Annotated in this window: 217 protein-coding genes, 3 tRNA genes, 1 other RNA gene, 3 pseudogenes and 1 riboswitch (2 of these 225 only partly in view); of the genes and pseudogenes, 130 read left to right on the top strand and 94 right to left on the bottom strand. The window is 65.5% G+C overall.

Going from position 1 to position 221,837, the window contains the following annotated elements; all coding sequences use genetic code 11:
• Positions 1–291: the 5' portion of a cupin domain-containing protein gene (locus tag QM707_RS07180; RefSeq protein WP_415001172.1), read on the bottom strand. The gene continues 105 nt to the left of window position 1, outside the view; 291 of the gene's 396 nt are visible here — the first part of the coding sequence; its start codon is at positions 289–291; its stop codon lies beyond the left edge, outside the window.
• Positions 292–384: 93 nt separating this feature from the next.
• Between QM707_RS07180 and QM707_RS07175 the strand changes: the two genes are divergently transcribed.
• Genes QM707_RS07175 through QM707_RS07160 form a run of 4 tightly spaced genes read left to right on the top strand, consistent with a single transcriptional unit; the run spans position 385 to position 2,109 of the window.
• Positions 385–807, top strand: a complete 423-nt coding sequence (locus tag QM707_RS07175; protein ID WP_415001171.1) for a DUF3052 domain-containing protein — start codon at positions 385–387, stop codon at positions 805–807.
• Positions 808–866: 59 nt separating this feature from the next.
• Positions 867–1,274 (top strand): nuclear transport factor 2 family protein, encoded by a 408-nt coding sequence (locus tag QM707_RS07170; protein ID WP_415001170.1) that lies wholly within the window; start codon positions 867–869, stop codon positions 1,272–1,274.
• Positions 1,275–1,279: 5 nt separating this feature from the next.
• Positions 1,280–1,792 (top strand): hypothetical protein, encoded by a 513-nt coding sequence (locus QM707_RS07165; protein WP_415001169.1) that lies wholly within the window; start codon positions 1,280–1,282, stop codon positions 1,790–1,792.
• Positions 1,789–2,109, top strand: coding sequence for an antibiotic biosynthesis monooxygenase family protein (locus tag QM707_RS07160; protein WP_415001168.1), 321 nt, complete (start codon positions 1,789–1,791; stop codon positions 2,107–2,109). The genes QM707_RS07165 and QM707_RS07160 overlap by 4 nt, the downstream gene beginning before the upstream one ends.
• 9 nt (positions 2,110–2,118) lie before the next feature.
• On the opposite strand, the gene QM707_RS07155 is transcribed toward QM707_RS07160, so the two are convergent.
• From QM707_RS07155 to QM707_RS07110, 10 genes are all read right to left on the bottom strand, one after another.
• Positions 2,119–2,499 carry a VOC family protein gene (locus QM707_RS07155; RefSeq protein WP_415001167.1) on the bottom strand — a complete coding sequence of 127 codons (381 nt, stop codon included), beginning with the start codon at positions 2,497–2,499 and terminating at the stop codon, positions 2,119–2,121.
• Between the two features lie 59 nt (positions 2,500–2,558).
• Complete coding sequence (locus QM707_RS07150; protein WP_415001166.1) at positions 2,559–2,858, bottom strand: hypothetical protein; 300 nt, start codon at positions 2,856–2,858, stop codon at positions 2,559–2,561.
• A gap of 69 nt (positions 2,859–2,927) precedes the next feature.
• Positions 2,928–3,317: a glyoxalase gene (locus tag QM707_RS07145; RefSeq protein ID WP_415001165.1), complete on the bottom strand. Its 390-nt coding sequence runs from the start codon at positions 3,315–3,317 to the stop codon at positions 2,928–2,930.
• 191 nt (positions 3,318–3,508) lie between these two features.
• A complete protein-coding gene (locus QM707_RS07140; protein WP_415001164.1) occupies positions 3,509–3,892 on the bottom strand; it encodes a hypothetical protein in 384 nt (127 codons plus the stop codon).
• A 59-nt stretch (positions 3,893–3,951) separates the two neighbouring features.
• The gene (locus QM707_RS07135; RefSeq protein WP_415001163.1) at positions 3,952–4,332 is read right to left on the bottom strand and encodes a RidA family protein; all 381 of its coding nucleotides are present in this window, start codon (positions 4,330–4,332) and stop codon (positions 3,952–3,954) included.
• A gap of 952 nt (positions 4,333–5,284) precedes the next feature.
• Positions 5,285–6,799: an exopolyphosphatase gene (gene ppx, locus QM707_RS07130; protein WP_415001162.1), complete on the bottom strand. Its 1,515-nt coding sequence runs from the start codon at positions 6,797–6,799 to the stop codon at positions 5,285–5,287.
• Positions 6,800–6,802: 3 nt separating this feature from the next.
• Positions 6,803–8,872, bottom strand: a complete 2,070-nt coding sequence (gene ppk1 / locus QM707_RS07125) for a polyphosphate kinase 1 (RefSeq protein WP_415001161.1) — start codon at positions 8,870–8,872, stop codon at positions 6,803–6,805.
• A gap of 59 nt (positions 8,873–8,931) precedes the next feature.
• Positions 8,932–10,245 carry a phosphate regulon sensor histidine kinase PhoR gene (gene phoR / locus QM707_RS07120; RefSeq protein ID WP_415001160.1) on the bottom strand — a complete coding sequence of 438 codons (1,314 nt, stop codon included), beginning with the start codon at positions 10,243–10,245 and terminating at the stop codon, positions 8,932–8,934.
• 15 nt (positions 10,246–10,260) lie between these two features.
• Positions 10,261–10,950: a phosphate regulon transcriptional regulator PhoB gene (gene phoB, locus QM707_RS07115; RefSeq protein ID WP_415001159.1), complete on the bottom strand. Its 690-nt coding sequence runs from the start codon at positions 10,948–10,950 to the stop codon at positions 10,261–10,263.
• A 208-nt stretch (positions 10,951–11,158) separates the two neighbouring features.
• Positions 11,159–12,769 (bottom strand): M48 family metalloprotease, encoded by a 1,611-nt coding sequence (locus QM707_RS07110; RefSeq protein ID WP_415001158.1) that lies wholly within the window; start codon positions 12,767–12,769, stop codon positions 11,159–11,161.
• A gap of 118 nt (positions 12,770–12,887) precedes the next feature.
• Here QM707_RS07110 and grxC point away from each other — a divergent pair.
• The 3 genes and pseudogenes from grxC to QM707_RS07095 all read left to right on the top strand — a co-directional run bounded on the left by grxC (position 12,888) and on the right by QM707_RS07095 (position 14,863).
• A pseudogene (gene grxC, locus QM707_RS07105) lies at positions 12,888–13,134 on the top strand (glutaredoxin 3).
• Complete coding sequence (locus QM707_RS07100; protein ID WP_415001157.1) at positions 13,131–13,529, top strand: carboxymuconolactone decarboxylase family protein; 399 nt, start codon at positions 13,131–13,133, stop codon at positions 13,527–13,529. The pseudogene grxC and the gene QM707_RS07100 overlap by 4 nt, the downstream one beginning before the upstream one ends.
• A gap of 329 nt (positions 13,530–13,858) precedes the next feature.
• On the top strand, positions 13,859–14,863 hold the full coding sequence (locus QM707_RS07095) for an isocitrate dehydrogenase (RefSeq protein WP_415001156.1): 1,005 nt from the start codon (positions 13,859–13,861) through the stop codon (positions 14,861–14,863).
• A 148-nt stretch (positions 14,864–15,011) separates the two neighbouring features.
• On the opposite strand, the gene QM707_RS07090 is transcribed toward QM707_RS07095, so the two are convergent.
• The 6 genes from QM707_RS07090 to QM707_RS07065 all read right to left on the bottom strand — a co-directional run bounded on the left by QM707_RS07090 (position 15,012) and on the right by QM707_RS07065 (position 20,654).
• On the bottom strand, positions 15,012–15,764 hold the full coding sequence (locus QM707_RS07090; RefSeq protein WP_415001155.1) for a Bax inhibitor-1/YccA family membrane protein: 753 nt from the start codon (positions 15,762–15,764) through the stop codon (positions 15,012–15,014).
• A 190-nt stretch (positions 15,765–15,954) separates the two neighbouring features.
• On the bottom strand, positions 15,955–16,920 hold the full coding sequence (locus tag QM707_RS07085; protein WP_415001154.1) for a glycosyltransferase family 4 protein: 966 nt from the start codon (positions 16,918–16,920) through the stop codon (positions 15,955–15,957).
• Positions 16,921–16,932: 12 nt separating this feature from the next.
• On the bottom strand, positions 16,933–17,739 hold the full coding sequence (gene thiD, locus QM707_RS07080; protein ID WP_415001153.1) for a bifunctional hydroxymethylpyrimidine kinase/phosphomethylpyrimidine kinase: 807 nt from the start codon (positions 17,737–17,739) through the stop codon (positions 16,933–16,935).
• A 34-nt stretch (positions 17,740–17,773) separates the two neighbouring features.
• Positions 17,774–18,454 (bottom strand): YoaK family protein, encoded by a 681-nt coding sequence (locus QM707_RS07075; RefSeq protein ID WP_415001152.1) that lies wholly within the window; start codon positions 18,452–18,454, stop codon positions 17,774–17,776.
• Between the two features lie 6 nt (positions 18,455–18,460).
• Positions 18,461–19,858, bottom strand: a complete 1,398-nt coding sequence (locus QM707_RS07070; RefSeq protein WP_415001151.1) for a PhoH family protein — start codon at positions 19,856–19,858, stop codon at positions 18,461–18,463.
• Positions 19,859–20,069: 211 nt separating this feature from the next.
• On the bottom strand, positions 20,070–20,654 hold the full coding sequence (locus QM707_RS07065; protein WP_415001820.1) for a glycine cleavage system protein R: 585 nt from the start codon (positions 20,652–20,654) through the stop codon (positions 20,070–20,072).
• Between the two features lie 120 nt (positions 20,655–20,774).
• Here QM707_RS07065 and dapA point away from each other — a divergent pair, with 120 nt between their 5' ends.
• Complete coding sequence (gene dapA, locus QM707_RS07060; protein ID WP_415001150.1) at positions 20,775–21,665, top strand: 4-hydroxy-tetrahydrodipicolinate synthase; 891 nt, start codon at positions 20,775–20,777, stop codon at positions 21,663–21,665.
• 70 nt (positions 21,666–21,735) lie between these two features.
• Complete coding sequence (locus QM707_RS07055) at positions 21,736–22,224, top strand: hypothetical protein (protein WP_415001149.1); 489 nt, start codon at positions 21,736–21,738, stop codon at positions 22,222–22,224.
• 82 nt (positions 22,225–22,306) lie between these two features.
• Here the strand turns inward: QM707_RS07055 and fdxA are convergent, their stop codons facing one another.
• Both fdxA and QM707_RS07045 read right to left on the bottom strand, forming a co-directional pair.
• Positions 22,307–22,630 (bottom strand): ferredoxin FdxA, encoded by a 324-nt coding sequence (gene fdxA / locus QM707_RS07050; protein ID WP_415001148.1) that lies wholly within the window; start codon positions 22,628–22,630, stop codon positions 22,307–22,309.
• A 17-nt stretch (positions 22,631–22,647) separates the two neighbouring features.
• Positions 22,648–22,723 (bottom strand) — tRNA-Glu (locus QM707_RS07045).
• A 156-nt stretch (positions 22,724–22,879) separates the two neighbouring features.
• On the opposite strand from QM707_RS07045, the gene pcnB reads away from it, so the two are divergent.
• The 7 genes from pcnB (at position 22,880) to QM707_RS07010 (ending at position 29,059) form a co-directional block, all read left to right on the top strand.
• A complete protein-coding gene (pcnB, locus tag QM707_RS07040) occupies positions 22,880–24,241 on the top strand; it encodes a polynucleotide adenylyltransferase PcnB (RefSeq protein ID WP_415001147.1) in 1,362 nt (453 codons plus the stop codon).
• 5 nt (positions 24,242–24,246) lie between these two features.
• A complete protein-coding gene (folK, locus tag QM707_RS07035; RefSeq protein WP_415001819.1) occupies positions 24,247–24,732 on the top strand; it encodes a 2-amino-4-hydroxy-6-hydroxymethyldihydropteridine diphosphokinase in 486 nt (161 codons plus the stop codon).
• 10 nt (positions 24,733–24,742) lie between these two features.
• A complete protein-coding gene (locus QM707_RS07030; RefSeq protein WP_415001146.1) occupies positions 24,743–25,453 on the top strand; it encodes a hypothetical protein in 711 nt (236 codons plus the stop codon).
• Between the two features lie 99 nt (positions 25,454–25,552).
• Positions 25,553–26,389, top strand: coding sequence for a 3-methyl-2-oxobutanoate hydroxymethyltransferase (gene panB / locus QM707_RS07025; RefSeq protein WP_415001145.1), 837 nt, complete (start codon positions 25,553–25,555; stop codon positions 26,387–26,389).
• Positions 26,386–27,237, top strand: a complete 852-nt coding sequence (panC, locus tag QM707_RS07020) for a pantoate--beta-alanine ligase (protein WP_415001818.1) — start codon at positions 26,386–26,388, stop codon at positions 27,235–27,237. Before panB ends, panC begins: the two co-directional genes overlap by 4 nt.
• A 65-nt stretch (positions 27,238–27,302) precedes the next feature.
• A complete protein-coding gene (pgi, locus tag QM707_RS07015) occupies positions 27,303–28,823 on the top strand; it encodes a glucose-6-phosphate isomerase (protein ID WP_415001144.1) in 1,521 nt (506 codons plus the stop codon).
• 101 nt (positions 28,824–28,924) lie between these two features.
• Positions 28,925–29,059 carry a hypothetical protein gene (locus tag QM707_RS07010; RefSeq protein WP_415001143.1) on the top strand — a complete coding sequence of 45 codons (135 nt, stop codon included), beginning with the start codon at positions 28,925–28,927 and terminating at the stop codon, positions 29,057–29,059.
• Between the two features lie 9 nt (positions 29,060–29,068).
• Here QM707_RS07010 and queG read toward each other — a convergent pair whose 3' ends face one another.
• A complete protein-coding gene (gene queG, locus QM707_RS07005; protein WP_415001142.1) occupies positions 29,069–30,121 on the bottom strand; it encodes a tRNA epoxyqueuosine(34) reductase QueG in 1,053 nt (350 codons plus the stop codon).
• Between the two features lie 21 nt (positions 30,122–30,142).
• Here queG and QM707_RS07000 point away from each other — a divergent pair, with 21 nt between their 5' ends.
• The 6 genes from QM707_RS07000 (at position 30,143) to QM707_RS06975 (ending at position 37,379) form a co-directional block, all read left to right on the top strand.
• A complete protein-coding gene (locus QM707_RS07000) occupies positions 30,143–31,624 on the top strand; it encodes an NAD(P)H-hydrate dehydratase (RefSeq protein ID WP_415001141.1) in 1,482 nt (493 codons plus the stop codon).
• The gene (tsaE, locus tag QM707_RS06995) at positions 31,621–32,103 is read left to right on the top strand and encodes a tRNA (adenosine(37)-N6)-threonylcarbamoyltransferase complex ATPase subunit type 1 TsaE (RefSeq protein WP_415001140.1); all 483 of its coding nucleotides are present in this window, start codon (positions 31,621–31,623) and stop codon (positions 32,101–32,103) included. Before QM707_RS07000 ends, tsaE begins: the two co-directional genes overlap by 4 nt.
• Before the next feature lie 86 nt (positions 32,104–32,189).
• The gene (locus tag QM707_RS06990; RefSeq protein ID WP_415001139.1) at positions 32,190–33,698 is read left to right on the top strand and encodes an N-acetylmuramoyl-L-alanine amidase; all 1,509 of its coding nucleotides are present in this window, start codon (positions 32,190–32,192) and stop codon (positions 33,696–33,698) included.
• Between the two features lie 46 nt (positions 33,699–33,744).
• The gene (gene mutL, locus QM707_RS06985; RefSeq protein ID WP_415001138.1) at positions 33,745–35,517 is read left to right on the top strand and encodes a DNA mismatch repair endonuclease MutL; all 1,773 of its coding nucleotides are present in this window, start codon (positions 33,745–33,747) and stop codon (positions 35,515–35,517) included.
• Between the two features lie 7 nt (positions 35,518–35,524).
• A complete protein-coding gene (locus QM707_RS06980; protein WP_415001137.1) occupies positions 35,525–36,496 on the top strand; it encodes a DUF1684 domain-containing protein in 972 nt (323 codons plus the stop codon).
• A gap of 7 nt (positions 36,497–36,503) precedes the next feature.
• Entirely contained in the window at positions 36,504–37,379 is an 876-nt protein-coding gene (locus tag QM707_RS06975) for a TraB/GumN family protein (protein ID WP_415001136.1), read from the top strand.
• Between the two features lie 47 nt (positions 37,380–37,426).
• Here QM707_RS06975 and rsxB read toward each other — a convergent pair whose 3' ends face one another.
• From rsxB to metG, 3 genes are read right to left on the bottom strand one after another with little or no spacing between them, the layout of a single operon-like run.
• Positions 37,427–37,936: an electron transport complex subunit RsxB gene (gene rsxB, locus QM707_RS06970; protein ID WP_415001135.1), complete on the bottom strand. Its 510-nt coding sequence runs from the start codon at positions 37,934–37,936 to the stop codon at positions 37,427–37,429.
• Position 37,937: 1 nt separating this feature from the next.
• The gene (gene rsxA, locus QM707_RS06965) at positions 37,938–38,516 is read right to left on the bottom strand and encodes an electron transport complex subunit RsxA (protein ID WP_415001134.1); all 579 of its coding nucleotides are present in this window, start codon (positions 38,514–38,516) and stop codon (positions 37,938–37,940) included.
• Between the two features lie 45 nt (positions 38,517–38,561).
• On the bottom strand, positions 38,562–40,688 hold the full coding sequence (gene metG / locus QM707_RS06960) for a methionine--tRNA ligase (protein WP_415001133.1): 2,127 nt from the start codon (positions 40,686–40,688) through the stop codon (positions 38,562–38,564).
• Between the two features lie 97 nt (positions 40,689–40,785).
• Here metG and apbC point away from each other — a divergent pair, with 97 nt between their 5' ends.
• Genes apbC through QM707_RS06925 form a run of 7 tightly spaced genes read left to right on the top strand, consistent with a single transcriptional unit; the run spans position 40,786 to position 45,815 of the window.
• Positions 40,786–41,874, top strand: a complete 1,089-nt coding sequence (gene apbC / locus QM707_RS06955) for an iron-sulfur cluster carrier protein ApbC (protein ID WP_415001132.1) — start codon at positions 40,786–40,788, stop codon at positions 41,872–41,874.
• Positions 41,874–42,482 carry a DUF1287 domain-containing protein gene (locus tag QM707_RS06950; protein WP_415001131.1) on the top strand — a complete coding sequence of 203 codons (609 nt, stop codon included), beginning with the start codon at positions 41,874–41,876 and terminating at the stop codon, positions 42,480–42,482. The genes apbC and QM707_RS06950 overlap by 1 nt, the downstream gene beginning before the upstream one ends.
• Positions 42,479–43,000, top strand: a complete 522-nt coding sequence (locus QM707_RS06945; protein WP_415001130.1) for a DUF2127 domain-containing protein — start codon at positions 42,479–42,481, stop codon at positions 42,998–43,000. Before QM707_RS06950 ends, QM707_RS06945 begins: the two co-directional genes overlap by 4 nt.
• Complete coding sequence (gene dcd, locus QM707_RS06940) at positions 42,997–43,566, top strand: dCTP deaminase (RefSeq protein ID WP_415001129.1); 570 nt, start codon at positions 42,997–42,999, stop codon at positions 43,564–43,566. Before QM707_RS06945 ends, dcd begins: the two co-directional genes overlap by 4 nt.
• Before the next feature lie 21 nt (positions 43,567–43,587).
• Positions 43,588–44,094, top strand: coding sequence for an RDD family protein (locus tag QM707_RS06935; RefSeq protein WP_415001128.1), 507 nt, complete (start codon positions 43,588–43,590; stop codon positions 44,092–44,094).
• Between the two features lie 27 nt (positions 44,095–44,121).
• The gene (locus tag QM707_RS06930; RefSeq protein ID WP_415001127.1) at positions 44,122–44,964 is read left to right on the top strand and encodes a hypothetical protein; all 843 of its coding nucleotides are present in this window, start codon (positions 44,122–44,124) and stop codon (positions 44,962–44,964) included.
• Positions 44,961–45,815 carry a class I SAM-dependent methyltransferase gene (locus tag QM707_RS06925; RefSeq protein ID WP_415001126.1) on the top strand — a complete coding sequence of 285 codons (855 nt, stop codon included), beginning with the start codon at positions 44,961–44,963 and terminating at the stop codon, positions 45,813–45,815. The genes QM707_RS06930 and QM707_RS06925 overlap by 4 nt, the downstream gene beginning before the upstream one ends.
• Positions 45,816–45,825: 10 nt before the next feature.
• Here the strand turns inward: QM707_RS06925 and QM707_RS06920 are convergent, their stop codons facing one another.
• Both QM707_RS06920 and QM707_RS06915 read right to left on the bottom strand, forming a co-directional pair.
• Positions 45,826–46,260 carry an HIT domain-containing protein gene (locus QM707_RS06920; protein ID WP_415001125.1) on the bottom strand — a complete coding sequence of 145 codons (435 nt, stop codon included), beginning with the start codon at positions 46,258–46,260 and terminating at the stop codon, positions 45,826–45,828.
• A complete protein-coding gene (locus tag QM707_RS06915) occupies positions 46,257–46,919 on the bottom strand; it encodes a dienelactone hydrolase family protein (RefSeq protein ID WP_415001124.1) in 663 nt (220 codons plus the stop codon). The genes QM707_RS06920 and QM707_RS06915 overlap by 4 nt, the downstream gene beginning before the upstream one ends.
• 91 nt (positions 46,920–47,010) lie before the next feature.
• On the opposite strand from QM707_RS06915, the gene rimO reads away from it, so the two are divergent.
• Positions 47,011–48,339, top strand: coding sequence for a 30S ribosomal protein S12 methylthiotransferase RimO (gene rimO / locus QM707_RS06910; protein WP_415001123.1), 1,329 nt, complete (start codon positions 47,011–47,013; stop codon positions 48,337–48,339).
• 2 nt (positions 48,340–48,341) lie between these two features.
• On the top strand, positions 48,342–48,986 hold the full coding sequence (locus tag QM707_RS06905) for a hypothetical protein (RefSeq protein ID WP_415001122.1): 645 nt from the start codon (positions 48,342–48,344) through the stop codon (positions 48,984–48,986).
• Between the two features lie 12 nt (positions 48,987–48,998).
• Here QM707_RS06905 and greB read toward each other — a convergent pair whose 3' ends face one another.
• Both greB and QM707_RS06895 read right to left on the bottom strand, forming a co-directional pair.
• Positions 48,999–49,514: a transcription elongation factor GreB gene (gene greB / locus QM707_RS06900; RefSeq protein ID WP_415001121.1), complete on the bottom strand. Its 516-nt coding sequence runs from the start codon at positions 49,512–49,514 to the stop codon at positions 48,999–49,001.
• Positions 49,515–49,527: 13 nt separating this feature from the next.
• The gene (locus tag QM707_RS06895; RefSeq protein WP_415001120.1) at positions 49,528–51,036 is read right to left on the bottom strand and encodes a helicase HerA-like domain-containing protein; all 1,509 of its coding nucleotides are present in this window, start codon (positions 51,034–51,036) and stop codon (positions 49,528–49,530) included.
• 128 nt (positions 51,037–51,164) lie between these two features.
• On the opposite strand from QM707_RS06895, the gene QM707_RS06890 reads away from it, so the two are divergent.
• Genes QM707_RS06890 through QM707_RS06880 form a run of 3 tightly spaced genes read left to right on the top strand, consistent with a single transcriptional unit; the run spans position 51,165 to position 53,873 of the window.
• Positions 51,165–52,649, top strand: coding sequence for a transglycosylase SLT domain-containing protein (locus tag QM707_RS06890; RefSeq protein WP_415001119.1), 1,485 nt, complete (start codon positions 51,165–51,167; stop codon positions 52,647–52,649).
• 4 nt (positions 52,650–52,653) lie between these two features.
• Positions 52,654–53,040 (top strand): DUF2007 domain-containing protein, encoded by a 387-nt coding sequence (locus tag QM707_RS06885; protein WP_415001118.1) that lies wholly within the window; start codon positions 52,654–52,656, stop codon positions 53,038–53,040.
• A gap of 2 nt (positions 53,041–53,042) precedes the next feature.
• Entirely contained in the window at positions 53,043–53,873 is an 831-nt protein-coding gene (locus QM707_RS06880; RefSeq protein ID WP_415001117.1) for an alpha/beta hydrolase, read from the top strand.
• Here QM707_RS06880 and QM707_RS06875 read toward each other — a convergent pair.
• Positions 53,870–54,145: a hypothetical protein gene (locus QM707_RS06875; RefSeq protein ID WP_415001116.1), complete on the bottom strand. Its 276-nt coding sequence runs from the start codon at positions 54,143–54,145 to the stop codon at positions 53,870–53,872. The two genes, QM707_RS06880 and QM707_RS06875, sit on opposite strands and share 4 nt — an antisense overlap.
• A 24-nt stretch (positions 54,146–54,169) precedes the next feature.
• Between QM707_RS06875 and QM707_RS06870 the strand changes: the two genes are divergently transcribed.
• The gene (locus tag QM707_RS06870; protein ID WP_415001115.1) at positions 54,170–55,231 is read left to right on the top strand and encodes a hypothetical protein; all 1,062 of its coding nucleotides are present in this window, start codon (positions 54,170–54,172) and stop codon (positions 55,229–55,231) included.
• A gap of 31 nt (positions 55,232–55,262) precedes the next feature.
• On the opposite strand, the gene QM707_RS06865 is transcribed toward QM707_RS06870, so the two are convergent.
• Positions 55,263–57,293, bottom strand: coding sequence for a 3-hydroxyacyl-CoA dehydrogenase NAD-binding domain-containing protein (locus tag QM707_RS06865; protein WP_415001114.1), 2,031 nt, complete (start codon positions 57,291–57,293; stop codon positions 55,263–55,265).
• A 151-nt stretch (positions 57,294–57,444) separates the two neighbouring features.
• Here QM707_RS06865 and rpoE point away from each other — a divergent pair, with 151 nt between their 5' ends.
• From rpoE to recO, 11 genes are all read left to right on the top strand, one after another.
• Positions 57,445–58,038, top strand: a complete 594-nt coding sequence (gene rpoE, locus QM707_RS06860; protein WP_415001113.1) for an RNA polymerase sigma factor RpoE — start codon at positions 57,445–57,447, stop codon at positions 58,036–58,038.
• On the top strand, positions 58,035–58,853 hold the full coding sequence (locus QM707_RS06855; protein ID WP_415001112.1) for a sigma-E factor negative regulatory protein: 819 nt from the start codon (positions 58,035–58,037) through the stop codon (positions 58,851–58,853). The genes rpoE and QM707_RS06855 overlap by 4 nt, the downstream gene beginning before the upstream one ends.
• Entirely contained in the window at positions 58,850–59,854 is a 1,005-nt protein-coding gene (locus tag QM707_RS06850) for a MucB/RseB C-terminal domain-containing protein (RefSeq protein WP_415001111.1), read from the top strand. The genes QM707_RS06855 and QM707_RS06850 overlap by 4 nt, the downstream gene beginning before the upstream one ends.
• Entirely contained in the window at positions 59,847–60,281 is a 435-nt protein-coding gene (locus QM707_RS06845; RefSeq protein ID WP_415001110.1) for a SoxR reducing system RseC family protein, read from the top strand. Before QM707_RS06850 ends, QM707_RS06845 begins: the two co-directional genes overlap by 8 nt.
• 4 nt (positions 60,282–60,285) lie before the next feature.
• The gene (locus QM707_RS06840; protein WP_415001109.1) at positions 60,286–61,833 is read left to right on the top strand and encodes a Do family serine endopeptidase; all 1,548 of its coding nucleotides are present in this window, start codon (positions 60,286–60,288) and stop codon (positions 61,831–61,833) included.
• A 118-nt stretch (positions 61,834–61,951) separates the two neighbouring features.
• Complete coding sequence (lepA, locus tag QM707_RS06835) at positions 61,952–63,760, top strand: translation elongation factor 4 (protein ID WP_415001108.1); 1,809 nt, start codon at positions 61,952–61,954, stop codon at positions 63,758–63,760.
• Between the two features lie 34 nt (positions 63,761–63,794).
• A complete protein-coding gene (gene lepB, locus QM707_RS06830) occupies positions 63,795–64,613 on the top strand; it encodes a signal peptidase I (protein ID WP_415001107.1) in 819 nt (272 codons plus the stop codon).
• Between the two features lie 64 nt (positions 64,614–64,677).
• Entirely contained in the window at positions 64,678–65,028 is a 351-nt protein-coding gene (locus tag QM707_RS06825) for a DUF4845 domain-containing protein (RefSeq protein ID WP_415001106.1), read from the top strand.
• Positions 65,015–65,704, top strand: coding sequence for a ribonuclease III (rnc, locus tag QM707_RS06820; RefSeq protein ID WP_415001105.1), 690 nt, complete (start codon positions 65,015–65,017; stop codon positions 65,702–65,704). The genes QM707_RS06825 and rnc overlap by 14 nt, the downstream gene beginning before the upstream one ends.
• Complete coding sequence (gene era / locus QM707_RS06815) at positions 65,701–66,597, top strand: GTPase Era (protein WP_415001104.1); 897 nt, start codon at positions 65,701–65,703, stop codon at positions 66,595–66,597. The genes rnc and era overlap by 4 nt, the downstream gene beginning before the upstream one ends.
• Before the next feature lie 77 nt (positions 66,598–66,674).
• On the top strand, positions 66,675–67,397 hold the full coding sequence (recO, locus tag QM707_RS06810) for a DNA repair protein RecO (protein ID WP_415001103.1): 723 nt from the start codon (positions 66,675–66,677) through the stop codon (positions 67,395–67,397).
• On the opposite strand, the gene QM707_RS06805 is transcribed toward recO, so the two are convergent.
• The gene (locus QM707_RS06805; protein ID WP_415001102.1) at positions 67,388–68,116 is read right to left on the bottom strand and encodes a response regulator; all 729 of its coding nucleotides are present in this window, start codon (positions 68,114–68,116) and stop codon (positions 67,388–67,390) included. The two genes, recO and QM707_RS06805, sit on opposite strands and share 10 nt — an antisense overlap.
• A 32-nt stretch (positions 68,117–68,148) precedes the next feature.
• Here QM707_RS06805 and QM707_RS06800 point away from each other — a divergent pair, with 32 nt between their 5' ends.
• From QM707_RS06800 to QM707_RS06765, 8 genes are all read left to right on the top strand, one after another.
• Positions 68,149–70,179 (top strand): hypothetical protein, encoded by a 2,031-nt coding sequence (locus QM707_RS06800; RefSeq protein WP_415001101.1) that lies wholly within the window; start codon positions 68,149–68,151, stop codon positions 70,177–70,179.
• A gap of 11 nt (positions 70,180–70,190) precedes the next feature.
• The gene (locus QM707_RS06795; RefSeq protein WP_415001100.1) at positions 70,191–70,781 is read left to right on the top strand and encodes a YdbL family protein; all 591 of its coding nucleotides are present in this window, start codon (positions 70,191–70,193) and stop codon (positions 70,779–70,781) included.
• Between the two features lie 140 nt (positions 70,782–70,921).
• Complete coding sequence (rlmD, locus tag QM707_RS06790) at positions 70,922–72,292, top strand: 23S rRNA (uracil(1939)-C(5))-methyltransferase RlmD (protein ID WP_415001099.1); 1,371 nt, start codon at positions 70,922–70,924, stop codon at positions 72,290–72,292.
• Between the two features lie 14 nt (positions 72,293–72,306).
• Complete coding sequence (locus QM707_RS06785) at positions 72,307–72,810, top strand: CYTH domain-containing protein (protein WP_415001098.1); 504 nt, start codon at positions 72,307–72,309, stop codon at positions 72,808–72,810.
• A complete protein-coding gene (nagZ, locus tag QM707_RS06780) occupies positions 72,810–73,814 on the top strand; it encodes a beta-N-acetylhexosaminidase (RefSeq protein ID WP_415001097.1) in 1,005 nt (334 codons plus the stop codon). The genes QM707_RS06785 and nagZ overlap by 1 nt, the downstream gene beginning before the upstream one ends.
• 1 nt (position 73,815) lies before the next feature.
• A complete protein-coding gene (locus QM707_RS06775; RefSeq protein ID WP_415001096.1) occupies positions 73,816–74,352 on the top strand; it encodes a hypoxanthine-guanine phosphoribosyltransferase in 537 nt (178 codons plus the stop codon).
• Positions 74,349–75,110, top strand: coding sequence for an S-methyl-5'-thioinosine phosphorylase (locus tag QM707_RS06770; RefSeq protein WP_415001095.1), 762 nt, complete (start codon positions 74,349–74,351; stop codon positions 75,108–75,110). Before QM707_RS06775 ends, QM707_RS06770 begins: the two co-directional genes overlap by 4 nt.
• A gap of 129 nt (positions 75,111–75,239) precedes the next feature.
• Positions 75,240–75,443, top strand: coding sequence for a cold-shock protein (locus QM707_RS06765; RefSeq protein ID WP_415001094.1), 204 nt, complete (start codon positions 75,240–75,242; stop codon positions 75,441–75,443).
• Between the two features lie 70 nt (positions 75,444–75,513).
• Here QM707_RS06765 and QM707_RS06760 read toward each other — a convergent pair whose 3' ends face one another.
• From QM707_RS06760 to QM707_RS06730, 7 genes are all read right to left on the bottom strand, one after another.
• On the bottom strand, positions 75,514–76,473 hold the full coding sequence (locus QM707_RS06760) for a DUF6607 family protein (protein ID WP_415001093.1): 960 nt from the start codon (positions 76,471–76,473) through the stop codon (positions 75,514–75,516).
• A 25-nt stretch (positions 76,474–76,498) separates the two neighbouring features.
• Positions 76,499–77,026, bottom strand: a complete 528-nt coding sequence (locus QM707_RS06755; RefSeq protein ID WP_415001092.1) for a Hemin transport protein — start codon at positions 77,024–77,026, stop codon at positions 76,499–76,501.
• A gap of 55 nt (positions 77,027–77,081) precedes the next feature.
• Complete coding sequence (locus QM707_RS06750) at positions 77,082–78,851, bottom strand: ABC transporter transmembrane domain-containing protein (RefSeq protein ID WP_415001091.1); 1,770 nt, start codon at positions 78,849–78,851, stop codon at positions 77,082–77,084.
• Complete coding sequence (locus QM707_RS06745; RefSeq protein ID WP_415001090.1) at positions 78,848–79,450, bottom strand: IMPACT family protein; 603 nt, start codon at positions 79,448–79,450, stop codon at positions 78,848–78,850. Before QM707_RS06745 ends, QM707_RS06750 begins: the two co-directional genes overlap by 4 nt.
• A 13-nt stretch (positions 79,451–79,463) precedes the next feature.
• A complete protein-coding gene (locus tag QM707_RS06740; RefSeq protein ID WP_415001089.1) occupies positions 79,464–80,408 on the bottom strand; it encodes a hypothetical protein in 945 nt (314 codons plus the stop codon).
• Positions 80,405–80,953: an RNA polymerase sigma factor gene (locus QM707_RS06735; RefSeq protein WP_415001088.1), complete on the bottom strand. Its 549-nt coding sequence runs from the start codon at positions 80,951–80,953 to the stop codon at positions 80,405–80,407. Before QM707_RS06735 ends, QM707_RS06740 begins: the two co-directional genes overlap by 4 nt.
• Positions 80,954–81,046: 93 nt before the next feature.
• Complete coding sequence (locus QM707_RS06730; protein ID WP_415001087.1) at positions 81,047–82,879, bottom strand: vWA domain-containing protein; 1,833 nt, start codon at positions 82,877–82,879, stop codon at positions 81,047–81,049.
• 100 nt (positions 82,880–82,979) lie between these two features.
• On the opposite strand from QM707_RS06730, the gene QM707_RS06725 reads away from it, so the two are divergent.
• The gene (locus QM707_RS06725; protein WP_415001086.1) at positions 82,980–84,386 is read left to right on the top strand and encodes a diguanylate cyclase domain-containing protein; all 1,407 of its coding nucleotides are present in this window, start codon (positions 82,980–82,982) and stop codon (positions 84,384–84,386) included.
• Between the two features lie 12 nt (positions 84,387–84,398).
• Here the strand turns inward: QM707_RS06725 and xseA are convergent, their stop codons facing one another.
• Positions 84,399–85,754, bottom strand: coding sequence for an exodeoxyribonuclease VII large subunit (gene xseA / locus QM707_RS06720; protein WP_415001085.1), 1,356 nt, complete (start codon positions 85,752–85,754; stop codon positions 84,399–84,401).
• Complete coding sequence (locus QM707_RS06715) at positions 85,751–88,774, bottom strand: diguanylate cyclase domain-containing protein (RefSeq protein WP_415001084.1); 3,024 nt, start codon at positions 88,772–88,774, stop codon at positions 85,751–85,753. The genes xseA and QM707_RS06715 overlap by 4 nt, the downstream gene beginning before the upstream one ends.
• Before the next feature lie 102 nt (positions 88,775–88,876).
• On the opposite strand from QM707_RS06715, the gene QM707_RS06710 reads away from it, so the two are divergent.
• The 3 genes from QM707_RS06710 to QM707_RS06700 are packed head-to-tail and all read left to right on the top strand — an operon-like array spanning position 88,877 to position 92,452.
• Positions 88,877–90,550 carry a hypothetical protein gene (locus QM707_RS06710; RefSeq protein WP_415001083.1) on the top strand — a complete coding sequence of 558 codons (1,674 nt, stop codon included), beginning with the start codon at positions 88,877–88,879 and terminating at the stop codon, positions 90,548–90,550.
• A complete protein-coding gene (gene ispG / locus QM707_RS06705; RefSeq protein WP_415001082.1) occupies positions 90,547–91,785 on the top strand; it encodes a flavodoxin-dependent (E)-4-hydroxy-3-methylbut-2-enyl-diphosphate synthase in 1,239 nt (412 codons plus the stop codon). Before QM707_RS06710 ends, ispG begins: the two co-directional genes overlap by 4 nt.
• Positions 91,763–92,452, top strand: a complete 690-nt coding sequence (locus QM707_RS06700) for a phosphatase PAP2 family protein (RefSeq protein ID WP_415001081.1) — start codon at positions 91,763–91,765, stop codon at positions 92,450–92,452. Before ispG ends, QM707_RS06700 begins: the two co-directional genes overlap by 23 nt.
• A 30-nt stretch (positions 92,453–92,482) precedes the next feature.
• Here the strand turns inward: QM707_RS06700 and QM707_RS06695 are convergent, their stop codons facing one another.
• The 9 genes from QM707_RS06695 to QM707_RS06655 all read right to left on the bottom strand — a co-directional run bounded on the left by QM707_RS06695 (position 92,483) and on the right by QM707_RS06655 (position 99,580).
• The gene (locus QM707_RS06695; protein WP_415001080.1) at positions 92,483–92,911 is read right to left on the bottom strand and encodes a hypothetical protein; all 429 of its coding nucleotides are present in this window, start codon (positions 92,909–92,911) and stop codon (positions 92,483–92,485) included.
• Positions 92,912–92,934: 23 nt separating this feature from the next.
• Positions 92,935–94,053 carry a hypothetical protein gene (locus QM707_RS06690; RefSeq protein WP_415001079.1) on the bottom strand — a complete coding sequence of 373 codons (1,119 nt, stop codon included), beginning with the start codon at positions 94,051–94,053 and terminating at the stop codon, positions 92,935–92,937.
• Between the two features lie 130 nt (positions 94,054–94,183).
• Positions 94,184–94,531, bottom strand: coding sequence for a hypothetical protein (locus QM707_RS06685; RefSeq protein WP_415001078.1), 348 nt, complete (start codon positions 94,529–94,531; stop codon positions 94,184–94,186).
• A 55-nt stretch (positions 94,532–94,586) separates the two neighbouring features.
• A complete protein-coding gene (locus tag QM707_RS06680; protein ID WP_415001077.1) occupies positions 94,587–95,495 on the bottom strand; it encodes a DMT family transporter in 909 nt (302 codons plus the stop codon).
• Complete coding sequence (gene murB / locus QM707_RS06675) at positions 95,492–96,535, bottom strand: UDP-N-acetylmuramate dehydrogenase (RefSeq protein WP_415001076.1); 1,044 nt, start codon at positions 96,533–96,535, stop codon at positions 95,492–95,494. The genes QM707_RS06680 and murB overlap by 4 nt, the downstream gene beginning before the upstream one ends.
• Positions 96,532–97,563 (bottom strand): quinone-dependent dihydroorotate dehydrogenase, encoded by a 1,032-nt coding sequence (locus tag QM707_RS06670; RefSeq protein WP_415001075.1) that lies wholly within the window; start codon positions 97,561–97,563, stop codon positions 96,532–96,534. Before QM707_RS06670 ends, murB begins: the two co-directional genes overlap by 4 nt.
• 13 nt (positions 97,564–97,576) lie before the next feature.
• The gene (locus tag QM707_RS06665) at positions 97,577–97,918 is read right to left on the bottom strand and encodes a DUF4190 domain-containing protein (RefSeq protein WP_415001074.1); all 342 of its coding nucleotides are present in this window, start codon (positions 97,916–97,918) and stop codon (positions 97,577–97,579) included.
• Between the two features lie 30 nt (positions 97,919–97,948).
• A complete protein-coding gene (locus tag QM707_RS06660) occupies positions 97,949–99,481 on the bottom strand; it encodes an aldehyde dehydrogenase family protein (protein WP_415001073.1) in 1,533 nt (510 codons plus the stop codon).
• 22 nt (positions 99,482–99,503) lie between these two features.
• A tRNA-Arg gene (locus QM707_RS06655) sits at positions 99,504–99,580 on the bottom strand.
• 143 nt (positions 99,581–99,723) lie between these two features.
• Between QM707_RS06655 and QM707_RS06650 the strand changes: the two genes are divergently transcribed.
• The 7 genes from QM707_RS06650 to QM707_RS06620 all read left to right on the top strand — a co-directional run bounded on the left by QM707_RS06650 (position 99,724) and on the right by QM707_RS06620 (position 108,157).
• Complete coding sequence (locus QM707_RS06650) at positions 99,724–100,230, top strand: DUF1993 domain-containing protein (RefSeq protein ID WP_415001072.1); 507 nt, start codon at positions 99,724–99,726, stop codon at positions 100,228–100,230.
• Between the two features lie 41 nt (positions 100,231–100,271).
• On the top strand, positions 100,272–101,024 hold the full coding sequence (locus tag QM707_RS06645; RefSeq protein WP_415001817.1) for a sulfurtransferase: 753 nt from the start codon (positions 100,272–100,274) through the stop codon (positions 101,022–101,024).
• A 4-nt stretch (positions 101,025–101,028) separates the two neighbouring features.
• The gene (iadA, locus tag QM707_RS06640) at positions 101,029–102,204 is read left to right on the top strand and encodes a beta-aspartyl-peptidase (protein WP_415001071.1); all 1,176 of its coding nucleotides are present in this window, start codon (positions 101,029–101,031) and stop codon (positions 102,202–102,204) included.
• Positions 102,204–103,043, top strand: a complete 840-nt coding sequence (locus QM707_RS06635) for a cyanophycinase (RefSeq protein ID WP_415001070.1) — start codon at positions 102,204–102,206, stop codon at positions 103,041–103,043. Before iadA ends, QM707_RS06635 begins: the two co-directional genes overlap by 1 nt.
• A gap of 37 nt (positions 103,044–103,080) precedes the next feature.
• On the top strand, positions 103,081–103,386 hold the full coding sequence (locus tag QM707_RS06630; protein ID WP_415001069.1) for a hypothetical protein: 306 nt from the start codon (positions 103,081–103,083) through the stop codon (positions 103,384–103,386).
• Positions 103,387–103,625: 239 nt separating this feature from the next.
• Complete coding sequence (gene cphA, locus QM707_RS06625) at positions 103,626–106,427, top strand: cyanophycin synthetase (protein WP_415001068.1); 2,802 nt, start codon at positions 103,626–103,628, stop codon at positions 106,425–106,427.
• Between the two features lie 77 nt (positions 106,428–106,504).
• The gene (locus QM707_RS06620) at positions 106,505–108,157 is read left to right on the top strand and encodes a Mur ligase family protein (RefSeq protein WP_415001067.1); all 1,653 of its coding nucleotides are present in this window, start codon (positions 106,505–106,507) and stop codon (positions 108,155–108,157) included.
• Between the two features lie 104 nt (positions 108,158–108,261).
• On the opposite strand, the gene QM707_RS06615 is transcribed toward QM707_RS06620, so the two are convergent.
• The 3 genes from QM707_RS06615 to QM707_RS06605 all read right to left on the bottom strand — a co-directional run bounded on the left by QM707_RS06615 (position 108,262) and on the right by QM707_RS06605 (position 111,204).
• The gene (locus tag QM707_RS06615; RefSeq protein ID WP_415001066.1) at positions 108,262–109,251 is read right to left on the bottom strand and encodes a cytochrome d ubiquinol oxidase subunit II; all 990 of its coding nucleotides are present in this window, start codon (positions 109,249–109,251) and stop codon (positions 108,262–108,264) included.
• A complete protein-coding gene (locus QM707_RS06610) occupies positions 109,248–110,585 on the bottom strand; it encodes a cytochrome ubiquinol oxidase subunit I (protein ID WP_415001065.1) in 1,338 nt (445 codons plus the stop codon). Before QM707_RS06610 ends, QM707_RS06615 begins: the two co-directional genes overlap by 4 nt.
• A gap of 61 nt (positions 110,586–110,646) precedes the next feature.
• Positions 110,647–111,204 carry a GbsR/MarR family transcriptional regulator gene (locus QM707_RS06605; RefSeq protein ID WP_415001064.1) on the bottom strand — a complete coding sequence of 186 codons (558 nt, stop codon included), beginning with the start codon at positions 111,202–111,204 and terminating at the stop codon, positions 110,647–110,649.
• Positions 111,205–111,352: 148 nt separating this feature from the next.
• On the opposite strand from QM707_RS06605, the gene QM707_RS06600 reads away from it, so the two are divergent.
• The 4 genes from QM707_RS06600 to QM707_RS06585 all read left to right on the top strand — a co-directional run bounded on the left by QM707_RS06600 (position 111,353) and on the right by QM707_RS06585 (position 115,074).
• Entirely contained in the window at positions 111,353–112,642 is a 1,290-nt protein-coding gene (locus QM707_RS06600; RefSeq protein ID WP_415001063.1) for an esterase/lipase family protein, read from the top strand.
• A 105-nt stretch (positions 112,643–112,747) separates the two neighbouring features.
• The gene (locus QM707_RS06595) at positions 112,748–113,857 is read left to right on the top strand and encodes an S-(hydroxymethyl)glutathione dehydrogenase/class III alcohol dehydrogenase (RefSeq protein ID WP_415001062.1); all 1,110 of its coding nucleotides are present in this window, start codon (positions 112,748–112,750) and stop codon (positions 113,855–113,857) included.
• Entirely contained in the window at positions 113,857–114,696 is an 840-nt protein-coding gene (gene fghA, locus QM707_RS06590) for an S-formylglutathione hydrolase (protein ID WP_415001061.1), read from the top strand. Before QM707_RS06595 ends, fghA begins: the two co-directional genes overlap by 1 nt.
• A gap of 3 nt (positions 114,697–114,699) precedes the next feature.
• Positions 114,700–115,074 carry an STAS/SEC14 domain-containing protein gene (locus QM707_RS06585; RefSeq protein ID WP_415001060.1) on the top strand — a complete coding sequence of 125 codons (375 nt, stop codon included), beginning with the start codon at positions 114,700–114,702 and terminating at the stop codon, positions 115,072–115,074.
• A gap of 78 nt (positions 115,075–115,152) precedes the next feature.
• On the opposite strand, the gene QM707_RS06580 is transcribed toward QM707_RS06585, so the two are convergent.
• Positions 115,153–115,986, bottom strand: coding sequence for a DUF1003 domain-containing protein (locus tag QM707_RS06580; RefSeq protein ID WP_415001059.1), 834 nt, complete (start codon positions 115,984–115,986; stop codon positions 115,153–115,155).
• A gap of 125 nt (positions 115,987–116,111) precedes the next feature.
• Between QM707_RS06580 and QM707_RS06575 the strand changes: the two genes are divergently transcribed.
• Genes QM707_RS06575 through QM707_RS06565 form a run of 3 tightly spaced genes read left to right on the top strand, consistent with a single transcriptional unit; the run spans position 116,112 to position 117,650 of the window.
• On the top strand, positions 116,112–116,591 hold the full coding sequence (locus QM707_RS06575) for a VOC family protein (protein WP_415001058.1): 480 nt from the start codon (positions 116,112–116,114) through the stop codon (positions 116,589–116,591).
• Positions 116,592–116,620: 29 nt separating this feature from the next.
• A complete protein-coding gene (locus QM707_RS06570; RefSeq protein WP_415001057.1) occupies positions 116,621–117,238 on the top strand; it encodes a trimeric intracellular cation channel family protein in 618 nt (205 codons plus the stop codon).
• Positions 117,239–117,290: 52 nt separating this feature from the next.
• The gene (locus QM707_RS06565; protein WP_415001056.1) at positions 117,291–117,650 is read left to right on the top strand and encodes a hypothetical protein; all 360 of its coding nucleotides are present in this window, start codon (positions 117,291–117,293) and stop codon (positions 117,648–117,650) included.
• A 60-nt stretch (positions 117,651–117,710) separates the two neighbouring features.
• Here QM707_RS06565 and QM707_RS06560 read toward each other — a convergent pair.
• The 5 genes from QM707_RS06560 to rnd all read right to left on the bottom strand — a co-directional run bounded on the left by QM707_RS06560 (position 117,711) and on the right by rnd (position 123,916).
• Positions 117,711–117,786: transfer RNA gene (locus tag QM707_RS06560), tRNA-Ala, on the bottom strand.
• Between the two features lie 54 nt (positions 117,787–117,840).
• Complete coding sequence (gene thrC, locus QM707_RS06555) at positions 117,841–119,187, bottom strand: threonine synthase (protein ID WP_415001055.1); 1,347 nt, start codon at positions 119,185–119,187, stop codon at positions 117,841–117,843.
• Positions 119,184–120,110 carry a homoserine kinase gene (locus QM707_RS06550; RefSeq protein ID WP_415001054.1) on the bottom strand — a complete coding sequence of 309 codons (927 nt, stop codon included), beginning with the start codon at positions 120,108–120,110 and terminating at the stop codon, positions 119,184–119,186. Before QM707_RS06550 ends, thrC begins: the two co-directional genes overlap by 4 nt.
• Positions 120,111–120,123: 13 nt before the next feature.
• Entirely contained in the window at positions 120,124–122,634 is a 2,511-nt protein-coding gene (thrA, locus tag QM707_RS06545) for a bifunctional aspartate kinase/homoserine dehydrogenase I (protein WP_415001053.1), read from the bottom strand.
• A 190-nt stretch (positions 122,635–122,824) separates the two neighbouring features.
• Complete coding sequence (gene rnd / locus QM707_RS06540) at positions 122,825–123,916, bottom strand: ribonuclease D (RefSeq protein ID WP_415001052.1); 1,092 nt, start codon at positions 123,914–123,916, stop codon at positions 122,825–122,827.
• Positions 123,917–123,981: 65 nt separating this feature from the next.
• Between rnd and QM707_RS06535 the strand changes: the two genes are divergently transcribed.
• Together QM707_RS06535 and QM707_RS06530 are read left to right on the top strand one after the other, a co-directional pair.
• Entirely contained in the window at positions 123,982–125,820 is a 1,839-nt protein-coding gene (locus tag QM707_RS06535) for a formylglycine-generating enzyme family protein (protein ID WP_415001051.1), read from the top strand.
• Positions 125,821–125,833: 13 nt separating this feature from the next.
• Positions 125,834–126,745 (top strand): M48 family metallopeptidase, encoded by a 912-nt coding sequence (locus tag QM707_RS06530; protein ID WP_415001050.1) that lies wholly within the window; start codon positions 125,834–125,836, stop codon positions 126,743–126,745.
• Positions 126,746–126,757: 12 nt separating this feature from the next.
• Here QM707_RS06530 and phaR read toward each other — a convergent pair whose 3' ends face one another.
• Both phaR and gluQRS read right to left on the bottom strand, forming a co-directional pair.
• Positions 126,758–127,279, bottom strand: a complete 522-nt coding sequence (phaR, locus tag QM707_RS06525) for a polyhydroxyalkanoate synthesis repressor PhaR (protein WP_415001049.1) — start codon at positions 127,277–127,279, stop codon at positions 126,758–126,760.
• Positions 127,280–127,412: 133 nt separating this feature from the next.
• Complete coding sequence (gene gluQRS, locus QM707_RS06520; RefSeq protein ID WP_415001048.1) at positions 127,413–128,327, bottom strand: tRNA glutamyl-Q(34) synthetase GluQRS; 915 nt, start codon at positions 128,325–128,327, stop codon at positions 127,413–127,415.
• A gap of 78 nt (positions 128,328–128,405) precedes the next feature.
• Between gluQRS and htpX the strand changes: the two genes are divergently transcribed.
• Positions 128,406–129,284, top strand: coding sequence for a protease HtpX (htpX, locus tag QM707_RS06515; RefSeq protein WP_415001047.1), 879 nt, complete (start codon positions 128,406–128,408; stop codon positions 129,282–129,284).
• 75 nt (positions 129,285–129,359) lie between these two features.
• Here htpX and QM707_RS06510 read toward each other — a convergent pair whose 3' ends face one another.
• Both QM707_RS06510 and epmB read right to left on the bottom strand, forming a co-directional pair.
• A complete protein-coding gene (locus tag QM707_RS06510) occupies positions 129,360–131,435 on the bottom strand; it encodes an EAL domain-containing protein (RefSeq protein WP_415001046.1) in 2,076 nt (691 codons plus the stop codon).
• A gap of 75 nt (positions 131,436–131,510) precedes the next feature.
• Positions 131,511–132,515, bottom strand: coding sequence for an EF-P beta-lysylation protein EpmB (gene epmB / locus QM707_RS06505; protein WP_415001045.1), 1,005 nt, complete (start codon positions 132,513–132,515; stop codon positions 131,511–131,513).
• A 99-nt stretch (positions 132,516–132,614) separates the two neighbouring features.
• Between epmB and efp the strand changes: the two genes are divergently transcribed.
• The 8 genes from efp (at position 132,615) to QM707_RS06465 (ending at position 142,060) form a co-directional block, all read left to right on the top strand.
• Complete coding sequence (gene efp, locus QM707_RS06500) at positions 132,615–133,181, top strand: elongation factor P (RefSeq protein WP_415001044.1); 567 nt, start codon at positions 132,615–132,617, stop codon at positions 133,179–133,181.
• Positions 133,182–133,192: 11 nt separating this feature from the next.
• The gene (locus QM707_RS06495) at positions 133,193–134,536 is read left to right on the top strand and encodes a TRZ/ATZ family hydrolase (RefSeq protein ID WP_415001043.1); all 1,344 of its coding nucleotides are present in this window, start codon (positions 133,193–133,195) and stop codon (positions 134,534–134,536) included.
• Positions 134,536–135,306 carry a bifunctional 2-polyprenyl-6-hydroxyphenol methylase/3-demethylubiquinol 3-O-methyltransferase UbiG gene (gene ubiG / locus QM707_RS06490; protein ID WP_415001042.1) on the top strand — a complete coding sequence of 257 codons (771 nt, stop codon included), beginning with the start codon at positions 134,536–134,538 and terminating at the stop codon, positions 135,304–135,306. The genes QM707_RS06495 and ubiG overlap by 1 nt, the downstream gene beginning before the upstream one ends.
• Positions 135,303–135,977: a phosphoglycolate phosphatase gene (gene gph / locus QM707_RS06485; protein ID WP_415001041.1), complete on the top strand. Its 675-nt coding sequence runs from the start codon at positions 135,303–135,305 to the stop codon at positions 135,975–135,977. Before ubiG ends, gph begins: the two co-directional genes overlap by 4 nt.
• Position 135,978: 1 nt before the next feature.
• Positions 135,979–136,758, top strand: coding sequence for a phytoene/squalene synthase family protein (locus QM707_RS06480; RefSeq protein ID WP_415001040.1), 780 nt, complete (start codon positions 135,979–135,981; stop codon positions 136,756–136,758).
• An 83-nt stretch (positions 136,759–136,841) separates the two neighbouring features.
• Positions 136,842–137,792, top strand: coding sequence for a GTP cyclohydrolase FolE2 (folE2, locus tag QM707_RS06475; protein WP_415001039.1), 951 nt, complete (start codon positions 136,842–136,844; stop codon positions 137,790–137,792).
• 159 nt (positions 137,793–137,951) lie between these two features.
• Positions 137,952–140,720, top strand: a complete 2,769-nt coding sequence (locus tag QM707_RS06470) for a DUF2339 domain-containing protein (RefSeq protein WP_415001038.1) — start codon at positions 137,952–137,954, stop codon at positions 140,718–140,720.
• The gene (locus QM707_RS06465) at positions 140,717–142,060 is read left to right on the top strand and encodes a DUF3999 family protein (protein ID WP_415001037.1); all 1,344 of its coding nucleotides are present in this window, start codon (positions 140,717–140,719) and stop codon (positions 142,058–142,060) included. Before QM707_RS06470 ends, QM707_RS06465 begins: the two co-directional genes overlap by 4 nt.
• A 20-nt stretch (positions 142,061–142,080) precedes the next feature.
• On the opposite strand, the gene QM707_RS06460 is transcribed toward QM707_RS06465, so the two are convergent.
• The 3 genes from QM707_RS06460 to yidD are packed head-to-tail and all read right to left on the bottom strand — an operon-like array spanning position 142,081 to position 144,510.
• Positions 142,081–142,944, bottom strand: coding sequence for a M23 family metallopeptidase (locus QM707_RS06460; protein ID WP_415001036.1), 864 nt, complete (start codon positions 142,942–142,944; stop codon positions 142,081–142,083).
• Positions 142,941–144,275: a dihydroorotase gene (locus tag QM707_RS06455; RefSeq protein WP_415001035.1), complete on the bottom strand. Its 1,335-nt coding sequence runs from the start codon at positions 144,273–144,275 to the stop codon at positions 142,941–142,943. Before QM707_RS06455 ends, QM707_RS06460 begins: the two co-directional genes overlap by 4 nt.
• On the bottom strand, positions 144,268–144,510 hold the full coding sequence (yidD, locus tag QM707_RS06450) for a membrane protein insertion efficiency factor YidD (protein ID WP_415001034.1): 243 nt from the start codon (positions 144,508–144,510) through the stop codon (positions 144,268–144,270). Before yidD ends, QM707_RS06455 begins: the two co-directional genes overlap by 8 nt.
• A gap of 99 nt (positions 144,511–144,609) precedes the next feature.
• On the opposite strand from yidD, the gene dksA reads away from it, so the two are divergent.
• Positions 144,610–145,530 (top strand): RNA polymerase-binding protein DksA, encoded by a 921-nt coding sequence (gene dksA, locus QM707_RS06445; protein ID WP_415001033.1) that lies wholly within the window; start codon positions 144,610–144,612, stop codon positions 145,528–145,530.
• Positions 145,531–145,803: 273 nt separating this feature from the next.
• On the top strand, positions 145,804–146,871 hold the full coding sequence (locus QM707_RS06440) for a hypothetical protein (RefSeq protein ID WP_415001032.1): 1,068 nt from the start codon (positions 145,804–145,806) through the stop codon (positions 146,869–146,871).
• Here the strand turns inward: QM707_RS06440 and QM707_RS06435 are convergent.
• A complete protein-coding gene (locus QM707_RS06435) occupies positions 146,857–147,699 on the bottom strand; it encodes a DMT family transporter (protein WP_415001031.1) in 843 nt (280 codons plus the stop codon). The genes QM707_RS06440 and QM707_RS06435 overlap by 15 nt on opposite strands.
• Positions 147,700–147,784: 85 nt before the next feature.
• On the opposite strand from QM707_RS06435, the gene QM707_RS06430 reads away from it, so the two are divergent.
• Both QM707_RS06430 and QM707_RS06425 read left to right on the top strand, forming a co-directional pair.
• Positions 147,785–148,132, top strand: coding sequence for a GFA family protein (locus QM707_RS06430; protein ID WP_415001030.1), 348 nt, complete (start codon positions 147,785–147,787; stop codon positions 148,130–148,132).
• Positions 148,133–148,438 (top strand): MmcQ/YjbR family DNA-binding protein, encoded by a 306-nt coding sequence (locus QM707_RS06425; RefSeq protein WP_415001029.1) that lies wholly within the window; start codon positions 148,133–148,135, stop codon positions 148,436–148,438. It begins immediately after the preceding gene.
• Positions 148,439–148,447: 9 nt separating this feature from the next.
• Here QM707_RS06425 and QM707_RS06420 read toward each other — a convergent pair whose 3' ends face one another.
• Together QM707_RS06420 and QM707_RS06415 are read right to left on the bottom strand one after the other, a co-directional pair.
• Positions 148,448–149,731 carry an NAD(P)/FAD-dependent oxidoreductase gene (locus tag QM707_RS06420; protein ID WP_415001028.1) on the bottom strand — a complete coding sequence of 428 codons (1,284 nt, stop codon included), beginning with the start codon at positions 149,729–149,731 and terminating at the stop codon, positions 148,448–148,450.
• Positions 149,732–149,754: 23 nt separating this feature from the next.
• Positions 149,755–151,122, bottom strand: coding sequence for a glutamine synthetase family protein (locus QM707_RS06415; protein WP_415001027.1), 1,368 nt, complete (start codon positions 151,120–151,122; stop codon positions 149,755–149,757).
• A gap of 225 nt (positions 151,123–151,347) precedes the next feature.
• On the opposite strand from QM707_RS06415, the gene QM707_RS06410 reads away from it, so the two are divergent.
• From QM707_RS06410 to QM707_RS06375, 8 genes are all read left to right on the top strand, one after another.
• Positions 151,348–152,127, top strand: a complete 780-nt coding sequence (locus QM707_RS06410; RefSeq protein WP_415001026.1) for a gamma-glutamyl-gamma-aminobutyrate hydrolase family protein — start codon at positions 151,348–151,350, stop codon at positions 152,125–152,127.
• Positions 152,120–153,499 (top strand): glutamine synthetase family protein, encoded by a 1,380-nt coding sequence (locus tag QM707_RS06405; protein ID WP_415001025.1) that lies wholly within the window; start codon positions 152,120–152,122, stop codon positions 153,497–153,499. Before QM707_RS06410 ends, QM707_RS06405 begins: the two co-directional genes overlap by 8 nt.
• 32 nt (positions 153,500–153,531) lie before the next feature.
• Positions 153,532–154,896, top strand: coding sequence for an aspartate aminotransferase family protein (locus QM707_RS06400; protein WP_415001024.1), 1,365 nt, complete (start codon positions 153,532–153,534; stop codon positions 154,894–154,896).
• A gap of 83 nt (positions 154,897–154,979) precedes the next feature.
• Positions 154,980–156,113 (top strand): polyamine ABC transporter substrate-binding protein, encoded by a 1,134-nt coding sequence (locus QM707_RS06395; RefSeq protein WP_415001023.1) that lies wholly within the window; start codon positions 154,980–154,982, stop codon positions 156,111–156,113.
• Positions 156,114–156,205: 92 nt separating this feature from the next.
• The gene (locus tag QM707_RS06390; RefSeq protein ID WP_415001022.1) at positions 156,206–157,339 is read left to right on the top strand and encodes an ABC transporter ATP-binding protein; all 1,134 of its coding nucleotides are present in this window, start codon (positions 156,206–156,208) and stop codon (positions 157,337–157,339) included.
• 2 nt (positions 157,340–157,341) lie between these two features.
• On the top strand, positions 157,342–158,250 hold the full coding sequence (locus QM707_RS06385; RefSeq protein ID WP_415001816.1) for an ABC transporter permease subunit: 909 nt from the start codon (positions 157,342–157,344) through the stop codon (positions 158,248–158,250).
• Entirely contained in the window at positions 158,247–159,086 is an 840-nt protein-coding gene (locus tag QM707_RS06380; protein ID WP_415001021.1) for an ABC transporter permease subunit, read from the top strand. Before QM707_RS06385 ends, QM707_RS06380 begins: the two co-directional genes overlap by 4 nt.
• Before the next feature lie 7 nt (positions 159,087–159,093).
• Positions 159,094–160,455 (top strand): NAD-dependent succinate-semialdehyde dehydrogenase, encoded by a 1,362-nt coding sequence (locus tag QM707_RS06375; RefSeq protein WP_415001020.1) that lies wholly within the window; start codon positions 159,094–159,096, stop codon positions 160,453–160,455.
• A gap of 39 nt (positions 160,456–160,494) precedes the next feature.
• Here the strand turns inward: QM707_RS06375 and QM707_RS06370 are convergent, their stop codons facing one another.
• The 3 genes from QM707_RS06370 to smpB form a co-directional block, all read right to left on the bottom strand.
• A complete protein-coding gene (locus QM707_RS06370; protein WP_415001019.1) occupies positions 160,495–160,767 on the bottom strand; it encodes a hypothetical protein in 273 nt (90 codons plus the stop codon).
• A 174-nt stretch (positions 160,768–160,941) separates the two neighbouring features.
• Positions 160,942–161,295, bottom strand: a transfer-messenger RNA (tmRNA) gene (gene ssrA / locus QM707_RS06365).
• Positions 161,296–161,539: 244 nt separating this feature from the next.
• Positions 161,540–162,037: an SsrA-binding protein SmpB gene (gene smpB, locus QM707_RS06360; RefSeq protein WP_415001018.1), complete on the bottom strand. Its 498-nt coding sequence runs from the start codon at positions 162,035–162,037 to the stop codon at positions 161,540–161,542.
• A 67-nt stretch (positions 162,038–162,104) separates the two neighbouring features.
• Here smpB and QM707_RS06355 point away from each other — a divergent pair, with 67 nt between their 5' ends.
• Positions 162,105–162,536 carry a type II toxin-antitoxin system RatA family toxin gene (locus QM707_RS06355; RefSeq protein WP_415001017.1) on the top strand — a complete coding sequence of 144 codons (432 nt, stop codon included), beginning with the start codon at positions 162,105–162,107 and terminating at the stop codon, positions 162,534–162,536.
• Positions 162,526–162,831 carry an RnfH family protein gene (locus QM707_RS06350; RefSeq protein ID WP_415001016.1) on the top strand — a complete coding sequence of 102 codons (306 nt, stop codon included), beginning with the start codon at positions 162,526–162,528 and terminating at the stop codon, positions 162,829–162,831. Before QM707_RS06355 ends, QM707_RS06350 begins: the two co-directional genes overlap by 11 nt.
• A gap of 9 nt (positions 162,832–162,840) precedes the next feature.
• Here QM707_RS06350 and QM707_RS06345 read toward each other — a convergent pair whose 3' ends face one another.
• A complete protein-coding gene (locus tag QM707_RS06345; RefSeq protein ID WP_415001815.1) occupies positions 162,841–163,227 on the bottom strand; it encodes an outer membrane protein assembly factor BamE in 387 nt (128 codons plus the stop codon).
• Between the two features lie 91 nt (positions 163,228–163,318).
• Here QM707_RS06345 and fur point away from each other — a divergent pair, with 91 nt between their 5' ends.
• Positions 163,319–163,726, top strand: coding sequence for a ferric iron uptake transcriptional regulator (fur, locus tag QM707_RS06340; protein WP_415001015.1), 408 nt, complete (start codon positions 163,319–163,321; stop codon positions 163,724–163,726).
• Positions 163,727–163,732: 6 nt separating this feature from the next.
• On the opposite strand, the gene recN is transcribed toward fur, so the two are convergent.
• The gene (gene recN / locus QM707_RS06335; RefSeq protein WP_415001014.1) at positions 163,733–165,403 is read right to left on the bottom strand and encodes a DNA repair protein RecN; all 1,671 of its coding nucleotides are present in this window, start codon (positions 165,401–165,403) and stop codon (positions 163,733–163,735) included.
• Between the two features lie 114 nt (positions 165,404–165,517).
• Here recN and hrcA point away from each other — a divergent pair, with 114 nt between their 5' ends.
• The 15 genes and pseudogenes from hrcA to QM707_RS06260 all read left to right on the top strand — a co-directional run bounded on the left by hrcA (position 165,518) and on the right by QM707_RS06260 (position 186,321).
• Entirely contained in the window at positions 165,518–166,558 is a 1,041-nt protein-coding gene (gene hrcA, locus QM707_RS06330) for a heat-inducible transcriptional repressor HrcA (protein WP_415001013.1), read from the top strand.
• Positions 166,559–166,678: 120 nt separating this feature from the next.
• On the top strand, positions 166,679–167,200 hold the full coding sequence (grpE, locus tag QM707_RS06325) for a nucleotide exchange factor GrpE (RefSeq protein ID WP_415001012.1): 522 nt from the start codon (positions 166,679–166,681) through the stop codon (positions 167,198–167,200).
• Between the two features lie 83 nt (positions 167,201–167,283).
• A complete protein-coding gene (dnaK, locus tag QM707_RS06320; RefSeq protein WP_415001011.1) occupies positions 167,284–169,203 on the top strand; it encodes a molecular chaperone DnaK in 1,920 nt (639 codons plus the stop codon).
• A 134-nt stretch (positions 169,204–169,337) separates the two neighbouring features.
• Complete coding sequence (gene dnaJ / locus QM707_RS06315) at positions 169,338–170,465, top strand: molecular chaperone DnaJ (RefSeq protein ID WP_415001010.1); 1,128 nt, start codon at positions 169,338–169,340, stop codon at positions 170,463–170,465.
• Positions 170,466–170,537: 72 nt separating this feature from the next.
• Positions 170,538–171,263, top strand: coding sequence for a 4-hydroxy-tetrahydrodipicolinate reductase (gene dapB, locus QM707_RS06310; RefSeq protein ID WP_415001009.1), 726 nt, complete (start codon positions 170,538–170,540; stop codon positions 171,261–171,263).
• 116 nt (positions 171,264–171,379) lie between these two features.
• Positions 171,380–172,306, top strand: coding sequence for a zinc metalloprotease (locus QM707_RS06305; RefSeq protein WP_415001008.1), 927 nt, complete (start codon positions 171,380–171,382; stop codon positions 172,304–172,306).
• A gap of 182 nt (positions 172,307–172,488) precedes the next feature.
• Entirely contained in the window at positions 172,489–173,610 is a 1,122-nt protein-coding gene (gene carA / locus QM707_RS06300) for a glutamine-hydrolyzing carbamoyl-phosphate synthase small subunit (protein ID WP_415001007.1), read from the top strand.
• A 1-nt stretch (position 173,611) separates the two neighbouring features.
• Positions 173,612–176,854, top strand: coding sequence for a carbamoyl-phosphate synthase large subunit (carB, locus tag QM707_RS06295; RefSeq protein ID WP_415001006.1), 3,243 nt, complete (start codon positions 173,612–173,614; stop codon positions 176,852–176,854).
• Positions 176,851–177,327 carry a transcription elongation factor GreA gene (gene greA / locus QM707_RS06290; RefSeq protein WP_415001005.1) on the top strand — a complete coding sequence of 159 codons (477 nt, stop codon included), beginning with the start codon at positions 176,851–176,853 and terminating at the stop codon, positions 177,325–177,327. Before carB ends, greA begins: the two co-directional genes overlap by 4 nt.
• Positions 177,328–177,332: 5 nt before the next feature.
• The gene (locus QM707_RS06285; protein WP_415001004.1) at positions 177,333–178,265 is read left to right on the top strand and encodes a phosphoglycerate mutase; all 933 of its coding nucleotides are present in this window, start codon (positions 177,333–177,335) and stop codon (positions 178,263–178,265) included.
• On the top strand, positions 178,262–179,983 hold the full coding sequence (gene recJ / locus QM707_RS06280) for a single-stranded-DNA-specific exonuclease RecJ (protein ID WP_415001003.1): 1,722 nt from the start codon (positions 178,262–178,264) through the stop codon (positions 179,981–179,983). The genes QM707_RS06285 and recJ overlap by 4 nt, the downstream gene beginning before the upstream one ends.
• A gap of 49 nt (positions 179,984–180,032) precedes the next feature.
• A protein-coding gene (gene prfB / locus QM707_RS06275; protein WP_415001002.1) for a peptide chain release factor 2 occupies positions 180,033–181,158 on the top strand; the annotation gives its coding sequence in 2 pieces (ribosomal slippage) (positions 180,033–180,104 and positions 180,106–181,158; 1,125 coding nt in all).
• A gap of 300 nt (positions 181,159–181,458) precedes the next feature.
• Positions 181,459–182,969: pseudogene (lysS, locus tag QM707_RS06270) on the top strand (lysine--tRNA ligase).
• Positions 182,970–183,093: 124 nt separating this feature from the next.
• The gene (locus tag QM707_RS06265; protein ID WP_415001001.1) at positions 183,094–184,146 is read left to right on the top strand and encodes an HD domain-containing phosphohydrolase; all 1,053 of its coding nucleotides are present in this window, start codon (positions 183,094–183,096) and stop codon (positions 184,144–184,146) included.
• 15 nt (positions 184,147–184,161) lie between these two features.
• A complete protein-coding gene (locus QM707_RS06260; RefSeq protein WP_415001000.1) occupies positions 184,162–186,321 on the top strand; it encodes an ATP-binding protein in 2,160 nt (719 codons plus the stop codon).
• A gap of 10 nt (positions 186,322–186,331) precedes the next feature.
• On the opposite strand, the gene QM707_RS06255 is transcribed toward QM707_RS06260, so the two are convergent.
• Positions 186,332–187,207, bottom strand: coding sequence for a crotonase/enoyl-CoA hydratase family protein (locus tag QM707_RS06255; protein WP_415000999.1), 876 nt, complete (start codon positions 187,205–187,207; stop codon positions 186,332–186,334).
• A 118-nt stretch (positions 187,208–187,325) separates the two neighbouring features.
• Complete coding sequence (locus QM707_RS06250) at positions 187,326–189,008, bottom strand: AMP-binding protein (RefSeq protein ID WP_415000998.1); 1,683 nt, start codon at positions 189,006–189,008, stop codon at positions 187,326–187,328.
• On the opposite strand from QM707_RS06250, the gene QM707_RS06245 reads away from it, so the two are divergent.
• A complete protein-coding gene (locus QM707_RS06245) occupies positions 189,001–189,546 on the top strand; it encodes a hypothetical protein (protein WP_415000997.1) in 546 nt (181 codons plus the stop codon). The genes QM707_RS06250 and QM707_RS06245 overlap by 8 nt on opposite strands.
• A gap of 227 nt (positions 189,547–189,773) precedes the next feature.
• Here the strand turns inward: QM707_RS06245 and acnA are convergent, their stop codons facing one another.
• Genes acnA through QM707_RS06220 form a run of 5 tightly spaced genes read right to left on the bottom strand, consistent with a single transcriptional unit; the run spans position 189,774 to position 195,339 of the window.
• Positions 189,774–192,638 carry an aconitate hydratase AcnA gene (gene acnA, locus QM707_RS06240; RefSeq protein WP_415000996.1) on the bottom strand — a complete coding sequence of 955 codons (2,865 nt, stop codon included), beginning with the start codon at positions 192,636–192,638 and terminating at the stop codon, positions 189,774–189,776.
• A 55-nt stretch (positions 192,639–192,693) separates the two neighbouring features.
• Complete coding sequence (hflD, locus tag QM707_RS06235; protein ID WP_415000995.1) at positions 192,694–193,293, bottom strand: high frequency lysogenization protein HflD; 600 nt, start codon at positions 193,291–193,293, stop codon at positions 192,694–192,696.
• Entirely contained in the window at positions 193,290–194,411 is a 1,122-nt protein-coding gene (gene mnmA / locus QM707_RS06230) for a tRNA 2-thiouridine(34) synthase MnmA (RefSeq protein ID WP_415000994.1), read from the bottom strand. The genes hflD and mnmA overlap by 4 nt, the downstream gene beginning before the upstream one ends.
• Complete coding sequence (locus QM707_RS06225; RefSeq protein ID WP_415000993.1) at positions 194,408–194,872, bottom strand: NUDIX hydrolase; 465 nt, start codon at positions 194,870–194,872, stop codon at positions 194,408–194,410. Before QM707_RS06225 ends, mnmA begins: the two co-directional genes overlap by 4 nt.
• Positions 194,869–195,339 carry a hypothetical protein gene (locus QM707_RS06220; protein ID WP_415000992.1) on the bottom strand — a complete coding sequence of 157 codons (471 nt, stop codon included), beginning with the start codon at positions 195,337–195,339 and terminating at the stop codon, positions 194,869–194,871. The genes QM707_RS06225 and QM707_RS06220 overlap by 4 nt, the downstream gene beginning before the upstream one ends.
• A gap of 120 nt (positions 195,340–195,459) precedes the next feature.
• Between QM707_RS06220 and clpS the strand changes: the two genes are divergently transcribed.
• Both clpS and clpA read left to right on the top strand, forming a co-directional pair.
• A complete protein-coding gene (gene clpS, locus QM707_RS06215; protein ID WP_415000991.1) occupies positions 195,460–195,786 on the top strand; it encodes an ATP-dependent Clp protease adapter ClpS in 327 nt (108 codons plus the stop codon).
• A 38-nt stretch (positions 195,787–195,824) separates the two neighbouring features.
• Positions 195,825–198,104 (top strand): ATP-dependent Clp protease ATP-binding subunit ClpA, encoded by a 2,280-nt coding sequence (gene clpA, locus QM707_RS06210; protein ID WP_415000990.1) that lies wholly within the window; start codon positions 195,825–195,827, stop codon positions 198,102–198,104.
• Positions 198,105–198,171: 67 nt separating this feature from the next.
• Here the strand turns inward: clpA and infA are convergent, their stop codons facing one another.
• On the bottom strand, positions 198,172–198,390 hold the full coding sequence (gene infA, locus QM707_RS06205; protein ID WP_022968666.1) for a translation initiation factor IF-1: 219 nt from the start codon (positions 198,388–198,390) through the stop codon (positions 198,172–198,174).
• 182 nt (positions 198,391–198,572) lie between these two features.
• Positions 198,573–199,421 (bottom strand): hypothetical protein, encoded by an 849-nt coding sequence (locus tag QM707_RS06200; protein WP_415000989.1) that lies wholly within the window; start codon positions 199,419–199,421, stop codon positions 198,573–198,575.
• 124 nt (positions 199,422–199,545) lie between these two features.
• Here QM707_RS06200 and QM707_RS06195 point away from each other — a divergent pair, with 124 nt between their 5' ends.
• Positions 199,546–200,406, top strand: a complete 861-nt coding sequence (locus QM707_RS06195; protein ID WP_415000988.1) for a DUF3800 domain-containing protein — start codon at positions 199,546–199,548, stop codon at positions 200,404–200,406.
• On the opposite strand, the gene QM707_RS06190 is transcribed toward QM707_RS06195, so the two are convergent.
• From QM707_RS06190 to trxB, 5 genes are all read right to left on the bottom strand, one after another.
• Positions 200,392–200,544, bottom strand: a complete 153-nt coding sequence (locus tag QM707_RS06190) for a hypothetical protein (protein WP_415000987.1) — start codon at positions 200,542–200,544, stop codon at positions 200,392–200,394. The genes QM707_RS06195 and QM707_RS06190 overlap by 15 nt on opposite strands.
• Positions 200,545–200,564: 20 nt before the next feature.
• Complete coding sequence (locus QM707_RS06185) at positions 200,565–201,497, bottom strand: IS1595 family transposase (RefSeq protein WP_415000986.1); 933 nt, start codon at positions 201,495–201,497, stop codon at positions 200,565–200,567.
• Positions 201,498–201,616: 119 nt separating this feature from the next.
• The gene (aat, locus tag QM707_RS06180; protein ID WP_415000985.1) at positions 201,617–202,354 is read right to left on the bottom strand and encodes a leucyl/phenylalanyl-tRNA--protein transferase; all 738 of its coding nucleotides are present in this window, start codon (positions 202,352–202,354) and stop codon (positions 201,617–201,619) included.
• Positions 202,320–203,468: a GNAT family N-acetyltransferase gene (locus QM707_RS06175; protein ID WP_415000984.1), complete on the bottom strand. Its 1,149-nt coding sequence runs from the start codon at positions 203,466–203,468 to the stop codon at positions 202,320–202,322. Before QM707_RS06175 ends, aat begins: the two co-directional genes overlap by 35 nt.
• Before the next feature lie 68 nt (positions 203,469–203,536).
• A complete protein-coding gene (trxB, locus tag QM707_RS06170) occupies positions 203,537–204,490 on the bottom strand; it encodes a thioredoxin-disulfide reductase (RefSeq protein WP_415000983.1) in 954 nt (317 codons plus the stop codon).
• A gap of 175 nt (positions 204,491–204,665) precedes the next feature.
• Here trxB and QM707_RS06165 point away from each other — a divergent pair, with 175 nt between their 5' ends.
• From QM707_RS06165 to serS, 6 genes and pseudogenes are all read left to right on the top strand, one after another.
• Positions 204,666–206,987, top strand: coding sequence for a DNA translocase FtsK (locus QM707_RS06165; RefSeq protein ID WP_415000982.1), 2,322 nt, complete (start codon positions 204,666–204,668; stop codon positions 206,985–206,987).
• Between the two features lie 74 nt (positions 206,988–207,061).
• The gene (lolA, locus tag QM707_RS06160) at positions 207,062–207,718 is read left to right on the top strand and encodes an outer membrane lipoprotein chaperone LolA (protein WP_415000981.1); all 657 of its coding nucleotides are present in this window, start codon (positions 207,062–207,064) and stop codon (positions 207,716–207,718) included.
• 110 nt (positions 207,719–207,828) lie between these two features.
• Positions 207,829–209,124, top strand: a pseudogene (locus QM707_RS06155) (replication-associated recombination protein A); the annotation flags it as partial.
• A 7-nt stretch (positions 209,125–209,131) separates the two neighbouring features.
• Positions 209,132–209,193, top strand: a riboswitch (Fluoride riboswitch).
• A gap of 47 nt (positions 209,194–209,240) precedes the next feature.
• A complete protein-coding gene (gene crcB, locus QM707_RS06150) occupies positions 209,241–209,633 on the top strand; it encodes a fluoride efflux transporter CrcB (RefSeq protein WP_415000980.1) in 393 nt (130 codons plus the stop codon).
• A 60-nt stretch (positions 209,634–209,693) separates the two neighbouring features.
• Positions 209,694–210,260 (top strand): hypothetical protein, encoded by a 567-nt coding sequence (locus QM707_RS06145; protein ID WP_415000979.1) that lies wholly within the window; start codon positions 209,694–209,696, stop codon positions 210,258–210,260.
• A 120-nt stretch (positions 210,261–210,380) separates the two neighbouring features.
• Positions 210,381–211,655 (top strand): serine--tRNA ligase, encoded by a 1,275-nt coding sequence (gene serS / locus QM707_RS06140; protein WP_415000978.1) that lies wholly within the window; start codon positions 210,381–210,383, stop codon positions 211,653–211,655.
• 47 nt (positions 211,656–211,702) lie between these two features.
• On the opposite strand, the gene QM707_RS06135 is transcribed toward serS, so the two are convergent.
• Entirely contained in the window at positions 211,703–212,284 is a 582-nt protein-coding gene (locus QM707_RS06135; RefSeq protein WP_415000977.1) for an FMN-dependent NADH-azoreductase, read from the bottom strand.
• Positions 212,285–212,421: 137 nt separating this feature from the next.
• On the opposite strand from QM707_RS06135, the gene QM707_RS06130 reads away from it, so the two are divergent.
• A complete protein-coding gene (locus tag QM707_RS06130) occupies positions 212,422–213,387 on the top strand; it encodes a LysR substrate-binding domain-containing protein (protein WP_415000976.1) in 966 nt (321 codons plus the stop codon).
• A 13-nt stretch (positions 213,388–213,400) separates the two neighbouring features.
• Here QM707_RS06130 and QM707_RS06125 read toward each other — a convergent pair whose 3' ends face one another.
• Genes QM707_RS06125 through asnS form a run of 7 tightly spaced genes read right to left on the bottom strand, consistent with a single transcriptional unit; the run spans position 213,401 to position 217,478 of the window.
• Positions 213,401–213,661, bottom strand: coding sequence for a PilZ domain-containing protein (locus QM707_RS06125; RefSeq protein WP_415000975.1), 261 nt, complete (start codon positions 213,659–213,661; stop codon positions 213,401–213,403).
• Positions 213,662–213,686: 25 nt separating this feature from the next.
• Positions 213,687–214,472 (bottom strand): SDR family oxidoreductase, encoded by a 786-nt coding sequence (locus QM707_RS06120; RefSeq protein WP_415000974.1) that lies wholly within the window; start codon positions 214,470–214,472, stop codon positions 213,687–213,689.
• Positions 214,469–215,104 carry an FMN-binding negative transcriptional regulator gene (locus tag QM707_RS06115; RefSeq protein ID WP_415000973.1) on the bottom strand — a complete coding sequence of 212 codons (636 nt, stop codon included), beginning with the start codon at positions 215,102–215,104 and terminating at the stop codon, positions 214,469–214,471. The genes QM707_RS06120 and QM707_RS06115 overlap by 4 nt, the downstream gene beginning before the upstream one ends.
• A gap of 8 nt (positions 215,105–215,112) precedes the next feature.
• Positions 215,113–215,439, bottom strand: a complete 327-nt coding sequence (locus tag QM707_RS06110; RefSeq protein WP_415000972.1) for a hypothetical protein — start codon at positions 215,437–215,439, stop codon at positions 215,113–215,115.
• 2 nt (positions 215,440–215,441) lie between these two features.
• Complete coding sequence (locus QM707_RS06105) at positions 215,442–215,747, bottom strand: hypothetical protein (RefSeq protein WP_415000971.1); 306 nt, start codon at positions 215,745–215,747, stop codon at positions 215,442–215,444.
• Positions 215,748–216,077, bottom strand: a complete 330-nt coding sequence (locus tag QM707_RS06100) for a hypothetical protein (RefSeq protein WP_415000970.1) — start codon at positions 216,075–216,077, stop codon at positions 215,748–215,750.
• Positions 216,078–216,080: 3 nt separating this feature from the next.
• Positions 216,081–217,478: an asparagine--tRNA ligase gene (gene asnS, locus QM707_RS06095; protein ID WP_415000969.1), complete on the bottom strand. Its 1,398-nt coding sequence runs from the start codon at positions 217,476–217,478 to the stop codon at positions 216,081–216,083.
• A gap of 121 nt (positions 217,479–217,599) precedes the next feature.
• Here asnS and QM707_RS06090 point away from each other — a divergent pair, with 121 nt between their 5' ends.
• The 6 genes from QM707_RS06090 to QM707_RS06065 all read left to right on the top strand — a co-directional run.
• Entirely contained in the window at positions 217,600–217,938 is a 339-nt protein-coding gene (locus QM707_RS06090) for a HesB/IscA family protein (protein WP_415000968.1), read from the top strand.
• Between the two features lie 191 nt (positions 217,939–218,129).
• Entirely contained in the window at positions 218,130–218,519 is a 390-nt protein-coding gene (gene rpsF / locus QM707_RS06085) for a 30S ribosomal protein S6 (RefSeq protein WP_415000967.1), read from the top strand.
• 17 nt (positions 218,520–218,536) lie between these two features.
• The gene (gene rpsR / locus QM707_RS06080; protein WP_415000966.1) at positions 218,537–218,767 is read left to right on the top strand and encodes a 30S ribosomal protein S18; all 231 of its coding nucleotides are present in this window, start codon (positions 218,537–218,539) and stop codon (positions 218,765–218,767) included.
• A gap of 209 nt (positions 218,768–218,976) precedes the next feature.
• Entirely contained in the window at positions 218,977–219,426 is a 450-nt protein-coding gene (gene rplI, locus QM707_RS06075) for a 50S ribosomal protein L9 (protein ID WP_415000965.1), read from the top strand.
• 203 nt (positions 219,427–219,629) lie between these two features.
• Complete coding sequence (locus QM707_RS06070; RefSeq protein WP_415001814.1) at positions 219,630–221,018, top strand: replicative DNA helicase; 1,389 nt, start codon at positions 219,630–219,632, stop codon at positions 221,016–221,018.
• 51 nt (positions 221,019–221,069) lie between these two features.
• Positions 221,070–221,837, top strand: the 5' portion of a protein-coding gene (locus QM707_RS06065) for a hypothetical protein (RefSeq protein WP_415000964.1). 678 nt of this gene lie beyond the right edge of the window; the window shows 768 of its 1,446 coding nt (coding positions 1–768); the start codon lies at positions 221,070–221,072; its stop codon lies off the right edge, out of view.

The raw sequence follows: 221,837 nt of genomic DNA, 5'->3' as shown, positions 1-221,837 counted from the left end.
GTCGCCGATCTGTTCGAGGTGGATGCGCTGCAGGCCCTGTTCGAGTTCCAACAACAGATCGCAGGCGCCCGCGAGCAGCAGTACGAGTTCCTCGCCGGCGGGATGGCGCTCCCAACTCGACCAGGCTTCAGCGAATTCGAATGCGGACAACAGTCGCCCCTGGTCGAGTTCGGGAAAACGGCCCTCGCCCAAGGCTTGCCAGAAGTCCCCGTCGGCGGGAATCGCACGCATGCCGGCATCGTCCCGCACGTGCGCGTAAGTCCCGATCAGGTTTAGAGGCAGCGTTGGCATGAGGACTCCATGTCGCGATCCGATCGATTGGCAGATACTAGCGGCAAGCGTCGCGGGCCGTTCGGCGCTGGGACGAATGCAGGCGAGGGCGGTATGACCGAGGCGAAAACGAGCGCTTATTCCGGGAAATCCCTGGCCGGCAAGCTGGGCCTGAAAGCCGGCAGTCGCGTGTTGCCGATCGGCGCGCCCGGGGAGTACATGGCTTGGCTGGGCGATCTGCCGGAGAACGTGGAGTTCCTGTCCGCCGTCTCGTCGTCGGTCGACATCGTCCATCTGTTCGCGACCCGATCCGACGAACTGGCCAAACAGTTGAAGCGGCTGCGAACGGAACTGGGTCCGCATGCCGCATTGTGGGTGTCCTGGCCGAAGAAGGCGTCGAAGCAGCCGACCGACCTGGACGAGAATCGCATCCGCGACCTAGCCCTGCCGCTGGGCCTCGTCGACATCAAGGTCTGCGCGGTCAGCGAGGTCTGGTCGGGACTGAAGCTGGTGCTGCGCAAGGAATTGCGCGGTTGACCGCCCGCACGGGCAATGCGATCGCCGATACTGTGGGGCCGATACCCGGGAGCCAGCCGATGACGGGCGAAGAAGCAAGCAATCTCGAACTCGTTCGCGCTTACTTGAAGGCGCTGGAATCGGCCGCGACCGGCGAGGCGCTCGCGCGCTTCTTCGCCGATGATGTCGTGCAGGTCGAATTTCCGAACCGATTGAATCCGAACGGCGGACGCAGCGACCTCGCCACCCTGCTCAAGCGTGCCGAACTCGTACCTAACCTGCTGAGCGCACAATCCTACAAGATCGTGTCGGAGATGGCGCAGGATTCGCGCGTCGCGATGGAGGCGCGCTGGTCGGCGACCCTGGTCGTACCCTTCGGCGAAGTTCCCGCCGGCAGCGTCATGCGCGCGCATTTCGCCATGTTCTTCGAGTTGGCGAACGGGCGCATCCGCGTGCAGCGAAATTACGACTGTTTCGAGCCCTGGTGAACGCCATGATGGTTGCAAGCTCGGTCGCCCGCCGTACTCTGCTGTTCGTCTTGCTGCTGGCTTCCACGGCGGCGCTGGCCTCGTTGCCGCTGCAGGCGACGCTGGAAGAACTGGCGAAGGGCGCCGACCATATCCTGGTCGGCCGGATCGTCGGCGTGGACATGATCGACGCGAACGGGCGACCGATCACCGACAAGGACCGTCGGACCGGGCCGGGCCTCAAGGACAGGATCCGCCTGCTGATCGTCGTGGACGAAGTGCTGGTGACCAACGCGCCCAGCGTTCCGAAGCGCCTGGCGGTGCCGCTCGATCCTTTCATGCATTATCGCTACGGCGATGTCAGCGATGCGCACGCGCAGGCGTCGTCGCCGGAACTGATCCTCTTGCGCGGCAAGGATTTCATGCCGGTGGTCGCCGGCGTGTTCCGGCGCGACCTGAAAGACCGGGCCGAAGCGCTGCGCATCCATGCCGCCACGCATGCGAGTTCGCCGAAGAAGCCGACGGGAGAAGCCAAATGATCGTACGCATCTGGCATGGACGAACCCAACGCGAACGGGCCTACGCCTATGCCGCCTTTCTCGCGGAGCGCGCCATTCCGGACTATCGCGCCGTCGCCGGCAATCTCGGCGTCAGCGTGCTGCGTCGCGACGAGGGCGAGATCAGCCATTTCCTGATGGTGACGCGTTGGGCGTCGGAAGAAGCCATCCGTGGTTTCGCCGGCGACGACCTGCTCAAGGCCAAGTACTACCCGGAGGACACGGATTTCCTGCTCGAATTCGAACCGCAGGTGCAGCACTACCGCGTGCTCGGGTCGGACGGCGATCCGCCCGTCTGAAAGCGCGTCCTATTCTCCGGCCGGCGGTTCCCAGAGTTCGATCTTATTGCCTTCGGGGTCGATGACCCAGCCGAACTTGCCTTGTTCCGAACTTTGCGGATCGCCCACGACGTTGCAGCCTTCCGCACGCAACGCCGCGAGCAGCGCATCGAGGTCGGCGACGCGGAAGTTGATCATGAACGAAGCCGTGCTCGGCTCCATGTATTTCGTGTCCTGCTTGAACGGGCTCCAGATCGTCATGCCGGGTTCGCTGTCCGGGCCGCCCCAGGGGAAGATCGCGCCGCCCCATTCCGACACGTCCAGGCCGAGATGATCCCGATACCAGGCGCTGAGCGCTTTCGGATCCGCCGATTTGAAGAAGATGCCGCCGATGCCCGTAACGCGCTTCATGCCTGTGCCCCGGAGTAGGTGAGTGGATCGGCTGTCGTCTCGTTCTTCGTTCGCCGCGATCAGGGCCCGTTGGCCTGCATCGTTTCGTGCGCTTCCTGGCATTGAGCCGCTGTCTCGTAGACGACCCACTCCACACGCTCGTCGACCTTGCACTGGTGCGACTTGAGCTCGATCCCGAACGCATTGTTGCTCACCGTGCACTTGGGAGCTTTCTTGAGGTCCTTGTCGGTGAGCTTCTTGCAAGGGCTGTCGGGATCGAGCCAGTTGAATCCGTAGCTGCCGGCCTTCGGTCGGCTATCGCCGGCCGCGACGGTCGAGGCCGCTAGTAGCATGAGGGGCAGGCTGAGTTTCGCGATCATCGTTGCCTCCAGAGGGAAGTGGCGCTCGCATTCGCTCGCGTTGCCGCGAGGCTGCCGAGCGAGCTTAGCTCAGTCGTGGCTGACATCAAGCCGTCGCTGCGCCACGTGCCACAACACGCCCGACGGGTCAGTTACATAAGCGATGCGCAGCCCCCACGGTTGCAGGGCAGGCGCCTTGGGTGGCGCCACGCCGAAACGGCCGGGAAGATCCAGCGACTGGATGTGCGTCCACCAGCCATCGAGATCGTCGACCATCAACTGCATCATGAAGTTCTCGGCCCATTCCCGCTGGTAGTAATTCTGCAGGAGGAACTCTCCGTGACCGAGGCGGAAGATGGCGACGCTGGCGTCGAGCAGCTTCTCGAAGCCCAAGGCTTCGTAGAATCGCTTGCATAGCTCGAAATCCTTCGCCGGCAGGAAGGGACGGGAAAATTCGGTACCGGTCGGCATGCGGCTCATTCGATTTCTCCGGCAGATGCTGCCATAGCTCTGGTGTTGCGCTGCGTCCGAGAACGCAGAGTCTACGCCTTGCGGCGAAGCAGGTCGAAACACGGTCGGCGTTGGGTTGCTCGATGTCCTGGAACGATCGACGATCGAACCTGCACGCACGGCCCCAAAGCTTCGCCCGCGTCTTGGGCAGCCCAGGATGGCTAGAAACCACAAACCGCTGGATGGCTCTTGATCAACGGGCGGTCGGATTCGGGGATCAGCACCCATCGGTCGCCCGATTTGGCGATGGGCACGGGGCTCATGTAGTGATGCCAGCCGGCGGTTTCGTTGGATGGACCGATGAGCAGCTCCGAGGAGTCGTAGTACCACTTGCCCGTCGCGCGTCCCCAGACATTGAGTTTTTGCAAGACGTACGCCTCGTACGTCATGTCCGGGTTCAACCTGAGCAGCATGGTGCTGTCGGACTCGGCCCCATCCGCGTAGCAACCAGCGAGTTCCGACACGCTGGGCTTCACGATCTGCACGGATGTCGAGGCGCAACCGGTCAGGAACGCGGTGGTGAGAAGTGCGCGGAAGAGGTTCAAGCGGATTCTTGCGTCCGGGTTGAGCCGACCCGCTGAAAGGGTTCGGCGCGAACGAATGCTCAGGCCTCGGCGATCGCCGCGATCGAGACCCTGAGCCCGGGAACGCGGGCAGGAAGCTTGGCACCCTGGCGCGCCGGTGGATTGATCGGGAACCACCGCATCCATTCTTCGTTCATGCCCGGGAAGTCGTCCTCCTCGGCGAGCACGACGGTAACGCTCACGATCTTGTCGAGGGAACTGCCTGCTTCTTCGAGGATCGCCTGGATATTGGTGAGGCATTGGCGCGTCTGCTCTTGGATCGTCGAGCCGACGATCGCGCCCGTGACCGGATCGGCAGGCGCCGTGCCCGATACGAAGACCAGGCCGGCCGCCTTCACCGCCTGACTATAGGTCGCCGGCGGTTTCGCGGCCTTGGATGCGAAGACGATCTTTCTGGCCATGGCGGCCTCCTTTGGCGCTGGAAATGATGACTTCTCTTGAACAACGCTTGGATCTGGCGGAAACGCCAGACATCGCAGTTTCGCCCGTGGCGAATACTAGCAGGGGCCCCGCGGGGAAGGCCCGCGGCGTCGAAGCGGCCGCCCCAATGAACTATTAGGCCTCGAACCGCGGTTAGTGCCGCTGTGTCTTGCCGAGAAGATTGGCGCTAAGCAGCAGGAGGTAGATCGCAGAGCCATATACGACTACACCGACGGGTATGTTCAGTAGACGATACAGCGCAGGGGATGAATCATCAGGTTCGCCCTGTCGCGAAGTTGCAACGGCCTGAAGCCACGCGTCTTGCCAGTACAAGACACGAGCCAGAGCTGACCCCTCTATAGATTGTGCAAGTGCCCAGAGCGCGCAAGTGACTAGTACGCCACCTGCGACCGCGATCGGCAGCCGGACCTGGGGGCTCATCAGCGACAGTTTCTCCATGTTGCCTAACGCCTGAATTGAGTCGCGGACCCATCGCGCAGCGATTGGGACGTCGGCTTGAATGAATTGTTAGGCGGCACTCGCGGGTGTAAACCCAACCAGCGTTCGCCCGTGAAACAAGGCAACCGCACGAATTTTCTGGTCGCAGCCAGGACAGGAGGCTGAGACTTCAATCTGCCACTTGGCCTCTGGTGCCACAACCGAGTCAGGAAGACGAACTCCCAGATGCAGTTCAAAGTCATTCTCTACCGCTCCAGCGGGGAGAAACGGCGCATCGCAGAGGAAATCACAGAATGGGCAAGTCATCCACTCGCCGATCGAAAACTTCGGAACTTTCATTGCCGCCAAACTTACTTATTGGCCCCAAAAACGGGGGGGTAGCCGTATGGTCGAGCCGCTCGCGCTGCGCGTCAAGCAAGGCTACTGCATGCGTTCCAACAAGTCTCCCGGCCCGACGCGGCAAGGCTGATCGCCTCAACCCGAAAGCACGCTCAGCTTCACGCCGGCTTCGTCGAGGTAGCCGATTTCGTTGTCGAGATCGGATTCGGTCAGAGGGTGTTCGTGCAGCCAGCGACCGGAAAGATGCAACGTCAAATCGCCGTCCACTTCGAGCTGGAGCGCCGGCGTCGTTTCGGTGTCGTGACTGCGATGCAGCAGCACGGACAGGCGCAGCAGCAGGGCGCAGCGCAGCGCGGAACGCGAAAGGCGGTCGGGCAGCCCTTCGATGCTCTTCAGGTGCAGGCCGCGGCGCTGGTTGCGCACGAGCGCGGCGACGAACTGCTGTTCGGTGGCCGAGAAACCGGCGATGTCGGAGTGTTCGAGCAGGTAGGCGCCATGCTGGTGATGCTGGCTGTGCGCGATGACCAGGCCGAGTTCGTGCAGGCGCGCGGCCCAGCTCAGCAGCTTGCGTTCGTCCTCGTCTAGCTGCCAGGCCTCGGCGACCTGGTCGAACAGTTCGAGTGCGGTCGCCTCGACGCGCTGCGCCTGGGCCACGTCGACGCCGTAGCGCTCGCAGATGGCTCGCACCGAGGCTTCGCGTGGATCGCTGTCGCCGCCGCGGCCGATGATGTCGTACAGCACGCCTTCGCGCAGGGCGTTCTCGCTGACCTGCATGCGCTTGAGGCCGAGTTCGGCGAAAGCGGCATCCAGGATCAGCAGGCCGCCGGCGATGACGGGGCGGCGATCGGCCGACAGGCCGGGCAGCTTGATGTCGTCGATGCGATCGAATTCGAGCAACTGGTCGCGGATCGCATCGATCGCCACATCGGTGATGGCGCCGCGCGTGAGCTTCATCGCCGACGCCATTTCGCCGATGGCCTTGATCGTGCCGGACGATCCGTAGGCTTCCTGCCAGCCAAGGCTGCGGTAGCCGACGGCGAATTGCTGGAATTCGGCGGTGATTTCGGTCTGCGCGTCCTTCCAGCGCTTCTTCGACAGCTTGCCGTCGGCGAAGAAGCGGCGCGTGGTCGCGATGCAGCCCATCTGCAGGCTTTCGCGCTCCAGCGGCGTGAAATCGGCACCGATGATGAATTCGGTCGAGCCGCCGCCGATGTCCATCACCAGCCGGCGCTTGCCGCGCGGCGGATGCCCGTGTGCGACGCCGAGATAGATCAGTCGCGCTTCTTCGCGGCCGGCGACGACTTCGATGTTGTGGCCCAGCGCGGCTTCGGCCGGCATCAGGAAATGCTGCGGCAGGCGCAATTGGCGCACGGTGTTCGTCGCGATGGCGCGCACGCGTTGCGACGGGATCGTCGCCAGGCGCTGGCCGAAGCGCGACAGGCAGTCGAGCGCGCGCCCGCGCGCTTCTTCGCTGAGGCCGCCGCTGCCATCCAGGCCTTCGGCCAGGCGCACGTGTTCCTTGATGCGATCGACGATGCGCAACTGGCCCAGCAGGTAGCGCGCGACCACCATGTGGAAACTGTTCGAACCGATGTCCACCGCGGCCAGCAGGTCTCCATCTTGCAACGCGGGCGGGCGTGAGGTGGGCATGGTTCAGGCGTGGCAGATCTTCGCGAGCAGGGCGCCCTGGGCCGAATACGGCATCGCATCCGGTGCGGGCAGGGCGCGACTGTAACGGCCATCGGCATGCAATTGCCAGGCCTGCTGGTTGTCGGCGAGGTAGTTGGCCAGTTCCTCGTGGTAGACGCGCTCGGCCAGGGCCGGGTCCAGGATCGGGAAGCAGGTTTCGACGCGGCGCAGCAGGTTGCGTTCCATCCAGTCGGCGCTGGAGCAGAAGATCTCCGGTTTGCCATCGTTGCCGAACCAGTAGACGCGGCTGTGCTCGAGGAAACGGCCGACGACAGAGCGCACGCTGATGTTCTCCGAGAGACCCGGCACGCCGGGGCGCAGGCAGCAGGCGCCGCGCACGATCAGCTCGATCTTCACGCCGGCCTGCGAGGCGGCGTACAACGCGCGGATCACGCTGGCTTCGTTCAACGCATTCATCTTGGCGATGATGTGGCCCTTCTTGCCGGCCGCCGCATGCTTGGCTTCGCGCTCGATCTTCTTCAGCAGGCCCTTGTGCAGGGTGAAGGGCGAGGCCATCAGGCGCTTGAGCTTGATGGCGGGGGCCAGGCCGGAAAGCTGCTGGAACAGGCCGTGCACGTCGGTCGTGATGTCCGGATCGCAGGTCATCAGGCCGATGTCGGTGTACACGCGCGCGGTGCCGGCGTGGTAATTGCCGGTGCCCAGGTGCACGTAGCGGCGCAGGGCGCGGCCTTCGCGCCGCACGATCAGCATCATCTTGGCGTGCGTCTTGTAGCCGACCACGCCGTACATGACCTGCACGCCGGCTTCCTGCAGGCGGTCGGCCAGGCCGAGGTTCGCCTCTTCATCGAAACGCGCGCGCAGTTCGATGACGACGGTGACGTCCTTGCCGTTGTGCGCGGCGGCGATCAGGTGCTCGATGATCTTCGAGTCCTTGCCGGTGCGATACAGCGTCTGCTTGATCGCCAGCACGTCGGGGTCGTGCGCCGCGGCCTTCAGCAGGTCGAGCACGCTGGAGAAGCTCTCGTAGGGGTGGTGCAGCAGCACATCGCCTTCGCGCAGCGTCTCGAACGGCGTCTCTTCGTCCAGGCGGCTCTTGCGCGCCTTGAACGCCGGGAACTTCAGTTCGGGGCGCTGCACCAGGTCGTAGACCTGGATGACGCGATTGAGGTTGACCGGGCCGTTGATGCGATACACCGCATTTTCGGTCAGGCCGAAATTCTGCAGCAGGATCTTCAGGATGGATTTCGGACAGTTGTCGGCGATTTCCAGGCGCACGGCCGGGCGGAAGCCGCGACCCATCAGCTCGCCCTTCAAGGCGCTGGCGAGGTTTTCCACTTCTTCTTCGTCGACGAACAATTCGGAATTGCGCGTGACGCGGAACTGGTAGGCGCCCTTGACCGTCATGCCCGGGAACAGGTCGTCGACGAAGGCGGTCAGCACGGCCGACAGCAGGACGAAATCGTTCTTGCCGCCGGAAATCTCGGCGGGCAACTGGATGATGCGCGGCAGCGAGCGCGGTGCGCGCACGATGGCCATGCCGCCCTTGCGTCCGAACGCATCCTTGCCTTCGAGCACGACGACGACGTTGAGGGATTTGTTGAGGATGCGGGGGAAGGGGTGCACGGGATCGAGGCCGAGCGGCGAAAGCACCGGCAGGATCTCGTCCTCGAAATACTTCTGCAGCCATTTCTTCTGCTTGGCGTTCCAGCTTTCGCGCGTCAGTACGCGGATGCCGGCTTCGTTCAAGGACGGGCGCAGGGTTTCGTTCCAGAGCCGGTACTGCGCTTCGACGAGTTTCGCCGCCATGTCGTGGATGCGTTCGAGGGCTTTGGTCGGCGGCATGTGGTCGGGCAGCAGGGGCGCGCCGAACTCCAGCGCCGTGCGTACCGTCGCCGCGCGAATCTCGAAGAACTCGTCCAGGTTCGTGCAGGAGATGCACAGGTACTTCAGGCGTTCGAGCAGCGGAATGCCCGGATCCTCGGCCTGCGCCAGCACGCGGAAATTGAATTCCAGTTGCGACAGCTCGCGGTTGAGGAAGAGTTCGCTGTCGGACAGGGCGGCGATGTCGGTCATGGAGGAAGTCTAGCGGAAGGCAGGAGGGGGCATTCCGGGCGCGACATGGCCCGTGCGGATCAGGACTGGCGGGGACGCACGCGTTCCGGCCCGAACACGCAGGCGAACGTGCTGCCGCGCCCGACTTCGCTGTCCACTTCCAGCCGCCCCTGGTGCAGGCTCAGCACGTGCTTGACGATGGACAGGCCGAGGCCGGTGCCGCCCGATTCGCGCGAACGGCTGGTGGAGACGCGATAAAAACGTTCGGTGATGCGCGGCAGGTGCTGGGCCGGGATGCCGTAGCCGCTGTCCTGCACGGCCAATCGTGCGCCGCCGTCGGGCGTGCGGCTGAAACGCACGGTGACGCTGCCTTCGTTCGGCGTGTAGCGGATGGCGTTGCTGACGAGGTTCGAGAAGGCGCTGTGCAGTTCCTTGTCGGCGCCGAACAGGTCGCAGCGCGCCTCGTCTTCGATCACGATGCGGTGTCGGCCCTGGCTGAGCGCTTCGGCCTCGCGCCGCAGGGTGATCAGCAAGGGCTCCATCGTCACGGTCTCTTCCGTCAGCGACTGCTGCGATTCGAGGCGGGACAGGGTGAGCAGGTCTTCGACCAGTTGCGTCATGCGCTGCGACTGCTTGCGCATCTCGCCGACCATCGGCGCCCATTCCGGGCTGTCCTCCGGTTCCATCATGTCGAGGTAGCCGTGCACGACCGTCAGCGGCGTGCGCAGTTCGTGCGAGACGTTGGCGACGAAATCGCGGCGGACCTGTTCGAGCCGCATCAGCTGCGTCACGTCGCGCACCACCACCAGCCATTCTTCCGGCGAGTAGCGCAACAGGCGCAGGCTCAGGCGGAGGTTCTCGTCCACCGGGCTGGCCACGTCCATCAGCGGGTCGTCGGTATTGCCCGAGCGCAGCCATTGTTCGATGCGCGGGCCGGGCAGGGTCGCGAGCAGGGACGTGCCCAGGCTATGCGGGTAGTTCAATCCGAGCAGGCGTCGCGCCGACTTGTTGAACCAGATCAGGCGGTTTTCGCTGCGGCTGACGACGATGGCACCGTCGGGCATCGTCGCAGCGGCCTGACGATACGCGCGCAGCAGTCGGACGAGGCGACGACTGCGCGCGCGATTGTCGGTCTGGCGACGGTAGACCAGCGTTTCCAGCGCGGCCCAGAGTCCCTGGCCGTGCACGGCATGCAGTTGCTGGCGCCAGTCGAGGAAACGCGAAACGCGATACAGCCGCCAGTAGCTGCGCACGGCGACCAGGGTGGTGGCGACCAGCAGGACTTCCAGCAGGCGGTGCAGCAGCAGGCCGATCGCGACGGCAGCGGCGTAGAACAGCACCAGGCGGAGCAGGGACTGTCGCCAGGCCAGTCGCATCAGCAGGGAGCGGCGCATCCGTGCGTTCCGGTCTCAGGCGGACAAGGAGAAGCGGTATCCGGAACCGCGCACCGTCTGCACCATTTCTTCCAGGCGGGACGGTTCCAGCGCCTTGCGCAGGCGGCGGATGTGCACGTCCACCGTGCGCTCCTCGACATAGACGTTGCCTCCCCAGACGTGGTCGAGCAGCTGGGTGCGGCTGTACACGCGATCGGTATGCGTCATGAAGAAGTGCAGCAGACGGTATTCGGTCGGGCCGACGTGCACCGGCTGGTCGCCGGCATAGACGCGATGGGCGGCGCCGTCGATGCGCAGCTTGCCCACTGTCACCGAACCGTCATCTTCGTCCTCGCGCGAGCGACGCAGCACCGCCTTGATGCGGGCCAGCAGTTCGCGGGCCGAGAAAGGCTTGACGACATAGTCGTCGACGCCGGATTCCAGGCCGCTGACGCGATCGTTCTCTTCGCCGCGCGCGGTGAGCATGATGATCGGCACGTCGCGCGTCAGGTCGTCGCGGCGCCAGCGTCGGGCCAGCTCCAGGCCGCTGCTGCCGGGCAACATCCAGTCGAGCAGGATCAGGTCGGGCACGCGGTCGGCGATCGCGGCGGAGGCTTCGCGGGCATCGCCGGCGTGCACCGGGTCGTAGTCGCCCTTGCGTAGGGCGAAGGCGACCATGTCGCGGATGGCGGGTTCGTCGTCGACGATCAGGATTCTTTTTTGCACAGCCTTACCGTGTCATTGCCGGGGGTCGTGTGCAAGTAGATAAAACTTTTGTGACCATTGGGTTACGGCGGAGCCGCGGGTTTTGCCCGCACCCCGCGGTCGGCTGGAACAAGAGCGCGCAAGGATGCGGAACACCGGGTCGCGACCGACCCGGCGCGCCGACCATGACGTCCGCCTTGGGGAAGGGCGGAACAGTCGCCCCGCGTCGCTAACCGCGATCGACCGGCTGGTCGGTCGGCTTCAGGCCCTGCCGGCGCATTTCCAGCACGATGGGCGTGATTTCGGCGATGCGGGCTTCGATGCGGGCGCGCTGCACATAGTCCAGGTCGTTGCGCTTGAGCAGGCCGTTCAACTGGTTCAAGGCATCTTCCGCGCGCCCGTTGAGGTAGGCGGCCTCCGCGAAGGCTTCGCCAGCGCGGGACAGGTCGCCGGCGAGTTCGGCCGAACGGCCGAAGGTCTTCTGGAACAGAGGATTGTCGCCGCTGCTGGCGAGCAGGGGGCGTAGCACCGCCTGGGCGCGTTGGCCGTCGCCGCGCTCGCCGGTGCTGTTGAGCATCTGCGCGTAGGCCAGGCTGACGGCGCGATTGTCCGGGTACTGGGTCAGCAGGGCTTCGTAGCGTTGCCGCGAGAGCGCATCGTTCTTGGCCACGCGGGCGTTTTCGGCCAGCGCCAGCCTGATCCAGAGCTGCCCGGCGGGTTTCTGGGCCAGCGCTTGCAAGGCGGTCTCGGCGGCGGCCGGGTAGCCGGCCTGGGTCTGGGCCAGGGCCAGGCCGTAGCGGCGGGCATCGGTTTCCGGTGTGACGCGTGCGAGGGCGTGGTATTCGCGGATGGCGGCTTGCGGATTGTCCGCGCTCAGCACGCGCAGGCGTTCGCGCGCCCAGTCGAACATCGGCGTCGGTTTGCGCGAGGAAGTATCTAGGCTCAGGCCGCCCGGCAACAGCGGATTCAGGCGCGGCGCGGCGAGTTGCGGGCTCGGCGCCGGCGCGGCATGCAGGCGCTCGGCACGCTGGCGCGCCTCGCTGATGCGTGTGGTGGTGACCGGATGCGAACGCAGGTAGTCGGGCACCTGGTAGCCGCCCGAATTGCCGCGGCTGGCCTTGTCCAGGCGCTCGAAGAAGCTGGCCATGCCGTCGACGTCGTAGCCGGAACGGCTCAGCGTCTGGATTCCGATGCGGTCGGCCTCGGCCTCGTTCGAGCGCGTGTAGTTGATCTGCCGCTGCAAGGCGAGGGCCTGGCTGCCGATGACGGCGGCCTGGATGGCATCGCCGCTGTTGTCGCTGCCCTGCGCGGCGACGATGGCGCCCAGCATGGCCAGCAGGATCGGCAGCTGGTCGCGCTTCGCGCGTTCGACCGCGCGCAGCACGTGGCGCTGGGTGACGTGCGAGATTTCGTGCGCCAGCACGCCGGCCACCTCGTCCTCGCTTTCGGCCGTGAGCACCAGGCCGGCATTCATGCCGATATAGCCGCCCAGCGTGGCGAATGCATTGATCTGGCGATCGCGCATCATGAAGAAGGTATAGGGCTGCTGCGGCCGGTCGCTGGCTGCGCCTAGGCGCTGGCCCATGTCGTCCAGCCAGCTTTCGATCAGCGGATCGTCGAGCACATAGCCCATGCGCCGCAGTTCATACAGGGTATAGGCGCCGTAGTCGCTTTCCTGTTGCGGCGAAAGCAGCTCTCCGGCCGAGGAACCCATGTCGGGCAGGGAGGACTCCTGCGCCCGGCCGCTGGTGGCCAGGCCCAGCACGAATACCGCGGCTGCGGTCGATAAGGCGATGCGTCGCAAGGTCGGTTCCCTCCACCTGGGGCAAGCATGCCGCATCCGTTGCGGGAACGGGTGAATCGGCAGTTAATCCAGCTGCACGGATTGGACCGCGCCGGTTGTAAAATGTTCCGCGTCGAACCGGAGCCGTGGGGAGTCCAGCGTGTCGGAAGTGCTCATGTATACCACCGCCATCTGCCCCTATTGCGTGGCGGCGAAGAACTTCCTGAAGTCGCGCGGGGCCGGCTACACCGAGGTGCGCGTCGACATCGACCCCGAGCGCCGGGCCGAGATGCTGGCGCGGACCAAGCGCAGTTCGGTGCCCGCAGATCTTCATCGGCGACGTGCATGTCGGCGGTTACGAAGACCTGGTCGCGCTCGATCGCATCGGCGAACTCAAACCCCTGCTCGAGAAATCCGCATGAGCCACAGCGACGAAACCGATCGGGTGAAGGCCTTCACCGAGTTCCGCCAGCGCATGAACGAGCGCATCCTCGGCCACGACAACCAGGTCGTGCGCCGGTTCTTCGCGCTCGACACGCAGACCTACAAGGACGGCGCGCTCGACCTGAAGACCAAGGAACTGCTCGGGCTGGTCGCTTCGATGGTGCTGCGTTGCGACGACTGCATCAGCTACCACATCGCCCAGTGCAAGGAAGCGGGCGTGAACCGCGACGAATTCTTCGAGACCTTCAGCGTCGGACTGGTCGTCGGCGGCAGCATCGTCATTCCTCACCTGCGGCGCGCCGTCGATTTCCTCGACCAACTCGAGGGCGCTGGGATTCATGCAGCCAAGCCGGATCATCATCACGGCGGTTGATCCCGAATTCCTGGCTGCGACGGGATCTCCGAAAGGGCGAGCTGGAGCGGAGGCAGGATGCCGTAGCGTCCGCAAATCGGTGGCCATGGATGGCGCACCGACTGAGCGGCCAGCCGTCTTCGGAGAACCCGGCGCACCGAACGATTGTTCGCGCCCCCTTTGTGGCCCTGGATCGACCGATCGGTCGCGATACCCTGGCAAGCGCGGCGGATTCGGCGATATCGCGGCGTTTTCGGGGTCAAGCCTCGGGAGAACGTCGCGATCTGGCATAATACCGGCCCCTCCGGCAGCGTACGGCTGCCGATGAATCCCCAGAAGAACAAGCCTTTATGACCCAGACTATCGCGGTGATCCGTGGCGACGGCATCGGCCCGGAAATCATGGACGCCACCTTGCACGTACTCGAGGCCTTGAAGCTCGGCCTGCAGTACGAATTCGTCGAAGCCGGCCTGTCGGCCTACGAAAAATCCGGCGAGCTGCTGCCCGCCGCGACGCTCGACGCCATCCACAAGCATCGCATCGCGCTGAAGAGCCCGTTGACCACGCCGGTCGGTGAAGGCTTCTCCTCGATCAACGTCGAGTTGCGCAAGCGTTTCGACCTGTACGCGAACGTGCGTCCGGCGATCAGCTTCCCGAATACGAAGTCGCGTTACCAGAACATCGACCTGATCACCGTTCGCGAGAATACCGAAGGCGCCTACATCGGCGAGGGCCAGGCCCTGTCGGCCGACGGCCAGACGGCCACGCTGACGCAAAAGATCACCCGTCGCGGTTCCGAGCGCATCGTGCGTTACGCCTTCGACCTGGCGCGCCGCATCGGCCGCAAAAAGGTCACGATCGTGCACAAGGCGAACATCCTGAAGTCCACGTCGGGCCTGTTCCTGAAGGTCGCGCGCGAAGTCGCCGCGCAGTATCCCGACATCCGGTGCAACGAGATGATCGTGGACAATACCTGCATGCAGCTGGTGATGAAGCCGGAGCAGTTCGACGTGATCGTCACGACCAACCTGTTCGGCGACATCATCTCCGACCTTTGCGCCGGCCTGGTCGGCGGCCTCGGCCTGGCGCCGGGCGCGAACATCGGCACGGAAGCGGCGATCTTCGAAGCCGTGCACGGTTCGGCGCCGGACATCGCCGGCAAGGGCATCGCCAATCCCTGCGCCTTGCTGCTGGCCGCGGGCCAGATGCTCGACCACCTCGGCAAGGTCGACGAAGCGCGCCGCTTGCGCAACGCCATCGTCAGTACGATGGAAGCGAAGGACTCGTTGACGCCGGACCTGGGCGGCGAGGGCAATACGATGTCCTTCGCACAGGCGATCGCTTCGCGCGTCTGATTCGCGGGAGGCATCGTCGGCAAGAAAAAAGGCGCCTTGCGGCGCCTTTTTTCTTGCCGGGAACGAGTTAAGAGTAACGAAGAACGAGTAAAAGCAGATCTTGCGAGCAACCCGCTTTCACTCGTTCCTCTTTCCTCTTCACTCGTTTCTAGTCCCGGGATTGCAGCTTCGACAGCAGGCGCAGGATTTCCAGGTACAGCCAGACCAGGGTCACGACCAGGCCGAAGGCGCCGTACCACTCCATGTACTTCGGCGCGCCGTGTTCGACGCCGCTTTCGATGAAATCGAAATCCAGTACCAGGTTCAGCGCGGCGATCACCACGACGAAACCGGAAAAGGCGATGCCGAGCCAGCTGGCCTCGTGGATGAAACCGATGCCGTCCATGCCGAACAGGCGCATGCCGATGTTGACCAGGTACAGCAGCATGATGCCGCCGGTGGCGGCGACGACGCCGAGCTTGAAGTTTTCGGTCGCGCGGATCAGGCCGCTGCGATAGGCCAGCAGCAGGGCGCCGAGCGTGCCGAAGGTCAGGACGACGGCCTGCATGACGATGCCGGGGTGGCGCGCCTCGAAAAACGCCGAGATGCCGCCGAGGAACAGACCTTCCAGTCCGGCATACAGCGGCGCCGTCACCGGCGACCACGTCTTCTTGAAGATCGTCACGAGCGCCATGATCAAGCCGCCGATCGCGCCGACTAGGGTGAGCGGGATCACCGCGCCGACGCTTTCCGGGCCGGTATATCGGCTCCAGGTGAACGCGGCGCCGACGATGACCAGCAACAGCAGTATCCCGGTCTTGTTCACCGTGCCGTTCAGCGTCATCGCATCGTTGCCGACGACGGTGCCGCGGCCGACGTCGAGGAAAATGTTCTCGTTCAGGGCAGGATTGCCGCTGCGCATGGGAACTCCGGAGGGTCTGGATGTCCTGCCATCCTAACCTTTTTCTCGCCCGGAACGCGGGGCTGGGGTCAGGAACCAGGAATGAGTGGAGAGGAAGAGAGGAACGAGCAGTGGCTGCGTCCGTCGGCAACCCGCTCTTACTCGTTTCTCTTTCCTCTTCACTCGTTCCTCGCGCCTCTCCACTCGTTTCTCAGCGCAAGTACCAGTCGATCGTCCGCTGCCGTTCCGCGGTCGAAAAAAGCGACTCGGCCTTCGCGCGCGCGGCCGCTCCCAGGCGCTGCCGCAATCCGGCGTCGTCGCGAAGCCGGCGCAGCAGGGTTTCCGCCTCGTCCGTGTCGTCGAACAGCAAACCGTCCACGCCGTCTTCGATCGCTTCGGTGTAGCCGCCTCGCCGTTCGCAGACGACCGGCAGGCCGCAGGCCATGGCCTCGAGCACGACGCGACCCCAGGCTTCGGTCCATTGCGGCGAGGTACGGTAGTAAAAGCAGTCCAGGCTGGCGAGGAAACGTTCGGCCGGTTCGGCGTTGGCCGGCAGCAGTTCGATGCCCTCTCCCGGCGGCAGGATTCCAGCCAGGCAGGTCGCGCCCATCAGGCGCATTCGCGTGCCGTCGGCCTGCAGTCGCCGGTACAGCGCCGGGTCCTCGGAGTGATGTTTCTCGACGACATCGCGACTCAGCCGCCCCACGGTGAACGGCCGTTCGACCGCCTGCACCGGCAGGAAACGGCGCAGATCGATCCAGGATGCCTGTACCTGGCCGGCGATGCCGGTCAGGTCCTGCAGCAGGCGCGAGGCGAAAACGATCTCGACCGGCCGTCGTCCCTGCAAGGATAGGCGTTGCAACGCAACGGCGAGTCGCCGCGGCGAATGCGTGTTGTAGACCAGGATGCTGCGACGCGGCTGCGCCTGTTCGATCCAGTCGCGCGGGGGGCGGTAATCGCCGACGAAGACGAAGGTCCCCATGCGGGGAAATTCCCCGTGCTCGGGTTGGATGCGGCGGATTTCTGCGCGCGCCGCCAGTCGCGGATCGGGCTTGGCCGACGCCCAAAGATGTACGTCGGCCGACCCGCGCAGCAGATCGAACAGTTCGAGCGTGCGCCACTCGCTGCCGCCGGCCGCGTTCCAAAAGGGATTGATCAGATGGATGCGGCGTTGCATGCGCGGCGGCGCTCAGCGTGTCCGCAGATTCCAGTCGTGCGCGAGCACGACGACCGCACCTCGACCCGGCCGATAGCCATGCCGCAGCGCACCGTGCACGTAGTCGGTCGACGCCGCGCAGGCTTGCGCGAGATCCATGTCCCGGCACAGGTTGGCGGCGATGGCCGATGCGAGCGTGCAGCCCGTGCCATGCCCTTCCACGTCGAGACGCGAGTGATGGAACTCGCGCGTTCCCGCTGCGTCGGCATAGCGGTCCGTCATCGCATCACCGGCGAGGTGGCCGCCCTTGAGCAGGCTGGCGCGCGCGCCGAGGCGCAGCAGTTCGCGATTGGCTTCTTCGGCCTCGTCGCCGTTGGCGATCGCATGGCCCAGCAGCAGTTCCGCCTCGGGGATGTTGGGCGTGATCAGGTCGGCCAGCGGGATCAGGCGTTCGCGCAGCGCGGCGAGCGCGGAATCCTCCAGCAACTTGGCGCCGCTGGTCGCCACCATCACCGGGTCGAGCACGATGCGCGGCGGGCGCCAGGCTTCGAGCGCATCGGCCACCGCATGGATGATCTCGGTGGTGGCCAGCATGCCGAGCTTGACCGCGCCGATGCGGAAGTCGTCGAAGCAGGCGTCGATCTGTGCGCGCAGGAAACCCGTCGGCGGCGCATGCACCGCCGTGACGCCGCGCGTGTGTTGCGCGGTCAGCGCGGCGATCGCGCTCAGGCCGTGCACACCGTGCGCAGCGAACGTTTTCAGGTCGGCCTGGATGCCGGCGCCGCCGCCGGAGTCCGAGCCGGCGATGGTCAGCGCGCAAAGAGGGCGAGGATCGTTCATGCGATGTGCGGTAAGGGCGGGGGACTGCCGCCGATTATCGGCCAATCGCCTGGCCGCGCGCCGTGAGTTGCCGGTAGGCGGCATAGACCGCGCCGGTCAGTCCGGTGACGCCCGCGGGCAGGTAAAGCGCGTCGTAACCGACGCGCCCGAACAATATCGCTCCGAGTACGCCGCCGGCGAAAAAAGCGCAGGTGATGGTCAGGCAAAGCAGCAGGCGTCGTCGCGGCACCGGCAGGCCGCGCAGGCGATGGCCGAGGAAAATGCCGAGGTCGGTGAACATGCCCGACAGGTGCGAGGTCCGCACGACCGAACCGCTGTAGGTCGTGACCATCGCGTTCTGCAATCCGCAGGCGAAGGCCGCCAGCCAGCCGCCCCAAAGGCTATGGGCCTGGAACGCGCGCGCCGCCGCGACCAGTGCGATGGCTTCGACGACCAGCACCAGGCCATAGCGCCGACCGAGTTTGAGCGTGCTGTCCTGGATGACCAGCCCGCTGGCTACCGCACCCAGCACGAAGGCCATCAGCACGGCGAACAACTGTCCGGCCAGGCGGCCGTCGCCATCGGCCACCGCCGCGCCGATCAGCGAGGTCGTGCCGGTCAGGTGCGATACCGCCTGGTGTTCGAAGCCGAGGTAACCGACCACGTTCACCATGCCGGCGACGCAGGAAAGTACCGCCGCGCCCAACCACACCCACGCGGGCAGGCGCTCCGCCATGCTCCGCTACAGCACTTCGGAGGCGTAGTCGGCCAGGCGCGAACGTTCGCCGCGGCGCAGGGTGATGTGCGCGCTGTGGTTCCAACCCTTGAAGCGATCGACCGCATAGGTCAGGCCCGACGTGGTCTCGGTCAGGTAGGGCGTATCGATCTGCTCGACGTTGCCCATGCAGATGATCTTCGTGCCCGGGCCGGCGCGCGTGACCAGGGTCTTCATCTGCTTCGGCGTCAGGTTCTGCGCTTCGTCGATGATCACCCAGCGGTTGAGGAAGGTGCGGCCGCGCATGAAGTTCATCGCACGGATCTTGATGCGCGAGGCGAGCAGGTCGTTCGTCGCGCTGCGTCCCCAGGCGCCGTGGTCGTCGGTATGCGTCAGCACTTCGAGGTTATCGGTCAGCGCGCCCATCCACGGCGTCATCTTTTCCTCCTCGGTGCCTGGCAGGAAGCCGATGTCCTCGCCGACGCTGACGGTGGCGCGCGTCATGATGATCTCGCGGTAGCGCTGCACGTCCATGGTTTGCGCCAGGCCGGCCGCCAGGGCCAGCAGCGTCTTGCCGGTGCCGGCGGTGCCCAGCAGGGTGACGAAGTCGATGTCCGGGTCCATCAGCGCGTTGAGCGCGAAGTTCTGCTCGCGGTTGCGCGCGTTGATGCCCCAGACCTGGTGCTGCGGCGTGCGGAAATCGTCGACGATCTGCAGCACGACGCGGTCCCCGTCGAGCTTGGCGACCTTCAGCTCGACTTCGTCTTCGCCGGGCAGGTAGAGGTACTGGTTCGGATACCAGCCGTCGTCGGGCTGCCGGCGCACTTCGTAGAAGGTGCGGCCTTTTTCCGTCCACGAACGCAGGTTGCCCTCGTGCTTTTCCCAGAAATCGTTCGGTAGCTGGGTGGCGCCGGTGAACAGCAGGTTGAAATCGTCGAGCGCGCGATCGTTCTCGTAGTCTTCGGCCGGCACGCTGCAGATCGAAGCCTTGATGCGCAGGTTGATGTCCTTCGACACCAGCACGACCGGAATGCCCGGATGATCCTCGCGCAGTTGCAGGATCGCGCCGAGGATCAGGTTGTCCGGCATCACCGTGCCGAAGCGCTTGCCGGCTTCGACCGGCTTGAGCTGGAAGATCAGGCGGCCGGCGCTGTCGGCGTTGCGCAGCTGCAGGCCTTTCGGCGGCGCCAGCGCGATGCCGCCCTCGACGTTGTTGCTGCCGTGCGCTTCGATCAGTTCGTTGAGGAAGCGGCTGACCTGGCGCGCGTTGCGACTCGCCTCCGAATGGCCTTTCTTGGCGTTGTCGAGTTCCTCCAGGACCATCATCGGAATGAAGACGTCGTGCTCTTCGAACTTGAACAGCGCGGTCGGGTCGTGCATCAGCACGTTGGTGTCCAGCACGTAGATGCGCTTGCCTTTGGTCATGGTTCTCTCAGGTCGTCGGACAGTCGGGGAGTTGGTGGTGGATGCAGCGGGCACGGCGAAGGGCCGCCCAAGCTCGCGTTGCGAGCGGGCGGCAAGGAAAATCGTGGGCGAGGGTCACTGCGAGGAGCCGGACCGGGAGGCGGCGCTGAGCCCGTGACGGCGGGCGGAGGGTTCGGCGGAAGCGAGATGGCGTCGTTCGGGCATTCGGCTCTCAGAACTTCATCGGATCCATGATCGCGTCCAGGTTCAGATGGTCGCAGAATTCCATGAAATCGTCGCGCAGGGCGGCGATGTGCATGTTGGCCGGGATCCCGACCGTGACCTGGGCGGTGAACATCTCGGCGCCGGTCTGCATCGCGCGATAGCGCGAACTTTGCAGGTTCTCGATCGTGATGCCCTGGCGATCGAAGAAGTCGGCCAGTTGGAACAGGATGCCGGGGCGATCGGCTGCCACCACTTCCACGATGTAGGGCAGCAGATTGGACAGCATCGGCTTCGGGCCGGTGCGGTACCAGACGAGCTTGAGGCCTTCCTCGCGTTCGAGTCGGGTGAGCATGGCTTCGAGCTTGGCGACGGCGTCCCAGGAACCGACGGCGAGCGCGGCGACGGAGACGTCGCGGCCGACCGTGGCCAGGCGGGCATCGACCATGTTGCAACCGGAGTCCGAAATGCGCCGGGTGACAGGCAGGAGCGGGGACTGCGGATGCGTGCTGTAAGCGCTGATCAGCAGGTAGTTTTCGTTCGTGGCGGGGCGCGCGGCGGCGTCGGTCAAATCGGTCTTCCTGGTGGATCGCATCGGAGCGCCGCGGCGGCGGCCCGCGATGCCGGCGCGCAGGCCGGAATGCAGGGTCAGCATACTTGTCGCGGCTTCTCGCCCGCAAGTAACATCGCGTCCTCGCAGACGAGGACTTGCGCCTTGCACCTTTCCGGCAGCATCACCGCCCTGGCGACGCCGTTCACGGCCGCCGGGGACATCGATTTTCCCGCCTGGCAACGCCTGATCGATCTGCAGCTCGAAGGCGGCAGCGCCGGTGTCGTGGTGGCGGGTTCGACGGGCGAGGCAGCGGCTCTGAGCGATGAAGAGTATTCGCGCCTGCTCGCCACCGCGGTGCAGCAGGTCGGTGGTCGCCTGCGCGTGCTGGCGGGCACCGGGCTGTCCAATACCGCGAAGACCATCGCGCAGACCCGTCTGGCCCGCGATGGCGGTGCCGATGCCGCCCTCGTGGTGACGCCGCCGTACGTACGCCCCACCCAGGCGGGCCTGGTCGCTCATTATCTCGCTGTCGCCGAGCAGGGCGGTTTGCCCATCGTGCTCTACAACGTGCCGGGGCGCACCGGTTGCGACCTGCAACCCGATACCGTCGCGCAGTTGTGCACGCACGAGAACATCGTCGGCCTGAAGGAGGCGCGAGGCGACGAAGAACGCTGGAGCGCGCTCTATCCGCTGCGCTCGGCACGATTCTCCCTGCTCAGCGGCGACGACCCGACCTTCGTGCGCGCGATGCGCGGCGGCGCAGACGGCGTGATCTCGGTGGCGTCCAACGTCCTGCCGCGCACGTTCAACCGCCTGTGCGCGCTGATGCGCGAGGGCAGGGCCGACGAGGCGCGCGCCCTCGATGCCCAGCTCGGTCAGATCTACGATTTCCTCGGCGTCGAACCGAATCCGATCCCCGTGAAGGCCTTGCTCGGCCGGCTGGGTCTCGGCCATGGGCTGCGCCTGCCATTGCTGCCGCTGTCGCCCCCGCATGCGGCGTCGGCCGATGCTTTCGCCGCCCGGTGCCGAACGCTGGAAGCGGCCAACAGCTGACGAAACTTCCCGATTCCGGGTACTGTCTATGCCACGCGGCCCGACCGCCCACCCCTCCCAGGAGACCATGATGAGTTCCGTTTTCCGCCAATCGCGCCCCTTGCTGCTGGGTGCCCTGATCCTGGCCGTGGCCTCGACCAGCGGTTGCAGCTGGTTCAAGAGGAAGAATGCCGACTACACCGCCAGCCCGGAAAACCGTCCGCTGGAAGTGCCGCCGGATCTCGATCTGCCCGATACCTCGGCCGCTACCGTCGTCCCGACGGCGGCGAACCTCGGTGCTGGCGTTCGCACCAGCAATGCGGGCGTCCTGGTGCCGGGTGCCGCGGCCGATGTCTGGGCCAAGGTCGGCCAGGTGCTGACGGGTATCAATGGAGTCGAAGTCACAGGGCGCGCCGAAGCGCTGCGCACGTACGACGTCGGCTACCAGGGCCAGAGCTTCCTGATCCGCGTCGAGGACGCCGGCGGCCAGAGCCGAGTCGCGGCCATCAGCCCCGATGGTCAGATCATGTCCGGCGGCGCCGCCGGACAATTGCTGCGTGCGATCAAGGAAGCGTTCTGAGTCTTGCGACCAGTCGCAGTACGAGAAAGGGCGCCGTCGGCGCCCTTTTTCTTTCCGGTCCGCCGCTTTCGCGGCGTGGCTTTCAGCGCTGCAATTCGGGCAGTTTGCCGGACTTTCCGTCCCATTCGGCCGCGTCGGGCAGAGGCTCGCCGCGAACGGTGATCACCGGCCAGGCCTTGGAGAGCTCCGCATTCAAGGCGATGAAGCCTTCCTGGCCCGCGGGGACATCGTCTTCGGGATAGATCGCCTTGGCCGGGCACTCGGGCTCGCACAAGGTGCAATCGATGCACTCGTCGGGATCGATCACGAGGAAGTTCGGGCCTTCGTGGAAGCAATCGACCGGACAGACTTCGACGCAGTCGGTGTACTTGCAGCGGATGCAATTCTCGGTAACGACGAAGGGCATGCAGCTTCCGGAAGGATTGGCGCTCCCTAGGGGACTCGAACCCCTGTTCCAGCCTTGAGAGGGCCGTGTCCTAGGCCACTAGACGAAGGGAGCGCGTGGTATGAGCCGATGGCAGCAGCTAGTATAGCGGCTCATTCCAGTTGCGCCTAGGCGCAGCCGCGGCTCGGAGGCCGGGCGACCGCGATCGACGCGGATCGGGGAACGCCCCAGGGACGCGGTGTCCCGACGGCGGACGGACACAGAGATCGCATGACGGAAGCACACCCCATCGCCCTGCCGAAGCCGCGCATCGTTCCGCGCGATGCACACGGCATCTCACGCAAGGACATCAGTCCGAACGCGTTGCGCGTGCTCTACCGTTTGCGGGAAGGCGGCTTCCAGGGCTATCTCGTCGGCGGCGCGGTGCGCGACCTGTTGATCGGCGGCCATCCGAAGGATTTCGACGTCGCCACCGACGCGACGCCGGAACAGGTGAAATCGCTGTTCCGCAATTGCCGTCTCATCGGCCGGCGCTTCCGTCTCGCGCATGTGGTTTACGGACGCGAGATCATCGAAGTCGCCACCTTCCGCGCCAACTCCGACGACGGCAGCGGCGACCGTGAAGTGGTGGACGACGGCCGCCTGCTGCGCGACAACGTGTACGGCACGATCGAGGACGATGCGGTGCGTCGCGATTTCACCGCGAACGCGCTGTATTACACCGTCGAGGATTTCTCCGTCCGCGATTTCGTTGGCGGCTACGAGGATGTGCAGGCGCGCGTGCTGCGCCTGATCGGCGATCCGGAAGCGCGTTATCGCGAAGATCCGGTACGCATGCTGCGCGCGGTGCGCCTGTCGGCCAAGCTCGGCTTCACGATCGATCCGGCGGCGGCCGAACCCATCGCACGGCTCGCTCCGCTGCTGGAAAGCGCGGCGCCAGCGCGATTGTTCGACGAATGCCTGAAGCTGTTCCTGTCCGGGCACGCCGAGCAAAGCTTCCTCGGCATGGAAAAACACGGCCTGCTGCCGGTGCTGTTCCCGGAAACGGCGAAGGCGCTGGTCACGAATCGCAGCGGCGCCTTGCGCAAGATGCTGGTGCAGGCCCTGCGCAATACCGATGCGCGTATCGCCGAAGACAAGGCCGTGACGCCGGCCTTCCTGTTCGCCGCACTGCTGTGGCCGGCGTATTGCCGCGAGTTGGCTGTATTGCAGAAAGGCGGCGTCGATGCGCTGGCCGCGCAGCAGCGGGCGGCCGATCGGGTCACCCTGCACCAGGCCGAACGCATCGCCTTGCCGCGGCGCTTCTCGTTGCCGATGCAGGAAATCTGGCTGCTGCAACCGCGTTTCGCCCAGCGCCAGCGCAAGCGCGTGTTCCGCCTGTTGTCGCATCCACGTTTCCGCGCCGCTTTCGATTTCCTCGAGCTACGACTCTCCGGCACGCCGGAAGTCGCCGACGACGTGCACTTCTGGCGCGAAGCGCAGGCCTTGCCGCCGGAGCAGCTGGCCGACCGCATCGGCGCCGCGCCGCGCGCACCCACGGATGAGGACGAGGGCGCGCCGCCGAAGAAGCGTCGCCGTCGTCGCCGCAAGCCTTCCGCCGGTGTGCGGCCAGAATCCGGAGCGGAAGCGTGAGCGAAGTGCGTCGCGCCTTCGTCGGGCTGGGCGGGAACCTCGGCGACGTCGAGACCACGCTGGCAGAAGCGTTGTGGGCGATCGACGGATTGCCGCAGACGAGCATCCGCGCGCAGTCGGCGTTCTATCGCACGCGCCCCTGGGGCCGCGAGGACCAGCCCGATTTCCTCAATGCCGTGGTCGAGTTGCAGACGCGCATGACCCCGCGCGTGCTGCTCGAGCACCTGCTGGCGATCGAAGAGAAATTCGGTCGCGTGCGCGCCAACGAGGAGCGCTGGGGTCCGCGCGCGCTGGATCTCGATCTGCTGGTGTTCGGCGACGATGTCATCGACGAGCCCGGTCTGCATGTTCCGCATCCGCGCCTGCGCGAACGCGCCTTCGTGCTGGTACCGCTGGCGGAAATCGCGCCTTCGCTGCAGATCGTCGGGCAGGGCAAGGTCAGCGAGCTGCTCGCGCAGGTGGATGCGAGCGGCGTGGAAGCGACCGGGTAGGATTGGCGCTGTGGAGAGCCCCGGGTTCGTCACTTATTGGATTATTTGCAACTGCTTGCTGAGCTTTGGCTGCAGTCGCGATTTGTTGTTTTGGCCGATCGAAGAGCACCTGGACCACCCCACGCGATGGGTGCGCTACTTCTACCGCTACTGCCTGTTCTGGTGCTGCTTCTCCATGTCCTTCTTTATTTCGCCCCTGGTGCTTGTCCACCTGCCGTATCCACGCGAATTGCGCGAGGCGGAGCAGTGGGTGAGGGGCGCGGCGACTATTGCAAGTTTGTTGCCGTTGGCGATCGTCCTATATTGGTCGTACTTCAAATTCAAGCGAAGGTTCGTGGCGAAGCCCGCGCTGGCCCCTTATTCCTCTGCGACGGCCTTGTTGCCCGCCTCCCTTCCGCCAGTTCCGCCCATGCGCATCGCGATGGACCAGGACACGATGCAGTTGGACACGAATGACGACGAAGCCATCCGCGCCCTGGCGCGCAAGCATTGGGTCGCGATCGACGCCGCTTCGAACGGGCAGGGTGATGTGGGCGACGCCTGTGGCGTCCAGTTGGCGGTCCTAGACAAATTTATCCCGTCCTTGCCGCCAGCCATCGGTCGGCACGTTCGCGACATTTACGTGGCGGAGTGCGAGCTGCAGGCGGGACTAGGCCTGGTCCAGATGCAGCTCGCCGCTGCCCGGCGCGATGCCGCCGATGACTCGGCGAATGCACGATGATTGGGGCGCAATGCGCTTATCATCGGAAGCCGGCTGGTCCTGCTGGCGATCGCAGCGATCGTCTTCATGTCAGCCAGGCTCTAGGTCTCCGAGGAACGCATGTACGCCGATAACTCCGCGCCCGCCGCGCCGCGCCCCGCCGTCACCGTGCCGCGCCTGCGGCAGATGAAGGCCGATGGCGAGCGCATCGCCTCGCTGACCGCCTACGACGCCGGCTTCGCGCGCACGCTCGATGCCGCCGGCATCGATGCCGTGCTCGTCGGCGATTCGCTGGGCATGGTCGTGCAGGGGCACGGCAGCACGCTGCCGGTGACGGTGGAGGACATCGTCTACCACACGGCCTGCGTGTCGCGCGGCCTGCGCAAGGCGCTACTCATCGCCGACATGCCCTTCCAGAGTTACGCGACGCCCGAGCACGCGATCGCTTCGGCGACGCCGATGCTCGCCCGCGGACGCGCCAGCATGGTCAAGCTGGAGGGCGCAGGACCCTTGCTTGAGTCCATTCGCTTTCTGGCCGAACGCGACATCCCCGTCTGCGCGCACCTGGGCCTGACGCCGCAGTCGGTGCTGCGTCTCGGCGGCTACAAGGTGCAGGGCAGGGAAGAAGCGGCGGCGGCGCGCCTGCGTGCCGACGCGCGCGCGGTGCGGGACGCCGGCGCCGACCTGCTCGTGCTCGAATGCGTGCCCAGCGCATTGGCGGCCGAGATCACGCAAGACCTGGACATTCCGACCATCGGCATCGGCGCCGGTGCCGATTGCGATGGGCAGATACTGGTGTTGCACGATCTGCTCGGCCTCAACAGCGGCCATCGCCGACCGCGCTTCGTCAAGGATTTCCTTGCCGAAGGCGGTTCGATCGAGGGCGCGATCAAGGCCTATGTGCGTGCGGTGAAGAACCGCGAATTCCCCACCGCCGAACACGGCTACGAGGCCTGATGGACACCTTCAAGACCGTCGATTCGCTTCGCCGTCAGGTCGCCGACTGGCGCCGGCAGGGCCTGCGCATCGGTTTCGTGCCGACGATGGGCAACCTGCACGCCGGACATTTCGCCCTGGTCGATCTTGCGCGCCAGCATAGCGACAAGGTCGTCTCCAGCATCTTCGTCAACCCCACGCAGTTCGGCCCGAACGAAGACTACGCACGCTATCCGCGCACGCCGGATTCTGACATCGCCGGCCTGGCGTCGAAGAACTGCGACGCCTTGCTGCTGCCCAGCGTGGAAGAGATGTATCCCTTCGGCACCATCGGCTGCGTGCAGATGCACGTGCCGGGCATCACCGACATCCTTTGCGGCGCGCACCGCCCCGGCCATTTCAACGGCGTCGCCCAGGTCGTCGCACGCCTGTTCAACATGGTCCAGCCGGACGTGGCCGTGTTCGGACGCAAGGACTACCAGCAGTTGCAGGTCATACGCTACATGACCTCCGAGATGAGTTTCCCGGTCGACATCGTGCCGGCCCCCACCCTGCGCGAAACCGACGGGCTGGCGATGAGCTCGCGCAACCAGTACCTGCAGGGCGACGAGCGCCAGACCGCGACCTTCATCTACCAGACCTTGCAGTTCATGCGCCAGCAGTGCGCGCTCGGGCTGCCGATCGGCATGACCGAGGACCAGGCCGAGCAGCGCCTGAGCATGGCCGGCTTCACCGTGGACTACGCGGAGATCCGCCGCAGCGACCTGTCCCGCCCGAAGGCGCCGAACGAGCCCGGCCTGCTGGCCCTGATCGCGGCGCGGCTGGGGCGCACCCGTCTGATCGACAATCTCGAATTCGACGCGGTTTGACCCCGCGTCATCGACCGGACCTCGCGCTCGGTTAGACTCGCGCCACTCCCGGAACCGGATACCCCATGCGGATCGCTCCTTCCTGGCAATCGCTCAGCGCGCATGCGGCGCGACTGTGCGAAAGCCGCCTCGCCGAACTCGTCGCCGCCGACGGCGCGCGTGCGCGCGATTTCTCCGTTCGCGTCGGCGCCTTGTACGGCAACTTCTCCCGGCAGCGTTTCGATCGCGACGCGCATGCGGCTCTGGTCGCCATGGCGAACGAGGCGGGTGTGCCGGCGGCGCTGCAGGCGCTGTTCGAAGGCGACCCGGTCAATCGGTCCGAACATCGCGCGGCACTGCATACGGCGCTGCGATCGGACCTCGGGCGCAGCGAGGCGGCGCGTTCGGCGCATGCGCAGGCTCGCGCTGCGCGCGAGCGCATGGCCGCGCTGGCGGCCGCACTCGAGTCGTCGGACATCACCGACGTGGTCAACGTCGGCATCGGCGGCAGCGACCTCGGCCCGCGCCTGGCGGCGGATGCGCTGGGCGATTTCGGCAGCGGCCGTTTCCGCCTGCACTTCCTCAACAACGCCGATGCGCACCCGCTGCAGCGATTGTTGCGCGAGCTCGATCCGGCCCGCACCGCCGTGGTGCTGGTGTCGAAGAGTTTCGGCACGCAGGAGACCCTGCTCAACGGCACGGCATTGAAGCAGTGGTTGCGACGCGACGATGCGTTGTACGCCGTGACGGCGGCGCCGTCGAAGGCCGAAGCCTTCGGCGTGGCGTCCGAGCGCGTGCTGCCGATGTGGGACTGGGTCGGCGGGCGGTATTCCTTGTGGTCGGCCGTCGGTTTCGCCGTGGTGCTGGCGATCGGCATGTCGCGGTTCGAGGAGCTGCTGGCCGGTGCCGCCGAGATGGATGCGCACGTGCTGTCGGCGGCGCCCGAAAGTAATCTCGCCTGCTGGCATGCGTTGAGCCTCGTCTGGAACCGCAACGGCCTCGGATTCGATACGCATGCGGTCATGCCCTACGACGAGCGACTCGCGCTGCTGCCGGCGTACCTGCAGCAACTGGTGATGGAGAGCCTGGGCAAATCGGTACGTCCGGATGGCACTGAGGTCGAGGTCGCCACCGTACCAGTGCTCTGGGGCGGCACCGGCACGTCCAGCCAGCACAGTTTCTTCCAGGCGCTGCACCAGGGCACCGATAGCGTGCCGACGGATTTCGTCGGCGTCGCGCGTCCCGCGCATGGTTTCGAAGGCAGTCATCGCGCACAACTGGCCAACCTGCTGGCGCAGATGGAAGCGTTGGCCAATGGTGCCGACAGCGACGATGCGCAGAAGCGCTACCCCGGCAATCGCCCCAGCACGCTGTTGTTGCTGGACGAATTGACGCCGCATTCGCTCGGTGCGCTGCTGGCGTTGTACGAGCACAGCGTTTTCGTCCTCGCCACGCTCTGGGGCATCAATGCCTTCGATCAGTGGGGCGTCGAACTGGGCAAACGCGTGGCCGACAAGCTGCTGCCGGCGCTCAACGGCGATGGAAGCCAGGGCGTCGCCGATCCGGTGACGCGCGAGTTGCTGGCGCAGATCCGCGGCGGGAGCTGACGCGCCTTGCCTCCGTGCTCCCGGGAAGCCTGACTTCCTGCACGTACGTCGCGGGCATTCCGGTGATGCAATGAGCCCCGGTCCATAGGAGGTCCGGCTTCATGGCAAAGAAAATGCTGATCGGCGTGGCAGCGGTGTTCATCGCGCTGGCTCTTGCCCAGGCCGGGTATTCCTTCGGCAAACATCTGGCGAAGCAGGAATCGGCGGCATCCCCGACGCCGCCCGCAACCAGCTGACGACCTGGGCTAGGCGCTCGAGTGTTGCGCCTGTGCCCAGGCGACGTGCTCGCGCACCAGTTCGCTGGGGTCGTCCTGCCGGGATGCCAGCGCCCGGATGACGGCCTCGTCGGTCGGCGCGTTGCCTAGCGCGACCGCGATGTTGCGCAACCAGCCCTCGTAGCCCGTGCGACGGATCGCCGAGCCTTCGGTTCGGCGCAGGAATTCCTCCTCGCTCCAGGCGAAGAGTTCGGCCAGCGTGGCGCGATCGAGGTCGTTGCGGGCGCGGAAGTCGGCCTCGTCGTGACGACGCGCGAACTTGTTCCAGGGGCAGACCAGCTGGCAATCGTCGCAGCCGTAGATGCGGTTGCCGATCGGCTTGCGGAACTCCTCCGGTATCGCGCCTCGCAGTTCGATCGTGAGATAGCTGATGCAGCGTCGCGCATCGACGCGGTTCGGCGCGACGATCGCGCCGGTGGGGCAGATGTCGATGCAGCGCGTGCAGGTGCCGCAATGCGCGCTAGCGGGCACGTCCACCGGCAGGGGCAGATCGACGTAGATCTCGCCGAGGAAGAACCAGCTGCCGGCCTGTTTGTTGATCAGGCAAGTGTTCTTGCCGATCCAGCCCAGGCCGGCGTTGCGCGCCAGCGCGCGCTCGAGCACGGGCGCGGAATCGACGAAGACGCGATGGCCGAATGCGCCGACGCGTTCGCCGATCCGATCGGCGAGCTTCTGCAGGCGCGAGCGCATGAGCTTGTGGTAATCACGACCGAGGGCGTAGCGCGCGACGTAGGCGCGATCGCCTTCGTCCAGCGTGCGCCATGCCGCTTCGTCGTCGCCGGTGCCGTAGTCCATCCGGGCGCTGATCACGCGCAACGTGCCCGGTTGCAGTTCGGCCGGACGCGAACGTTTGTCGCCGTGCCGCGCCATGTAGTCCATTTCGCCGTGCTGGCCCCGTGCGAGCCAATCGCGCAGCCAGGCTTCGTCTTCGCCGAGTTCGACATCGGCGATGCCGATCTGCTGGAAGCCGAGCTCACGGCCCCAGTGGCGAATGTCTTCGGCGAGTCGGTCGGGTTCGAGCATGGCCCAGTATAGAATCGCGGCATGAATTCGCCGCTGCCGCTGTATCGCCCCGAACAGGTGCGCGCCATGGATCGCCATGCCAGCGCGCAGGCGGGCGTCAGCGCCAACGAGTTGATGCGACGGGCCGGCGCGGCAGCCTGGGCGTTGCTGCGCGAGCGGTGGCCGGGCGCGCGGCGCATCGGCATCGCCTGCGGTCCGGGCAACAACGGCGGCGATGGTTATGTCGTCGCCAAACTGGCCAAGGCCGCCGGATTCCAGGCGCAAGTGCTCATCCCGGCCGGTGAGTTGCCGCGCGCGAGCGCGGCCGGGCGCGCCTGGAGCGAATGGCGCGACGCCGGCGGTACGACGCGCATCTTCGACGGCGAACTGCCCGAGGCCGACGTCTGGGTCGACGCCCTGTACGGCGTCGGCCTCACGCGCGCACCGGAGCGCGGCGGCCAGTCGATCATCGAACGCATCAATGCCTCCCGATTGCCGGTGTTGGCCTTGGATGTGCCGTCCGGGCTCGATGCGGACCGCGGTTGCGCCGACGGCATCGTTGTGCGGGCGGACATCACGCTGAGCTTCGTCGCGGCCAAACGCGGCCTGTACACCGGGCGCGCACGCGATGTCTGCGGCGAAGTATTGGTCGATGGCCTGGGATTGGATGACGCATTGTTCGCGAAGGATTTCGCGCCGGCGGCCGGTCTTTATCGCGCCGCGCTGCTCGCCACCGGATTGCCTCCGCGGCATGCGAATGCGCACAAAGGCGAATACGGCCACGTGCTCAGTGTCGGTGGCGAAGCCGGCATGGGAGGCGCGGTGCGATTGTGCGCCGAAGCGGCCTTGCGCACTGGCGCCGGGCTGGCGAGCGTCGCGACCCGGCGCGAAGGCGTGGCGGCCCTGGTGGCGGCGCGGCCGGAGGCGATGACGCATGCGGTGGAAACGGCCGAGGCGCTCAATGCGCTGATCGCACAGGCCGACATTCTCGCCGTCGGGCCGGGTCTCGGGCGCGGCCAATGGGGGCACGACCTGTTCGAAGCCGCGCTGGCTTCCGGAAAACCGCTGATCCTCGATGCCGACGGACTGAACTGGTTGGCGCAGAAACCGCGCGCGCTGCCGCAGGCCATCCTGACGCCGCATCCGGGCGAAGCGGCGCGTTTGCTCGGCACGCACAAGGACGCGGTGCAGGACGACCGTTTCGCCGCCATCGATGCCCTAGTCGAACGTTTCCAATGCACCGTGGTGCTCAAGGGGGCGGGAACGCTCGTCGCGGCGCCGGGAGAAACCACGGCGGTGATCGACGCCGGCAATCCCGGCATGGCCACCGGCGGCATGGGCGATGTGCTGACCGGCGTGATCGCCGCACTGCAGGCGCAGCACTTCGTGCGTTTCGATGCCGCGCGCTACGGAGCGCTCCTGCACGCGGCGGCGGGCGATGCCGCCGCGCGGATCGGCGGCGAACGCGGATTGCTGCCCTCCGACCTGTTTCCGCATCTTCGCCGCTTGGCGAATCCGCAATGAGCGTTCGGCGTTTCCTTGTCGACAGCGCGGCGACCGAAGCGCTCGGCGCCGAACTCGCCGACGCCTTGCCGTCGCGCGCCGTGGTTTACCTGCATGGCGAACTCGGTGCCGGCAAATCGACGCTGGCGCGAGCGATGCTGCGTCGGCTGGGCGTGTCGGGCGCGATCAAGAGTCCGACCTACACGCTCGTCGAGCGCTATCCGGTCGCGGGCGGCGAAGCGGCTCATCTCGATCTCTACCGGCTCGCCGCGGCCGAAGAGCTCGACTTCCTCGGCTTGGACGAACTCGCGATCGCCGCGCGCCTGTGGCTGATCGAATGGCCCGAACGCGGACTCGCCCACTTGCCGGCCCCGGACCTGGACCTCCGTCTCGCGCTCAGCGGCCAAGGGCGGGAAATCGGGTTTGAGGCCCGCTCGGCTGTGGGGCAGGCTTGGCTGGCCAGTCTGAATGCCGGCAGGGGTTTCGGGGGTGTTTCTTAGGGCTGGTTTAGGAAAGGTGGCCAGGTGCCGGATTTAAAAGGGAAAAGCTATTGCAATTCCCAGCGACCGGTGCTTCAATCCGCGCCATGTGCCGGTCGCCGATCCTGCTGATGCTGTCCGTCGCCCTGGTTTTGGCCAGTCCGGCGCTGTCGGCCGGCGAGTTGCGCACCGTGCAACTGCAGGACCAGGAGAGCAGTACCCGCGCCGTGATCGAACTCGGCAGCGACGCTCCCTACAAGCTTTTCACCCTCGCCAATCCCGACCGCCTCGTCCTGGACCTGCCGGGCACGCGCCTGTCTCCGCAGTTCAAGGTGCCGGCCGCGAATGGCCTGGTCGCCAACCTTCGTACCGGCAAGCCGGAAGCCGACACCTTGCGCATCGTTTTCGACCTGGGCGCGCCGGCGACGTCGAGCAGCCGCATCGAACGCGAGGGCGGCAAGCTGCGCCTGATCGTGGATATCCAGGGCAAGAACAAGCCTGCGCCGGCCCAGTCCGTTCCGATGCTGGCCGTTTCGGCGCCGACGACCCCGCCGTCCACGCCGCTGTCCGCGCCTCGCCTCGCTGTTTCCGCGCCGACGCCGATCGAGACGCCGCCACCGGTCGCCGCGCCTGTCGTCGCCAAGCAGGACGAGCCCGCGTCGACGGCGCGCGGCAACAAGACGCCGCCGGCGAAAACGCTGCAGGACGTGATCGGTGCGGGCCAGCGCAAGCTGGTCATCGCCATCGATGCCGGACACGGCGGCAAGGACCCGGGCGCGCACGGCCCCTCCGGCGTGCAGGAAAAGAAAGTCACGCTGGCGGTCGCGCGCGAACTGGCGCGGCAGATCGATGCCGATCCCGGCATGAAGGCCGTGCTGATTCGCGACAGCGATACCTACGTGGCATTGCCGCAGCGCTACATGCGCGCGCGCAATGCGCAGGCCGACCTGTTCATTTCGATCCACGCCGACGCGGCGCCGAGCCAGTCCGCGAGCGGCGCGTCCGTCTACGTGCTTTCCACCCGCGGCGCATCGTCGCAGGCGGCGCGTTGGTTGGCCGACAAGGAAAATGCCGTCGATCTCGTCGGCGGCGTTTCGCTCGACGACAAGGACCGCAATCTTTCGGCCGTGCTGCTGGACCTGTCGCAGAGCGCGACGATGCGCGCCTCCGACGACGTCGCCAACCAGGTGCTGGCTGCGCTGAAGAAGGTGGGCAAGGCGCACAAGCCTGGCATCGAGCGCGCGAACTTCGTCGTGCTGCGTTCGCCCGACGTGCCGTCGATGCTGGTCGAAACCGGCTTCATCACCAACCCCGGCGAAGAGAAGAAGCTCGACGATCCGGAATACCGCCAGCGCCTGGCCGCCGCCATCAAGCAGGGCGTACGGCAGTATTTCAGCGACCAGCCGCCGCCGGGCACGTATTACGCTGCGCACAGCGAGCTGCGTCCGACTTCGCGCGAGCATGTCGTCGGCAACGGCGAAACCCTGAGCCTGATCGCCGCCCAGCATGGCGTGGCGCTGGACAGCCTGCGCCAGGCCAATGGACTGAAAGGCGACAGCCTGCGCGTCGGCGAGCGCCTGACCATTCCGCTGATCGTGGCCGGCGCACCGGAGTAGGGGCGCCCCCGCTGCTATCATTCCGGCTTTGGAGTTCCCCGAAGCCGTGACGATCCGCCAGCTTCCCGACACCCTCATCAACCAGATCGCCGCGGGCGAGGTCGTCGAGCGGCCTGCATCCGTGGTCAAGGAACTGGTCGAGAATGCGCTCGACGCCGGCGCCAGACGCGTCGATATCGAACTTGAAGAGGGCGGCATCCGCCTGATCCGCATCCGCGACGACGGCAGCGGCATGCCGCCGGACGAATTGCCCCTGGCGGTATCGCGGCATGCCACCAGCAAGATCGGCTCGCTGGACGATCTCGAGCAGGTGGCGACCCTCGGATTTCGCGGCGAGGCCTTGCCGTCGATCGCCTCCGTCAGCCGTTTCGCCCTCAGTTCGAAAACCGCGGCGCAGGAACGCGGCGCACGGCTGGAAATCGACGGCGGGCGTGGCGGCGAGGTATCTCCGCACCCGCATCCGCTGGGCACGACGATCGAAGTGCGCGACCTGTTCTTCAACGTGCCGGCGCGGCGCAAGTTCCTGCGCGCGGAACGCACCGAACTCGGCCATATCGAAGAATGGCTGCGATCGCTGGCCCTGGCGCGCCCGAAAGTGGAACTGCGCCTGAGCCACAACGGCAAGACCGGCAAGCACTACCGCCCGATCGCCGACGAAGGCATGCGTCTGCAGCGCGTGGCGGAAGCGCTGGGCGAGGATTTCGTGCAGCAATGCATCGCCGTCGAGCACGAGGCCGCGGGCCTGCGCCTGCACGGTTGGGTCGGCTTGCCGACCGCATCGCGTTCGAGCGCCGACCAGCAGTATTTCTACGTCAACGGCCGCGCGGTGCGCGATCGCCTCGTCGCGCATGCCGTGCGCCAGGCCTATGCCGATGTGCTGTTCCATGGGCGGCATCCGGCGTTCGTGCTTTTCCTCGAACTCGATCCGCGCCGCGTGGACGTCAACGTGCATCCGGCCAAGCACGAGGTGCGTTTTCGCGATGGGCGCCTCGTGCACGATTTCGTCTTCAAGACCTTGCACGAGGCCCTTTCGTCGACGCGCGCGGGACTCGCGACCGCGAACGAGGCGCATGCTCCCGCACCGATGGCGAACGCCTGGGCGCCGATGCAATCGAGCATGAGCCTGCCGGTGCGCGAAGCGCTGCCGGCTTATGCCGCGTTGTATGGCGAACCACCGTCAGCCGGCGCACTGCCGCCAGCCGTGCCGTCCATGCCGGCGGCCGACGAAGCGGCCACGCCGCCGCTCGGCTACGCCTTGGCGCAACTGCATGGCGTCTTCATCCTTGCCGAGAACGAGCAGGGCCTCGTACTGGTGGACATGCACGCCGCGCACGAACGCATCACCTACGAGCGACTGAAGTCCGCCCAGGACGGCGAAGGCATTCGGTCGCAGTCCCTGCTGGTGCCGCTGACCTTGGCGGTGGCCGAACGCGAGGCCGACGTGGCCGAGCAGCACGCGGCAGCCCTGGCCGCGCTGGGTTTCGAACTGCGGCGCAGCGGGCCGCAGAGCCTGAGCTTGCGGGCGGTTCCGGCGCTGCTGGCGGATCTCGACCCTCGCGTGCTGGCGCTGGACGTGATCAATGACCTGCGCGAGCACGGCGACAGCCGCCGGGTCGAGGAGGTTCGCAACGAACTTCTGGCCGATCTCGCCTGTCGTACCTCGGTGCGCGCCAACCGGCGCCTCACCCACCCGGAAATGAACGCTCTGTTGCGCGACATGGAGTCGACCGAACGCTCGGGGCAATGCAATCATGGCCGGCCGACCTGGGTTCAGCTGAGCAAGGCCGAACTCGATCGATTCTTCCTACGCGGACGTTGAGGATTCCATGCGCCAGAAGCTAGTCGCCGCTGTTTCGCTCGCTGCTGTCATCGCCGTCGGCCTCGCGGCCTGCTCCGGCAAGGAGGCGGCGCCCGCGGCGACCGTCGCGGTCGATGCCGCCAAACGCGTTTACGAGAAGGAAATCCTCGACTGGCGGCACGATCGCCTGCAGCGCCTGCAGAAGCCGACCGGCTGGCTGTCCCTGGTGGGCATGCATTGGATCGAATCGGGCACCACGCGCATCGGTTCCGGCGAACAGAACGGCACGCGCCTGAGCGTCGGGCCGTCGCATATCGGCATGCTGACGCTGACCAAGGACGGCAAGCTGAGCCTGCGTCCGGAGCCCGGCACCGATGTGACCATCGACGGGCAACCCGCGAACGGTACGGTCAACCTGGTGTCCGATGCCGATGCGGGCGACGCCGGACCGACCGTCGTCGGCTTCAACAAGGGCGACGCCAGCTTCATCGTGATCAAGCGCAGCAACAAGTACGCCCTGCGCGTTCGCGATGCGATGGCGCCCACGCGTACGGGCTTCGCCGGCATTCCCTACTTCGATATCGATCCGTCGTTCCGCGTGAAGGCGAAGTTCACCCCGCATCCGCCGGGTAAGAAGATCGACATCGTCAACATCCTCAGCATGGTCGAGCCGATGGACAACCCCGGCACCGTGACCTTCGAAAAGGACGGCAAGAGTTTCACGATGGAAGCGGTGGACGAAGGCGATCACCGCCTGTTCCTGATCTACGCCGACCGCACGAGCGGGCACGAGACTTATGCGGCCGCGCGTTTCCTCTACGCCGAGTATCCCGGCGCGGACGGCACCACCATCGTGGATTTCAACAAGGGGTACAACCCGCCCTGCGCCTTCACCGCCTATTCGACCTGCCCGATGCCGCCGTTGCAGAACCGCCTCGACCTCGCCATCACCGCCGGCGAGAAGAAGCCGCGCAAGCCCGGCGAAGCGCCGGCTCACTGAGGTCCGCATGAAACGACTGTTCGTCCTGGGGCTGCTCGGTCTCGCCAGCGCCTGCGCCAACGCCGATTCGCCCAAGCCCCTGCTCTGGAAAGTCAGCGACGCCGACAACCACATCTACCTTCTCGGTTCCTTCCATGCGCTGAAACCAGAGGACTATCCGGTGGCGGCGACGGTGGATGGCGCGTTCGCCGACGCCGAGCGCGTGGCTTTTGAAGTGTCGCCGGCGGAAATGAAATCGCCCGAACTCGCGCGCAAGATGGCGTTGGCGGCGATGCTGCCGGAAGGCGAGACGCTGGAGCAGCAGCTGACGCCGGAAAGCTGGCGGAAGTTGCAGGCCTACGCGGACAAGCGCCAGGTACCGCTGCAGAACTACGCCCGCTTCGAGCCCTGGTTCATCTCGCTGATCGTGACGCTGAACGAGTTGGGTCGCAGTGGCTACGACGGCAAGCTGGGGCTCGACCAGAACTTGATGGACCGCAGCACCGAAGCCGGCAAGCCGACGCAGGGGCTGGAGACGGCCGACGAGCAGATCGGCGCGCTCGACAACATGAGCGTGGACGAACAGCAGCAGATGTTGGCGGAATCGCTGGAAGAAGCCGACGACGTCGGCAAGAACCTCGACGAGCTGCATCGCCTCTGGCGCAGCGGCGACGACGCCGGATTGAGCGACAAGACGGTAGGCGAATTCCGCGACAAGTATCCGCAGCTCTACCAGCGCATCAACGTCGCCCGCAACCGCGCCTGGTTGCCGAAAGTACAGGCCATGCTCGACGGCGAAAAATCCGACGACACGCTGGTCGTGGTCGGCAGCCTGCATCTGCTGGGCGAGGACGGCCTGGTCGCGATGCTGAAGGCGAAGGGCTACAAAGTGGAGCGCCTCTGATTCCGGCGTTTCCGTAGGAGCGACGCGAGTCGCGACTTGTGTCGCTCCTACATGCGCAAGGCGGGTGCCGGGATCAGGTCGATGCAATCGACCGGGCAGGGCGGAATGCACAGTTCGCAGCCCGTGCACAGGTCCGCCAGTACCGTATGCATCGCCTTCGGCGCGCCGATGATGGCGTCGACCGGGCAGGCCTGGATGCATTTCGTGCATCCGATGCATTCCGCTTCGCGGATCAGGGCCACCAGCGGCGGTTTTTCGATGCCGTTGTCCGGGTTCAACGGTTTCGCTTCGCGCGCGAGCAAGTCGGCCAGGCGGCGAATTCCGGTCTCGCCGCCGGGCGGGCACTGGTTGATGTCGGCTTCGCCCGAGGCGATCGCACGCGCATAGGGCTTGCAGCCGGGGTAACCGCATTGCCCGCACTGCGTCTGCGGCAGCACGCGGTCGATGCGTTCCACCATCGCCTCCATATCGGTTTCCGGGCGCCAGCGATTCGCCATCAGCATCAGCACCAGACCGAAGCAGGTCGCGACAACGAGCACGGCCAGGATCGCGGTCATCTCAGCGCGCCAGGCCGGCGAAGCCCATGAAGGCCAGCGACATCAGGCCGGCCGTCACGAGAGCGATGGGCGCGCCTCGCCAGGCCGCCGGCACGTCGGCGGTTTCCAGGCGTTCGCGCATGGCGGAAAACAGCACCAGCACCAGGGCGAAACCCAGGGCTGCACCGAAGCCGTACAGCACCGCTTCGAACAGCGTGCGTTTTTCCTGCACGTTCAGCAGGGTCACGCCGAGCACGGCGCAGTTCGTCGCGATCAGCGGCAAGTAAATGCCGAGCACGCGATAGAGGCGGGGTTGCCGCCGGGCCATCGCCAGTTCGGTGAACTGCACGACGCCGGCGATGACCAGGATGAAGGCCAGCGTGCGCAGGTAGTCGAGGCCGAGCGGCGCGAGCAACCAATGCTGCACCATCCAGCTCATCGCCGCCGACAGCGTCAGCACGAAACCCGTCGCCATCGCCATGCCGTACGCCGAATCGAGCCGGTTCGACACGCCCATCACCGGGCACAGGCCGAGGAACTTCACCAGCACGAAATTATTGACGAAGGCCGCGCCGAGCAGGATGAGGAAGATATCGGTCATGCGTGGCCCTCACCCCAGCCCTCTCCCGGGGGGAGAGGGCGTTGATCATTTCACCGTCATGCCCGGCAGGGCGCCGGCATCGGCGTCGAGCAGGAAAAGGCCATCGTCGCCGCCGGCCGACAGGATCATGCCTTCCGACACGCCGAAACGCATCTTGCGCGGCGCGAGATTGGCGATGAACACGACCTTGCGACCAACGAGTTTGTCGGGCTCCGGATAACCGGCGCGGATGCCGGAAAAGATCTGGCGTTGGCCGAGTTCGCCGGCATCGAGCAGGAAGCGCAGCAGCTTGTCCGAGCCTTCGACGACGCCGCATTCGAGCACCGCGCCGATGCGCAGGTCGAGCTTGGCGAAGTCGTCGATGGCGATCGTCGCTGGGGCGCCTGCATCCGATTTCGCCGGCGCGGCTTCAGCCGGTTTCTTGGCTGGGGTCGCGACTTGCGTCGCTCCTACAGGCGCTGCTGCAGCCGCTTCTGCGGGCTTCAGGTCTTCCTTGCTTGCTTCGATCATGGCTTCGATCTGCTTCTTTTCAACACGAGTAAGAAGAGGCTGATATTCGTTGATGCGATGTCCCAGGAGAGGTCGATTCAGGTCGTCCCAGTGATCCACCGGCGCATTGAGGAATTCTTCGGCCTGTTTGCAGATGGACGGCAAGATCGGCTTCAGCGCACCGGCGAGCAACCGGAACAAGTTTAGGCCGTTAGTGCAAACCACATGCAGTTCAGCCTTCGCGCCTTGCTGCTTTGCTAACACCCACGGCTTCTTTTCGTCGATGTAGCGGTTGGCTTCATCGGCCAACAGCATGATCTGTCGGACGGCATGCGCAAAATCACCGGACTCGATGCATGCTTTAACGCCTTGGCCGGTGATTGCCGGCAGGAAGCCACTGTACAAACTGTCGGCGGGCAGTGCGTCTGCCAGTTTCCCATCAAAATGCTTGGTAATGAAGCCAGCACATCGGCTCGCAATGTTGACGAACTTACCCACCAAGTCGGAATCGATGCGTGCCTTGAGGTCGTCGAGGTTCAGGTCGAGGTCGTCCACGCCGGCGCCGGATTTCGCCGCGTAGTAGTAGCGCAGCGTTTCCGGTTCGAGGCCGGCATCCAGGAAAGTGCGGGCCATGATGAAGGTGCCGCGCGATTTCGACATCTTCGCGCCGTTCACCGTCAGATAGCCGTTGACGTGCAGCTTCGTCGGCGCCCGGAAACCCGAGCCCTTCAGCATCGCCGGCCAGAACAGTCCGTGGAAGTTGACGATGTCCTTGCCGATGAAGTGGTGCATCTCGGTTTCGCCGGCCTCGTTGCGCGAGGCCTCGGTGAACTGCGCGAAGTCCAATCCCTTGGTGCGGCAATAGGCCTGGAAGCTGGCGAGGTAGCCGATCGGCGCGTCGAGCCAGACATAGAAATACTTGTCCGTCGTACCGGGAATCTGGAAGCCGAAGTAGGGCTTGTCGCGCGAAATGTCCCAGTCGCGCAGACCGCCTTCCAGCCATTCGGCGAGCTTGGCTTTCACGGCCGGGTGCGCGACCTCGTTCTTCAGCCAGCCGCGCAGGAAAGCTTCGAATTTGCCCAGTTCGAAGAAGAAATGTTCCGACTCGCGCAACTCCGGCACCGCGCCCGACATCACCGAACGCGGATTCTTCAGGTCGGTCGGCGAATAGGCCTTGCCGCAGACTTCGCAGTTGTCGCCGTACTGGTCGGGGCTGCCGCAGTTCGGGCAGTCGCCCTTGATGTAGCGATCGGGCAGGAACATTTCCCGCACTGGATCGAACAACTGCTGGATCTTGCGCGAGGCGATATAGGTTTCGCCCGGTTGCTGCGGATACTTGCCGTCGCGCAGGCGTTCGTAGATCAGCGTCGCCAGTTCGCGGTTCTCGTCCGAATGGGTCGAGTGGTAATGATCGAAGGCGACGCCGAAGTCGGCGAAATCCTTCTCGTGCCCGACCTGTATCGCGCGGATGAATTCTTCCGGCGACTGCCCGGCCTTCTCGGCCGCGAGCATGATCGGCGTGCCATGGGCGTCGTCGGCGCAGACGAAATGGGTCTCGCCGCCGGCCATGCGGCGGGCGCGGACCCAGATATCGGCCTGGATGTACCCGACCAGATGGCCCAGGTGCAGCGGGCCGTTGGCGTAGGGAAGGGCGGTGGTAACGAGGGCGGGCGCGGGTTTCATGCAGCGATTATCGCAGAAGCCCCCGCATTCCTGCGGGCTTCGGGCCGTCCGGACGGCCGCTTCGGTACAATGCCGGGCTTACCCCGGCACCCCACGCATGAGCCTTAGCCCCGATTCCGTCCGCGCCGCCTTGGCGCTCATCCACGATCCGAACGTCGACACCGACCTGATCAGCGCGCAGTCCGTGCGCGGCGTCGGCGTGGACGGCGGCAAGGTCGCGATCGAAATCCTCCTGGGTTACCCGGCGGCCGGGTACAGAGACACGCTTGCCGAACGGATTCGCCAAGCCGTGGGCGCGCTGCCCGATGTCGAAGCCGTGACGGTCGACGTGCGTTGGCGCATCGGCGCGCATCGCGTGCAGAAGGACCTGACGCCGTTGCCGGAAGTGCGCAACATCGTCGCGATCGCCTCCGGCAAGGGCGGCGTCGGCAAGTCCACGACGGCGGTGAACCTGGCGCTGGCCCTGGCCGTCGAAGGCGCGCGCGTCGGCGTGCTCGATGCCGATATTCATGGCCCGAGCATCCCGATGATGCTGGGCCTGCAGGGCAAACCGGAAAGTCCGGACGGCAAGAACATCGAACCCAAGGTGAGCCACGGCTTGCAGGCGATGTCGATCGGCCTGTTCCTCGGCGAGGACACGCCCACTATTTGGCGCGGCCCGATGACCACGCAGTACCTGCAGCAGTTGTTGACGACGACGCTGTGGCGGGATCTCGATTACCTGCTGATCGACCTGCCGCCAGGCACCGGCGACATCCAGTTGACCCTGGCCCAGCGCGTGCCGGTGTCGGCGGCCATCATCGTCACGACGCCGCAGGACATCGCCCTGCTCGACGCGAAGAAGGCGCTGAAGATGTTCGAGAAGGTCGAGGTGCCGGTGCTCGGCATCGTCGAGAACATGGCCGTGCATGTCTGTTCGAATTGCGGTCACGCCGAACACATCTTCGGTGCCGGCGGCGGCGAGAAGATGGCGGCGCAATACGATGTGCCCCTGCTTGGCTCCTTGCCGCTCGACATCGCCATCCGCGAACAGGCCGACGGCGGCGCGCCGACCGTGGTGTCGCAGCCCGACTCGGCCGTGGCGCTGGCGTATCGCGAGATCGCCCGGCGCGCAGCGGGCCGTCTGGCCATGCAGGCGAAAAACAAGTCCATCGCGTTCCCCAGCATCGTGATCCAGAACACCTGATGCGCGCGATCGCACGCCTGCTGTTCTTCGCCTGCCTGGCGTTGCCGCTCGCATCGCGGGCGCAGGTGGCGGACGGCGGCTCGCTGGCGCGCGCGGCACGGTCCCAGGTCGGCGTCACCCTTCATTACGATCCGGCCTACGCGCGTATCGCCTATCCCGGCGGCGATGTGCCCAGCGAACGCGGCGTGTGTTCGGACGTCGTCGTTCGCGCCTTCCGCGTCGGCGCGAAACTCGACCTGCAGCAGCGCCTGCACGAGGACATGCGCGCGAACTTCGCCAAGTATCCGTCGCTCTGGGGGCTGCGCAAGCCCGATGCGAACATCGATCACCGTCGCGTGCCGAACCTGCGCCGCTATTTCGAACGTCAGGGCAAGTCGCTACCAGTGTCCGCGCGCGCGGCGGACTATCGCGCCGGCGACATCGTCAGCTGGACCCTGCCGAACGGGTTGGCGCATATCGGCGTGGTGTCGACGCGCCGCTCGGCGGCGGATCCGGCCCGGCCCCTGGTCGTGCACAACATCGGCGCCGGTGCGCAGGAAGAAGACGTGCTGTTCGCCTGGACGCAGACCGGGCATTACCGCTGGTTCGGCACAGGGGCCGCCCGATGAGCGAGCGCCATCCCCTCCGCGAGGCCAACGACGGCATCGAACAGGTGCTGCATCTGGATTCGCGGCGCAAGCTGCGGATCGTGGCCGCGATCGACGTCGTCAAGGGCAGCGCCGCGGTCGCCGCCGGGTTGGGTTTGCTGCGCGCCAACGCGCACGCCCTGGAAAACGGCGGGGCCAGCCTGCTGCGGGCGTTCGACATCGACCCGTCGATGGGCCTGCCACGGCAGTTGCTGATGCTGCTGCATGCGGCCGATGCCAAGCACGGGCTGTTGACCCTGGTCGTGGGCCTGTACGCTCTGCTGCGTTTCGTGGAAGCCTATGGCCTGTGGTTCCAGCGCAACTGGGCGCGCTGGCTCGGCATCGCGACGGTCGGCGTGTACGTGCCTTTCGAGCTGGCCTACCTGCTGCGCGATCCGGGCTGGACGTCGGTCAGCGTGCTCGCCATCAATCTCATCGTGCTGTGGCTGCTCTGGCCGCGGCGCATATCGCCAATCTCAATCGAACCGGGTAACGCATGAGCATCAAGTCCGACAAGTGGATCCGCCGCATGGCCGAAGGGCAGGGCATGATCGAGCCTTTCGAGCCCGGGCAGGTCAAGCATGCCGCCGACGGCCATCGCATCGTCAGTTACGGCACCTCCAGCTACGGCTACGACGTGCGCTGCGCCCGCGAGTTCAAGATCTTCACCAATATCAACTCGACCATCGTCGACCCGAAGGCTTTCGACCCGACCAGCTTCGTCGATGTCGTTTCGGACGTCTGCATCATCCCGCCGAACAGTTTCGCCCTGGCGCGCACGGTGGAGTATTTCCGCATTCCGCGCGACACCCTGGTGGTCTGCCTCGGCAAGAGCACGTACGCGCGCTGCGGCATCATCGTCAACGTGACGCCGCTGGAACCCGAATGGGAAGGGCATGTCACGCTGGAGTTCAGCAATACGACGCCGTTGCCGGCCAAGATCTACGCCGGCGAAGGCGTGGCGCAGATGCTGTTCTTCCAGTCCGACGAAGTCTGCGAAACTTCGTACAAGGACCGCGGCGGCAAGTACCAGGGCCAGACCGGCGTCACCCTTCCCAGAACCTGAGGCAACCATTAGGACGCGGACATGGACCAGAACCAGAACCCCTACGATGCGCCGCAGGCACCCCTGCGGGAGTCCGGCCACGGCGGCCCCGCGCTGGCCGATCGCGGCATGCGCCTGGCGGCGGCGATCATCGACGGCGTGATCATGTTGATGATCCTGCTGCCGCTGATGTTCGTCGGCGGCTACTTCAGCGGCATCATGACCGGCCAGCAACCCAGCTACGGCCAGCAGGCGATGTGGGGCCTGATCGCCTTCATCCTGTTCCTCGCCATCCAGGGCTACCCGCTGAATGCGACCGGTCAGACGTGGGGCAAGAAGATGCTGAAGATGAAGATCGTCGATCTTGATGGCAACAAGCCGCCCTTCAGCAAGCTGATCGCGTTGCGCTATCTGCCGACCCAGGCGATCGGCTTGATTCCGTTCCTCGGCAGCATCTACGGGTTGGTGAACGTGCTTTTCATCTTCGGCGAAGAACGCCGTTGCCTGCACGACCTGATCGCCGGCACCCGCGTGGTGATGGCGGACTGAATCGCACGGGTTCGACGGACGGCGCGCATGGCCAGCATCCTCGTCCTCACCCATGCCCATGATCGGTTCCGCGCCTGCGACTACATCCTGCGTCGGTTCGTTCGGTCCTGGCTGGATTCCGGCCATCGCGTCGCGGTGGCCAGGGGGCTGGGCGATTGGCCGGAGGCGGACATAGCCATCCTGCACGTCGATCTTTCGGTCGTGCCCGAGACCTACGTCCAGGCGACAGCACGTTATCCGATCGTGCTGAACGGTGCGGCGACCGATATCCGCAAGCGCGCGGTGAGCCGCCAGCTGTTGCAGCGCGGCGAGCCTTGGGACGGGCCGGTCATCGTCAAGACCGACCTCAATTGCGGTGGCCAGTCGGAAGTGCGCACGCATCAACGGGCCTTGCTCGACGGCAGTTCCGAGGGTCGACTGACGAATGATCTGTCGGTGCTGGCCGGTGCCGAGTACCCGGTGCTGGCTTCCGTCGACGAGGTTCCCGATGCGGTCTGGAACAATCGCGATCTGGTCGTCGAACGGTTCCTGCCGGAACAGGACGCGCAGGGTTACTGGATGCGCACCTGGCTCTTCTTCGGAGACCAGGACCGTTGCAGTCGCCACCTGGGGCGCGATCCGGTGCTGAAGAGCTCCGGCATCCTGGCCAGCGAGCCGTCGGCGGTGCCCGACGCGCTGCGCGCGGAGCGCCAGCGTCTCGGTTTCGACTACGGTAAGTTCGATTTCGTCGTGCACGATGGCCGTGCCATCTTGCTGGATGCCAACAAGACGCCATGGATGCCGACGGGCGCGCCACCCGAGTTCGAGGCCGCCTTGCCGGACCTGGCGCGCGGCATCGAGGCCTGCATCGGCGATCGGGCCATGTCGTGAACGACGAAGCCGACCCGACTCCGCCGCGCGATCACTTCGCGCATATCGTGCGGGACTGGGCGCATTTCGGCCCGCCGTTGCGTCCGCCGGCCGGCGATGTCGCGGCGATGCAACGCGCCATCGACACGCTGGGTCGCGCGCCGCGTGCCGTCGTGCTGGGGCTCACGCCGGAGATCGTCGGCTGCGACTGGCCGGAGGGAACCGAACTCAGCGCCGTAGACCATAGCCCGGCGATGATGCGGATGTTGTGGCCGCCGATGCGGGCGCCGGCGAATGCCCGCGCCATGCTGGCGAATTGGTGTGCGATGCCGATGCCCGACCGCAGCGTCGACGTCGTCGTCGGCGACGGTTGTTACGTGGTCTTCGGATTTCCCGACGGCTACCGTTCCCTGACGCGCGAGGTCCATCGCATCCTCCGCCCCTCGGGTCGCTTCGTCATCCGTGTTTTCCTGCGCCCCGATCGCCGCGAAACCCTGGACCGGATCGTTGGCGATTTCGAGGCAGCGCGCATCAGCAGCGTGCACGCGCTCAAGATCCGTCTATGGGCGGCCATGCATGGAGCCAATGGCCCCGGTACGCGTCCCGACGATGTCAGGCGCGCTTGGCTGGGATTCCCGCCGCTGCCGGCCGGATTGGCCGGGCGGATCGGCTGGACGAGCGAGGAACTGGAGACGATCGAAAGCCCGCGTCCGCCGGAAACGCGCTACTTCCTGCCGACGTTGCAGGAATTCCGCGAGCACATGTCCCCGGGCTTCCGCGAGCTCGAATGCCATCGCGATGGCGGGCACGAGTTGGCGGATCTCTGCCCCACCTTCGTATTCGAGACCACGGAGGCTTCGCCCGGCGACTGAGGTCGGGCCATTACGTCGGCGATACGTCGATCCGGCCGAATGCCGCCCGCAAAGCATGCACGCGGCGCTCGCGTTCCTCCGGATCGAAACGACGTGCCGGGCCGCTTCCCCATACCGGTCCCGGCCAGGCCTCGTCGTTTTCGCGGCGCGCGATCACGTGCACATGCAGCTGCCGCACGATATTGCCCAGGGCGCCGATATTGAGCTTGTCGCAGGCTTGCAGGCCGCGCAGCAGGGCAGCCGCCTGGTTGACCTCGGCCAGCAACAGGCGCTGCTGTCCGCCGGGCAGGTCGATCCATTCGCTGGCGTCGGCGACCCGTGGGACCAGCACCAGCCAGGGGAAGCGCGCATCGTCCATCAGGCGCAGCTGCGACAGCGGCCCCTCGGCGACGAGTACGGAATCGGCGGCGAGTCGGGCGTCGAGTACGAAGCCCGGAGAATTCATCGCCGGAAGATCTTCTGCAGGAAGGACAGCGTGCGCTGAAGCGCCTGTTGCGAGACTTCGGCGTTGTAATCGGCGCGCTGGTCGCAGTTGAAGCCGTGGCCGGCCGGCCAGACGTGGATCTCGGCGCTGGACAGGTGATCGCGGTGCGCCTGCACGTCCTCCGGCGGAATCAGTTCGTCGGTTTCGCCGAAATGCAGCATCAGCGGCGCCTTCGGGCGCTCGCGCAGGAAGGGGACGGTACGACTGCCGTAATAGCTGACGCAGGCCAGGCCGAAGCGCGCGTTGGCCAGGAAGGCCACCGTACCGCCCCAGCAGAAACCGACCGAGGCAACGCGCAGGCCAGTGGCGTCGAGATAATCGAAGGCCGCACGCACGCCGTCGAGGCCGCCGTTGAAGCCGAGCTTCTCGACCAGCTCGCGTCCGCGCTCGGTGCCGGCCTCGTCATAGGCGAGTTCGGTGTGGGGGCTGACGAGATCGAACAGGGCGGGCGCGACGGTGTGGTAGCCGTAATGGGCGAAGCGGTCGGCAGCTTGTCGGATATGGGAGTTGACGCCGTAGATTTCCTGCACGAGCACGATGCCGCCGCGTGCGCCGGAAGGCGGCTTGGCTTCCCAGGCGGAGATCCTTCCGTGGCGCGTACTGAGCGATATCGTGCCCATGCTGTCCCCCTCGACCCCAGGTCCCAGCATAGCGCCGGTCGGCCCCGCTGTCAGGGGTATAATCGCGCACCCGCCGCCGCCCCGTCCCGCAATGTCGCTTTCGCAACCCAAAGTCGGTTTCGTCAGCCTTGGCTGCCCCAAGGCCCTGGTCGACTCCGAGCGCATCCTGACGCAGCTGCGCGTCGAGGGTTACGACATCGTGCCCAGTTACGACGATGCCGACGTGGTGGTCGTGAACACCTGTGGCTTCATCGATTCGGCCGTGGCCGAATCGCTCGACGCCATCGGCGAAGCGCTGGCCGAAAACGGCAAGGTCATCGTCACCGGTTGCCTGGGCAAGCGGCCGGAGGTGATCCGCGAATCCCACCCCGACGTGCTGTCCATTTCGGGCCCGCAGGATTACGCCAGCGTGATGAGCGCCGTGCACCAGGCGCTTCCGCCGAAGCACGATCCGTTCCTGGACCTCGTACCTCCCCAGGGCATCAAGCTGACGCCGAAGCACTACGCCTACCTGAAGATTTCCGAGGGCTGCAATCACCGCTGCAGTTTCTGCATCATCCCGTCGATGCGCGGCGACCTGGTCTCGCGCCCGGTCGACGAGGTGCTGCGCGAGGCTGAGAAACTGGCGATGGGCGGGGTGAAGGAGCTGCTGGTGGTGTCGCAGGACACCAGCGCCTACGGCGTCGACCTGAAGTACGCCGAGCGCGAATGGCGCGGCAAGTCCTGGCAGACGCGCATGAAATCGTTGTGCGAAGGATTGTCCGAACTCGGCATCTGGACGCGCCTGCATTACGTGTATCCGTATCCTCATGTCGACGACATCATTCCGTTGATGGCTGAAGGAAAGCTGCTGCCGTACCTCGACATCCCGTTCCAGCACGCCAGCCCGCGCATCCTGAAGCTGATGAAGCGCCCGGGCGCCATCGACAAGACGCGCGAGCGCATCGCGCGCTGGCGCGACGTCTGCCCGGAGCTGACCATTCGCAGCACCTTCATCGTCGGGTTCCCCGGCGAGACCGACGACGACTTCGAACAGCTGCTGGATTTCATCGACGAGGTCGAGCTCGACCGCGTAGGCGCATTCGCCTATTCGCCGGTGGACGGCGCGGCGGCCAATACGCTGGCCGAGCCGGTAGCGGAAGAGATTAAGCAGGAACGCCTGGCCCGATTCATGGCGCTGCAGGCCGAGATCAGCGCCGAGAAGCTCGAATCCAAGGTCGGATCCGTTCAGCGTTGCCTGGTCGATTCCGTTGACGGCGATCTCGCGATCGCCCGCTCCAGGGCCGATGCGCCGGAAATCGACGGCACGGTGCAGATCCAGGATGGCGCGGTACTGAAGCCGGGACAGTTCGTCGATGTGCGCATCATGGGCGCGGATGAGCACGACCTGTTCGGCCTGGTCGGCGCCGACGAAGATTGATCATGAGAGGGAACACGATGCGCGTTGTCCTGCCTGTCGCCTGCCTGTTGTTTTCCGCCGCCACGTTTGCGAAGGGCCCGTTGCCCTCGACCAACGAGGAGCTCGCCGCCTATCTGCCGGATGGCGCGATGGTCGAAACGCGTATCGATGCCGACTTCAACGGCGACGGCATGAAGGACATCGCCATCATCTCGGCCAACGACGACGTGCGCGTGCTGACCGCTTTCCTCGCCTATGCGGACGAATACAACACCGGTTTCGAGCCGATCGGAACCGGTGCGCTCGACGTTGGCCCACTGGGAGCGGCCAGCCTGCGCATGCAGAAGAACGTGTTGGTCCTGGAAGATCTGACCGGCGGCACCTCGGCGACGAGCTCGACCTATCGCTTCCGCTTCGATGCGGCCGAGTCGAAGATGCGCCTGATCGGTCTCGATGCCGAATATTACAGCCGCACCTACCAGCACGGCAGCCGCAAGCTCAGCTTCAACTACCTGACCGGCGATCGCGTCGAACAGGTTTCCGAGGTCGGCACCAAGGACGACGAAGCACTGGTGCCGGGACCGGAAAAACGCAGCAAGGGCAAGCCGCGGAAAATCTGGCTCGACGATATTCCCAGTCCGGAAGCGTTGCTGCTCGACGAAAAGTAGTCTGGCGGCGGATCAACGCGCGACAGGGGCTTCGTAGGAAACATCCACGATGACGAAGCGTGCCGGGCCGGCCGGCAGCATCACTTCGAATTCGTCGTCCAGCCGCTTCTTCAACGCCGCGCGCGCCAGCGGCGAATCCACGCTGATGTAACCGAGTGCCGCATCGGTCTCGTCGGGTCCGACGATGCGATAACGCACGCTCTCGCCATTGTCCTCGCGTTCGATCTCGAACCAGGCGCCGAAGAACACGGCCTGGCGATCCGCCGGCAACTGCTCCGCCACTTTAAGCGCTTCCAGGCGTTTGCTCAGGTAACGTACGCGACGATCGATTTCGCCCAATTGCTTTTTGCGGTATTGGTACTCGGCATTCTCGGAGCGGTCGCCCTCGGCCGCGGCCGCGCTCAAGGCGCGCACGACTTCGGGGCGCTTTTCGCGCCAGAGGTGGTTGAGTTCATCGCGCAGGCGTTCGAAGCCTTCGCGCGTGATGATCGCGGTCGAGGACTCGGGCGGCGGACGCCAACGCGACATCGCCTGGGGTCCGTTAGCGCTTGCCGCCGAAGATGCCGCCGAGCAGGCCGCGCAGGATCTGCCGGCCGATGCCATTGGCCACGGTGCGCGTCGCCGACTTCGCCGCCGCTTCGACCGCGCCCTGGCGTCGCTTCGTGCCCCAGAGGAATTCGTCCAGCTTCGAAGGTTTTTCCGGTTCGGGTTTTTCCGCGGGTGCAGGCGCGGGGCGCGTCTCGCCCTTCTTCGGCGGCGCCGGTTCGGCGGCGCTCTCGCTCGCGCGCTTGTTGAGGATTTCGTAGGCGGATTCGCGATTCACCGCCGCGTCGTACTTCGCGCCGACCGGGCTGCGCGCACGAACCGCGGCGCGTTCCTCCGGCGTGATCGCGCCCATGCGACAGCGCGGCGGCGCGATCAACGCGCGCTCCACCGGCATCGGAATGCCCTTGTCCTGCAGCATCGATACCAGGGCCTCGCCGACGGCGAGTTCTCCGATGACCTTGGCGACATTGAGCTTGGGGTTCTGCACGAAGGTCTCGGCCGCCGTTTTCACCGCCTTCTGGTCGCGCGGCGTATAGGCGCGCAGGGCGTGCTGGACGCGGTTACCGAGCTGACCGAGTATGACATCGGGCACGTCGTCGGGATTCTGCGAACAGAAGTACACGCCCACGCCTTTCGAGCGGATCAGGCGCACGACCTGTTCGACGCGTTGCTGCAGGGCCGGCGGACAGTCGTCGAACAGCAGGTGCGCTTCGTCGAAGACGAAGACGAGTTTGGGTTGCTCCAGGTCGCCCACTTCCGGCAGGCGCTCGAACAATTCCGACAGCAGCCAGAGCAGGAAGCTGGAATACAGCCGCGGTTTGAGGATCAACTGGTCGGCCGCCAGAAGATTGATGATGCCGCGGCCCGACATGTCCTGCCGCATGATGTCGGCCAGGTCCAAGGCCGGCTCGCCGAAGAACTCCTCGCCGCCCTGTTGCTCCAGGCGCAGCAGCGCGCGCTGGATCGCCGCGATGGACGCGGGGCTGACGAGGCCGTACTGCTTGGAGATTTCCGCCTTGTGTTCGGCGACGAAACCGAGCAGGGCGCGCAGGTCCTCGAGGTCGAGCAGCAGCAGTCCCTGGTCGTCGGCGAGTTTGAAAGCGATATCGAGCACGCCCGATTGCGTTTCGTTCAGTTCCATCACGCGTGAGAACAGGGTCGGCCCGAACTCCGACACCGTCGTGCGAATCGGATGGCCGAGCTTGCCGTAGAGGTCCCAGAACACGACCGGGCTCGCCTCGTTCGCATAGGCCTCGACGCCGATCTGCTGGACGCGCGCCGCGAGTTTTTCGTTCATGCTGCCGGCGACGGCCAATCCGCTGATGTCGCCCTTCACGTCGGCCATGAACACCGGCACGCCGAGGCGCGAGAACCCTTCGGCCATCACCATCAGGGATACCGACTTGCCGGTGCCGGTCGCACCGGCCACCAGGCCATGCCGGTTGCCGTACTTGCCCAGCAGATGAACGGGAACCTCGCCCTTGCCGATCAGGATGTTGCCCATGTGTTCCTCCATGAATACGGCGATTCTAGGCCCAGTACATGACCCAAGGCACGGTTGCCTGCGATTGCCGGGAACCGATACCCTCAGGATCGTTCGAAGGAAGCACCATGCCTGCCATCAAGCCCCCCATGCTGTCCCTCCTCGTTGCAGCCGCTTTCGCGCTGACGAGCCCCCAGACCCAGGCCGCCCGCGTCGACAAGGCGCAGGAACTGCAGCAACAGCTCGATGCCGCCAGCCAGCGTTACATCGAAGCGCAGCTGAAACTGCGCAAGGGCGACGAGAGCGCCATGGCCGCGATGACCAAGGCGCTCGAGGACATCGAGGACCTGTCGCAGCTGTGCCTGAAGCAGAAGGGCTGCGGCCCGACCAAGGTCATCAGCGTCTACGAGGGCCTGCTGAAAGAGCATGACCTCGGTCCGCAGGAGTCGCTGGCGGGCGAGGACGAAGACGAGGACGAAGGCCATCCGATCTCGCCCATCGTCGCCGGTTCGCCCGAGGCGCAGCGCAGCCTGAACCTGCTCGATGGCGGCCATCAGTTCGACCGCATGGTGGAAACGACGGAGCCGATCCAGATCGCGATCCGCGACTGGCTGACGACGCAGCGCGCCTTCCTGATCGACGCCTGGGAAAACTACCAGTACATGCGTTACCTGATGTGGCCGGAGTACGAGCGCGCCGGTCTGCCCGAGGCCCTGCTGTTCGGCATCATGGCCAAGGAATCGGGCGGCAAGGTGCACGCCATTTCGCGCGCCGGCGCCAGCGGCCCGCTGCAGTTCATGTACGCGACCGGCACTCGCTTCGGGCTCGGCCGCGACGGCACCGGGTTCGACACCCGCTTCGATCCGCAGTACGCCGCTCGTGCCAACGCGTCCTACATCAACGAGCGTTTCGCCGAGCTCAATCGCAACCTCGAATACACCGTGGCGGCCTACAACGGCGGCGAAGGCCGTGCGGCGCGTTTGTACGCTGCGAACGGCGGCGCCAGTTTCTGGTCGCCGCAGGTCTATCCGCAGCTGCCGGCGGAAACGCGCGACTACGTGCCGGCCGTCATCGCCGCCGCCTGGTTGTTCCTGCATCCGAAACAGTACGGGCTGGAGTTCCCCAAGATCGACACGACGCCGGGTACGTTCCAGCTGGTGCGCGCCAGTTCGATCAACGAATTGACGATCTGCCTCGGCAACGGCGGCAGTCGCGATGGTTGGTTCCGCGTGCTGCGCAATCTGAATCCGCGCTACGAGCCGACCGATTACATCCCGCAGGGCACCATGATGCGTGCGCCAAAGCGCGTGACCGAGCTGTATCGCGACCGCTGCGTGCAGGGAGACAGGGCCGTGCTGGCCAACCAGCTGGTCAATGCCAGCAAATACGTTCCGCCATCCCTGGTCGGCACGCCCGAGGGTGCGCAATTGCTGACCGCGCCCGCCGCGCCCAACAAGGCGAAGACCCCGACGCGCACCCGCGAGCATCGCGTCAAGCGCGGCGACAGCCTGATGGCCATCGCGCGCGAATACAGTTGCGACCTGACCGTGCTAGCGAAGGAAAACCGCATCAAGGGTCCGAGCTACATGCTCAAACCCGGGCAGCGGCTGAAACTCAAAGGCTGCGAAGGCTGAGGCCATGGACGAGATCGCCTGGCGCATCGTCGACCGATACGTCAACGCGATCGAGGCCCATATCGTGCGCGGACGGCTAGAGGCCGAAGGCATTCCCGCCATCGTCGGCAACGAACATCTGGTGACGCAGAACTGGCTGCTGTCGCTGGCCACCGGCGGTGTCGTGCTGCGCGTTCCGGCCGAAATGCTCGACGAGGCGCGGGACGTGATCGCCAGCATCGACCATGGCGAATTCGCCGAGCCAGGCGATGCCTGTCCGCGCTGCGGCGCGCCGCTGGGCCTGCCCTCGCATAGCCTGACGCGCGAAGTCGCCCTAGTGTCGGCGACGTTGCTGTCTTTCCCCTTGCCGTTCCGCGGACCCGAGTACGTTTGTCCGGCCTGCGCGAAGTGAAGATGCTCCGCCGCCTCGCCGTTGGTGCATCGGCCTGCGTGTTGCTCGCCTATCTCGGTGCGATGGCATTGCTGTACAAGTCGCAGGCGAGACTGCTTTATTTCCCTCGGCCGTTGCAGCTTGAGCCGACCGCCGAGGTCTTCAAGTGGCGCAGCGGCGAGCTGGAACTGCGTGGCTGGGCGATCAATCCAGGCCAGCCGCGCGCCTTGTTGTATTTCGGCGGCAATGCCGAAGCCGTGGAGCACGATGTTTTCGAGTTCCGCGACCTGATCCCCGGCACCAGCGTCTATCTGCTGCCTTATCGCGGTTACAGCGGTAATCCGGGGACTGCGAGCGAAGCCGCCTTGTTCGCCGACGCACTGGCGGCCTACGACGCCATCGCTGCGCGTCACGCCGGCGTCGATGTCATGGGGCGCAGCCTGGGCTCGGGCGTGGCCGTGCATCTCGCGGCGGAACGACTGGTGGGCAGGCTACTGCTGGTCACGCCCTACGACAGCATCGTCAATGTCGCGCAGCAGAAATACCCGCTCTTCCCGATCTCGCTGCTGGCGAAGGATCGCTACGATTCGGCCGCGCGCGCTCCGCAGGTGAAATCGCAGGTCCTGCTGCTGACGGCTTCCAGCGACCAGATCATTCCCGCAATGCATAGCGAAGCGCTTGCGCGCAGTTTCGACGCCGCGCCGCTGGTTTGCGCGTTCGCCGGTCGCGGCCACAACGATATCTCGCAGGCGCCGGAATTCTGGCCGAGCGTGCGGCGCTTCCTCGTCGGCGAAGTGCCCTGCGCTCCTGGCGCAAACCCTGGCTCCACGGGGCAGCGTAACGGAAGCGGCTAGGCGAACGGGCGAGGATGGAAGCGCGTGCCGGGGTTTTCCTGGACGGCCTTCAAGAATCGGCGAATTGTCCCTTGCCCGTATCCGTCAACGGTCGTCAGAATCGGCTCCTTTCGCATCGTCTGGACAATCCATTGAATATTCGCAACGTTTCCGGCTGGTTGTTGCTGGCGCTCGCAATGCTCCCCGCCGATGGTTCGCTGGCGGCCGATGCGAAGGAAAAGCAACGGCTCAAGGTCCAGGTCGTCATCCAGGATAGTCAGACGCAGCTGCATGCCTACCACATGTCCAAGGGGCGGATGACCGGCGGCATGTTGGTGCCGTTCTTCGCCATTGCCAACATGGGCGTCTACGACGACCGATCGGATCGGTTGAACGCGGCAGTCTCGGGGTACGAACGTGGACCGGTCCTTGAAAAGGCCTTCGAACAGGCTGTGGCCACCCGGTATCCGGCGCTGGATATCGATGCGCGATTGGACCTCGGCAAGAAGCACACGTCGGATCGGGCACTGGTCAAGCAGGCAGAGGCGGACGGGTTCCGCTATTTGATGGTGTTCGAAGACGACTTCACCGGTGTGCATACCATCGACACCGTCGCGAAGGACGACAAGGTTTCCGTACTGAGTCAGGGCCAGCTGAGGCTGTTCGACGTCAAGAGCGGCAAGAGTCTCTTCAAGACGCCGGTCATGGCATACAGCCTGGAGCGTCAGCCGCTGCAGACCGCCATCGAGAACTCGACGTTCTTTGTCGGCCAATATCCGCAGGTGGCGGAAGCACTGGTGGTGCAGACGTTCTCGGAGCTGTACAGGACGGACCTGTTGCACGCGATGCTCGAAACCATTGGTCGCGGCGACGAAGTTCCCGCCATCAAGAGCCTGCTCGCCCGTTACGAAGGGCCGATCAATATCGACATGGTCGCCCCGCCCGGATGGCATGGGGTGGACATGAAGACGCGTTATTCCAAAGTTGTCGAACCGAATGACGATCTGCGCTTCAAACTAGGCGTCCGCGCCGACGTGGACCTGTTGCTGCCCGAGTTGGGCCAGAAGGTCGATAGCCTGGACCAGTACGCCGCCCTCGCAGCGGGGCGCCTGTCCAGCCAGGGGTACGATCCGGCCAGCATGGCCTTGTACGAAGGCGATCTGCAGCCCGGTCTCGAGGGCTACGTCGCTTACGTCATTCGCCGACAAACGGGCGGTGGCGGTCAGATCATGTACCTGAAGCGCTTGGACGACACCTATCTGTCCGTTGTGATGTTCATCGCGACGGAGAACATGGACGCGCTGATCTCTCAGCACAAGGCGAACATCGAAGCGGCGCTTCGCGGCAGCACCGTATCCATCCGGCAAGCGGACGGCTGAGTACCGAAGGCGCTTGCCGGCTGAGCGGGCGTTAGAGCGAATCCCAGCCCGGTCGCGGCGCGAAGCGGCTGCCGTAGCGTGCCTCCAGCACCTGCAATCGCGCCTTCAGTTCGGGCGCGCCGACCGATTTGATGTATTCGATCGGGCCGCCGCGGAAGGGCGCGAAACCGGTGCCGAAAATCACGCCGGCATCGAGCAGGTCGGCATCGGCGACGACGCCGTCGTGCAGGCAGCTCACCGCTTCGTTGAGCATCGCGAGGATGAGCCTGTCTTCCAGATCGGCCGGTGCCTGGTAGTCCTTCGGTACCTCGGGTTTGACCGCACGACCGTCCTTCCACACGTACAGGCCCTGGCCGTCTTTCTTGCCGCGCTTGTTCGGTTCGACCTTGAATGCGTCCGGCAACGACTGGCCATGGAACTCGGCCATGATCTTGCCGACGCTGGCGGCGACATCGAGGCCGACGGTATCGACGAGTTCGATCGGCCCCATCGGCATGCCGAACTTCAGCGCGGTCTTGTCGATGACCGGGCCGGGGATGCCTTCGCTGTGCGCGAGGATCGCCTCGAGCATGTAGGGGGCGAGGATGCGGTTGACGAGGAAACCCGGCGTACCGGCGACCGGCACCGGCAGTTTGTCGATCGCGCGGCAGAACGCGGCGAGGCGACGCTCCATCTCCGGCGCCATGAAATCGTGCTTGACGATCTCGACCAGGGGCATCAGCGCGACCGGGTTGAAATAGTGCAGGCCCGCGAACTGCGACTGCTTCTTCAGGTTCGCGCGCAAATCCGTCAGCGGGATCGAACTGGTATTGGATACCAGCAGCGCGTCCGGCTTCATGGTTTCCTCGAGTTTCGCGTACAGCGCGCGCTTGGCGTCGAGGTTCTCGAAAATGGCTTCGATGATCAGATCGGCCTTGGCCACGCCCGCGCCTTCGACATCGGCGTTCAGTCGAGCGGTCGCGGCGGCGCGTTTCGTTTCGTTCCTGATCTTCTTCTCGAAGAGTTTCGCGGCACGGCCCATCGCCGGCTGGATGTACTGCATTTCGCGGTCCTGCAACGTCACCTCGAAGCCGCGCAACGCGCACCAGGCGGCGATGTCGCCGCCCATCACGCCGGCGCCGATGACATGCACATGCGAAATCCCGTGGTCCTTTCCGCCGAGGCCCTTGAGCCGGTCCATCAGGAAGAAGACGCGGATCAGGTTGCGCGCGGTCGACGTCTGCGCCAGCTTCACGACCGAACGCGCCTCGGCCTTCAATGCGGCGTGGATCGGCTGGCCGCCGGATTTCTGCCAGGTCGAAATCAGGGAGAAGGGCGCGGGGTAGTGTTCCTTGCGTGCCTTGCGGCTGGTCGCCTTGACGATCTGCGGCGCCAGGATCTGTCGCGCCAGCCAGGTATTCGTCGCCCAGGCCATGAATCGCTGCTTGAACGGACGCTGTGCGCCGCGTTGCACCAGGCCCAGCGCCGCTTCGAGCAGCATCGGCGGTTCGACCACGCGATCGACCACGCCCATCGCCCTGGCGGACGAGGCCGACAACGAGCGGCCGGTCAGCATCAGGTCCATCGCCGCCGGCGCGCCGATCAGTCGCGGCATGCGCACGCTGCCGCCCCAGCCAGGGTAGATGCCCAACTTGATTTCGGGCAGGCCGATGCGCGTGCTGTCGTCGTTGCTGGCCACGCGGTAGCGGCAGGCCAGCGAGATTTCCGTGCCGCCGCCCATGCAATGGCCGTGGATGACGGCGACGGTCGGGCAGCGCAGTTCGGCCAGGCGCTGGAATACCAATTGGCCGCGGCGGATCCAGTCCTCGGTCTGGCCCTTGGCTTCGATCTCGCCGAAGGTTTCGATGTCGGCGCCGGGAATGAAGCCCGCTGCCTTGCCGGAACGGATGACGACGCCCTTGGGCAGGTCCAGCGCGATGCGCTCGAGCATCGAGTCGAGCTCGTCGATGACGGCGCGCGACAGGGCGTTGACGCCCTTGTCGGCGCGATCGAGGGTCAGGATCAGAACCCCATCGGCGCGGCGTTCGGGTTTCCAGTGGAGGAGGCGGAGGCCGTCGAACATGACCTGATCCATACGTCGGGGTAGGGTGTGAAGGCCGTATCATCGGGGGCTGGCCGCAGGCGGTCAATCGTTTGTTTGACGGCCTGTGAACTTTTACCGCATCGCAAGGTCAATCAGGCGGCCCCCCGGGTCGCAAGGAGCAGCGGCCTGGATGGGCGACAACGAACTGGACCTGGAACTGGTCAAGCGTGTTCAGCGTGGCGACAAGACGGCGTTCGATCTGCTGGTGCGCAAGTATCAGCATCGCATCGCTGCCGTCATCGGTCGTTTCGTGCCCGACTACGCCGAAAGCCAGGACATCGCCCAGGAGTCCTTCATCCGCGCCTATCGCGCGATCGGCAATTTCCGTGGCGACGCCCAGTTCTATACCTGGCTTTACCGGATCGCAGTGAACACCGCCAAGAATCATCTCGTCGCCAGCAAACGCCGCCCGCCCAGTTCGGACGTCGAAGCCGAAGAGGCCGAGCATTACACCGGCGCCCAGCGCCTGCACGATTTCGACACGCCCGAACACGAAATGCTGCGCCAGGAAATCGCGCGCGAAGTGAGCGAGACCGTGGCCCAGCTTCCCGAAGAACTCCGCCAGGCGATCACGCTGCGCGAACTGGAAGGCTTGTCGTACGAGGAGATCGCCGAGATGATGGATTGCCCCATCGGTACCGTGCGATCGCGAATTTTCCGGGCCCGCGAAGCGATCGACGCCCGCCTGCGCCCCCTGATGGACCGAGAACGAGTACGCCCATGAACCCCCACACGAACGAACTCGACGAAACGATCCGTGCGCAGCTCTGCGCCTGGATGGACGGCGAATTGCCGGCCGACGAGGCGCGTTTCCTCGAACGCCGGCTCGCCACCGATGCCGCACTGCGCGCGACCTGGGAACGCATGCAGCTCGCATCCGCCTGCCTGAAGGGCCAGGTGTTTCGGCCGATGCCGTCCACGCTTGCCGACGAGGTGTCGGCTGCCTTGGCATCGACGCCTGCGAAAAAAGGTTTCTGGTGGGGGCACGCGGTCGCGGCCTCGGTCGTATTGCTGGCCCTGGCCATCGCGCCGCGCGTGCTGAAATCGCCCGATCGCGGCGACATCGCCGATCCGGCGATCGCAGCGGCCAGCGTGCCGACCAATGCCGTGGCCACGCCGGCCTCGGCCGATCTCGTGGCGGTGGCGCCTTCGATGGCGTCGACGGCCAGTCCGGCCGACGGCGACGCGCCGGCGGCGACTGTCGCAGCGCCCGTACGCATGACGGCCAGTTCCACCGATGCGGTACGCGTGGCCCTCGGGGCTGCGCCGGCGCTGCGCGAAACGCCGCTGCCGCTGGATGCCGCGCAATCGCCGGCGGATTTCCCGCTGGTCGAAACCGGTACGAAGGCCTGGCCGAAATCGCCGCTGGCGCGCTCGGCCAACGATCCTGCGCTGGAGGCCTATCTCGTGCGGCACAACCAGATGCTTGCCGGCGACAGTCTCGGCGGCTTCGTTCCCTATGTGGACGTCGTCGCCAACGGAACGAGCGAAGCGGGCGATGCCGCAGCCGCCGATGCGACCAAGGACGCCCAGCGGTGAGCTTGCGCGCGCTGTTCCTGGCGCTGCTCGCGGCGATCGCCTCGCCTGCGCTGGCGGCCGATCCGCCTTCCTCGCAGGGCTGGGTGGCCGGCGCGAAAGCCTGGGTCAATGGTTTGTGGTCCAAGCCGGCGGGCAACTGGCTCGAACGCATCGGTCCGGCGCTGCGCGAACAGAACTATCAGGGCACGCTGGTCATCGTGTCCGGCAACCGCTTCGAGACGGTGGCGGTTTTCCACGCCTACGAGAACGGGCGCGAGCGCATGCGCATGCTGACGCTCAGCGGCGCGCGGCGAGAAGTGGTGCGCGACAATCGCGTCGTGATGGTGATCGGTTCGCAGCCGCAGGCGGTCGGTTACGACAGCAATACCGCCGGGCAATGGAATCCGGCGGAGAAATTCGCCGGCGCCGCCAACCTGCAGTCCTACCAGGCCAAGCTCGGCGGCACGGCCCGCGTCGCCGGGCGCGAAGCGCAGATCATCGAGCTGCAGGCGAAGGACGAGTTGCGCTACGGGTTTCGCCTCTGGCTCGACAAGCAGACCGCCCTGCCGTTGCGCATCGCGCTGCTCGGCGAAGCGGGCCAAGCGCTGGAACAGATCGCGTTCACCGAACTGCAGCTCGGCGCCACGCCCAGCGACAGCGACCTGCGACCGTCTTCGCAACGCGGACTGCAACGCGTGCAGTCGCTGGAAGGCGGCAAGGAAAGCGACCCGCGCTGGCGGGTGCAATCGCCGCCGCCGGGCTTCCGCCTGACCGCCGCCCGTCATCTCGGCGAATCGGTGCAATTGTTGTACAGCGATGGCCTGGCCAATGTGTCGGTCTATATCGAGCCGGCGTCGCCGCAGCAGCGCGGCGAATCGACGATGCGGCGTGGCGCCGTGAACGCCTACTCGATCTCGCAAGGCGGCCGGCGCGTGGTGGCGATCGGCAAGGTGCCGGCGGCGACGGTGGCGCAATTCGCGCGCAACGTGCAGGCGCCCGCCGTGCGTGGTGATGATGGCTGAGCGCGCCGCCCGCATCGCCGACGTTGCGGCCGGACGTGCGAGCCTGCATTTGCTGGGCGAGCGCTGCGCCGGATGCAGCGCCGGATGCGGCGGTCGTTGCAATGTATTCGCCGCCGACGAGGCAGGTTATCTGTCGATGCCTTCGCAGTGGCTGAGTCCCGCCGACGTCGGTCGCGACGTCGTGTTGCGACTCGACGACGATGCGCTGCGGCGCGCGGCCTGGTCGGGTTACGGACGCGCCCTGCTCGGACTGCTTTGCGGCGCGAGTGTCGGCGCTTTGCTCGGCACCGGTTTTCCCGTGGCGCAGGATCCGCTCACCCTGGCCGGTCTCCTGGCCGGAACTTTCGTCGCCGTTACGTTTCAAAATCCGCGGCTGCCCGAACCGCAGTTGATCGATTCATCCACGACACGAACCGACCGATCCTGATCCCATGAAGACCACGCCCCGCATCGCCCTCACGTTTTCCTCTTTCGCCCTGGCCGGCCTGCTCTATGCGCAGTGGCACGAGCGCGCGAGCGCCGATGCGGCTCCCGCCAGCCTGTCGCAGGCGATCGCGGCGCAGAGCGCGGCGCCGGCTGCCGACGCGCCCCTGGTGAATCTCCCCGATTTTTCACGCCTGGTCGAACAGGCCGGCCCTGCCGTTGTGAACATCGAAGCGACTATCGGCGGAGGCGATCGCCGCCAGGCCGCAGCCGGTCCGGACGAAGACGAAGAAGAAGAGCAGGCGGCGCCGGGCGAAGAGGACGTGCCCGAGTTCTTCAAGCGTTTCTTCGGACAGCCGGGTGGGCCGGGCATGCCGCAGCCGCGTCGCCGCGGCACCTCTTTCGGCACCGGCTTCGTCATTTCGACCGACGGTTACGTGTTGACCAACCATCATGTGATCGATGGCGCGGACGAGGTGATCGTGCACTTCAACGACCATCGTGAACTGAAGGCCAAGGTGATCGGCAGCGACCAGACCTCGGACGTGGCCGTGCTGAAAGTACAGGCCGACAGCCTCCCGACGCTGCGCCTCGGCGACTCGCGCAACCTCAAGCCCGGCCAGTGGGTGATGGCGATCGGATCGCCCTTCGGTTTCGACCATTCCGTTACCGCCGGCGTGGTCAGCGGACTCGGTCGTCCCAGCCTCGACAATACCCAGCGCTATGTGCCCTTCATCCAGACCGACGTGGCCATCAACCGTGGCAATTCCGGCGGTCCGCTGCTGAATACGCGTGGCGAAGTGGTCGGCATCAATTCGCAGATCTTCTCCAACTCCGGCGGCTACATGGGCGTCAGCTTCGCCATCCCGATCGAGGTGGCGATGAACGCGGTGCGCCAGATCAAGGAAACCGGTCGCGTCAGTCGCGGCCAGCTCGGCGTGCAGATCCGCGACATCCAGCGCGACGAACTCGGCGACCTCGGCCTCAATCGCGCCGCCGGCGCTTTCGTCGGCGCCGTGCAGAACGATAGCGCGGCCGCGAAGGCCGGCATCAAGCCCGGCGACGTGATCGTCGCCTTCAATGGCCGCGAAATCGGCAGCTCGTCCGAACTGCCGCCGCTCGTCGGCGCGATGGCGCCGGGCAGCCGGGCCAACGTGAAATTGCTGCGCGATGGCAAACCGCAGGAGTTGGTGGTGGTGCTGACCGCGCTGGAAGAGGCGACCGCCGGTGCCGAACCGCGTTCGGGCGGTGCACGGCCGGCGCCCAGCGCGAACGCCAATCCCCTCGGCGTGGCCGTGGGCGAGGTCGATTCGGGCCTGCGCGGCAAGCTCGGGCTGGCCTCGGGCCAGGGTGTGAAAGTGAGTCGGGTCGGTAGCCTGTCGGCGCGACAGGCCGGCCTGACCGTCGGCGACGTGATCCTGCAGGTCGGCAAGACGCCGGTAGGCAGCGTGGCCGAATTCGATGCGGCGTTGAAGGGGATCAAGTCCGGGGACCGGGTGCGGCTACTCGTGCGCAATGCCGAGAGCACCGGCCTGATCACGGTGGTGGCCTCCTGAGGCGCGACGGAGTCTAGGCGGCATCGCCCCGGTTCCAGCCTGTTCAGGGCGGGCTGGACCCGGGGCGCTGTGCGATAATGTCCCGTTTACATCCGAGACGGCCTTCCGCGCCGCCCCCATGCAGCCCGATTCCATGCGGAATATCCGCAACTTCTCCATCATCGCCCACGTCGACCACGGCAAGTCCACGCTGGCCGATCGCATCATCCAGATCTGCGGCGGCCTGGAGGCACGCGAGATGGAAGCGCAGGTGCTCGATTCGAATCCGATCGAGCGCGAGCGCGGCATCACGATCAAGGCCCAGTCGGTCTCGTTGCCCTACAAGGCGAAGAGCGGGCAGGTCTATCAGCTCAATTTCATCGACACGCCCGGCCACGTCGACTTCAGCTACGAAGTCTCGCGTTCGCTGGCCGCGTGCGAAGGCGCGTTGCTCGTCGTCGATGCGGCCCAGGGCGTCGAAGCCCAGTCGGTCGCCAACTGCTACACCGCAGTGGAGCAGGGCCTCGAAGTGGTGCCGATCCTCAACAAGATCGACTTGCCGACGGCCGACATCGAACGCGTCAAGGGCGAGATCGAAGCGGTGATCGGCATCGACGCCAGCGACGCCGTCGCCATCAGCGCCAAGACCGGCCTGAACATCGTCGACGTCCTCGAAGCCATCGTCGAGCGCATCCCGCCGCCGGTGCCGCGCGAGACCGACAAGCTGCAGGCGCTGATCATCGACTCCTGGTTCGACAACTACCTCGGCGTGGTTTCGCTGGTGCGCGTCATGCAGGGCGAACTCAAGCCAGGCGACAAGATGCTGGTGATGTCCACCGGCCGCGTTCACCAGGTCGATTCGGTCGGCGTGTTCACGCCGAAGCGGAAGGTGATGCCCAAGCTCGGCGCCGGCGAAGTGGGTTGGATCACCGCTTCGATCAAGGACGTGCACGGCGCGCCGGTCGGCGACACCCTGACCTTGGCCAACGATCCGGCGCCAGCGCCCTTGCCGGGCTTCCAGACGATGCAGCCGCGCGTCTTCGCCGGCCTGTTCCCGGTCGACGCCGACGACTATCCATCGCTGCGCGAGGCGCTGGAGAAGCTGAAGCTCAACGATGCCGCGCTGAACTTCGAGCCGGAGAGCTCCGAGGCCATGGGCTTCGGCTTCCGTTGCGGCTTCCTCGGCATGCTGCACATGGAGATCGTGCAGGAGCGCCTGGAGCGCGAATACGATCTCAACCTGATCACCACCGCGCCGACCGTCGTCTACGAAGTCGTGCAGACCGACGGCACCGTCTCGCCGCTGGACAACCCGGCCAAGCTCCCGCCGGTGAACAAGATCCAGGAAGTGCGCGAGCCGATCATCCGGGCCAACATCCTGACGCCGCCGGACTACGTCGGCAACGTCATCAAGCTTTGCGAGGAGAAGCGCGGCAGCCAGGTCGGCATCAATTACCTCGGCTCGCAGGTGCAGATCAGCTACGAGCTGCCGATGGCCGAGGTGGTGCTGGATTTCTTCGACAAGCTCAAGTCGGTGAGCCGCGGCTACGCTTCGCTCGACTACCACTTCCAGCGTTTCGAGCCCGGCCCGTTCGTGCGCGTCGACGTGCTGATCAACGGCGATCGCGTCGATGCCTTGTCGAGCATCGTGCATCGCAGCCACGCCGACCGCCGCGGTCGCGAGCTGTGCGAAAAGATGCGCGAGCTGATTCCGCGACAGATGTTCGACGTCGCCATCCAGGCGGCGATCGGCGCCCAGATCATTTCGCGCTCGACGGTGAAGGCGCTGCGCAAGAACGTGCTGGCCAAGTGCTACGGCGGCGACGCCACCCGCAAGAAGAAGCTCCTCGAGAAGCAGAAAGAGGGCAAGAAGCGGATGAAGCAGGTCGGCAAGGTGGAGATTCCGCAAGAGGCCTTCCTGGCCGTGCTGCAGTCCGATTCGAAATGACCCATCAGAACCACGACCGACAGGAACGCCTGCCGTGAAATTCGATTTCGCCCTGATCCTCACCGCGTTGTCCGCCCTGACCGGCCTCATCTGGCTGGTCGACGCCCTGTTCTTCGCCAAGCCGCGCCGGTTGATGGCGCGCGAGGGCGAGGAGGTGGTCGAACCGGTGATCGTCGACTATGCGCGCTCGCTGTTCCCGGTGCTGTTCTTCGTGCTGGTGCTGCGTTCGTTCGTCGCCGAGCCGTTCCGCATCCCCTCGAATTCGATGATGTCGACGCTGTTGACCGGCGATTTCATCCTGGTCAACAAGTACGACTACGGCATTCGCCTGCCGGTGCTGAACAACAAGGTCGTCGCGATCGGCGCGCCCAAGCGCGGCGATGTGGTGGTCTTCCGCTTCCCCGGCGCCTTCGAGGGCGACCCGACCAAGGGCGTGGACTACATCAAACGCGTCATCGGCGTGCCGGGCGACGAGGTCACCGTCAAGGACAACCGCGTCACCGTCAACGGCAAGGCCTGGGCCTATACCCCGATCGGGACCTACGTGGGCAGCGGCGCCGGCATGGCCATGAACGGCGCCGACCAGCTGACCGAGCACCTGCCGGGGCGGGACCACGTGATCCTGCAGTTCCCGGGGGATGGCTACGAGCGCCGGAACGGCACCTGGACCGTACCGCCGGGCCATTACTTCGTGATGGGCGACAACCGGGACAACAGCGCCGACAGCCGCTACTGGGGTTTCGTCCCGGAAGAGAACCTGGTCGGCCGGGCCATGGTCATCTGGCTCAACTGCGAGGGCTGGGGCTGCACGGACGGCTTCGATTATTCCCGGATTGGCGATACCATCCGCTGAATTCGGGGGCCGACAGGGCCAGTCACTTACCTACCGCGCGGGGATCGCCATGAAACAGGGCAGCATGAAAAACAGGCAGCAAGGCCTGACCTTGATGAGCTTCATCGTCGTCCTGGCCGTGCTCGGCTTCTTCGGCTACATCGCCGCTAAGCTCTGGGGACCGTATTACGAGTTCACCAACGTCAAGCGGGCCATGGACGCGGTCGCCGGCGAGGCGGGTTCCTCCAACAAGAGCCTGCCGCAGCTGCAGAACAACCTGCAGAAGAATTTCGACGTCGGGTACGTGGAGTCGATCGACGCGCGCATCGCCAAGATGGACAAGGAAAAGTTCGTGATCGAGTACGAAAGCCGCACGGGTTTCGTCTACAACATCGATTTCGTCATCAAGTTCAACTACGCGGTTGCTCTCCAGTAAGGCCACGGCGGCCGCAACGGCCGAAGGCTTCGGCCATCGTTTCGGCAATCCGGAATTGCTGCGCCAGGCGCTGCGACATCGCAGCGCCGGCGTCCCGCACAACGAAAGGCTGGAGTTCCTGGGCGACGCGCTGGTCAACCTGATCGTCGCCGAGGCTTTGCACGACCGCTGGCCGAAGGCCGACGAGGGCGCGCTGACGCGGGCCCGCGCCAGCCTCGTGCGCGAATCGGCCCTGGCGGGCCTGGCGCGCGGGCTGGACCTGGGCGAGCGCATGCAGTTCGGTCCCGGGGAACTGAAAAGCGGCGGACACCGCCGCGACTCGATCCTGGCCGATGCCTTCGAAGCCCTGGTTGCAGCCATCTACCTCGATGCCGGATTCGACGCCTGTCGCCAGCGCGTGCTGGCCTGGTTCGGTCCGCTGCTCGACGAGCTCGTCATCGGCAAGGTCGGCAAGGATCCGAAGACGCGCTTGCAGGAATGGCTGCAGGCGCGGCAGTTGCCGCGACCGGAGTACCAGTTGATCGACAGCCATGGCGAAGACCATGCGCGCACGTTCCATGTGCGTTGCCTCATCCAGGAGCCGGCGTTGCAGGCGGAAGGCGAGGGCTCGTCCTTGCGCGCTGCGGAACAGGCGGCGGCCGAGCAGGTGCTTGGCCGCCTGGAGACCAGGCCTTGAGCGCCGCCGCATTCCGCGCCGGTACGGTCGCGGTGATCGGCCGCCCGAACGTCGGCAAGTCCACCTTGGTGAATGCCCTGGTGGGCGCGAAGATCAGCATCGTTTCGCCGAAGGCGCAGACCACCCGCCATCGCCTGCTCGGCATCGCCACTTTCGCCGAGGGCCAGCTGCTGCTGGTCGATACGCCGGGCATCCACGGACGGCAGAAGAACGCCATGAACCGCTACATGAATCGCGCCGCGCGCGGCGCGATCGTGGATGTGCAGGCGGCGATGCTGGTGGTCGAGGCCGGGCGTTGGACCGAGGACGATGGCCTGGCTTACGCCGCCCTGCGCGAGGCCAAGCTGCCCTGCGTGCTGGTGGTGAACAAGGTCGACAAGTTCGCGGACAAGTCGGCCCTGCTGCCTTTCATCGCCGAGGTCACCCGCGAACGCGAGTTCGCCGCCGTGCATCCGGTATCGGCGTTGAAGAACAAGGGAAACGAGGCCTTGGTCAAGACCCTGTTGTCGCTGATGCCCGAGTCGGAACCGATGTACGGCGAGGACGAGATCACCGATCGCAGCGAACGTTTCCTGGCCGGCGAACTGGTGCGCGAGCAGCTGATGCTTCGCCTCGGCGAGGAGCTGCCGTATTCGGCGACGGTCGAGATCGAACGCTTCGAGGAGGACGGCGAGATGCTGCGCATCGCCGCCGTCGTCTGGGTCGAACGCGAAGGGCAGAAGCCGATCGTGATCGGCAAGGGCGGCGAACGCCTGAAAGCGATTTCCAGCGGCGCTCGCATCGGCATGGAGAAACTTTTCGGACGGAAAGTCTTTCTCGAGACCTGGTGCCGCGTGCGCGAAGGCTGGTCCGACGACGAGGCGGCGCTGCGCAGGTTCGGGTACTCGGAGTGAGATCGATGGTTCATGGTGAGTGGTAAGTGGTAGAAGCCAGACCACCAACCACCAACTACGAACCATCAACCATATCCATGCGCGTCCTCGCCCAACCCGCCTTCGTGCTGCACGCGCGCCCATGGCGCGAAACCAGCCTTCTGGTCGAAGTGCTTACGCGCGACCATGGACGCGTCGGGCTGGTGGCCCGCGGGCTGGGCGGGGCGAAGAAACATGCGCTGCGCGCCGCGTTGCAGCCGCTGCAGAGCCTGCGCATCGACTTCCTGCCGCGCGGCGAGTTGGCGCGTCTGCTGCAGGCCGAGGCGCAGGATGCGGCTCCGTTGCTGGCCGGCGATCGCCTGATGGCGGCGTTCTACATCAACGAACTATTGCTGCGCCTGCTGCCGCGGGGCGATGTTTCGCCCGAGCTCTACGAGCTTTACGCACGCGTTCGCCATGAGCTGACGGACGCTCGCGCGCTGGCCTGGAATTTGCGCCGCTTCGAACGCGATCTGCTCGACCTGCTCGGCTACGGCCTGCCCTGGGATGCGGTCGCCGACGATCAACCGGTGCATGCGGCCACGCGCTATCGCCTTGACCCGGAGCGAGGCCCGGTGCCGGATCCGCGACGGGCCGATGGCAGCGTCAGCGGAGCCGCGTTGTTGGCGCTCGCTGCGGACCGCGAACCCGAGCCGCTCTTGCTGGCCGAGTTGAGGCTGGGCTTGCGCGATGTGCTCGCGGCTCATCTCGGGGCGAGCGGATTGCGCTCGTGGGGACTGATGGGCGAGTTGGCCCGGGTGCGTACGCGCTCTCAGGATTGAGGTAGCGCAGTCGCCAGCGTGTCCTCCACGGCATGCTCGAAGTCCCGCCACAGGCGCGGATCGAGCGGCGAACGGGCCAGTGCCAGCACCGCCGCGCTGATGCGCGATGCTCCGACGAATCCGCTGCTGGCGGTCAGCCGGTGCAACAGGCCGTGCATCGCCGCGGCATCGCCGAGCTCATGCGCTTGCCGCAGTTGTTCGCGCTGTTGCGGAAGTTCGTCGAGGAACAGTCGGCCAAGCACCAACCAGGCGGCGCGATTGCCGGCCATGGCCGCCAGCGCCTGTTCCGCATCCCAGACCGGCCTTTTGCCGCAGCGCGGCACCGCTGCGTCGGCCACCTTGCCTGGGCCGAGGCCGATCAGGCGGCGCACGTTCGCCTGCAGGTCGGGGAGCGCGATGGGTTTTTGCAGGATCTCGACGAAGCCCGCCGCTTCGAGCCGGTCGAACTCGCGTTGCCAGCGTTCGGCGGTGATGGCGACGGCGGGCGTGGCTTCATCCAGTTCACGCAGGCGCGTCAACGCGGCGATGCCGTCGCCATCGGGCAGGTGCGCATCGACGAGCCACAGGGCATGGGCGTGACGCGAGGCGAAGCCGCAGGCCTGTGCGATCGTGCCCGCTGCATCCACCTCGGCTGGCAGGCCGCGCAAGGCTTCGGCGAGGAACTGCCGGCTGACCGCATCGTCCTCGACCAGCAGCAATCGCGGTAAGGCCTCGGTCATCCGTCGCCATGCTCTACGGGTATGCTCGCAGCATGCGCATCGTCGTCCCTCTCGGCAAGCTGCTGTGCCTGGCCCTGCTCGGCGCCGGTGGACACGTCGAGGCCAAGTTGCTCGAAGCGAAGATCGCGACGGTCAAGACCGGCGCCGGTTCCATGCAGGATGTCCGTCTGGCGCTGGAATGGCCGGAAGGGGCGGAGCAGGGCGAACTTCGGCTGCAGGCTGGAACGCTGGATTTCCCGACGCTGTCGTACAAGGCCCGCGATGTGGATTGGCGCTGCCCGGTCCGGCGCGATGCGGACCAGCGTTGGCGTTGCAGCGGACCGGTTCGCACGGCGGCGTCGAAGGCGGCGTTCCCCTTGTCGCTCGACCTTTCCCCGGCGGGAACGCAGGCGCAGTTGCGCGTGCGCGACAGTCTGCTCGCCTACGAAACGCGATCGGCTGCGCCCGATCTGAGCAGGATCCGGGCCGAGCGCATCCCGGTCGACTGGCTCAAAGCCTATCTGGCCGGGCTGTGGTCGACCGGCCGCTGGACGCAGGGAAAGCTCAGCGGTCGGGTCGATATCCTGACGCCGGAGAAGGGCCCGTTCGAAGTGCGCGCGGACCTGCAGGCCAGCGGACTCGGTCTGGAAACGCCCGATGGCATGATCGCCGCAGCGGGCGTGAACGGTCGCATTCGCGTGGACTATCGCGAACAGCGCGGTGCGCAGCAGGTCGATACGCGGCTGAGCTTGAGCGGCGGAGAGTTGCTCGTGCAGAGCCTCTATGCCGTGTTGCCCAAGTCGCCGATCGAGGCGCAGGTGCTGATGCGTCGCGATAGCGCGAAAGCGCACTGGCGATTGCCGACCTTGTCGTGGCGGGACCCGGGCGTGCTGGAGGCCAGCGGACAGGGCTTGCTCGATGGCGCTGGAGACGTGTCCGAACTCGATCTGCGACTCGCGCTTCCCGACCTGGCCCAGGCGCGCGACCGTTATCTCAGCGGGTTCCTGGCCCCGGCGGGTTTTCCCGATCTTGTGCTGAGCGGCCGCATGGATGCCGAAGTCGATGTGCGCGATGCGAAACCGCAGCGCATTCGCGCGAACTTGCATGGCATCAATGCCATCGATCGCAACGCGCGTTTCACCTTCGCCGGCGTCGATGGCGATCTGCGCTGGACACAAGCCTCGACGCCGGAGTCGGGGAAGCTGTCCTGGAACAGTGCGGCGATCTACGGCATCGGTCTCGGTCCGGCACAGGCGGCATTCCAGAGCGCGAACGGCGAATTCCGCCTGCAGGCGCCGACCTCGCTCGCCGTGCTGGACGGCAGTCTCGGTTTGTCGCAGTTCCGCTGGCAGGCGCCGACGGCTACGGCTTCGACCCGCATCGACCTCGGTCTGGAAATGACCGCGCTCGATCTTGCCAGCCTGTCGCAGCGGCTGGGCTGGCCTGCGTTCACCGGCAAATTGGGCGGCAGCATCCCGGCGGCGCACTATCAGGACAATGTACTTACGCTGGACGGTGGTCTTCGCATGGACCTGTTCGGTGGGCATGTCCGGATCGATCATCTGGTCATGGAGCGTCCGTTCGGCGTGGCGCCGACCTTGTCCGGCGATGTCGCGATCGAGGACATCGACATGGAGCCGATGACGCGCGTGGTCGGTTTCGGTTGGATTTCCGGTCGGCTCGACGGCCGCATCGACAAGCTCCGACTGGTCGATTGGTCGCCTTCGGCTTTCGACGCCTGGCTGGAAACCGACCGCAGTTGGAAGGGCAAGCGCCGCATCAGCCAGCGTGCCGTGAACGACATCTCCAGCGTCGGCGGCAGCGGCCTCGGCGGCGGCCTGCAGGCGCAGGCGCTGAAGGTGTTCAAGGACTTCGGCTACGACCGGATCGGCATCGGCTGCAAGCTGGCGGACAACGTCTGCCAGATGTCCGGCCTCGGTTCAGCCGGGGACGGCTATATCATCGTCGCGGGCGCCGGCTTGCCGCGCATCCAGGTGGTGGGCTTCCGTCGACGCGTCGACTGGCCGACACTGGTGGCGAGGCTGCAGGCGGCGACCGCAGGCCAGGCTCCGATCATCGAATGAGGAACAAACCCATGCGTCAGTGGCTCTCCCCCGTCTTGTTGCTCGGCGCTCTGGCGCTCGGCGCCTGCGTGACCATCAATGTCTATTTCCCGGCAGCGGAAGCCCAGGAAGCGGCCGAAGAGTTCGTGGACAAGGTGATAGGCGACGACGCCAAACCGGCGCCGCCCGCCAATCCGCCGCAGTCCTCGCGCACGCCCTCGTTCAATCCGATGTCCTTGCTGATCAGCGAAGCCTATGCCGCCGACGGCGTCGATATCAGTATCCGCACGCCGGCCATTCAGGCCATCCAGGACCGGATGGCGCAGCGCTTCCAGACATCGCTCGAAGCGCATTTCGACAGCGGTGCCCTCGGTTTCGGCAACGACGGTCTGGTCGTGCTGCGCGACGCCAGCAAAGTCGGGTTGAAGGACCGCGTCAGCGTCAACCAGTGGGTAGCCGAGGACAACCGCGATCGCAAGGCGGTGTATCGCGAGATCGCCGTCGCCAACGGCCATCCGGAATGGGAGGCCCAGATCCGCGAGACCTTCGCCAAGCAATGGATCGCCAGCGCGCACAAAGGCTGGTGGTACCAAGTCGGCGATGGCAGCTGGAAGCAGAAGTAAGCACTGCCCCAGCCGTTCCGCTGCGCATGCCGGGCCGCGCCAACGCGCGGCCCGGTCGTTTCCGAGCGTCGCCGAGGGATTTCGGCTTTCCCGCAGCGGCCCATGCGACAATCCGCGCCCCTGAATTCCCCTGACCGACCGTGGCCCGTTCCCGCAGCAAACTCAATCGCGAATTGGAACTCGAGATCACCGACCTGAGCCATGATGGCCGCGGCGTCGGACGCTTCGAAGGCAAGGCCGTGTTCGTCGCCGGCGCGTTGGCCGGCGAAACCGTGCGCGCGAAACAGACCGGTCGCAATCGCCATTTCGACGAGGCCGAAACGATCGAAGTACTGGTCGCGTCGCCGGACAGGGTGGCGCCGCGTTGCGAACACTTCGGTGTTTGCGCCGGCTGCGTGCTCCAGCACTTGGCCGAACCGAAGCAGATCGAAGCCAAGCAGCGCGTTCTGATGGAGAATCTGTCGCGCATCGGCCATGTCGAACCCGAGCGCATCCTGCCGGCCCTGACCGATGCGGCCTGGGGTTATCGCCGCAAGGGTCGTTTCTCCGTGCGCTTCGTCGAGAAGAAGGGACGCACCGTCGTCGGTTTCCGCGAAAGCAATCCGCGCTTCGTCGCCGAGCTCTCGCATTGCCACACGGTGATCCCCGCGCTGGGCGAACGTATCCCCGAACTGGCGGCGCTGGTCGATTCGCTGGATGGCAAGCGTGCGATTCCGCAGGTTGAGTTCATTGCCGGCGACCTCTCTCGGCCATCCATGGCCTCCGCGGAACTTGGGCTCCTGCCCGGCGCGGTCCAGATCGCCCTGGTGATCCGCCACCTCGAGCCGCTGACGGACGCCGATCGCGAACGCTTGCTGGCTTTTGCGAAGAGCACGGGCTTCGCGCTGTTCCTGCAGCCCGGCGGCGTCGATTCGGTCAAGCCGCTGTGGCCGGAAAACATCGAACTGTCGTTCGCCATGCCGGAATACGACGTCTCGATGCTGTTCCGCCCGCTGGACTTCATCCAGGTCAACGCCGGGCTCAATCGCAAAATGATCGCGACGACGCTCGAGCTGCTTGACCCCCAGCCTACCGATCGCGTGCTCGATCTGTTCGCCGGCCTCGGCAATTTCACCCTGCCGTTGGCGCGTCGCGCCGGCAGCGTGGTTGGCGTCGAGGGCGAAGCCGGACTGGTGGCGCGTGCGCGCGAGAATGCCGCGCGCAACCATCTGCCGAATGCCGAGTTCCATGCCGCCGACCTCGCTAAAGACCTGTCGTCGGAGCCATGGATGAAACAGGGCTTCGACAAACTCCTTCTCGATCCGCCGCGGGCCGGTGCGGCAGAAGTGCTCGCGCAACTGCCGCTCAAGGGCATCGATCGCATCGTCTACGTCAGCTGCCATTCCGGCTCGCTGGCGCGCGACGCCGGCTTCCTCGTGCGTGAGCGGGGTTACACGCTGAAGGCCGCCGGTGCGATGGACATGTTCCCGCAGACGGCGCATGTCGAATCGATCGCTCTGTTCGAGCGCTAAGACGAAGGTGCTTCGTGGGAATCGAGATCGAACGCAAGTTCACTGTCGTCGGGGATGCCTGGCGCGCCGCTGCGGACAAATCCGTGCGCATGGCGCAGGGCTATCTGAACGACATCGCGGCCGTGCAGACGGGATTGCAGAAAGCCTCGGTGCGGGTGCGCATCGCCGGCGAGCAGGCTTTCCTGAACCTGAAGTCGCGCGAGCTGGGCCACACGCGCCAGGAGTTCGATTACGAGATCCCTGTCGTCGACGCCGAGGCCTTGCTGGCGCTTTGCACCGGCGGCCTGATCGACAAGACGCGGCACTACGTGCGGCATGCGGGATTCCTCTGGGAAGTCGACGAGTTCGCCGGCGAGAACACCGGCCTGATCGTCGCCGAGATCGAGCTGCCCAGCGCCGATACCGGGTTCGCCCGGCCTGAATGGGCGGGCAGGGAAGTCACGGACGAGCCGCGCTATTACAATCTGGCCTTGGCCGACCGGCCCTATTCGCGCTGGAGCGCCGAGGAGAAACGCTGATGTTGGTGATCGGAATCGCCGGAAAGGAATTGTCGCCGGCCGAGCGCGAATGGTTGCAGCACCCGGCTTGCGCGGGCGTGATCCTGTTCACCCGCAACTTCGCCTCGCGCGACCAGGTCGCGGAACTGACGCAGTCCATTCGCGAGGCGGCGCCGCGGCCGCAACTGATCTGCGTCGACCAGGAAGGCGGTCGTGTGCAGCGTTTCCGCGACGGTTACGCCGAACTGCCGCCGCTGGAAGAGTTCGGGAAGCTGTTCGCGAACGATGCGCCGGCGGCGCTGCGATTGGCCGAAGAGCATGCCTGGCTGATGGCGAGCGAGATCCGCGCCACCGGCGTGGACCTGAGCTTCGCGCCGGTCGTCGATCTGGGTCGCGGCAATCGCGCGATCGGCAATCGCGCTTTCCATGCCGAGCCCGCCATCGTTGCCGAATTCACCCGCGCCTATGTGCGCGGAATGCACGCAGCCGGCATGGCGGCGACGCTCAAGCATTTTCCCGGCCATGGTTCGGTGTTGGAAGACACGCATTTCGACGAGGCGATCGATCCACGTCCGCTGGAGGCCTTGCGAGAGGAAGATCTCGTGCCCTTCGTCGCCGGGATCGACGCGGGTGCCGACGCGGTGATGATGGCGCATGTCAGCTATCCTGCCGTCGCGCCGGAACCGGCGGGCTATTCGCCGCGCTGGATGCGGCAGATCTTGCGCGAGCAGATGGGTTTCCGCGGTGTGATCTTCAGCGACGACATCGGCATGGCGGCCGCCGAATCGGCCGGTGGCGTGGCCGCTCGTATCTGCGCGCATCTCGATGCGGGTTGCGACGTCGTGCTGGTCTGCCCGCCGGCCCTGGTCGCCGATTCGCTGGCGGCCATGGATTCGCGCCCGGCCGGCGATACGGCCGCCCTGGCCTCGCTGATGGGGCGCGGCGCGGCCGGTTGGCAGGGATTGCTGGCCGAAGCGCGTTACGATGGTGCCCGGACGGCCCTGTCCGGTTTCCAGGTCGGCTGACATGCAAAACCTTGCCGTCGCCTTGCAGAACTCCGAACGACTGTTCGACGAGAACGAGATCGACAGCGCCATCCGTCGCATCGCCGTCGACGTACGCAACGATTACGCGGGTCCGCGCCCGGTTTACCTGAGCGTGATGCATGGCGGCATGTTGTTCGCATCGCGATTGTCGTTGGCCGTCGGCGTCGATCTCGAATTCGACTACCTGCATGCGACACGCTATCGCGGCGCGACGACCGGCTCCGGCCTCGCCTGGCTGCATCGGCCGGCCACGCCGCTGGAAGGCCGCCGCGTGCTGATCGCCGACGACATCCTCGACGAAGGCCATACCTTGAAAGCCGTCCGCGACTGGTGCGAGGACCAGGGTGCGTTGGACGTGCGCGTCGCCGTGTTGTGCGTGAAGAACCACGATCGCCGCGTGCCGGACATCGAGGCGGATTACATCGCGCTGGAAGTGCCGGATCGCTATGTCTATGGCTACGGCATGGACTTCCACGAACAGGGCCGCAATCTGCCCGGGATCTACGCGCTGCGATGATCGAACGCGACGACGATATCGCCCTGGCCGTCATCGGCGGCACCGGGCTGTACAAGCTGGCTGCCCTGGAAGACGTGCAGACGATCGAAGGCGGCACGATCTACGGCATGCCCTCCGGTCCGCTGCGCGTGGGTCGTTTCGCCGGCCGGCGCTTGGCTTTCCTCGCGCGGCATGGCGAAGGCCATTCGGTACCGCCGCATCGCATCAACTATCGTGCGAACCTGCAGCGCCTGAAGGACCTGGGCGTACGGCGCGTTTTGGCCATCAATGCGGTGGGTGGCATCACCGAGGCCTACGGTCCACGCGTGGTGGCCTGTCCCGACCAGATCATCGATTACACCTGGGGCCGCATCTCGACGATCTGCGAGGAGCCCGGTACCGAGGTGCTGCACGTGGATTTCGGCGATCCGTACACCGAATCGTTGCGCCGTGACTTGCTCGCCGCGGCCCAGCGCAGCCGCGTGGCGATGGTCGCGGGTGGCTGCTACGGCGCGACCCAGGGGCCACGCCTGGAAACGAAAGCCGAGATCGCCCGCATGCGTCGCGACGGCTGCGATCTCGTCGGCATGACCGGCATGCCCGAAGCGGGGCTCGCGCGCGAGATGGGCCTGAACTATGCCTGCCTCGCCATCGTCGCGAACTGGGCGGCCGGATGTGGCGATGCAGCAGAGATCACGCTGGAAGAAGTGCTGGCGAACGTTGAAGCGGCGACAGCCTCGCTGCCGGGCCTGCTGGACGCATTGCTGCGCGGAGCCTGAACGAGTCCGGCGGGGCGGATCGGCGCCGGGCATTGTCAAGCGCGGTCGGCCTTGTACATACTCGGGCCGCGCGCGCGGCCGCGACAGGGGAAGCGTCGCATTCCGTCCAGATCAGCATCGAGGTAGTACATGAGTTTCGGCACCGTTAAATGGTTCAACGACGCGAAGGGCTTCGGCTTCATCGCTCCGGAAGACGGCAGCGAGGACATCTTCGTGCATTTTTCCGCGATCGCTTCCACGGGCTTCCGCTCGCTCAAGGAAGGACAGCGCGTCAGCTTCGAAGTGGTGCAGGGCCCGAAGGGCAAGCAGGCGGCGAACGTCACCGGCACCTGATCCGCTTCCTTGAAGGGAAAAGAAAAACCCCGCAGCAGCGGGGTTTTTCTTTGGGGCGCGGCGAGGGCGATCAACGCGCGGAAGCGGTCTTGCTGGCGGGCAACACCTCGGTGTACTTGTCGAACACCGCCGCGATATCGGCGTCGCTGACCGGCTTGCCTTCGCCGGCGTTCTCGGCTTGCTGGAACGTCGCCATGATGATCGGCATGCCGTCCAGTTTCGTCTTCAGCACGAGGGCGTCGCCCGAGGCCAGTCGCTGGGCCCAGACGGCGCGCACGCGCGCCCAATAGGGCGATGTCTTGCGCCAGTACTCGTAGGCCGGCTTGAAGTCGTGGTTCTGGATGCGCTCGTACTCGTTGAAGCCGAATTCGCGCGCCAGGATCGACGAGCCCTCCGGCTTGCGCACCACCTTGTTGTTGTCCTGCTCGTGCGTCCAGCCTGCCGGCGTGATCGTGTGGCGGTTCTGCGCGTCCACCGCGTTGTAGTCCGAGCGCGTGGTGTATTCGCGCCGCGGCAGCGGGCGCCAGCTGCGATCGGACGTCCAGGTCGGGCTGCCGTAGTGGTGGTCCCAGCGACCGGTGCCGCAATAGCGCGGGGCATCGCTGACTTCGTACACGCACTGCGTCCAGGCGCCGCGCGTCTGTTCCGGCGACAGGGCTACCCGGGAGAACGTCTGGTCGGCGCTGAACTCGAAGCGCTCAGGCGCTTCGTAAACCCAGTCCTGGCGCCAGTGCTTGGTCACGTGGCCGCCGTCGCCGACCAGCAGATGCTGCAGCGAGATCTTGCGGCCGGTGTCCTCGACGAGGATCACGACTTCGAATGCGCCGGTATCGTCGGATGGATGCGTGGAATAGCCGGGGGTCAATGCCACGGTTTCCTCGAAGTGGAAATCGACGCGGTATTCGCCCAGCATCCCGAGGATGGCCTTGCGGTCCGCTTCGAAATCCTTGTCGGCGGCTTGGCCGAGGGCAGGAAGCGCGGCGCAAGGCAGCGCCAGGCACAGCGAAAAAACGAGGGCGGAACGGTTCATCGGGAGTCCTTGGAGTGCGTCTTCATCAGCTGAAGGTTGAGGTGAGGCGGGTGCCGATGCCGCGCGCAATGCGTTCCGCCGCGCGTCGGCCTGCTTCGGACAGCGCCGCGTTGGCGGCCGCGAGGTTGCCGGGTGCGCTGGTTTCGCCCATCGCGTGCAATCGTAGCGCGCAGGCACGCCAAACCGGGTTTCCGACCGTCAGCTGGATGCAGGCCTTCGGGTCCGTCCGCGATGCGGTCGCAGTGGACTCCGACCGAATGGCGTGCAGCTGGGCGACAACATCGTCCCAGGCAAGATAGTCGCTGTCCGGCAACAGGTAGAGTTGCCAGCAAGGGCGCGAAGCGGCGTCGAGAAAGAGCAACGATTCCTGCGGCCCGTCGCTGTCTATGCGCACGGCCGGCCTGACTGCGACGGCCCCGGCCCAACCCGCCAGGACATGGGTCTGGCAGTCGGGGTACAGGCAGAGCAGGGGCCCCAGGCGCGCTAGGTCCGCCGCCGGGCACGGGCAGGCACCTGTCGGGGCAGTACTACGCAGCGGGGCGAGGGTGGGCATGCCTCAAATGATAATTATTATCATTTGAGTGTCAACAGGCCTCCTTCCCGGGCCTTCAGTGGTCGAACTGCAGCCGGGCCAGTTCGGCGTACAGGCCGTCCTGCGCCATCAGTTCGGCGTGCGTTCCCTGGGCGACGATGCGTCCCCGATCCATCACGACGATGCGGTCCGCCTTGAGCACGGTCGCGAGCCGATGCGCGATGACCAAGGTCGTCCGACCTTCCATCAGACGCTCCAGCGCCTGCTGCACCGCTCTCTCGCTCTGCGCGTCCAGCGCCGAGGTCGCCTCGTCGAGCAGCAGGATGGGCGCATCCTTCAGCAGGGCGCGGGCAATGGCCAGGCGTTGCTGCTGCCCGCCGGACAGGCGTGCGCCGCGTTCGCCCAGTTCGCTGTCATAACCCTCCGGAAGATCCTTCAGGAATTCGTGCGCCTCGGCGCTGCGCGCAGCCGTTTCGATCTCGGCATCGCTGGCTTCGAGTTTTCCGTAGCGCAGGTTCTCGCGCGCGGTGGTGGCGAAGATGACCGGATCCTGCGGCACCAGCGCGATGCGCTCGCGCAAGGCCGATGGATCGAGATCGCGCGCATCGATGCCGTCCACGCGCACGCGACCCGATTGCGGATCGTGGAAACGCAGCAGCAGCTGGAACACCGTGCTCTTGCCGGCGCCGGAAGGACCGACCAGCGCGACGGTTTCGCCAGGCGACACGCGCAGTGAAAAATCCTGCAAGGCCGCCGTATCGGGGCGCGACGGGTAGCGGAAGGTCACGTGCTCGATCTGCAGTTCGCCGCGCAACGGCTGTGGCAAGGCCTTGGGCGAGGCGGAGATCGCGATGTCGGATCGCTGGTCGAGCAACTCGTTGATGCGTTCCATGCCGCCGCTGGCGCGCTGCACCTCGTTCCAGACTTCGGTCAACGCGCCGACCGAGCCGCCGCCGATCATCGCGTACAGCACGAACTGGGCCAGCGTGCCCGCCGTCATCGTCTTGGCGACGACCTGGTGCGCGCCCGCCCAGATCACCAGGATGATCGCGCCGAACACCAGCAGGATGAAGGTCGCCGTCAACAGCGACTGCAGGCGGATGCGCTTGCGGGCGGCGCCGAGCGAGCGCTTGATGGCATCGTCGTAGCGCGCGCTCTCGAAAGCTTCGCGCGCGTAGCTCTGCACGGTGTGCATCGCCCCAATGGTTTCGCCGGCGCGTGCGGTCGCGTCGGCGATGCGATCCTGGGTGTCCTTGGATGCGCCGCGGACCCGACGTCCGGACAGCACCAAGGGCAGCACCACCAGGGGAATGCCGATCAGGGCCGAGGCGGCGAGCTTGGGGCCGGTGACCGCCATCATCACCGCGCTGCCCAGTACGGTGATCGCGCTGCGCAGGGCGACCGAAATCGTCGATCCGACCATGCCTCGCAGCAGTTCGGTATCGGCGGCCAGGCGCGAGACCAGCTCACCGCTGCGCGTGCGTTCGAAAAAGCCCATGTCCAGCGACAGCAGATGCGTGTACAGCTTGCGCCGCAGGTCGGCGATGACTTTTTCGCCGAGCAGGGAAACGCAGAAGAATCGTGCGCCGGTCGCCAGGGCCAGCACGATCGCAACGAGGAACAGGCCCATGAAGCCGCGATCGATCGTCTCGCCACGCCCGAAGCCCTGGTCGATCATGCTCTTGAACGCCACCGGCATGTAAAGCGTGGCCGCCGAGGAAACGCCCAATGCAGTAAGCCAGGCCAGCAGCAGCAACCGGTGTGGGCGCAGGAAGGGCAGGAGGCCGCGCAACGACACCACGCGACGGGTCGGCGTGAGGGCGGCGGTATCGGGAGAAGTGCTCATCGGAGGGGCGGATCCTGCGGTTCCAGTATGGCCGCGCCCCGGCTGAGGTCGCGCAATCGTTCGGAAACGCTAGCCACCATGGTGGCGGGAAGGCGCAAACGCAAGCGCAGCCCGGTTTCGTCGAACGATTCCTGCAGTTTCTGCGTCCCGGTCTGGGCCAGCAGGGCGTGCACGGCGCTCGCCAATGCGAACTCGCATCGCAGCTCGGCGTCGACGGTCTCGATCAGTTCGCGGCGCACTGCCGTGCGCAGGCATTCGGCGGCGGCGCCGCCGTAGGCGCGGACCAGTCCGCCGGCGCCGAGGTTGATGCCGCCGTACCAGCGCGTGACCACGACCATCACGCGATCCAGGCCCTGTCCCTCGATCGCCGCCAGAATCGCTCGACCCGCCGTGCCACCGGGCTCTCCGTCGTCGGAGAAGCGATAGGCCTGGCCGATGCGATAGGCCCAGCAGTTGTGCGTGGCATCGGCATCGGCGACATCGCCAAGATAGTGCATCGCCTGCCCGGGCGAGTCGGCGGGCGTTGCCAGAGCGAGAAAGCGGCTCTTCTTGACCTCGAGCAGGAAGCGCGCCGGCGCCGCCAGCGTGAATGCACTCATTGCACGCGCATGTTCATGGATGGAGCAGCGGCTTCAGATCGTCCGGCACCTGATGCTTGGGATATTTGGCCACGAACAGCTTCAGGCTGGCGCGTGCGCCAGCCGTATCGCCTTCCTTGAGGCGGGCGCGGATCTTCAGCAACCAGGATTCAGGATAGCGACGCGTATCGGATTGCACGCGGCGTTCCACTTCTTCCTTGGAAGCATCGGTCCGTTGCGTCGCCGCCGCACCGAGTGCGGCGTTGGAAGCAGGCGCCGGCTGGGCAGCGCCTGCCGCCTTGGCGGCGGCCGTATCGCGGGCGGATTCGGCGCGTTGCCGTTTCGTGCCTTCGATCTTCGCGATCTGCTCGGCCGTCAGGATCGTCGAGGATTCGGCCGACGACACATCGATGGCATTGATGACGCCACCACCGACGGGCTGCACCTCGGCATCCGCTTCGGCGGCATGCGCGACATGCTCGTCCAGGCCCGTTTCCGGGAATGCCATCGGGGCCGCAGGGGCCGGCGGCGCGGGTGGCGCCATGGCCGGCGGAGGCGGTGCGCGCAACTGCGCTTGCGGAAGATCCGCGGGCGGCGGCGGCGGCGGTGGTGCGGCGGCCAGCGCATCGGTCGCGTTCTGTTCGCTGAACTCGACCGCCGTGCTTTCCTGTTCTTCCATGTCGCGTACCGTCACGGGCGAAGACGGCGGAAGCGAGGATGGCATCGGATTCATCGTGCGCCAGGCCACGCCGATCGCCAGTACGGCGGCCGCGGCTGTGCCGATGCCCCAGGCGGCGCTGCCGCCGGCCAGCCAGGCGAAACGGCGGCGCGGGCGCGAAGCGACAGCGTCCGAAGCCGCCTTCAGGATGCGCGCATCCAGCGCCGCCGGCGGTTCGCCGGCGGGCAGGGCGCGGACGACGCGCGCGAATTCGCGTTCGTCGTCGTCCAGCGGTTCGGTTGTGGGTTCGCGCGTATTCATGGGTTGAGTCGACTTCGCAGCTTGTCCATCGCATAACGCAATCGCGATTTCACCGTTTCCCGGCCGACGCCGGTGATCCTGCCTATTTCCTCCAGGCTCAGTTCCTGTTCCAGCCGCAACAGCACGGTCTCCCGTTGATCTGCGGGCAATTCCTCCAAAGCCAACTGCAGGCGGCGCCGTTCCTCGAACGCGGACAGCTGCCGTTCCGGCGTTTGCGGGTCGGGCTCGCGCTCGGCCCGCTCCGTCGCATCTTCCGGCGCGACGGGGCGATGGGATTGCGCCCGCCAATGGTCTGTAAGCCGATTGTGCGCGATCTGGTACAGCCAGGTACTGAATTTGGCGTCCGGCCGGTAACGTTCACGGGCGGTGATGACGCGTTGCCAGACATCCTGGTACAGCTCCTCGGCGGTCGCATGCTCGCGCAATTGCCGCAGCATGAAGCGGAACAGCGGCCCGCGATGGCGCGAATACAGGGTTTCAAAAGCGGCGGCGTCGCCGGCCCCGTAGGCCTTCATCAAGTCTTCGTCGGTCGGCTCCCCCTGCATGAGTGGGAGCGTACGAAGTTTCACGCGGCGCGGGAAGCATTCCGCCCACTCTCGGTGGGCGGAATGCTTGGCTGCGTGCGTTCGCCAACAGGCTCATTCGCTGACGGCCACCGGCGTTCCGCCGCCAGTCACGCTGCGGGCACGGTCGACCAACTGCAGGAACTCCGCGCGATAGCCCCAGCGGTCCTGGTCGGCGAGGCCGGTCGCCAGCGTACGCACATCGTTCCAGTCGAACCGACCCACGTTCTTGCCGCCGCGCAGCAGGTCGGCATAAGCCGCGATCGCCGCGGCCCAGCGCAGGCGCGGACTCGCTTTGGCCTGGATCTGCGAACGCTGCAGCGGGGTTTCGATCAGGCGGCTGGTTTCCGCGCCCGGCTGCTTGTAGCGCAGGCGCAGCAAGCCGATCTCGTCCGCCTTGCCCGCTGCAACTGCAGTGCGACGGCCGTAGCGCAACGGGTCGACGCTTTCGCCACCGGAACCGACGAGGGTGATCTCGTACAGCGCCGTCACGTCATGGCCGGCGCCGATTTCGCCGGCATCGATCTTGTCGTTGTTGAAGTCCTCGCGACGCAAGGCGCGATTCTCGTAACCGATCAGGCGATATTCGGCGACCACGGCGGGATTGAACTCGAGTTGGATCTTCACGTCCTGCGCGATGGTCAGCATGGTCGACGACAGTTCCTCGACCAGAACTTTCCTGCCTTCGTTCAGCGAATCGATGTAGGCGTGGTTGCCATCACCGATGTCGGCCAATTGCTCGGCCATCGCATCGTTGTAGTTGCCGGTGCCGAAACCCAGCGTGGTCAGCGCGATGCCGGACTTGCGCTGGTCGGCAATCATCGTCTCCAGCGCCTTCTGGTCGTAGGTGCCGACGTTGAAATCGCCATCGGTCGCCAGGATCACGCGATTGACGCCGTTCTTCATGTAGCTCGCCTTCGCCTGCGCATAGGCGAGTTGCAGGCCCTGGCCGCCGTTGGTCGAACCGCCGGCTTCGAGTCGATCGAGCGCGGCAAGAATGGTCTCCTTGTCGGCGCCGGACGTCGGCGGGAGCACGAGGCCGGCGCTGCCGGCGTAGACGACCATCGACACTCGGTCCTGCGGCCGCAATTGTTTGACCAGTTCGGCGAAACTGGCCTTCAGCAACGGCAGCTTGTCCTGACTCTGCATCGAGCCGGAGGTGTCGATCAGGAAGACGAGGTTGGAGGCCGGGATCTGCGCCTTCGGCACGTCGTAGCCCTGGATGCCGATCTGCAGCAACTGATGTTTCGAGTTCCATGGCGCGGGCGCGATTTCCGTGCTGACGCGGAAGGGCGTCGCGCGGTCGCCCGGCGTGGCATAGCCATAGTCGAAATAGTTGATCATCTCTTCGGCGCGCACGGCGTCGGCCGGTGGCCGCTGTCCGGCCATCAGCATGCGACGCACGTTGCTGTAGCTGCCGGTGTCGACGTCGATCGAGAAGGTGCTCACCGGAGTTTCGGCGACGCGATGAGTGGGGTTGTCCTCGATCGCTTCGTACTTTTCGGTATTGGGTTCCTGGCCGATCTTCGCGATCTGCTCGGCCGTCAGGATGGTCCTGGATTCGACCGACGAGACGTCGATGGCGTTGACGAGGCCGCCACCGACGACCTGCACGCGCTGGCTGGGCATGGGCGCGGGCGGAGGCGGCGGTGCCGACAAGAAGGATTGGGGCTGGTTGGCGACGGCGCCCTGGGCGGACGCCGGGTCCGCGTACACGATGGCAGGGGCCGCGACAGCGGCGGCTTTCGCGGCTTCGGCGTCCTGTTCGTCGGCACGCTGGCGGGCGGCCTGATCGCGGCCGGCTTCTGCGAGGGCTTCGGGGGCTTCTTCGCGGACGGAAGTACGGGACTGGCCGCAGGCGGCCAGCAAGGTAGTGGCGATGGCGAGGCAGAGCAGCGAACGACGCATGGCAGGACTCCGGGGTGGATGGCAGGCATGAAAACGGCCCAGCTGCCCGTTCGGGGTTGAACTGAGATAATCCCTGTCCGTCCTTGCCGGCCCCGGGGTCATGCCCAGCGAGTCCCGCCGCCATCTGCCGACCTTGCCGCCCGATCGGCTGCGCCTGATCTACGTGGTGACGTTCGCGGTCGCGCTGCTTGGAGGCTTGCTCAGCTGGCAGGCAGGCACCCTGTCGCGCCAACGTGGTCTGGCCGAGAAGCAGGCGCTGGTGCAGGCGCGGCTGTCGGACTTCCGCGGCCACGTCGAAACCCGCATCTACACCAGCCTCGCGCAGTTGCGCGGACTGTCGGCCAACCTCGTATTGCGCGAACAACTCAGCCCCGAGGAATTCACCCGCATCGGCGAAGAGCTGCGCATGGGCGATCCTTACCTGCTGAGCCTGGCGATGGCGCCGGGGTTTCGCGTGGATCAGGTGTTCCCGATGCGCATGAGCGGTCGCCTCGTCGGCACCGACATGATGCAGTCCCTGCAGTACAAGCCCGCGATGCTCAGCGCGATCCAGCTCGATAACGCCGTGCTCGCCGGACCGAACGACGATGTCGACGGTCGGCCCGTACTGACCTGCGTGCTGCCGGTGTGGGTATCGCGCGAAGGCGTGCCGCGCCTGTGGGGGGCCACGCTGTTGACGCTCGATTTCAACGCCCTGCTGGAAGATGCGGGGCTGAAGGCCCTGGAGAACGAGCTCAGGGTGGAGATCCGCGGTCGCGACGCCATGGGCCCGGCCGGCGCGCGCGTCTATGGCGACGGCACGGACATGAGTTTCCATTCGGTCCGCATGCCGGCCTTCGTGCCGGGCGGCAGCTGGCTGATTTCCGGCATGCCGCGCGAGGGTTGGCAGGTGCCGCCGTGGTGGCGCACGCAGGCGGGCATGATCGGCCTGGTGCTGACGGCGTTTTCGACGTTCGCCGTCTTCAGCATCCTGCGCGACCGATTGCGCATCCGCGCGATGGCCGGCGTCGATCCGCTGACTTCCTTGCCGAACCGGCGCGTGGCGATGTCGCGCCTGCAGCAGCTCGTCGTGCGCGGTCGGCGCACGCAGCGCGCCTTCGCCGTGTTCTCGATCGATCTCGACGACTTCAAGCCGATCAACGATGCGCACGGCCATGCGGCCGGCGATGCCGTGCTGGCCGCGATCGGCCAGCGCCTGCGTCAGTCGATCCGCGGCAACGATCTCATTGCGCGCGTGGGCGGCGACGAGTTCCTGTTGTTGCTCGACGACCCCAGCATCGTCGGCGAGGAGCGATTGCGCGCTTACGCGCAGCGCCTGCGCAAGGTGCTGCTCGACCCCATCCGGGTCGGAGAACAGGAATTGCGCGTCGGCGCGAGCATCGGCGTGGCGCTGTTCCCTCGCGATGGCCACGACGCCGTGGCCTTGCTTCGTGAAGCCGACGATGCGATGTACCGGGCCAAGCGCGGGCAGCATGAGGGCGTGCATTTCGCCCACGCCGCCGGCTGAGGATAGCGCGCGTCACTCCTGCGGCGGCGCTTTTTTCTCGACGCGAAGGCGCAGGCGTCCGTGCTCCAGCATCGCTTCCAGTTCTTCGCCGACGGCGACATCCTCGCTGGACCTGACGACCTTTCCGCTGGCGTCTCGCACGATGGCGTAGCCGCGGCCCAGGGTCGCCAGCGGGCTGACCGAAGCGAGCGCGCGGCCAAGTCCGCGCAGGCGCAGTTCGAAACCCTGTAGCCGAAGTTGCGTGCGATCGCGCAGCTTCTGCATCAACAGGTCCGCGCGATGCCGCCGCTCGTCGAGCCGGCGCTGCGGCTGGTGCCGTTGCAGGGCCAGCGCGAGTTCGCGCAGGCGCGATTCGCGCCGCGTCAGTTCGCGGGCCATTCGCGCCTGCAATCGTGCCGACAGAGCCTGCAGACGCAGTCGCGCGCGTTCCAGGCGCAGTCCGGGCTGCATGGCTTGCAGCCGAAGAAACGCCTGGTCGGCGCGTTGCGCGCGCGCCTGTTGCGTGCGTCGCCAGGAGGAGACCAGGGACTTCCGCGCCTGGCGCAGCCGCGCCGACAGCTCGGTTGCGTCGTTGACCAGCAGTTCCGCTGCCGCCGAGGGCGTCGGTGCGCGAAGATCGGCGGCGAAATCGGCGAGGGTGAAATCCGTTTCGTGCCCGACGGCCGAAACGACCGGCGTCGCCGAAGCGGCGATAGCGCGCGCCAGGGCTTCGTCGTTGAAGCACCACAGGTCCTCCAGCGAGCCGCCGCCACGCGCGATCAACAGCACGTCGTACAGGGCGCTGGCATTCGCTTTCGCCAGCATCGCCCGGATGGCCGCCGCTGCCGCGTCGCCCTGCACGGGCACGGGCAGGACGTCGACCGGCAGCAAGGGAAATCGCCGGCGCAGGACGCTGATCACGTCGCGTACCGCAGCGCCGCTCGGCGAGGTGATGACGCCGAGCCGATGCGGATGGCGGGGCAGGGCGCGCTTGCGTTCCGTCGCGAACAGTCCTTCCGCCGCCAGCTTCGCCTTCAGTTCTTCGAAGGCGCGGCGCAGGGCGCCTTCGCCGGCTTCTTCCATGTGCTCGAGCACGAGCTGGTAGTCGCCGCGCGCCTCGTAGAGCGTCAGGCGTCCGCGGACCAGGACCTGCAGGCCATCGCGCGGTGCGAAGCGCAGGTGCATGGCTTTCTGCTTGAACAGCGCGCAGCGCACCTGAGCGCGCTCATCCTTCAACGTGAAATAGACATGGCCCGAGGCCGGCCGCGAATAGTTGCTGATCTCGCCTTCCACCCAGACCTGGGCGAAACTGCCTTCCAGCAGGTCGCGCGCCAGCGCATTGAGTTGCGCGGGCTTGAGTACCGCGCGCTCGCGGGCAAGCGTGTTCACGAGCGCGCGACCTCGGTGAAATGCAGCTGCGGGTCGCCGCCGAAACCGGCCAGCATCGCACGCCGGCGCCCATCGTTCTTGGCGCGGTAGAGCGCGGCATCGGCACGAGCGACGATGGTGTCCACGTGTTCGATCATGCCATCGGCCGGCGGCTGCACATGGGTCGCGCCGATCGAGCAGCTCACCGACAGTGGCTCGCCGGCGGCGCGCACCGGAGTGGCGGCGACGGCATCGAGCAGACGGCGGCACAGGGGCTCGATGCCGGTCGATGCATCGCAGGCGAGCAGGAATTCCTCGCCGCCCCAACGCACCACCCAGCCGGATTCGCCGATCGCGGCGACCAGGCGACGGGAAATTTCGATCAGCACGTCGTCGCCCGCCGCATGTCCGCGCTGGTCGTTGATCTGCTTGAAGTGGTCGATGTCCACCAGCAGGAGCCACAGCCCATCGCGTTCGTAGCGGCGCAATAGTTCGTGGATGCTGGCGTAGAAATGCCGACGGTTGTACACACCGGTCATCGGGTCGGTGCGCGAGGCCTGTTCGAGCCGCAGGTTCGCGCCCGCCAGCGCATCGGTACGCTGCCTGACTTCCAGCTCCAGCGTCGCGGCGCGCTGCGCCAACGCGCGCGCGCGCCAGCGTCCGATGCCGAGGCCGGCGAGCAACAGTGCGAGCGTGGCGAGCGCCAGGGTCATCGGATGCTGCCACCAGGGGTGCGCGACGGAAAAGACGATGTCCGGTTGTCTGAGTACGCGTCCGTAGGCATCGCGCGCTTCCAGTTGGAAACGATAGTCGCCCGGCGGCAAACGGCTGAACTCGCGCTCGCTTTCCGCCATCCAGTCGCTGCCCGAGCCGTCCAGGCCGACCAGTCGGCTGCGGTAGCGGATGCGGTGTTCGGCGTGGAAGGACAGCAGGCGGTAGTCGAATCGCAATGGCGCGTGGTCGTACGGCAGCGATTGGCCTGGCCGCAGCCTGGCCTGTCCGGAGCGCGCATCCAGCCGCAGCGGCGGCGGTCCGGGCATCGGCAGCACAGCATCGGGTTCGAAAGCGACGAGGCCGGCGTTGTTCGCCGCCCACAGTCCGCCTTCGCGGTCGATGAGCGCGTCGCGGTTGAATTCGAGCGAAGGCAGGCCGTCGGCCAGGCCATAGTGCGAATACTGCAGACTCGCGCCTTCCTGCAGAAGCGCGTCCGGGTTGTCGATGCGATGGCCACCGTCGTAACCGAACAGGTAAAGGCGGGACTGGCGGTCGATCGCCAAGGCATAGACCGCCTTCGGTCCGTTGCCCGGCAACTTCAGTGCGCGGCAGTCGAACCCGTTCGCCGTCAACGCCACCCTCGCGGCGCCGCCGCGCGTCGCCACCCACAGCACGTCGCGCCCGCCGCGGACGAGATTCATCACTTCGCGATGCGGCAGGCAACCGGCCGGCACGCTGCGCAATCGAACGCCATCGGAAAAGAACAGGCCTTCGCTGGTGCCGATGGCCGCTTCGTTGCCCGGGCGATCCGACAGATCGACCAGTGCGCGGATGCCTGCGCCACGCAAGCGTTCGTCTTCGCCATTCACCCGATCGAAACGATTGTCGCGCCAGCGCCCGAGTCCGTGCCCGGTACCAATCCAGAGTTCGCCGTCGCGGCCGCCCCGCCAGAGCAGTTCCTGTATCGAAACGCCGGGCAGCGGATGTTCGTCCGCGCTGAACATGCGCGTCTCGGAGCCTTGCACGAGCAGCAGGCCATCGAGTGTACCGGCCCAGAGGCGACCGAGCGGGTCCATCAACGCGCTGTAGACGACGTGGTCGCGATACGGATTCGGCAGCAGGTATTTCCAGCCGCCGCGGCCGTCCTGCACGACGGCGCCGGACGAGGTGCCGGCCCAGACCTGGGGTTGGCCATCCGGGCCCTGCAGTTCGCCGACCGCCACCACGTTCGGCGCCGGCAGGATCTGGCGTTCGTCCAGGCTGAACCAGCGACCAGGATCTACGCGCAGCAGGCCTGCCGCGGATGTGCCGATCCACAACTGGCTGGGTTGGTCCGCGCCCTGATCCAAGGCGAGCAGGCTGTAGACGAAACGCTCGGGCAGGCCTTCATCGAGTCCGAAGGCGCGAAACGCGCCGCTGTCGTCGAAGCGCACGAGGCCGCCGCCGTACAGGCCGACGTACAACTGCTCCTTGCCGCGCGGGTCGCGCGCTACCGCCATCGCCATCGCGCTGCCGACCGGGAAGTCCTTGCCGCTCTCGTGGGCCAGCACGCGGGTATCGCGCAATACCGCGACGCCGCGCCCGGTGGCGATCCACAGCGGCGGCTGGCCGTCGCCGCCGGGCGCGCCGAATTGCGCGAGCGCGCGCACGACCGAATTCGGAAGGCCGGCATTCCTGTCGAGAATCAATTCGCTGCGTTGCAGGCCCGATTCGTGGTGATCGAAGCGCAGCACGCCGCGCGAATTGGTGCCGATCCACAGGCAGGGCCCTTCAGGCCCTTGGCCCTCCAGCAGGGCCGAAACATCCAGGCCATCGGTGCCCGGCACGGCCATGCAGCGCAACTGCTCGCAACGGAACAGGCCGGAAGGCGTGCCGACCCAGACCGAACGACCATCGCGCGTCGAGGCCAGGGCTTCGATCGCGGGCCAGGCTTGGCCGTCGTCGCGTTGCGCGCGTTGCACCTTGCCGTCGGCGAGTACGCGGAACAGTCCGTGTTCGTCGGTGCCTACCCACAGGCCACTGTCGTCGGCCAGCAGCTTGCCGACGATGCCGTGCATGTCGGCTTCCAAGGGGACGTTCTCGAAGCGCCGGCCGTCGTAGCGCGACAGGCCATCCTGGGTTCCGACATACAGATAGCCGGCCCGGTCCCGAGCGATGGCGAGCACGGTCAACTGCGGGAGGCCGGCGTCGGCGCCGAATTGCCGCAGGCTCAGGTACTCGTGCCTGTCCTGCGCCTGTGCCAGGACGAAGGCGGGCAGCAGCGCGGCGAGAATCGTGAACAGGCGCGCCAGGCGGGAAAGGTGGGAGTGTTCGCGCAGGCGCAGCATCCGGGAAGTGTAGCGGCACCGGGCCTTCCGGCACGATGGCGCCCGGACACTGGGGTTCGGACCGGTCAGGCCTTAGACTAGCCCCATGAGCAGGAGCCAAGGATGAGCCAGAGCTATCGCCTGCTGCGCGAAGACATTCCCGAGCCCAAGGGGCTTGGCGCCGGCCGGTTCATCGCCGAAGCGCGCAAGGTCCGCGCCTGGGTCGAAGCGCTGCCGCGTGCGAACGCGCAGGCCACGCAGCAGGAGCTGGCGCAAGCTTTGGACAGTCTCGCGACGCAGAAGCTCGATGGCACCACGCGGTTGGCCGTGATGGAGGAGCTGCGTTCGGCCGTGCACGAATCGGTCGGCCTGCTGCAGCAGCAGTACGCCGGCAGCGCCTTGCCCTTGCCACCGCCGAAGGCGCAGGCCGCCTATCAGGCCGAAGCCTTCCATCTGGCGCTGGCGCAAGGATATCGGCGGGCCGTGGCGGAAATGTGCGCGCCCGAAGGCAAGATCCCCATGCTTCGCGGCAACAGCGTCGCGCAGGCGCTGCAGCGTTCCCTGTGGCATTACGTCCGCGCCTTGGGCGTGGCTTGGCGCATCTATCGCGCGCCCAGCCCCGGCGTCTGGCAGGGCATGCATCGCGTCTATCGTTTTGCCGTCGACCAGAAACTCGAAGGCAAGGCGATCGAAGACAGATTGGCGGGCCCGGCAGCCGATATCCGCGGCATCTATGTGCAGGCGCTGTTGATGGCGGTGACCAATCCGCTCGCTTTCAGCCAGGCCGAGCAGGACAGCCTCTGGCAGGTGGCGCGCAACTTCGCCACGCGCTGCGAATTGTTGCGTCAGGCGCCGGAGGACACGGCGCCGGTCGTTCCCGAGGATGCCGATCGTGGCCCCGGCCCCGGCGCAGCGGGCGAAAGCCACGCGCAATGGCTGGATATCCGACCGTTCAGCACGGAAGTGAACGCGGCGATCGAACGCGCGCACGAGGGGTATTCCGAGCTGGTTCCGACGCGCGGCGTCGGCGTGCGCCTTAGCATCGACATGTTGCTGCGCCTGCGCCGGGCCTTCGGCCTGGCGGCGGCGCGTACGCACAAGCGCCTGCAGGCCGGGCACAGGCTGCGGACCGTGATCGGCCTGAGCAGCCTGCATTTCTATCTTGCCGGCGAGCGCGATTTCGACACGTTCATGCGCCAGGCCTCGCAGCACATCGTTCATGTGGTGGACCACCGCGCGGCCTGGGCCAGCGCGGCTACCGATGCTTCGCGCGTGCCGGTGCACGTGGCCCGGGTGCTGGACCAGAGCCTGGGCGGTTATCGCATCGCCTGGGACAACGCCAACCAGATTCGCGCGCGCGTCGGCGAGCTGGTCGGTTTCAGCTTCGGCGACGACGAAGAGCTGTCGTACTGGATGGTCGGCATCGTGCGCTGGCTGCGCTACGAACCCGACGGCGGCTTGTCGGCCGGCGTCGAACTGTTGTCGCGGCGCGCGAAAGCGGTCGGCCTGCGCCTGCACGATCGCGACGGCGGCCTGCGGCCGCCGATGCGGGCGGTGCAGATCGTCGTCATCGACGGCGGCGAGGACTGTTGTTACCTGACCAGCGCGATCGCCGAAACGGAGGCCACGCGGGTGGAGCTGGTGCGCGAGGACGACGAGTACGACGTGTTGCCTACGCCGGCCTCCAATAGCGTGGTGGCGAGCGTCGACGCCATGCTCAACGCCGGCGACTATGTCGTGCTGCGTCCCTTGCGCAGCGACGCGGTGCAGGACGAAAACGAGGAAGCCGCGGCATGAGCGAGGCGGCAGCGCAGGCGCGCCGCGCGGCGCGCGCGGTGGCAGTGGGCAAGACGATCATCGGCGGCGCGGCCCCGATCGTCGTGCAGTCGATGACGAACACCGACACGGCCGACGTGGCCGCGACGACGAAGCAGGTCGCCGAACTCTGGCGTGCCGGTTCGGAACTGGTGCGCGTGACGGTCAACAACCCCGAGTCGGCCGCGGCGGTGCCGCGCATCCGCGACAAGCTGGCGATGATGGGCATCGAAGTGCCCATCATCGGCGACTTCCATTACAACGGGCACCAGTTGCTGGCGGCCGAACCGGCCTGCGCGGAGGCATTGGCCAAGTACCGCATCAATCCGGGCAATGTCGGCTTCGGCAAGAAGAAGGACGCGCAGTTCGGCGCCATCGTCGAAACCGCCATTCGTTACGGGAAGCCCGTGCGCATCGGCGTGAACTGGGGCTCGCTCGACCAGGCGCTCGCCGCGAAGCTGATGGACGAGAACCACGAGCGTGCCGAACCCTGGGAAGCGTCGCGGGTGCTGCGGGAAGCCCTGGTGCGCTCGGCGATCGATTCGGCCGAGAAGGCTGTCGAGATCGGATTGGCGCGCGAGCGCATCGTGCTGTCGGCGAAAGTCAGCGGCGTGCAGGAGCTCATCGCGGTCTATCGCGACATGGCCCGTCGCTGCGATTTTCCGCTGCACCTGGGCCTGACCGAGGCCGGCATGGGCAGCAAGGGCATCGTCGCGTCGAGCGCGGCCCTGGCCGTGCTGCTGCAGGAAGGCATCGGCGACACCATCCGTATCTCGCTGACGCCCGAACCTGGCGCCTCGCGTACGCAGGAAGTCGTCGTCGCGCAGGAATTGTTGCAGACGATGGGTCTGCGCGCGTTCACGCCATTGGTGACCGCCTGTCCGGGTTGCGGCCGCACCACCTCGGAGTTCTTCCAGGAGCTGGCCAAGACCGTGCAGGAGCATGTGCGCGCGCGCATGCCGGAATGGAAAATAAAGTATCCCGGCGCCGAGAACCTGACCTTGGCCGTCATGGGCTGCGTCGTGAACGGCCCGGGCGAGTCGCGCCACGCCAACATCGGCATTTCCTTGCCGGGCACCGGCGAGGCGCCCGCCGCGCCGGTCTTCATCGACGGAGAAAAAGCGATGACCCTGCGCGGCGAGAACATCGCGCAGGAATTCGTCGGGATCATCGACGGCTATGTCGCGAAGCGTTATGGAACCGACGCCCCCGCCTGAGCAGGCGGCCGAGGCGATCGTCGAGGAGGCGCGATTCGGCGCCGCTTTCCTGCGACGACATGGCCTGCGCCTGTTGCTGTTGTTCATCGGCGTGCTGTTGCCGATGTGGGGCTTCGCGGAACTGGCCGATGAGCTGCGCGAAGGCGAGGCTTTCCCCTTCGACGATCCGATCCTGCATTTCGCCCATGGCCTGGCCAATGTCGGTTTCGACCGTACTTTCCTGCTGTTCTCGGCGTTGGGCTATATGTGGGGCGTCGTTCCCTTCGACATCGCCTTCGTGTTGTGGCTGGCGATCAAGCGTCGTTATCGTTCCAGCCTGTTCGCGGCGATTTCCTTCGTCGGTTCGGCGCTGTTGAATCTCGCCACGAAACCGGTGTTCGCGCGCGATCGTCCTTCCCTGTGGGAGTCGATCGCGCCGGAACACAACTACAGTTTCCCCAGCGGCCACGCGATGGGGTCGATGACGCTGGCCTGCGTTTGCATGCTGCTGGCCTGGCCGACGCGCTGGCGCTGGCCGGTGGTCATCGGCTCGGCGATCTTCGTGCCGATGGTCGGACTGTCGCGGATCTATCTCGGCGTGCATTACCCATCCGACATCCTCGCCGGCTGGGCTGCCGCATCGGCCTGGGTGGCCTGCTGTTTCCTGCTGGTGTTCCGGCGACGCTAAGCGGGAATACGGGCGTTTCTCCCGCAGCGGTTACCAGAACTTCCACCAGGGCTTGGCCGCGGGCGGGTTCGCATCGAAAGCCAGGCCGTCGGGAAAACTGACTCGACCCTCCAGCGAACTGGGGTTGAAGAGCCCCAGGCCGTGCTTTCCCGCCAGTGCGCTGGCCTGCGCGAAGGCCGCATCTGCCTGCGACCATGCGAACGCGGCGTAAATGACTTCCTTGCTGAGGCTGTAGTCGCTCAGGCGCGGTGAATCCGCAGCGGATGCATCAGCCCCGTTGGCGGCGGGGAATTCCACGATCATGTCGGTGAACCATGCGCGAAGCGCTTTCTCGCAGATTGCAGGATCGTCGTAGCGTCCTTCGTCGCGCCAGTCGGTTTGGAGCTCGTACCAGGCGAAGAATTCCGCCGGCGCCCTTGGGGCCGCTGCGGCGTTGAAGACCATCAGATCGAAACTCATGCGAACCCCTGTTGGCTGGAGCTTCAGTGACCGCAGATGCTCCCGGCGCAGGTCATCGTGTTGTAGTCGAGGATCCGCGAATGGCCGGGATCGCCGGTCGGGCGGGGCACGCCGCGCGGCACGATGAAGGTGGCGCTATGCGCGCCGTACAACCCGGCGGGAATCTGCATCGCCTTGATCACCACGTAGGCGTTGTGCATCAGGAAGTCGCGGCTGCCCGAAGAACGCGGAGCCGCTCCCGATAGCGGCGGCATATCGCGGCGATTGGCTGTGTCGTAGGCGGCTTTCCAGGCATCCAGGTCGCTGCTGCGCGCTTCGCGCAACAGGCCCTTCGCCACCGCGTCGCGCAGGCCGGCCTCGCCGGCCAGGGGCGCAGCGCGATCGCGGAAACTCTCGGGCGGTCGGCTGTTGTTGGTGACATAGCCCGAGGCGGTGCCTTCGCCGAGGCTGGCCGAGCCGTTGCGCACCAGATATGCGCGTGCGACGGGTTGTCCGAACAGCCGGCGCGAGATCGGATTCAGCTGGCCGAGATTCTCTTCGCTCAGATAGAAATAGCCGCAAGGGCCTTTGTTGTCGTAACTGCTGTTGATCACCGGCACCGACGGCGACAGACCGGCGACGGCCTGGCGGTGATAGCCGCTGGCGAACACGGCGAGGATCTTCGTGCGCGGCGACCAGCCGATGTTCCAGACGGTGGGTTCGTAGGCGCCGAGCATCAATACCACCGGCATCGCATCCTCGTTGACGGCGATGTCCATCTGCGTCGCCTCATGCCCGCTGTCGTCGATCTGGAAATCGAGTTTGCGTCCCGAGTAGGCGCCAGCGGCATAGACCTTGAACTGCGTCGGCAGATTCAGACCAGTGAAGGCGCAGGTATTGGTCTGGATTTCGCCGGTGGGGCGCGCCGGTGCGGGCCCGAAGGGAACGAGCTCCCCCTCGTTCTGCGGAAGCTTGGCCGCCGAGGCAGGACGCGCCTCGGGCGTCGCGACTTTGTGTGGCTGGTCGGGGCCTACCGGCACGACGACCGTGGCCTTCTGCTCGGGCTTCTTCTGTTCGCCGGTGCCGAAGGCCTGCACGAAGGCATCGCAGCCGGTCAGCGAAACGACCGTCAAGGCAACGCAAGTGAGCATCTTCGAATTCATGATTCCTGCTTCCGGGCGGTACATTTTTGTACTTGCTGCGCTACGAATCGCGCTGTGTCGATGATCGGTCTCGCCGGGCAGGAACAAGCCGGGCGAGTGGCCGGGCGTCGGCGGGAGGACTCCGGCCTGGCTACCCGCCGGTGCGCTCCGGAACGCAATCATGCGTCCAGAACAGGTCGTCGACGGACTGTTCGACCAGGGCGCCATCGATCTGGTCGTAGAACTTCAGGTTCGGATTCGCGCGCTGGATATGCCGCAGAAGCTGGCGCAGTCCCGCGAAGCCCATTCTGATGGCGCCGAACAGGCTGGCGTCGGTCCGTTCCTTGTTGGTCGTCATCGGGCCGGAGAGCACCACGCGATAAACGACTCGACCCGTCGCGGGGTCGGTCCTGAAGCCGCTGAGTTCCATGTGGATGGGCTGCGTGGCATCCGGCGTTTCGCCGACCTGGATGTCCTTGATGATGGAATCGATATTCATGCGTGGCCTGTCGATGAGGATTCAGCAATGGTGCCGCCGCTACGGCGACGGACGCCTATCGTACCGGGATATCGTCCTCCGGCTTCAACTTCGTCGCCGCCTTGCGCGCCAGTGTCGCCTCGCGGTGCGTGATGTAGGCGTTCGCGCCGAAGATGATCGCGGCACCCAGCAGGGTATAGCGATCGAGTTTCTCGCTGAACAGGAAATAGCCGGCGATGGCGACCAGCGGCAGCTGCATGAAGCTGATCGGTGTCAGGGCCGAAACCTCGCCGAGCTTCAGCGCACGCGTCCACAGCATGTGCCCGCAAGTGCCGAGGATGCCGGCGAGCACGATCCACACCCAGGTCCAGCCCTGTGGCCAGGCCCACACCGCCATCGCCGGGCCGAGCGACATCGGCACCCACAGCGCGGTCGTCCAGACGACGATGCGATCGGCCGGCTCGGTGTTCGACAGTTCCTTGATCTGGATCGACACCCAGGCATTGAGCACGGCCGCCATCACCGCGATCAGGCTGCCGGCGGTGAAGCTGTCGGTGCCCGGACGGACGACGATCAAGACGCCGATGAAGCCGAGCACGACCGCCGTCCAGCGTCGCGCACGGACCTTCTCGCCGAGGAAGAGGGCGGCGGCGATGGTCACGAACAACGGCGAGGAGTACGACAACGCGATCGCCTGCGCCAGCGGCAGGTGCCCGATCGCCCAGAAGCCGGCGAACATCGAACCGATGCCGATGATGCAACGGAAGAAATAACGCGGCAGGCGCGCCGTGCGCAGCAGGGCCCAACCGTGGCGGTAGATCAGCGGCGCCGCGGCGAGCAGTCCGAAGAAGTTGCGGAAGAAGGCGACTTCGAAGGTATGCAGCGATTGCGAGGCCAGGCGGATCATCACCGCCATGAAACCGAAGAACACCGTGCTGGCCAGCATCAGGCCCGCCGCGCGCAGATGGGCGCGGTGGGCGTTCATCCGGCGAAACTGGCTCCGATGATGCGCGGCTCCGGCTCCAGCGCGACGCCGAACTTGTCGGACACCGACGCCGCGACGCGACGCGCCAGCGCCAGCAGTTGCGGGCCGGTCGCGCTTCCATGATTGACCAGCACCAACGCATGTTGCGACGAGATGCCGGCATCGCCCTCGCGGAAGCCTTTCCATCCCGCCTGTTCGATCAACCAGGCCGCGGAGACCTTGCGCAGCGACTCGTCGCCGGTCGGATAGACGGGCAGGGTGGGATGCTCGTCGCGCAATGCGTCGGTCTGGGCCGCCGACACGATCGGATTCTTGAAGAAGCTGCCGGCATTGCCGACGAGCGCGGGGTTGGGCAGCTTGCGCGTGCGGATGCGGCTGATCGCCTCGGCCACGTGCACGGCGCGCGGTTGTTCGACGCCCATCGAGAAGAGTTCCTCGCGCACGCCGGCGTATTCGAGGCGCAGCTCGCGTTCGCGCGGCAATCGCAGTTCGACCGCCGTCACTACCCAGCGATCGGCTTCGCGCTTGAACAGGCTGTCGCGGTAGGCGAACTCGCAGTCGGCATTCGACAAGCGCTTGATCTGCCCGGTGTCGCGCTGGAAGGCCTCCACCATCTCGATGCTTTCGCGCACTTCCGCGCCATAGGCGCCGATGTTCTGGATCGGCGCGGCGCCGACCGTACCCGGAATCAGGGCCATGTTCTCCAGCCCGACCAGGCCGCGCGCCAGCGTCCAGCCGACGAGATCGTTCCAGTTCACGCCGGCGTCGCAACGCACCAGGGCGCCGGATGCGTTCTCGGAGAGGATGCGGATGTCGCTCATCGTCAGGCAGATGACGACGCCCGGATAATCGTCGGCGAACAGCAGGTTGCTGCCTTCGCCGAGCACCATGACCGGCCCGTTGCGCAGCATGGCGAAATCGAACAATTCGGCCAGCGCCTCGGGGCGCTTCACGTCGGCCATCATGTTGGCCCGCGCCGGCACGCGGAAGGTATTACGGCCCTGCAGCGAGACGTTCTCGGCGAGTTGGTAGCCGCTCACGCCACGCCCTCGCGCCGACGCTTGATCGCGGTGACGCATTCGCCGATCAGTTCCGGGCCGCGAAAGACCATGCCGGTGTAGAACTGCACCAGCGTCGCGCCTGCAGCCACCTTGCCGGCCGCGTCGGCGCCGCTGAGGATGCCGCCGACACCGACGATCGGGATCTTGGTATCGAGTTTGGTGCGAAGGCGGCGCAACACGGTGGTGGAGCGCCCGTAAAGCGGGTGGCCGGACAATCCGCCGGCCTCGCCGGCATGGCGATGGCCCTGCACGAGCGTCTTGTCGAGCGTGGTATTGCCCATGATCACGCCGTCGACGCGGGCGCGGTTGAGCACTTCGGCGACGCCGTCGAGTTCGGCGTCCGACAGGTCCGGCGCCAGCTTCACCAGCATCGGCGTGCGGTGGCCGCGCACGCTGCCCAGTTCTTCCTGCGCGTCGCGCAGCTCGCCGATGAAGCGGCGCAGCGTTTCCTCTTCCTGCAGGTCGCGCAGGCCGCTGGTATTCGGCGAGGAAATGTTGACCGTGATGTAGTCGGCCAGGTCGAACACCCGCTCCATGCAATGGATGTAGTCGCCGGCCGCCTTCTCGTTCGGCGTGTCCTTGTTCTTGCCGATGTTGATGCCGAGAATGCCGTTGCGCTTGGCTTTCTCGACATTGCGCACCAGCGCGTCGACGCCGAGGTTGTTGAAGCCGAGCCGATTGATCACCGCGCGATGTTGCGCGAGGCGGAACATGCGCGGTTTCGGGTTGCCTTCCTGTGGCCGCGGCGTCGTGGTGCCGATCTCGACGAAACCGAAACCCAGCGACATCAACGCATCGATGTGCTCGCCGTTCTTGTCCAACCCGGCGGCGCAGCCGACCGGGTTCGGGAATTCGATGCCGAAGGCCCGAGTCTTCAGCGGCGGTGGTTTCAGCGCGACCAAGGGATTGAGGCCGGTGCGGTAGGCCGCCTCCAGCGATTTCAATCCCAGGCCGTGCGCTTTTTCGGCATCGAGGCAGAACAGGAACGGCTTGGCGAGGGAATACACGCGTGCGTTCGCCTCAGTGCATGTTGCCGGACAAGCCCACCGCTGCCAGCAGCACGGCCAATCCGCCGAAGAACAGGATCATTGCCACAACGACCAGGATCGTGATCAGGATCGATGCCCAGCCAAGCACCAGGCCGGTGATGGCGAGGCCGTCGCCTTCGATCGCGCCATTGCTGCGACGGATCTCGGAACGCGCCATGTGGCCGGTGATGATGGCGATGATGCTGCCCAGCCAAGGCGCCAGCGTCCAGCCGAGGATGCCCGAGACGAGGCTGACGATCGCCATCGTGCTCGTCGGTTTGCCCGCAGGCGCGTTATACGGCGCCGGCGGCGGGGAATTCTGCTGCTCGTCCATGCTGCGACTCCTTGTCGGAAACCGATCGGATCAGAGATCGAACTTGATGCCCTGGGCCAGCGGCAACGCGTTCGAATAGTTGATGGTATTGGTCTGGCGGCGCATGTAGGCACGCCAGGCGTCGGAGCCGGATTCGCGACCGCCGCCGGTCTCCTTCTCGCCGCCGAACGCGCCGCCGATCTCGGCGCCGCTGGTGCCGATGTTGACGTTGGCGATGCCGCAATCGGAACCCGCGGCCGACAGGAAGGCTTCGGCCGTTTTCAGATTGGCTGTGAAGACCGAGGACGACAGGCCTTGAGGAACGGCGTTCTGCATCTCGATGGCTTCCTCCACCGTCTTGTACGACATGACGTACAGGATCGGCGCGAAGGTCTCGGTCTGCACGACTTCGTCGGTGTTCTTCAGGCCGGAGACGATGGCCGGCAACACGAAATTGCCCTTGCCGTCGATCGCACTGCCGCCGGTTTCGACCTTGCCGCCGGTGGCTTTTGCTTTCTCGATGGCGTCCAGATAGGCCTGCACGGCGTCGCGGCTGTTCAACGGGCCCATCAGGTTGGCCGGGTCGGTCGGGTCGCCGATCTTCTTTTCCACCTGCTTGTAGGCGGTGACAAGCTTGGCCAGCACGTCGGCGTAGATCGATTCGTGCACGATCAGGCGGCGCGTGGTGGTGCAGCGCTGGCCGGCGGTGCCGACGGCGCCGAAAACGATGCCGGGGATCGCCAGCTTCAGGTCGGCGGTTTCGTCGACGATGATGGCGTTGTTGCCGCCGAGTTCGAGCAAGGACCGACCCATGCGGCGGGCGACGCGCTCGCCGACGATGCGGCCGACCTTGGTCGAACCGGTGAAGCTGATCAGCGGGATACGGTGGTCGTCGACGAACTGCTGCGCGAGTTCGGTGCCGGCGTCGTTGAACAGGAAGAAGATGTCGGGAAAACCACCCGCCTTCAGCGCTTCGTTGCAGATCTTCATCGACGCGACGGCCGACAGCGGCGTCTTCGGCGAGGGCTTCCACAGCGTGATGTCGCCGCAGATGGCGGCGATGAAGCTGTTCCAGGCCCAGACCGCGACCGGGAAGTTGAAGGCGGAGATCACGCCGACCAGACCGAGCGGATGCCACTGTTCGTACATGCGGTGGCCCGGGCGCTCGCTGTGCATGGTCAGGCCGTAGAGCTGGCGCGACAGGCCGACGGCGAATTCGCCGATGTCGATCATCTCCTGGACTTCGCCGTCGCCTTCCGGCTTGGACTTGCCCATTTCCAGCGCGACCAGCGAGCCGAGCGCGTCCTTGTGCTTGCGGAGGGCGTCGGCGCAGAGGCGGATGGCTTCGCCCCGACGCGGCGCCGGCGTCGTGCGCCAGACCTTGAAGGCGGCTTGCGCGCGCTCGACGATGGTCTCGTAATCGGCCTGCGACGAGGCGTAGACGCGGCCCAGCACTTCGCCCGTCGTCGGGTTGATCGGTTCGATCACGCCGGCGTCGCGGGTCTGCGACCACTCGCCCTGGCCAAGATAGGTGCCGGACTCGGTGGCGGACAGGCCGAGGGCGGAAAGGACGGGGTGGGACATGCAAGGCTCCAAAGGCGTGAGGTGGCGTCCCCGATACGATTCGAACGTACGACCTTCCCCTTAGGAGGGGGACGCTCTATCCAGCTGAGCTACGGGGACAAGATTTGAGGCCGACTGGAGGGCCGCGCCAAGACTGTGAATTATCGCAAGAAACGCCCCCCTCTTGCCCACCCCGGAAGGCACGGAAGGCCTGGTGGGCCGGACCCGCGTATCATGTCGCCCTTTCCTGACCGGATTCCGCCATGCAGATCAGCCTTTACGGCGCCGCCAGCAGCATGCTGACCCGCGGCCTGAAGAACCTCGACGCCATCCTGGACAAGGCCGTGGCCAGCGCCGAAGCGCGCAAGTTCGACCCGGCCGTGCTCCTGTCCGCGCGCCTGGCGCCCGACATGTTCCCGCTGCTGCGCCAGGTGCAGATCGCCTGCGATTTCGGCAAGGGCACGATGGCCCGCCTGGCGGGCGTCGAAAATCCGAAGTTCGAGGACACCGAAACGAGCTTCGCGGACCTGAAGGCGCGCATCGCCAAGACCCTGGCCTTCGTCGCGAGCATCAAGGAAGCCGATTTCGCCGGCGCCGAGGATCGCGACATCACCATCCAGATCCCGTCGCAGACCCTGCAGTTCAAGGGCCTGCCGTACTTCGCCCTCTACGCCATCCCGAACTTCCATTTCCACATGACGACGGCCTACGCGATCCTGCGCCACAACGGCGTGGACCTCGGCAAGCGCGACTACATCGGCCAGGCCTGAGCCTGACGGTCGGTTCGCCGCCCGACGAGTTTTTCCGTGTGATTCCGGTCCTTAACATCGCCGCCTACCGTTTCGTCCGTATCGCCGATGGCGATGCGGTCGCGGCGCGCGTGCGCGACTTGTGCGAGGAGCGGGCGCTCAAGGGCAGCGTGCTGGTGGCGCCCGAGGGCATCAACCTGTTCCTGGCCGGCGATGGACAGGGGATCGACTCTTTCCTGCAGGCCTTGGCCGAAGATCCGCGCTTCGCCGACCTGGCCGTGAAATACAGCGATAGCGATAGCGTTCCGTTCCGTCGCCTGCGGGTGAAGAACAAGCCGGAGATCATCACGTTCCGCGATGCGTCCCTGCAGCCGGAGTCCGGGCGTGCGCCGACGGTCGAACCGATGGTTCTGCGCGAGTGGTTGCGCCGCGGCCGCGACGAGGCCGGTCGCGACATCGTGCTGCTCGACACGCGCAACGCACAGGAAGCCGCGCACGGCAGTTTCGCCGGCGCCCTGAGCCTGCCGATCGACAAGTTCACCGACTTGCCGGAAGCACTGGAAACGCACCGCGATTCGTTGCGGGGCAAGACCATCGTCAGCTTCTGCACCGGCGGCATCCGTTGCGAGAAGGCCGCGTTGTGGATGCAGCAGGCCGGTTACGAGAACGTGCTGCAGCTCGAGGGCGGCATCCTCGGCTACTTCGAACAGGTCGGCGGCGAAGGCTACGAAGGCGATTGTTTCGTGTTCGACGAACGGATCGCGCTTGACCCGCAACTGCGTCCGAGCCGGCGCATCGACGAAGCGGCGGCCTGATGCCATGACGACCTGCCTGATCCGCAATGCGAACGTGTTCGCGCCCGAAGCCCTGGGGCGCCGCGACCTGGTGGTCGGCGGCGGCAAACTGCTGTGGATTGGCGAGGATGCATCGAAAGCGGGTATCGGTCTTCCCGAGACCGATGTGATCGAGCTGCAAGGTCGGCGCCTGCTGCCGGGCTTCATCGACGGCCATGCGCATCTGACCGGTGGCGGCGGCGAGGCCGGCGCGCACACGCGCGTGCCGCCGGTGCCGCTGTCGCGCTTCACGCTCGCGGGCGTGACCAGCGTGGTCGGCGTGCTGGGCACGGACGATACGACGCGTAGTCCGCGCGATCTGGTCGCGACCGTCAACGGTCTGCGCAACGAAGGGCTGAATGCCTGGGCGCATACCGGCGGCTATCACCTTCCCGTCGCGACGCTGACCGGCAGCGTGCGCGACGACATCGCTTTCATCGACGCCTTCATCGGCGTCGGCGAACTGGCGATCTGCGATCACCGATCCAGCCAGCCGACGCTGGACGAATTGCTGCGCGTGGCCTCCGATGCGCATGTCGGCGGCTTGCTGACGGGCAAGGCCGGCATCCTGCACCTGCATCTGGGCGATGGTCCGCGCGGCCTGTCGCTGGTGCGCGAGGCGCTGGCGATCAGCGAACTGCCGGCGCGCGTCTTCAATCCGACCCATATCAACCGGCGCAAGGGCCTGTTCGAGGAAGCGCTGGCCCTCGCGCATCAGGGATGCTGGGTCGATATCACCGCTTTCCCGGTGGATGAAGGCGAGGATGCCTGGACGGCCGACGAGGCGCTGCTGCGCTATCTCGACAGTGGGGCGCCGGCCGGGCGCGTGACGATCAGCTCGGACGGCGGCGGTTGCCTGCCGCATTTCGACGCCGAAGGCCGCGTCGCGCGCATGGATGTCGGTTCGCCTTCGTCGCTGGCCGAAACCCTGCGCGCCTTGCTGCTGCGCGGCCAACCGATGGAACGGGTATTGCCGGCATTTACGTCCAATGCGGCGGATTTGCTGAGATTGCGGGACAAGGGCAGGGTGGCCGTGGGCGCCGCTGCCGACTACACGATTCTGGACGAGGAACACCGAGTGAGCGATGTGATGTTGGGCGGGCGCTGGCATGTGCGCGCGGGCGAAGCGAAGATCCGTGGCATGTTCGAGGAGTCGCGCTGATGCCCAGCCAGGTCCCACAGGGCAGCCAACGCGGCTGGATCATTCCGATCGGCGGCGCCGAGGAAAAAGAGAACGATCGCAGCATCCTCGCCCGTTTCGTCGAGCTTTGCGGCGGCGAGGATGCCGATATCGTCGTCATCCCGACCGCGAGCAAGCTGGCCGATACCGGTCTGCGCTACGAGGAGATCTTCCGCGATCTCGGCGCCGCGCGCGTCGAGGCCATCGATTTCGATACGCGCCGCGACGCCGAAGAACGTAGCCGCATCGCGCGCATCGAACGCGCCAGCGGCGTGTTCTTCACCGGCGGCAATCAGCTGCGCCTCGGCACCTTGCTCGGCGGCACCTCGATCGCGCGGGCGATCCGTCAGAGCAATGCGCATGGCACGCATGTCGCCGGCACCAGCGCGGGCGCGTCCTTCCTCAGCGAACACATGATCGCGTTCGGGGAGGAGGGTTCCACGCCGGTCGCCGGCAGCGTGCGCCTCGCGCCGGGCCTTGGCTTGACCAACCGTTTCATCATCGACCAGCATTTCCGCCAGCGCGATCGTCTCGGACGACTCGCCACGGCGCTGGCCTACAACCCGTTCGCGGTCGGCATCGGCCTGGACGAGGATACGGCGGCCTTCATCGGCCCGGACAATATCGTCGAGGTCGAGGGCAGCGGCGGCGTCACCGTCGTCGATGCGGCCGAGATGGAGTTCTCGTCCATGGACCAGGTGGATGAGGGCGAACCGGTCTGCCTGCTTGGCCTGCGCCTGCACGTGCTGGTGAAGGGCTCGACCTTCAACCTGCAAACGCGCAAGGCCTCGGCCGGCAAGCTGGCGGTAGTTAAGGCATAGGCGCGCGCTTGCTGGCGACGCACGAGGGAAGATGCGGATGAATGCAGTTCGACGAGATGTCGAGACGCACGCGCAGTTCCACTCGCTATGTGTTCTGGGCGTCATCTCGGCCTGCTTGACGGTGGCGTTCTATCTGGCGTTCCGCGAGTATCGCGCGCACAGTCACGACGGGCCGGAGATATTTCTCCCGCTGATCGCGCCCGCACTGGCTTCGGCGACGGCGTTCGCCCTGGCCTGGCGTACGCATCGGTTCGGTCGCCAGTCCCCATGGATCCGACGGGTCCCGCTGACCTTGTTGATCGGCTTCTTCGTCTTCCCACTCGCATTGGCCTTCATGCGCTGATCTGTGGCGTGGCTGTGCTGCGGGTAGCCATCCGCATGCCGGCCGCCGCGTCCGGAAGTGTCGCCGACCGCTCGGTCGGAAGGTCGTCCATGGCCACCGACTCGCGGGCGCTCGGGCGTCCTGCCCTCCGCTTCTGCGACACATTTGCGGAAGCGGCGGGTCCGGTGAGCTGCCAGATTGCTCCAGCCTGCCGAGCTTGCGGTATTGTTGATCCCTTGCTGCCATGGGAAGGGAGCCGCATGCGCATTGTCGATCGTTCGGTATTCGTCGGGCCGTCCCTGTACGCCCATTTCCCCGTCATCCGCCTTGAGCTTGACCTCGGCGCGCTGGAAGCCTGGCCGACCGGCCGGCTCGGAACGGGCTTCGTCGATGCGCTGGTTTCGGCCCTGCCGGGCCTGGCCGAGCACGGCTGCTCCTATCGCGAACCCGGTGGTTTCATCCGCCGCATGAACGAAGGCGACGGCACCTGGCTCGGCCATGTGCTCGAACATGTCGCGATCGAACTCCAGAACATCGCCGGCGAAGACGTCACCTTCGGCAAGACGCGCAGCATCGACGGCAAGTCCGGCGTGTACTCGGTCGTGTACGAATACGCGCAGCGCGAGGAAGGCATCGAGGCCGGCGAACTGGCCCTGCGATTGCTCAGCTCGCTGCTTCCGGCCGAACTGCGCCCCGAAGGCAGCGTGCCTGAGGACTGGAACTGGCCGGAGGCACGCGATTCGTTCATCCGTTATGCGCAGCGCCGTGCGCTCGGTCCTTCCACGGCTTCGTTGGTGAAGGCTGCGGAAGAGCGCAACATTCCCTGGTTGCGCTTGAACGAGCAGTCGCTCGTGCAGCTCGGGCATGGTAAATACCAGCAGCGTATCCAGGCGACGGTCACCGGCAAGACGCCGCATATCGCGGTGGAACTGGCCAGCGACAAGGAAGAGACCAACAAGATTCTCGGCTCGCTGGGCCTGCCGGTGCCGCGCCAGGAATTGGTGCAGAGCGAATCCGGCGCCGTGCGCGCCGCGCGCCGCATCGGCTATCCGGTCGTCACCAAGCCCTATAACGGCAATCATGGCCGCGGCATTTCGATCCGACTGACGAACGAAGCCGAAGTGATTGCGGGCTTCAACAAGGCGAAAGAAATCTCGCGCTCGGTCATCGTCGAGACTTACCTGGAAGGCGACGATCATCGGCTGCTCGTCGTCAATGGCGAACTCGTCGCCGCCACGCGACGCACGCCTGGCCATGTGGTCGGCGACGGCAAGCACAGCATCCGCCAGCTGGTCGACATCGTGAACCAAGACCCGCGCCGCGGCGTCGGTCACGAGAAGGTGCTGACGCGGCTCGAACTCGACGCGCAAGCCGAGATGATGATGGCGCGCGCCGAGGTGAATGCCGATTCCGTGCCGCAAAAGGACCGGGTGATCTATCTGCGCTCGACCGCCAACCTGTCCACCGGCGGTACCGCGACCGACGTCACCGACGTCATACATCCGGACAACCGCGACATGGCCGTGCGCGCGATCAAGGCGATCGGCCTCGATGTCGGCGGCGTGGACTTCCTGAGTACGAACATCGCGGAGAGCTACAAAAGCATCGGTGGCGGCATCTGTGAAGTGAACGCCGCACCGGGCTTCCGCATGCACGTGGCGCCGAGCGAAGGCAAATCGCGCGATGTCGCCGGCCCGGTGATCGACATGCTGTTCCCGGCCGGCACGCCCGCACGCGTACCGATCGCGGCGTTGACCGGCACCAATGGCAAGACGACGACCGCCCGCATGCTGGCGCACATCGTCAAGATGGCCGGCTACACGCCGGGCCTGACGACGACGGATGGCGTGTACATCGACGGCCAGCGCACGGTCGAAGGCGACATGACCGGGCCGGTCTCGGCCCGCATGGTGCTGGCCGATCCGCAGATCGATTTCGCCGTGCTCGAAACCGCGCGCGGCGGCCTGCTGCGCGCCGGCATGGGCGTGCCCAAGGTCGATGTGGGCGCCGTCTTGAACGTGCAGTCCGACCACCTGGGCATGAAGGGCATCGATACGCTCGAACAGCTCGCCGAGGTCAAGCGCATCGTCGTCGAAGTGGCGGAACAGTGCGCGGTGCTGAACGCCGACGATCCGAACGTGCTGAAGATGTCGGGTTACACCGACGCCAAGGTCATCTGCTACGTCACGCTCAATCCGCAGCATGGCCTGGTTCGCGAGCACATCCGTGCCGGCGGTCGCGCCTGTGCGCTCGAGGCGGGCGTGAACGGCCAGATGATCACCCTGTACGACAAGGGCAGCCATATCCCCTTGCTGTGGACGCACCTGATCCCGGCCACGCTGGAAGGCCGCGCCTTGCACAACGTGCAGAACGCGATGTTCGCCGCGGCGATGGCCTTCTCGGTCGGCATCAAGCTCGATGCGATCCGCCAGGGACTGCGCACCTTCGACAGCACCTTCTTCCAGGCCCCGGGCCGCATGAACGTGTTCAACGAACACCCGTTCAAGGTGCTGTTCGATTACGGCCACAACGCGCATGCGGTGTCGGTGATGGCCGACCTCGCACAGCGCCTGGATGTCACCGGTCGGCGTATCGTCGTCGTTGCCGGACCGGGCGATCGTCGCAACGAGGACCTGCGCGACATCGCGATGGCGGTGGCCGGGCGATTCGATCATTACGTCTGTCGCCGCGACGACGACCTGCGTGGGCGCGACGGCGAGGAAGTGCCGAAGATGATCGCGGCCGTGCTGCGCGAACAAGGCGTCCGCGACGATCAGATCTCGATCATTCCGGACGAGCAGGAAGCCATCGATGCCGCCCTGCGCATGGGCCAGTCGGGCGACCTGCTGTTGGTGTTCGCCGACGCGCTGGTGCGTTCCTGGAAGCAGGTCATCAAGTTCCGGCCGGAAGGCGCGGCGCCGAGGCCTGTGCCGAGCGAAGCCCCGCCCGTCGCGACGCCTGCACCGGTCTCGTCGAGCGAGGAAACCATCGCTGTCTCCAGCTGGGAAGGCATGGTGCGCGATGAGCGCGGCGTTCGCCTCGCGCGCGAGGACGCCGACTGAATACCGCGGCTGAATATCTCTTCGAGGATTCGCGCAGGCTGACCGGACCGAACCTCTTCGCCACGGAGTCGGGCGCGGTGCTCGATGTCGCGCGGCTGACGCCCGAGCTCGCCGACGCTTGGCGCGCGAATGTGAGTGCGCTGCGGGCGCAACTCGATTGGACGGAGAGCGTACTCGTCGTGCGCGAGCATCGCAGCGGCGCTTCCCTGTTCGCCGCCGCCGCGCAGGACCAGTTGCTCACCGCCACCGAAGTCAACGAACTCGCCTGGCTTCGCCTCGTTGCCGAACCGGGCGACTGGCGCGTGCCGCTGTCGCCCGGGCATCCGAATCCGTTCGATGCGGAATCCGCCTTGCGCACCCTGCTTCTTCTTGCGAAGGAAGAATCGAAGCCCGCCGCGATGCGCTTGCAATCCGACGCGAAGGATCATCAGGTCGCGGTGGTCTGGGACGACGAAGACATCAGCCTCGGCATGGGCGAGGGCAGTGCGATCTGGCGTCTGGATTCGCTGCCGGACGAGGTTCCGTGGCCGTCACTGTGCGATGTGCCGTCCGCGCTGGTAACCGGTTCGAACGGCAAGACGACCACCGTGCGCCTGGTATCGGCGATGCTGATCGCGAGTGGCCGCGCGGCGGGATTCAATTGCACCGATGGCATCTTCGTCGGCGGCGAACGGGTGGAACGCGGCGACTATTCCGGCCCTGCCGGCGCGCGCCGCGTATTGCGCGATGCCCGCGTGCGGGCCGCCGTGCTGGAGACTGCGCGCGGCGGTATCCTGCGTCGCGGACTGGCGGTGCGGCGCGTGGATGCGGCCATCGTGACGAACATCAGCCCGGATCATTTCGGCGAATACGGCATCCACGACCTGTCGGACCTGGCCGAAGCCAAGCTCGTCGTTGCGCGTGCGCTGGATTCGGACGGCACCCTCGTCCTGAACGCCGATGACGTGCTGTTGCTGTCGAAGGCGAAGAAGATCGACGCGCGCATCGCCTGGTTCGCGCTGGACGATGCGAATCCGAAGCTGCTGGCGCATCGTGCGGCGGGCGGCGAAACCTGCGGCATCGAGAACGGTCGGCTGCGATTGCATGTCGATGGCCGGACGCACGATATGGGCGAGGTGCGGGCGATGCCCTTGTCGCTCGAAGGCGCGGCGACCTACAACCTGCACAATCTCGCGGGCGCGGCCTTGCTGGCTTCGCGCCTTGGCGTCGCGCCCGATGTCATTGCGGCGGTCTGCAACCGCTTCGGCAGCGGACGCGGCGACAACCCCGGGCGCATGGAACGCTGGGATATTGGCGGCGTGCGCGTGCTGGTCGACTACGCGCACAACCCCGAAGGGCTGGACGGATTGCTGAGGGTCGCGGATTCCTTGCGCCAGTCGTCTGGCGGACGCCTGGGCTTGCTGCTGGGTCAGGCCGGCAATCGCGACGATGACGCCATTCGCGAACTCGCGCGCATCGCAGCCTCATGGAAGCCGGCGCGTGTCGTGCTGAAGGACATCGAAGGCTACATGCGCGGTCGCCAGCCCGGCGAAGTGCCTCTGATCCTGCGCGACGAATTGCTCGCGTCCGGATTGCCGGAGGGAACATTGCAACTCGTCTTGCCCGAGATCGAAGCCGCCCAGGCCTTGATTGCGTGGGCGAATCCCGGTGACGTACTCGCACTGCCCGTGCATTCCTTCGCCGCGCGCGATGCGCTGGCGACATGGTTGGATTCCCGGACAAACCCGTAGGGTGGGCCTTGACCCACCATGGCCGGGCTTGCGACAAATCGGCAGGCTCGGGCTCGCCTCCGTACTCGCTCGTTGTTGCCGGTGGGCCGAGGCCCACCATACGACTAATACGTCAGTTCGCGCGTCTTGCCCCAGAACACGCGATACGAATACGCCGTGTACGCCAGGATCGCCGGCAGCGTGATCGCCACGCCGATCAGCATGACCTTCAGCGAGGCGGTCGCCGTCGCCGCCTGCACATAGGTAATGCGATCCACCACGAGATAGGGGAACAGGCTGTAGGCGAGGCCGAGGAAGGCCAGTACGAACAGGCCGACGGCGCAGGCGAACGGGACCCAGATTCTTGCCGGCTGTCCGGCGATCAAGCGTTTCAGGCTGCGGTCGCAAACGAAGAACAGCACGGCGGTCAGCACAGGGATCGGCGAAAGCAGCAGCATGTTTGGCATCGAGAACCACTTGTCGAAGATGCGCGAACTCACCAGCGGCGTCGCCAACGAAACGGCGACGATGCCCAGGCCCGTCAGCCACAGGCTGCCACGCGCCCAGACCTGCGCGCGCCCGTACAGCGCGTTCTCCGATTTCAGGATGAGCCAGGTCGCGCCGAGCAGGGCGTAGCCGGCGAGCAGGCTCAGGCCGATGAAGATCGCGAAGGAGATCGACGCGGCGGAGTAGTCGAAGCCGAGGATATAGATACCCAACATGAAGCCCTGGGAGAAGGCGGCTAGAACCGAACCGGCGTAGAAGGCGAAGTTCCAGCGCGGCTTGTGCGCGGCATGCGCCTTCACTCGGAAATCGAAGGCGACGCCACGCAGGATCAGCCCGATCAGCATGAAGGCGACGGGCAGGTAGAGGCCGCCGAGGATGACGCCGTGCGCGACCGGAAAGGCGACCAGCAGGATGCCGACGCCGAGCACGAGCCAGGTTTCGTTCGCGTCCCAGAAGGGGCCGATCGACGCGATCATCTCGTCCTTGTGGGCGTCGCTGGCGCGGCGAAGCAAGATGCCGACACCGAGGTCGTAGCCGTCGAGCACGACGTAGATCAGCATCGCCAGCGCCATCAGGAAGACGAAGATCAACGGATAGATCTCGTTCATGCCGGCAGCTCCTGGCCGAGTTTCTTTTCCGCCGAGGGCGGGACGGCGCGCTTGCGCGCGAGATGGAAGACCACGCTGACGTAGGACAGGATCAGCAGGGCGTAGATGGCGAGGTACATGCCCAGCGAAATGCCGAGGATCGGTGCCGGCGTCGCGGAGGCCGCGTCTTTCGTCAAGAGTATTCCGGACACGAGCCAGGGCTGGCGACCGACTTCCGTGACGTACCAGCCTGCCAGCGTCGCCAGCCAGCCGGAGAAGGTCATCGCCAGCAGGCTGCGGGCGATCCAGATATTCGGCATGCGCTGGCGGCGCAGCGACCACGCCGCAGCCCAGGATGTCAGCAGCATCAGCACGCCGGTGCCGACCATCACGCGGAAACCCCAGAACACCGGCGCGACCGGTGGATGTTCACCCGGGAATTCGTTCAGGCCGCGGATTTCGCCTTCCATTTCATGCGTCAGGACCAGGCTGGCCATTTTCGGAATGCCGATCGCGTAATCATTGCGGCGTTCCTTCTCGTTCGGTATCGCGAAGATCAGCGCCGGCGCGCCGCGCTCGGTTTCCCAGACGCCTTCCATCGCCGCGACTTTCGCCGGCTGGTGTTCGAACGTGTTCAGGCCGTGCTGGTCGCCGACGAAGATCTGGATCGGAATCAGCGCCGCCGCGACCATGACGCCGGTACGCAATGCCGCCATCACCGACGGCGCGCGATCGTTGCGCAACCACTGGTAAGCCGAAACGCCGGCGATCAGGAAGGCGGCGGTCAGGCCGGAGGCCAGCAGCATGTGCACCAGGCGGTACGGGAACGATGGATTGAAGATCACGTCGAACCAGCTGACCACATGCGCCTGGCCGGCGATCATCAGGTGGCCGGTCGGCGTCTGCATCCACGAGTTCAGGGCCAGGATCCAGAAGGCAGAAGCCGTCGTACCGGCGGCGACGAGGAACGTCGCCAAGGTGTGCATATTGTCGCTGACGCGCGAGCGACCGAACAGCATCACGCCCAGGAAGGTCGCTTCGAGGAAAAACGCCGTCAGGACTTCGTAAGCCAGCAAGGGGCCGGCCACATTGCCGACGGTGGTCATGTAGCCCGGCCAGTTCGTGCCGAACTGGAAACTCATCGTGATGCCGCTGACGACGCCGAGCGCGAAACTCAGCGCGAAGATCTTCACCCAGAAGCCATAAGCCTCCATCCATTTGGCGTCGCCGGTGGCGCGGTGGCGCAGCTTGAAGAACAGCAGGAACCAGCCCATCGCGATCGTGATGGTCGGGAACAGGATGTGGAAGCTGATGTTGGCCGCGAACTGGATGCGGGCGAGGGTGATCGGGTCCATGGGGTTTCCTGCTTTCCTAAGGATCGTAGGAGCGATGGCAATCGCTCCTACGGATCAGGTATCAACTCTTTCCACCAGGCATGACGAGCAACTTGTCCTTCATCTCGAGCAGGCGCTGCACCTTGCCGCCGAGCGCCATCAGGTTCTGCAGGGTTTGCGGCGACAGCTTGCGCACCTCGGCGAACCATTCGGTCATCTGTTCCATCAACTCGTACATCTCGCGCATGCGCTCCTGCGCATGGCGTTCCTCGGCCGAGTCCGGTGTTTCGAGCAGGGCGCCGCGCAGGGCCGACAGGGTGGGTTCGACTTCGCGTCGTTGCCGCTCTTCGGCCAGGGTCTTGAAGATGGTCCAGACATCGCCGGCGGCGCTGAAATAGTCGCGCCGATCGCCTGGCAGGTGCTCCAGCCGAACCAGGCGCCAGGCCATCAGCTCCTTCAAGCCCATGCTGACGTTGGAGCGCGAGACGCCGAGCTTCTCGACGATGTCGTCGGCATGCAGGGGGCGGTCGGAGACGAAGATCAGGGCATAGATCTGGCCGACGGTGCGGTTCACGCCCCAGCGGCTGCCCATCTCGCCGAAATGGAGGACGAAGCCCTGGGTGAGGGGAGGCAGGTTCATTTCCGTAATTTCAGCAACTATTGAAACTTAAGAAAATGCTACGCCTGTCGGCCTCAGGGTGCAAGAGTGGGCAATGCCAGCCCGGCTGTCCTCGCCCCGGCAGGGCCGGCATTGGAGAATCGGAGCGCCCCCGCCCCCTGGAGTTCCGATGGCCGCCCCTTTCAACCCGGTGATCTTCGTGCCCGGCATCCTCGGCACCGAGCTGCGCGATACCTATCCGGTCGATCCGCGCACCGTCTTTTCCTCGCGCACGATGATGCCGTTGATGGACAAGCTCACCGAGGACTACGAGCGCATCGCCCTGCATCCGGACGATCGCCGTTACGAACGGGTCGAACCCGCACGCGTGCAGGAAGACCGCGTCATTTCGATGATCTACGAGGAATTCATCCTCGAATTGCGCCACTCGCTGTCGAAAGATCCGCACCTGCCGGTGCCGGTGTATCCGTTCCCCTACGACTGGCGCCAGCCGCTGGAGACCAGCGAGGACCGGCTCGAAGCTTTCATCGACGAAGTGCAGAACCGCACGGCGCTGATGCGGCATTACGCCGGCAGCGCCTGGAAGAAGACGCGCAAGGTCAACCTTGCCGGGCATTCGATGGGCGGCCTGATGATCGCCGGCCTGCTGGCGCGCAAGCCCGATATCGCCAAGCGCATCGGCAAGGTCGCGACGATCGGCACGCCCTACCAAGGCTCGGTCGAGGCCATCGCCAAGATCTGCATGGGGACGTCGACGCTCGGTGCCGACGGCTCCTCCTCGCGTGAGCGCGAGGCCGCGCGCCTGACGCCATCCCTTTACTACCTGTTGCCTTCGTTCAAGGGCGCGGTGGAGAAAGATGCCGTCGATCTGTTTGATGCCGGCAGCTGGCAGCTCGGCGTGCTCGAAACCCTGAAGCGCTATCTCAATACCTATTCGGTGAAATTCGAAGGCAACGCGACCATCGTGCATTCGCGCGCGCTCTTGACCGAGATGCTGGAGCCGGCGGAAGCGCATCGCCAGCGCATCGCAGCGGTCGGCGGCGTGCCGGGCGAGCTCGGCGCGGAGAACTGGCTCGCCATCGCCGGCATCGGTGCCGAAACGCGCACCAGCGTCGGCGCCGGCAAGACGCCGGAGGGCAATCCCTTCTTCGATTTCCCGGAGCCGAAGAAGGACGGCGGCGACAATACCGTGCCGCTGGCCGGCGCGAAGCCGACCTTCCTCGACAGCAAGCAGCTCGTCGCGGTATCGCGCAGCGATTTCACCTTCGGCGAGATCGGCAATCGTCTGTTGAGTTCCGGCATCGGCCTGCACGCCTCGCTGCCGGCGATGAACCTCGTGCAGCGATTGGTGGTGTCGATGTTCCAGGGCGATCTTGAGGGCAATCCCGGTGGACGTCCGATGCCGGGCGTCACGCGCGAGCAATGGTCGCCGCCGCACAAGCTCAAGATCAACACGTAGGACGGGCTTTGGCCCACCTCGTCACGCGCATCGGGGCGGTGGGCTTGAGCCCACCCTACGGCACATGCGCGTTATCCTTGAGGCATCGCCACCGGAGAATCGCGCATGAAAGTCAAAGCCGCCGTCGCATTGAAGGCCGGAGCGCCGCTCAGCATCGAAACCGTCGACCTGGAAGGTCCGCGCCACGGCGAAGTGCTGGTCGAAATCAAGGCCACCGGCATCTGCCACACCGACGAATTCACGCTGTCCGGCGCCGATCCCGAAGGCCTGTTCCCGGCCATCCTCGGGCATGAAGGTGCGGGCGTCGTCGTCGACGTCGGTCCGGGCGTGACTTCGCTGAAGAAAGGCGATCACGTCATTCCGCTTTACACGCCCGAATGCCGGCAGTGCGAGTACTGCCTGAATCCGAAGACAAATCTCTGCCAGGCGATCCGCAGCACGCAGGGGCAGGGCCTCATGCCGGACGGCAGCAGCCGCTTCTCGCTCGACGGCCGGCCGGTGCTGCATTACATGGGCACGTCGACCTTCGCGAACTACACCGTGGTGCCGGAGATCGCGCTGGCGAAGATCCGCGAGGACGCGCCTTTCGACAAGGTCTGCTACATCGGATGCGGCGTGACCACCGGCATCGGCGCGGTGATCTACACGGCGAAAGTGGAAGTCGGTTCGAAGGCCGTCGTGTTCGGTCTCGGCGGCATCGGCCTCAACGTCATCCAGGGTCTGCGACTGGCCGGTGCCGACATGATCGTCGGCGTGGATCTGAATCCGCAGCGCGAAGCGATGGCGCGGAAGTTCGGCCTGACGCATTTCGTCAATCCGGCCGAAGTCGAGGGCGATCTCGTGCCTTATCTCGTTTCGCTGACCAAGGGCGGTGCCGACTACACCTTCGAATGCATCGGCAACGTCAAGGTGATGCGACAGGCGCTGGAATGCGCGCACAAGGGCTGGGGCACCAGCATCATTATTGGTGTCGCGCCCGCCGGTGCGGAAATCAGCACGCGCCCGTTCCAGCTCGTCACCGGCCGCAACTGGCGTGGCACGGCCTTCGGTGGCGCGCGCGGCCGCCGCGACGTGCCGAAGATCGTCGACTGGTACATGGAGGGCAAGATCGACATCGATTCGCTGATCACGCATACGATGCCGCTGGAAAAGATCAACGACGCCTTCGACCTGATGCATCGCGGCGAGTCGATCCGCAGCGTAGTGATCTACTGATGACGGTCGAGACACTCTCCGAACACCCCTGCTTCGGCGGTACGCAGGGTTTCTACCGCGTGACCTCGCCGGCCTGCGGCGGGCCGATGCGTTTCGCCGTGTACCGGCCGCCGCAGGCGAGCGTGGGCCCGGTACCTGTGCTGTATTTCCTGGCCGGCCTGACCTGCAGCGAAGAAACGGCGACGATCAAGGCGGGCATGCAGCGTATCGCCAGCGAGCTTGGCCTGATGCTGGTCATGCCCGATACCAGCCCGCGCGATACCGGTATCGACGGTGCGACCGGCGACTGGGAGTTCGGCGAAGCCGCGGGTTTCTACCTCGATGCGACCCAGGCGCCATGGTCTTCGCGCTTCCGCATGGAAACGCATGTCGTGCACGAATTACCTGCGATCATCGCGGCGAATTTCCCGGCCGATATCGAACGCAGCGGCATCATGGGACACTCGATGGGCGGGCATGGCGCCCTGACGCTGGCGCTGCGGCATCCCGGCAAGTACCGCAGCCTGTCCGCGTTCGCGCCGATCATGGCGCCTTCGCGCGTGCCCTGGGGTGAGAAAGCCTTCTCGCGTTATCTCGGCGAGGATCGCGAGGCATGGCGGCGGCATGATGCTTGCGAACTGGTCAGGCAGCGCAAGTTCGGCGGCACGATTCTGATCGACCAGGGGCTGGCGGACAAATTCCTGGCGTCGCAACTGAAGCCGGAGCTGTTCGAAGACGCCTGCGAAGAATCAGGACAGGCGCTAGCCGTTCGCCGACACGAAGGCTACGACCACGGTTACTACTTCATCGCCAGTTTCGCCGAGGATCATCTGCGGCATCACACGGGCGAGCTCGCCTAGTAGATGAACGACTCTACGCCCCTTCCGGTCACCGACGACATCGCCGTCTTCCGGCTGTCGGGCGATTTTCGTTTCGGACAGGTCGTCGATCGCGTGGCCGAGGCCGTCGAACGAGCGGCGGCCTCGGGACAGACGCGCCTGCTGATCGACATCACCGATGCGACGGGTTTCGCACCGCCCAGCCTTGCGGATCGTCATGCGATGGTCCGGCGATTGGCCGAAGCCGCGCGCGGCTTCGTGCGAGGTGCGATGGTGGTGCGTCCGGCCTTCATCGACCCGCAGAAGTTCGGTGTGGTGGCCGCCGCCAATTTCGGTCTGGTTTCGAACGTCTTCCAGCGCGAAGACGAAGCGATGGCCTGGCTGCGGTCGCTGCCCTAGATTGGTTGATGGTGAGTGATTGATGGTGGGTGGTCAGAGACTCCGCTTCACTACCAACCACGAACCGCTCACCAGGCTTTACATCGACGATCGCGGCGCCCGGTCGTCCCGATCGCGGATTTCTTCGCGCAGCTCGCTGAGCTCGCGCAGCAGCGTCTCGATATTGACCTCGTTCTTCAGGTTGACCTTGAAGTCGGTCTCGGCGCGGGCGCGGTCCTTCAGCGATTGCCGGTTCTGGCTCATCACGATCAGCGGGCCCTGTAGGCCGACCAGGATCGCCAACGCCAGATTGAAGAACTGGTAGGGATAGGGATCGAGCGGACGGTCGAGCACGATCGAGGTGTTCATCACGCACCACACGGCCGTCAAGCCGATCAGGAACAGGATAAAAGTCCAGCTGCCGTTGAGCTCGGCCACCTGGTCGGCGAGCCGATCGCTCCAGGTCAGCTTGCGGTCGAATTCCTCGTCCACGTTCTTCGCCGCGCGGGCCGAGAGCAAGGTGTTCGTTTCGCGCAGGCGCTCGCCCATCGTGCGCAGGATGGCCATGGCCGCGCGCGGGCGCCGCTCCAGATAACGTTCGAGCGTCGCGCGCTGCAGTTCCAGCAATACCGTGTCGGTGGTCGCCAGCGCGCTGGCGCTGCGCGGCTTCTCGTCGAACAGAGCGAGCTCGCCGAAGTACTCGCCGCGAGCGATGTCCTTGAGCGAGATGCGGCGCGAACCGTCGCCCGGCAAGTGGATGTTCACGTCGCCGCTTTCGACGATGTACATGGCGTTGCCGCCATCGTCCATGGAGAAGACCATCTCGCCGGCCTTGAAGCTGCGGCGTTCCAGCTCGGCCGACAGGGCAAGAACATCGTCGTCGGACAGGCCTTCGAAAATCGGAATGGAGCGGAGTAGGTGGCCGGTGTTCAAGCGGGCAGTCCTGAAGTTTCCAGGCGGCCATGATACCGCGCGGGCTTCATGCCTTCGTTCACCCGGTTATCCGCCGATTCAGCGCCTTCGGCGGTATGCTGGGGCACTTTCCAAGGAGCCATCCCATGATCGACAAGAACACGGTCTGCCTCTGGTACGACAAGGACGCGCTCGAGGCCGCTCGCTTCTATGCGGCGACGTTTCCCGACAGCGAAGTGAAGGCCGTGCACCACGCGCCCAGCGACTATCCCTCGGGCAAGGAAGGCGATGTCATCACCGTCGAGTTCACCGTGATGGGCATTCCCTGCATTGGTCTGAACGGAGGATCGGCATTCAAGCCCGACGAAGCCTTCTCGTTCCAGGTAGCGACCGACGACCAGGCCGAGACCGATCGCCTGTGGAACGCCATCGTCGGCAACGGCGGTCGGGAGAGCGCCTGCGGCTGGTGCAAGGACCGCTGGGGTATCTCCTGGCAGATCACGCCGCGCGTGCTGACCGAGGCTTACACCGGCTCCGATCGCGCCGCCGCCAAGCGCGTCTTCGAAGCGATGATGGAAATGACGAAGATCGACGTTGCGAAGATCGAGGCGGCGAGGCGCGGTTGAGGCTTCCGAACTAGAGCGGTTGCACGGCGATGATGCTTCCCATCGAACCCGTCCTGGCGTGGCTGGACATCGCGGGCCTGTCCGTCTTCGCGGCCTCCGGCGCGCTCGCCGCTGCGCGCAAGCGCATGGACTTCGTCGGCGCCTGCTTCTTCGCGCTCGTGACCGCGGTGGGCGGCGGAACACTTCGCGACCTGCTGATCGGCGCGCCGGTGTTCTGGATGCACGATCCGACGCCCGTGGCCCTTTGCGTTGTCGTCACCTTCGTCGCCTGGCTGGTTCCGTCGCGCTGGTGGCCGGAGCGCGCGCTCGACTGGCTCGATGCGGCCGGTCTCGCGGCCTACGCGGTGTATGGTGCGGGCAAGGCGCTGCAGTTCGGCGTGCCGGCGGTGCCGGCCGTCGCGGCGGGCATCATCACGGCCTGTATCGGCGGCGTTATTCGCGACATCACCGCCGGCATTCCGTCGATCCTGATGCGGCACGAACTCTACGTCACCGCGGCCTTGATCGCGGCGGCGCTATTCGTCGGATTGAGTAGTGCGGGCGTCCCTGCGCCTTGGCCGACCATTCTCGGTTTCGCCTTTGGCTTCGCTGCGCGCGGCGCGGCCATCCGATGGAAGCTCACGCTGCCGCCGTATCGGGAGAGTTGAGTCACCGAGAGGCGAAGGTTCTGGCGTCGGATCGACGCCAGAGCAAAATCTTGTGTTGCCTTCGCTCAGGTATCTGAACCTCGCGTTCAGCGCTCCACTTGAAGTAGTTCGCGCGATCCCTATCTACCGGGCCGGAACAATTTCGGAGGAACCGGCCATGCTACCGGAGGGCTATCGCTATCTCGGAGAAGGCAGCAAGACCAGTTCCGGGCCGTACACGATGGTCGTGCGCATCTATCAATCCGATCTCGGCGCCTACGGCTATGAAGCCGAAGCGGACGTCACGGATTTGCCTGAGTTCGAAGCGGTGCGCGCGACGGGCTTCGGATTCCGGACGAGCGACGACGCAAACTTGGCTGCCATCGACGCCATCCAGCGAATCCTAGAAGCGCGCAACGAGCCCGGCCGTTGAATCCTGCTGGCGACAGAAAGAAAAAGGCCGGAATCTTGCGATTCCGGCCTTTCCTGAAAGTGGTGGAGAGGATGGGGATCGAACCCACGACCTCGTCATTGCGAACGACGCGCTCTCCCAGCTGAGCTACCCCCCCACTGGCGCGGGAATTATAGGCCGGGCGGGGCAGGCATGGCTAGGCGGCGGCCTTTCAGCCGGGCAGAGCGTTCAGGGAATCGCATAAAGCCGCGTAGTCGGCGGGCAGGGGTTCGGCCCGCGCCGGGCGGGCGAGCAGGGTCGCCAGGGCGGGGGGGACGGGCACTTCGCGACCGATCAGCGGTTCGACGATGCTCTCGAACTTGGCTGGATGCGCGGTGGCGGCGATGGCCCAGGGGCCGCTTTCGCCTTCGCGACGCAGCTGCTGCAGCAGCGAAACGGCGGTGGCCGTGTGCGGGCAGATCGTTTCGCCGATGCGCGCATGCAGTTCGCGGATCGTTTCGCGGATGGTCTCGTCGGAGATAGCGCGCGCAGCGAAGGCGTCGCGCAGCCGCGCTTCGTCGGGATAGAGCCAGCGCAGGCGCTCGAAATTGCTCGGCGCGCCGACGTCCATCGCATTGGCCAGCGTGGACAAACTCGCTTGCGGCGCGTATTCGCCACCGGCGAAAAAATCCGGCAGCACGCGGTTGGCATTGGTCGCCAGGGCGATGCGACCGATCGGCAGGCCGAGCGCGCGCGCGAGCATGGCGGCGAAGGCATTGCCGAGATTGCCGGTCGGCACGACGAAGTTCAGCGGCTCGCCGTGTTCGCACCAGAAGGCCAGCGAACTCGCCGCGTAGTAGCTCATCTGCGGCAATAGTCGGCCGAGGCTGATGCTGTTGGCCGAGCTGAGCGGGATGGACCTCTGCAGTTCGTGGTCGTTCAAGGCCTGCTTCGCCAGGCGCTGGCAGTCGTCGAAACTGCCGGCCACGCGAAAGGCAAACACGTTGTCGCCGTAACAGCCGAGTTGGTGCGCCTGTCGCGGCGAGACGCGACCGTCCGGATACAGCACGACGACGCGCAGGCCGGGCAGGCGATGGAAAGCGCCGGCCACGGCGGCGCCGGTGTCGCCGGAGGTGGCGACGATAATCGTCAATGGTCGCGAGGCGTCGCGCTGCAGTCTTTGCAGGCAGGCGGCGAGGAAACGCGCACCGAAATCCTTGAAGGCGGCAGTGGGGCCGTGGAAAAGTTCGAGGATCAGATCATTCGAAGGCGAACCCTCACCCGCCCTTCGGGCACCCTCTCCCGGAGGGAGAGGGGAGAGTTCCCGCAACGGCGCGGGGAAATCGAAGGCCTGCGCGCAGATCGTATCCAAATCCGACGCCAGCGCATCGGCTTCGAAGAATGGCTGCAGCAGTCGCGATGCGATCTCGGGCAGGGTATCGAGGCCGTTGAAATCGGCGGGCACGCGTCGCGGGAAATGCTGCGGCACGTACAGCCCGCCATCGGGCGCCAGCCCGGCAGATACGGTGGCGCTCAGGCCAACAGCGGGAGAGGTGCCGCGCGTACTGACGTACTTCATGCGAGCAGCTTTGCGGCGGGGCCGGCGATCGGCGAGACGAAGGCATCGCTGTCGAAGCCGGCGTCCGCGAAGCCGGTGCGCATCGCCTTCGACGCCGACTCGGCGTCTTCGCGCGTTTCGAACCAGGCGAACACGCTGGGCCCGGCACCGGAGATACTGGCACCCATCGCATCGTAGTCCAGGGCGGCTTTTTTCACTCGGTCAAAGCCGACGATGAGCGGGGCGCGGCGCGGTTCGACCAATACGTCGCGCAAGCCGGCGCGCACCAATGCCGCGTCGCCGTTCTGGCAACCAGCAAGGACCAGGGCGAGGTTCGCGCTTTGCGCGACGAATTCGCCCAGGGCATAACTGCCTTTCAGGGCTTCGCGGGCGCGGCGCGTTTCCAGCACGGCATGCGGGTGCACGAGCACGCAATGCCATTCCGGCGGAACCGGAATGCGCACGAGATGGTCGGCGGTCGCCAGCACCAGGCCGCCCAGCAGCATCGGTCCGACGTTGTCGCCGTGGCGACCGCCGCTCGCGACGGCCTCGCCGGTCATCGCATGCGGATACAGCTGCTCCGGCGAGAGCGGTTCATCCAGCAAGGCGTTCGCCGCGACGAGTGCCGCGACGCAGGACGCGGCCGATCCACCCATGCCGGAACCGAGTGCGATGCCCTTGTCGAGTTCGAGTTCGAAACCGAAGGGCAGGGCGAGGCTGTCGCGCAGCGCGAGCAAGGCTGCGCCGGCTGTATTGCGTTCGGCTTCCGCAGGCAGATCGGAAACCACCCCACGGATCGCGGCGATACGCACGCAGGGCTCGTCGATGCGGCGCACGACGGCCGTGTCGCCCGCACCGGTGATGCTGTGCCCGAGGATGTCGAAACCGACGCCGACATTGCCCACGCTGGCTGGCGCGAAGGCGCTGGCCCTTTGTTTCTTCATGGAATGCACCAACTCATAATTTGGCTCCAAGATTCGCCGCGACGCGCAGCAGATCGGCGAACACGCCGGCCGCCGTGACCTCGGGGCCGGCGCCCGGCCCCTGTACCACGAGGGGATTCTCCGAATAGCGACGCGTACTGAACTGCACCACATTATCCGTCAGGCGCAGGTGCGCGAAGGCATGATCGGCCGCTAGTTCGACCAGGCCGACGCATGCCTGGGCCGAAGCGCCATCGCGCGCCGGGCGCAGGCTGGCGACGTAGCGAAGCACGTTTCCGCGCGCTTTCGCGGCGGCATGGCGCTCGCGCATCGCCGCGTCCGCTTCGCCGAGGCGCTGCAGGAATTCCTCGCGACTGGCGTCGGCGAGCACGGCTGGCACCAGGCTTTCCACCTGCACCTCGGCCAGCGAGAGCGCGACACCGGCCTCGCGCGCCAGGATCACGAGCTTGCGCGCCACGTCGGTGCCGGAAAGATCGTCGCGTGGATCGGGTTCGGTATAGCCCAGCGCCTTCGCCTCGAGCACGAGTTCCGAGAACGGCTTTGCTCCGTCATAGCGATTGAACAGCCAGGCCAGGGTGCCGGAGAAGATGCCGTCCACGGCCAGCAGCTCATCGCCGGTATCGAGAAGATCGCGCAGGGTCTGGATGATGGGCAGGCCCGCGCCGACGGTCGCTTCATAGCGAAAGCGCGCGCCGCTGCGCGCTGCCGAGGCGCGAATCGCCTGGTAACGGCCCCAGTCGCCGGCACCGGCATTCTTGTTCGGCGTGATGACGTGGATGCCGGCGGCCAGCCAATCGGCGTAGTGCGCGGCGACCGCATCGCTGGCGCTGCAGTCGAGGATGACGGCGTGCGGCAGATGATCGGTACGCACATGCGCGGCGAAGGCGGCGAGATCGCAGTCCTCGCTTGCGCCCTGCATCGCGTCGCGCCAGTCGCCAGCGAAGCCGAGTTCGTCGCGCCATTGGCGCTTGCTGCTGGCCAGGGCCCGCAGGCGCAGGTCGATGTTGGCGTCGCGGCGCAGGCGCGGCATCGCTTCCTGCAACTGGTCGAGCAGGGCGGCGCCGACCTTGCCTGGTCCGATCACCCCCACCGACACCGTTTGTGGCGATAGCCAGAAACCGGCATGCACGGCGCGCAGGGCACGGCTGGCTTCGTGGCTGGCGATGGCGATGGAGATGTTGCGTTCCGAGGCGCCCTGCGCGATCGCGCGCACGTTGACGCGGGCGCGGGCCAGCGCTTCGAACACGCGCGCCGCGATGCCGGGCGTGCCGGCCATGCCGTCGCCGACCGCGGCCAGCACGCTGATCCCGTCCGTCAGGGCGATGTCCTGGATTTGCCCGCGCGCCAGTTCCCGGGCGAACTCCTCGCTCACCGCCGATTTGGCGCGCACCGATTCCGCGACGCGCACGACGCAACAGATCGAATGTTCGGACGAACCCTGCGAAATCATCACCACCGACACGCCGGCCACGCGCAGGGCCTCGAACACGCGTTGCGCGGTGCCCGGCACGCCGATCATGCCGGCGCCTTCGACATTGAGCAGGGCGAGATCGGATGCCAGCGTCAGGCCTTTGACCGGCCCGGAATCGATGCTTTGCGCGGCGATGCGCGTCCCCGGAAATGCAGGACGGAACGTATTGCGGATCAGGATCGGCAGTCCGCGCGCGACGGCCGGCGTCATCGTCTGCGGGTGGATCACTTTGGCGCCGAAATAGGCCAGCTCGCAGGCTTCGTCATAGGACAGGCCAGTCAGAGGCACCGCTTCCGGTACGAGCCGGGGGTCGGCCGACAGCAGGCCGTCGACATCGGTCCAGATATGCAACTCGCTGGCATCGAACAGGGAAGCGAAGATGGCGCCGGAATAGTCGCTGCCGTTGCGGCCCAGCGTTGTCGCGCGGCCGTCGCGCGTTCTTGCGACGAAGCCGGTGATGGCGACGCGCGATGCGGCGTGGCCCTCGCGCCAGCGACGCAGGCTTTCCGCGCTGCGTTCCCAATCGACGTTCGCGCCGAGATCGCCGTGCTCGACCACCAGTACTTCGCGGGCATCGAGCCAGTCGCAGGCATCGCCGGTTTGCCGTAGGTACTCCGCCAATAGGCGCGAAGCCCAGACTTCACCCAGGCCCTGGATACGCTCCAGCGCTTCCCCGCTGCGGATGCCGAGCGCGGAGAGCGCGCGCAACAACACCTCCAGGGTCGCGAATTCCGAAACGAGCCAGTCCTGCAGGGGGCCGGCGTCGCGCAGGAGTTGCGCGGCCGTGGTCAGGTGGCGTTCGCGCAAGGCGGCGTACTCGTCTTGCCAATCGTAACGGCCTTGCGCGGCGTTCTCCGCCAGGGCCGACAACGAATTGGTGACGCCGAACATCGCCGAAGCGACGATGGCCTGCGATTCGCCGACGCGTTCGCGCAAGATCGCCGCGACGCGGCGGAAACCGTCGGCATCGGCAAGCGAAGAGCCGCCGAACTTGTGCGCGATGCGGTCTGGCGATTCCGGCTTGGATCGAGATGAAGCTGGCGACGAACTCATGAAGCCTCCGATGGAGGCCCGCGTCGCGAGAGGAGGGAGCGGGTGCCCGCATCCTCGTCGGGATGCGGGACCGGTTTGCGTGGGAACTATCCGCGCGCGACCGACCGCACCCGAGAACGGGTAGTGGTCGTAGTGGTCGTCGAGCGGAAAGAATGCATGGGTCGAGTGGAACCGATCGAGGTCGGGGCTGTCAAGCCGGCGCCGGGATCAGCGGCGTCAACACCGCCTGCAGCCGCTCATGTCGCCATCCGGCCAACGCATCCGGCCAGCCGCGGCCCTCCAGCAGGCTTTCCAGGTGCTTGCGCGAACAGAGCAGGCCCTCGGGAACATCGAGCGATTGCGCGACTCCCGCCACCGCTTCCTGCATCTTCTTCAACTGGTTCTTGTCGACCTGCTCGGCGCGGCTCAGCGGGATGGCCAGTTCGGCCTCGGACAAGGGCGCGGCCAGCAGGTCCCAGAGTTCGCGACGCGACTTGCGTGGCGCCTTCGGATGGCGATCGAGCACCTCGTTGAAACGATTGAAGTCCTCGGGAACCCGTCGCGCCAGCGCGACGGAAAGTTCGTTGTCGAGGATCCAGCTCTTCGGGCGATCGAGCCGGCGTGCTTCGGCATCGCGCCATCGCAGCAGACGGCACAGCCTGGCCTGGCCTTCGCCGTCCAGCGTCTGCGCGCTTCTCAGGGCCAGGTGCGGATGGACATCGTCGGCGTCGCTGCGGGCATTGCGTACGGCGCGGGCGCAGTCGGCGTCCAGCCAAGCGGCGCGGTCGAGCCTTTCCAGCGCGGCTGCAAGCTGGGCGTGCAGCTCATGCAGGTACAACACGTCTTCGGCGGCATAGTGCAACTGCGAATCCGACAGCGGGCGCCGCAGCCAGTCCGAGCGCGTTTCGCCTTTCTCCAACACCTGCCCGGTCAGTTGCTGCACGAGCTTCTGGTAGCCGAGCCCCGCGCCGAACCCCGCGAGGCCGGCGGCGACCTGCGTATCGAACAAGGGCGAGGGCACGGTACCGCAACCGCGTAGGAAGGCCTGCAGGTCTTCGCTGGCGCTGTGCATGATCTTCAGGATGCGCGGGTCGTCGAGCAGCGAGCGCAGCACCGTCGCCATGCCGGGAACCAGGGGATCGACCAGCAGGACTTCGCCCGGGATGGCGATCTGCACGAGGGCGAGCTGCGGGTAATAGGTGCGCTCGCGCACGAATTCGGTGTCGAGGGCGACCGCGGGCGGGGTGTTCCAGCTTTGCAGGCGCGATTGCAGCGCGTCGGGCGAATCTATCCAGTGGTTCACGTGGGCTTGGACTGATCAAAGCGCTCAGGTTAGCCTAAACGTCTCGAAAGCGGGCCAGATTCACCATGATGCGGCTGCGTTCGTCCTGCCTTGTCGCCGTGCTGCTGTTGTCGATCGCGGGTTGCCGACAGGCCGAGCCGCCGTCGGCCGAGCGCGCGCGCGCGACTGGAACCCCGAAACCATCGCAGGCACTTTCCGCGCCGGCGAGCGAAACGGCGCAGGCGAGCGAGGACTGGCGCCCGGTCCTGCCCGTACTCGACGCCGCGCAAGTCGCGCGCACGTTGCGCCAAGCCGGCCAGTCGCTCGATGCGGGTCTGCTCGAACGCGGAGCCAGCCCCGGCCCGGGGGCGCTGGAGCTCTACCTCGCGGTCCTGGCGATCGAGCCGCAGAATTCCGAGGCGCAGGAAGGATTGCATGCCACGCTCGACGCCTTGCTGGAACGCGGCCGCATCGCCATGCGGGTCGGCGACCTGAAGCAGGCCGGGCGTATCGATCGCGTCGTCGGGAGTTCCCAGCCGGAACACTCCGATCTTGCCGGCTATCGCGAGCATCTTGTCGCCGCGCGCAAGGCGCAGGCCCTGCTCGATACCGCCGACCGTGCCGCGCGCCAAGGTCATTTCCTGTTGCCTGCCGGTGGCAATGCGCAGGAATCGATCCGTCGCGCACGCGCGATCGCGCCGGATTACGCGCCGACGAATGCGCTGTTGCGGCGATGGCATGAATTCCTGTTGCAGCGCGCCTGGAAGGCCGCCGGGCAGGAGGACTATGTGTCCGCGCAATCCCGCCTCGTCGAGGCACGGCGCTGGTGGCCCGAGTCGTCGCGCAATGAAGTGATGGCGCTGCGCATCCTCGAGTTGCGCCAGGCGCTCACCGAGGCCTTGCTCGACCAGGGCAACGCCGCCGTCGACAAGCTCGATCTGGAGCAGGCCGGCAAGAGCCTGGCGCATGTGCGCCGCGTCGCCGCACAGAAGGCCGGACCGGACATGCTGCGCCAGCGCATCTACCTCGCGCGCCACTATGGTCTTTTCGTGCCGGAGCAGATCTTCGCCGAAGGCTTGGCCATCGGCGGCAAGGGGCCGGAGATGGTGGTGATCGCGCACGGCAGTTTCCGCATGGGTTCGCCGGACGACGAACGGGCGCGGCAGGCGGTGGAGGGGCCGCAGCATCGCGTGATCTTCACGCGCGGGTTCGCCATGGCGCGCAACGAAACGACGGTCGGGCAGTTCCGTCGCTTCGTGGTCGCGACCGGTTACCGCAGCGTCGCCGAACGCGCCGGCCGTTCGCGCGTATTCGACGAGAAAACCGGGCAGATGAGCGAGCGCGATGGCGTGAACTGGCGACACGATCATGTCGGCAAGTCGGCTGCCGACGACATGCCGGTGCTGCACGTCGCATTCGAGGACGGCGTCGCCTACGCCGACTGGTTGTCTCGTCAGACCGGGCAGAAGTACCGACTGCCAAGCGAAGCGGAGTTCGAGTACGTGCTGCGCGCCGGCTCCGCAGCCGCTTATCCCTGGGGAGAAGGCGGACCCAAGCGCCTGGTCGGCAATCTGACCGGCGAGGGGGATCAGTCGTCGCGGGGGCGTCGCTGGGGCAATGCCGTATCCGGTTACCGCGATGGTTTCTGGGGGCCGGCGCCGGTGCGGAGTTTTCCGCCTGAGGCTTACGGCAGTTTCGACCTGATCGGCAATGCTGCGGAATGGACGCTGGACTGCTGGCACGACAGTTACCAGCGCGCGCCGATGGACGGCAGCGGCTGGGTCAATCCGGGCTGCCGGCAGCGAGTGGTGCGCGGCGCCTCCTGGGCCAGTGCCCTGGAGCAGGCGCGCTCGGCCTTCCGGTCGGCCATGGACGCGCACGGCACGAGCGCGCGTACCGGTTTCCGCGTCGTGCGCGAACTATGAGTGGAGGCGGACGATGCGCATGAATCCGATGCAGGACCGGCGCAGCTTTGGCGATGGACGTCGCCGTTCCGGCGGAATCCGTTGGTGGGTCATCCTGCTGTTCGCCGGTTACGCGCTCTGGCAATGGTTCGGGAACGCGAAGACGGATCCGTACACCGGTGAGCGCGCGCATTACGGCGCCACGGCCGAAGAGGAATCGCAACTCGGACTGCAGGCTTTCCGCGAAGTGCTGGCGACCGAGCGGGCGCTCGATCCGAACGATCCGGCGGCACGGCAAGTCGCGGAGATCGCGCGTCGCCTGGTCGAACGCGCCGACGAGGTCGAAGCCATCCTTGCCACGCAGCACGGGCAGCCGTCGCCGGAGCTGGCGAAGAGTTTCGATTGGGGCGTGGCGGTGCTGCAATCGGACCAAGCCAACGCGTTCTGTCTTCCCGGCGGAAAGATGGCGGTATACACCGGCCTGTTTCCGGTGGCGCAGAACGAAAACGCGCTGGCCGTCGTGATGGGGCATGAAATCGCCCATGCACTGTTGCGTCATGGCTCGCAGCGCATGGCGCAGCAGAAACTGGTGCAGATGGGGCAGTTGGCCGCGGGCATCGCCTTGGGCGACATGGATCCGCGCCAGCAGCAGATGATCATGGGGGCGCTCGGGGCCGGCGCGCAGTACGGCTTCATCCTGCCCTATGGTCGCGAGCACGAGACGCAGGCCGACGAAGTCGGTTTGATGCTGGCGGCGGCCGCCTGCTACGACCCCAATGCGGCGATTCCCTTGTGGGAGCGCATGGCCCAGCTCAACGGTGGCCAGCGTCCGCCTGAATTCGCCTCGACCCATCCGGATCCGGCCAACCGCATCGAACGACTGCGCGCGCTGATGCCGACGGCGGAGCAGTTCCGGGCGAAATACTGCGGCGCGGGATCGCGCTGAACGCGCGACCGATCAGGAGCGCGCGTCGGTCTTGGCCTTGCGTGCGCGTGGGCGCGCGGGCGTGGGGCGACTGGTTTTTTCCGGCGGGTTCGCCAGGCCGTTCATCAGGCCCTGCTGCAGGCCTTTCCAGATGTCCATATTGCGCTCGGCGATCTGGTTGAGCAGCGAGAACGGCGTCTGGCCCATCAGGTTGCCGAGGTGGCCGCGCAACTGCTGCTGCTGATCGCTGAATATCTGGATGCTGCGCTCGAGATAGCTGCCGATGATGCCTTGCAGCGAGTCGCCGTAGAAGCGGATGACCTGGGTGAGCAGCTGGGTGGAGAAGATGGGCTGGCCGATCAGCTCCTCGTTCTCGGCGATGATCTGCAGCAGCACCGAGCGCGTGAGGTTGTTGCCCGTGCGCGCATCGCGCACTTCGAAGCTCTCGCCTTCCATGATCAGCTGGCGGACATCCTCCAGCGTCACGTAACAGGAGATCTCGGTGTCGTACAGACGCCGGTTGGGATACTTCTTGATGATGCGAATGTCAGCCATACCGCCCCGGGAAAATACTGCAATGCACCAAACGGTGCAGGAATCCCAAGAGACTCGCCGGTTCCGGCGTCAAGTGCAAGCCTGAACGCCAGCAAAATATGTGAACCGGTTCACAAAAATGATGTGAAGTCCGTCACTCATCGAGGACGATGTCCCGAGCGGGGACAAGGCCGGGTTGGAAGGTCGCCACGGCTGCGTTTAGCCATGCTGACGGGGTCTTGCTGCCGCCACCCAGTTCGTTGGGATCCTGCCCCAGCCAGGCATAGGCCGCGCCGAGCGCGGGGAGGGGATCGGCGGGGTCGATCGGGCGGCTGGCCAGGGATTTCCCGAGCTTCTCGCCCTGGCGAAGCTTGAGCAGGGGAAGGTGAGCATAGGACGGCGTGGGCAGCCCCACCTGCCTTTGCAGCCAGATCTGACGTGGGGTTGAATCCAGCAGGTCCGCGCCGCGCACGACTTCGGTGATGCCCTGGGCGTGGTCGTCGACGACCACGGCCAACTGGTAAGCCCAGAGCCCGTCAGCCCGCTTCAGCACGACATCCCCGACCTCGCGGGCGAGATTCTGGCGATAGGGGCCGCGGATGCGATCGTCGAAACCGATTTCGGCGTCGGGGACGCGTAACCGGATGGCCGCCGTCTTGCCGGAAGGGCGAGGCACGCAGGCACGGTGAATGCCGTCGGCAGCCGCCAGGTCGCCGCGGCTGCAGAGGCAAGGGAATGCCCGGCCCTCGGCGAGAAGTCGTTGAAGCGCGGTCTCGTAAAGCGCCGATCGGTCGCTCTGGAAGACGATCGCCTCGTCGGACTCCATGCCGAAAGCCCTGAGCGTCTCGATCTGCTGGCGCGCCGCACCCGGGATTTCCCGCGGCGGGTCGATGTCCTCGATGCGTACCAGCCAGTCGCCGCCGGCGTGGCGTGCGAGCAGCCAGCTTCCCAGCGCGGCCGTCAGCGAGCCCAGGTGCAGTGCGCCCGTCGGGGACGGGGCGAAGCGGCCGCGATAGCGGGTGCCAGGCTGGAGACGGGCTGACTGCGGGGCGGTGTCCGATACCTGCACTTGAAATCAACCGAGCCTGCTCATACTCAGTGAAGCGTAACCGGTTTCCAGACCGGGTTAACGAAGAGAGAAAGCAGAATGTTCAAGAGCGTCGGACTCCTGGTCGCCACGAACCTCGCGGTGATGGTCCTGTTCGGGATCGTGCTCAGCGTGTTGCAGGGCGTATTCGGCATCAGCCTGGGCAACTACACCGCACTGATGCTGTTGGCCACGATGTTCGGGTTCGGCGGCTCGATCGTCTCGCTGATGATCTCCAAATGGATGGCCAAACGCAGCACCGGGATGCACGTGATCGAGCAGCCGCGCAACGAGGCCGAGTTGTGGCTGGTCAACACGGTGCGTCGCCAGGCCGAGGCCGCCGGCATCGCCATGCCGGAAGTCGGCGTCTACGATGCGCCCGAGATCAACGCGTTCGCCACCGGCCCGAGCCGCAACAACTCGCTGGTCGCGGTGTCTACCGGCCTGCTGCGTGCGATGAGCCGCGACGAAGCCGAGGCGGTGCTGGGCCATGAGGTCAGCCACGTCGCCAACGGCGACATGGTGACGATGGCGCTGATCCAGGGCGTCCTGAACACCTTCGTGTTCTTTTTCGCCCGCGTCGTCGGGCGGATCATCGATACCGCCCTGAGCGGCGGACGCGACAGCGATCGTCCGAGCTTCTTCTACTACATCGTCGTGACCGTTCTCGACATCGTTTTCGGTTTGTTCGCCCGAGTCATCGCCATGTGGTTCAGCCGCTGGCGCGAGTTCCGCGCCGACGCCGGCGGGGCCGGCCTGGCCGGCCGTGACAAGATGGTGGCCGCGCTCAAGCGTCTGTCGGCCACTTACGGGCACAGCACGTTGCCGAGCCAGATCCAGGCGTTCGGCATCTCGGGCGCGATCGCGCACGGCATGCGTGGTCTGTTCCTCAGTCACCCGCCGCTGGAAGAGCGTATTCGCCGACTGCAGGCGGCCTGAGTCCAGCCGGATCGGTAGGAACCGCAGAAAAGAAAAGCCCGCCTTCCGGCGGGCTTTTCTTCGAACGCGTCCAGCTCAGCCGAAGTCGTAATTCATGGCCTGCATCGGCGGGGCCAGGAAGTTGCCCTGCACCAGGTCGACGCCGATCGAGAACAGCACGGTCATGCTGCCCGCGTCGGAAACGAACTCGGCGATCGTGCTCTTGCCCTGCTTGCGGGCCTGCTCGGCGATCTCGCGGACCTTCTTCTGGTTGTCGGCGTTCTTCGCCAGATCCATGATGAAGCTGCGATCGATCTTCAGCACGGCCGGATTGAAATGGCTGAGCATCTGGAAAGAGTTCAGGCTGATGCCGAACTGTTCGACGCAGAGCAGGCAGCCGAAGCTCGACACGATCTTCTCGAAGGCCTGCACCGCGCGCATGTGCGTGTAGATCTTCGATTCCGGCAGCTGCAGCACCAGGTTCTCGCCCGGCACCGAATGCGCCTTGAGCTGGCTGTCGATGAACTTGTGCAGGTCGCCTTCCGCCAGCGAAGCCGGCGCCACCTTGACGAACAGGGTGGTCTCTTTGCCCGTCTTCTTGCGCTCGGCCAGCAGGGCGATTGAGCGCCCGATCACCCAGCGGTCGATGTCGTCGTCCAGGCCATGCTCCTCGGCGATCGGCATGAACTGGTCGGGCGGGACGATCTCTCCCGAGGGGGCGATCATGCGCACCAGCACTTCGTAGTGCTCGGTGGTATCGCCGGTCAGGCTGATCATCGGCTGGAAGTTCAGCACGAACTGATCGCCGCTGAGGGCGTCCTTGATGCGTTGGACCCAGGCCTGGATACGCTCTTCCTCGGCGCGGTCGCGCGCCGCCGGGTCGAAGAACTCGATGCGATTGCCGCCGACGCCTTCGGCCGACTGCAGGCATTGATTGGACTTGCCGAGTACCTGCGGCACGCTGGCGATCTTCTCGCCGATCTGCACGCCGCCGATGCTGACGGTGAGCGTGATCGACTGCTTGCCCGCTTCGAGCAGGTAATTGTCGAAGGCGGCGCGTACCTTCTCCGCCAGGCCCAGCGACTGCTTGTGGTCGTGCTCGCGCGCGAGCACGGCGAAGCTGTGGTCGCTGAAGCGGGCCAGGATGGTCGTGTCGGGAAGCACCGACTGCAGGCGTTCGGCCATGCGCTTGAGCACGTCGTCGGCATGGTTCAGGCCGACCTCGCCGATGCGCGTTTCGTAATTGTCGGGTTCGATCAACAGCAGCGACTGGTTGCCCTTGCCGTCGGCCGCAGCGGCCACGACGGCCTCGACCTCGGTCATGAAATGCTGGCGGTTGAACAGGCCTGTCACCGGGTCGCGCTGGCGCAGCGTGTCCAGTTCCTTGGCCATCTCCGCGTCCATCGTCTTCTGCCGGAAGACGATCTGCAGGCAGGGTTCGCCTTCGTAGGTCGCGGGCGTGAACTCCATGACCGCGTCGAAGGTTTCGCCATCGGCGCGCTGTGCGCCGATCTGCAGCTGCTTCGGCGGCGGTTCGCCCTTGCTGATCTGCTTGAGCAGCTGCTTGAAGCTATCGGCGTGCTTGGGCGAGACCAGGTCCAGCAGCGACAGTCCTTCGATGTCCTCGAAGCTCTCGAAGCCGAACATCTCCAGATAGGCCTCGTTGGCGCGGATGTGCATGCCTTCGTGGGCGTAGGCGATGGGGTCGCGCGAGGAAGAGATCAGCGCGTCGCAGCGGCGTTCGGTTTCGCGCAGCGCCGCTTCGAGGTGACGCAGGCTGCGCCGGGCCTGCTTGGCCTGGAATTCGTTGCGGGCGACGAACTGCACGTGCTCGGGCCGGCTGCGCAGTGCCACGTCGCGGGCGCCGGCGGCGATGGCCGCGAGCACGGTCGCTTCGTCGAGCTGGTTCACCGCGGCCAGCACGGGGATGTCCTTGCCCGTCGCTTCCACCTGTTTGGCCACCGTCGCGAACGGGATGTACTTGGCGTCGTACGAAGCCAGCACCATGTCGATGTTCGGATTGACGAGCAGGTTGGTCAGGTCTTCCGGCGATTCCGGCCGCTGCGGCCTGACGGCGATGCCGCCATTGCGCAGCATGCTGATCAGGAATTCGGCGTCCTCGACCTGATCCTCGACCAGCAGCAGCCGGATTACTGCGTCCTGTTGTGCCATCGAGGCCGCTCCTTGTTCTTCAATGGCTTGCAGAAGGGGATTGACAAGATATCAGAAGCATTAAGGTGAAAGCCATCACAGCGGGGTTTTGCCCGGCTCGCCGGAAATCTCCCTGACCAGGCGGGGCAGCAGGTAGCCCGGCAGTCTCGCCGACAGCTTCGCATGCAATTGGCGGGCGTCGATGTCGGAGACCTCGTAATGCGCCGTGCCGGCGACGCGATCGAGCTGGTGCAGGTAGTAGGGAAGCACGCCCATGTCGAAAAGCCCTTCGGACAGCCGCGACAGCGTTCCGACCTCGTCATTGACCCCGCGCAGCAGTACCGACTGGTTGAGCAGGGTGGCGCCGGTCATGCGCAGGTCACGCATGGCCCGGGCGACGTCCTCGCCCAACTCGTTGGGATGATTGGCGTGCACGACGATCGCGACAGGCCATGGCAGGCGGTCGAGCCAGGCCAGCAGTTCCGCGTCCACCCGCTCCGGCAGGACGATGGGCAGGCGCGTATGCAACCGCAGGCGGCGGATCTGGGGCAGCTCGCGCAAGGCCTCGGTCAATTCGACGAGCTTGCCCGTCGCCAACGAAAGCGGATCGCCGCCGGAGAGCAGGACTTCGCTCACGTTCGGATTTGCGCGCAGGTAGTCCAAGCTGTCGCGCCAGCGGCCGGCGGCCGCGGTTTGCTCGCCATAAGGGAAATGGCGGCGGAAGCAATAGCGGCAATGCACGGCGCAACTGCCCGTCGCGATCAACAGCGCACGGCCCTCGTACTTGTGGATCAGGCCGGTGGCGCCGCGGGCCAAGGCATCGCCAACCGCGTCCAGGCCGAAGCCGGGCACGATCCTTTCCTCGTCGACCACGGGCAGAACCTGCCGCAACAAGGGATCGTCGGGGTCGCCGCGACGCATCTTCGCGACGAACCCCCTCGGCACGCGCAGTTCGAACTGGCGGGCGGCGGCCTCGGAAACACGGCCGGAGTGCGCTGCCAGGCCGAGCAGGTCCAGCAGTTCGCGCGGGTCACGCACGGCATCGCGCCAGAGCGCTTGCCAGGACCTGGCTTGGGCGGGGAGGGGGTGGGCGGGTATCATGTCGGGCTAGCGCGGGGCCGTCTGGCGCCCGTGAAACATTCCCTATTGTAGCCGTCGCCTCCGCCCGGGAGCACGGCGCTCGCCCCAGGAGCTTTAAGCATGGCCAGTTACGGCATGAACGACGTCAAGAACGGCATGAAGATCATCGTCAACAACGAGCCGTGCGTGATCACCGACACCGAGTACGTCAAACCGGGCAAGGGCCAGGCCTTCACCCGCGTGAAGTACCGCTTCATCAAGTCGGGTCGCGTGGTCGAAATGACGATGAAGGCCACCGACAACGTCGAAGCCGCCGATGTCATGGACACCGACATGCAGTACCTCTACAACGACGGCGAGTTCTGGCATTTCATGCAGCAGGAAACCTTCGAGCAGGTGCAGGCCGATGCGGCCGGCGTCGGCGAAGCCGCCAAGTGGATCAAGGGCGAAGAGCCCTGCGTGGTGACGCTGTGGAACGGAACGCCGATCGCGGTGACGCCGCCGAACTTCGTCGAGCTGAAGATCGTCCAGACCGATCCGGGCGTGAAGGGCGATACTGCCGGCACCGGCGGCAAGCCGGCCACGCTCGAAACCGGTGCCGTGGTCCGCGTGCCCTTGTTCGTCGGCCAGGAAGAAATCATCAAGGTCGATACCCGCACCGGCGCGTACGTCAGCCGCGTGAAGTGACGGAAAACGACATGAGCGAAGGCGCCCCCCAGCCCTGCGACCTGTCGATCGAAGCCGGCTGGGTGGTACCGGTCGAACCGCACGGCGTGGTCCTGACGGATCACGCCGTCGTCGTTTCCGGCGGGCGTATCGTCGACCTGCTGCCTCGCGCGCAGGCGCGCGCGCGCTATGCCGCCCGCAAGACCATCAGCCGTCCCGATTGCGTGCTGCTGCCGGGCCTGGTCAACACGCACACGCACAACCCGATGACCCTGATGCGCGGCGTCGCCGACGACCTGGCCCTGATGCCCTGGTTGCAGGAGCACGTCTGGCCGATCGAAGGCGCGGTGATGGCGCCGGACTTCGTCGCCGACGGCATCGAACTGGCTATCGCCGAGATGCTGCGCGGCGGAACCACGTGCTGCAACGAAAACTATTTCTTCCCGGACGCGCAGGCGGCGACTTACCAGCGCCTGGGCTTCCGCGCCGTCGTCGGCTTGCCGGTGATCGAGTTCCCTTCGGCCTGGGCGCGTACGCCGGCCGAATATTTCGACAAGGGGCTCGAGGTCCGCGACAACTACCGCGGCGCCGATCTGCTCGGTTTCAGCTTCGCGCCGCACGCGCCTTACACGGTCGGCGACGAGAGTTTCGAGCGCATCCGCATGCTGGCCGAACAGCTCGACCTGCCGGTACATTGCCACGTGCACGAAACCGCGCAGGAGATCGTCGATTCGATCGCGCAGCACGGCCAGCGCCCGCTGGCGCGCCTCGATCGGCTCGGCCTGGTCAACGAGCGCCTGATCGCCGTGCACATGACGCAGCTGACGGAGAGCGAGATCGCGCTTTGCGCCGAGCGTGGCGTGTCGATCGCGCACTGTCCGCAATCGAACCTGAAGCTCGCCTCCGGCTTTTGCCCGAGCGAGGCCCTGCGCCGCGCCGGCGTGAACCTGGCGATCGGCACCGACGGCTGCGCCAGCAACAACGATCTGGACATGTTCGACGAGACGCGCAGCGCGGCCCTGCTGGCGAAAGCCGTCGCGCAGGACGCCACCGCGATGGACGCGGCCAGCGCGCTGCGCGCCGCGACCCTGGGCGGCGCACGGGCGATGGGTCTGGCCGACCGCATCGGTTCGATCGAACCAGGCAAGGAAGCGGATCTGGTTTGCGTCGGCCTGGGCGACATCGAATCGCTGCCGGTCTACAACGCGATTTCGCAGGTGATCTACGCCAGCGGTCGCCATCAGGTCAGCGATGCCTGGATCGCCGGGCGCGAGAAGCTCGTCGACGGCGTACTGGTCGACACCGATCTCGCCGCGCTGCGCGCGAAAGCACGCGCCTGGGGCGAGCGCATCGCCGGCCTGCGCAAGGCCCGATGATGGCCGGAACCGTATCGCCGCCGGAGCGCAACGCCAGCGAAGCCGAGCTGAAGAAATTCGGCGCGCTGGCCAGCCGATGGTGGGACCCCATGGGTCCGCAGCGCGCGCTGCATGAACTCAACCCGGCGCGTCTTTCCTACGTCGCGGAGCGCACACGCTTGCGCGGCGCCCGCGTGCTCGACGTCGGTTGCGGCGCCGGTCTGCTCAGCGAGGCCCTGGCGCGCGAAGGGGCGCAGGTCAGCGCCCTGGATCTTGCGCCTGAACTGATCGATATCGCGAAACTGCACCTGCTCGAATCCGGCCTGAAGGTCGACTATCGCCTGCAGTCGGTGGAATCGCTGGCGGACGAGATGGCTGCTCTTGCGCATCCTGCGCCCGCAGCATTCGCACATCCATGTGCATCATCGGGGCAGTTCGATGCCATCACTTGCATGGAAATGCTCGAGCACGTGCCCGATCCGCTGTCGGTGCTGGCTGCTTGCGCGAAGTTGCTCAAGCCGGGCGGAAAACTCTTCCTGTCCACGCTCAACCGCACGCCGGCGGCGTTCGCGCTGGCCATCGTCGGCGCCGAATACGTCGCCCGGCTGTTGCCGAAGGGCACGCATCAGTACGAAAGTTTCATCAAGCCCTCCGAGCTCGCGGCCTGGTTGCGCGAAACGGGTTTCGAGCTCGATGACGTCAGCGGGCTGGCTTACGATCCGCTTCGCCACAGGGCCTGGGTGAGCCGCCGCACCGACGTGAACTATCTCGCTTGCGCGACCTTGGCATGAGCAGCGCGACGCGATTCGCGCCCGTCATCCTGTTCGATCTGGACGGTACCCTGGTCGACAGCGCCGTGGATCTGCTCAATGCCCTGAATCGGGTTCTCGCGCGCGAAGGCCGTCTTGGCCTGCCGCTGTCGGCCATTCGCCCGGTGGTGTCGAAGGGGGCGCGCGCCATGTTGTCGGTCGCCTTCGCGGACCTGGACGAAAGCGCGCGCGAAGCCTTCTTGCAGCCCTTCCTCGACCAATATGAAAGTGCGGTTGCCGATCACAGCACGCCCTTCGACGGCGTCGAAGAACTGCTGGCCACGATCGAAGCGCAGGGCGCGCGTTGGGGCATCGTCACGAACAAGCCCCTGTACCTGGCCCGCGGCGTGGTCGCGAGCATGGGCTGGAGCACGCGCAGCGCGATCCTTCTCGGTGGCGACAGCCTGCCGCGCAAGAAGCCCGACCCCGACCAACTGTTCCTCGCCTGCGAGGAACTCGGCGTTTCGCCGGGCGATTGCATTTATGTCGGCGACGACGAGCGCGACATCGTCGCGGCGCGCCGTGCCGGCATGAAATCGGTGGCGGCGCTTTGGGGCTATCGCGAAGCGCATGAAGATCCTGCCGCCTGGCGTCCGGACGCGATGGCCGCGTCGCCGCGCGATCTGCTGGCGCCGGGCTTGCTCGTTCGCTGACATGAGCGAAGCTGCCTCCGCCGCGAATGCGGAAGTCTTGCCGCATTTCTTCGCGAAATGGCAGGCACGCGAACCGGAGATGGCGATCGCCGAGGTCTTCGTGCCGGCGATTGAGAAGCAGCGTTTCCGGGCTTGGGGCGCCTTGCTGCACGAGTTGCGCGAAACCCTGTTCGAACTCAGCGACGCGCGCGTGAGCGACGTCAAGACGGCATGGTGGGCGGAAGAGCTGATCGGTATCGAACAGGGACGCGCACGACATCCGCTGAGTGCCTTGCTGGCCGAGTTGCGCGCGCCCTGGACGGCCCTGGGGCGAAGTCTGCTCGAACCTGCGAGCGTCGGGCTGCGGGCGTCTTCGACCGAAGAAGCCGTTCGCGCGCTGTTGCCGCTGGCGCAGGCGGTGATCGCGGTCGAAGAAGCGATCTTCCCGGGAGCGACGGATTCGGCCGTCGCGACCAGGGCCCTGGTCGTGCATTGGCTGTTGCAGCGATTGCCGGCGGGTTTGGCGGCGGAAGACCAGGCGCGGATTCCGATGCACTTGTACGCGCGGCATGGATTGACGGCGGCCCAGGTCGGGGAAGGACGGGGTGAGGTCCTGTTGCGCGATTGGGCCGGTGAGCTCACATCGACCTTGCCCGAAGTCGCCGGCGCGGCGCCCCTGCGACGTTTCCGCGCCGCGTTCGATCGGGCCCGCCTCGCCCGGTTGGCTGCCGGACAGGGCTTCGCGATGCCTTCGCCGATCGGCACCCTTTGGCGCGCCTGGCGCGCAGCGCGACGGGTCTGAGCCGGATCGTCACGAATCGTTCCGCCGCCTTGACCTAGACTCCTTTCGCCCCCATCTGCCCTCTGTCCCTTCCGGAGCACACCATGGCCCCCAGCAACCAGGAAAACCTGGCCCGCGTCATGCCCGATGTCGCCAACGAGGCGCGACCGGCCGTGGCCGGCGCGCTCGACTGGGTCGGCATGGGAGAGATCCACGCGCCGGTCGGCCTGGCCGATGAGGAAGGCCGCGTGGTGACCAGCGGCGCGCGCGTCAACGCCTTCGTCAACCTCAAGCGCGCGGACGTGCGCGGTATCCACATGTCGCGGCTGTATCTGCACGTCGACCGCTCCTTGTCGGGCGAGCCCTTGTCGCCCTGCAGCCTGCGCCGCCTGTTGAAGGAGTTCCTCGAATCGCATGCCGAATTGTCGGATCGCGCGCGGGTGGAGATCGCGTTCGACTATTTGCTGCGCCGTCCTGCCCTGGTCAGCGACAACACCGGATGGAAATCGTATCCGGTGCGTGTGGCGGCCGAGCTCGATCGCGGGCAGTTCCTGCTCGAGGTGGGCGTGGAAGTCGCGTATTCCAGCACCTGCCCCTGTTCGGCGGCATTGGCGCGGCAATTGATCCAGGATCGCTTCCGCATCGATTTCGATCCTGCGACGCCGCTCGATCGCGACGCGGTGCTCGCCTGGCTCGGCAGCGAGCAGGGCATCATGGCCACGCCGCATAGCCAGCGCAGCATCGCCGAAGTGAAGGCGAGGTTGGCGCCCAGCTTCAAGAACCTGCCTTTCGTCGAAATCATCGATCGCATCGAAGCAGCCTTGCAGACGCCGGTGCAGACCGCGGTCAAGCGCGAGGACGAGCAGGCATTCGCGCGGCTCAACGGCCAGAACCTGATGTTTTGCGAAGACGCGGCGCGCCGCATGCAGAAGGCGCTGGACGAGGACGAGCGGATCGACGATTTCTGGCTGCGCGCCACGCACCAGGAAAGCCTGCACCCGCATGATGCCGTTGCGGTCGCGACCAAGGGCGTGCCCGGCGGCTACGCCGCCTGAGGCGACGGTGCTCGTCGCGTGCCGGCGAGCCTGACGAGAACGAATTCCTAACGCCCCGGCGTTTCGTCGGGCGTTCGATCCTGTGCGTCCGTCACGGACTCGTTGTGTTCATGAACGGGCATCCGGCAGACTGCGGCAAATCCTGCCAGGTGGGAATGCATGAACTGGGTACTGGGAATCGTCGGCGCCTTGGTCGGTGCCTTCTTGGCCGAACAGCGCAATTTGTTCGGCGCGATCGTCGGCTTCCTGCTTGTGTTCCTGCTGGCCGGCCTGAACCAGCTCCGCCAGCGCCTCGCTGCCCAGGAGCGCGAGCTGCAGGCCCTGCGTCAGCGCGCCGCGTCGACGACCGGCCCTGCGCCGGTCGTGCCGCCGTCTGCTGCGCCGACGCCTGCCTCCAGTGCAACGCCTTCGGCTTCGCCCATTCCTCCGGTCGTTCCTGCCGCGCCAGCGGTCGGAACGCCCGCCACATACGAAACGGCGCCCGGCCCGGCCCGCGAAAGCGCGCCCCTGCCCGAGGCTGCTCGTTCGGCCGAGCCTGCGCCGGCATCGGGCGTCGTCACGACGAAGTTGCCGGTATCGCCGCCGCCGATTCCGCAACGGCGTCGACCTGCGCCCGTCGTGGAAGACGGCTGGGCCGAAGACCTGCTCGGCAAGATCAAGAGCTGGTTCACCGAAGGCAACGTGCCGGTCAAGATCGGCGTGCTGGTGTTGTTCGCCGGCGTCGCGGCCGCCTTGCGTTACGCGGCGATGCAGGGCTATTTCACCTTCCCGATCGAAGCGCGGCTCATCGTGATTTCCGTCGCGGCCCTGGCCGGCCTGGCCTTCGGCTGGCGGCAACGCGAGGACAAGCCCGCTTTCGGATTGAGCCTGCAGGGCGGCGCGCTCGGCGTATTGCTGCTGACGGTATTCGCGGCCTACAAACTGTACGGCCTGTTGCCGCCGCTGCTCGCTTTCGGACTGGTCGTGGTGCTGGTGGCGGGTGCGGCCCTGTTGTCGGTGCTGCAGCGGAACATGTGGTTGGCGGTGCTCGGCTTCCTCGGCGGTTATCTCGCGCCGGTGCTGATCTCGACCGGTAGCGGGAACCACGTCGGCTTGTTCACCTACTACGCGGTGCTCAATGCCGCCGTGTTCGCGATTTCGTGGAAGCAGGCCTGGCGCTTGCTCAACCTGATCGGATTCGGTTTCACCTTCGGCGTCGGCACGGCCTGGGGCGCGACCTACTACCGGCCGGAACTGTTCCCGACGGTGGAACCCTTCCTGGTGCTGTTCTTCCTGTTCTACATCGTGATCGGTCTGCTGTACGTCACGCGGCAGACCGAGCATCGCCGCCCGTGGGTGGATGGCACGCTGGTGTTCGGCACGCCGCTGGTCGCTTTCCCGCTGCAGGCCGCCATGCTGAAGGACGACCGGTTCGGGCTCGCGTTCAGCGCGATCGGCGTCGCGGCGATCTACGCCGGCCTCGTGTGGTGGCTGCGCAACCGCAAGGGCGAACGCCTGCTGAGCGAGGCCTATGCCGCGCTCGCGCTGGGTTTTGCCACGCTCGCCGTGCCCCTGGCCTTCAGCGCCGGCACGACGGCCAGCGTCTGGGCGCTGGAAGGCGCCGGCGTGGCCTGGATCGGCCTGCGACAGAATCGCCTGTTCCCGTGGATCAGCGGACTGGTGCTGCAGTTGCTGGCCGCCGGTTCCTACGTCATCAACGTGATCGACTCGCCGCCGCCGATGGAGACGGCGCAGTTGCTGCTCAACTCGTTGTGGTTCGGCGCCGCTATCCTGGCGCTGGGCGGCTATCTGCTCAGCCTGATCCACGACCGCCATCGCCCGCGATTCGGATTGCCGGCGATGCTGTTCGTCTGGTCCACGTTCTGGTGGACGATCGCCGCCCTCAGCCAGTTCGGCATCGCCGATCGTTCCTTCGGCGCCTGGCAGTACCTGATGGTCGTGATTGCGATCAGCATCGTGCTGGCGGCCGTGCTGCGCGATCGCTTGCCCTGGCCGCGGATGAACTGGTTGATCCTGTATGGCGCGATGCTCGGCCTGCCGATGGTGTTCTGGGCCAGCGACGAGTTCGACGCACCCCTGCAGGTCGCAGGCATCGGTTTCTGGATCGGCTACGCCGTGGCGATGGCCTGGGCGCTGTGGTCGGCGAGGGAAGTGCCGGCGCGCAGCCTCTCGCTGGCGCATCTTTTCGCGCTATGGAGCCTCGCCGTCGCCGTCACGATGCAGAGCGAACATGTGGCCGACCAACTGGTGCTGGCCGAAGGCTGGGGTTTTGTCGCAGTCGTGGCGCCCATCGCTTTGATGACGCTCGGCCTGTGGCGGCGCGCCGACCTCTTCGCCTGGCCGCGTGGCGAACTGTTCGAGAAATACGCGATCGGTTGGTTCGTGCTGGCCGTGCCGCTGTTGGCCCTGGTTTGCGCTGGTAGCCTGTTCATGGCCGGCGATCCTTCGCCCCTGCCGTTCCTGCCCCTGCTCAACCCGCTCGAACTCGGCACGCTGGCGATCGCCGCATTGTTGTACGCGATGGCCGGCTCCGCCGGCGGCATGTTCGCGACCTGGCAACGGCTGTGGCCTTTCGCAGGTTTCGCCATCGTCAGCATGATGACCTTGCGCGCGGTGCACTTCTGGCACGGCGATGCCTGGGATCCGCGCATCCTGCATTCGGGCGTCAGCCAGGCCAGCCTCGCCGTGGTCTGGAGCCTGCTCGGCGTCGGCAGCATGCTGCTCGGTTCGCGACGCATGAACCGCGCTCTGTGGATGGCCGGCATGGCCCTGATGCTGATCGTCTGCGCCAAGCTCGTCTTCGTCGATCGCCAGTACATGGGCAACATCCCGGGCATCGTTTCCTTCCTCGCAGTAGGCTTGCTCCTGGTGGGCGTCGGCTATTTCGCGCCATCGCCGCCGAAAGATTCCGAAGGAGAAACGGCATGAACCGTCGCCTTGTCTTCGCCGGCCTGCTGTTCAGCGGCGCCGTTGCCGCCGCCGGCCTCAACGATTTCGCCAGGTTGTGGCCCGTCGCCGCGACCACCGAAGGCGCGTATACGGTCACGCTGACGCCGGAGATCTACGCGCAGGTGGCGACGCGTGACCTGACCGACATCGCGGCGTTCAATGCCGATGGCGAAGCCTTGCCCTTCGGGCCGATGCCGGCCAGCGTCGCGCCGCAGGCGAGCAGCTGGCGCGAAGCCGCCTGGTTCGCCTTGCCCGCCGAATTGCCGCCCGAGGCCGGCGACCTTTCCTTGCACATCACGCGCACCACCAGCGGCGACCTGAGCCTGGACGCCACCTTGAGCCACAACTCGCTCGATTCCGTGCAAGCCTTCCTGGTCGACGTGCGTGCGAAGGGTTCGCTGATCGAAGGGATCGCTTTCGATCTCGGCATGAATGCCGCGGACTTCAATGCCCGGGTCACGGTCGAGGCGAGCGACGACCTGCAGGCTTGGCGCACCATCGTATCCGCCGCGACGATCGCGCAACTGCGCCACGGCGACCAGTCGCTGGTGCGTCGGCACATCGACTTACCGTCGCCGGAGGCGCAATACCTGCGCATCCGCGTGTTGACGCCGGGCCAACGCATCCCGCTGCATGGCGTGCGGCTGCTGTTGCGTCCCCCGGGCCTGTTGCGTCGCCATCCGCCCCGGCAATGGATGCACGCCGAATTCGTGCGCAAGGAAGGGCGTGCCTACTTCTATCGCTTGCCGGCGCCATTGCCGGTGGACATGGTCAACGTGCAGCTCGGCGAAGAGAACCGCCTGGCGCACTTCAGCGTCAGCGCACGTGCCGCCAACGCGAAGCATTGGGGCTATGTCGGGCAGCTGACGGCGTTTCGCCTGCGCGGGGCCGGGGTTTCGATCGACAACGAAGCGATGAACGTGGGCAGCAATCGCTTGCCCGAGTGGCGGATAGAATCGAGCGTGGACCTGGCGAAAGCGCCCGTACTCGATTTCGCCTACTACCCGGAAACCTGGATGCTGCTGACGCATGGGCGCGCCCCGTATGCGATCGCCGCGGGCAGTTCCTGGGCGCGTCGCGACAGCTTTCCGCTCGAGCTGCTGCTCAATCAGGTGCGTGACAAACTCGGCGACGACTGGCGCCCGGCGGCGACGGAATTGGGCGCTTCGCAGCAGGCCGGCGGTCCGGCGGCTTTGAAGGCCTACAACCGGGACCAGATCAAGAGCTGGGTGCTATGGGGCGTGCTGATCCTGGCGGCTTGCATCATCGTCTGGATGGTCCTGCGCCTGATGCGGGCGCCGCCGCCAGCGGCGGAATAGACGATATCGTCGGAGCGCGCTCAGCGTTGCGGGTTTCCGGACGGATCCACCAGTAGCTGCGGGTCCACGCGCACGTCGAACCAGTTCATGCCCCAGTGCAGATGCGGCCCCGTCGCGCGGCCGGTCGCGCCGACGGCACCGATCACCTGGCCCTGTTCGACGCGATCGCCGACTTTGACGTCGATGCGGCTCAGGTGCAGGAAGTTCGAGCTGACGCCATGGCCGTGGTCGATCAACAGCGTTCCACCGGTGAGATAGAGATCGGGGTCGGCGAAACTGACGATGCCGCCCGCCGGCGCCTGCACGGCCGTGCCCTGGTTCGCCGCGACGTCGACGCCCGAGTGCGGCGATTTCGGCGTGCCGTTGTAGATGCGCTGGCTGCCGAAGACGCCGCTGATGCGCCCTTGCACCGGCCAGATGAAGTGGGCGGCGTAGTCGCTGCGCTCGTCGTCGCGATCGCGCGCGGCATTCACGCGCGCCTGTTCCCGCTCCATGCGTGCGGCGATCTCCGGGCGCGGGTTGACCGTCTGCTCGGGCACGCCGTCGACTTTCTCCAGCGGGAAATCGCGATCGACGATCGGTACCGACGAGGTCGTCGAGCGCCCGTCCGGCCATTCGATGCGCAGTTCGACCGAGCCTTCCTGTTCGCGCCCGACGCCGAGCACGAAGCGCCCCCGGTCGTCGAGCCGCAAATCGCGCGCGCCGTAGCGCACGCGCACGGCGCCGGCGGCGCGCCCCAACAAGAGGCTGCCCTGCGCCACGTTTGCCGGCAGTTGCATGAGCGGCGCGGCCGCGACGGGTTTGTCGACGGCCGGGGCGGGCGGTGGCGTCGTCGCGCAGGCGGCGCAGGCCAGGGCCAGCAGGGCCGCGTGCAATCGCCTCATCGGCCGAAGGCCAGTCGGCGGCCTTGCGGCGGGCCGACGAGTTGCGCGCCGTTCCAGGCCAGTTCGCCGTTGACGAAGGTCGCTGCGACGCGCGCGTCGAAACGTTCGCCTTCGAACGGCGACCAGCCGCATTTGCTCAGGATCGATTCTCGCGTCACCGTCGTACCGCCCGTGGGCTCGACCAGCACGAGATCGGCGTAATAGCCCTCGCGCAGGTAACCGCGTTCGGCGATGCTGAAACGTTGCGCCGGCGCATGGCAGATCTTGCGCACCAGGTGCGGCAGCGAGAAGTGGCCGTCGCGGACTTTTTGCAGGGCGCAGGCCAGGAAGAACTGCACCAGGGGCAGGCCGGACGGCGCTTTTTCGTATTTCTGCTGCTTCTCGTCCCAGGTGTGCGGCGCGTGGTCGGTGGCGAGCACGTCGATGCGATCCTCGGCGACGGCGCGCAGCAATGCGGCGCGGTCGCTGGCTTCCTTGATGGCCGGGTTGCACTTGATCAGGTTGCCGAGACGGGCATAGTCCTCGCGGGCGAAATGCAGGAAATGCACGCAGGTTTCGGCCGTGATGCGCTTGTGCATGATCGGGCCGGGCTGGAACAGCGCGAGCTCGTCGGCCGTGCTGATGTGCAGCACATGCAGGGACGAATCGAAACGCTTCGCCATCGAGATCGCCAGCTCGGTGGACTTGATGCAGGCGGCACGCGAACGGATCTCGCCGTGCAGATCGACCGGGATGTCCTCGCCGTAGATCGCGCGGGCCTTGGCCAGCTCGACCTCGATCATCGGCGTGTCTTCGCAATGCGTGATGATCGGCGTCGGGCAGTCGGCGAACATGCCTTCGAGCACCTGCGGATCGTCGACGAGCATGTTGCCGGTCGACGCGCCCATGAAGATCTTCAGACCCGGCGTCTTCTTCGGGTCGATGCGCCGGATCTCCTCGAGATTGTCGTTGCTCGCGCCGAAATAGAAACCGTAGTTGGCGCGCGAACGCCCCGATGCCCGCCGGTACTTGTCCTCCAGCGTCGCGGCGTCCAGCGCGGGCGGCTTGGTATTGGGCATGTCGAGGAAGCTGGTGACGCCGCCGGCCACGGCCGCCGCCGGCTCAGTAACGAGATTGCCCTTGTGTTCCATGCCGGGTTCGCGGAAATGCACCTGCGCGTCGATCACGCCGGGCAACAGCAGGCGGCCGTTGGCATTGAGCACTTTTTCGCCATGCTTGGCGAACAGATACGGGGCGATGGCGTCGATGCGATCGCCCTTGATGCGCAGGTCGCCGGAGAATTCTCGGCCTTCGTTCACCATCCGGGCGTTCTGGATCAACAAATCAGTCATGGCGATGTCCGCAGGGGTAGTGATCGGGTACCGGATCCAGGCCGCCAGGGTTCAGCGGGTGGCAGCGCAGGATGCGGCGCGCGCCGAGCCAACTGCCGCGCAGCACGCCGAAGCGATCGATCGCCTGGTAGGTATAGGTCGAGCAGCTGGGATAGAAGCGGCAGTTCTGGCCGAGCAACGGGCTGATCAGTCGCTTGTAGCCCCGCAACAGCCAGAGTGCGGGCGTTTTAAACATTTGCGCGGCCTGTGCAGCGGGTTTAAGGTTGCCGCTGATGAAGGACTAGGCTATAACACGCCGCCTTTGCGCCTCAAGGAAAGAGAGGAAATTCTCGAAGTGGCCACCAAGAAACCCGTCAAGAAGGCCGCCAAGCCGGTCAAGAAAGCTGCCAAGCCCGCCCCCAAGGCCGCCAAGAAGCCCGTGAAGGCCAAACCGGCCGCGAAACCCGCCAAGAAGGCCCCCGCCAAGAAGCCCGCGGCCAAGCCTGCCAAGAAAGTTTCCAAGCCTGTCGCCAAGAAGCCGGCGCCCAAGGCGCCGGTCAAGAAGGCGGCAGCCAAGCCCGTCGCGAAGCCGGTCGCCGCGAAGCCCGCGCCTGCCAAGGCGGCGCCCGCCAAGCCCGTACCGGTCAAGGCGGCGCCCGTCGTGAAGCCGGTCGTCAAGGCGGCTGCGCCTGCTCCTGCCAAGCCGGCTCCGGCGCCGAAGGCCGCGCCTGCGAAGGAAACGGTAGCCAAACCCGTGCCTGCGCCTGCCGTTCCCGCGAAGCCGCGCGATCCCGGCGCGAGGGCGGGTTACATCAAGCCGAGCAAGCCGCGCACCGAGCGCGTCAAGCCGGGTCCCTCGCGCGTTCGCGTCACTCTTCCGGCGGGCTACAAGCCCAGCTCGAAAGAGGAGTACATGAATCCGTTCCAGCTCGAGTACTTCCGCCAGCGCCTGCTGAACTGGAAGCAGGACCTGATCGAGGAATCCAAGCAGACGATCGAGAACCTCAAGGAAGAGGTGCGCGATGTCGGCGACGAAGCCGAGCGCGCGACCCGCGAAACGGAGAATTCGCTCGAATTGCGTACGCGCGACCGCTACCGCAAGTTGATCAACAAGATCGACAGCACGCTCAAGCGCGTCGAAGACGGCAGCTATGGCTACTGCGTCGATACCGGCGAAGAAATCGGCCTGGAGCGCCTGTCGGCGCGCCTGACCGCCGAACGCACGCTCGATGCGCAGGAGCGTTGGGAGCATCTGCAGAAGCAGATGGGCGATTGATCCCCACCGCTTCGCTGTTCAGGAAAGGCCCCGTTCGCGGGGCTTTTCTTTTTTGGTTGCATCGAATCATGGGAGACTGCCTGAGGAATCCGGCCGTCGTCGTGCATGTAAACCCTCGTCTATCAGTCCTACCGTACGACAGGAGTTCCCGACTGGATCGGGCAGTGCATGGCGAGCATTCGCGCGTGCAGATCAACCAGCACGTTCGGGTCGGCGAGGAAGCCTGACTGCGTGAACAATGACGGGTAGGCAATGGCGATGAAAGGAGATGGCATGCCTGGAAACTCCAGCTCGTATCCAGAAGGGAAGGGGCCGCGTTTCGGCAGATCGATCGCGCTTGTCGTTCTCATCGCCTGGACGACAGCGGCCTTCGCTTCGTCGCCCGTCGGACAGGCCGGCGGTCGTGCCGCAGCGGCAGAGGCTTCCTATCGCTGGAAACAGGTGACGCCGAAGGCCACCTTTCCGGAGGCTTACAACTATCCGGTCCATGTCGCTCGCGGGCGAATGTGGGCCTTGCATGCCGAAGGAACCTGGAGCTCCACCGATGGCAGGCAATGGCGCAAGGAGGCGTTGCCTTCCGCCCGTCGCAACGTATACGAATCGCAGTACGCTTTTTCGGGCGATGCGGTCTATGCCTTCGGCATGAACGAGGGCAACTATCTCGACATGCGCTTCCGCCCGACCATCCGGCGTAGCAAGGATCTCCGACGCTGGGAAGTCTTGTCCGAGCGATCGAACCTGCCGCCGCGCATTTTCTATGGCTTGGCTTTTTTCGGCGGAAAGTTCTGGTTGACGGGCGGCTACGACGGCAAGCGCTACCACAATGATGTCTGGAGTTCGCCCGATGGCGTGCACTGGCGTCGCGTCGCCGAGAAGGCCGAGTGGCCGCCTCGATCGGGTTCGATGCTGGTGGCGTTTCGCGGGCGCCTGTGGTTGATCGGCGGCGGCGTCATCGATGGCGACAAGGTGATCGATCCCCGCTCGCAACATCAGATATGGACATCGGTCGACGGCATCGCCTGGCGCAAGGCGGGCGAGGGGCTGCCGCAGCATTCCGGCGGGACGCCCGTCGTGTTCGACGGCCAGCTCTGGCTGGTCGGCGCCAACCGCGACGGACGCTTCGGGCGCGCGTCCCTGGTTACGCGCGACGGCATCCATTGGCGGGAAGAAGCGGCGCCGTGGACGCCGCGCGGCGGGGCGGCCGCCTGGGTATTCGACGGCAAGCTCTGGATGACTGGCGGGAAGTACTCGATCACCGAGAACGGCCAGATTCGCTTCATCTACAGCAACGATGTCTGGACGATGGAGAAGGTGGCAGGACGCGCGTCAGGCAGGCGCTGATCGCCGCAAGGCGAGCGCGATTCCGCCCAACACGGCAAGGCCGGCGAGCGCCAGGCGCCAGCTCGGCGTTTCTCCGAGTAGGGCGACGCCGCCGATCGCGGCAATCACCGGCACGCTCAGCTGGACCGAAGCCGCTTGGCTCGCCGACAAGCCACGTAACGCCGTGTACCAGATCGCGTAGCCAACGCCGGATGCGATCGCGCCCGACACGATCGCGTACGTCGCTCCGGTGGCATCGTAGTTCGCCGACGAGGCGGTCGCCGCGCACAGGACGACGACGATCGGCAAGCAGCGCAGGAAATTGCCTGCGGTCGCCGACATGGGATCCGGAACGCCGCGTCCCCAAAGCGAATACATGCCCCAGGCGATGCCGGCGAGCGTCATCAGCAGTGCGCCGGACACCGGCGGCGCGTCGATTCCCGGAAGTACCAGCGCCAGCAGGCCGATGAACGCGACCATCACGCCTGTCGCTTGCGCGCGCGAAATCCGTTCGCCGCCTCGCCATGCGCCGGCGAACATCGTCAGCTGCACGGCACCGAACAACAGCAGGGCGCCCGTGCCCGCGGACAGGTGGCGATACGCGTAGGAGAAGGCGGCGGCATAGGCGAACAGGGCGAAAGCCGTGCGCCACGAGCCACCGATAGCGGGCCGCCGCCAGGGGCGCATCAGCAGCCAAAGGGCAAGGGCCCCTGCCGCGAGTCGGATGCCGGTGAAGCTGGCGGGATCGATCGGCGTCTCGCGCAGTGCCAGCCGGCACAACAACGAATTGGCTGCGAAGGCGATCATCGCCGCCAGCGTGGCGAGCTGGATTCGCAGCGGAATCGGCATCATCTGGCTCGGCTCACGGCGTTGTTCCTGCGGCGTTTCGGGAGTTATGCTTCGGTGATATCCCGGGCAGCGCGGAGCATAAGGCATGAAGTACCAGGGAAGTTGCCACTGCGGCAAGATCGCCTTCGATGTGGAAGGCGAGATCGCTGGCGCGATGGCCTGCAACTGTTCCATGTGCCAGCGCCGCGGTTCGCTGCTGTGGTTCGTCGGGCGCGACCAGTTGCGGCTGCGCACGCCGGAATCCGATGTCGCGACCTACACCTTCAACAAGCATGTCATCCAGCACCGGTTCTGCCAGGCCTGCGGCATCCACGTCTTCGGCGAGGGTACCGATCCGAAGGGCAACCGCATCGCGGCGGTGAACATCCGTTGCCTGGAAGATGTCGAGCTCGACGCCGTGCCGGTGCAGCACTACGACGGCCGTGCGATCTGAATGGACGCCGCTGGCGCCAGGCAGGCGGCGCTCGCGCTCATCGGTGTCGAGGAGTCTCCGCATTTCAAGGCGGCTTCGTTCCGGGTAAAGGGCCGGATATTCGCCACCTTGATGCCCGATGGCGCGACGATGAACATCTTCCTGCCGGAGGAAGCGCGCGAACAGGCGCTGGCATTGCATCCGCAAGTGCTGGAAAAGCTTCACTGGGGGCAGAAGGCGGTGGGCGTCAGCGTCCGACTCGCGCAGGCGCCGGCCGCGATGGTGCAAGGCCTGCTGAAGCAGGCCTGGGCCATCAAGTCGGGCTAGGAGAACGGTTCACCACATCGCATCGCGCAGCTTGTACCAGGCCATGGCCGCGACCAGCATCGGCGTGCGCAGCAGCCGACCGCCAGGGAAAGGCAGGTGCGGAATGCGCGCGAACGCGTCGAGGCGCGCGGATTGACCGCGGATCGCTTCGGCGATGACCCTTCCGGCCAGGCCCGTCGCCGCGACGCCATGTCCTGAGAATCCTTGGGCGAAGTAGATGTTGTTGCCGAGGCGCCCCCAATGCGGCGCCCGGTTCAGGCTGATGTCGACATAGCCGCCCCAGACGTACTCGAAGCGCAGCCCGGCCAGTTGCGGGAACACCCGCGTCATGCGTCGCGTCATCGTGCTGCGCAGGTTCGGTGGCGGCAGGGTGGAGTAGCTTGCGCGCCCGCCGAAGAGCAGTCGGTGGTCGCGGCTCAGGCGGAAGTAGTCCAGTGCCCAGTTCACGTCGGCGACTGCCATGCCGTTGGCGATCAGCTGCCGCGCACGCGCCTCGCCCAGCGGTTCTGTCGCGCCGATATAGGTACCGACCGGCATGATGCGACTGTCGAGCTCGGGAGCGATGCCATGCACGTAGGCATTGCCGGCGAGTACGGCGAATTCGCATTGCACATGGCCCTGTTCTGTTCGCAAGACGGGCTTGGCCCCGCGCTGCAGTTTCGTGACCTTCGATGCTTCGAAAATGCGGACCCCCAGCGACTGCGCCGCCCGCGCCAGTCCCAGCGTGTACTTCAAGGGATGCAGGTGACCGCTGGCCGGGTCGTACAACGCGCCGAGGTAGCGTTCGCTGGCCAGTTGCGCGCGCAGCGTATCGCGGTCCCACCATTGCGTCCGGTAGCCGTAGTTCTCGGCCAGATCGGCCTGCCAGGCTTTCAGTTCCTCGACCTGGCGCGGCTTGATAGGCACGTGGGTGTGGCCATCGCGCCAGTCGCAGTCGATGCCGAACTCGCGACAACGCGCATGGATCAGGCTCATGCCTTCGAGCGACCAGTCGAAAAGGCGCCGCGAATCCTCGTGGCCGATCATCGAAGAGATCTTCGACTGGTCGCAACCGAAGCCGAAAATCGCCTGGCCGCCGCTACGCCCGGAGGCGCCGCTGCCGACGCGCGCGGACTCGAGCACCACGACCTTCATGCCCGCGCGAGCGAGTTCGATCGCAGCAGACAGGCCTGTCAAGCCGGCGCCGAGAATGCAGACATCGACATGCAGCCCACCCTGCAACGCGGGCAGCGCCGGCAGGGCGTCGGTCGATGCTTCGTAGTAGGTGCGGGCCGTGTTCGGAGTCTGGCTCATGCGGTGAACGGCGCCGCGCAGGCTCAGACCTGGCGCAGGTACCAGTCGATCTCGAGTGTGGTCACTTCGCGGTAGAAGCTGCGCATTTCCTTCAGCTTCTGCTGGCCGTAGATATGGCGGAAGTCGCTGCCGAAATTCTTGGCGACGAAATCGCTGGCCATGAAGTCGCGGATCGTATCGCGCCAGAACAGTTCGCGCGTTTCGGTCTGTTCGTAGGCATTGCCGACCACCGGCGGTCCCGGATCGGCCTTGGTCTCGAGGCCTTGCAGGATGCCGGCCAGAACCGCGGCGGTGACCAGATAGGGGTTGGCGTCGGCGCCGGCGATGCGATGTTCGATGCGGGTGTTGGCCTCGTCGCTGTGCGGGATGCGCATCGCGACGGTGCGGTTGTTGAATCCCCAGCAATCGTTCAGGGGAACGAAGGCGTTCAGGACGAAGCGCCGATAGCTGTTGGCATGCGGCGCGAACACCAGCATGCAGTCCGTCGACGCGGCCTGTAGTCCCGCGACGGCATGGCGCAGCGCATCGTTGGGCCGTTCCGGCGTACACGCGAAGAGGTTGTTGCCGTCCTTGTCCAGCACACTGACGTGCACATGCATGCCGCTGCCGGCCTGATCGACGAAGGGCTTGGCCATGAAGCTGGCCAGCAGACCCTGGTCGCTCGCGATGGCCTTGATGGCGCGCTTGAGGAGAATCGCGTCGTCGCAAGCGAGCAGAGCGTCCTTGCGGTGCTTGAGGTTGATCTCGAACTGGCCCGGCGCGTATTCCGCCACGGCCGTATCGGCCGGGATGTGCTGGGCGCGGCAGGCCTCGGTGACGGCGTCGGTGAAAGCCTGATAATCGTTCAGGTCTTCCATGTAATAGACCTGCGTGGTCTTGTTGCGCTCGCCGGTGGAGGGGTTGATCGATGTCAGCGGGTGCCCGCTGGTATCGAGTTGGGCATCGAGCAGGTAGAACTCCAGTTCCACCGCGACCACCGGCGTCAGGCCCTTCTCGGCGAATCGTTCGACGACCCGGCGCAGGACCTCTCGCGGGTTGGCCGCGAACATGCCGCCCTTGCCGTCTTCCATCGACAACAGCACCTGGGCCATGGGACGCGACTGCCAGGGGACGATTTTCAAAGTGCCCGGCACCGGCCGGCAGATGCGGTCCTCGTCGCCGATGTCGTAGCCGAGCCCGGTCTCTTCGACCGTGTTGCCGGTGATGTCGGTCGCGATCAGCGACATCGGCAGGCAGACGCCGTTGGCGTAGACCTTTTCCAGCGCATCGCGGGTGATGCGCTTGCCGCGCAGCAGGCCATTCATGTCCGGCAGCAGCAGGTCGATCATTTCGCAGCCGGCGATCTGCTGCAGTTCGGCAGCGTCGTCGTCCGGCAGAAGATTGGACTTCATGGCCAAGCATCCGTAAGAGCTGGCGCGAGTCTAGCAGATCGCCTGGATTGTAAAGAATCTTCAACAGCGGTGATGGCGGTGTGCCTGGGCTCTGCTTGGCAGCACGCTGTTTTCGGCCGTTTGCTGCAGGGCAGCAGAAGATTTTGCAGGCATGCGCATCGCTTCATGTTGATAAAATAAAACGGCCGGGGTAACGTCTCAGGACCCCCAGACGCCGAGTCGCGCATGCCCTCAGCCCCGCTTGTCGGATTGCCCTCCGACCGCAAGCAGATCGGGCACCACCCCTTCCAAGTGGTGGGCGAGAAATACATACGCGCGGTCGTGGACGGCGCCGGCGCGGTGCCCGTGCTCATTCCCTCATTGACGCCATCGTTGGACCTGCGCGACATGTTGTCGCGCCTCGATGGCCTGCTGCTGACCGGCGCTTACAGCAATATCGAGCCGCACCATTACGGCATCGAACCGAGTTATGCCGGCAACCTGCACGATCCGGCGCGCGATGCCACGACCTTGCCGCTGGTTCCGCTCGCCATCGAGATGCGCGTGCCGGTGCTCGCGGTCTGTCGCGGCCTCCAGGAAGTCAACGTCGCGTTGGGCGGAACCTTGCACCAGAAGGTGCATGAAGTGGACGGTTACGACGATCATCGCGAAGACCTCGACGCGCCGCTCGACGAGCAGTACGGCATCGCGCACCCGGTAAGACTGACGCCCGGCGGCCTGCTGGCCCGGATCGCCGGCAGCGAACAGGCGGACGTGAATTCGTTGCATGGGCAGGGCATACGCACGCTCGGCCGCAGCCTGCGCATCGAGGCCACGGCGCCCGATGGGCTGGTCGAGGCCGTGGCGCTGGACTCGGATCGTTCGTTCCTGCTTGCGGTGCAATGGCATCCGGAGTGGAAGGTTCGGGAGAACCGCTTCTATCTCGGCATCTTCCAGGCCTTCGCCGCTGCCTGCCGCGCCCGCGCCGCCCAGCGCCAGCAACAGGAGACGGAGATCCATGGCTAGGAAAAAGAACGCCGCGCAACCGGCGCCGGGCGAAAACAAGCTGTTGCGCTGGCTGAAAGAGCGCCGCATCACCGAGGTCGAATGCCTGGTGCCGGATTTCACCGGCAATGCGCGCGGCAAGATCATTCCCGCGGCGAAATTCTCGCACGACTACGGTACGCGACTGCCCGAAGGCATCTTCGTCACGACGGTGACCGGCGACTATCCCGACGAATATTACGAACTGGTGCAGCCCACCGATTCGGACATGTATCTTCGCCCGGCGCCGGAGACCGTGCGCATGGTGCCCTGGGCGGCCGATTCCACCGCGCAGGTGATCCACGACTGCTTCACTCGCGACGGCAAACCGCACGACCTGGCGCCGCGCAACGTGCTCAGGCGCGTGCTGGCCTTGTACGAAGAACTCGGCATGCGACCGATCGTCGCGCCCGAGCTCGAGTTCTTCCTGGTGCAGAAGAACACCGACCCGGATTTTCCGCTGCAGCCGCCGGCGGGCCGTTCCGGTCGCCCGGAGACGGCGCGGCAGAGCTACTCGATCGATGCGGTGAACGAGTTCGACCCGATCCTCGACCTGATGTACGACTACTGCGATGCGATGGAGCTCGACGTCGACACCCTGGTGCACGAATCCGGCGCGGCGCAGCTTGAGGTCAACTTCATCCACGACGACCCCATGTCGCGCGCCGACCAGGTTTTCCTGTTCAAGCGCACGATGCGCGAAGCGGCGCTGCGCCATGGCGTCTACGCCACCTTCCTGGCCAAGCCGATGGAGAACGAGCCGGGCAGCTCGATGCATATCCACCAGAGTATGGTGGACGAGAGCGGCAAGAAGAACCTCTTCGCCGGCCGCAAGGACGGCGAGCACAGCAAGCTGTTCCAGCACTATCTCGCCGGCCTGCAGAAGTACGTGCCGATGGCGATGTCGATCTTCGCGCCCAACGTGAACTCGTATCGTCGACTCGCGTTCGGCGAGGTGTCGCCGAAGAACGTGCAGTGGGGGTACGACAACCGAACCTGCGGTTTCCGTGTGCCGGTCGATTCGCTGGACAACACGCGCGTCGAAAGCCGCTTCGCCGGTTCCGACGCCAACCCCTACCTGGCGATGGCGGCGACGCTGGCCTGCGGCTATCTCGGCATCCGCGAAAAGCTGACACCCACCGAACCGTTCTCGGGAAGCGCCGCCGAAGCCGGTTACGAGCTACCGCGCTCGCTGGAAGAGTCGTTGCAGTTGCTCGCCGCCTGCCGGCCGTTGCGCGAGTTGCTCGGCACGCGCTTCGTCGAGGCTTTCATCGCGGTCAAGCAGAAGGAATACCAGACCTATTTCCGCGTCATCAGCTCGTGGGAACGCGAATTCCTGCTGCTCAACGTCTGAAGTTGGCGCGCGGACCCTTACCCGGAGAAACCATGGACCAGAGTCAGACCCGCGAACTGCAACAGCTCGACGCCGCCCACCACCTGCACCCGTTCAACGACAACGCCGCGTTGGCCAAGCGCGGCACGCGCATCCTGACGCGCGGCGAGGGTTGCTATGTCTGGGACGCCGAAGGCAACAAACTGCTGGACGCGTTCGCCGGGCTCTGGTGCGTCAACATCGGTTACGGTCGCAAGGAGCTGGGGGCGGTCGCCGCCCGGCAGATGGAGCAGCTTGCCTACTACAACAGCTTCTTCATGTGCACGACCGAGCCGACGATCCGCTTGGCCGGCAAGTTGGCCGAGCTGACGCCCGGAGATCTGAACCACGCTTTCTTCTCCAATTCGGGCTCCGAGGCCAACGACACCATCCTGCGCATGGTCCGGCATTTCTGGGCCGTGCAGGACCGCCCGCAGAAGAACATCTTCATCGGTCGCAACAACGGTTATCACGGCTCGACCATGGCCGGCGCCAGCCTCGGCGGCATGAAGGGCATGCACAAGCAGGGCGGGTTGCCGATTCCCGACATCCATCACATCGATCCGCCGTTCTGGTTCGCCGATGGCGGCGACATGGGCGAAGAGGAATACGGTCGGGTTTGCGCCAAGCGGTTGGAGGACAAGATCCTCGAACTCGGTCCCGATCGCGTGGCGGCCTTCATCGGCGAGCCGATCATGGGCGCCATCGGCGTATACATCCCGCCGAAGAACTACTGGCAGGAAATCGAGAAGATCTGCCGGAAGTACGACGTATTGCTGGTGGCGGACGAGGTCATCTGCGGTTTCGGCCGCACCGGCGAATGGTTCGCTTCGCAGTACTTCGGTTTCCAGCCGGACATCATGACCCTCGCCAAGGGCATCACGTCCGGCTACATCCCGCTGGGTGCGGTGATGTTCAACGATCGCGTGGCGAAGGTGCTGGCCGAACGCGGCGGCGAGTTGGCGCACGGCTATACGTACTCCGGGCATCCGGTGTGCACGGCGGTGGCGCTGGAGAACATTCGCATCCTCGAGGAAGAACGCATCGTCGATCGGTGTCGCGACGACATCGGGCACTATCTGGCGCAGCGCTGGAAGGAACTGGGCGAACATGCGCTCGTGGGCGAGGCGCGCATCGCCGGCATGGTCGGCGCCCTGGAACTCGTGCCGGCCAAGCCGGAGCGGCGTTTCTTCGACGAACGCGGCAAGGTGGGTGTAATCTGCCGGGACATCGCCCTGCGGAACGGCCTGATCCTTCGCGCCACCAATGATTCGATGTTGCTGTCGCCGCCCCTGGTCCTGAGCAGGGAACAGGTGGATGAACTGTTCGAGAAGGCCTGGAAGTCGCTGAACGAAACCGCAGCGGCGTTGGGCAGGTAGGGAAAGGCAGGGGAAGGAAAACGCGGCGTTGGATCGTCGCGTACAACCAAACAAGACGCCCATCGGGCCATGTGGAGGAAGCGATGAAGCTGCGAATCCTGGGAACAATGATCGCCGCCAGCCTGCTGGCTGCCTGCGGAGGCAAGGACGGAGGCGACGGCAAGGCCGGGGACGGCAAGAAGGGCGGCGGCGACAGGATCGTCAACGTCTACAACTGGTCCGACTACATCGCCGAGGACACCAACGACAACTTCGAGAAGGCGACCGGCATCAAGGTCACCTACGACGTCTTCGATTCCAACGAGACGCTCGAGACCAAGCTGCTCGCCGGCTCCAGCGGTTACGACGTGGTCGTGCCGACGATGAACTTCCTCGGCCGGCAGATCCAGGCCGGCGTCTTCCTGCCGCTGGACAAGGGCAAAATACCGAACTACGCCAACCTCGATCCGGTGCTGATGCAGCGCCTGGAAAGCCAGGACCCCGGCAACAAGTACGCGATCCCCTATATGTGGGGCACGACCGGCATCGGCTACAACGTCGACAAGGTGATGAAGGCCTTCGGCAATACCGAGGTCACCCAGAGCCTGGACCTGGTGTTCAAGCCCGAGAACATCGCCAAGCTCAAGGATTGCGGCGTGACCTTCCTCGATACGCCGAGCGAGCTCATCCCGATCACGCTGAACTACCTGGGCGAGGACCCGAACAGCACCGATCCGGCCGTGATCGACAAGGCCGCCGTCCTGCTGAAGAAGATTCGTCCCTACATCACCAACTTCCATTCCTCGCAGTACATCGACGGGCTCGCCAATGGCGACACCTGCCTGGTGGTCGGCTGGTCCGGCGACGTGATCATCGCCCGCGATCGCGCCGAGGAATCCGGCAACGGCGTCAAGATCGCCTATTCGATCCCGAAGGAAGGCGCGCCACAGTGGTTCGACATGCTGGCGATCCCGAAGGACGCCAAACATCCGGACGAGGCGTATGCCTACATCAACTACCTGCTCGATCCGCAGGTAATGGCCAACAACTCCAACTTCATCAACTATCCGAACGCCATCCCGAAAGCGAAGGAATTGATGAACAAGGAAGTGACCGGCGATCCGACCATCTATCCGCCGCCGGAAGTCGAGGCGAAACTCTTCACCTTCGCGATCATTCCGCCGGCGGTGAACGAGCAGTACACCCGGATCTGGACGGAACTCAAGACGGGCAAGTAGTGCGATCGCGGGGCGGACGGTTCGTCCGCCCCGTGTCTACCGCGGCGGCCGCACCGGCCCTGCGCGAACCGGAATCTGGGCGAGGATTGGCCATGGCAGTTGCGGAACAGGCGCTTGCGGCGAAAGACCCGGCGAAGGATTCGGATTACCTGCGAATCGTCGACGTGCGCAAGGAGTTCGACAGTTTCGTCGCCGTCGACGACACCAACCTGACCATACGAAAAGGCGAAATCTTCGCCTTGCTTGGCGGTTCCGGCTGCGGCAAGTCCACCCTGCTGCGATGCCTGGGCGGTTTCGAAAAACCGACCTCGGGCAAGATCTTCCTCGACGGCCAGATCATGAACGATCTGCCGCCGTACGAGCGACCGATCAACATGATGTTCCAGTCGTACGCGTTGTTCCCGCACATGACGGTCGAACAGAACGTCGCGTTCGGCCTTAAACAGGGTGGCATGGCCAAGGCCCAGATCGCCGACCGCGTCGCCGAAATGCTGAGCCTGACCCAGCTGACCAAGCTGGCACGGCGCAAGCCGCACCAGTTGTCGGGCGGCCAGCAGCAACGCGTGGCGCTGGCCCGTTCGCTGGCGAAGGGGCCGAAACTGCTGCTGCTCGACGAGCCGATGGGTGCGTTGGACAAGAAGCTGCGTAACCAGATGCAGCTCGAACTGGTCAACATCATCGAGACGTCCGGCGTGACCTGCGTGATGGTGACGCACGACCAGGAAGAAGCGATGACGATGGCCACGCGCATCGCATTGATGGAAACCGGTCGCATCCGCCAGGTCGGCACACCGGACGAAATCTACGAATCGCCCACCAGCCGTTTCGCCGCCGAGTTCATCGGTTCTGTGAACATGCTCGAAGGTCGTATCGACCAGGATCACGCGGATTACGTCACCATCGTCTCGCCTTCGCTGGAAAAAGCCATTTACGTCGGCCATGGCATCTCCGGCTTCGAGGGCCAGGAAGTCGCCTTCGGCGTGCGCCCGGAGAAGGTGATCATCAGCAAGGACGAGCCGGCGCAGCAGTACAACAAGGCGCGCGGCAAGATCGAGGACATCGCGTATTTCGGTAGCCACTCTGTCTTCCACGTGCGCCTCGCCAGCGGATTTCGTTTCATGTCGAACTTCGCCAACCAGCAACGCTGGGCCAGCGAAGGCATGACCTGGGGCGACGAGGTCTGGGTGTCCTGGGGCGACAACGCCGGCGTGGTGCTGACCTCATGAACATGAAGGCGCTCAGGAAGCTGCTCCCCGGTCCGCGTTGGGGCGTGATTTCGGTGCCCTACGTGTGGATGCTGGTGTTTTTCGCGATTCCGTTCCTGATCGTCCTGCGCATTTCCTTCTCCATGCGCGATCAGGGTCGGTCGCCGCCGTACACGCCGATCCTCGAATACGTCGAGAGCGCGGTGACGATGAAGCTCAACCTGAGCCACTACGTCGCGCTGGTCACCGATTCGCTGTACGTGCAGGCCTATGGCAGCTCCTTGTGGATCGCCGCCGTCTCGACCCTGCTTTGCCTCCTGATCGCCTACCCGATGGCGTATGCGATCACGCGACTGTCGCCCGCCACCCGCAACATCGCCCTGATGCTGGTCGTGCTTCCGTCGTGGACGTCCTTCCTGATCCGCGTCTACGCCTGGGTCGGCATCCTCAAAAACAACGGGCTGGTCAACAACCTGCTGATCAAGATCGGCATCATCGACGAACCGCTGAAGATCCTGTACACGCCCACTGCGGCGTACATCGGCATCGTCTACTGCTACCTGCCGTTCATGATCCTGCCGCTGTACACCAACCTGATGAAGCACGATTCGCGGCTGCTCGAAGCCGCGTACGATCTCGGCGCCAAGCCCTGGCAGGCTTTCCTGCGCATCACGCTGCCGCTGTCGAAAGCCGGCATCATTGCCGGCTGCATGCTGGTCATGATCCCGGCGGTGGGCGAGTACGTCATTCCGGAGATGCTCGGCGGTCCCGACACGCTGATGATCGGCCGGCAGCTGGTCAACGATTTCACCGCCGCGACCGACTGGCCGCGCGCCTCCGCGGTGGCGATCACGATGCTGCTCCTGCTACTGGTTCCCATCCTGATCTTCAACCGCGTGCAACAACGCGAGATGGAAGGGAGGTTGGCATGAGCGGGTTCCGCCGCCACTGGGCGAGCTGGCTCGTGCTCGGCTTCGGGTTCGCCTTCCTCTACGTGCCCATCCTCATCCTGATGGTGTACTCGTTCAACGAGAGCAAGCTGGCGACGGTCTGGTCCGGCTTTTCCTTTAAGTGGTACGGCGAACTGTTCGAGAACGAGCAGATGCTTCGCGCGGCCTGGCTCAGCCTGAAGGTCGCTTTCTGGACCTCCACCGGCGCGGTGGCGCTCGGCACCATGGCGGCCCTGGTCATGACGCGCATGCATCGGTTTCCGACCAAGACCATGTTCGGCGCGCTGATCACCGCGCCTTTGGTCATGCCCGAGGTCATACTCGGCCTGTCCATGCTGCTGCTGTTCGTATCGGTCGGCGACCTGGTCGGCATGGAGCCCAAGGGCGTGCTGTCCATCTGGATCGCGCACGTGACCTTCACCCTGGCCTTCGTGACCGTGGTCATCTCGTCGCGCATGGCCGAACTGGACAAGTCGCTGGAAGAGGCCGCCATGGATCTCGGCGCGAATCGCCTGAAGGTCTTCTTCCTGATCACGTTGCCGATCATTTCGCCGGCGCTGGTATCAGGCTGGTTGCTGGCCTTCACGCTGTCGCTGGACGATGTGGTCATCGCCAGTTTCGTGTCCGGACCGGGTTCCACCACGTTGCCGATCATGGTGTTCTCGTCGGTGCGGCGGGGACTGAATCCGGAGATCAATGCGCTTGCGACCATCATGGTTGTGGTCGTCTCCCTCGTGGCGGTGACCGGCTGGTGGTGGATGCAGCGCGAAGACAAGAAGCGACAGCGCGACATGCAACTGGCGTTGCAGCAGGGATGAGAGCGCGATGAGCGTGGAAGTGATCAACCCCTGGAGCGGCGAGGTCGAGTACCGCTACGACTATCAGGGCGCCGAATCCGTCGAGTCCGCACTGGCCCATGCCCATGCCGCATTCCCGGCCTGGTCGGCGTTGTCTCTGGACGAGCGGGCTGTATTCGTCCGTCGTATCGCGGCGGCGATGCGGCAGCATCGCGAGCGTATCGCGGCGATCATGACGGCGGAGATGGGCAAGCTTCGCCGCGAGGCCCTGGCGGAGATCGAAAAATCCGCCGCGGCCTGCGATTACTACGCGGCGCATGCCGGCGACTACCTGCGCGACCAGGCCATTCCGACCGAGGCGACGCGCAGCTATGTCTCGTACGAACCGCTCGGCTGCGTATTCGCGGTGATGCCGTGGAATTTCCCCGTCTGGCAGGTCTTCCGCTTCCTGGCGCCGGCCCTGATGGCCGGCAATGTCGCACTGCTCAAGCACGCGACCAATGTGCCGCGGTGCGCCGACGCGATCGCCGAGATGCTGGTGCTCGCGGGCGTGCCGGAGGGCGTTTTCGGCGTGCTGCACATCGGCAACGACATGGCCGCCAAGGTGATCGCCGATCCGCGCGTGCATGCGGTGACGTTGACCGGCAGCGAGCGGGCCGGGCGCTCGGTAGCGTCCACGGCCGGGCAGCACCTGAAGAAGTGCGTCATGGAGCTCGGCGGTAGCGATCCCTTCGTCGTGCTGGATGATGCCGATCTCGACAAGACCGTCCCGGTGGCGATCAGCTCTCGCTTCGCCAATGCCGGCCAGACCTGCATCGCCGCCAAGCGTTTCATCGTGACTGCAGGCATCGCCGATGAATTCGTCCGGCGTTTCGTCGAGGCGGCATCGGAGTTGCAGATCGGCGACCCGAATGCGGACGGCACGAACCTAGCGCCGATGGTGCGCGCCGACCTGCGCGAAGAACTGCACGCCCAGGTGCAGCGCAGCATCGAGGCGGGTGCGAAGCCCTTGCTGGGCTGCGCTCCGGGGCAGGGCGCCTCGCATTACCCGGCGTCCATCCTCGATCGCGTGGCGCCCGGCATGCCGGCTTATGACGAGGAATTGTTCGGTCCGGTCGCCAGTGTGATCCGGGTGAAGGACGAAGCCGAGGCGGTCCGTGTTGCCAACGACACCGTCTTCGGCCTGGGTGCGAGCGTCTGGACGCGCGACAAGGCGCGCGGCGAAGGTGTTGCCAGGCGATTGCGGGCCGGCGCTTGCTTCGTCAACGCGTTGGTACGCAGCGACGTGCGCCTGCCGTTCGGCGGCACGAAATCGTCCGGATTCGGCCGCGAGCTCGCCGAACACGGCATCCACGAGTTCATGAACATCAAGACGATCTACGTCGATTGACAGGCTTGCCCTTGGCGGACGGCTCCGAACCGCCCGGGCTCAGCTGTTCGGCTTCTTGTGCAAAGCCGCGATCAGGGCGCCCGTCGTCCGCGGATTGCTCTCGTACGCCGCAGTGCGATAAGCCTCTCCGATGGTGCGTTTCAGTTCCGCGAGATCCGGATTGGAGAACTCGGGATCGGGGCTGCCGCTGGCGCTAGGGAAGAACGCGTAGTCGTACGAAGGCATCAGTCGAATCTGGCCCAGCGTCTCGTCGCCTGCCATGACGAGCGTCTTCCAGCCTTCGGGCAAGTCGTGCTCGACGAACCTGATCATCGGGAGCCACCCCCTATGGCGAATCCCCGTTGCGCAGCCCACTTATACGCTGGCATTCCGCCACCGGCAAACGCGCGCAGACATGCAACGGCTGCCGCGCGAATTGCACGATCCGGACAACAAAAAACCCCGCCTGAGCGGGGTTTTTCGCACTTGGGTCCGAAGACCCTCGTATGGTGGAGGTGGGGGGAGTTGAACCCCCGTCCGAAAGCGCGCCATCTCCGGCACTACATGCTTAGCCCGTTGTTCGTTCTCGGCCGCCGGCAACACAACGTGCGAAGCACACCGTCGGACATACCCGCTTTATCTCGTCTCCGGTTGACGGGTCGCCGCCGGAAACCATCCCGTGATAATGACCCTACATCCACGAGCACAGGCACAAGTGGGTTCGGGGCTTACGCCTTAAGCGGCGAGAGCGTAGACGTCGTCGTTGGCGTCTGAGTTTTTGCCGCTGGATTAACGAGGAAAGCTGCCCCCTCGGCATGCGCCAGTCGACTTTGCAACCCCCGTCGAAGCCAGGACACCCCCGGTAAACGGAAATCGTGAAGCAACCGACGCGACAATTATGGGGACTGGGATCGGAGGTCACAAGTCTCGTCACCGGCCTCTTCAGCCGGCGTTGGTCGCGCAAGTTCCAGTCAACGCACCTCTCCATTGCCCCAGCCCCCTGATAAGGCGGCGCGCCGAAGGCGTGGGGGATCGGAAGAGATGAGCCAGGGGCCCGCGATTCGCTTGGCGAATCGTGGGTAGTTCTTCGGCGAATGCCGAAGAACTAGGCGTCCTTGTTGTGCCGGCGCATCACGCGCTGCTGCTCGCGCTGCCAGTCGCGATCCTTGCTGGCCTGTCGCTTGTCGTGCGCCTGCTTGCCCTTGGCCAGCGCGAGTTCGAGCTTGACCTTGTTACGGCTCCAGTAGCACGCGGTCGGGATCAGCGCGTAGCCGTCGCGCTCGACCTTGCCGACGAGCTTGTCGATCTCGTGCCGATGCATCAGCAGCTTGCGCGTACGCCGATCGTCCGCGACGACGTGGGTGGATGCCTGGATCAGTGGGGTGATCTGCGCGCCGAACAGGAAGAGCTCGCCTTCCTTCACCAGCGCGTAGGCGTCGCCCATGTTCATGCGGCCGGCGCGGATGGCCTTGAGCTCCCAGCCCTGCAGGGCGATGCCGGCTTCGTAACGGGACTCGAGGTGGTACTCGTGCCGCGCGCTCTTGTTCAAGGCGATCGTCTTGCCGGTCGCTGCGCTATTCTTGTCTTCTTTCTTCTTGGACATGTTCCTTCCTTGCGCCCATTGTCGCCCATGCGCGGTCGGGACGGGGAAAACCCGCGGAACGGGACCCATGACGAGTATCCATCGACACGCGCTGGTGAGGCATTCCGCTGCCCGGATGTACGGGCTGGTGAACGACGTGGCGGCCTATCCGCGGCGTTTCGCCTGGTGCGAGGGTGCGCAAGTGATCGAGCAGTCGGACGAACACATGCTCGCCCGGCTGGAGTTGCGCATCGCCGGGCTGCGTGCGGCATTCACCACGCGAAACGCCTTGTCGCCACCGAACAGGATCGCGCTCAGCCTGGAAGAAGGCCCTTTCAGGAAACTGGCCGGCGAATGGGTTTTCCATACCCTGGCCGAAGACGCCTGCAAGGTCAGTCTCAGCCTCGACTTCGAGGTCGCGGGCAAATTGGTGGGGTCGGCGCTGGCCTTGGGTTTTCAGGGGCTGGCGGATCGCCTGGTCGACGACTTCTGTCGCGAGGCCGACCGCAGTGACGACTGAGCGGACCGGTGAAACGATCCGGGTGGATGTCGTCTACGCGGTACCGGAGCGCGCCTGGTCCTGGACGTTGGAGCTTCCGGCGGGGGCCGTCGTCGAGCATGCGTTGCTGGCGGCTGAGCTCGGACAACGCGTCCCGGGGGCCGTCATCGATCGTGGGTTGCTGGCCGTGTTCGGACGGCCCGTGACGCCGACGGATGCCTTGCGCGATGGCGACCGCATCGAGATCCTGCGCCCGTTGCAGGCCGATCCGAAACAGGCGCGGCGATCGCGTGCAGCGACCGGGCCGCGCCGCTAGATCCGGATATCAGCGGCGCTTGTCCTTGTCCTTCTGCCTCGGCAGGTTGCCGAACTTCCGGGCTTGCTCGCGAAGCGCTTCGTTGTGCTCGGGGAAATACTCGCCTTCCCACTTGCTCAGCGCGTCGTTCTCGAACCACACCGACATGGATTTGACCTCGGTGGGGTTGCGCTTGTAGCGCTCGGTTGCCACATAGTCCCAGCGGGACTGGTGGAACGGATCGGCGACCGACGGCGAGCCGAGCAGGGACAGCACCTGCTGGCGCGTCATGCCCTCCTTCAGCTGCTCGACGTTCTTCTGTTCGATCAGCACGCCCTGGTACACGGGCTGGCGGTAGATGACATTGCAGCCGGCCGTCAGGGCCACGGCGAGAGTCAGCAGGAAAACCTTGCGCATTGGGTGCATGGTCAAGAGTGGGTAGCCGGGCGATAATACACCAAGCTCCGACCGCCGTCGGCCGGACAAGTTGCAAGGGAGCGCGAAATTCATGGAATCCCAGGACCTGCGCAAGGTCGGCCTGAAGGTCACCCACCCCCGCATCCGGATCCTCGAACTGCTCGAGAACTCGGGCGAGCGGCATTTGACGGCCGAGGATATCTATCGGCGCCTGCTGGACAACGGCGACGACATCGGCCTGGCCACCGTCTATCGCGTGCTCACCCAGTTCGAGGCAGCGGGCCTGGTGCTCAAGCACAACTTCGAAGGCGGGCACGCCGTCTACGAGCTCGATCGCGGCCAGCACCACGACCACATGGTCGACATGGAAAGCGGGAACGTCATCGAGTTCACCAGCCCGGAAATCGAAGCCCTGCAAAAGCAGATCGCCGACAAGCACGGTTTCGTCATCGAAGAGCACAGCCTGGTGCTCTACGTGCGGCCCAAGAAAAAGAAATAAGCCGATCTAGTCCTGCGCCTGCACCAGCATCTGCCTGGCGTTGGCGCGCGACGCCTCGCCGACGTCGCGCCCGCCCAGCATGCGGGCCAGCTCCTCGATCCGCCCCTGGTCGTCGAGGACCTGCACTGCGCTGTGCGTGGTCTCGCCCTTGACCGACTTGCTGACGCGCAAGTGGCGGTGGCCCTGCGCGGCGACCTGGGGCAGATGGGTCACGCAAAGCACCTGGCGGTTGCCCCCGAGCGTGCGCAGCTTGCGGCCGACGGTCTCCGCCACCGCGCCGCCGATGCCGCTGTCGACCTCGTCGAAGATCATCGTCGGCACGCTGTCCATGCCCAACGCCGCGACCTCGATGGCGAGCGAGATGCGCGCCAGTTCGCCGCCAGACGCGACCTTGCGCAGTGGCCTCGGCGGTTGCCCCGCGTTCGCCGAAACCTGGAATTCGCAACGCTCGCCGCCCAGGGCATGGGGCGATGGCAGGTCGTTGGCGACGAGCGCGACGGCGAAACGCCCGCCCGGCATGCCGAGTTCGCCCATCAGATTCGTCACCGCGCCTCCCAAGCGTTCGGCCGCCACGATGCGTCGTTCCCGTAGCCGCGCCGCCGCTTCCCGCCAGTGCGCGGCGACCTGCTCGCGTTCGGTCCGCAGGCCCGAGCAACGCTCGTCGGCGCCGCGCAGCTGCTCCAGTTCGGTCTGCAGCGAACCGCGGCGCGCATCGAGCTCCGGTAGCGCCACGCGATGCTTGCGCGACAGGTCGTGCAGTCGCGCCAAGCGTTGTTCGAGCGACTGGAACGCGCCCGGATCGAGATCGATTCCGTCGCGCAGGCGTTCGATCGCATGCACGACTTCGTTCAACTGTATTCCAGCCGACTCGAGCATCGACAGCGCCTCGGCCAGACGCGGCTCGTCGTCGACATGCCGGCCGAGTTCGTGGCTCACCTGGCGCAGGCCCTTCGTCAGGGGCAGTCCTTCGTCCCCCGCCAGGCGCGCCAGCGCATCGTCGTAGGCGGTCAACAGGCCGGAAGCGTTGGCTTGTCGGCGATGCGCCTGCAGCAAGTCCTCGATGCCGGCCGGGTCGAGCGACTCGTGCGAAAGTTCCTTCAGCTGATGCTCCAGCCAATCGACGCGGTCGCCGACGTCGCCTGTGCGCGAAAGCTCCTGCAATTGGCGTTCGATGCCGGACCACTGCGAAGCCAGCGAGCGTACGTGCTCGAGTTCGGCGGCGTGATCGCCGAAGGCGTCCAGGATGGCCAGCTGCTGCGGTCTTTCCAGCAGGGCCTGGTGCTCGTGCTGCCCGTGGATTTCGACAAGCATGGCGCCCAGGGTCGAGACCTGCGCCAGGGTGGCCGGACGGCCGTTGATCCAGGCGCGCGAACCGCCGTCGGCGCGGATGACTCGTCGCAGCTGGCAGTGGCCGTCCTCGTCGAGTTCGTTCTCGCTCAGCCAAGCGGCCGCTTCGGGCGCATCGTGCAGGCCGAATTCGGCGCAAAGCTCGGCGCGATCGGCGCCATGTCGCACCACGCCGGCATCGGCGCGGGCGCCGGTAAGCCAGAGCAGGGCATCCACCATCAGGGACTTGCCCGCGCCGGTCTCGCCGGAAACCACGGTCAGGCCCTTGTCCAGCGTCAGTTCGACCGCGCTGACGACGGCGAAGTCCTTGATCGTGAGGTGCGTGAGCATGGGGCGCAATTCTGCCTGAAACCGTCCGACTTTCGTTCAGTGGAAATCGGTTCCGGTTTGCGAAATCGCCGTACGAGGCTTGCGATGCCGCCGCTCGGCCCTAAGCTATGGTGCATGAATCCGAATCTCGACCCCCGGGCACGCAATCTCCTGCGCGCGCTCATCGCCCAGCACATCCGCGATGGCGAGCCGGTCGGCAGCCGCACGTTGGCCCGACAGTCGGGGCTGGACGTGAGCCCGGCCACGATCCGCAACATCATGGCCGACCTGGAGGAGGTCGGCCTGGTGGCGGCGCCGCATACCTCGGCCGGACGGGTGCCGACCGCGCAGGGTTACCGCGTGTTCGTCGATTCGCTGCTGCAGATGCAACCCTTGCCGGACAAGGAAATCCTGCGCCTGCGCAACAACATGCCGTCCGGCGCCGGCCCGCAGGCCCTGTTGTCGAGCGCGAGCGAACTACTGTCGGCGATGAGCCAGTTCGTCGGCGTCGTCACCGTACCGCAGCGGGCGGCATTCGCGTTCAGGATGATCGAGTTCGTGCCGCTGGACGGGAATCAGGTACTTGTGGTGCTGGTTTTCCCGGACAACGAGGTCCAGAACCGCATCATCACCACGCGCCGCAGCTACAGCCCGGCAGAACTGGAACAGACGGCCAACTACCTCAATACGCATTGCGCGGGACGGCCGCTCGCCGAGATCCGGGCGAATCTGTTGCGCGAATTGCGCGACACCCGCAGCGAAATGGAGCGTGTGCTGTCCGCGGCGGTGGAAATTTCGGAGCAGACGCTGGAGCCCGGCAGCGACGACATGCTGCTCAGCGGCCAGACGCGCCTGATGGGCGTGCAGGACCTGGCCGACATGGAGCGGCTGCGGGAACTGTTCGAGGCTTTCGCCCGCAAGCGCGAGATCCTGGCCTTGCTCGAACGTTGCACCCGGGCGCCGGGCGTCCGCGTATTCATCGGCGAGGAAAGCGGATTCGCGCCCCTGGGCGGCTGCGCCGTGGTTACGGCGCCTTACCAGTCGCAGGGGCAGATCCTCGGCGTACTCGGCGTCATCGGTCCCACGCGCATGGCCTACGACCGCGTCATCCCGATGGTCCAGGCCACGGCCGAGCTGCTGGGCGCCGCGCTGAACCCCGGCCCCCCGGGACCCTGAATCCCCCGGCTTTGTCCCGCCAGGCGGTCCAATAGGGCTTGAAACGCTTCCAGGTGGCCCCATTGAGGCCCTGCACCCCGGGGAGAGGGGTGGACCGACCCACCGTTTCGCAGGATTTCCATGCATACCGAGCAGAACCCGCAGGACGCGACCGCGTCCCTCGATCAGGCTGTGTCCGAGAACGAGACCCTCGCCGCCGAACTCGATCAGTTGCGCGCCACCATCGTGGCCGTGCGCGAGGAGAGCCTGCGCGAGCGCGCCGAGCTCGACAACCAGCGCAAGCGCCTCGTGCGCGACGTGGATCAGGCCCGCCTGTTCGCAAACGAACGATTGCTGTCCCAGTTGCTGCCCGTATTCGACAGCCTCGATGCCGGCATCGCCGCCGCCGCGGGCGCGACCGGCCCGTTGAAGGACGGCCTCGACCTCACGTTGAAGCAGCTTTTGAAAGTCGCGAACGACAACGGCATGCGCATGCTCGACCCGGTCGGCGAAACCTTCAATCCCGAATACCACCAGGCCGTGAGCCAGGCGCCGGCGGGCAAGGCCGCACCGGGCAGCGTGCTGCAGGTATTCCAGAAGGGTTACGTGCTGAACGATCGCCTGCTGCGCCCCGCGTTGGTCGTCGTCGCCAGCAGCGATTGACTTGAAAGGCCGCGAGCCGGCCGCACATACGAAACATTCAGTACTTGGGCCGCAAGGCCGGACAATTTCAGGGAGTCAGCAACATGGGCAAGATCATCGGCATCGACCTCGGCACCACCAACAGCTGCGTGGCCATCATGGAAGGCGGCACCGCCAAGGTCATCGAAAATTCGGAAGGCGATCGCACCACGCCCTCCATCGTCGCCTTCACCAAGGACGGCGAAACCATCGTCGGCGCCTCGGCCAAGCGCCAGGCCGTCACCAATCCGAAAAATACCTTCTACGCAGTGAAGCGCCTGATCGGCCGCAAGTTCACCGACGCCGAAGTGAAGAAGGACCTCGACCTCGTTCCCTACGGCATCGTCGCGCACGACAACGGCGACGCCTGGGTGCAGACCAGCGAAGGCCGCAAGATGGCCGCGCAGGAAATCTCCGCCAAGGTCCTCGAGAAGATGAAGAAGACCGCCGAAGCCTACCTGGGCGAGCCGGTCACCGAAGCGGTCATCACCGTGCCGGCCTACTTCAACGACAGCCAGCGCCAGGCCACCAAGGACGCCGGTCGCATCGCCGGTCTCGAGGTCAAGCGCATCATCAACGAGCCGACCGCGGCCGCATTGGCCTATGGCCTCGACAAGGGCGACACGAAGGATCGCAAGATCGCCGTGTACGACCTCGGCGGCGGCACCTTCGACGTGTCGATCATCGAGATCGCCAACATCGACGGCGAGAAGCAGTTCGAAGTGCTGGCCACCAACGGAAACACGTTCCTCGGCGGCGAAGACTTCGACAAGCGCGTCATCGACTTCCTGGTCGAGGAATTCCAGAAGGAGCAGGGCATAGACCTACGCAAGGATCCGCTCGCTCTGCAGCGTCTGAAGGACGCCGCCGAGCGCGCCAAGATCGAGCTCAGCTCCTCGCAGCAGACCGAAGTGAACCTGCCGTACGTGACGGCCGACGCTTCCGGTCCGAAGCACCTGAACGTCAAGCTCACCCGCGCCAAGCTCGAGGCGCTCGTCGAAGACCTGATCAAGAAGTCGATCGAACCCTGCCGCATCGCCTTGAACGATGCCGGCCTGCAGGCCGGCGACATCAGCGAAGTCATCCTCGTCGGCGGCCAGACCCGCATGCCGAAGGTGCAGCAGGCGGTGACCGATTTCTTCGGCAAGGAGCCGCGCAAGGACGTCAACCCGGACGAGGCCGTCGCCATCGGCGCCGCGATCCAGGGCGGCGTGCTGGCCGGTTCGGTCAAGGACGTGCTGCTGCTCGACGTGACCCCGCTGAGCCTCGGCATCGAAGTGCTGGGCGGCGAGTTCAACAAGATCATCGAGAAGAACACCACGATCCCGACCAAGGCCTCGCAAACCTATTCGACGGCCGCCGACAACCAGACCGCCGTGACCGTGCATGTGTTGCAGGGCGAGCGCGCTCAGGCCATGTACAACAAGTCGCTGGCCAAGTTCGACCTGGCCGGCATCGAGCCGGCGCCGCGCGGCATGCCGCAGGTCGAGGTGTCCTTCGACATCGACGCCAACGGCATCCTGCACGTCACCGCCAAGGATAAGAAGACCGGCAAGGAGCAGCGCATCGAGATCAAGGCCGGTTCTGGCCTGTCCGAGGAAGAGATCCAGCGCATGGTTCGCGACGCCGAGGCCAATCGCGAGGAAGACAAGAAATTCCACGACCTCGTCACCGCGCGCAACCAGGCCGACGGTCTGATCCATGCGACCCGCACGGCGATCAAGGAACACGGCGCCAAGGTGCCTGGCGAACAGCTGGCCAATGTCGAAAGCCTGCTGTCCGATCTCGAAACGGCGATGAAGGGCGACGACAAGGCCCAGATCGAAGCCAAGACGAATGCCTTGCAGCAGGCGGCGCAGTCGCTGTACGCGGCGGCCTCGGCCGGCGAACAAGGCGGCGGCTCGCAGGACGCGCCGTCCGGTTCGGCCAAGTCCGATGATGTGGTGGACGCCGAGTTCACCGAGGTCAAGGACGAGCAAAAGTAAGCCGTTCCAACCCCTCTCCCGACGGGAGAGGGGCAGGGGCGAGGGTTCGTTCTCGCATCGCGTGACGAATCCTGGTTCAAGATTCGCACCCCCATCCCGGCCTTCCCCCGGCGGGGGAAGGGGAAAAGCAAGGCATGAGCAAGCGCGACTACTACGAAGTCCTGGGCGTTGCCCGCAACGCCGACGAGGACGAACTCAAGAAGGCGTATCGCCGCTTGGCGATGAAATACCATCCTGATCGCAACGAAGGCGACAAGGACGCCGAGCACAAGTTCAAGGAGGCCAAGGAGGCCTACGAAGTGCTCAGCGACGCGCCCAAGCGGCGCCTGTACGACCAGCAGGGCCATGCCGCGTTCGAACACGGCATGGGCGGCGGCGGTCCCGGCCCGGGATTCGCCGATGTCAGCGATATCTTCGGCGACATCTTCGGCGACATCTTCGGCGGCGGGCGGCAGCAACGCGGCCCGCGTCGCGGCGCCGACCTGCGTTTCGTGATGGAGCTGGATCTCGAAGAGGCCGTGTTCGGCGTCGACAAGCAGATCGAAGTGCCGACGCTCGTCGCCTGTAAGCCATGCAGCGGCTCAGGTTCGGAAGACGGCAAGGTCGAGATGTGCAAGACCTGCGCTGGTCGCGGCCAGGTGCGCATGCAGCGCGGCATTTTCTCCGTGCAGCAGCCTTGTCCGAACTGCGGCGGTCGCGGCCAGACGATAGCCAAGCCCTGCAAGCCCTGTCATGGCAACGGGCGCGTCCGCGACGAGAAGACGCTGTCGGTGAAGATTCCCGCTGGCGTGGACAATGGCGATCGCATCCGCCTGCAAGGCGAGGGCGAGGCCGGCCCCGCTGGCGCGCCGGCCGGCGACCTGTTCGTCGAAGTGAACGTGCGCGAGCACAAGATATTCCAGCGCGATGGCGACGACCTCTATTGCGAAGTGCCGATCCGTTTTTCGCAGGCGGCGCTCGGCGCGGATCTCGTCGTTCCGACGCTCGATGGCGAAGCCCTGATCAAGGTCCCGCTGGAAACGCAGACGGGCAAGCTCTTCCGTTTGCGCGGCAAGGGCGTCAAGTCGGTGCGCAGCCATGCGCCCGGCGACCTGCTCTGCCGCGTCGTGGTGGAAACGCCCGTCAACCTGACGTCGAAGCAGCGCGAACTGCTGCGCGATTTCGAAGCCACCTTCCAGGGTGAGAACGCCGCGAAACATTCGCCACGCTCCACCGGCTTCCTCGATGGCGTGAAGGCCTTCTGGGACCGGATGACGTCTTGACGGCGTCGTCCGGCCGTGCGCCTGACCTGCGCTCGCATTGCTTCGCCGCCATGCCGCTGCTAGCTTGCGGCGATGGAAAAATCCGGATTACGCATTCTCATCCATGGCGCGTCTGGCCGCATGGGCCGCGCACTGCTGCGCCTCGCGCGCGATGACGCGCGCTTGCGCATCGTCGCGGCCGTGTCGCGTTCCGGCGGCGCCGACGCGGAGGCCGACGTTCCGACGCTGTCCACCGAGCGCCTGGACGAATGCGGAGACTTCGACGTCGCCATCGACTTCAGTCTGCCCGAAGGTTTCGATGCGATCCTGGAACTCTGCCGCTCCCGCGGCCGCGCCCTGGTCAGCGGTACGACCGGTCTTTCCGATCGCCAGCGCGAAGCGATGGCGCAGTCCGCCCAGGCGATTCCCCTGATCTGGGCTTCTAACTTCAGTCTTGGCGTGGCCGTACTCGAAGATTTGGTCGCGCGTGCGGCCGGCGCGCTGCCGGACTGGCCCGTGCGCATCATCGAAACGCACCACGTACACAAGCTCGACGCGCCCTCGGGGACCGCCCTGACCCTGGCCCGGGCCAGCGAGGCCGGTTCAGGAAAGGCGGCGGCAATCGAATCGATCCGCGAGGGCGAGGTCGTCGGCGACCATCTGGTCGTCCTGGCCGGTCCGGCCGAGCGCATCGAGCTCCGCCATTCGGCGCTGAACCGGGACATTTTCGCGGCCGGGGCCCTGGAAGCCGCCTTGCGGCTGGCCGGGCGCCCGCCTCGCCTGTGGCGCCTGCCCGAACTCATGTTCATGAATGAATGAGCTCGGGCGGACGCTCTGAAAAAATGTTGCACTGCAAAATGATGTTTTTCGAGAGATTGTTCTAAAGTTAGGAGGTCCGCCTCCCGCGGCATAACCACTGATTGGGGATGTAAACCATGAAATCCATGAAGCTTCTCGCCGCCGCCTTGGCTCTCGGCCTCGCCACTCAGGCTCAGGCCGCCTCCGTCGACCGTCAGGAAGACGCCCGCGTCAACAGTCCGAAGGTCAGCTTCGTCGACGCCATCACCGGCCAGAAGCAGAGCCTCGTCCGTTGCGGCGTAGCCAACCCCACCGTTGCCGAGCGCGACGCGATGGAGCGCAAGCTGCAGGATTTCCGTCGTAGCCCGGAGTATTTCTCCAAGGTCAACTCGTTGGCCGCGGTCCGCGTCGTCCCGGTTTACTTCCACATGATCACCACGAACAGCGGCGCGGGTGCCGGCACCCAGCAGCAGCTGACCGACCAGATCAATGTGCTGAATGCGGCCTACGCCAATTCGGGCTTCCAGTTCACGCTGGCCGGCTCGCAGGTCGTCAAGAACACCACCTGGTACAACGGCTGCGCCAAGTCCTCGATCGAGCGCGCGATGAAGAAAGCCCTCGCCGTCAACCCGCGTGAGACCTTCAACGTCTATACCTGCGGTCTGGGCGCTGGACTGCTGGGCTACGCCACCTTCCCGAACTACTACGCCGAGAACAGCTTCATGCACGGCGTCGTGATGCTCAACGGCGCCCTGCCGGGCGGTTCGGCCAATGGCTACAACGGCGGCGACACGCTGACGCACGAAGCCGGCCACTACCTGGGCCTGTACCACACCTTCCAGGGCGGCTGCGTGGAGCCGGGCGATTCCGTGGCCGATACGCCGGCCGAAGCGGCCCCGAACTTCAACTGCACCCCGGCCGACACCTGCCCGCAGGCGGGCGTGGATCCGGTCACCAACTACATGGACTACGGCAACGACGCCTGCATGACGAACTTCACTGCCAACCAGTGGACCCGCATGCAGGAGCAGGTCACGCTGTATCGTCCGAACCTCGGCAACTGATACATCCGTTCCAAGCTCCTCTGAACGCCCGGCTTCGGCCGGGCGTTTCTTTTTGGCGGCCGGACGGCTAAAATTCCCGCTCGCCTGAACCCCGAATCAGCACGAACCTGGCCTCCGCCTCGTTCGCGGTTCGTCTCAGCCCGAAGAACCGGGCGGGGTTCTCCCAACCGAGGCGAGCATCCGTGACCCAATCCGCCATCCTTGCGCTCGAAGACGGCACCATATTCGAGGGCATCTCCGTCGGCGCGCCCGGCCTTTCCATCGGCGAAGTGGTCTTCAATACCGCCATCACCGGGTACCAGGAAATCCTTACCGATCCCTCGTACGCCCGACAGCTGGTCACGCTGACCTATCCGCACATCGGCAACACCGGCTGCACGAGCCAGGACGACGAGGCGGGCGAAGTTTTCGCGTCCGGACTGATCGTGCGCGATGTGCCGCGCCGTCCGAGCAACTGGCGCAGCCAGGTGGCCTTGCCTGATTGGCTGAAGGCGCGTGGCGTCGTCGCCATCGCCGACATCGATACGCGCCGCCTCACGCGATTGCTGCGCGATCGCGGCGCCCAGAACGGTGCCCTGATGGCCGGCGAGATCGATGTCGACCAGGCGATCGAAGCGGCGCGCAAGTTCCCCGGCCTGAAAGGCATGGACTTGGCGAAGGAAGTCTGTACGCGCGAGCGTTACGTCTGGAACGAGGGGCAGCTCGACCTCGATCGCAACCAATTCGTGCGCGCGGAAACGCGTTTCCACGTAATCGCTTACGACTTCGGCGTGAAGCGCAACATCCTGCGCATGCTCGCCGAACGCGGCTGCAAGGTGACCGTGGTGCCGGCGAAGACGCCGGCGGCGCAGGTGCTGGCCGAAAAGCCCGATGGCGTGTTCCTGTCGAACGGCCCCGGCGATCCGGCGCCCTGCGACTACGCCATCGCCGCGACACGCGAGTTCCTCGCGGCGAAAATTCCGCTGTTCGGCATCTGCCTGGGCCACCAGATCCTCGGCCTGGCGGCGGGAGCGAACACGCTGAAGATGAAGTTCGGCCATCACGGCGCCAACCATCCGGTGATCGATCTCGATTCCGGACGGGTGATGATCACGTCGCAGAATCATGGTTTCGCCGTGGACGAATCCACGCTGCCCGCGAACGTGCGCGTCACCCATCGTTCGCTGTTCGACGGCTCCAACCAGGGCATCGCGCTGACCGATGCGCCCGCTTTCAGCTTCCAGGGGCATCCGGAAGCGAGCCCCGGACCGCACGATGTTTCGCCCTTGTTCGATCGTTTCGTCCAGATGATGGGAGCCCGCTGAGATGCCCAAGCGCACAGACATCAAGAGCGTCCTGATCATCGGCGCCGGCCCGATCGTCATCGGCCAGGCCTGCGAGTTCGACTACTCCGGCGCGCAGGCCTGCAAGGCGCTGCGCGATGAGGGTTACCGCGTCATCCTGGTGAACTCGAATCCCGCGACGATCATGACCGACCCGGAGATGGCCGACGCCGTCTACATCGAGCCGATCAACCCCGTCACGGTCGAGCGCATCATCGCGAAGGAAAAACCCGATGCCCTGTTGCCGACCATGGGCGGACAGACGGCGCTGAATTGCGCGCTCGACCTGGCCGATGCCGGCACGCTGGACAAGTACGGCGTCGAGTTGATCGGCGCTTCGCGCGAAGCCATCCGCATGGCCGAGGACCGCGAGTTGTTCCGCGTCGCGATGAAGGACATCGGGCTCGAATGCCCGAAAGCCGAAGTCGCGCGCACGCTCGAACAGGCCATCGAAATCCAGACCAAGGTCGGCTATCCGACCATCATCCGACCCAGCTTCACCCTCGGCGGCAGCGGCGGCGGCATCGCCTACAACCGCGAAGAGTTGATCGAAATCGTTTCCCGCGGCCTGGAACTGTCGCCGGTCGGCGAAGTGCTGGTCGAAGAATCGGTGCTGGGCTGGAAGGAATTCGAGATGGAGGTCGTCCGCGACAAGGCGGACAACTGCATCATCGTCTGCTCGATCGAGAACCTCGATCCGATGGGCGTGCATACCGGCGACTCGATCACCGTCGCGCCGGCGCAGACGCTCACCGACAAGGAATACCAGCGCCTGCGCGACGCCTCCATCGCCGTGCTGCGCAAGATCGGCGTGGATACCGGCGGTTCCAACGTGCAATTCGGCGTGAATGCCGAAACCGGTCGCGTCGTCGTCATTGAAATGAATCCGCGCGTATCGCGTTCTTCCGCGCTCGCTTCCAAGGCCACGGGTTTCCCGATCGCCAAGGTGGCGGCGAAGCTGGCCGTCGGCTACACGCTGGACGAGCTGCGCAACGAGATCACCGGCGGCACCACGCCGGCCTCGTTCGAACCCAGCATCGATTATGTCGTCACCAAGATCCCGCGTTTCGCCTTCGAGAAGTTCCCGGCGGCCGATGCGCGCCTGACCACGCAGATGAAGTCGGTAGGCGAGGTGATGGCCATGGGACGCACCTTCCAGGAGTCGGTGCAGAAGGCCTTGCGCGGCCTGGAGATCGGCAAGGTCGGTTTCGACCCGACCGGCGATGCCGGCAATGGCGAAGACGGCCTGACGCGTATTCGCCGCGAGCTGAAGGAACCGGGCCCGGAGCGTTTGTTCCAGGTCGCGGAAGCCTTCCGCGCCGGCCTCAGCGTCGAGGACGTGTTCGCGTTGAGTTTCATCGACCCGTGGTTCCTCGACCAGATCGAGGAGCTGATCGCTCTCGAGAAGGAAGTCGCCGCCGCCGGCCTGGCCGGACTGGACAAGCGGCGTCTGCGCCAGCTCAAGCGCAAGGGGTTCTCAGATATCCGCCTGGCCCAGCTGACCGGTACCGACGAATCGGCGATCCGCGCGCTGCGTCGTGCCTTCGGCGTGAGGCCGGTGTACAAGCGCGTGGACAGCTGCGCGGCGGAGTTCGCCACGACCACGGCCTACATGTATTCGACTTATGAGGACGAATGCGAAGCGGCGCCCAGCGATCGCAAGAAGATCATGGTGCTCGGCGGCGGGCCCAACCGCATCGGCCAGGGCATCGAGTTCGACTATTGCTGCGTGCACGCGGCGCTGGCGCTGCGCGAGGACGGGTACGAGACCATCATGGTCAACTGCAACCCGGAAACCGTCTCGACCGATTACGACACCTCCGATCGCCTGTACTTCGAGCCGCTGACGCTGGAAGACGTGCTCGAGATCGTCGATCTGGAAAAGCCCGTCGGTGTCATCGTGCAGTACGGCGGCCAGACGCCGCTGAAGCTGGCGCGCTCGCTCGAGGCGAACGGCGTGCCGATCATCGGCACCTCGCCCGATTCGATCGATTGGGCGGAAGATCGCGAGCGCTTCCAGCAGCTGGTGGAGAAACTCGGCCTGACGCAACCGCCGAATCGTACGGCGCGCAATCCGGACGAAGCTCTCGCGCTGGCGCGGGAAATCGGCTATCCGCTGGTCGTGCGCCCGAGCTACGTGCTCGGCGGGCGCGCGATGGAAGTGGTCTATTCCGACGCCGACCTGTCCCGTTACATCCGCGAGGCCGTGCAGGTGTCGAACGACTCGCCGGTATTGCTCGACCGATTTCTCGACAACGCCGTCGAGGTCGACGTCGATATCATCGCCGACCAGCAGGGCAACGTACTGATCGGCGGCATCATGGAGCACATCGAGGAAGCCGGCGTGCATTCGGGCGACTCGTCCTGCTCGTTGCCGCCGTATACGCTGAGCGCTTCCGTGCAGGATCGCTTGCGCGATCAGGTCGCACGCATGGCGCGCGAGCTGAAGGTCATCGGCCTGATGAACACGCAGTTCGCCATCCAGACCGGCGACGACGGCGAGGAGACCATCTTCGTCCTGGAGGTCAATCCGCGCGCTTCCCGTACCGTGCCCTTCGTTTCCAAGGCGATCGGTCGCCCGTTGGCGAAGATTTCCGCGCGTTGCATGGTCGGACAAAGCCTGGCGCAGCAGGGCGCCACGCGGGAGATCGTGCCCGGGTATTTTTCCGTCAAGGAAGCCATTTTCCCCTTCGCCAAGTTCCAGAACGTCGATCCGATCCTCGGGCCGGAAATGCGTTCCACCGGCGAGGTCATGGGCGTAGGCCGGACTTTCGCCGACGCCTTCGGCCGGGCCGAAGAAGCCGCCAACATCAAGGCGCCGCCGGTCGGCAAGGTATTCGTGTCGGTGCGCGAGGCGGACAAGCCGCGCGTGGTCGATGTCGCCCGCTTGTTGCTCGATCGTGGTTACTCATTGGTCGCGACCAGCGGCACCGCGGCCTATCTACGTGAGCAGGGGTTGCCCTGCGAACGCATCAACAAGGTGCTCGAAGGCCGGCCGCACGTCGTCGACCTGATCAAGAACGGCGAGATTTCGTATATCGTCAATACCACCGAGGGCAAGCAGGCTATCGCCGACTCGTTCTCGATCCGCCGCGAGGCACTGCAGCATCGCATTACCTATTCGACCACCGTTCCCGGCGCGCGAGCGCTGATCCACGCGATCGAGACGCGCGACAACCCGCGCGTCTGGTCGCTGCAGGAACTGCACAAGGAAGTCCACGGATGAGAGCCCCATTGACCGTCAGCGGCGCCCAGCGCCTTCGCGAAGAACTCGATAACCTCAGGTCGGTCAAACGCCCCGCCGTCATCAACGCGATCGCCGAAGCCCGTGCCCACGGCGACCTGAAGGAAAACGCCGAATACCATGCTGCCCGTGAGCAGCAGGGTTTCATCGAAGGCCGGATCCAGGAACTGGAGTTCGTGCTGTCGCATGCGCAGCTGATCGATGTGGCCACGCTGAATGCGGGTAGCCGCGTGGTCTTCGGCGCGACGGTCGATCTTGCCGACGCCGACAGCGGCGACGAGGTCAGCTACCAGATCGTCGGCGACCTCGAATCCGACATCAAGCTCGGGCGCATCTCGATCTCGTCGCCGATCGCGCGCGCGCTGATCGGCAAGCACGAAGGCGACAGCATCACGATCGAGGCGCCGGGCGGCAACCGCGACTACGACATCATCGCGGTGCGTTACATCGGCTGATCCCGATGTCTACCGATCGCGGTGGCATGCTGGTCACGTTGTTGCCGGAGCGTCGGCGCTTCGGTCGACTGCGCTTGGACGCGGACATCGCCCGCCTGCTTGGCCGGGGCGACCGCCTGCCGGATGGCGAGGTTGGCGAACAGGCGCAATTGGCGCGTCATTTCCAACCTGTGCCGAACGGTTGGCCGATGGCGGCGCTGCAGCGGCAGGCCGACTGCGGCGATGCGAGCGGATTTCGCTGGTTGCGTGCCGACCCGGTGCATGTGCGCCCGGACATCAACGGGGCGAGATTGATGGCTTGGGGGAATCTCGATCTTGACCCCGCCGAAGCGGAGGCATTGTTGCAGGCCCTGCATCCGGTCTTCGGCGATGCCGGCATGCCTCTGACGGCTGGCGCGCCGGAGCGCTGGTATCTGCAACTGGCGATCGATGCGCCCTTGCCCGATTTCAGTCCGCCCGAGCAGGGATTGGGAGACGATCTGTTCCGCCATCTGCCGGAAGGCGGGCAGGGCAGGCGTTGGCGGGCATTGCTCAACGAAGCGCAAATCCTGTTGCACAACCATCCCATCAACGCGGCGCGCGCCGCACGCGGGCGGTTGCCCGCGAATTCGCTCTGGTTTTGGGGCGCTGGCGTTGTGCCGGAAGAAGTGCGCAGCCGACTCTCGAGCGTGTCGAGCAGCGAGAACGATGTGCTGGCCTTGGCGACGGCGGCCGGTATCGCCGTCGACGGAGCGGGGCAGGGAGATCGCCTGCTGGATCTTCGCCGCGAGCGCGACTGGCGAAGTGTGGAGGGCGAACTGTCGTTGGCCGGGCGATCGGAAAAATTCGCGACCCACGACAGCATCGTGCTCGACTTCGCCGATGGTGCGCGCTGGCGTCTCAGGCCCGCGCAACGTTGGCGATTCTGGCGCCGCCCGATGCTCGAGCTCGGCGCATGACGGGGGCCGCGCGCATCGTCAGGCGCGCCGCCGCGGAACCAGGAGAGTGGCCGGCGCAGGTTCCCGATGTGCTGCGCCGGATCTATGCGTCTCGTGGCGTGCTCAATGCGGCGGATGCCGAACTGAGGCTCGCCGACCTGCTCCCGCCCGACGCACTGGCCGGAATGGAGGCGGCGGTCTCCTTGCTGTTGCAGGCGATGGCGTCGGAGCGTCATATCGTCGTGGTCGGCGATTTCGATTGCGACGGAGCGACCGGCACGGCGGTTGCCGTCCGCGGTTTGCGCCTGCTGGGCGCGAAACGCATCAGCTACCAGGTTCCCAATCGCGCGATCCACGGTTATGGCCTTTCGCCCGCACTGGTCGAGGACCTGGTGGAACTGGCGCCCGATCTGTTGCTGACGGTGGACAGCGGTATCGCCTGCCACGCTGGCGTCGCAGCCGCGAAAGCGAGAGGTTGGCAAGTGCTCGTGACCGATCACCACCTGCCGGGAGCGCGGCTGCCCGAAGCCGATGCCATCGTGAATCCGAATCTGGAAGGCGATGGTTTCGAGAGCAAGGCCATCGCTGGCGTCGGCGTCGTGTTCTATCTGCTGCTGGCTCTGCGTCGTCGACTCAGAGAGGAAGGCGTTTTCGCCGAGGCGCAGCCGGATCTGTCGCAACTGCTCGACCTCGTCGCCATCGGCACCGTCGCCGATCTGGTGGCGCTGGATCGCAACAATCGCCTGCTCGTTGCGGCTGGGCTGCGCAGGATCCGCGAGGGACGATGTCAGGCGGGCGTTCGTGCGCTGGTCGAGGTATCGGGACGCGACATGCGCCGCCTGAGCGCGAGCGATATCGGCTTCTCGCTGGCGCCTCGGCTCAACGCGGCCGGTCGCCTGGAGGACATGCGGCTCGGGATCGAGTGCCTGCTCGCCGACGATGCGGTGCCGGCGCGAGCGCATGCGGAAGCGCTGGATCGCATCAATGGCGACCGTCGCGAGCGGCAGGCGAGCATGGTCGACGATGCGGAAGCGCTGCTGCGCGAATGCCCCGAGGCGGCGGAAGGGAGCGCAGCGGGCATCGTGCTCTTCGACCCGGGCTGGCACGCGGGCATCGTGGGTCTGGTCGCATCCCGCATCAAGGACCGGGTGCATCGCCCCAGCGTGGCGTTCGCACCGGCGGAGTCGGGTAGCGACCGGCTGCGCGGCTCCGCGCGCTCGATCGCCGGGTTCCACATCCGCGATGCGCTGGCCGCGATCGACGCGAAGCACCCCGGACTGATCGAGCGCTTTGGCGGACACGCGATGGCGGCCGGGCTGAGCCTTCGCCTGCATCAGTTGCAGGATTTCCGCCGCGCCTTCGTCGAGCAGGCGGCCGCGACCTTGTCGCCGGAGCAGCTTCAGGCCGAGTGCCTGAGCGACGGTCCCTTGCAATCGGCCGACTTCAACCGCGGACTCGCCGACGCCCTGCGCCTGGCCGGCCCCTGGGGGCAGGCCTTTCCCGAACCGGTCTTCGACAACGTCTTCGACGTGCTCGAATGGCGCGTGCTCGGCGATCGGCACCTGAAGTTCAGCCTCCGACCCGAATCCGGGTCCGGCGCATTGTCAGCGATCCACTTCGGCGGTTGGCAGGGCGTAACGCCGCCGTCACGGCTTCACGCTGCCTATCAGCTCGAGCCGGACGATTTCCGGGGCAGGCGCGATGTGCAGCTGCTGATCCGGCACTGGCTGCCGGCCTAGGCGCGGGCTGGTATCATTGCGGCTGATCTTTTTTGCTGATCGACCGGATATGGAACTCAACCTCATCCGCCAGCGGATCGCCGACCTGAAGGGTCGGCTCGATTCGCTGAGGGGGTATCTTTGACTTCGATGCGAAAGTAGAACGCCTCGAAGAAGTCAGCCGCGAGCTGGAAAATCCCGCCATCTGGAACGAACCGGAACGCGCCCAGGCCCTGGGCCGCGAACGTTCCTTGCTGGACAAGATCGTCGGCGAGATCCGTTCCGGCAGCGACGGCCTGGGCGAGGCTGCCGACCTGCTCGACCTGGCCGAGATGGAAAACGACGAAGGCACCGTGGAAGCCGTCGTTGCCGACATCGATGCCATCGCCGCACGCGTGGGCAAGCTGGAGTTCCAGCGCATGTTCTCCGGCAAGATGGATTCCACCAATGCCTTCGTCGATATCCAGGCCGGCGCCGGTGGCACCGAGGCGCAGGATTGGGCCGAGATGCTGCTGCGCATGTACCTGCGCTGGGCGGAGTCGCGCGGCTGGAAGGCCGAATTGATGGAAGTCAGCGGCGGCGACGTCGCCGGCATCAAGTCCGCGACCTTCCGTGTCGAAGGCGACTACGCCTACGGCTGGCTGAAGACCGAGATCGGCGTGCATCGCCTCGTGCGCAAGTCGCCGTTCGACTCCGACAATCGCCGCCACACCAGCTTTACGTCGGTGTTCGTGTCGCCGGAAGTCGACGACGACATCGACATCGAGATCAATCCGGCCGACCTGAGGACCGACGTGTACCGCTCCTCCGGCGCCGGCGGCCAGCACGTGAACAAGACCGAATCGGCGGTGCGCATCACGCACGTGCCGAGCGGTGTGGTCGTCGCCTGCCAGACCGAGCGCTCGCAGCATGCCAACCGCGATCGAGCGATGAAGATGCTGAAAGCCAAGCTCTACGAGCTCGAGATGCTCAAGCGCAATGCCGAGAAGGACGCGCTGGAAGCCACGAAGTCGGATATCGGCTGGGGAAGCCAGATCCGCAACTACGTGCTCGACCAGAGCCGCATCAAGGACCTGCGTACCGGCATCGAGCGCAGCGACACGCAGAAGGTGCTTGACGGCGATCTCGACGAGTTCGTCGAAGCCAGCCTGAAAGCCGGCCTCGAAGCGGGTTCCAAACGCAGCGATGCCGCTTAGTTGAGGAACGAGTAAGAAGCAGGAACGAGGAACGAGTAGTTCCTCCAGGCCTCCGATAGCTTGGCTCTTCACTCGTTCCTCTTCACTCGTTCCTCTTCACTCGTTCCTCTTCACTCGTTCCTCTTCACTCGTTCCTCTTCACTCGTTCCTCTTCACTCGTTCCTCTTCACTCGTTCCTCTTCACTCGTTCCTCTTCACTCGTTCCTCTTCACTCGTTCCTCTTCACTCGTTCCTCTTCACTCGTTCCTCTTCACTCGTTCCTCTTCACTCGTTCCTCTTCACTCGTTCCTAGCCGACGCCATGACCGACCAACAGACGCCGCCTCCCTCCGACGAAAACCAGCTGATCGCCGAACGGCGCGCCAAGCTGAAGGCGCTGCGCGAGAACGGCATCGCCTTCCCCAACGATTTCAGGCGGGGCGATTATGCGGGCGAGTTGCAGGCCGAATACGCCGACAAGGAGCGCTGGACGGCGGAAGCGCTGGAGGCGCTGGGCCGCAAGGTCCAGATCGCCGGCCGCATGTTGCTCAAGCGCGTGATGGGCAAGGCCAGCTTCGTTCAGATCCAGGACATGAGCGGCCGCATCCAGCTCTACCTCACCGCGAACGACCTCGGCGAAAGCTACGACGCGTTCAAGGGCTGGGACATCGGCGATATCGTCGCCGCGGCAGGGACGCTCACCCGCACCAAGACGGGCGAGTTGTCGGTGAAGGCGGGGACGCTGCGCCTGCTGACGAAATCGCTGCGCCCGCTGCCCGACAAGTACCACGGCCTGTCCGATGTGGAGCAGCGTTATCGCCAGCGCTACGTCGATCTGATCGTCAACCCCGAGGCACGCGACGTCTTCGTCAATCGCTCGCGCATCGTGCGGGCGATCCGCAGCTTCATGGATGCGCGCGGCTTCCTCGAAGTCGAGACGCCGATGATGCATTACATTCCCGGCGGCGCCGCGGCCAAGCCGTTCGCGACGCATCACAACGCGCTCGACCTCGACCTCTACCTGCGCGTGGCGCCCGAGCTTTACCTCAAGCGCCTGACCGTCGGCGGCCTGGAGCGCGTCTACGAGATCAACCGCAATTTCCGCAACGAGGGCGTGTCGACGCGGCACAATCCCGAGTTCACGATGCTCGAGTCGTACGAAGCCTACGCCACGTACAACGAAGTCATGGACATGACCGAGGCGATGATCCGGCACGCCGCCCTCGCCATCGGTTCGGCGCAGGTGCAGTGGGAAGGCAACGCCATCGATCTCGGACCGCCGTTCCGCCGCTGGTCGATGAGCGAAGCGGTGCTCGAGCACAACCCGGAGATCCGCCGCGAGGAGCTGCGCGATCTCGAGGCCATGCGTGCGCACTGCAACCGACTGAAGATCCACGTCAAGTCGAGCTACGGTTGGGGCAAGCTGTTGCTGGAGATCTTCGAGAAGACGGTGGAGCACACTCTGGTGCAACCGACCTTCATCACCGACCACCCGGTCGAGGTCAGCCCGCTGGCGCGCGCGAACGACCTCGACCCGCAGCTCACCGACCGCTTCGAGCTGTTCGTCGGCGGAAAGGAGCTGGCGAACGGTTTCTCCGAGCTCAACGACCCCGAAGACCAGGCGGCCCGTTTCCAGGCCCAGGTCGAGGCCAAGGAGGGGGGGACGACGAGGCCATGCATTACGACGCGGACTACATCCGCGCCCTGGAAGTCGGTTTGCCGCCGACGGGCGGCCTCGGCGTCGGTATCGACCGCCTGGTCATGCTGCTGACCGACTCGGCCTCGATCCGCGATGTCTTGCTGTTCCCCTACATGCGCCCAGAGGCGGTTTGAACGCCTTCCGCGCGAGCATCGGGGGCAGCGGTTTAGACCGCCCGTTCAGTGACTTGCGGCAGTCTTTTCAGGTCGGCCCTGATGAGCGTATGCTCGGCCAAGAAGTGCAGAACCGAGGTAGCCCATGCGTGTGCTGATCGTGGACGACCAGGCCTCGCAGCGCACCATGCTGCGGCACCTGGTGGACGACATCAGTCCCGAAATCACGGTGGCCGATTTCTCCGACCCGGTCCATGCCTTGCTGTGGTCGCAGGAAGAGCCGCCGGATCTGGTGATCCTCGATTACCGGATGCCGAAGATGGACGGGCTCGAATTCGCCCGGCGTTTTCGTCGGCCGCTGTCGCAGCGCGATGTGCCGATCATCCTGGTCACGGTCGTCGGCGACGAGCCGGTCAGGCAGGCGGCGCTGGAAGCGGGCGTCATCGATTTCGTCGTCAAGCCGGTGCGCCCACGCGAACTGCGCCAGCGCTGCAAGAACCTGCTCGAGCTGCGGCAACGCCAGCAGTCGCTGAAATCGCGTGCCTACCTGCTCGAGCGCCAGCTGCTTTCCGGCATGCATGAGATCGAGCATCGCGAACGCGATCTCCTTCGGCGTATCGCCAACGCCGCCAACTGGCGTTCCGGTTGCGATGGCAGCCGCGGCGAGCGCATCTCGCGCTATGCCGGCCTGATCGCCGAAGGGCATGGCCTGGACGATGATGAAGTGTTGCTGATCGAACAGGCCGCGCCCTTGCTCGACATCGGTAACATCCGCATACCGGACCATTTGCTCAACAAGCCCGGCCCGCTGACCGACGAGGAACGCGACGTTGTGCGGCAGCATGTGCAGCTCGGCTACGAGATCCTCGGCGACAGCCGCAGCTCCTTCCTGCAGATGGCGGCCGACATCGCCAGATGCCATCACGAACGTTGGGACGGCAGCGGTTACCCCAACGGGCTGAAAGGCACGGAAATACCGCTCGCCGCCCGCATCACGGCGATTGCCGACGTGCTCGATTCGATGACCACGTCGCGGTCCTACCGGCAGCGCATGAGCCTGTCCACGGCGTTGGACTGGATCCGCTCGCAATCCGGGAAGCTCTTCGACCCCGACCTGGTGCGCATCCTCTTCGCCAAGGAGAGCGAGGTGATCACGGTTTGCCGTACTTTCGCGCCGCCGGGCGCTGCCGGTAACTGATCAGGGGCGGAGCGCGTGAACGTCCGATCCAGCTGGCTGTCGGCCCGTCTCCGCAATCGCGCCGACAGCGAACACGAGCAGGCTATCGTCCGGCTGGTCATCGCCTCGCTGATCCTCGCGTATTTCTGGTTCCTGCACAGTTCCGAGGCCAGTCCGCCGGAGCACATCCGCATCGCCGTCCTGGTGATGCTGGTGGAGAGCCTGATCGGCCTGATGCTGTTCGGCCTGATCCTGGCCCGGCCCGCGCCTTCGCACGCGCGGCGATGGATCGGCATGCTCGCCGACAACGCCACGCCCGCCATCCTGATGAGCCTGTCGCCGGCGACGATGGCGCCGCTGTACATCATCATGATGTGGGTCGCGATCGGCAACGGCCTGCGCTACGGCATCCAGTATCTCGTCGCGTCTTCCGTCGTTTCGGCGGTGGCTTTCCTGGGCGTCATCACCACGCAGCCCTATTGGGGCGAGCAGCCCTACCTGGCTTGGGGCCTGTGGGTAGGGTTGCTGGCGATTCCGCTCTACCTGTCTTCGTTGCTGAAGAAGTTGCGCAATGCCATCGACGAGGCGCGCCGGGCCAACGCCGCAAAATCGCGCTTCCTGGCCAACATGAGCCACGAGTTTCGCTCTCCGTTGAACGGCATCATCGGCATGTCCGAATTGCTGCACAGCACGCGGCTGGCGACGGAGCAGAAGGAATACGCCGAAGTCATCCAGGCGGCGGCTCAGACGCTGTTGCTGCTGGTGGACGACGTGCTGGACATTTCTGCCATCGAGGCGGGCAAGCTGCAGCGCAAGCAGGTCGAGTTCAACCTGCACGATCTGGTCCACCGCCTGCAGAAGATGTTGCAGCCGCAGGCGGCCGAGAAGCGCCTCGCGCTCACCGTGGAGATCGACGAGGACGTGCCGCTCCGCTTGTACGGCGACAGCGCGCATCTGACGCAGATACTGCTCAACTTGCTGCACAACGCGCTCAAGTTCACCGACCAGGGCTCGGTCGCGCTGAAGGTGATATCGCAGGGCCGGCGCGGCGATAGCATCCGGCTGCGGTTCTCCGTGCGCGACACCGGCATCGGCATTCCGGACGAGGACAAGGAACGGATCTTCCGTCCCTTCGAGCAGGTCGATTCCGGGCTGGCGCGCCAGCACGGCGGAACCGGGCTGGGCACGACGATCGCGCAGACCCTGACCAACCTGCTGGGCGGTGAAATCGGCCTGGAGGACAACCCGGGTGGCGGCAGCCATTTCTGGGCGGAACTGCCCTTGCAGGTGCCGCAAACGCCCGCGGCAGCCGACGACCAGAGCACGGTCCTCTCGTTCGAGGATCCCTTCCTTCGCCACAAGGCCAGGGTCCGGCCGGTGCATGTGCTGGTCGCCGACGATCAGGCGGCGAATCGGAAAGTGCTTTGCCGCATGCTGGAGCGGGCCGGGCACCGGGTTTCGGAAGCGGACGACGGCGAGCAGGCCCTGGACCGCATCGCCGAAGGCGGCATCGACATCGCCATCATCGACATGCACATGCCGCGCGTCACCGGCCTCGACGTGCTCAAGCAACTGCGTTTCATGCAGGCCGGGATGAAGCGCACGCCAGTCATCGTCTTCAGCGCCGATGCGACGCCGCAAGCCCTGCGCGATGCCGAAGAAGCCGGAGCGCATGCTTTCCTGACCAAACCCGTCGTCGTCGCGCGCCTGCTCGAGGCGGTGGCCAGCCTTCTCGATGGTCGGAAGGTCGCCACGGCGAAGCCCGCCATGGAAGGCGTGCGGCCGATGGTCAATCCGGTCGTGCTGCAGGAACTGGCGGAGATGAATCTGGGCGGGACCTTCCTGCGCGACTTCGTCGAACAATGCCTGGCCGATGCCAACCAGTGCGTGATCGAATTGAACAGGCTGCATTCCCTGCAGGACTGGCGGGAATTCCGCGAGATCGCCCACGCCCTGAAAGGCGTGGCGGAGAACCTCGGAGCGCAGATGCTGGCCGATCGTTGCAGCCAGGTGATGCGGGCCAGCGACGAGGCCTTGCGGCGCGAAGCTTCGGTGTTGCTGCGCGACATCACCGTGCAGCTGGGCAGCGCCGCCGAACAGACGCGCCTGGAAGCGGCGCGGTTAAGCGCCGGTAGTGCCGGCAAGTCCGACGCCGATGCCGGTCCGGAGCGTTCGCCCGGACCGGAAAAGGGCTGATCGGAACATTTCAGGCCACCGAGAGCGCGCCCGCGCGACGCTGTTGCGCACGGATCAGGCGTTCCATCGTGCGCAGCGCGCCGTCGCTCAGGCGCATCGCGGCATCCACCCATTCGGTCGTGACCGACAGCAGTTCTTCCAGGCTGACCGGCCGGCAGGCCTGACGCACCGTATTCATCGAGCGCAGCGCATTGCCGATGCGCTGGTGCCGGCGGATCATGTCGCGCGCCGCCTGGATGCCTTCTCCCTTGGGAACGACGCGATCCACCACGCCCATCTGCAGCAGTTCTTCGGCCGAATAGACGCGTGCGTCCAGCATCATGCGCTCGGCGACCATCGGCGTGACCCGACGGGTCAGGAAGGTGTAGGCGCCCATGCCCGGGAACAGATCGAACAGGACCTCAGGGAAGCCCATGCCGGTTCCTTCTTCGGCGATGATCGTGTTGCAGCACAGGGCCGCTTCGAAGCCGCCGCCGAGGGCGTCGCCCTGGACCACGGCGATGCTGTGCACGCGGTCTTCGTACAAGCGCGAGAAATTGAACGCGACTTCGACGCAGAGCTTGGCGTAATCGAGCAGGCGGCCGCGCTGGCCGGCCCGGATATGCTTGGCGAACAACGACAGGTCGCCACCGAGGTTGAAGACATCGGCGTCCGAGGCGAGGACCAGGTGGTGGATGCCGGCGCGCGGATCGCTGTTGGCGGCGAGACGGCGTCGAATGGCTTCCTGCTGCGTCTTCAGGTCGTTGAGAAGGCGTTCCGAGAAGCAGGGATGATAGGTCGGTGGCGCGCCCGCATGCATGAAGCACCAGTCGGTCGCATACGAATCCGTCGCGTGACGCACGAGCGGGGCGGGGTTTTCCAGTACAACGCGTTCGATCAAAGACATGACGATACTCCGGCAAGTGGGGGTTTCTGCTCGCGAAATCGGCAGGTGGGCCGAGTGTACACCCGCGCAGAAAGCCCACCAGCGGTCGCCCGGGCGGGATTGGAAAGCGTGATGCCGATCAAGTTACCGGTTGCGGAGCGTCTCGCAATTCCCGCCTGAGGATCTTGCCGACGTTCGATTTCGGCAGTTCATTGCGGAATTCCACCAGGCGGGGTTGCTTGTAGCCCGTCAGATTGTCCTTGCAAAATGCCTTGACCTGTTCGGCCGTCAGCGACGGGTCCTTGCGCACGATGACTACCTTCACCGCCTCGCCGGAGCGCTCGTCCGGGACGCCGACCGCGGCGACTTCCAGGATGCCGGGCATCGTCGCGAGGACATCCTCGATCTCGTTGGGGTAAACGTTGAAACCCGAGACCAGGATCATGTCCTTCTTGCGGTCGACGATGGTGAAGAATCCCTTTTCGTCCATCCGGGCCATGTCGCCGGTATGCAGCCAGCCGTCGCGATCGATGACCTTGTCGGTTTCTTCCTGGCGTTGCCAGTAGCCGGCCATGACTTGCGGGCCTTTGGCGCACAATTCGCCGACTTCGCCCTGCGCCAGCATGTTGCCTTCCTCGTCCTTGATGCAGCACAGGGTGGAGGGAATGGGCAGGCCGATCGCGCCGTTGTATTCGGCCAGGTCGAGCGGGTTCATGCAGCAGGCTGGCGATGTTTCCGTGAGGCCGTAGGCTTCGACCAGGGTCACGCCGGTAACGGCCTTCCAGCGTTCGGCGACCGCACGCTGCACGGCCATGCCGCCGCCCAGCGTCAAGTGGAGGTTGGAGAAATCCACCTGGTCGAAGCCCGGCGTGTTGAGCAGGCCGTTGAACAGCGTGTTCACGCCGGTGATGGCGGTGAACTTGCTCTGTTTCAACTCTTTCACGAAGCCCGCCATGTCGCGCGGGTTGGTGATCAGGTAGTTCAAGCCGCCGAGGTTCATGAAGACGAGACAGTTCGCCGTCAATGCGAAGATGTGGTACAGCGGCAAGGCGGTGATCATCACTTCCTTGCCGGGTTGCGCGTTCTTGCCGATCCACGCCGAGGCCTGCAGCATGTTCGCGACGAGGTTGCGGTGGGTCAGCATCGCGCCCTTGGCCACGCCGGTGGTGCCGCCGGTGTATTGCAGGAAGGCGATGTCCTGCGGGCGCAAGTCGATCGCCGGCAGCTGATGCTTGCCGCCGAGCGCGATGGCCTGGTTGAAGCCGATCGCACCGGGGATCTTGTACTCGGGGATCGCCTTCTTCACGTGCCGCAGCATGAAATTGACGATCGGTCCCTTGGGGAATCCGAGCATGTCGCCGACGCAGGTGGTGATCACCTGCTTGATCGGGGTGTCGGCGAGGACTTCCGCCACGGTATGGGCGAACAGCTCGAGCACGACGATGGCGCTGGCGCCCGAATCGACCAGCTGGTGGCGAAGCTCGCGCGCGGTGTACATCGGGTTCGTGTTGACCACGGTCAGCCCGGCCCGCAACACGCCGAAGATGGCGATCGGATACTGCAACACGTTCGGCATCATCAGGGCGACGCGGTCGCCCTTCTTCAATTTCAGTTCGTGCAGCAGGTAGTTGGCGAATTGCGTGCTGAGGCGATCGATCTCGGCGTAGGTCAGCGTCTTGCCGAGGTTGGTGAAGGCGGGGTTGTCGGCATAACGGGCGCAGGCGGTTTCGAGCACCGAGACGATGGAGGGAAACTCGTCTACATTGATGTCGTCCGGCACGTTCGCCGGATAGCTCGCCAACCAGGGACGCTCGATGCTCATGCCTGTGATTCCTCGCCGAAATGCGCACGAAGGCCGCGCCGCGATCCGCGCGCCGAGCTCCATACTGTCCCGGATTGGAGCACAGGCTCTAGAGGCTGGCAAGTTGCAGGCATGGCGGTTCGCGCTCGGTTTTTTTCTGTTCTTCCCCCTGCTGTCGGGGTGCAGCAAACCCGAGCCTGAACAGCGTCTGCGCGCCACCATCGCCGAAATGCAGAAGGCGGCCGAAGACCGGGACAGCGGAGCCCTGTTCGATCACATCGCCGACGACTTCGCTGCGTCGGAGGGCATGGACCGGGATCGATTCCGTGGTTATGTGACCGTGATCATGTTGCGCAACCAGTCGATCGGGCTCCAGATGGGACCGCTGGACGTGAAGATGATCGGCGACCGGGCCCGCGTCTCGTTCACGCTCGCAGCGACCGGCGGTTCGGGGCGGTTCGTTCCCGACCGCGCCCAGGTATATGAAGTGGAGACGGCCTGGCGCCAGGACGGCGACGATTGGGAACTCATCTCGGCAAGCTGGAAGCCTGCGATGTAATTGCGCACCGGCGAAGGCCATCGGCCCCGTGGGGGCCGATGGCAGGGCTTCCGCGTTTCGTTGACGCGATCAGACTGCTTTCTTGCTCGCGAGCTGGCGCAAGACGTAGTGCAGGATGCCGCCGTGGTGGCTGAGTCGGTGCGATTGCGACGCATCGCGTCGCGCACCGGCGAAGGCCATCGGCCCGTGCGGGCCGATAGCGGGGCTTCCGCCTTTCGTTGACGCGATCAGGCCGCTTTCTTGCTGGCGAGCTGGCGCAAGACGTAGTGCAGGATGCCGCCGTGGCGGAAGTACTCGACTTCCTTCGGCGTCAGCAGCAGCACCTGGGCCTGGAAACGGGTTTCCGAACCATCCGGCTTCGTCGCGACCACGTCGGCGATCTTGCCGGTGCCATCCTTCAGGCCGGTGATCGAATACACCTCGTCGCCCTTCAGGCCGAACGAGGCGGCGTTCTGGCCGTCGAGGAACTGCAGCGGAAGCACGCCCATGCCTACCAGGTTCGAGCGATGGATGCGTTCGAAACTCTCGGCGATCACAGCCTTCACGCCCAGCAGATTGGTGCCCTTGGCCGCCCAGTCGCGCGAGGAGCCGGTGCCGTATTCCTTGCCGGCGATCACGACCAGCGGCACGCCGTTGGCCTTGTAGCGCATCGCCGCGTCGTAGATCGGCAGCTTCTCGTTGCTCGGGTAGTGGATGGTGTTGCCGCCTTCCTCGCCGCCGAGCATCAGGTTCTTGATGCGGATGTTGGCGAAGGTGCCGCGCACCATGACGTCGTCGTTGCCGCGACGCGAGCCGTACGAGTTGAAATCCACCGGTGCCACGCCGCGCGACTGCAGGAACTTGCCGGCGGGCGAGCTGGCCTTGATGTTGCCGGCCGGGGAAATGTGGTCGGTGGTGATCGAATCGCCGAACAGGCCGAGCAAACGCGCGCCGACGATGTCCTGGATGGAACCAATCGCCATCGACATGCCGTCGAAGTAGGGCGGGTTCTTCACGTAAGTGGATGCCTCGTCCCACTGGTAGCTCTCGCCGTCCGGCGATGCGATCTGGTTCCAGCGCGTATCGCCCTTGAACACGTCGGCATAGTTCTTCGCGAACATCTCCGGACCGATGGTGCGGACGATGAAATCGCTGATTTCCTTGTTCGACGGCCAGATGTCGCGCAGGTACACGGCCTGTCCATCGTTGCCCTGGCCGATCGGATCCTTCGACAGGTCGATGTCCACCGTGCCGGCGATGGCATAGGCGACCACCAGCGGCGGCGACGCCAGGTAGTTCATCTTCACCTCGGCATGCACGCGGCCTTCGAAGTTGCGATTGCCGGACAGCACGGAAGTGACGACCAGATCGTTTTCGGCGATGCCCTTGGACACTTCATCCGGCAGCGGGCCGGAATTGCCGATACAGGTCGTGCAGCCGTAGCCGACGACATAGAAACCGAGTTTCTCGAGATCGTCGAGCACGTCGGCCTTCTTCAGGTAGTCGGTGACGACCAGCGAACCCGGGCCGAGCGAGGTCTTCACCCAGGGCGCCGCCTTCAGGCCCTTGGCCACGGCATTGCGCGCCAGCAGGCCGGCAGCGAGCATCACCGCCGGGTTGGAGGTATTGGTGCAGGAGGTGATCGCGGCGATCACCACCGAGCCGTCGCCCAGTTCGCAGTCGGTGTCGCGGATGCGGATCTTCGACTTCGGTTTGGAAGCCAGGTGTTCGGCCTGCGGCTGGTCGCCGCCTTCGCCCTCGAAGCGCTGCAGCGTTTCCGCCTTCGGCTTGCGGTTCGTCGTCAGGCCCTGCAGGTTCACATGGAAATTGGTCTGCATGTCGGTCAGCAGCACGCGGTCCTGCGGGCGCTTGGGGCCGGCGAGCGAGGGCTTCACGTCGCCCATGTCGAGGTGCAGCACCGCGCTGTACTCGGCTTCGGCGTCGGTGCGCCACAGGCCCTGGGCCTTGGCATAGGCTTCCACCAGCGCGATCAGGCCGGCGTCGCGACCGGACAGGCGCAGGTAGTTCAGCGCTTCGTCGTCGATCGGGAAAATGCCGCAGGTCGCGCCGTACTCCGGCGCCATGTTGGCGATCGTCGCGCGATCGGCCAGCGGCAGGTGCTCGAGGCCGGCGCCGAAGAACTCGACGAACTTGCCGACGACGCCGTGCTTGCGCAGCATCTGCGTCACGGTCAGCACGAGGTCGGTCGCGGTCGCGCCCTCCGGCAGCTTGCCGGTCAGGCGGAAACCGACGACCTGCGGGATGAGCATCGAACTGGGCTGGCCCAGCATCGCCGCTTCGGCCTCGATACCGCCGACGCCCCAACCCAGCACGCCGATGCCGTTGATCATCGTTGTATGCGAATCGGTGCCGAACACGGTATCCGGGAAGGCGTAGTTCACGCCGTCGATCTCGCGTTCCATCACCACGCGCGCGAGGTTCTCGAGGTTGACCTGGTGCACGATGCCGGTGTTCGGCGGTACGACCTTGAAGTTGTTGAAAGCCTTCTGGCCCCAACGCAGGAAGCTGTAGCGCTCGCCGTTGCGGGCGAATTCGATCTGGCCGTTCTCGTCCAGGGCGCTGGGCTTGCCGAACACGTCCACCTGCACCGAGTGGTCGATGACGAGTTCGGACGGGATCAGCGGATTGATGTTCGACGCGCTGCCGCCGAGCTTGACGACCGCGTCGCGCATCGCCGCGAGATCGACCACGCAGGGTACGCCGGTGAAGTCCTGCAGCACCACGCGTGCCGGCATGAAGGCGATTTCGGTATCCGGTTCCTTCTTCGCGTCCCAGTTCGCCACGGCTTCGATCGATTCCTTCGTTACCGTGACGCCGTCTTCGCAGCGCAGCAGGTTCTCGAGCAGGATCTTCATCGAGAAGGGCAGGCGGGCGAGATCGTAGCGCTGGCCGAGCTTGGCGAGGCTGTAGATGGTGTGGGACTTGCCGTTGACGACCAGTTGGTCGCGAGTGGCGAAGGAGTCGGACATGAAGGGCTCCGTTGGGTGGCTGCGGCTTAGGCCTGGCTTTCCGGGAGAAGGCTCGACCGGAATCCCGATATTATGCCGTAAACAGCGCCCATCTGCAGGCTTCCACGGGCTTGCGGACGCCATGCGTCGCGATGTCGATCACGCTTCCGTACGGTGGTCCGCGACCCTTGGAACAGCCTCAGCCCAGCAGTTCGCGCGCCGTTTCGGCCATGGTTCGCCGCGACCAGAGGAAATCCCAGTAACTGCCTCCCACCTGGCGCCAGAGCACGGCGGCGCGCAACGCGGCCAGCAGGGCGGCACGCACCTCGCCGACCACCGAGGCCTGCGAAAGATAGACCGGATTGCCCTGCACCAGAACGCGCGCGCCCAGCGGACTGATGCGGTTGGCGTAGAGGTCGCCCAGCTTCGCCAGTATGGTCGGATGCGTCGAACCCAACTGCGCCCGTTCGGGCTGGATGGCATCGAGATCGCGGCGCAGGGCTTCGACGACCTGGGGGCTGGCGATGAACCGGCGCTCGAGCTGCAGCAGGTTCATGGCGATGCGAGTTTGCGTCGTATCGCGATCGCTGCCGTCGAGTTGCGCGATCAGCCGGCGCAGGCCGGTCTCGACGCCGGCGACGCCGCCGTAGATGTCTTCGGCCGAATCGGCGTCGAATCGGAACAGGCTGTCCATGCAGGCGGCCATGGGCCTGGTTTCGGATTGCCCGTTGTTGGCCATCTGCTGCACCAGGCGAATGGCCTGCAGCAGGCCGGCGAGAGCGATGACGCGGTCCTTCATGCCGCAAGCATCCTTTGTTCGGACTCGAAGCGCGCATCGGTGCGCAGGATCACGGCGCCGCCGAGGCATTCGTCGTCGCGGTAGAAGACGACCGATTGGCCGGGCGTCACGGCCCGCTGCGGCGAGGCGAAGCGGACGCTGACGCCGCCATCGTCGCGCAGCGAAACCTCGCAGGCTTCGTCGCGTTGGCGGTAGCGTGTCTTGGCCGTGCATTCGAAACGCGCCGCGGGCGGCGAACCGGCGATCCAGTGCGCCGGTTCGCTGTCCAGGGTCCGCGACATCAACCAGTCGCTGTCGCCGCCCTGGTCGACGATCAACAGGTTGCTGGCCACGTCCTTGCCGACGACGAACCAGGGTGCGGCCGCGCGGCCTTTCACGCCGCCGATGTGCAGGCCTTCGCGCTGGCCGAGCGTGTAGTAGAAAACGCCCTCGTGTTCGCCCAGCCGGTCGCCTTCGACGCTGCGGATCTCGCCGCGTCGCGCCGGAATGTACTGCGACAGGAACTGGCGGAAATCCCGTTCGCCGATGAAGCAAATGCCGGTGGAATCCTTCTTCTTCGCCGTCGGCAGGCCGGCTTCGGTCGCCAGTCGGCGCACCTCGCGCTTGGGCAGGTGGCCGATCGGGAAAAGGGTCGCGGCCAGTTGCTCCTGTCCGAGCTGGTGCAGGAAATAGCTCTGGTCCTTGTCACCGTCGGCGCCGCGCAGCAGGCACCAGCGCCCCTCGCGTTGGGCGACCTGGGCGTAGTGGCCCGTCGCGATGCGTTCCGCACCGAGCCCGCGGGCTTCGTCCAGGAAGGTCTTGAACTTGATTTCGCGGTTGCACAGCACATCCGGGTTCGGCGTGCGGCCAGCGCGATACTCGCCGAGGAAATGTTCGAACACGCCCGACCAGTATTCGCGGGCGAAGTTGCGCGCATGGAAGGCGATGCCCAGGCGTCCGCAGACCGCCAGTGCATCGCGGCGGTCGTCTTCGGCGCGGCAATCGCCAGTCTCATCATCGTCCCAGTTCTGCATGAACAGGCCGGCGATCGATTCGCCCTGCGATTGCAGCAGGCAGGCGGCGACCGACGAGTCCACGCCGCCGGAGACGCCCACGATCACACGCGCGGCCGCACTCATGGCAGATGGTTGAGTGCGCCCAGTGGATAGCGACGACCGCCGAGGAAATCCTCGACGACGCGCCAGACCAGGGGGCTGCGATGACGTTCGCGAGCCGCCAGCAGCTCGGCAGGCGCCAGCCACAACGCGCGTTCGATGCCTTCGTCGAGCGCGCGGTCGGGATGGTGCCGTTGCGCCGCGGCTTCGAAGGCCATACGCAGGTAATGTCGCCCGGTATCGGGCGATTTCCATTGATACGCGCCAACGAAGGCCGTGGGTTCGACCTCCCAGCCGGTTTCCTCGAGCGTTTCGCGCCTGGCCGCATCGATCAGGGTTTCGTCCGGCTCCAGATGCCCGGCCGGCTGGTTGAGCACGAGCGCTCCGCGCACGCGCTCCTCGACCATCAACAGGCGACCGTCGCGCACGACCAAGGCGGCGACGGTGACGTCCGGTTGCCAGAACTGGCCTTCGCGATAACTCAAAGATCGTCCTTGCCGGTCAATTCCGACTCCAGTTCGTCGGCCGCCGCTGCGGCGTAGTCCACTGCGTCGTCCAACTGGTCGGCGGTCGCATTGGCCGGAATCTTCACCACCAGCATGGCCATGTTCTTCTGCTTCACCCAGGAGCCCATCTTCAGTCGGTCGCTCTTGGTCAGCAGCAGGTTGGCGATGGTGGCGGAAAAATCGTCCGCCGGGGCCTGATAACCCGGGGACCAGATCTCCCGCACGGAAAACGTGCCGGCGCTCTCGACCGCAGATCGCACCCATACGAGCTGCGTACGGCCGCTCTGCAGGCGAACGGTGATCCTGAAATCGCCGTCTTCGTCTATCTTGTACGGCGTCTTCTTCTGGTCGAGCTGGGCCTTGATCTTCGGGTCGGCCGAACCGCCGGCGGCTTCGATCGGGAAGGTCGATGCGAACAGCGCTGCCGCTACAGCTGTCAGAAGCATGGATCTCGTCAGTGACATGGGCCTGCCTCCAGGTGGGGAAAGGCCATTGTGTCGGCAGGACGGCCCGGCGTCCATGCGGCCTTGGCTTTCCAGGCCGCCGCCCCGATCTATACTTGTCGCATGGCCCGAAAAAAGACTCCGGAAACCGAACACGACTACGGTCTGGCCGTACAGACGGCCAAACCCGAGGTGCAGCCGCCCTCCCTGTATCGGGTCCTGCTGATGAACGACGACTTCACCCCGATGGATTTCGTGGTGGAAGTGCTGCAGGTGTTCTTCGCGATGAACCGCGAAAAGGCCACCCAGGTGATGTTGCATGTCCACACCCGCGGCAAGGGCGTTTGCGGCGTCTTTACGCGCGATGTGGCTGAATCGAAGGTGACCCAGGTCAACGAGTTCTCCCGCACGCACCAGCATCCCCTGTTATGCACCATGGAAAAAGCCTAGGCTGCCTCCATATGGGGAGAAACCTCCCGGAGTGACCCATGTTCAGCAAGGATCTCGAGTACACCATCGGCCAGTGTTACAAGCAGGCGCGCGAAGCCCGTCACGAATTCATGACGGTCGAGCACCTGCTTCTGGCCCTGCTGGAGAACCCGGCGGCGGTCGCTGTGCTCAAGGCCTGCGGCTACAACAACGGCAAGCTCGCCGAAGGCCTGCACCAGGTCATCAACGACAGCGTGCCGGTGCTGCCGGCCGGCGACGCCCGCGACACCCAGCCCACGCTCGGTTTCCAGCGCGTGCTGCAACGCGCCGTGTATCACGTGCAGAGCTCCGGCAAGAAGGAAGTCACCGGCGCCAATGTGCTGGTGGCGATCTTCGGCGAGAAGGACTCGCATGCCGTCTACCTGCTGCAGCAGCAGGACATCACCCGCCTCGACGTCGTCAACTATCTGTCGCACGGCATCGCCAAGATCAGCGATGGCGCCGAGAGCAAGCCGGTGCAGGAAGACAAGCCCGATGCCGAAGGCGGCGACGAACCGCGCGGCAACCCGCTGCAGGAGTTCGCCAGCAACCTCAACGACCTGGCGCGCGAAGGCAAGATCGACCCGCTGATCGGCCGTGAGGACGAAGTCGAGCGCACGATCCAGGTGCTCTGCCGCCGCCGCAAGAACAACCCGCTTTACGTCGGCGAATCCGGCGTGGGCAAGACGGCCCTGGCCGAGGGCCTGGCCTGGCGCATCGTCGAGGGCAAGGTGCCCGAGGTGCTGAAGGACGCGATCATCTATTCGCTCGACCTTGGCGCCCTGGTCGCCGGCACGAAGTATCGCGGCGATTTCGAGAAGCGCCTGAAAGGCGTGATCTCGCAGCTCAAGAAGGAGCCGCGGGCGATCCTGTTCATCGACGAGATCCATACGATCATCGGCGCCGGCTCGGCTTCCGGCGGCACCATGGACGCCTCCAACCTGATCAAGCCGGTCCTGCAGAGCGGCGAGCTGCGCTGCATCGGATCGACGACGTTCCAGGAATACCGCGGCGTGTTCGAGAAGGACCGCGCGCTGGCCCGTCGTTTCCAGAAAATCGACGTCGTAGAGCCTTCGATCGCCGAAGCCGTCGCCATCCTGACCGGCCTGAAGCCGCGCTTCGAGCTGCATCACGAGGTCGAATACAGCGCCGATGCCATCCAGGCAGCGGTCGATCTGTCGGTCAAGCACATCAACGACCGCCTGCTGCCGGACAAGGCCATCGACGTCATCGACGAGGCCGGTGCCCGCCAGCGCCTGCGCAACGAGGATGAGCGCAAGCGCGTGATCGATGTCGAGGAGGTCGAGCTGATCGTGGCCAAGATGGCGCGCATCCCGACCAAGCAGGTCAGCGCTTCCGACAAGGATGTGCTGAAGAACCTCGAGCGCAACCTGAAGATGGTCATTTTTGGCCAGGACCCGGCCATCGAAACCCTGGTGTCGGCGATCAAGCTGGCGCGCTCGGGCTTGGGCAATCCCGACAAGCCGATCGGCAACTTCCTGTTCGCCGGTCCGACCGGCGTCGGCAAGACCGAAGTTACCAAGCAGCTGGCCATGCAACTCGGCATCGAGCTGGTGCGTTTCGACATGTCCGAGTACATGGAAGCCCACTCGGTGAGTCGCCTGATCGGCGCGCCCCCGGGCTATGTCGGCTTCGACCAGGGCGGCCTGTTGACCGAGAAGATCGTCAAGACGCCGCACTGCGTGCTGCTGCTCGACGAAATCGAAAAGGCGCATCCGGACGTCTACAACATCCTGTTGCAGATCATGGATCGTGGCGTGCTGACCGACACCAACGGGCGCGAAGCGAACTTCAAGAACGTCGTGATCGTGATGACGACCAATGCCGGCGCCGCGCAGGCGGCCCGCCGTACGATCGGTTTCGTGGAACAGAACCATTCGACGGACGCGATGGAAGTCATCCGCAAGGCGTTCACGCCGGAGTTCCGCAACCGCCTCGATGCCGTGATCCAGTTCCAGGGCCTGGGCTTCGAGCACATCCTGCGCGTGGTCGACAAGTTCCTGATCGAACTCGAAACCCAACTGCACGAGAAGCATGTCTCGCTCAATGCCACGCCGGCCGCGCGCCAGTGGCTGGCCGAGCAAGGCTTCGACCCGCAGATGGGCGCGCGCCCGATGTCGCGCCTGTTGCAGGACCGCATCAAGCGCCCGCTGGCCGACGAGCTGTTGTTCGGCAAGCTGGTCAACGGCGGTCGCGTGAGCGTCGACGTGCGCGACGGCGAACTGATCGTCGAGTCGCAGGCCGAGCCGGAAAAGCTGTTGCCGGCGACGGTCGAATGATCCATGCGAAAGCGCAAATGAAAACGGCGACCCGAGGGTCGCCGTTTTTCTTGGGATGCCGCCGCGCTTACTTCATGCGGTAGGTGATGCGGCCCTTGGTCAGGTCGTAAGGGGTCATTTCGACCTTGACCTTGTCGCCCGTCAGGATGCGGATGTAGTTCTTGCGCATGCGCCCGGAGATGTGGGCGGTGATCACATGGCCATTCTCGAGTTTCACCCGGAACACGGTGTTCGGCAGGGTTTCCAGGATGGTGCCTTCGAATTCGATGGAATCGTCTTTGGACATGCGGTCTACAAGGGGGCCGGGGCGTCGGAAGCCGCGCATCATGCCATGTCCGGCCCGCCTGCGCAAAAATTCCGCGATATTATACTTCCCGTACCCACGGGAAGCGCCGGAAGGGGCCAAGCCGCCCCAAGGGGGTTAGGTGATTGAACGCCTTTCCCCTGTTGGTGGCAGCCCTTTGGGGCCTAGGACATGAAGTTCATGTCGCACTCGGCAGTCATTTTGAGACCGCCTCGGTGGATGTCGTATTCCCAGCAGAAACTGGTTATTCGCTCCACTTGGAATACGTCTCGGTAGATGATTCTGCCGACGATGTAGAGCTTGACCTCGCCTTTCTGGATGGCGGTCAAGTCCTTTTCTGGAACGATCAGGCCGCCTGCCACTGGGTAGTCCTTACCGGACTTGATCGTTATTCCCGGTGGAAGTCGGTTGGTGTTTGTCAGGGAAATGGAAGTGGGCGCTTCTTTCCGAATGTCAGGGTAGAAAACCATTTCGACAATAACGGCGGGCGTTCTCCCTTCGTTGGAAAAGCCGAAAGGCAGATGGTCCTTCATGGTGTTGAGGCCGAACCTCTCGGACGATCCAGCGAAAACGTACGCACGCTCGGAAGCAATCATCGCGTCTTTCGCTGCATTAGCAGCGTCCTTGGCTTCCTTGCCCATCTTTTTCGTGGCGCTCCAGAGCATGCCAGTCCAAGCGGCGAGGACTCCGGTTATCACAGCCAACGCGGCGGTGAGGTAAACCAACCACCATTCCGAGTCCGTATAGTCGCGGCCCTCTCGGCGTTTCTCCTCGGATGCTTCCTTTACCAGCGCGGATGGGATCGCTTCTACGGCGGAAACAAGCGGGTCGGGCTTAGCCTCATATACGGTGGCGGCGCTCTCAGTCTTAGCGCCGTCCTGCTGTGGCTTTCCAGCGGTTTCCGATGGAGCTGGAGGTGGTGGCTGTGAAGCGATCGCCCACCCCGAAACCGCCAGCAATCCGACAAGGACTAGAGCGCGCATATCTGGCCTCCCCAAATAGCCTGCCGGCATCCTACCGCTCCACCAAGGGCGCTGGGAAATGAGGCCGGTTTGGACAAGCCTCCGCTCACCTGGGGCGCAAGAAATATTCGGGTTCGTTTGCGGATACCCTACAGGCATACGCGAGGAAAAGCCCTTGGGATTCTGGCGCGCCTATGCTGACGACTCTGGATGTATATCCGGCGACAAGCGCCTGTTCATCGCGGCCTACACCGCGTCGGCTCTCGATTGGGCGTTGTTCTCTGATGCGTGGTATGACGAGCTGCGAGCTGGGCGCCGCATTCAGTATCTCAAGATGTCGGAGGCATTCTCGTTTGCCGGGGAGTTCAAGGGCTGGAGTGAGATAGAAAGAGACGAAAAATTGCGCGGCCTTCAGCGGGTCATTCGTCACTTCTCTCCCCATTCGTTCCATGTATCCGTAGGCCGTGGAGCTGAATGGGACGCGCTGAAGGCTGTAGCCCCTCGCGGACTTGGTAGCGCCAACTTCCTCCTAAACTACCTTCTTGTTTCGTCACTTGCTGCCCAGGTCGGGAGATTGAATGACGGCTCCAAGATCGAATTCATCTTTGATTCTCAAGACGGCGTTGAGGACGACATGACACTCTTGTTTGACCACATGAAAAAGGATCTCCCTAAACAGACAAGGGATGCTATCGCTCACAAACCAATTTTCAGGGACGACAAGTCCTACTATCCGTTACAGGCAGCGGACATGTTGGCGTGGCATCTGCGAAGAACGCATGAAACAAAGGGTTCATGGAACGACCCGAGCCTAGACGCTATCCCGATTGTTAGTCAGTTTCATGGCGTCTCGGAACTTGATGATGCGTTGCCGGAGTGGGCAACCAATATGGCGAAAGTTGTCGGCACGCTAGATGTGCAAAGCGCTAAGTTTTGGCGAAAGTTCAAGAAGGATGCGCGCGAAGCCATGGCGAGAGACGAGCAGCAGCACAAGTCCTCGCTAGTCGAAAGGGTAAGGCGCCTATTTCGCTGGTAGCTTCGGCTTCTTGGCAACCTTCTTCATGGCCTTCTCAAACGCTTTCCCGCTCTCGTCCACGCCAAGTTCCTTAGCGGTTTCCTCAAAGCGTTTCGATTGTTCGGGATCGTCAGGTTTTGGCTTTTTGCTTTCGGCCACGTTTCCTCCAAGGCTCTTCCTCAATTAGTCCGCCGATACGTGAGGCGCTTACCGATGACGCCCTGCAATAGGCGTTCAGCCCGCTCGGTATCGTCCACGCCCAGTTTGACGCGGTTGTTGTAACGGAAATCGAATTCAGCGAGATAACGGTTCAGGTGATTATGTCCGCAATGCTGGTAGACGCCCTTCATGCCACGCTTGAACACCGAGAAGAACCCTTCCACGGTGTTGGTGTGGATGGTCGGGTTGTCCATGCGCACGTACTCCCCAGCGATGTGGGAGACGTAGTGGTGCTTGGCGAAGCTGCGATGCAGGGAGCGGTATTGGGTCGCCTCGTCGGTCATCACGATGGCCGAGCGGTCAACCTGGGCCTGAATCAACGGGATCAGGGTGGAGGACTTCACATCATCCACGACCAGCGAGCGGGCCTGTTTGGTGGTGCGATCCACCACGGTCAGTACCTTGTTCTTGTGGTGGTAGCCGCGACCCTTCTTCTCGCCATGGGGCTTGATGGTGCGGTCGTTGCCAATGAACGCCTCGTCCACTTCCACGATGCCGCCGCCCTTCCCGAAACGCTCCAAGGTGCCGCCCTTCATGGCCTCGCGGACACGGTGGGACAGGAACCACGCCGACTTCAGGGTGATCCCAAGGGTGCGGTGAAGCTGGTTGGAGCTGATGCCCTTTTTGCTGGAGGCGATCAGGAAGATAGCCTGCAGCCACAGGCGCATCGGAACGTGGCTGGACTCAAAGATAGTCCCCACCTTCACGGTGAAGGGCTTACGACAGTCGTAGCACTTGTGGGCACCGATACGGGTGCTGGTGCCGTTCAGCTTGCCGATACGCTCCATGGAGCCGCAGTGCGGGCAGGCCGGGCCATTCGGCCACAGCCGGGCTTCCACGAAAGCGTAGGCGGCTTCTTCGTTATGGAAATGGGCGGCGGACAGGATGGACATGACTTTGCTCCGGGTATGGAGGAATCATGCGCCTAGAATTTGGGTACGTCAAGTATAATATCGTCAAAAATTCAGTTAAATCAGCCGGCTATGGCCGGCACGAGACGGTCGCCCAGGCCTCAGTCGGCCATCGTTGCTGCGGCCTGCACGCCCCATCGCTCGGTCCAGGTGCCGGCCGGCTCGGCCAGCCCGGTCTGGCGCGCGACCAGGGGCAGGAACTCGGCACGCGGCATGCGCAGGCTGCCCAGCGAACGCGTGTGCTCGTTTTCCACCTGGGCATCGATCCAGGGCCAGCCCCAGGCGCTCAGCATCCGTCCCAACATGGCCAGCGCGATCTTCGACCCGCCGGATTCGGCGCTGAACATGCTCTCGCCGAAGAACATCCTGCCGATCGCGACGCCGTAAAGACCGCCGACGAGCCGGTCGCCATCGAAGACTTCGATGCTGTGCGCATGACCGAGGCGATGCATCTCGACATAGGCGCGCATCATCGCGTCGGTGATCCAGGTGCCGTCCTGTCCTGGGCGCGGTGCGACCGCGCAGGCCGCGATCACTTCGGCGAAAGCGCTATCGGCGCGGACCGTCCACCTGCTTTTTTTCAGCGACCGGCGAAAGCGCGACGAGAGACGGACGCCGTCGCTGGCGAACACGCTGCGTTGCGCCGGGCACCACCACAGGATCGGCTGACCCTGCGAGTACCACGGGAAGATGCCGTGTCGGTAGGCATTCAACAGCCGGATCGGACTGAGGTCGCCGCCTGCCGCCAGCAAGCCGTCCGGTTCGCGCAGGGCCCGTTGCGCCGGCGGGAACGGCGCGTGTGGGTCAGGGTCCAGCAAGGCGATCGGGAGGCGACTCACGGTAGGGGCTGTGGGCGAGGACCAGGTCACGATAGCGTAGAACCGACTCGCGCTCCTCCGCGCACCAGGGACGCAGCGCTTCGGCGAAGCGCGGATCCGCGACGTGATGTCGACTATGGGTGAGTACGGGCAGGAAGCCTCGGGCGATCTTGTGCTCGCCCTGGGCGCCGGGTTCGAAGACGCGCAGGCCTTCGCGCAGGCAATAGTCGATGCCCTGGTAGTAGCAGGTCTCGAAATGCAAGCCTGGGTGGTTCTCGGTCGTGCCCCAGTAACGCCCGTACAAGGCGCCGCGACCGCGCAGGCAGAGCGCGCCGGCAATGGCCTGTCCGTCGCGTTCGGCCAGCATCAGCACCAGTGCGCGCGGCATGGTTTCGGCAAGATGCTGCAGGAAAGGCAGGGTCAGGGCCGGATGGTTGCCGTAGGCCTGTTGCGTGGCGCAGTAGAACGCATGCATCGCAGCCAGGTCCGTTCCGCTGGCCTCATCGCCGTGGACGCAGCGAAAAGCGATGCCGGCGCGACGAACGCGTTGGCGTTCCTGGCGGATGTTCTTGCGCTTCTTGCTCTCGAGCGCGGCGAGGAAATCATCGAAGTCGTGCCAGTCTCCCGGGTTACGCCAGTGGAATTGCACGTCGCCACGGGCCAGCCAGGCATCGTCGAAGGCATCGAGTTCGCCCTCGGGCAGGAAGTTGACGTGCAGCGAGGACTCGCCGGCGTCTTCGCTCCGCGCTCGCATGGCGTCGACGAGCGCATGCCTGGAGGCGCCGTCACGCGCCAGCAATCGTGGGCCCGTCACCGGCGAATAGGGCACGGCGGCCAGCCACTTGGGGTAGTAGTCGAGCCCTGCGCGCGCATACGCCTGCGCCCAGGCGTGGTCGAACACGAACTCGCCATGCGAATTGGTCTTTTCGTAGGCGGGCGCCGCTGCGATCAACTCGTCGCCGTCGTACAAGGCGGCGTGCCTCGGTCGCCAGCCCCAATGCGCGCGCAGGCAGCCATGCCGCTCCAGGCCGGACAGGAAGGCGTGGCGCAGGAAAGGGTTGGCATCGTCGTGCAGCGCGTCCCACGCCGTGGCCGGGATCTCGTCGAGTCCGGTGTGCAGGCGCAGTCGGGACATGAACGCAGGGTAGCGCAGACCCGTCGCAATGAACCGCCGTCGTTTGCCGATCGGCAGCCCGTTGCGAACTAGTCGCCTTTGTCCAGGAATTTCTCGGCGTCGAGCGCCGCCATGCAGCCGAAACCGGCGGATGTGATGGCCTGGCGGTAGACCTGGTCGGCGACATCGCCGGCGGCGAACACGCCCGGTACCGATGTTACCGTGGCGTTGCCTTCGAGCCCGGATCGGATGGTCAGGTAGCCGTTGCGCATGTCGAGCTGACCTTCGAACAGCGAGGTGTTCGGCGTATGACCGATGGCGACGAAGAAGCCTTGCAGCTGGATCTCGCGGGTGGCGTCGTTCTTCATCGAACGGATGCGCATGCCGGTGACGCCGCTGTCGTCGCCGAGCACCTCGTCCACCGTGTGGTCCCAGATCAGCTCGATCTTGCCGGCCTGCGCCTTGGCGAAGAGCTTGTCCTGCAGGATCTTTTCCGCACGCAGCTTGTCGCGGCGATGCACCAGGTAGACCTTGCGGGCGATGTTGGACAGGTACAGCGCTTCTTCGACCGCGGTATTGCCGCCGCCGATCACCGCCACGTCCTGCTCGCGGAAGAAGAAACCGTCGCAGGTGGCGCAGGCCGACACGCCGCGGCCCATGAACTTCTGCTCGGATTCGATGCCGAGGTACTTGGCGCTGGCGCCGGTGGCGATGATCAGCGCATCGCAGGTGTACTCGCCGCTGTCACCTTTCAGGCGGAACGGGCGGCGCGACAGGTCGGCCGTGTGGATATGGTCGAAGATGATTTCGGTTTCGAAGCGTTCGGCATGCGCCTGCATGCGCGTCATCAGGTCCGGACCCATCAGGCCATGCGCATCGCCGGGCCAGTTGTCGACTTCGGTCGTCGTCATCAGCTGGCCGCCCTGTTGCAGGCCGGTGACGAGCACTGGCTTGAGATTGGCGCGGGCCGCGTAAACGGCAGCGGAGTAGCCGGCCGGGCCGGAACCGAGGATCAGCAACTGGCAATGCTTGGAGGCGCTCATGGAGACTGGCGTTGGGCGGGGAGGCAGCGAAGGAGAATGGGGGGCGAGGCGTCGCGAATCAAGGTGCTGACGATCGCCGGGCATCTATGCTAGCCGCGCCGAAATCCTACGACTTCCTGCACATTTTGCTGTATAAACAGCGCATTGAATTGATGTGCTGAGGCAGATTCTCACGGTGGCCCGTTCTTCCGAGAAAACCGCGACCGCCGGCGACGAAGGCCGGCAGAAACTGTGGCGCGAAATCGCACTGGTGGCCATCGCGCCCCTGTTGATCTATCTCCTAGCCAGCCTGATCACCTACTCGAGCGACGATCCGGGCTGGTCGCGAACGGGCAGCGTGACCGGCGCCTTGCACAACATGGGCGGCCTCGTCGGCGCCTACATGGCCGATCTCGGCTTCTGGTTCTTCGGTTACGTCGCCTATACCTTGCCGCTGGTCCTGGGCGGCATCGCCTGGATCGCCCTGTTCGGCCTGGACAGCGATGGCGATGGGCGCGTGGACTTCGGCCCCGCGCTGCGCCTGATCGGCATCGTCGGTTTCCTGATCTCGGCAACCGGCCTGCTGCACCTGATCGGCGGTCCCGCCATCGATCTACCGGCGCAATCGGGCGGCATCCTGGGGCAGCTGGCCGGCCGCTCCATGCACGACATGTTCGGCGGCATGGGCGGGAACTTGTTCCTGTTCGTGTTGCTGATGCTGTCGGTCACCCTGGCGACCGGTCTGAGCTGGTTCGCTTTGATGGACTGGATCGGCGGCAAGATCCTGCAGCTGATCGCCCGTTTCAGCGAGGGTCGTCAGCAGGCGGCCGAATGGCAGCGTACCCGTGCCCTGCGGGAAGAGCGCGAGGAAGTGCGCAAGGTCGAAACCGAAAAACGCGCCAAGCGCGAGCCGGTCAGGATCGAGGCGCCGCCGAAGGCCGTCATCGAAAAATCCGAACGTGCGCAGCGCGAGCAGCAGATTCCCCTGTTCAACGTCGGCGGCGACGAATCGTTGCCGCCGCTGTCCTTGCTCGACGATCCGAAGCCGCAGCCGAAGGGCTATTCGGAAGAAACGCTGGAAACCCTGTCGCGGCAGATCGAATTCAAGCTCAAGGATTTCCGCATCGACGTGCAGGTGGTCGGCGCCTATCCGGGCCCGGTGATCACCCGCTTCGAGATGGAACCGGCGCCGGGCGTGAAGGGCAGCCAGATCAGCTCGCTCGACAAGGACATCGCCCGCGGCCTGTCGGTGAAGTCGGTGCGCGTCGTCGACGTGATTCCGGGCAAGTCCGTCGTCGGCCTGGAGATCCCGAACACGCAGCGCGAGATGATCTTCCTGTCCGAGCTGCTGCGCTCGAAGGAATACGACAAGTCGCCCAGCCCGCTGACGCTCGCGCTCGGCAAGGACATCAGCGGTCGCCCCAGCGTCGCCGACCTGGCGCGCATGCCGCATCTGCTCGTCGCCGGCACGACCGGCTCGGGCAAGTCCGTCGCCGTGAACGCGATGGTGCTGAGCCTGTTGTACAAGGCCAGCGCCAAGGACGTGCGAATGCTGATGATCGATCCGAAGATGCTCGAACTCTCGGTCTATCAGGGCATTCCGCATTTGCTCGCGCCGGTCGTCACGGACATGAAGGAAGCGGCGAATGGCCTGCGCTGGTGCGTGGCGGAGATGGAACGCCGCTACAAGCTGATGTCGGCGGTCGGCGTGCGCAACCTCGCCGGTTTCAATCGCAAGGTCAAGGACGCCAAGGATGCCGGCCAACCCTTGATGGATCCGTTGTTCCGACCGAACCCGGAACTGGGCGAAGCGCCGCGACCGCTGGAAGAACTGCCCTACATCGTCGTGTTCATCGACGAATTCGCCGACATGATGATGATCGTCGGCAAGAAGGTCGAAGAGCTCATCGCGCGCCTGGCGCAGAAGGCGCGCGCCGCCGGCATCCACCTGATCCTGGCTACTCAGCGTCCGTCGGTCGATGTGATCACCGGTTTGATCAAGGCGAACATCCCGACGCGCATCGCCTTCCAGGTGTCGAGCAAGATCGACTCGCGCACGATTCTCGACCAATCCGGCGCCGAAACCCTGCTTGGCCACGGCGACATGCTCTACCTACCGCCCGGCACGGCCATGCCCGAGCGTGTGCACGGCGCCTTCGTCTCCGACGAGGAAGTGCACCGCGTCGTCGAGCATCTCAAGCAGCACGGCGGCGGCACCGACTACATCGCCGGCGTTCTCGAGGAAGTGCAGACGATGGGCGACGGCGTCGTCGTCGGCCCGACCGGCCTGCCGGAATCCGGCGGCGGGGGCGGCGACGAGAGCGATCCCTTGTACGACGAAGCGGTCAAGATCGTCACCGAAACGCGGCGCGCTTCGATCTCCGGCGTCCAGCGCCGCTTGAAGATCGGCTACAACCGCGCCGCTCGCCTGATCGAAGCCATGGAAGCGGCCGGCGTGGTGTCGCCGCCCGAGCACAACGGCGACCGTTCGGTCCTGGCGCCTCCGCCTCCGCGCTGAACCGTGATCGCGAGGGCCGGGCTTCGTTCATGTTGCCTGCGGCACTCTTGCCCCGAACCCCAGCCTGCCTGCACATGAAAACTTCCCTTCGTTCCCTTGTACTGTTTTCGCTGGTGCTCGCCGCCCCCGTCATGGCCGGCGGTCGCGAGCAGCTGGCCGCCTTCACTCGCGATCTCCGGGGCCTGGATGCCAGTTTCGAGCAGCGCGTGTTCGATCCCAATGGCCGCCAGACCGATGCGACCAAGGGCAATGTGAAGCTCTCCGCGCCGCGTCTGTTCCGTTGGGAAGTGCAGTCGCCGGCGAAACAGTTGATCGTGGCCGATGGCGATCACATCTGGATCTACGATCCCGATCTAGAACAGGTCACCGTGCGCAACCAGAGTTTCGAGGAGCAGGGCAGTCCGCTGACGGTGCTGATCGATCCCACCGAACTCGAGCGTCAGTTCGTTGCGCGCGAAGGCGGCAAAGAGGGCGGCCTGGACTGGTTGACGTTGACGCCGAAAAAAACCGAAGACGCGCCGTTCCAGCAGGCGAAACTCGGCTTCGGTCCCAAGGGCCTGGTGCGGATGGAGTTCAGCGATTCGCTCGGACAACGCACGGTGATCGGGTTCTCGAACTGGGCGCGTAACCCGAGTTTCGCCAAGGACACGTTCCGTTTCACGCCGCCGAAGGGCGCGGATGTCGTCGGCGAGGTCAGCCCGGCGGCGAAGGTCGTGCCGTTGCGCGATTGATGCTTGCTGCAATCATCGTAAGCCCGCGTTCGGGCCTCGCAGGCTAGACTAGGGCCGTGCGCAAGTCCCGGGTCGCCAACGATTCCCTTTTCCAGCCGCCCGTGGGCCTGAAGCCGCTGGCGGAACGCATGCGCCCGGCCAATCTCGACGAGATGGTGGGGCAGCGCCGTCTGCTCGCGCCGGGCGCGGCGCTGCGTCGCGCGATCGAATCCGGCCATATGCATTCGATGGTGCTGTGGGGGCCGCCCGGTTGCGGCAAGACCACGCTGGCCCTGTTGCTGGCGCAATACGCCGATGCAGCGTTCCACGCCATTTCCGCCGTGCTCTCAGGCCTGCCCGACGTGCGGGAGGTGCTCGCCGAGGCGCAGCAGCGATTCAACGAAGGCCGACGTACCGTGCTGTTCGTCGACGAAGTGCACCGATTCAACAAAGCGCAGCAGGACGCTTTCCTGCCGCATATCGAACGCGGTTCGATCCTGTTCGTCGGCGCGACGACGGAGAACCCGTCGTTCGAACTCAACTCCGCCTTGCTCTCTCGCTGCCGTGTGCACGTGATGGAGGCCGTGAGTGCCGACGACATCGCCGCGACCTTGCGCCGTGCGCTGTCGGATAGCGAACGCGGGCTCGGCAAGAACGCGCTGCGCATCGCGGACGAGAACCTCGCAGCGATCGCCCAGGCCGCCGACGGCGATGTGCGTCGTGGCCTGACCTTGCTGGAGATCGCCGGCGAACTGGCCGGCGACGAAGGCGGCGAAATCACCGCCCATACTTTGCTGCAGGTATTGGCCGATCGCACCCGCCGTTTCGACAAGCAGGGCGAGCAGTTCTACGACCAGATCTCGGCCCTGCACAAATCGGTGCGCAGCTCCGATCCGGATGCGGCCCTGTACTGGTTCGCGCGCATGCTCGACGGCGGCTGCGACCCGATCTACCTCGCCCGGCGCATGACGCGCATGGCGGTCGAGGACGTCGGGCTGGCCGATCCGCGCGCGCTGCAGATGGCGATAGAAGCCTGGGAGGCCTACGACCGCCTCGGCAGCCCGGAGGGCGAGCTGGCGCTCGCGCAACTGGTGATCTACCTCGCCAGTTGCGCCAAGTCCAACGCGGCCTACGTGGCCTTCGGCGAAGCGAAGCGCGACGTGCGCGAGTTCGGCACCCAGGAGGTGCCGATGCATCTGCGCAATGCGCCGACGAAGCTGATGAAGGAACTCGGCTATGGCCAGGGCTATCGTTACGACCACGAAGCCGAGGGCGGCGTGGCCCTGGACCAGACGCTGTTTCCCGATGCCATGGGCGCGCGGCTGTATTACCAACCGGTGGAACGCGGCATGGAGCTGAAGCTGAAGGAAAAACTCGATGCCCTGCGCGCGGCGCGTAGTCGCGCTCGCGACACTCGTAGCGAGTAGGCATACTCGCCGTACGGGAGATGGCATCCTCCCCGAACCGCCATTCCGGCTGATGATGCCTACCCAAGCCCGATCGGGGCGGGTATTCGCGCCCCCGATTCCCGAGGAGAAGCGCGATGAATCTGTGGTGGCAGCAACTCCTGCTCGTGATGGGCGGCGGCGCGTTGGGCGCCGCGGGCCGCTTTCTTGTCGGCGGCTGGGCAACGCGACAACTGGGTCATGGATTTCCCTGGGGAACCTTGATCGTCAATCTGGCCGGCGCTTTCGCTGCAGGGTTCCTGCTCGTTTGGCTCGAAGGGCGCGGGCCGAACGCGTTGCTCTGGCGCGCTTTCCTGATGGTGGGGTTGCTTGGCGGCTTGACGACGTTTTCCGCATTGATGGTCGAGGCCCTGATCCATGCACGCGCCGCGCGTTTGGACCTGATGCTGGCCTATCTCGCCGCTTCGCTGTTCGGCGGCGTGACGTTGGTCTTTCTCGGGGCGCGCCTCGGCGAATCCCTGCGCGGCTGAAGCTTGCGTCGAGACCCTCCGCGTTCTAGCCTCCGGTCACCACTCGGGGAGGAGAGGGCAATGCGTATTCTGATCGCGGGGCTTGTCGGCGGCATCGTGTTCTTCGTCTGGGGCGCCTTGTCGCACATGGTCCTGGGCCTCGGCGACATGGGCGTGCGCTACGGCACGCCTTACCAGGCCACGCTGGCGGCCTTGAAGCAGGATGGCGGTGCCGGCGGCCTGTACATCCAGCCGACCGTCACCCAGGACAAGATGATGAACGAGGCTGCGCAGAAGGCCTTGGCTGCCGAGGCGGCGGGTCAGGGCTATGCCTTCATCGTGTATCAGCCGGGCGGCAACCCGGCCAACGCCGACATGGGGCCGACGCTCGGCAAGCAATTCGCAACCGATTTCGTGTCGGCGCTGCTCGCCGCCTGGCTGCTGTCGCTGGGCGCGCTCAGCTTCGGTCGGCGGGTGCTCGCTTCGGTGGCGATGGGCGTGTTCGCCTGGCTGGTCGTCTGCGTGCCTTACTGGAACTGGTACATGTTCCCGCTCGACTACACCTTGGGGCTGCTGGGGAAATACGCGATCGGCTGGGGACTGGCTGGCGCAGCGATGGCCTGGTGGCTGGGGCGAAAAGGCCGGTAACAGGCGCTGGTTTGCCGGGAATGGCGGGGCGCGGCGATAATGCCGCAGCCTGCTTTTTGTGGGTCCCTCCACAAAAGCCCGGCCATCCCTGGCCGGACTATTCAAAAAATCCGGTAAATCATGCTCGATCCGAACCTGCTCCGCGGCCAGTTGGCCGAAACCGCCGAACGCCTGCGCGTCAGCCGCGGGATCGAATTGCCCGTAGCGGCGATCGAAAAAATCGAAGCCGAGCGCAAGCAGATCCAGGCGCGCACGCAGGAGCTGCAGAACCTGCGCAATACGCGCTCGAAGGCGATCGGCCAGGCGAAAGGCAAGGGCGAGGATGTCTCGGCCCTGATGGCGGAGGTCGCCGGGATCGGCGACGAACTGAAGGCCTCCGAAATCCGCCTCGACGAGATCCGCGCGCAGATCGAAACCATCGCGCTCGGCATCCCGAACATTCCGCACGACTCGGTGCCGAAGGGCGGCGACGAGAGCGGCAATGTGGAGAAGCATCGCTGGGGCACGCCGCGCGCGTTCGATTTCCCGGTGAAGGATCACGTCGAACTCGGCGCGCGCGACGGCATGCTCGATGGTGATACGGCCGCCAAGCTCAGCGGCGCGCGCTTCACGGTGTTGCGCGGCGGCATCGCCCGGATGCATCGCGCGCTGGCGCAGTTCATGCTCGACCTGCATACCGGCGAACACGGTTACCAGGAAACCAACGTGCCGCTGCTGGTGAATGCCGATTCGATGCGCGGCACCGGCCAGCTGCCGAAGTTCGAGGAGGATTTGTTCTCGATCTCCGGCGAGGATCGTCGTTACCTGATCCCCACTTCCGAAGTGCCGCTGACGAATATCGTGCGCGACGAGATCGTCGATGAAGCGCGCCTACCGCTGCGCATGACGGCGCATTCCATGTGCTTCCGCGCCGAGGCCGGCAGCCACGGCCGCGACACGCGCGGCATGATCCGCCAGCACCAGTTCGAGAAAGTCGAGCTGGTGTCGATCGCACGCCCGGAAGAAAGCTACGACGAACACGAGCGCATGACGCGCTGCGCCGAGGTCGTGCTGGAGAAGCTCGGTCTGCCGTATCGCCGCATGCTGCTGTGCACCGGCGACATGGGCTTCGGTTCGACCAAGACCTACGATCTCGAAGTCTGGCTGCCGTCGCAGGACACGTATCGCGAAATCTCTTCCTGTTCGAACTGCGAAGCCTTCCAGGCCCGCCGCATGCAGGCGCGCTGGCGCAATCCCGCCACCGGCAAGCCCGAGCTCGTGCATACGCTCAACGGCTCGGGCGTGGCGGTCGGTCGCGCCCTGATCGCCGTGATGGAGAACTACCAGAACGCCGACGGCAGCATCACCGTGCCGGATGTGCTGCGTCCCTACATGGGCGGCGCGACAGCGATCTGATGCCTCTCTCTCCCCCCGTTGAAGGGGAGAGATCGGTTGTCATTGCATTACGCGGCCAGCGCCAGCGGCGCGGGAATCGCGGCGTGCGCGGTCTGCATGCTCTCGCTGCGCTGCTCGGCCGAGATGCTGAGGCCGCTCGCAGTGACGAATTCGATATCGGTCACGCCGAGGAAACCGAAGACGAAGCGCAGGTAGGGCTCGACGAAGTCGCGGCCGCTGGCCGCATCGTGGAAGCCGCCGCGGGTGCTGGCGACGATGATCTTCTTGCCGCCGGCCAGGCCTTCCGGACCCTCGGCCGTGTAGCGGAAGGTGCGACCGGCGACGGCGACGCGGTCGATCCAGGCTTTCAGCGACGAGGGGATCGAGAAGTTGTACATCGGCGCACCGATGACGACGACGTCGGCCTCGAGGAAATCCCTCAGTACGCGTTCTGCGCGCGCGGCGGCCGTCGGATCGGACTTGGCGAGGTCGCTGGCGTCCAGGTGCGGGATCGGATCCGAAGCCAGGTCGCGGTAGGCGATTTCCAGGCCGGGCACCTCCGCCTGCCAGCGTGCGACGATGGCGGCGCCGAGTTCGCGACTGGCGGACTGTTGGCCGAGAATGCTGGAATCGAGATGAAGAAGTTTCATGGCGTGCTCCCTTGGGTTGGGGCGGCGGGTTCGCCGTCGTTGGGAGCAAGATAATTGTTGTCGTTTTCGGAATAAACTGGTAAAAATATAAATCATTGTTCCATTATTGGAACAGTTAGCCGAAAGAGGAACCCTCCGTGCAAGACCTCAACGACCTTCAGTTCTTCGCCCACGTCGTCGAACATGGGGGCTACGCGGCCGCCGAACGTGCCCTCGGCATCCCGAAGTCGCGCCTCAGCCGACGCATCGCCCAGCTCGAAGAGGACCTCGGGGTGCGCCTGCTGCAGCGTTCGACGCGCAAGTTCGCCGTCACCGATGTCGGCCAGAGCGTGTATCGGCATGCGCAGTCGATGCTGGCGGAGGCGCAGGCCGCGCGCGAGGTCGTTGACAGGTTGAGTTCCGAACCTCGCGGGCTGATCAAGATCAGTTGCCCGCCGGCGCTGCTGCAGGAATGCGTGGCCGGCCTGTTGCCGGAATTCCTGCGCCGATTCCCGCTGGTCCGCGTGCAGGTACAGGTCAGCAATCGTCGAGTGGATGTCATCAACGACGGTGTCGATGTCGCGTTGCGCGTGCGCAGCCAGCTCACCGACGACGGCGATCTGGTGCTGCGGCGCTTCGGCGAAATACGCGAATTGCTGGTCGCCAGCCCGCGCTACCTCGACCGCGTCGGCCGCCCGAAAGTGCCGGCCGATCTGGACCACCACACGACGCTGTCGATGGTCGAGGACGAGTCGAAGCAACGCTGGATGCTGCACGGGCCGAACGGCGAGGTCTGGCGTGTCGAACTCAAGCCCATCCTGATGGCGCACGATTTCCCGTTGCTGCTCGGCGCCGCGCGCGATGGCATGGGCATCACGATGTTGCCGGAGACCGCCTGCGCCGAGGCCGTGCATCGCGGGGAGCTGGAAGTGGTCGTGCCGGACTGGCATCTGCCGATGGGCATCTGCCATGCCGTGTTCGCGTCGCGCCGCGGCCTGTTGCCGGCGGTGCGCGTGTTCATCGATTACCTGGCGGAAACCCTGCCGGGCGCCATCGAAGGCAGCCGCCTGCAATGCCGCGACATCGCCGCCAAGATGAAAGAGAACGCGCGGAAAAAGGGCTGACGCGCCAGGGGCGCTACTGGTAGGTCAGGCCGATTTCGTCATCCTGGAACCAGCGCACCTGCGCCTTGAAGCACATCACCTGACCGGGATCACCGAGCGGATAGACCAGCACTTCGTCGCCGATATGGAAGCTCCAGTTGCGCGGCCGCTTGATGCAGGCGCCGCCCTTGGAGAAATCGACCGTCTGCGCCTGGAAGGCGAGTTGTCCGCGCACCACGAGCACGAAGCCATGTTGCGAGGTGCGGGGGTGTTTGCGTCTTTCGAACAATGACATGCGGCGATCCTACAACGGCGTGCGGCTAAAGCGATTTCGTGCGGCCGCCGTCTACCGGAAGATTGATGCCGTTCACGTATCCGGCCTCGGGCGAACACAGGAAAACGATCGCGGCGGCGATCTCTTCCGGTTCCGCGAAGCGACCGGCCGGCACCGTGGCCAGCATGCCCTGGGCGATTTCCGCCGCCGGCTTGCCGCTGGCGGCGGCGCGCTCGGCCAGGATCTGCTGCAGGCGTTGGGTCTGCGTGTAGCCGGGCAGCACGTTGTTGACCGTGATGCCGAAGGGGGCCAGCTCGGTGGCTAGGGTCTTCGCCCAGCTGGCGACGGCGCCGCGGATCGTGTTCGACACGCCGAGGTTGGCGATGGGTTCCTTCACCGACGTCGAGATCACGTTGACGATGCGTCCCCAACGCGCGGCTTGCATGCCAGGCAGCACCGATTGCAGCAAGGTCTGGTTGGCGAGCAGATGCTGCTGGAACACCTGCAGGTACTGCTCCGGCGCGGCGGCATGCGCTGGACCGCCCGGCGGGCCGGCCGTGTTGTTGACGAGGATGTCCACCGATAGCGCGGCGCAGAGCGCGCCGATCTTCGCCCGCAGCGAGTCCCGGTCGGAGACGTCGGCCGACAGCGTTCCATGCGTTTGCTGCAATGGCGTAGGCAAGGTGGCGCGTACCGCATCCAGCCGGTCGGCCCGGCGCGCCAACAGGGTGATGGTCGCGCCGCGCGCCGCCAGGGCGATGGCCGCAGCCCGGCCGATGCCTTCGGAGCCGCCGCAGACCAGGGCATGTTTGCCTTGCAGGTCGGTTTTCATGCCTCGTCCTCGGGGGTGCGGGCAAGCCCTTCGCGCATGCGCTCGGCGATCGCTCGCTGGTTGTGATCGCCGCTGGCCAATGCATCGGACACGGCGATGCGGTTGGCGAGAGGATGGTTCTGGCTCAGCTTCAGCTTGAGGTCTATTCGTTCGGGGCGGAACAGGAAACCTACGATGCCACGCAACTGTCGGCGCTGGTCCTCGCGCTCGAACTCGAAACGCCAGTCGCTGCCGGCCTCGGCTTCGAAACGGTCGCTGAGATCGGAAACGATGGATGCGAGCCCGGCCTCGTCCTCGACGATTTCCAGGCTGCCGACGAGTTCGGCGACGACGTAGTTCCAGGTCGGAACGCGCGCCGCGCTTTCCTTGTCCGGATACCAGGACGGAGAAACATAGGCCTGCGGGCCCTGCAACAGCACGGTCGCGCGCGGATCGTGCCGCCATTGCGGATTGGCGCGCGACCAATGTCCTCGGATGAGTACTTCGTTTTCGCGCCGCTGATACAGCAAGGGCAGTTGGGAAACGAAGGGCGCGCCGCCCGCCACGGTGATGACGGTCGCGAACGGGTGCTCCCGGGCCAACCGGTCCAGTTCCTTCAGATCGTCTCCGGTGAAATGCCGCGGCGTATACATGGGACGGCCTAGTGCCGCGGCCCGAGCACGCGGACCATTTGCGGCAGCAATTCTTCGTCGTCTTCGCCCTGCGGCGGCTGCAGTTCCTCCAGCAGCATGCCCAGTTCGGCCGCGTCGTCGTCGTCCATGCCGTCGAGCGCACGGAAGTCCGCGTCCATCAACGCGCCGCGGGCGATCTCTTCGCTCTCGTAAGTCAGCGTATCGCCCTGGCTGTCGAAAACCTGGGCCACGCCGCTGGCCAGTACGCGCAGGCGCGCCCAGACCATCAGATGCTCCGGTGCGGCCAACCACCACTGCTCATGCTCGAAATCGAAACTTTCGTGATTCTCTTCCATCGTCAACGTCCCATAGTCAGGGCAATACAGATCCCGCTGCCCAGCAGCCCGATCAGGGTGATCCAGCCCATGATGCCCGCGATCGCGCCGAACTGGCGCAGGGCACTGTCGCCCAGCGATGCCTGTCCGAAACGCATCAGCCACCAGCTATAGGCCAGACCGCCCTCGTCCGTTCCCGAGGCGAAAGGCAGCTGCCGATCCAACTGTTGCCGATGCGCCAGCACGCGCATGCCGAAATGCGCTGGTCCGGCCGAGCCGGCCAGGCCGAGGAACAGGAATAACCAAATCGAGCCTATGACGGAGTTCATTCAGTTTCTTCCATACGTCCCGCTCCACATCAACCAGACAAGTAGCGCCGGTACGCCAATACGAGCCATGGCCTGGAACCGCAAATACCAAGCCATCTTGTTCACGTGATTGTCGTTGATAACGCGCTCGCGAAACAGGAAGACATGGCTCAGCACTCGGGCCTTCGTGAAGCCATCGCCGCGCAACGCGCGGTATTCCTCCGGACTCTCACCGCGGAGCGCCGACAAGAACAGCGCTGCGGCCTCCTGACAAAGTTCACGCGTGTCCCTGAGAAACCACGCGACGACGAGGGGCGTGACGATCCAGAACAGAGCATCCCACGGCACCATTTTTCAGAACGTGGCCAGACCCGGCGCGCGCGGGTAGGGGATGGCGTCGCGGATATTCGACAGGCCGCAGACGTACACCACCAGGCGTTCGAAGCCGAGGCCGAAACCCGCATGCGGAACGGTGCCGTAGCGACGGAAATCGCGGTACCAGTCGTAATGCGAGGGATCGAGGCCGAATTGGGCGATGCGCGCGTCGAGTACGTCCAGCCGTTCTTCGCGCTGCGAGCCGCCGATGATTTCGCCGATGCCGGGCGCGAGCACGTCCATCGCCGCGACGGTGCGGCCGTCGTCGTTCAAACGCATGTAGAAGGACTTGATCTGCTCCGGGTAATTCATCACCACGACCGGACGGCCGACGTGCACCTCGGTCAACCAGCGCTCGTGTTCGGTCTGCAGGTCCAGGCCCCATTCGACCGGGAAATCGAACTTCTGGCCGGACTTCTGCAGCAACGACACCGCGTCGGTGTAATCGATGCGCTCGAACGGCGCGGCGTTGAAGGCTTCCAGCTTGCTGATCGCGGTCTTGTCGACGCGCTCGGCGAGGAAGGCGAGGTCGTCCATGCGCTCGTTCAACACGGCGCGGAACACGTACTTCAGGAAGGCTTCGGCCAGGTTCGCGTCGTCGTTGAGGTCGGCGAAGGCGATTTCCGGTTCGATCATCCAGAACTCGGCCAGGTGGCGCGTGGTGTTGGAGTTTTCGGCGCGGAAGGTGGGGCCGAAGGTATAGACCTTCGACAGAGCGAGACAGAACGCTTCGACGTTGAGCTGGCCCGACACCGTCAGGAACGCTTCCTTGCCGAAGAAATCCTTGGAGAAATCGACCTGGCCGCTGGCGTCGCGCGGCAGGTTCATCATGTCCAGCGTCGAGATGCGAAACATCTGGCCGGCGCCTTCGGCGTCCGAGGTCGAGATGATCGGCGTGTTGACCCAGTAGAAACCCTGCTCGTGGAAAAAGCGGTGGATCGCCTGCGCCAGGCAATGACGGATGCGCGTGACGGCGCCGAACAGGTTCGTGCGCGGACGCAGGTGGGCGAAATCGCGCAGGTATTCCAGCGAATGCTGCTTGGGCTGCATCGGATAGGTGAGCGGGTCCTCGACCCAGCCGACCACCTCGATGGACGTGGCCTGGATCTCGAACTTCTGTCCCTTGCCCTGCGACGCGGCGAGCGTGCCGGTGGCGATCACCGAGCAGCCGGCCGAGAGTTTCTTCACTTCGCTTTCGAAATTGGAGAGCGATTCGGTCGCCACCACCTGGATCGGATCGAAGCAGGAACCGTCGCTGACATTCACGAAGGCCAGGCCGGCCGAATCGCGCCGGGTACGCACCCAGCCGCGGACGGTGACTTCACTGCCCGGGGCGATGCCGCCCGCGAGCGCCTGCTGGACGCTGACCACTGCCATACGCTTGAATCTCCGGCCCGCGGGCCTCATTTGTCGAACTGCAAGGATAACCGTTGGCGCTGTTCACCGCAGTGCCGACGATGACCGGCGTATAATCCGACTGTCCGTGGAAACAAGACCTATGGCCGTTACGCTCACCCCCTCAGCCGTCGATCGCGTGCGTCAGTACCTGGCGGAAACGCCGGGCGGCCTCGGCCTGCGTTTCGGCGTGCGCAAGAGCGGTTGCTCCGGCTGGGCCTACCTGATCGACATCGCCACCGATGCCCGCGAGGGCGAGCAGGTGTTCGAGCAGGACGGCGTCAGCGTGCGGGTGGACGAGGCCAGCCTCGAGCAGGTCGATGGCACCGTCATCGATTTCGTCCGCGATGGCCTGAACCAGCAGTTCGTCTTCCGCAACCCGCGCGTTACGGCCGAATGCGGCTGCGGCGAGAGCTTCACCACGACCGACGAAGCCGCCTGAGGCGGGCCTTGACCCGCCGGAACGGGCCGTCCTGCCTGGATTTCCTTCAAATCCGGCAACTTGCGCCGGTTTCGTGCCCTCTGGCATAATGCGCGGCTCCCGAAAGCCGACTGGCTGACGGGAGACCTTGCTCCACGGCATCCGGCCGGGGGCTGACCGGCCGCAGGGCCGCATCCACAAGGAAACACACCATGCGTCACTACGAGATCGTTTTCATGGTCCATCCGGACCAGAGCGAGCAGGTGCCGGCCATGATCGAGCGCTACAAGGCGCTGATCGAAGGCGACAACGGCAAGATCCACCGTCTGGAAGACTGGGGCCGCCGCCAGCTGGCGTACCCGATCGAGAACCTCGTCAAGGCCCACTACGTGCTCATGAACATCGAGTGCGGCCAGAAGGCGCTGAACGAACTGGTCGACGGCTTCCGTTTCAACGACGCCGTGCTGCGCCACATCGTCCTCTCCGAGGAAGAAGCCATCACCGAGCCGAGCCTCATCCTGAAGTCGAAGGACGAGAAGGGCGAACGCCGTCGTCGCGATGACGACGCCATGGACGGCGGCGACGCCGTCGACGCCAACTGAGCCCGAGGAGACCGACCATGTCCAAGTTCTTCCGCCGCCGCAAGTTCTGCAAGTTCACCGCCGAAGGCGTGACCAAGATCGATTACAAGGATCTGAACACGCTTCGCCAGTATCTGACCGAGAACGGCAAGATCGTGCCGAGCCGCATCACCGGCACCAAGTCCAAGTACCAGCGCCAGCTGCAGGCCGCGATCAAGCGCGCGCGCTTCCTGGCGCTGATTCCGTACACGGACAACCACAACGTGTAATTGCTTCGCCCGCTCGGCAGGGCGTTGTTGGGTGCCGGCTCGAAAATCCTCATTGACGATGAGTCAACTGCGGTTTTCTCGCCGGCTCCCGCCTAGCCCCGCCATCGCGCGCTTTGCAATCTTCTTCACTACTTCTTATCACCGTCCTTACGGACAGCCACAGTTGCGGCGCCGGAATCCTGCGCCGCTAACGTAAACGGAGCAAAACCATGCAACTGATCCTCCTGCAGAAAGTCACCAACCTCGGCGGCCTGGGCGACAAGGTCAACGTCAAGCCGGGTTATGGCCGCAACTATCTGATCCCTTACGGCAAGGCCGTGCCGGCGACCGAGGCGAACATCGCCGCGTTCGAAGCCAAGCGCGCCGAGTACGAAGCGAAGGCCAACGCCCTTCTCGCTTCGGCCGAAGCTCGCAAGGCTGCGCTGGAAGGCGCCGAGGTCACGATCCACGCCAATGCTTCCACCGAAGGCAAGCTGTTCGGTTCGGTCGGCACGCGCGACATCGCCGATGCCTTCACCGCCGCCGGCCACAAGCTGGAGAAGTCGGAAGTGGTGATGGGCGAGGGCCCGATCCGCAAGACCGGCGAGTTCGAAGTCACCGTGCACCTGCACGCCGACATCGAAACCAAGGTCAAGGTGCACGTGGTGGCGGAAGCGTAAGTCTTTACGCGACGCGCTGAACCGCGTTCATCGATTCGCCGAACGGCCGCCCCAGGGGCGGCCGTTCTGTTTCTGCGGAATGGGCGTCGTCTCGATCCGTGAGATGCGCACCGGTTATGCACAGGGTTGTTCTGCTGCAAGTCGCCGGCCCGGAGGTTACGATGGCCATGCCCTTTCCCGACCTCACCGACAAGAACGAGCGCATGTCCGCCCGGCCTGAATCCTTTCGCCACGACAGCAAGATAGACAGCCTGCGCATACCGCCGCAGTCGGTGGAAGCCGAGCAGGCCGTGCTCGGCGGACTGATGCTGGCACCGGATTCGCTCGATCGCGTCGGCGACCTGCTGGTCGAAGGCGATTTCTATCGCCGCGACCATCGCCTGATCTACCGTGCCATCCGCGAGCTGTCGGAAAAGAACCGACCGTTCGATGCGGTGACGCTGGGCGAATGGTTCGAAGCGAACAGCCTGTCCGAACAGATCGGCGGCACCGGCTATCTGATCGAATTGGCCAGCACGACGCCGAGCGCGGCCAATATCCGCGCCTACGCCGAAATCGTGCGCGAAAAGGCCGTGCTGCGGCAGCTGATCGATGCCGGCACCGAGATCGTCAACGACGGTTTCCAGCCGGAAGGCCGCGAAGTGCAGGAAGTCCTGTCGGCGGCCGAGATGAAGGTATTCAAGATCGCCGAGCAGGGCCGGCGCGGCCGCGCCGATTTCGTGCCGCTGCGCGAAGCGATGAAGGATGCGTTCCAGCTGCTGCAGGAACGTTACGAGAACCAGGGCGCCGTTACCGGCCTGCCCACCGGCTTCCACGATTTCGACGAGATGACGGCCGGCCTGCAGAACTCCGACCTGATCATCCTCGCCGCGCGTCCGGCCATGGGCAAGACGACGCTGGCGTTGAACATAGCCGAATACGGCGCCATCAAGACCAAGAAAGCCGTGGCCGTCTACTCGATGGAAATGTCGGCTTCGCAGTTGGCCTTCCGCCTGATCTCCTCCATCGGGCGCGTGAATGCCACGCGCCTGCGCACCGGCCAGCTCGAGGACGAGGACTGGTCGCGCGTGAACATGGCGATCCGCATGTTGTCCGACGTCAAGATCTTCATCGACGACACGCCGGCGCTGTCGCCGGACGTGCTGCGCTCGAAGGCGCGCCGCATCAAGCGCGAGCACGATCTCGGCCTGATCGTCATCGACTACCTGCAGCTCATGCAGGTGCCGGGCACGGGCGAGAACCGCGCGACGGAAATCTCCGAAATCTCGCGTTCGTTGAAAGCCCTGGCCAAGGAACTCAACGTGCCGGTGATCGCGCTGTCCCAGCTCAACCGCGGCCTCGAATCGCGCACCGACAAGCGCCCGGTCATGGCCGACCTGCGCGAGTCGGGCGCCATCGAGCAGGACGCCGACATCATCGTCTTCATCTACCGCGACGAGTACTACAACAAGGAATCGCCGGACAAGGGCCTGGCCGAAGTCATCATCGGCAAACAGCGTAACGGCCCGACCGGCATGGTGAAGCTGAAGTTCTTCGGCGAATACACCCGCTTCGACAACCTCGCGCGCGACTCCGTCGGCAGCTTCGAGTAGTCATCCCGGCTTGCGCTAGACTTCGTGCATCACCACGGCGGGGCAAGGCGAATGCGGGCATCGATAGCGGCGGGATTGGCGTTTTCCCTGTTGGGTTCGTCGGCGGTCTTCGCTGGCGAACTGGATATCTCCCGCGTCCAGACACTGTCGGCCGCTGCACAGGAAGCCTCGGAAGGGGCCAACGACGACTATCTCGCCGGCGATCCGCAAAAGGCCCTGGCGCGCCTGCGCAGTATCGAGAAAACGGGCGATGCCGAAGCGGCCTTCGTACTCGGCAACATGACTTGGGTGATGCATCCCGCCGAATCGTTCGCCTGGCACCGGCAGGCCCTGGAATGGGGCGGCGACAATGCCGCCGTGCAGCTGGAGCTGGCGCTGCATTACACGCGCCAGGAGAATTGTCCGGAAGCGGTCAGGGCCTGGCGCCGAGTCGAAGCGGCGGGGGAGTTGCAAGGCTATTTCCCGGCGGTCGCGGCCTATTGTTTGCTCGTCCTGGGGCAGGATCGCGAAGCGTTTGCGATGTTCGCATTGGCCAAGTTCGGCAAGGTCGGAAAATTCGAGGGCTTGCTGGAAGAGATATGGGGCGAGCGGCCCACTCTCGCGAGTTTCGCCGACGCGATGGCCGCACTCAGAGCCGGCAAGTCGACGGACGCGAGCGAGGCCATGAAGTTCGCGACGGCGCTGCCGGGATACGACGGACAGCGCGCACGCGTCTTCGCCGTGATGCTCGAGGCGTCCAACCCGGTGGCGAAGACCGATCCGGCCCTCAAGGATCTTGCCTGCCTGCGACCCTGGATAGACGACGACCTTCGTCGTGGC

This window comes from Arenimonas sp., assembly GCF_047602345.1.
Classification (GTDB): Bacteria; Pseudomonadota; Gammaproteobacteria; order Xanthomonadales; family Xanthomonadaceae; genus Arenimonas.
Note: the sequence above shows the minus strand (reverse complement) of the source record. Positions and strands in the feature narration are given on the sequence as shown.

What these genes read in the sequence shown, in the direction of transcription:
- QM707_RS07175 (WP_415001171.1), top strand. Translation starts at nt 385, where the DNA reads ATGACCGAGGCGAAAACGAGCGCTTATTCCGGGAAATCCCTGGCCGGC.
- QM707_RS07170 (WP_415001170.1), top strand. Translation starts at nt 867, where the DNA reads ATGACGGGCGAAGAAGCAAGCAATCTCGAACTCGTTCGCGCTTACTTG.
- QM707_RS07165 (WP_415001169.1), top strand. Translation starts at nt 1,280, where the DNA reads ATGATGGTTGCAAGCTCGGTCGCCCGCCGTACTCTGCTGTTCGTCTTG.
- QM707_RS07160 (WP_415001168.1), top strand. Translation starts at nt 1,789, where the DNA reads ATGATCGTACGCATCTGGCATGGACGAACCCAACGCGAACGGGCCTAC.
- QM707_RS07155 (WP_415001167.1), bottom strand. Translation starts at nt 2,499, where the DNA reads ATGAAGCGCGTTACGGGCATCGGCGGCATCTTCTTCAAATCGGCGGAT.
- QM707_RS07150 (WP_415001166.1), bottom strand. Translation starts at nt 2,858, where the DNA reads ATGATCGCGAAACTCAGCCTGCCCCTCATGCTACTAGCGGCCTCGACC.
- QM707_RS07145 (WP_415001165.1), bottom strand. Translation starts at nt 3,317, where the DNA reads ATGAGCCGCATGCCGACCGGTACCGAATTTTCCCGTCCCTTCCTGCCG.
- QM707_RS07135 (WP_415001163.1), bottom strand. Translation starts at nt 4,332, where the DNA reads ATGGCCAGAAAGATCGTCTTCGCATCCAAGGCCGCGAAACCGCCGGCG.
- ppx (WP_415001162.1), bottom strand. Translation starts at nt 6,799, where the DNA reads ATGCCCACCTCACGCCCGCCCGCGTTGCAAGATGGAGACCTGCTGGCC.
- ppk1 (WP_415001161.1), bottom strand. Translation starts at nt 8,872, where the DNA reads ATGACCGACATCGCCGCCCTGTCCGACAGCGAACTCTTCCTCAACCGC.
- phoR (WP_415001160.1), bottom strand. Translation starts at nt 10,245, where the DNA reads ATGCGCCGCTCCCTGCTGATGCGACTGGCCTGGCGACAGTCCCTGCTC.
- QM707_RS07110 (WP_415001158.1), bottom strand. Translation starts at nt 12,769, where the DNA reads ATGCGGCATGCTTGCCCCAGGTGGAGGGAACCGACCTTGCGACGCATC.
- QM707_RS07100 (WP_415001157.1), top strand. Translation starts at nt 13,131, where the DNA reads ATGAGCCACAGCGACGAAACCGATCGGGTGAAGGCCTTCACCGAGTTC.
- QM707_RS07095 (WP_415001156.1), top strand. Translation starts at nt 13,859, where the DNA reads ATGACCCAGACTATCGCGGTGATCCGTGGCGACGGCATCGGCCCGGAA.
- QM707_RS07090 (WP_415001155.1), bottom strand. Translation starts at nt 15,764, where the DNA reads ATGCGCAGCGGCAATCCTGCCCTGAACGAGAACATTTTCCTCGACGTC.
- QM707_RS07085 (WP_415001154.1), bottom strand. Translation starts at nt 16,920, where the DNA reads ATGCAACGCCGCATCCATCTGATCAATCCCTTTTGGAACGCGGCCGGC.
- thiD (WP_415001153.1), bottom strand. Translation starts at nt 17,739, where the DNA reads ATGAACGATCCTCGCCCTCTTTGCGCGCTGACCATCGCCGGCTCGGAC.
- QM707_RS07075 (WP_415001152.1), bottom strand. Translation starts at nt 18,454, where the DNA reads ATGGCGGAGCGCCTGCCCGCGTGGGTGTGGTTGGGCGCGGCGGTACTT.
- QM707_RS07070 (WP_415001151.1), bottom strand. Translation starts at nt 19,858, where the DNA reads ATGACCAAAGGCAAGCGCATCTACGTGCTGGACACCAACGTGCTGATG.
- QM707_RS07065 (WP_415001820.1), bottom strand. Translation starts at nt 20,654, where the DNA reads ATGCGATCCACCAGGAAGACCGATTTGACCGACGCCGCCGCGCGCCCC.
- QM707_RS07055 (WP_415001149.1), top strand. Translation starts at nt 21,736, where the DNA reads ATGAGTTCCGTTTTCCGCCAATCGCGCCCCTTGCTGCTGGGTGCCCTG.
- fdxA (WP_415001148.1), bottom strand. Translation starts at nt 22,630, where the DNA reads ATGCCCTTCGTCGTTACCGAGAATTGCATCCGCTGCAAGTACACCGAC.
- pcnB (WP_415001147.1), top strand. Translation starts at nt 22,880, where the DNA reads ATGACGGAAGCACACCCCATCGCCCTGCCGAAGCCGCGCATCGTTCCG.
- panB (WP_415001145.1), top strand. Translation starts at nt 25,553, where the DNA reads ATGTACGCCGATAACTCCGCGCCCGCCGCGCCGCGCCCCGCCGTCACC.
- pgi (WP_415001144.1), top strand. Translation starts at nt 27,303, where the DNA reads ATGCGGATCGCTCCTTCCTGGCAATCGCTCAGCGCGCATGCGGCGCGA.
- QM707_RS07010 (WP_415001143.1), top strand. Translation starts at nt 28,925, where the DNA reads ATGGCAAAGAAAATGCTGATCGGCGTGGCAGCGGTGTTCATCGCGCTG.
- queG (WP_415001142.1), bottom strand. Translation starts at nt 30,121, where the DNA reads ATGCTCGAACCCGACCGACTCGCCGAAGACATTCGCCACTGGGGCCGT.
- QM707_RS07000 (WP_415001141.1), top strand. Translation starts at nt 30,143, where the DNA reads ATGAATTCGCCGCTGCCGCTGTATCGCCCCGAACAGGTGCGCGCCATG.
- tsaE (WP_415001140.1), top strand. Translation starts at nt 31,621, where the DNA reads ATGAGCGTTCGGCGTTTCCTTGTCGACAGCGCGGCGACCGAAGCGCTC.
- QM707_RS06990 (WP_415001139.1), top strand. Translation starts at nt 32,190, where the DNA reads ATGTGCCGGTCGCCGATCCTGCTGATGCTGTCCGTCGCCCTGGTTTTG.
- QM707_RS06980 (WP_415001137.1), top strand. Translation starts at nt 35,525, where the DNA reads ATGCGCCAGAAGCTAGTCGCCGCTGTTTCGCTCGCTGCTGTCATCGCC.
- QM707_RS06975 (WP_415001136.1), top strand. Translation starts at nt 36,504, where the DNA reads ATGAAACGACTGTTCGTCCTGGGGCTGCTCGGTCTCGCCAGCGCCTGC.
- rsxB (WP_415001135.1), bottom strand. Translation starts at nt 37,936, where the DNA reads ATGACCGCGATCCTGGCCGTGCTCGTTGTCGCGACCTGCTTCGGTCTG.
- rsxA (WP_415001134.1), bottom strand. Translation starts at nt 38,516, where the DNA reads ATGACCGATATCTTCCTCATCCTGCTCGGCGCGGCCTTCGTCAATAAT.
- metG (WP_415001133.1), bottom strand. Translation starts at nt 40,688, where the DNA reads ATGAAACCCGCGCCCGCCCTCGTTACCACCGCCCTTCCCTACGCCAAC.
- apbC (WP_415001132.1), top strand. Translation starts at nt 40,786, where the DNA reads ATGAGCCTTAGCCCCGATTCCGTCCGCGCCGCCTTGGCGCTCATCCAC.
- QM707_RS06950 (WP_415001131.1), top strand. Translation starts at nt 41,874, where the DNA reads ATGCGCGCGATCGCACGCCTGCTGTTCTTCGCCTGCCTGGCGTTGCCG.
- QM707_RS06945 (WP_415001130.1), top strand. Translation starts at nt 42,479, where the DNA reads ATGAGCGAGCGCCATCCCCTCCGCGAGGCCAACGACGGCATCGAACAG.
- dcd (WP_415001129.1), top strand. Translation starts at nt 42,997, where the DNA reads ATGAGCATCAAGTCCGACAAGTGGATCCGCCGCATGGCCGAAGGGCAG.
- QM707_RS06935 (WP_415001128.1), top strand. Translation starts at nt 43,588, where the DNA reads ATGGACCAGAACCAGAACCCCTACGATGCGCCGCAGGCACCCCTGCGG.
- QM707_RS06930 (WP_415001127.1), top strand. Translation starts at nt 44,122, where the DNA reads ATGGCCAGCATCCTCGTCCTCACCCATGCCCATGATCGGTTCCGCGCC.
- QM707_RS06920 (WP_415001125.1), bottom strand. Translation starts at nt 46,260, where the DNA reads ATGAATTCTCCGGGCTTCGTACTCGACGCCCGACTCGCCGCCGATTCC.
- QM707_RS06915 (WP_415001124.1), bottom strand. Translation starts at nt 46,919, where the DNA reads ATGGGCACGATATCGCTCAGTACGCGCCACGGAAGGATCTCCGCCTGG.
- rimO (WP_415001123.1), top strand. Translation starts at nt 47,011, where the DNA reads ATGTCGCTTTCGCAACCCAAAGTCGGTTTCGTCAGCCTTGGCTGCCCC.
- QM707_RS06905 (WP_415001122.1), top strand. Translation starts at nt 48,342, where the DNA reads ATGAGAGGGAACACGATGCGCGTTGTCCTGCCTGTCGCCTGCCTGTTG.
- greB (WP_415001121.1), bottom strand. Translation starts at nt 49,514, where the DNA reads ATGTCGCGTTGGCGTCCGCCGCCCGAGTCCTCGACCGCGATCATCACG.
- QM707_RS06895 (WP_415001120.1), bottom strand. Translation starts at nt 51,036, where the DNA reads ATGGGCAACATCCTGATCGGCAAGGGCGAGGTTCCCGTTCATCTGCTG.
- QM707_RS06890 (WP_415001119.1), top strand. Translation starts at nt 51,165, where the DNA reads ATGCTGTCCCTCCTCGTTGCAGCCGCTTTCGCGCTGACGAGCCCCCAG.
- QM707_RS06885 (WP_415001118.1), top strand. Translation starts at nt 52,654, where the DNA reads ATGGACGAGATCGCCTGGCGCATCGTCGACCGATACGTCAACGCGATC.
- QM707_RS06880 (WP_415001117.1), top strand. Translation starts at nt 53,043, where the DNA reads ATGCTCCGCCGCCTCGCCGTTGGTGCATCGGCCTGCGTGTTGCTCGCC.
- QM707_RS06875 (WP_415001116.1), bottom strand. Translation starts at nt 54,145, where the DNA reads ATGCAGCTGCGTCTGACTATCCTGGATGACGACCTGGACCTTGAGCCG.
- QM707_RS06870 (WP_415001115.1), top strand. Translation starts at nt 54,170, where the DNA reads ATGACCGGCGGCATGTTGGTGCCGTTCTTCGCCATTGCCAACATGGGC.
- QM707_RS06865 (WP_415001114.1), bottom strand. Translation starts at nt 57,293, where the DNA reads ATGTTCGACGGCCTCCGCCTCCTCCACTGGAAACCCGAACGCCGCGCC.
- rpoE (WP_415001113.1), top strand. Translation starts at nt 57,445, where the DNA reads ATGGGCGACAACGAACTGGACCTGGAACTGGTCAAGCGTGTTCAGCGT.
- QM707_RS06855 (WP_415001112.1), top strand. Translation starts at nt 58,035, where the DNA reads ATGAACCCCCACACGAACGAACTCGACGAAACGATCCGTGCGCAGCTC.
- QM707_RS06845 (WP_415001110.1), top strand. Translation starts at nt 59,847, where the DNA reads ATGGCTGAGCGCGCCGCCCGCATCGCCGACGTTGCGGCCGGACGTGCG.
- QM707_RS06840 (WP_415001109.1), top strand. Translation starts at nt 60,286, where the DNA reads ATGAAGACCACGCCCCGCATCGCCCTCACGTTTTCCTCTTTCGCCCTG.
- lepA (WP_415001108.1), top strand. Translation starts at nt 61,952, where the DNA reads ATGCAGCCCGATTCCATGCGGAATATCCGCAACTTCTCCATCATCGCC.
- QM707_RS06825 (WP_415001106.1), top strand. Translation starts at nt 64,678, where the DNA reads ATGAAAAACAGGCAGCAAGGCCTGACCTTGATGAGCTTCATCGTCGTC.
- recO (WP_415001103.1), top strand. Translation starts at nt 66,675, where the DNA reads ATGCGCGTCCTCGCCCAACCCGCCTTCGTGCTGCACGCGCGCCCATGG.
- QM707_RS06805 (WP_415001102.1), bottom strand. Translation starts at nt 68,116, where the DNA reads ATGACCGAGGCCTTACCGCGATTGCTGCTGGTCGAGGACGATGCGGTC.
- QM707_RS06800 (WP_415001101.1), top strand. Translation starts at nt 68,149, where the DNA reads ATGCGCATCGTCGTCCCTCTCGGCAAGCTGCTGTGCCTGGCCCTGCTC.
- QM707_RS06795 (WP_415001100.1), top strand. Translation starts at nt 70,191, where the DNA reads ATGCGTCAGTGGCTCTCCCCCGTCTTGTTGCTCGGCGCTCTGGCGCTC.
- nagZ (WP_415001097.1), top strand. Translation starts at nt 72,810, where the DNA reads ATGTTGGTGATCGGAATCGCCGGAAAGGAATTGTCGCCGGCCGAGCGC.
- QM707_RS06775 (WP_415001096.1), top strand. Translation starts at nt 73,816, where the DNA reads ATGCAAAACCTTGCCGTCGCCTTGCAGAACTCCGAACGACTGTTCGAC.
- QM707_RS06770 (WP_415001095.1), top strand. Translation starts at nt 74,349, where the DNA reads ATGATCGAACGCGACGACGATATCGCCCTGGCCGTCATCGGCGGCACC.
- QM707_RS06765 (WP_415001094.1), top strand. Translation starts at nt 75,240, where the DNA reads ATGAGTTTCGGCACCGTTAAATGGTTCAACGACGCGAAGGGCTTCGGC.
- QM707_RS06760 (WP_415001093.1), bottom strand. Translation starts at nt 76,473, where the DNA reads ATGAACCGTTCCGCCCTCGTTTTTTCGCTGTGCCTGGCGCTGCCTTGC.
- QM707_RS06755 (WP_415001092.1), bottom strand. Translation starts at nt 77,026, where the DNA reads ATGCCCACCCTCGCCCCGCTGCGTAGTACTGCCCCGACAGGTGCCTGC.
- QM707_RS06750 (WP_415001091.1), bottom strand. Translation starts at nt 78,851, where the DNA reads ATGAGCACTTCTCCCGATACCGCCGCCCTCACGCCGACCCGTCGCGTG.
- QM707_RS06745 (WP_415001090.1), bottom strand. Translation starts at nt 79,450, where the DNA reads ATGAGTGCATTCACGCTGGCGGCGCCGGCGCGCTTCCTGCTCGAGGTC.
- QM707_RS06740 (WP_415001089.1), bottom strand. Translation starts at nt 80,408, where the DNA reads ATGAATACGCGCGAACCCACAACCGAACCGCTGGACGACGACGAACGC.
- QM707_RS06735 (WP_415001088.1), bottom strand. Translation starts at nt 80,953, where the DNA reads ATGCAGGGGGAGCCGACCGACGAAGACTTGATGAAGGCCTACGGGGCC.
- QM707_RS06730 (WP_415001087.1), bottom strand. Translation starts at nt 82,879, where the DNA reads ATGCGTCGTTCGCTGCTCTGCCTCGCCATCGCCACTACCTTGCTGGCC.
- QM707_RS06725 (WP_415001086.1), top strand. Translation starts at nt 82,980, where the DNA reads ATGCCCAGCGAGTCCCGCCGCCATCTGCCGACCTTGCCGCCCGATCGG.
- QM707_RS06715 (WP_415001084.1), bottom strand. Translation starts at nt 88,774, where the DNA reads ATGCTGCGCCTGCGCGAACACTCCCACCTTTCCCGCCTGGCGCGCCTG.
- QM707_RS06710 (WP_415001083.1), top strand. Translation starts at nt 88,877, where the DNA reads ATGAGCCAGAGCTATCGCCTGCTGCGCGAAGACATTCCCGAGCCCAAG.
- ispG (WP_415001082.1), top strand. Translation starts at nt 90,547, where the DNA reads ATGAGCGAGGCGGCAGCGCAGGCGCGCCGCGCGGCGCGCGCGGTGGCA.
- QM707_RS06700 (WP_415001081.1), top strand. Translation starts at nt 91,763, where the DNA reads ATGGAACCGACGCCCCCGCCTGAGCAGGCGGCCGAGGCGATCGTCGAG.
- QM707_RS06695 (WP_415001080.1), bottom strand. Translation starts at nt 92,911, where the DNA reads ATGAGTTTCGATCTGATGGTCTTCAACGCCGCAGCGGCCCCAAGGGCG.
- QM707_RS06690 (WP_415001079.1), bottom strand. Translation starts at nt 94,053, where the DNA reads ATGAATTCGAAGATGCTCACTTGCGTTGCCTTGACGGTCGTTTCGCTG.
- QM707_RS06685 (WP_415001078.1), bottom strand. Translation starts at nt 94,531, where the DNA reads ATGAATATCGATTCCATCATCAAGGACATCCAGGTCGGCGAAACGCCG.
- QM707_RS06680 (WP_415001077.1), bottom strand. Translation starts at nt 95,495, where the DNA reads ATGAACGCCCACCGCGCCCATCTGCGCGCGGCGGGCCTGATGCTGGCC.
- QM707_RS06665 (WP_415001074.1), bottom strand. Translation starts at nt 97,918, where the DNA reads ATGGACGAGCAGCAGAATTCCCCGCCGCCGGCGCCGTATAACGCGCCT.
- QM707_RS06660 (WP_415001073.1), bottom strand. Translation starts at nt 99,481, where the DNA reads ATGTCCCACCCCGTCCTTTCCGCCCTCGGCCTGTCCGCCACCGAGTCC.
- QM707_RS06650 (WP_415001072.1), top strand. Translation starts at nt 99,724, where the DNA reads ATGCAGATCAGCCTTTACGGCGCCGCCAGCAGCATGCTGACCCGCGGC.
- iadA (WP_415001071.1), top strand. Translation starts at nt 101,029, where the DNA reads ATGACGACCTGCCTGATCCGCAATGCGAACGTGTTCGCGCCCGAAGCC.
- QM707_RS06635 (WP_415001070.1), top strand. Translation starts at nt 102,204, where the DNA reads ATGCCCAGCCAGGTCCCACAGGGCAGCCAACGCGGCTGGATCATTCCG.
- QM707_RS06630 (WP_415001069.1), top strand. Translation starts at nt 103,081, where the DNA reads ATGAATGCAGTTCGACGAGATGTCGAGACGCACGCGCAGTTCCACTCG.
- cphA (WP_415001068.1), top strand. Translation starts at nt 103,626, where the DNA reads ATGCGCATTGTCGATCGTTCGGTATTCGTCGGGCCGTCCCTGTACGCC.
- QM707_RS06615 (WP_415001066.1), bottom strand. Translation starts at nt 109,251, where the DNA reads ATGAACGAGATCTATCCGTTGATCTTCGTCTTCCTGATGGCGCTGGCG.
- QM707_RS06610 (WP_415001065.1), bottom strand. Translation starts at nt 110,585, where the DNA reads ATGGACCCGATCACCCTCGCCCGCATCCAGTTCGCGGCCAACATCAGC.
- QM707_RS06605 (WP_415001064.1), bottom strand. Translation starts at nt 111,204, where the DNA reads ATGAACCTGCCTCCCCTCACCCAGGGCTTCGTCCTCCATTTCGGCGAG.
- QM707_RS06600 (WP_415001063.1), top strand. Translation starts at nt 111,353, where the DNA reads ATGGCCGCCCCTTTCAACCCGGTGATCTTCGTGCCCGGCATCCTCGGC.
- QM707_RS06595 (WP_415001062.1), top strand. Translation starts at nt 112,748, where the DNA reads ATGAAAGTCAAAGCCGCCGTCGCATTGAAGGCCGGAGCGCCGCTCAGC.
- fghA (WP_415001061.1), top strand. Translation starts at nt 113,857, where the DNA reads ATGACGGTCGAGACACTCTCCGAACACCCCTGCTTCGGCGGTACGCAG.
- QM707_RS06585 (WP_415001060.1), top strand. Translation starts at nt 114,700, where the DNA reads ATGAACGACTCTACGCCCCTTCCGGTCACCGACGACATCGCCGTCTTC.
- QM707_RS06575 (WP_415001058.1), top strand. Translation starts at nt 116,112, where the DNA reads ATGATCGACAAGAACACGGTCTGCCTCTGGTACGACAAGGACGCGCTC.
- QM707_RS06570 (WP_415001057.1), top strand. Translation starts at nt 116,621, where the DNA reads ATGATGCTTCCCATCGAACCCGTCCTGGCGTGGCTGGACATCGCGGGC.
- thrC (WP_415001055.1), bottom strand. Translation starts at nt 119,187, where the DNA reads ATGAAGTACGTCAGTACGCGCGGCACCTCTCCCGCTGTTGGCCTGAGC.
- QM707_RS06550 (WP_415001054.1), bottom strand. Translation starts at nt 120,110, where the DNA reads ATGAAGAAACAAAGGGCCAGCGCCTTCGCGCCAGCCAGCGTGGGCAAT.
- thrA (WP_415001053.1), bottom strand. Translation starts at nt 122,634, where the DNA reads ATGAGTTCGTCGCCAGCTTCATCTCGATCCAAGCCGGAATCGCCAGAC.
- QM707_RS06535 (WP_415001051.1), top strand. Translation starts at nt 123,982, where the DNA reads ATGATGCGGCTGCGTTCGTCCTGCCTTGTCGCCGTGCTGCTGTTGTCG.
- QM707_RS06530 (WP_415001050.1), top strand. Translation starts at nt 125,834, where the DNA reads ATGCGCATGAATCCGATGCAGGACCGGCGCAGCTTTGGCGATGGACGT.
- phaR (WP_415001049.1), bottom strand. Translation starts at nt 127,279, where the DNA reads ATGGCTGACATTCGCATCATCAAGAAGTATCCCAACCGGCGTCTGTAC.
- htpX (WP_415001047.1), top strand. Translation starts at nt 128,406, where the DNA reads ATGTTCAAGAGCGTCGGACTCCTGGTCGCCACGAACCTCGCGGTGATG.
- QM707_RS06510 (WP_415001046.1), bottom strand. Translation starts at nt 131,435, where the DNA reads ATGGCACAACAGGACGCAGTAATCCGGCTGCTGCTGGTCGAGGATCAG.
- epmB (WP_415001045.1), bottom strand. Translation starts at nt 132,515, where the DNA reads ATGATACCCGCCCACCCCCTCCCCGCCCAAGCCAGGTCCTGGCAAGCG.
- efp (WP_415001044.1), top strand. Translation starts at nt 132,615, where the DNA reads ATGGCCAGTTACGGCATGAACGACGTCAAGAACGGCATGAAGATCATC.
- QM707_RS06495 (WP_415001043.1), top strand. Translation starts at nt 133,193, where the DNA reads ATGAGCGAAGGCGCCCCCCAGCCCTGCGACCTGTCGATCGAAGCCGGC.
- ubiG (WP_415001042.1), top strand. Translation starts at nt 134,536, where the DNA reads ATGGCCGGAACCGTATCGCCGCCGGAGCGCAACGCCAGCGAAGCCGAG.
- gph (WP_415001041.1), top strand. Translation starts at nt 135,303, where the DNA reads ATGAGCAGCGCGACGCGATTCGCGCCCGTCATCCTGTTCGATCTGGAC.
- QM707_RS06480 (WP_415001040.1), top strand. Translation starts at nt 135,979, where the DNA reads ATGAGCGAAGCTGCCTCCGCCGCGAATGCGGAAGTCTTGCCGCATTTC.
- folE2 (WP_415001039.1), top strand. Translation starts at nt 136,842, where the DNA reads ATGGCCCCCAGCAACCAGGAAAACCTGGCCCGCGTCATGCCCGATGTC.
- QM707_RS06470 (WP_415001038.1), top strand. Translation starts at nt 137,952, where the DNA reads ATGAACTGGGTACTGGGAATCGTCGGCGCCTTGGTCGGTGCCTTCTTG.
- QM707_RS06465 (WP_415001037.1), top strand. Translation starts at nt 140,717, where the DNA reads ATGAACCGTCGCCTTGTCTTCGCCGGCCTGCTGTTCAGCGGCGCCGTT.
- QM707_RS06460 (WP_415001036.1), bottom strand. Translation starts at nt 142,944, where the DNA reads ATGAGGCGATTGCACGCGGCCCTGCTGGCCCTGGCCTGCGCCGCCTGC.
- QM707_RS06455 (WP_415001035.1), bottom strand. Translation starts at nt 144,275, where the DNA reads ATGACTGATTTGTTGATCCAGAACGCCCGGATGGTGAACGAAGGCCGA.
- yidD (WP_415001034.1), bottom strand. Translation starts at nt 144,510, where the DNA reads ATGTTTAAAACGCCCGCACTCTGGCTGTTGCGGGGCTACAAGCGACTG.
- QM707_RS06440 (WP_415001032.1), top strand. Translation starts at nt 145,804, where the DNA reads ATGCCTGGAAACTCCAGCTCGTATCCAGAAGGGAAGGGGCCGCGTTTC.
- QM707_RS06435 (WP_415001031.1), bottom strand. Translation starts at nt 147,699, where the DNA reads ATGCCGATTCCGCTGCGAATCCAGCTCGCCACGCTGGCGGCGATGATC.
- QM707_RS06430 (WP_415001030.1), top strand. Translation starts at nt 147,785, where the DNA reads ATGAAGTACCAGGGAAGTTGCCACTGCGGCAAGATCGCCTTCGATGTG.
- QM707_RS06425 (WP_415001029.1), top strand. Translation starts at nt 148,133, where the DNA reads ATGGACGCCGCTGGCGCCAGGCAGGCGGCGCTCGCGCTCATCGGTGTC.
- QM707_RS06420 (WP_415001028.1), bottom strand. Translation starts at nt 149,731, where the DNA reads ATGAGCCAGACTCCGAACACGGCCCGCACCTACTACGAAGCATCGACC.
- QM707_RS06415 (WP_415001027.1), bottom strand. Translation starts at nt 151,122, where the DNA reads ATGAAGTCCAATCTTCTGCCGGACGACGACGCTGCCGAACTGCAGCAG.
- QM707_RS06410 (WP_415001026.1), top strand. Translation starts at nt 151,348, where the DNA reads ATGCCCTCAGCCCCGCTTGTCGGATTGCCCTCCGACCGCAAGCAGATC.
- QM707_RS06405 (WP_415001025.1), top strand. Translation starts at nt 152,120, where the DNA reads ATGGCTAGGAAAAAGAACGCCGCGCAACCGGCGCCGGGCGAAAACAAG.
- QM707_RS06400 (WP_415001024.1), top strand. Translation starts at nt 153,532, where the DNA reads ATGGACCAGAGTCAGACCCGCGAACTGCAACAGCTCGACGCCGCCCAC.
- QM707_RS06395 (WP_415001023.1), top strand. Translation starts at nt 154,980, where the DNA reads ATGAAGCTGCGAATCCTGGGAACAATGATCGCCGCCAGCCTGCTGGCT.
- QM707_RS06390 (WP_415001022.1), top strand. Translation starts at nt 156,206, where the DNA reads ATGGCAGTTGCGGAACAGGCGCTTGCGGCGAAAGACCCGGCGAAGGAT.
- QM707_RS06385 (WP_415001816.1), top strand. Translation starts at nt 157,342, where the DNA reads ATGAAGGCGCTCAGGAAGCTGCTCCCCGGTCCGCGTTGGGGCGTGATT.
- QM707_RS06380 (WP_415001021.1), top strand. Translation starts at nt 158,247, where the DNA reads ATGAGCGGGTTCCGCCGCCACTGGGCGAGCTGGCTCGTGCTCGGCTTC.
- QM707_RS06375 (WP_415001020.1), top strand. Translation starts at nt 159,094, where the DNA reads ATGAGCGTGGAAGTGATCAACCCCTGGAGCGGCGAGGTCGAGTACCGC.
- QM707_RS06370 (WP_415001019.1), bottom strand. Translation starts at nt 160,767, where the DNA reads ATGATCAGGTTCGTCGAGCACGACTTGCCCGAAGGCTGGAAGACGCTC.
- smpB (WP_415001018.1), bottom strand. Translation starts at nt 162,037, where the DNA reads ATGTCCAAGAAGAAAGAAGACAAGAATAGCGCAGCGACCGGCAAGACG.
- QM707_RS06355 (WP_415001017.1), top strand. Translation starts at nt 162,105, where the DNA reads ATGACGAGTATCCATCGACACGCGCTGGTGAGGCATTCCGCTGCCCGG.
- QM707_RS06345 (WP_415001815.1), bottom strand. Translation starts at nt 163,227, where the DNA reads ATGCGCAAGGTTTTCCTGCTGACTCTCGCCGTGGCCCTGACGGCCGGC.
- fur (WP_415001015.1), top strand. Translation starts at nt 163,319, where the DNA reads ATGGAATCCCAGGACCTGCGCAAGGTCGGCCTGAAGGTCACCCACCCC.
- recN (WP_415001014.1), bottom strand. Translation starts at nt 165,403, where the DNA reads ATGCTCACGCACCTCACGATCAAGGACTTCGCCGTCGTCAGCGCGGTC.
- hrcA (WP_415001013.1), top strand. Translation starts at nt 165,518, where the DNA reads ATGAATCCGAATCTCGACCCCCGGGCACGCAATCTCCTGCGCGCGCTC.
- grpE (WP_415001012.1), top strand. Translation starts at nt 166,679, where the DNA reads ATGCATACCGAGCAGAACCCGCAGGACGCGACCGCGTCCCTCGATCAG.
- dnaK (WP_415001011.1), top strand. Translation starts at nt 167,284, where the DNA reads ATGGGCAAGATCATCGGCATCGACCTCGGCACCACCAACAGCTGCGTG.
- dnaJ (WP_415001010.1), top strand. Translation starts at nt 169,338, where the DNA reads ATGAGCAAGCGCGACTACTACGAAGTCCTGGGCGTTGCCCGCAACGCC.
- dapB (WP_415001009.1), top strand. Translation starts at nt 170,538, where the DNA reads ATGGAAAAATCCGGATTACGCATTCTCATCCATGGCGCGTCTGGCCGC.
- QM707_RS06305 (WP_415001008.1), top strand. Translation starts at nt 171,380, where the DNA reads ATGAAATCCATGAAGCTTCTCGCCGCCGCCTTGGCTCTCGGCCTCGCC.
- carB (WP_415001006.1), top strand. Translation starts at nt 173,612, where the DNA reads ATGCCCAAGCGCACAGACATCAAGAGCGTCCTGATCATCGGCGCCGGC.
- greA (WP_415001005.1), top strand. Translation starts at nt 176,851, where the DNA reads ATGAGAGCCCCATTGACCGTCAGCGGCGCCCAGCGCCTTCGCGAAGAA.
- QM707_RS06285 (WP_415001004.1), top strand. Translation starts at nt 177,333, where the DNA reads ATGTCTACCGATCGCGGTGGCATGCTGGTCACGTTGTTGCCGGAGCGT.
- recJ (WP_415001003.1), top strand. Translation starts at nt 178,262, where the DNA reads ATGACGGGGGCCGCGCGCATCGTCAGGCGCGCCGCCGCGGAACCAGGA.
- QM707_RS06265 (WP_415001001.1), top strand. Translation starts at nt 183,094, where the DNA reads ATGCGTGTGCTGATCGTGGACGACCAGGCCTCGCAGCGCACCATGCTG.
- QM707_RS06255 (WP_415000999.1), bottom strand. Translation starts at nt 187,207, where the DNA reads ATGTCTTTGATCGAACGCGTTGTACTGGAAAACCCCGCCCCGCTCGTG.
- QM707_RS06245 (WP_415000997.1), top strand. Translation starts at nt 189,001, where the DNA reads ATGCTCATGCCTGTGATTCCTCGCCGAAATGCGCACGAAGGCCGCGCC.
- QM707_RS06250 (WP_415000998.1), bottom strand. Translation starts at nt 189,008, where the DNA reads ATGAGCATCGAGCGTCCCTGGTTGGCGAGCTATCCGGCGAACGTGCCG.
- acnA (WP_415000996.1), bottom strand. Translation starts at nt 192,638, where the DNA reads ATGGCGTCCGCAAGCCCGTGGAAGCCTGCAGATGGGCGCTGTTTACGG.
- hflD (WP_415000995.1), bottom strand. Translation starts at nt 193,293, where the DNA reads ATGAAGGACCGCGTCATCGCTCTCGCCGGCCTGCTGCAGGCCATTCGC.
- mnmA (WP_415000994.1), bottom strand. Translation starts at nt 194,411, where the DNA reads ATGAGTGCGGCCGCGCGTGTGATCGTGGGCGTCTCCGGCGGCGTGGAC.
- QM707_RS06220 (WP_415000992.1), bottom strand. Translation starts at nt 195,339, where the DNA reads ATGCTTCTGACAGCTGTAGCGGCAGCGCTGTTCGCATCGACCTTCCCG.
- clpS (WP_415000991.1), top strand. Translation starts at nt 195,460, where the DNA reads ATGGCCCGAAAAAAGACTCCGGAAACCGAACACGACTACGGTCTGGCC.
- clpA (WP_415000990.1), top strand. Translation starts at nt 195,825, where the DNA reads ATGTTCAGCAAGGATCTCGAGTACACCATCGGCCAGTGTTACAAGCAG.
- infA (WP_022968666.1), bottom strand. Translation starts at nt 198,390, where the DNA reads ATGTCCAAAGACGATTCCATCGAATTCGAAGGCACCATCCTGGAAACC.
- QM707_RS06200 (WP_415000989.1), bottom strand. Translation starts at nt 199,421, where the DNA reads ATGCCGGCAGGCTATTTGGGGAGGCCAGATATGCGCGCTCTAGTCCTT.
- QM707_RS06185 (WP_415000986.1), bottom strand. Translation starts at nt 201,497, where the DNA reads ATGTCCATCCTGTCCGCCGCCCATTTCCATAACGAAGAAGCCGCCTAC.
- QM707_RS06175 (WP_415000984.1), bottom strand. Translation starts at nt 203,468, where the DNA reads ATGTCCCGACTGCGCCTGCACACCGGACTCGACGAGATCCCGGCCACG.
- trxB (WP_415000983.1), bottom strand. Translation starts at nt 204,490, where the DNA reads ATGAGCGCCTCCAAGCATTGCCAGTTGCTGATCCTCGGTTCCGGCCCG.
- lolA (WP_415000981.1), top strand. Translation starts at nt 207,062, where the DNA reads ATGAAAACTTCCCTTCGTTCCCTTGTACTGTTTTCGCTGGTGCTCGCC.
- crcB (WP_415000980.1), top strand. Translation starts at nt 209,241, where the DNA reads ATGAATCTGTGGTGGCAGCAACTCCTGCTCGTGATGGGCGGCGGCGCG.
- QM707_RS06145 (WP_415000979.1), top strand. Translation starts at nt 209,694, where the DNA reads ATGCGTATTCTGATCGCGGGGCTTGTCGGCGGCATCGTGTTCTTCGTC.
- serS (WP_415000978.1), top strand. Translation starts at nt 210,381, where the DNA reads ATGCTCGATCCGAACCTGCTCCGCGGCCAGTTGGCCGAAACCGCCGAA.
- QM707_RS06135 (WP_415000977.1), bottom strand. Translation starts at nt 212,284, where the DNA reads ATGAAACTTCTTCATCTCGATTCCAGCATTCTCGGCCAACAGTCCGCC.
- QM707_RS06125 (WP_415000975.1), bottom strand. Translation starts at nt 213,661, where the DNA reads ATGTCATTGTTCGAAAGACGCAAACACCCCCGCACCTCGCAACATGGC.
- QM707_RS06120 (WP_415000974.1), bottom strand. Translation starts at nt 214,472, where the DNA reads ATGAAAACCGACCTGCAAGGCAAACATGCCCTGGTCTGCGGCGGCTCC.
- QM707_RS06115 (WP_415000973.1), bottom strand. Translation starts at nt 215,104, where the DNA reads ATGTATACGCCGCGGCATTTCACCGGAGACGATCTGAAGGAACTGGAC.
- QM707_RS06110 (WP_415000972.1), bottom strand. Translation starts at nt 215,439, where the DNA reads ATGGAAGAGAATCACGAAAGTTTCGATTTCGAGCATGAGCAGTGGTGG.
- QM707_RS06105 (WP_415000971.1), bottom strand. Translation starts at nt 215,747, where the DNA reads ATGAACTCCGTCATAGGCTCGATTTGGTTATTCCTGTTCCTCGGCCTG.
- QM707_RS06100 (WP_415000970.1), bottom strand. Translation starts at nt 216,077, where the DNA reads ATGGTGCCGTGGGATGCTCTGTTCTGGATCGTCACGCCCCTCGTCGTC.
- asnS (WP_415000969.1), bottom strand. Translation starts at nt 217,478, where the DNA reads ATGGCAGTGGTCAGCGTCCAGCAGGCGCTCGCGGGCGGCATCGCCCCG.
- QM707_RS06090 (WP_415000968.1), top strand. Translation starts at nt 217,600, where the DNA reads ATGGCCGTTACGCTCACCCCCTCAGCCGTCGATCGCGTGCGTCAGTAC.
- rpsF (WP_415000967.1), top strand. Translation starts at nt 218,130, where the DNA reads ATGCGTCACTACGAGATCGTTTTCATGGTCCATCCGGACCAGAGCGAG.
- rpsR (WP_415000966.1), top strand. Translation starts at nt 218,537, where the DNA reads ATGTCCAAGTTCTTCCGCCGCCGCAAGTTCTGCAAGTTCACCGCCGAA.
- rplI (WP_415000965.1), top strand. Translation starts at nt 218,977, where the DNA reads ATGCAACTGATCCTCCTGCAGAAAGTCACCAACCTCGGCGGCCTGGGC.
- QM707_RS06070 (WP_415001814.1), top strand. Translation starts at nt 219,630, where the DNA reads ATGTCCGCCCGGCCTGAATCCTTTCGCCACGACAGCAAGATAGACAGC.